We start from the raw sequence: 224,767 nt of genomic DNA, 5'->3' as shown, positions 1-224,767 counted from the left end.
GCTACTGTGTTGCCGCACACGTTCACGGGGACATTGACCGGGGCCTGAACGACGTTCCCCGAGGCCACGCCGGAAGACTGCCCGGCGGTCCCCTGGAGCCCCTGGTCGGCGGCGGCGATGCCCGCACCAGCGAGCACCAGACCACCGGTGGCGGCCGCGACAGCGGCGACCTTCTTGATCATGAATTCCTCCTCGTTGGCATGCAGTTCAAACCACGAACCGCATCACCTGTAACGAAGATGGAGGAATCCGGGTACGAGCCGATGCGGGCATTCACCCTTTCCGGGCGCCTGCGCACAGGAGCACGAATTTGGCGTCCGTACGATTCCCGCCACCGGTGGGCAGGAGTCAGCCAACTACCGGCAGAATCAGCACTGATCGAGGAAACGGTCGAGCACGCGTACGCCGAACTTCAGTCCGTCCACCGGGACTCGCTCGTCGACTCCGTGGAACATCCCAGCGAAGTCCAGCTCCGGCGGAAGCTTCAGCGGCGCGAACCCGAAGCAGCGGATGCCCAGATCGTCGAAGGACTTGGCGTCCGTGCCGCCGGAGAGCATGTACGGCACCGCGCGTGCGGCCGGGTCCTCGGCCTTCAGCGAAGCCTGCATCGCATCCACCAGCGCGCCGTCGAAGCTCGTCTCCAGCGCCTTGTCGGCGTGCACGTCCTCGCGCTGCACGCGCGGCCCGAGCACCCGGTCCAGGTCGGCGATGAACTCCTCCTCGTGGCCGGGCAGGAAGCGGCCGTCGACGTGCGCGGTGGCCTGGCCGGGGATGACGTTGACCTTGTACCCGGCGCCGAGCTGGGTCGGCGCCGCGGTGTTCTGGAGCGTCGCGCCGATGATCTTCGCGATGCCGCCGAGCTTGGCAAGAGTCTCCTCCATGTCCTCGGGGTCGAGCTCGGTGCCGAGGGCGTCGGAGAGCTCGTCGAGGAAGGAGCGGACGGTCTTGGTCACGCGCACCGGGAACTTGTGCCGCCCCAACCGCCCCACGGCTTCGCACAGTTCGGTGATGGCGTTGTCGGTGTTGGTCATCGACCCGTGCCCGGCGGTGCCGTCGACCGTGAGCCGCATCCAGTGCATGCCCTTCTGGGCCGTCTCCACCAGATACAGGCGCAGGTCGTCGTTGACCGTGAAGGAGAAGCCGCCGACCTCGCCGATGGCCTCCGTCACGCCGTCGAAGAGGTCGCGGTGGTTGTCGACCAGGTGCCGCGCCCCGTAGACGCCGCCCGCCTCCTCGTCGGCGAGGAAGGCCAGCACCACGTCCCGCGGGGGGCGGCGTCCGCTGCGCAGCCGCTCCCGTACGACGGCGAGGGTCATCGCGTCCATGTCCTTCATGTCGACGGCGCCGCGCCCCCAGACGCAGCCGTCCGCGACCTCGCCGGAGAAGGGGTCGTGCGTCCAGTCCGCGGCGTTGGCGGGCACGACGTCCGTGTGCCCGTGGATCAGCAGGGCGGGACGGGACGGGTCCTCCCCCGCGATGCGGGCGACGGTCGAGGCGCGGCCGGGCCGGGACTCGAAGATCTCCGGCTCCAGTCCCACCTCGGCGAGCTTCTCGGCCACGTACTCCGCGGCGGCCCGCTCCCCCGGGCCCTCGTTGCCGCCGTAGTTGCTCGTGTCGATGCGGATGAGGTCACGGCACAGCTCGACGACCTCACTCTCGGCGCTCGCTCCGCCACCGGTCGGTGCAGGGGTCGACTGGTTCACGCTGCCTCCTCGTATCGCCGCGGGGATCAGTCCCCCATACTCCCCCTTACGCGGCGCCCGCCCAAGGGCGGACGGGTCGGAGGCGGGTGATCTGGAGGCCCTCGGCCAGTGTTAAAGTTGGCTCTGCCGCACGCCGATGACGGGCGGTACACCTTGTCGGGGTGGCGGAATGGCAGACGCGCTAGCTTGAGGTGCTAGTGCCCTTTACAGGGCGTGGGGGTTCAAGTCCCCCTCCCGACACCAGAGCCCCTGGTGGACCAGGGGCTTCTATTCTTTCTCCCTGTCGCGTGACCAACCGCGTGACCAACAGGGATGATCTTGCTCAGGTCAGACCCGAGAGCCGCCCTCAGGCCGCAGCTCGAAGGACGCTCGACTCGGGACGGCAGACGACCACGAAGGCGAGCATTTGGCAGCGCGCTGAGCACAGCGTCGCGCGCAACGGGATGCCCAGGTGCGTCGCCGGCCCCCGCCTCTCGGGGATTTGGGCACTGCCGGGTGGCCCGATGAGAACCGCGAGCATGATCGTGAGGTTCGCGCCTGACAGGCTGTCAATTTGCCTAATGTGAACGGGCTGTTGACGTGCTCGGCCATGCATCGAAAGTTGGCGGCCTCCCACTCCTCGGACGAGACGATCGGCTGCAGCGTCATGGGCTTCCTCGTCACCCCACAGCGCGGCCGATGAGTTTGTGGCTCCTAGCCGGTCCAAGCTCGTGACACCCGAGGAAGGACACCGCCATGTCAGAGCTTCTCGTCGACTTCATCACCTCCCTCGACGGCAACGCATCGGGAGAGGGCTGGCCCGGGTTCTGGGGCCTCGAGGGCCCGGAGTACCTCGCATGGCTCGGCGAGCAGCCGGAGGTCACCTACCTCATGGGAGCGAACACCTACCGCCTTATGTCAGGCTTCGCCGCCGGCCAGGTCCCGGATGGCCAAGACGAGTTCAGGGCCGAGGAAGAGGCGTCCGTCGACGAGCTCACGCAAGCGTCCAAGGTGGTGTTCTCCTCCTCGCTCAAGGAGCCACTGACGTGGGCCAACTCCACGCTCGTCCGCGACGACGCTGTCGAGACGGTCCGCGCCATGAAGGAGAACGGCTCGGGGCTCCTCAGCACGATCGGCAGCCTCAGCCTGTGCCGGTCCCTGCTACGGGCCGGACTCGTCGACCGCTTCCGGGTCGGGATGTTCCCGGTGATCACCGGGGCCACGGGCGCAGAACGCATCTACGACGGCTACCCGGACGTCGCCCTCGAGATGATCGAGCACCGGACCTTCGACGGCCGCATCCAGCTCGTCGAGTACAAGCCACGCGTGCTCGAACACCCGCCGCTCGGCGCCCCAGAGTGACACCGCTGATCGCCACCTGGGTGGCCCGCAGGGCGGAGTACCGCGGAGGCCTCGGTGATCAGCCCGGCGCCGCCGGTCGCGCGGGTGGCCAGGTAAGCGAAGTGCCATCGGTCGGCACACCCGCGAGCTCTCCCTGAGGCCGGGCGCTGGCACGCATCATTGGCGCCGATGTCACCGTGACACCGTTCTGGCCCCGATGGACGGCCTCCGGGGGAGCAATCTGGCAGTCACCGTCTGGACCGTGAAGTTCGACGCAGGCCACCCGCCCTGCCTCCGAGCAGACCTGAGGATGGCCGGCAGGTCACCCGGAGCGGACGCACCGGCTCGAGAAATCCGGGTGACGCAGGAAGATACGTGCTACAGCTCCTCATGTTGCTCAAACCGGCCAATGTAGCTAGGTCCGGGCAAGCAACGCTTTTCAGCGGTACGGGACTCGGGAATCCGGGAGTCCGGATCGCCGCTGCGTCCTCGGGATCGGAGCGAGACGAGACGTGAGACGGCACGGCGTTGGGGAGTCGAGAGGGTCCACGGCCCGAAGCGGTACGTCCAGTCCGGCTTCGGTGGTCACTGGCAAACGTGCCCCGGGGTACGTCGGGACGCCGCCGCTTCCAGATCGCCCCCCGGTCAGCAAACCGGCCCCGGGTATGGGAACGCCGGCCCCCGCTCCCTGGCGGGGGCAGCCCGTGATCGGCCTGGCGGGGCTGGCCTTCCTCCTGCCATTGTTCTTCTTGCTGGCCTTCGGTGCCGGTGGACCGGTGACATCGCTCAAGGTATTGGCTCCGCTCACCACCTTCGCTCTCCCCGTCATCGCGACCATCGCGTTCTGGTGGGAGGACTGGCCCGGCAGCACACTGCGTGCGGGCTGGTCGGGGCTGACGGACACGCTGATCGCCATCCCCGCAGCGGTCGTACTCACTCTTCTCGGCCAGGCCGTCGTCGCCGGATCCGACGCACACGCATTGTTCGACCCGGACCCGGGCTCCGGGCACGTTGAGACCTTCCCCCACACCCTGCCCGTCGCTGCCGGAGTGTTCGCGGCCATCCTCCAAGTGACGCTGGTGTGCGAAGGCTGGCCCTTCCGCCGACTCGGGCGCCTCACCTCGGGTATCGCTGCGTTCGTGGTGGCCTGGGGCATCGGGGCAGGCACCTACCTGCTCGTGGTGCACCTCGACACGAAGGCGGAGGACGGCCTCCGTGATCCCGGGGGCCCCGTTTCGTCCGACGTCTACGGGTCATGGCTCACCGCGTTGGGCGCATGGCAGTTGGTGTTCTTCGTGGCGCTGCGCGGATGGCCTTTCACGGCCGTGGAGCGCAGGGCCGTCCGCCTTTCGGTGGCCAATGTGGCCGTGATCGCCTGTGCTTGGGCCTCCTACCTGCTGCTGCGTCATGCTCTGGACATGCCGGTGGGGCAGGTGACCGCGGCCTGCGGCTGCGGCGTCGCAGCCCTCTTGCTCGTGGCGATGCTTTTCGACCGCTGGCCGTGGACGCAGCTGAGCCCGCCAGCCGGCCGCACCGGCGTGGTGATCACCTCGATCGCCGTGGCGGGACTGTTGTACTGGGCCCTGTACTCCTATGCGGACACGGTCGAGTGGGGACGTGTGCGCCCTGATGGCTGGGTGTCCTACACCGCCCTCAACGCCATCGGCTTGGGGGTCATCTTGCACGTGGCCATCTGGAAGCGCTGGCCGGTGGTACTCCGGTCGAGTTCAGGACCGCACGAGGGCGATGGCCCTGGCTACCGCTCCGGACCGGACGCCCACGGCTGACTTCGGACGGCAGCGCTGGCCGACCGGTCGAGCACCCGCCCACACATCGCCGCGGAAGCCGCACTCCTGTCAGGACTACGGGCCGGTTACCAACCTGGATCCCCGAGCCAGGCCGGAAATCCGCGTCGTTGCCGCGCCTGGGCGCACTGCTCGTCTCACGACCCTACTCATCTTCATCGCGCTTGTCGGCAGTACTGGGTCCGGGCACGAGCGCATACGGGAGGGGCAGCCGTGTCCCGGCCGGCCTTGCGGGCAGAAAAGTTCAGCACCTTCTCGCCGTGCGCTTCGAAGAAGGTCTCAAGTACAGCCTCACCGACGGCCGGAGTGCCCGGGAGCTGCCCGCGGGGGACGGCACCCGACCGTGTGGGGTCCTGAAGTGTCACCAGCGCCGCCTCGCAGGGACCGTCCGTCCGTCGCTCCCGGACCTGCCCCCCCCCACGTCAGGGGGAGGACCGGCCACTCCCCGAGGAGTTCGACGACCGGCTGCCCACCTCCGAGTCCGGACTCTAGTGACCCATCTCCCGGGTTAGGTTCGCGCCGCTGACTGCCCGTCACTTCGTTGGATGCGCAGGGCTCTTAACGCGTTTGAGGGCGCCTGGCGTCGTGGTCGGGGAGGGGCCCGTAGTGCGGGGTGCGTTCCGGCGCGCCCTGCAGGTAGTTGAGGAGGTCGTCGACCCGGGGAGCGGGGCTGATCGACCACCATGGGCCTCGACGAAGCCACGGGGCGATCCGGGGTCACGGCGACTCAGCAGTGGACGAAGGCGGACTGGGCCCGGTCGTTCTCGGCCCAGGACAGGTTGGTCTGCGTCCACGCACCCACGTGTCCCACGGTGTCTCCCCAGGCGTCGTGAAGGGTGACGGCGTTTCCGTGCGTCTTGACCGAGGAGATCGTGTTCTCCCAGCCCGTGAGGTGCGTCCAGCCGCACTGTCCGAGCTGGAGCGGGTAGCCGTTGCCGTCGGAGTCCGGGTACAGGCACACCCGTCCGTAATCGCAGTTCTCGTAGGAGGCCGCCGCTGCTGGCGAGGCACCGGCGAGTGCGCCGGCGGCGGCCAGAGCCAGGGCGGCGAGTGCACTGGTCGCTGCTTTCCTGTTCCTGAGCACGTTCATGTGGATCGTTCCTCCCGTTGTCGCACAGGGTTGGCGGTTGGCAGGCCGCCGCCTGACCGGCGGCACTGGTGACGGGGAGCCTCGCGGTTCGCCGGATTCGGCCCCCCTGGAGTGAGTCGGGCGATGCCGGAGCCTCAGGGACAGTGGACGTACGCGGACCATGCCCGGTCGTTCTCGGCCCAGGACAGGTTGGTCTGCGTCCACGCACCCACGTGTCCCACGGTGTCTCCCCAGGCGTCGTGAAGGGTGACGGCGTTTCCGTGCGTCTTGACTGAGGAGATCGTGTTCTCCCAGCCCGTGAGGTGCGTCCAGCCGCACTGTCCGAGCTGGAGCGGGTAGCCGTTGCCGTCGGAGTCCGGGTACAGGCACACCCGTCCGTAGTCGCAGTTCTCGAAGGAGGCCGCCGCTGCTGGCGAGGCACCGGCGAGCGCGCCGGCGGCGGCCAGAGCCAGGGCGGCGAGTGCACTGGTCGCTGCTTTCCTGTTCCTGAGCACGTTCATGTGGATCGTTCCTCCCGTTGTTCGGTACCGACCGGCGCGGTCGGCGGCAGAGCCTGCTCTCGGCCCCGTACAAAAGCGTCTGCCACGAGCGTTGAGCCGAGGCTGTGGGAGTGTTGAATCGTCCCGCTAAGCTGCGGATGTGTGGATCCGCGCGGGGGAGCGAGGTTGGACGCGGTGAAAGAGGAGCCGTCGGCCTGCATGCGGTTCAAGCTGCTGGGTGACATCGGTCTGTCCATCGGCGGCCGGGAGGTGGACTTGGGCCACCTGCGCCGCAGGAGCGTGCTGGCAGGGTTGCTCATCGACGCCAACACCACAGTCTCCGTAGAGGTGTTGACGGAGCGCGTATGGGGCCGGCGAGCGCCTCGCAGCACGGGCACGACCCTTCGCAGCTACCTGTCCAGACTGCGAACCGCCCTCGCCCCCGCACCCCGCTGCGACATCGTGCGCCGCCCGGAGGGCTACCGCATCGAGGTCGACGAGACGGCGATCGATCTCCACCGCTTCCGGACCTTAGCGGCACAGGCGCGGACGGAGCGGGACGAACGGGCCGTGCAGTTGTTGCGGCAAGCCCTGGGGCTGTGGACGGGTGAGCCGTTCACGGGCATCGAGAACGATGTCGTCAACGGCATTCGCGCTCACCTTGAGGACGAACACCGCGCCGCGAGACTCGACTATCACGATGCCCTGCTGCGGACCGGGGCCCACAGCATGGCGCTGCCCTCCGTGCGCACCATGCTGGCCGACGACCCGTACAACGAACGTCTCGTGGGACAACTGATGCTTGCCCTGCACGGCACCAGCGGCCAGCGCGAGGCGTTGTTGCTCTACGACGGCTTCCGGCGCCGGCTCGCCGAGGACGTCGGAGCCGATCCCGGTCCCCCGCTGCGGGAGTTGCACAGCCAGATACTCCGCAACGCACCGGAGATCAGCGCCCCCGCGTCCACCGCCCTTGCACGCGCCTCGGCCTCGACATCCGCAGGGAAGGGACGTGAGACAGTCCAGGGCGGCGCGAACACACCTGCTGGCAGCGCGGGCGGGTATGTGCCGCGTCAACTCCCTGCTGTCCCATCGGGGTTCGTGGGCAGGCAGGCCGAACTGGCCGCGCTCGACGGGGAGTCCACCGGCAGGCGCAGGGACGGTGGAATCACGGTGATCACCGGTCCGGGAGGTGTCGGCAAGACCTGGACGGCTCTTCACTGGGCCCACCTGCGCCTCGACGACTTTCCCGACGGGCAGCTGTATGTGAATCTGCGCGGATTCGATCCGGCCGCCCCGCCGGCATCCCCCGCCGCGGTGCTGCCCTCGCTTCTCACCGCGTTGCAGGCCGGCCAGGCGGCTTCCCGCAGTGCGGACATCGACGCGCAGATCGCCCTGTTCCGCAGTGTCGTCGCCGACCGCCGAGTACTCATCGTCCTCGACAACGCACGTGACGCCGACCAGGTGCTGCCACTGCTGCCCGGCGGACGGCACTGCCGCGTGCTGATCACCAGCAGGAACCGGCTGACCGGAGTGACGTCGAGTCTGGGCGCCGAGCGTGTCGACCTCGACGTGTTCGACCGGAACACCGCACGCGAAACCATCGCCCGAAGCATCGGCCAGGAGAGCGTCAGCGAGCACCGGCCCGCAGTGGAACAGCTCATCGACTCCTCGGCCGGTCTGCCGCTCGCACTCGGCATCGCCTGCGCCCGCATCGGTGCCGGCAGTACGGTCACCGTTACCTCCCTGGTGCGTGAACTGCGCGAGGGATTCTCCGAGTTGGACATGTTCGAAGCCGATGGTGGCGATGACGCCTCGGCCAGTCTGCGCGCGGTCCTGTCCTCCTCGTACCAGGTACTGCGGGCAGCCGAAGCGCGGGTCTTCGAGCAGTTGGCCCTGCCCCACGGCGACGATTTGGCGCTGGACGCCGCCCGCAGCCTCACGGGGCTGCCGCCGCGCGAGCTGAGGCAAGTCCTTCGCGTATTGGAATCGTTGCACCTGATCCGGCAGCACGTTCCAGGGCGGTTCCGCATGCACGATCTGGTACGGCACTTCGCACGGGAGATGGCGCAAGCCAACCAGACCGCGCAGGAGCGCCGGGAAGCAGTGCTGCGGCTGGCCGATCACTATGCGCACACCGCCAGCAGCGCCGAGCGGCTGCTGCATCCCCACGGCGTGACACTGCCGCTGGGCACGCCCCCCGTGGGATGCGTCCCGCGGCCGCCGGCGGACGAGGCCGAGGCCCTGCGCTGGTTCCGTGCCGAGCACGAGAACCTGCTCGCCGCGCACGCGACGACCGCAGAGTACGGGCTCGGCGACCACGCCTGGCAGCTTGCCCTCTCGCTCGACACCTACCTGCTTCGCTGCGGGCTGCACACCCACCACGTCAAGGTGCTCCAGCAGGCCGTGGAAGAGATGACCACCCCGCAGCTCGCTCCGATTCGCCGCTACACCCGGGCCCGTCTCGGCGCGATAGCCAACTACGTGGACATCGAACTGGCAGAACGCGTTCTGGACACCACCCTCGAGGAAGCCGAGCGCGTGGGCGATCTCCACACCGCCGCCCGGGCACACCGGTACCGGGCCCAGATGCACGCACGGCGCGGCGAGACCCGTTCCGCATTGGCGGACGCCCAGCGAGCCCTGGAACTCTTCATCGCCGTGGACGACCCGGCCTGGGCTGGATACCAGCACAACTCCGTCGGCTGGTACCACGCCGAGAACGGCGACTACGAACTCGCCCGGCAGCACTGCCGTCTCGCGCTCGAACTCACCAAGCAGCACCGCTTCGACGACGGCGAGGCCGCCACACTGCACAGCCTGGCCGTGATCTCCGCCGGGACGGGCCGGTACGCCGAGGCACTGGACTATTACCAGCGTTCCCTTGATCTGTGCCGCCGCATCGGCCATGACGCCCGCGTCCCGTCGCTTCTGGACAGCATCGGAGACATACACGCCGAACTGGGCGCCGTCGACCGGGCAGAGGCGACGTGGCAGCGGGCCGTGGACCTGTATGCCTCACTGCACCTCACTGATGAGAGCGAAGCTGTGGTACGCAAACTGCGGGCGGCCCGAGCCGGGCCGCGGCGCCGTCCCGGCCGAATCTGAAGCAAGGTACCCGCCACCGACCCGTTGGAAGGCCTGGCACAAGCTCTGAGCTGTTGTTGGGTGATCAGGCTGCAGGGCTCGGCGGGGCTTTGTGCTTCCGAAGCGGGAGGGCTCGTGCGTCGCGGTATGTGTTTGACGCTGGGTCAGGCATGTAGCTGCGGGTGTGGGGCGATGGGTGTGTACACATCCTCGTGAAACCGGCCTCGTTGGCCGATCCCGGCTACGACCACGACATCCACGGCGGAGTGTCTCACGACGTTCATTGGTGACCCTCACCTCCCTGCTGCTGCACGGCCTGGCGGGACCCGCGTCGCCTACAGCTGACCAGTCCGGGAGACGCTGCGGGCGTGCCGCCGTCACGGCGAGCGTCTGTACATGGGGGGTGAGCTTCTCTCCCGTTCCAGCGGCCTGGCAGCCGCCGTATACTCCGCCGGGACGGGCACGGCCTGAACTGAGGTCACAGCGCCCGGCTTTGGCCAGTCGAAAGGGAATCCGCGACCCGGACCTGCGCGCCACTGGAGGTGGCCGTTGCGAGAGCTTCTCCCGCACCGCCGAAGAGGGTACGCGGCCCTCGCGCTCGGCCTCGCCGTCTCATACCTCCCGCTCGCCACCCTGACCGCGATGGTGCTCTACACCGTCGGCATACGTGAGGGATTCGAGAGCGCAGACTCCCTGTCCCTCTCCGAGATTCCGACGGTGATCGCATTCCTGGTGGTCGCCGCGCTGGTCGCCCGCGTACGCGCCTTCGTCAGCGCCGACGGTCCCGTGACCGGCGCCCGGACTCGTGCGCAGGCCGGCCTGATGGCGGCCGAATGCCTGGGCGTCGCACTCCTGGCCGCATTGACCGGAGACGGGCTCATCGACGCGTCACTCCTCGGAGCCGGCGCCTCCAGCCTGATCACCGCAGTACGGGTGACCGGCTGGGTCCGCACTCTGCCGCCGCCGCCCGCGCCCGACCCGTCCCAGTCGTCTGCCCCACCGCGGCGGGGGCGCCCGACGCGCAAGAGGCCGTCACCCACGTCGCCTCCGTCCACTCCCGGCCCGCCGCGGTCCACCACTTCGCCGCCGCGCAGGAGGACTGCGCCGGGCCTGGCACGTCCGCGGGGCAGGTTCACTCCTCCCCGCCCAGGCCGTACGGCCTCCCAGGCACCGCCCCGCCATCTGTTCGACGGCCGTACGCCGCCCGCACCCGGCGACATCTGGTTCGCGACGGTGCCATTCGATGACGACACGGGGGCGAAGGACCGCCCATGTCTCGTCGTGCGCACGCTCGACCGCCACGCCGAGGTACTGAAGATCACCAGCGTGGACAAGAGCGAACACCACAACTACGCCCGCATACCGACCGCATCGTGGGACGCCAAGGCGGAGCACGACAGTTGGCTCGAACGGTCTCCGCTGCGCCAGGTCTCTTACTGGGAGTTCCGGCGCTTCATCGCGAAGTGCGACGCCCGAGTCTGGCGAGAGGTGCAGGAGGACAACGGCGTGCCGTGAACTCCATCTATCCCGCCCCATGTTGAGCACGACGAAGGCTCACCACATAGGACACGATCCTAGTACGGGCATACAGGATCGGGCTCCTGGCCGCGCAGGTACGTGGCTTGCTCGGCCTTCGTGAGGCCGCAAACCAGACTCGGCCAGGCTGACCGCGGACATTCCGCCGATGAGTTTCCGGACGTTGTGCGGTCTGCCCGTCGACGAAAGGAGCTCTCCATGCGCGAGATCATCGTTTGCACGTTCCTGACGCTGGACGGCGTCATGCAGGCACCGGGCGGTCCGGACGAGGACGCTGAGAGCGGCTTCGAGCACGGCGGCTGGCAGAAACCCGTGGCCGACGACGAGGTCGGCACAGCCATTGCCGGTTGGTACGAGCACTCCGACGCGATGCTGCTCGGCCGCAAGACCTACGAGATCTTCGCGTCGTACTGGCCCACCGCCGATCCCGACAACCCGTTCACCGACCGGATGAACGGCATGCACAAGTACGTGGCCTCTCGAACCCTGACGTCCGTGGAGTGGCAGAACTCCACGCTGCTCGAGGGCGACATCGTCGATGCCGTACGCAAACTCAAGGCGTCCGACGGTGGCAACATCAACGTCGTCGGCAGCGGCGACCTCGCCCAAACCCTCATGCAGCACGGCCTCGTCGACGAGTACCGGCTGACCATCCATCCCGTGATCATCGGCACCGGCAAGCGGCTGTTCGCCGACGGAGCGATCCCCACAACGCTGGAGCCCGTCAGCGTCTCGACGACGAAGGGCGGCACCATCGTCGGCGTCTACCGGCCGAACGGTAAGCCCAGCTACGACAGCTACTAGTCATGAAACGGTCAGCTCCGGCGCGCTGCGATGACAGTGCAACGACTCTCTCGGGCTGATGTTCGCGCCTGACGGCGCTGTCAATTCACCCGATGCAGTTCTGGAAGCCCGCACCAACGTCCCGCTGCGGAGGTCTCTCGACGGTGTAGATGCTGGCGATGCGGTGTCAACACCTGGTGCGACGGCCTCGTCTTCCATGCCGCTACTCCCCCGATCTCAGAGCCGGACTCGTCCCGAAGGTCTCCGTGAGAGGAAGTAGGCATTCGACGTCACGTCGTAGGGCGCAGCGCCTACCGTGGCGGAACCGCACCGGGTGTCTCGGGCGCCGATCTGCTCCTCGGGTATTACGTCGCGGCGATCTGCTGCCGCAATCCGTCGATGTCGAATTGGCCGTGGTGTTCGGCGAGTAGCCCGTTGTCGAACCGGTCGATGTGCAGGGCACCGACCGACACCTTCTTGCCGGTTGGTGCGAACTCCTGGAAAGGGCCGGTGTGCGTACCGACGAAGCGGCACCGCGTAACGAATCGGTCCTTGTCGACCAGGGCATCCTCGATGACGTGGCGGCCGTCCGGGAATGCCCGGTAGAACGCCTCTTGGTTGCTGCGCCACCGGGTCAGACCCATCACTGGTTCGCTGCCGATCTGAACTACGACGTCCGGTGAGACGAGTTCGAGAATTCGTGCCCAGTCTTGGGTGTCGAGCGTGGCATAGAGGTGCCGCCCTGAAGCGGTGACGGCGTCCGCGGTCGCCTGGGTCAGCGCGGCGGCGAGGTCGTTGATCCTGCCGGACGCGCGGGCGAATCCCACGTGGTGGGCATAGTCACGGCTTTCGACGATCACGCCGTTGCGGACACGGACCACGAAGATGTTCGGCACCGCGAACGGTCGTCCCGCCCACTGCCCCCGGTAGGCGAATTCGAAGACCACCACCTCGGGATCGGCGGTTTCGTGCACCACCGCGTCTGCCGGCGCGAAGCTCTCCGCATCGATCCCGTCCGCTCCTGCGGCGAAGTGGTCCCGCAGCTGGTTCCGCGTACGCAAGGGCGTGTCACCCAGGGGTGCGAACGGATGCCGTACGTCGGTGTCCTCGGCGTAGTAGGCAGCGAGCGCATCCAATTGGGCGGCCCGCTGCTGTGCGTCGAGGCCGCCCGACACCAGGCGGCTCACCCCGGCAGCGACTGCCCGGACGACCTCGGCGGGGGTGGTCGGTTCGGACACGTGACGCTCCTTAAACGAAGTCACTACTCCGATTACGGTAGCAGAGTGGCGACTCCGGTTACGGTGGATGCCAGACACCACGACCGGAGTGGAGATCGAGTGCGAAACGATGCCCGGCGCAACCGCGAACGCATTCTCGCCGCGGCCGAGTCGGTCTTCGGCGAGCAGGGAGCCAGAGGGTCGACCGAAGACGTCGCGCAGCGCGCCGGCGTCGGTATCGCGACAGTCTTTCGCCACTTCCCCACCAAAGCGGCCCTGATCGAAGCCGCGTTGCTGGCCCACTTCGCGAGGCTCCGCCGCCGCGCAGACGAACTCGTCAGCGATCAGGACCCGGAACGGGCACTGCACGCGCTGATCCGAGAGATGATCCAGGCGGGCGCCACGAAACTCACGTTGGCATCACTGCTGCAAGCCGACAGTTCGGTTCCCGCACCGGTGGTTGCCGCCTCGGGGGAACTGCGCGCAACCGTCGAAGAGGTGCTCACCCACGCCCAACGCACAGGCGCGGTCAAGGCTGCCGTCACCGTCGACGAGATCTATCTGCTCGTACGATCCCTCGCCCAGGCCACCGCAACGGAGCCGACGAACCCCGCAACCCTGGACAGGGCGATCAACATCGTGCTCGCCGGCATCCAAACCAGCTGACGCATCCAGGCGGACTCATCCGGCTTCGCCTTCGGCCGCGTGCAGGGGCTCTTCTTTTGCCGTGCATGGTGCGGGCTTCCCGGTACGTCGCGCGGCGTGCTTTCCGGACCTCGTTGTCTCTACGCGCAGTTGGGCCGTAGAGACAACATCACCGCCCCGTGCCGCGAGCCCGTGCTCAGCCGGGGTCTCGCGTGGAATCGAGACGGCCGGTCCGCGCGATGCGTTCGAAGACGTATGCGCTGGGCTTGGGGACGCGGGCGAAGTCGTCGGTCCGGTCGACGGCGATGAGGCCGAACTTGGGGCCGTAGCCCGCGGACCACTCGAAGTTGTCGAACGCCGACCAGTGGAGATAGCCGCGGACGTCGACGCCCTCCGCCCTCGCCTGTGCGAGGGCGGCGAGGTGGGAGGTGAGGTAGCCGACGCGCTCCGCGTCGTCCTCGGTGGCCATGCCGTTCTCGGTGACGTACAGGGGCAGGCCGGTCTGTGCGGCGCGGTGGAGCATCTGCCGGAATCCGTCGGGGTGTACCGCCCAGCCCATCTGGCTCGTCGGTGTTCCCGCCGGAGGTGCGGCGAAGAGGGTCGGGCAGGCCGGATCGACCCACTGCTTTCGGTAGTACTGCACCCCGAGCCAGTCGCCCCGGTCGGATCCGGTGAGGCCGTCGAGGTACAGGTCGACGAGCTCTTCCCGCATGGCCCGGCAGAACGCCTGGCAGCTCTCGTCGTCCGGGCGGGCCGGTGCCAGCAGCGGCAGCTGCACGACGAGACCGGTGCTGGGCTCTCCCGCACCGTTCCGCATGGCCCGTACCGCGGCCATGTGCGCTGCAAGCAGCACACGCCCGGCGCGCTTCCAGAGCGCGGCGTTGGTGACGCCGGGCGGATACCGGCCTTCGAGATAGCCGTGCAGGGCGACCATCTGCGGCTCGTTCACGGTGCAGACGAACGGCATGAGATCGCCGAGCTCGGCGGCGACGCGGGCGCAGTACCGCTCGAAGACCTCGACCGCGTCGGGGGCGAGCCAGCCGCCCCGGCCGGCGAACCACCGTGGAAGCGTGAAGTGGTGCAGCGTGACGAACCCCGTCAGTCCGGTGTCCGCCAGTGCTGTGAGCACGCGCCGGTAGTGCGCCAAGACAGCGGCACTGAACTCTCCCGGTGCCGGTTCGATCCGCGACCACTCCAGCGACAGCCGGTGCGCGTTGTGGCCCAGGGATTTCAGCAGCGCGAAGTCGTCGGCGTAGCGGTGGTAGTGGTCGATGGCGTCGCCGGACGACTCGAGGGCTGCCGTCGAGGGGTCGTGTTCGAAGTCCCACCAGTCGTTGTTGACGTTGCCGCCCTCGACCTGGTGGGCGGCAGTGGCACTCCCCCACAGGAAGTCGGCGGGGAACTCGGCCCCCGTCTCCGGAGCACCGGCCTCAGGGGTCGTCACGCTCGTTCTCCTCCGCTCTCCGAACGTCACGGGACGGTTGAAACGTTATATCCGCCCGAGCCGGGCACCGGTCTCCTCAGCCCTTGATGGCGCCGGAGGTCATTCCGGCCACGATCTGCCGGTTGAAGAAGAGGAACATGATCAGCGGCGGGATCGTGATCAGCAGGATGTCCATGAACAGCAGGTTGTACTGGCTCTCGAACTGGCTCTGGAAGTTGAACAGGGTCTGCTGAACCGTGGCGTTCTCCTCCCCGGGCAGGAAGTAGAGCGGGTTGACGAAGTCGTTGAAGACGTTGACGGACTGGACGACGATCACGGTGACCGTGACCGGGCGCAGCAAAGGGAAGATGACGCGGAAGAAGAGGCGGATGGGTCCGGCCCCGTCGATCACGGCCGACTCGTCGAGGTCGCGCGGGACCGTGGCGATGAAGGCCCTGAACAGCAGGACGCAGAAGGGGAAGTGGAAGGCGACTTCGACGAGGATGAGGCCGAAGAGGGTCTTGAAGAGGCCGAGTCCTTGCAGGACCCAGATGGTGGGGACGACGGCCGGGGGGATGATGAGCCCGGACAGTACGAGGAAGCTGATCGGCCCGGTCGTCCGGCTGGTGCGGCGCTGGAGGACGAAAGCCACCATCGCGCCGAGGAAGACCATCAACGTGACGCTGGCGACGGTGAGGATCACGCTGTTGATGAACGCGATGATCAGGATGTAGTCGCCGGCCTTGAGGACGGCCTGGAAGTTCTCGACGATCTGCCAGTCGCCGGGCAGGGAGAACTCCAGCCGCGCCGCCTCCTGTTGGCCCTTGAACGCGGTCATGGCGATGAAGGCGAACGGGATGACGAAGACGACGACGAAGGCGAGAGTCGCCAGCGCGCTGAGTGTGTAGTTGGGGCGGTGGAGTCTTGTGCGCGGGCGGGCACTGGGGAGCACGGCCCGCACTGTCCTGGTGCTCTCGCTCACAGCTCCGCCTCCTTGCGGTTGAGGAACCAGAACAGCGGCACGACGATCGCGGAGACCAATACGAAGAGCACGACGTTGCCCGCGGTGGACAGGCCGTAGAACCCGGCCTGGTACTGCTTGTAGATGACCGAGGCGATGACGTCGGAGGTGAAGCCGGGGCCGCCGCCGGTCATCGTCCAGATCAGGTCGAAGGTGCGCAGGCCGCCGATGAGGGAGAGGATGATCACGGTGACCGTCGCGGGGCGCGCCAACGGCAGTGTGATGTGCCGGAATTGGGCCAGCGCCCCGGCCCCGTCCACCTCCGCCGCCTCGTAGTACTCGCGTGGGATGGAGACGACTCCGGCGATGTAGATGACCGTGGCCAGCCCCACTCCCTTCCAGACGTCGACGAAGGCGACCGACAGCAGCGCCCAGGTCGGGTCGGTCAGCCAGGCCGGGCCGTCCACGCCGAGCACGCTGAGGGAGTCGTTGATCAGGCCCTCGGACGGATGCATCAGCACCGTGAAGGTGATGCCGACGCCGATCGTGCTCACCAGCACCGGGAAGAAGACGAGCGAGCGCAAAAAGCCCCGGCCGATGATCTGGCTGGTGAGCAGCACCGCGAGCAGCAGTCCGAGGACGACCTTCAGCCCCGAGGTGACGACGGCGTAGATGAGGGTGTTGGTCAGGCCCTTCACCAGCGCCGGCTCGCGCACGAACTGCTCGAAGTTGTCCAGCCCGATGAACTCGTGGTCGAAGAGGGTCCAGCGGGTGAGGCTGAAGTAGAACGCGGCGAAGGTCGGCAGCAGGAACAGCGTCGCGTAGAGGACCCCTGCGGGCAGGTAGAACCCGAACGGGTAGGCGCTCTTGAGGGCCGCACTGCCCGCCCGGGTTCTCTCACGCGACGACTGGGCCGGCAGCTTCCTGGCCCGCCTGTCGTCAGGGGCCTTGAGCGTGGTGGTCATGGTGAGTGCCTGTCACCAGCCCTTGAGGCCGAGTTGCTTGGCCTGCTTCGCCACGTCCTTGTCGTAGAGCTGCGCGCCCTTTTTCGCGGGACGGATACCTGAGCCGACCTCGATGCAGATCTGCTCCAGTGCCGGGCCCTTGACCGGGGAGAGGAACTCCAGAGCGGGCGTCACGGCGTCGTCCTCGAAATAGCGCTGCGTGTCCTTGACCGCCTGCGGTGCGTCCGCGGGCAGTTCGCATCCCTTCACCGAGTAGGGGCCGGAGGGAGGCTGCGCCTTGTTGATGGACTTGCAGCCGGCGGGGCTCGCGAGGAAGGCGAGGAACTCCTTGGCCGCCTTGAGCTTCTCTCCCTTGGTCGACTTCGGGATGTACGTCGCGCTCGGGGCCCAGGCGGTCAGCCCGTTCTTCGCGGCGTCCTCGCCGGGCAGCGCGAAGAAGCCCATGTCGTCCTTGGCCGACGGAACGGCCTTGATCACGGGGGTGATCGCGTTGGTCAGCATCGGGTAGTGCGCTCCCTCACCCTTGCCGATCATGCGCAGGCCCTGCTCGTACGTGGCCGAGGCGAAGCCCTTGTTGAGGTAGCCGGCGTCATGGACCTCCTGGAGACGCTGAAAACCCTTGAGCGCGGCCGGGGAGGTGGCGTACTTGACGTCGTTGGCGGTGTACTTCTTCGCGAAGTCCGGCTCCTCGGCGGCCACGTTGTGGTAGTCGCCCAGGACGAACAGCTGCGAGGTCCAGGTCTCCTGGTAGGTCTGGATGACCGGGGCGATGCCGGCCTTCTTGATCTTGGCGTTGTTCGCCATGAACTGGTCCCAGGTCTTCGGCACCTTGAGGTCGAGGTCGGCATAGACCTTCCGGCTGTAGAGCACGCCGCCGCCCATGTTCGAGCCGAAGGGCGCTCCGTACACCTTGCCGCCGACGGAGGCGGTGGGGAGGAACAGGTCGTCGAGGTCCCGGACCCAGTCCTCGTCGCTCACCGGCACGAGGTTCTTCTTCGGATCGATCGCCCGGAAGAGAGACCCGGTGTTGTACATGAAGACGTCGGCCATCTCGCCGGTGGCCAGCCGCGTCTTGACCACGTTGTCGCCCTCGCCGCCGCCGGGCCGGGCCTCCACGTCCACCTTGATGTCCGGATGCGCACGGGAGAAGTCCTTGGCCAGTTGCTCTCCGACGGGGAGGCTGTCCGGGCCCGTCGGGACGAGGAAGTCGAGCGTCAGCTTGTCCTTGCCTCCGCTCGAACCGAGACTGCCCGAGCTGCATCCGGCCAGGCTGATCGAGAGCGCCACCAGCGTGGCCAGCGCCGGTGAACTGCGGGCCGTGATTCCGAACCTCATGTCGTCGACCTCCGTGGAGTGTGCACTTCGCTGACCGGTGCGGACGTGACGCTGCCCGGAGTTGTGAGGGAGAGATGGGCTGCGGATCGGGCCGCCGCTGATGAAACGATTCAATCTCTGGAAGTGGCTAAATGTTGACCCCGGGGCCGTCGCCCGTCAACCGGCGAGATTGTAACGAAAAGGTAAAACAGCGCCGTAAGTCAGGCGTCGCTGCCCAGCGGCGGCCAAGTCCCGGAGAGTCCCGGTACGTTCACGGCGCGGGCGCGCTGACCGCCCTCGACGACGTGCCGCGTCCGCTCAGGACATCCAGCCCTGCGCCAGGTCGACTCCCGTCCAGGCGAGTGCTGTCGCGCCGTCGGTCAGGGTCCGCGCGGCGGCTTCGCCGACGCAGTGATCGGCGAACTCCTTCTGGTGGTTGAGCACCGGAAAGCACCCGAGGCCGATATAGGGGTGAATGGCGGGGACGACCTGCGAGACGTTGCCCATGTCCGTCGACGCGCGGCACATCTGCGTCTCGGGGCCCTCGGTGACGAACTCGCGCCCCAGCTCGACCGCGTTCCGCTCGTACGACGCCAACGCCGCCTCATGGGTGCGGAAGTCGGAGTACGGCTGCGACTCCGGCTCGATCTCCACATCGCACCCGGTGGCCAGGGCCCCTGCCTCGAAGCAGCGGCGCACCTTCTCCTCGGTCTCGGCGAGTTCGGCCATGTCCTTGGCGCGCACGTACCAACGTCCCATCGTCGTCTGCGGGATGGCGTTCGGGGCCTCGCCGCCCGAGGTGACGATGCCGTGCACTCGGACGCTCGCCGGCAGCTGCTGGCGCAGCATTCCGATCGCGACCTGCGCGATCGTGAAGGCGTCCGCGGCGTTCCTTCCATGGGCCGGGTACGCCGCCGCGTGAGCCGCCTTGCCGGTGTAGCGGATCGCCGAGTGCGACACGGCGAAGGGGACGGCGCGGGCGACGTCGACCGGGGCGGGGTGGGCCATCATCGCGAAGTCGAGGCCCTCGAACGCGCCTCGGTCGAGCATCTCGATCTTGCCGCCGCCGCCCTCCTCGGCGGGGGTGCCGAACACCTCGACGGTGATGCCGAGTTCGCCGGCCCGCTGGGCCAGCGCGATGGCCGCGCCCACGGACATCGCCGAGATGAGGTTGTGGCCGCAGGCGTGCCCGATGCCCGGCAAGGCGTCGTACTCGGCCATGTAGCCGATCCGCCTCGTACCGGATCCGGACCGGGCGTGGAAGGCGGTGGGCAGGCCGGCGAAGTGCTCCGTGACCTCGAATCCGTTCCGGCGCAGGACCGCGGCCACCTTCCGGGCGGACTCGACCTCGTTCCACGCCGTCTCGGGGTTGCGGTACAAGTCCTCGGACAGCGCGATCAGTTCGTCGCGGACGCCGCCGACGGCGGCCTGGACGCGCTCCTTGGCCTCACTCATCGCCGGGGACGCCGTATGCCGGGGCCGTGCCGGGGTCGATGCCGCGCGTCACATAGTCCCCTCGCTGCGGGAGCCACATCTCGACCAGCGCCTCCAGATCGGAGATCGGTGCCTCGCTCCAGTCGACGCGCAGGTCGGTCTCGCGCCACCCGGCGTCCCGTACGACTGCGAGTCCCGCCGAGCGGAGGTCGCCGGCTTCGCCCCCGGCCGCCAGTCCGGCCTTCAGCGCTGCGAGCAGCCGCTGCTCGAACTCCCCGGTGGAGGACTCGAATTCCCTCAGAACGGCGTCGACGACACCCGTGTTGTCGAGCAGATTGCCAGCGGCCGCCGCGTGCTGCGACGTACGCGAGTGGTGGACGCCGAGGGTCCGCCGGCCGGAGTGGACGGCCGGGGCGTCCTGCGCCCCGATGACGGCCAGTTGACGGTAGTCCGTCGTGTCGTCGTGCTCGCGGAGCCCGGCCAGGGCCTCCTCGGCCGAGTCCCCCGCGGCGAGCCTGTCGAGGAGCCAGTCGCCGAACCGGGGGTCGGTGATGTTCTGGGAGGCCACGACTCCCACACCGCAGCGAAGGTGGAGGCAGCGCGCCGCCACACAGGGAGACGACGACGTGACCGCCATGCCGAAGGCGCCGGAGCCGTCCCTGGCCAGAATCGAGAAGGTCATGCGCGCTCCCCGAGAACGGCGGTGGCGTCGATCTCCACGAGCCACTCGGGGCGGGCGAGCGCGTGGACGACGATGCCGGTCGACACCGGGAAGACGCCCTTCAGCCGGCGGCCCATCACGCGGTAGACGGGCTCTCGGTAGCGGATGTCGGTGAGGTACACGACGACCTTGACGATGTCTTCCAGCTCGCCGCCGGCCTCTTCCAGCAGCATGGCGATGTTCGACATCGCCTTCTCCGCCTGGGCCTCGACGTCGCCGATGCCCACGCTCTCTCGGGTTTCGAGGTCCTGGCCGATCTGACCCCGCAGATAGACGACGTCTCCGGCGACGACGGCCTGGCACAGATCGTTGTCGAGGTTCTGCTCGGGATAGGTGTCCTTGGTGTTGAACGTACGGATCCTGGTGTGCTTCATGGGCGTTCCCCGATCTCCGAGCTCCCGGGCCGCTGTACGGGGCGCTGCCGGCGGCCGTACGGGACCTCGGAATTGACGTCGGCGGACAGGTGGGTTGCGGCGGGGGCGAGGGCCTTGCCGGAGGCCACGCGGGCGGCTCCGGTCATGAGACGGTCGCCGGCGCCTCCGCGGAGTCGTAGGCGCGGTAGGACCGGCGGATCATGATGTGGTCGGCGAGGAATCTGGCGTCGTGCCAGACACCCCAGATGAAGCTCGATCCGCGCCGTGACTGCCACGGCAGCCCGAGGAAGAAGACGCCGGGCTCGGACGAGATGCCGCGCCGGTGCCGCGGTCTCCCCTGCTCGTCGAACGCGTCGACCTTGAGCCAGCTGTAGTCCTGCGTGAAGCCCGTCGCCCACACGATCGAGCCGACGCCCCCTTCGGCGAGGTCGAGTTCGAGCAGGGGGTTCGTCACGGACTCCGGGTCGGGCCGCAGGTGGTGGGCCGCCGGCTCCTCGGGCAGGTCGAGGCCGTTGCGCTCGATGTAGGCGTCGGCCTCCCGGAGCAGCGACAGATAATTGGCGTCGCCCTGGGCGATGTTCTGCTTGAGGTCCGAGGCGAACCGGATCTTCCCGTCCTCGTACGACTCGGCCGTCCCGACCAGCGTGATGCCCTCCTCGGCGAGGTCGCGGAAGTCGACGGTGTGGCCGCCACGGGCGCCGCTGACCGCGATGGTGACGTGCTCGGCGCCCTGGGGCGGCGTCGCCGCCTCCCACTTGTTGAGGACACCGAGCCACCAGACGAAGTCACGGCCGCGGTAGCGTCGCGGCGGCCGGTCGTGCGGGCTGACGGCGAGGTAGACCTCGCGGCCGGACCGGCGGAGTTCGTCGGCGATCTGCACTCCGGAAGAGCCTGCCCCGATGACGAGGACGGCCCCGTCAGGCAGCTGCCGCGGGTTGAAGTACGTACTGGAGTGGATCTGGTGGATGCCGGCCGACTCGGGTATGACGGCCGGGATCACCGGCTTCTGGAACGGCCCGGTCGCGGCCACCACGTAGCGGGCGTCGATGGTGCCCTCCGACGTCGCCACGCGGAATCCGGGCTCGCCGAAGTTCTTGGTCACGGAGGTCACCTCGACCCCGGTGCGGATCGGGGCGCCGATCTTCTCCGCGTACTCCGCGAGATAGGCCGCCACTTCTTCCTTGGTGGGGAAGGCGTCGGGATCGCACGGGAATTCCAGGTTCGGGAAGCGATCGTGCCACGCCGGGCCGTTGGCCACGAGGGAATCCCAACGGGAGGTCCGCCACCGCTCGGCGACGCGGTCGCGCTCCAGGACGATGTGCGGGACGCCGTAATCGCCGAGGTGCTCGCTCATGGCGATCCCGGCCTGGCCTCCGCCCACGACGAGAACTTCCGTCGCTGTGCTCGACATCCCTGCGTACCTCCACTGGATTTCGTCTGGTTCACCACCGTACGGAGAAGGCGCCTCGCCATCCAGAATGGATTTCCGTAGGTCCCTTCGGTTATCTCAATACCTCGGGCCTGAGGAGATGCACGGCCATCTCGATGAAAGTCGCGACGCGCTTGCTGGGCATGCGGTCGCCCGGTGTGACGGCGACGACGTCCAATCCCTCGTGCCTGACGGTGAGTTCCTTGGCCACGTACGGCAGGCCCTCGTAACTGACCGTCGTCTTCGGCCGCTGGCTCAGCAGCGAATACCCCGCACCCCTGGCGACCAGGCAGCGCACGAGCTCGGAATTGGGCGTGCGGAAGCGGATGTCGGGGGTGACGCCCTCCGCGTCGAATACGGACAGGAAGTACTGCCCTCCGGGTTCGAGGTCGAAGAGGATATAGGGCTCGTCCGCCAGTTCGCGCAATGCGACGGTGTCCGCCTGGGCAAGGCTGTGCTCGGGATGCAGCAGTACGTAGGGCGGCACGGCCGTCAGCTTGGTGGCGGTGTGGCCGAGGTCCGTCAAATGGTTCCGGAATCGGTACGCGTACATGACGGCGACGTCGCTCTTGCCCTGTTCCATCTGTTCCAGGAGCGCGTGCTGAGAACCTTCCGAGAAGTTCACGTCCACGGCCGGGTAATGGAGCATGAACTCGGTCACGATGGCGGGAAGCAGAAGCGGCGCAATCGTCGAATAGCAGCCGATGTGGAGTTCCCCCGCCAACTCCCCGCTCAGGCCGGCCACACGGCGCTCCAGGCTCGAGACCTCCCGCAGCAGGCGCCGGGCCTCCGCGAGGACCATCTGACCGTCACGGGTGAGCGAGAGTCCGCGGGCGTGCCGCACGAAGAGGTTGATCTTGAGGACGCGTTCGAGGTCGGCGATCGCGGACGAGACCGTCGACTGCGAGAGGTGGAGTGCCTGCGCCGCGGCGGTGACCGTCCCGTGTTCGGCGACAGCGACCAGGTAGTCGAGCTGTCGCAGGGTCACGTTGATCACGAGCACTCCCGTCCGCCACGGTGCAACGACAGCGGGGGCGGCCAGCCGGCCGCCACCATCGCTGCTGCTCAGCGTACGGGTGCGGAAAGTGAGCCTTCCACGGAGACGTCGGACTCGTGGAGAAGGTCGGTGCCCTTGGTCTCCGGGATCGTCAGGACGGTCAGCAGGCCCACGACGCCGACGACGATGAGGGTGTAGGCCGGGACCATCGGGTCGTCCGTCGCCGAGATGAGCCAGGTGTTGATGTACGGCAGGGTGCCGGCGAAGAGCGCACCGGCGATCGCGTACGCCATGGACAGCCCGCTCTGCCGGGTTCGGGTGGGGAAGAGCTCGGCGACGGTCGCGGAGTGCGTGCCGAGGATGATCGCCAGGATGGCGGCGAGGCCCGCGGTCGCCATGAAGGCGGCGGACTGGGAGCCCTGGCGCATGAGGAGGAACAGCGGCACGGCACCCACGATGAGGATCCCGGCAGCACTCAGCAGGACCGGCTTGCGCCCGACCCGGTCGGACGCGATGCCCGAGAGGGGGATCAGCGCGATGGCGACGAGTGACGCGACGGTCGACAGCAGGGCGGCCTGGTCGGGGTGCAGCCCCACGATCTCCTCCTGGTACGTGAGGAGGTAGACGAGCACCACGTAGAACGTGCAGTTCATGAAGGTCTCGATGCCGATGGTCTGGAAGAACTGCTTGCGGTTGCTCCTGAAGACCTCGGGGACGGGTGACGCCGGGACGGTGTCGAGCTCCTCCAGCGCGCGGTACTCGGGGGTGTCCTCGACCTTGAGGCGTATGTACAGGCCGACGAGGGCCAGCGGAACCGTGACGAGGAAGGGGATACGCCAGCCGCCGGCGACGATGGCGTCCTCGCTCAGCGTCGTGTGGAGCGCCCACACGACGAAGGATGCGAGAAGGAAGCCGAGAACGGAGCCGACCTCGATGGAGGAGGTCCCCAGACCGCGGCGCTTCGCCGGGGAGAACTCCGCGAGGAAGGCCGCCGCGGAACCGAACTCACCGCCGGCGGCGATTCCCTGGATGATCCGCGCGACGACGAGGAGTATCGGCGCCACCAAACCGATGGTCTCGTAACTCGGTATCAGACCGAGCAGCAGAGTTCCGGCGGCCATGGAAATGATGACCATGGAGAGGGTCTTCTTGCGGCCGAAGCGATCACCGAGGTGACCGAAGATGACCGATCCGAGAGGCCGGACGAAGAAGGCGACGGCGAAAACGGCGAAAACGGAGAGGAGGCTGGCCGTACCGTCCTGGTTCGGGAAGAAGATGTCCGCCATCGTCGTGGCCATGTAGGCGTAGACCGCCCAGTCGAACCAGTGGACCAGGACGCCGATCGACCCAGCGATGACACTGCGTCGTAGACCTTTTTGCGTGGCACGGTCGTCCGCGAGCGTGGCTGCCATCGGTGCTCCTACGTCGGTTGGAATCCCGGTAGCCGGGAGTGCGCAGCAGCGTAGGTGGCCATCCCGGTCCCAACCAGAGGAAAAAATCGATGGTGCCCACGGTCTCGTCGATGCCTCTTGCGACAGAGACGCACGGCGTCCGGCGCTTCTGTACGGGAAGCCGAGAGCTTCCCTATCCGCTTCACCGACACCCCGGCGCGATTGCGCGGCATTTCCATAATGCCGGGGACCGCGTAACGGCAGTGAGCCTTTTCCGCCTCGGATGGTGAAGGCGGGCGTGGTGGCCGGCGGAAGTCCGTGGCCACCCGCACGACAACGGGATGACCGAACGGCTGCTGTACGTCCGCGCGGACAACGGGAGCCGCAGCCATGTTCTGCACGTGGTGACCCTGGAGAGCTGGCCCACCCGGAACCAGCGGATCTTCCGGGACCACCTGCGCGCCCATCCCGAGGACGCGCTCCGGTACGCGCAGCTCAAGCGGGCGATCGGCGCCGCCGGTACGGGACCGGGTGAGTACACGCGAGCCAAGACGGCGCTGGTGCAGGAACTCACCGACCGTGCGCGCGCACGGCTCGGGCTGCCGTCGGTGCCCGTATGGGAGAAGGGCTGACTCGCCGACGTTCGGGGTGCGTGCGGGCTGCGTGCGCATCACCCGCGCCCCTGCGACGGTACGGCTGCGCGGCTGCGCGGAAATCATGTCCCGCGACGGTTGACCCTGACGCAGGGGCAGCCTCGCAGCATGGCCGGCATGACTACGAGAGCCCCTGCGAACGAGCCCGCCTGCGGCGGCAGCGCCTCGCGGCGCTTCACCGTCCACCACGACGGCGTCACCATCCCCGTGTCCCCCTCCCGTGTCCTCACTCAGGCGTGCGGGTCGATCTCGGCTGTGGTCAGGTCTGCGAGTCGCTGTGCGGTGTCGAAGTGGGGGGTGAGCCGGGTCTTGGTCATGGCGAAGGAGGTGCCGGTGGCGGTGTCGGCGTAGACGTAGCTGCCGCCGCCACCGACCCAGCCGAACGTGGTGGGTGTCTCGTCCGGCCGCGTGCCGATGCGGCCGAGCGGATAGCCCAGGGCCAGCCGCGCATGGTTGCCGAAGACCTGGTCGGTGCCCTCGAACGCCACCGCCGTCAACTCCTCAAGCTGGCGTGCGTCGATGAGCCGGCCGTCGAGGAGCGCGGCATTCATGGCAGCGATTCCCCGCGCGGTGAAGGTGCCGACCGACGGAATGTCCGCTTGCAGGATCTCGTGGCTGTTGCCCATCGCCGCGGTCGGTTGCATTTCCCAGGGCGCGAGAACCGCGTCGCCGTCCGACGGGGCGACCGGGGGCGGTGCGGCGTCTTCGAGTCGCGCCAGCCGGGCCAGGTCGGTTCGGGGCACACCGAAGTACAGGTCGCCTTCGAGGCCCAGGGGTACGGTGATCCACTCGTGCAGGAGCTCCCGCATCGGTTTGCCCGTGGCCCGGCGTGCGACTTCGCCGACGAGGAAGCCGAAGGTGAACGAGTGGTACCCGGTCTCGGTTCCGGGCTGCCACCGCGGTTCGGCGCCGGCGATCGCGGCGCAGACCCGCGACCAGTCAGTCAGGTCGGCAGGGCCGATGTCACGGGGCATCGCCGGCACGCCGGCCGAGTGTGTCAGCACGTGCCGAAGCGTCGCGCCCGCCTTGCCGTGGGCACCGAACTCCGGCCACAAGTCGGCCAGTTGCGTGCCGTATCCGACAGCACCCGTCTTGACGAGCAGGTGGGCGATCAGCGACGTCATGACCTTGCCGGTGGAGAAGCTGAAGAACGGGGTCTCCCGGGTCGCCCTGCGCCCGGTCTGGCTGTCGGCGACACCGGCGACGGCGTCGGCTACAAGAGCACCGTGGTGGTACACGGCGGCCTGCAAGCCGGTTTCGGCTCCGGCATCGACGAGTTCGTCCAGGACGCTTTGGACCTTGTGCTGCAGTGAGGGCATCGTCGTCACCGGCTCGGCCACGTGTAGCGAGTCTGGCTGGACGTCGGCAGCTTGCCGAAGGCGAAGCCGACAGTCGGCGCGATTCGGTACAGCCTGGTGTCGCCGGCGACGACGGCCCTGCCCAGCCCGTACCAGGAACCCTCGGGACTGGTCAGATGCGCGCCGTACTTCCGCTCGAAGTCCGCGACAGCCTGTTCACGCTCGGAGCGCCCGTCCACCACGGATGCGGCCCCCTCGATGACGACGTCCACACCGGTCAAGGCATTCGTGCCTGTCGTCAGCACGCAGCGGGGATTGTGCTCGAGATTCCGCGCCTTGCGCTCCTGACCACCCGTGGTGAAGCACATGCCACCCAGACTCCAGGCCGCCAGCAACGGCGTCACGTGCGGTCGTCCATCGGGTCGCACCGTAGAAAGCCAGAACACCTCCGCCTCACCGAGGACCGCCAACGCCGACGCCCACGGCGTCGCTTGCGCGTCCGGAGACGAGAACGGCCCCAGCACAGCCTCCGGTTCAGCTGCCAACACGTCACATCCTTAGGTCAACGAGGCATACCCACCCGACCGGCACCGGTGAAGGAGCGCCGGCGAACCGACCCATCATGCTCCGGCAGGTGCTACGTGCCGTGCTGATGCTGACCTGGGCTCGCCGGGAAACTCATCGGTCCGCGCCCGCACCAGCAAGCCGTGACCCCGAACCAACCGCCCAGCGGTTACGAGTCAGCCCTTTCTCAGGCCGCGAATACCCGTGCCGGAGCGTCCCGTTCCCGCAATTCTTGACCTCAGGTACCGACTGCTGTTTTGATCGTTCGCATGACGGAGCAGAACGGACTCACGCGGCGGCGCCACGTCGATCTCGCGCGTGTCTTCAGCGCTTCCTGTCGCCGCTCCGTGTGACACGTACTGCGTGACGCGTACTCCGTTATGGCGCACACTGTTGACCTGCGACGAAGTCGACAGGCGGCTGTCCGGAACCCTTCCGGACGCGATGCCGCGTAAGCCCCGGCCCGCTCGCAGAACTCCCTCGCCGTGAGATCCCGGGGGACCTCTTCTCAAGGCCCGGGAAAAGGAGTTCTGTTCAATCCCGCTGAGGTTCTGTGAACGGCGTATTGCAGGTTTGCTGAATCTGCGGGGAATGCGATTCGCCGCGACTTCCACCGGGCAGCCCAGCGGGTCGTGAGCGCGCTTTTCTCCTTACGTGCCGCACCACGGTCGCCCGATCCGAAACCGCCGCCGGGGTGCGGGCCGCCGCGTCCACGACCGCAGGCATCCGAGGACCCCCTCCCCATTCCGCACCGCAACCCGAGGTGATCACCGCATGGCCACCGTCCTGTCCGTGTCAGGAAGTCCGTCCCCCACGTCCCGAACCGCCCGTCTCCTGCGCCATCTTGACGGTGCGCTCGCCGAACAGGGCCACACGGTGGTCCCGCTGGACGTGCGTACGCTGCCCGCCGGGCCGCTGCTGAACGCCGAGTTCGGGCACCCGGAGATCGTCGCCGCGATCGATCTCTTCCGGCAGGCAGACGGCGTGATCGTCGGCACTCCCGTCTACAAGGCCGCGTATTCGGGGCTGTTGAAGTCCCTGCTCGATCTGCTGCCGCAGTTCGCGCTGGAGGACAAGACGGTGCTGCCGCTCGCCACGGGCGGAACCACCGCGCACGTACTCGCGATCGACTACGCGCTGCGGCCCGTGCTCGCCTCCATGGGGGCGGGGCACATCGTGCAGGGCTGGTTCGTACTGGACAAGCACATCGCCGTACGCGAGGACGGGGCCGTCGCCCTCGACCCGGGCACGGCACAGGCGCTGGACCAGGTCCTCGCGCAGTTCTCGGCGGCGCTCGGGCGCAGCGGGCTGCGAGCGGCCGCGTGATCGCGGCGGCCCCGAGGGCTCACGGACCGGGAAACAGCGACGGGACCAGCACGCACACCGGAACCGGCGCGGCCACCGGCACCGGCACGATCGGCACCCTGAGGCCCCGCACTCCTCCCCCGGTCCTCTCGACCAGTGCCGGCGCGCTGTCGGCGGCCGCCCTTCCCGTGGTGCGTACGGACGTCTCCGATCCCCTGGTACGGCCGCTGCTGCGGGGGGGATGCCGCCAGCCGCCCGCGTCACAGATGTGGTGAGGCGGGCGGCGACGCCGGGACGCACGAGGGCGTCCAGTCGATGATGGCCACGGCGGCGCCCGCGGCCTCCCGGCCACGGCACCGGTGGTGGTGGCTGCGCTCGATGTCCTCGACGCACAGGTGCTCGTGGAAGGCGGGCTCGTCCCGCAGCCGCCGTGCGTACGACCACAGTCGGGTGCGGTCCGCGATGCGGTGCACGGCCGCCGCGTCCAGATGCCAGCGGTGCACGGTGTCGAGCTCCAGCAGCGCCACCCACAGATGTACGTCGGCCGCCGTCAACTCCTCGCCCATCAGGAACGGTTGGTCCGCCAGGATGTCCTCCACCCGGTGCAGCGCGGAGAAGAGGGTCCGCAGAGCTTCGACGCTCTCCCCGTCGTGCCGTCCTGCCCGCTGCGCGGCGGCCGTGAGGTCCTCGTCCAGGAACCGCGTCATGGCCCCGATCTCCGCGTCGGCGGCGGCCGGATACAGCTCAGGGCCGCTTCCGCGGAAGCGGACGGCGAGATCGCGCATGATGTCGGGCGCGTGGTTGCTGACGATCCGTCCGGTCCAGCCGTCGCTCAGCACGGGGGCGGCGGCCGGTCCGGCATGGCCGTGCCAGGTCGCCTCGTAGAGGGGAGCCAGAGCCGCGTATCCGCCGGCTGCGTCCGGCAAGGCGGGAAGCAGCGTGAGGGGGACGGTCTCGCCGAGCGACAGCAGGCTGTGCGTGACGGCGATGCGCAGACAGTGCGGACAGGAACGCGAGAGGTACAGCTGATAGCGCTGGGGAGCGGCGTAGAAGCCGCTGGCGGGGCCGGGGCCGATCCTTCCGCGGATCGCGTACGCGGTACTGGACGTCATCTCGCTCGGCATGACTCTCCCTCGGAGTGCGGCGACGGGCGCGCAGAAGCAGGCGGGAAGCAGACGGCGGAAAGCCGGACGGAACAGGCAGAGCAGGCGGTGCGGAACGGCGGCGCGCCTCGCGCGTCACATCAGCCGGGCATCGGCTGCACGGAGCGGGGGCGGCCCAACTGCCGTGTCACGCCAGGGGACTGCATGCGCTGCACACGCGCAGCAGATCGATGTGCCGCCGGGACGTCAGCGTCCGGATGCCGGTGGCGCGGGGGACGCCGCTCGTTCGGAAGGCGCCGGGGATGCGGGCGATACCGGGGGTCGTCTTGCGCCCCGAACCCGTCATGGCACACCACCCGTCATGTCTGGAGACCCGCGACCGGGATCCGCCCACGGGACCGGGCGGACCGTTCCCGGGATCTATGCCCCTGCCGGCCACGGTCCACGCACGGGCGAGGACTTCGCGGAGGAACACCGGGAGAACGCCCGACCCCCGTGCCGGTGCACGAGGGTCGGGACCGGGAGTTCGCCCAGCGGCCTCCGGCGGCTGCTCACCTCTGCGCCAGGGCGGCCCGCCGCAGCGTCGCGACGGCCCGGCCCGCGCGGTGTGCCCGGCAGAGCGCGAACAGCGCGGCGCCGCCCGCGAATACGGCGAGCACGGGTTCGAGCATCAGGAGTACGCCGCCGAGGACGACGCCCACGGCGCCGAGAACATGCCACTGCCGGGCCGAGGTTCGGTAGCCCTCCAGCGACCGCTCCACCTCCGAGCGGTCGATGTCGCGTACGGGCGCCGCCGCAGCGCCCGTCGCCGGGGCACCCGGGGACGGCGCGGCCGCGTCCCGCTCTCCCTCGTGCACGCCGAGCCAGAAGTTCACGGCCGCGGCCACCGCGAACACGGCGGCCCACAGGGGCACTTCCTGCCACGCCCGGACCCCCGCGAGTCCGAGGAACCCCGCGCCGATCGCCACGTAGCGCCACTTCAACGGCCGGTTCACGAGACGACTCCCACGAACGAGAGCATCGCGACGACGCCGCAGACCGTCAGGAACGCCGAACCGACGGCCACGAGCCAGCGCACCAGCGGGCTCATCCGGTACTCCGCCGGCATGTTGACCTTGTCGACGTAGAGGAGCCCCGCCCCGTAGATGCCGCACGCGAAGACTCCGCCCACGATGGACGCGGGCGTGATCAGGTCCACGAAGTCGGCGCCCGTGGCGATCATCAGCAGGGCGCCGATGCCGGTCCACACGTAGACGTACGGCCTCGTGCCGCGCTGCCCGCGCGCCCTGACCTTCTCGGAGACGGCCGAGAGGCTCTCGTACGTCGACCACGAGTACGCCTCCCACAGGGCGTAGACCGTGCCGAAGAGGACCATCACGATGGCGACGATGTAGAAGTACTCGAACATCTGGGCAACCGAGGCGAGGAACTGCGACTGGTACGTCAACACGTCGTTGCCCTCGGGGACTTGCTGCTTCTCCCCGAGTATCGCCGCGCCGTTGATCATGAACGCGGCCGCGATGACGACCAGCGCCAGGAACGCCGCCAGCATGTCGTAGAGCGGAGCGCGGCTCCACGCGCGGGCCTTCGCCACGTCCTCCGGAGCGGTCGAGAGCGGAATCCGCTCGCGCGCCTCCATCCTGGCGAGCCGCCGGCCGATCGCGTCGACCTCCTGATGCCCGAGCATTCCCCACTTCTTCTCGCGGAGCATGCCGGTGTAGCCGATGTAGTCGTACATGCCTCCGCCGAGGCCGCCCATGAACACCACGAGTTCGACCCAGACCGAGGTCTCCGTGACGTCGGGGTACTTCTCCGCGACGAACGGCGCGTACTCGAAGCTGCCGGGGAGGAGGCCCTTGAGCACGCCCAGCCAGTCGGGCTGCGCGACGAAGACGGCCACCAGGACGAGCACCACCATCAGCCCCGCGATGGCGACCTGCACGCGCTCCAGCATCGCGTATCCGCCGACCCACGACAGGACGGCCGCGAAGAGGAGGATTCCGACGGCGTAGGCGGTGGCGTTGCCCGCGCCCTGGGATTCGAGGAAGTCGCCGAGCGCGACGGAGACTCCGCTCGCCCAGCCGGGGAACGACGCCAGGCAGATCAGCGCGAGCAGCACCGGGAACCAGCCCCGCGGCCCGGGCATCACCTTGGCGAAGCGCGACATGGGGTGCTCGCCGGTGAGCGTGATGTGCCGGTTGGACGCGTAGACGAGGGCGCCCTTGGCGATCGTTCCCACGACCACCGCCCACAGGACGGTGTAGCCGAAGACGGCTCCCTCGCGTGAGGCGAGGATGGATTCGCCGGTCCCGATGGTGAGGGACGCGATGATCGCGCCGGGGCCGAAGAACTTGAGAACCGTGGCGATGCTGAAGCGTCCCCGGTGAAGCTCCGTCGGCGGCTCCGGGAGACGCAGAGCGGAGTCCGCGTTACGACCGATTTCCTCTGTGGCCATGGCAGTCCAGACGATCGTCTCGTATATCCTATAGGATACGTTCGGCGCTCGATTATTCGAGCGAGTCGGCTGCGCCGTCAAGGGAGTTGACCGCTCCGTTTCCGGCGCGCGAAGACCCGCTCTCAGGAGATTCAGGGGGAGCCACCATGGATGTGCCACCTGCCGGAACGGCACACGAGAGAGCGGCCACGCCGCTGCCCCGCCGTCAGATGCTCACGGACGACGTCCACGAGGCGATCAAGGCGCTGATCATGGACCACGCCATCGCACCGGGCGCACGGGTCTCGATCGACGGCCTCGCGCGCCAGCTCGGGGTCTCCCCCACTCCCGTACGCGAGGCGCTGGCCCGGCTGGAGACGGCGGAGCTCGTGGTCAAGGAGCCGCTGCGGGGATACCGGACGACGGCCCTGCTCGACCGTGAACAGCTCGCCGACCTGTACGGGTTCAGGCTTCTCATCGAGCCGTGGGCGGCGGCGCGCGCCGCCGAGAGAGCGGACGAGCAGGGCCGCGAGAGGCTCCGCGCGGAGATGGCGGCCTGCGACGCCCCCCGCGAGGCGACGTACGACGCCTACAAGGCGCTCGCGGCGCACGACACCCGATTCCACATCCTGGTCGCGGAGTTGGCGGGAAGCGCGCAGGTGCGGCTCGCCTTCGAGCGCACGCACTGCCATCTGCACATCTTCCGGCTCTACTACGACCGCGGCATCGGGCAGCGGACGCTGGAGGAGCACCGCGCGATCACCGGCGCGGTCCTGTCCGGGGACTCAGAGGCCGCGGAGGCGGCCATGCGGAAGCATCTCGAGACCGCGTACTACGAGCGGCTGCGGCCGGTCACGGAAGGCCCGGAGCCCGGCTCTTCCTGAGGGCTCCGCGAGAGCCGGTCATGCGTACCGGGGCGACTGCGCGGACGGCACCTCGTACGCGTCCTGCCGGTCCAGCCATCCCGTGGTGATGAGGTACTGCCCGAGGATGTAGCCGGCCATGATCAGCAGCTCCTGCGAGGGCACCTTGCGTCCGGCCGCCTGGAGCCCGATCAGCAGGTCCGAGCCGACGAACGCGGCGGCGCCCGCGCCCACTCGGCCGCCGACTCCGAGCGCCGCCGCGCCCATCAGCGTCAGCGCGAGGCTGTAGCCCGCGACGGGCAGCCGCAGCCGCTTCTCCAGCGTCGGGGCGAGTACGGCGTTCACGGCGGCCCAGCCCGCGAGGCAGCCGGCCGCGGTCCAGGGCTTGCGGCGCAGCGAGCGCAGTCCCCCGAGTCGTGTGTAGCCCGCGGTGTAGCTGACCTGTGTGCCGAGGAAGGCGGCCATGCCGAGGAGGAAGGCCGGTTCGTGCTCGTCGAAGAGGAGCGCGGTGTCCCCGGCGGTGGCGAAGCCGAGGCCGGCGACGAGCGGTGCGGGCGCGGGAGCCCGTTCGCCGGAGCGGCGCCGCAGTACGTACGAGGCGAGCGCGGGCATCAGCAGCGGCTTGGCCGCGCGGCGCAGCCCCCGCGTACGGTCGCTCGCGACGGCGGCCAGGTCCGTGGCGGCCAGGGCGCCGAAGGCGACGAGAGCGCCACGGCCGTTCCCGTCGGGCCGGACGGTGCGCGCGGCGGCCTCCGCCACCGCGCTGCGGACTCTGTGCCGGCCGTGGCGCCCTGTGATCTTCATGCGGGCAGTCTTGCCGGGGTCGCACAGCCGGTCAACAGGGCCGCCGCGGGGCCGGAAGGGACGCACATGCGGCGGCATTCGGTCGAAGTGGGCGAGTGGCGCGACCAGGCCGGGCGGGCGCGTTCCTACGGTTCGTCGTGAAGGGCCGGACCGGCCGTGCCCCGTCCATGGATCGGAGCCGCTGATGCCCCTTGCTCCCCCGCGTACGCCGACGCCCCGTCAGCTGCCGCCCGGACGCCGGGCGCCGAGCGGCCTGCGGTGTCCCGCGGACGGTCCGCTCCGCTCCCCCGCCGGCGCACGGTGCGGCCGCGGTCCGCGTCCCACGACGCCGGAGAGGACGGCGTGACCCCGCCGATCGTCGTGCATCCGCCCGCCACCGGGGGCGGGCGCCGCGTCACCGCGCACACGGAGCAACTCGGCGTCGCCTTCCGCCCGGAGGACGTCAGCGAGTTCCTCCGCCAGGCGGGACTGAGCGAGGACGAGATCCAGCTCGACGATCCCAACCTGATCGAGTGGCGCGGCGGCGGTCCCGACGTATGGGCCGGCTGAGCGCGGCCGCATCTCCGCCCGACGCTCCGTGAGGACTCAGCAACCCCGCCACCGTGACCGAAGAGGACGGAACATCCCATGCAGAAGATCACCACTTTCCTCTGGTTCGACGACCAGGCCGAAGAGGCCGTGCAGCACTACACGTCGATCTTCCCCGACTCGCGCATCGTCGACGTGCAGCGGTACGGAGAGGCCGGGCCCGGCGAGGCGGGCACCGTCATGACCATCGCCTTCGAGCTGGCGGGGCAGCGCTTCACCGCGCTCAACGGCGGCCCGGTGTTCACCTTCAACGAGGCGGTCTCGCTGTACGTGGACTGCGCCGACCAGGCGGAGGTGGACATGTACTGGCAGAAGCTGGGCGAGGGCGGCGAAGAGGGCGACTGCGGCTGGCTGAAGGACAAGTTCGGCCTGTCCTGGCAGATCGTCCCGAGGGTGCTGACGGACTTGCTGAGCGACCCGGACCCGGCGAAGACGGCCCGGGTGATGAAGGCCATGTTCGGCATGAAGAAGCTCGACGTGCAGGGCCTGGAGGCCGCGGGCCGGGGGTGAGCGCCTGCCTCGGTCACGCTGACCGACGCCGTACGGGTGCGGCACGAGGCCCTCGCCTCGTGCCGCACCCGTACGCTGCCGCGGGTGGGGCCGCGCGCGAAGGGAGCGACCGATGACGCCTGATCAGTGGGCGACGATCCGACGGCTTGTGGAGTGGCTGGACTCAGCCAACGGCGACGGCGAGCGGGAGACCGCGATGCGCCTGATGAAGCTCGCCGAGGAGTCCGGCGAGGTGATGCAGGCGTACATCGGCGCGACGGGCCAGAACCCGCGCAAGGGCCTCACGCACACACCGGCCGATGTGGCGGCGGAGTTGTGGGACGTCATCCTGACGGCCGCCGTCGCACTGCACCGCTTCACGGACGATCCGGCCGGGGCGCTGGAGTCGAAGATCCGGGAGGTGGCGCGGCGTTCGCTGCCACCGCAGCCCCCGCGGGCCCCGGAGCATCCGAACTCCCCGCGGCCGCCGCGTCCTCCGGGGCAGGCCCGGGTGTGACGGCCGCCGGGCTCACGTCGTCCGCCGCGGAGGCCAGGGCGCCTTCCGTGTCCGGAGAGAGCGACTTCTGGGCCCGTCCCATGGCGATCAGCACGACGACCATGACGGCGGGGCACAGCGCGAACGTGGTGAACGCACCGGACGTGCCGAGGCCCGCGTCGAGAAGGACACCGCCGAGCCAGGGCCCCACCATGGCACCGACCTTGGCGACCGACGACGCCCAGGCGGCGCCGTTGGCGCGTATCGCCGTGGGATAGAACGTGCCGGCGATGCTGGTGATGCCGCCGTGGCCGCCGTTGATGAACATCTTCGCGGAGATGACGACGATGATGTACAGCACCGGGCCCGGCGCCCCGAGTCCCAGCATCAGCATCGCGGCCGTCGCCGCCAGCGGCATCCACAGGATGCTGCCGACGCCTCGCCGGTCCACGAAGCGGCTGATCGCGAGCTGTGCGGCGGCTCCCGCGACGCTCGCGGCGGCGGCGATGAGGGCGGCGGCGCTCACGCTGAAGCCCATCCGCTCGTTGATCATCGGCGTCCAGAAGACCATGAAGTAGATCAGCGCGGACGAGCACACGTACACGATCCACAGCAGCGGGGTGATCCGGGCCAGCGAACCGCGGAAGAGCGTGATGGGGGTGAACTTCCGTCCTGGCGTGGGCGGCTGGGGATCGCCGGGCACGAAGTGCGCGCCGGGGGCGACGGGTTGGCCGGGCCAGAGCCGGGTGAGGATCGCCGCGATCCGCTGGTCGGCGTCCGGACGGCCGCGCTGTGCGAGGAACTTGACGGACTCGGGGAGGTAGATCGCCACCGGCACGAGAGCCAGCAGCGAGCAGACGCCGCCCGCGACGAAGACGGAGCTCCAGCCGTGGCCGGGCACCAGCAGGTTGGAGACGGGCCCGCCTGCGGCGCCGCCCAGCGTGTATCCGACCATGATCACTGAGATCGCGGTGACGCGGACCCTCTTCGGCGCGTACTCCGCAGCCAGCGCCCACGACAGCGGGAGCACTCCGCCGAGGAAGAAGCCCGAGACGAAGCGGAGCACGAAGAGATGTGCGTAGGTGTCCGCAAGGGCGAAGGCCATCATGAAGACGCCGAAGCCGGCGACGCACACCACGATCGAGGGCTTGCGGCCGAAGCGGTCGCCCAGGTAGCCCATGCACAGCCCGCCGACGAGCGTGCCGAAGAGACCGACTGTGCCGAGCGTGCCCAACTGCGTGTCGCTGAGCCCGAAGTCTCCCTTCAGATACGTGGCGGTGAAGGACAGGATCTGGAAGTCGAAGCCGTCGAGGAAGGTGATCAGACAGCAGACGGCGAAGACCCGGTACCAGGCCCTGCGGCCCTGTTGCTTCTCGACGAGCGGGGCGAGTTCCACCACGGGTGGCGCGGCGGGCCCGCCCGGGGAGGACGGTGCGGATGACATGGGATGCTCCTCGTCATTGAGGTTGCGCGGGGTTCGGGGGATTCGCGGAACTCGGGAGACCCGCGCGCCCCGCGGGGTTCGGGGAATTCAGGGATTCACGGGACGTGCGGGGACGCGGGATACACGGAGACCAGGCCGTGGCCCGCGTCGGCGGCGTCGACGCGGACGAAGTCGCCGGTGCGGATCGCGGTGAGCGGGTCCTGGTCCAGCCCGGTGACGGTGGGGACCCGGGTGACGACCGCACCGAGGGCGGCCTTCGTGGTGGTCGTGACGTAGACCATCGCGGCCGGCGCGGTGCCGAGCAGGCGCGTGGACTGGAAGAAGCCGGCCCACCCCGAGGAGCCCTTGGCCCCGGGGAAGACGAGCACCCTGCCGGCGAAGCACTGCCCGTACAGGGGGTGCCGGCGTTCGATGATCACGCCGCGGGCGGGGTCGATGCCGCCCCAGCCGGAGATCGTCGCCGTCGATACGAGCGCCTCTCCTTCCGCCGTGCCGGGGACGACCGTCCTGCCGCGCAACTCCAGTGCGGCGCGGTCGTGCCGGCCCGCGTCCCCGGGTGATGCCTGATACGCCTGAGTGGATCGCGGAGTCATCGCAGCTCTCCCTTCCAGCGGCCCGTGACGGCCGCCGATACGCAGTCCTCGTGTGTGCCGAACCACGCCTCGATGCCGAGGATCGCCGGCAGATAGTGGGCCTGCTTCGCGGAGTCGGTGGCGAAGACCCTGGTTCCGGGGGGTGCCGAGCGCGACATGGCGGGGCACGAGTCGGTGAGCACGCGCCCGCCGGCCCGTTCGATCGCGGCCGTCCACCCGTTGCGGTCGGCGGTGGCGCGCAGCGCTCTGGGCACCATCAGCCACAGCTGGGTCCCGGAGTGCAGCGTGCGGCCTTCCAGCAGCCTTGCGGTCTCGCGTACCTGGTCGAGGGAGGCGTGCGGGCAGCCGAGCAGCACGAAGTCGACTTCGGTGCGGTCGCCCTGGGAGTTGAGGTCCTCGTAGACGGCGCGGCGTTCGCGCGGCCCGTACGGTACGGCCTCGGGCACCGGGGCAGCCGTCCCGAACGCGGCCTGGGTGGTGGGGGCTTCGGGTGTGATGCCGGGCAGGTGGTAGATCTCCACGCCGCCGGACGAGGCCGCCGCGGCCCCGAAGTGCTTGAGGTCGAGCAGGTCCGGCTGCCCCAACTCGCCGGTGACGACGGGGCGTTCGTCCTCGACGAGGCCGCCCGCGAAGTAGCCGAGCATGCCCCAGTCCAGCGGCCCGTCCACCTTGGTGCGGGCCTCGATGAGGTGCGTGCCGCGTCGGTTGTCCGGGTGGTGGTTGCCCCAGCACGGGATGCGGCCGGTCAGCGACGCGGCACCGGTGGAGGCGGTGCCCTCGCAGTTCGTACGGGCGCCGAGCACGGAGTTGGCGTACACGACCGCGGAGGACTCCATCCACGCGAGGTGCTCTCCGCGCACGGGGATGTTGCCGACCTGGTAAGGCGTGCATGTCGCGAGGATGTTGACGCCCTTGCGGCCGTAGAAGGACTCGGCGTCGCTCTGGAGCTCGATCATCTCCTTCGGATACGGGGCGATGCCCTCGGAGTCCGGTCCGAAGGACTGCTGGAGCTGGCAGGTCGGAACCCGCATGGCGGGGATCTCCAGATCCTCGTCGGAGTCCAGGTTGATCACGGCGTACGCCTTGTCCCAGCCGCCCTCGCGCACGAGTTGCGCCTTGACCGGCGAGGGCTGGGTCATCGTGCCGGCGACGTTGCGCACGTCGCAGAGCCTCTCGGCGTCGAGCGCGCGGCCGTAGCGGACGAGGAGGTCCATGGCCGCGGCGGTGGCGGCGCCGTCGGCGCCGTCCAGCATGGCCTTGTCGGAGTCTGTGAGCAGCATCAGCGGCGTGCCTCCTGTGCGCGGGGCGAGAGCACCGCCCCCTCCTGGAGGGGACGTACCGTGCGCCGGTAGACCGAGAGCCAGCCGCGAGCGGCCGCTCCGGTCGCCTCCCCAGCAGGTTCCGGCTCCGGCCGGGCGGTCAACTCCTCTGCGCGCCGGGCGAGTTCGTCGTCCGGTACGACGAGGTCGGCGCGGCGCGAGGCGAGGTCGATCGTGATGGTGTCGCCGTCCCGCACGAGCGCCAGCGGCCCGCCGTCCGCGGCCTCGGGCGACACCTCGCCGACGACGACGCCCTTGTTGACGAGGCCGGAGAGCTGCCCGTCGGTGACCACGGCCACCTGCCCGGTCAGTCCGGCGCCGTCCAGGGCGAAGACGGGGCGCGAGGCCATGCCCATGCCGGGCGTGCCCCTGGGACCGAGCCCGCGCAGTACGAGCACGTCTCCCGCCCGTACGGCGCCCTCGCGCAGGCCGGCGAGGGCGGCGAGCGGGTCCTCGTAGACCTTGGCGGGACCGGTGAAGGAGGTCTCGCGCTGCTCGTCGACGGCGAGTTTGACGATGCCGGTGGCGGGGGCGAGGCTCCCGCGGACGAGGACGATCGTGGGACGGCGCCCGAACGGCCTGTCGGCGGGCCGGATCACGCGTCCGTCCGGGTCGGGCGCCGCGCCCAGGTTCTCGCCGAGGCTGCGGCCGGTCACCGTCTTCGCTCCGGTGTGCAGCAGATCTCCGAGGGCACGCATCACGGTGGCCGCTCCGCCCGCCGCCTCGAACTCCTCGATGGAGTCGGGGCCGTTGGGCCGCACGGCGGCCAGCAGCGGTACGGAGTCGGCGAGCCGCTCGTAGAGCCCGTACACGTCGACACCGGACTCCGCCTCCTCGGCGATGGCCTGGAGGTGCTTCACGGAGTTGACGGAGGCGCTGACCGAGAGCATCAGCGTCACGGCGTTCTCGAAGGCCTGCGGCGTGAGCAGGTCCCGGGGCCGCAGATCCTCGTGCACGAGCGCGACCGCTCGATGGGCGGCGGCCCGCACGTCGTCCAGCATCCGGGGGCTGCCGGCGAGGACGGGCGTCGATCCGGGCAGCGCCATGCCGAGCGCTTCACACGCCATGTGCATGGAGTTGGCCGTGCCCATGCCCGCGCAGACCCCGGGCCCGGCGACGGCTTTCTCGCTCATGGCGGTGAGCTCCTCCAGGGAGAGCCGCCCCTGCGCGTGGTGCCCGGCGCCGAGGAAGACGTCCTCGATGTCGCAGTGCCTGCCGCGGTGGGTGCCGCACGCCTGGTAGCCGCAACCGACCATCACCGTGGGCACGTTGATGCGGGCGGCGGCCATCAGCTGGCCGGGCGCGGTCTTGTCGCACGAGGCCAGGCAGACCATTCCGTCGAGCTGCGCGCCCTCGACGGCCGCCTCGATGTCGTGGCTGATCAGATCGCGGGCCGAGAGGATGTAGCCGCCGCGGCCCCCTGCGCTGTGGATGAAGTCGCTGGGCGCGACGGTACGGATCTCGAAGCCGAGGCCGCCCGCCTCGGCGACGGCCTCCTTGACCGCCTGTGCCACCCCGTCCAGATGGCTGTAGCAAATGGCCAGCGAGGACGAGGAGTTGACGATGGCGATCTTCGGCTTGGCCATGTCCTCGTCGGTCAGCCCAAGGGCGCGCCACTGTGCCCGGCGCACCGCCCAGGGTGAGGTGCCGGGTGGGTAGTTGCTCCGCAGTTCCGTCATCGCCTGCTCCTGCTGCTCGGTACTCGTCCGGACGTCGGCAGTCGGAATCCGGTGGTGGGTGGTCGGAGTTCGGTGGTGGGAGTTCGGAGGTGGGACTTCGGGGTGGACGGTGGGAGGCCGGTCCTCGGAGGACGGGGCCCGAAGGCGGTTTCCGGTGGCCGGACCGGTGGCCGGTGATCGGTGCTCGGTTCTCCGTCCCGGCTCTCCGTCCCCGCCGTGTCAGCCGACGAGGTTGTCGGTGAGCCGCCCTCGGAGTGCCTGCACATCGATGTCGTGCACGCTGCCGTCACCTCCCGCGAGGTCCAGTGCGTGCGCGGCTCCCGCACCCATCGCGGCGCACGGCCCCATGACGCGGACGCTGGAGAGCGCGGCGGCGTCGCCGTCCGCGCAGCGGCCCGCGGCGACGAGGTTGTCGGCGTCCGGGGAGAGCATCGAGCGCAGCGGCACGTAGTGCATGTGGTCGGCGTCGAACATCTCCCATACGTAGCCCTCGGCGCGGTCGTGCAGCTCGATCGGCCAGGCCGTGCGGGCCACGGCGTCGGGGAAGCGGGTGCCCGCGCGCACCTCGCCGAGGCTGAGGGAGTGGACCCCCTTGATCCAGCGCGTCTGGCGGCGCCCCGGCAGCCCGTACGAGCGCACGCGGGCCTGCCCGAAGGCCTTGGGGTACTCGGTGCGCAGGAACTCGACGACCAGGTCGGCCTGTTCGCGCCCTTCGAGCTGTGCCTGCGCGGCGCGTACGGGGTCCAGCGGCGCCTCGATGTGGGTCATGTTCATCACCGCCGTGTTGCGGCCGGGGAAGAAGAACGCGAGCCCGTCGTGGCGCAGCAGCCCGTACTCGGGGGCCTTGCGGGCGACGTGCTCGGCGAGTTCCTCCCGTCCCGGCTGGTGCCGCTCGTCCAGGTGCTCCAGCACGATCTGCTGCGAGCCGTAGATGGTGCGCTCCGGAACCCGGCACGGCAGTCCCGCCTCCCAGGCGAGCGCGGCGTCGCCGGTCGCGTCGACGAATCCCGGCGCGGCGACCCGTACGTCTCCGAAGCGGGTCGCGAAGGCGACCTCGCGGATGCGGCGGCCGTCGCGCTCGACGCCGGTGATCGAGGCGCCCAGGACGACGCGCACGCCCAGTTCGCGGATCCTCCGCTCGACCCACCGGCCGAGGGCGACCTCGTCATAACTGACGGTGATGGTGTGTCCGCGGTTGAAGTGCAGGTCGCCGGCCGGCCCGAGGCTGTCGAAGATCTCGTCGAACATCCCGTGGGTGAGCTGACGGTACGCGGGCGCGTTGCCGAAGACTCCGCAGAAGAGGCCGATGAGGGAGTTGACCATCTGCCCGCCGAGCACCGGCAGGCTGTCGACCAGGACGACGTCCCGTCCCAGCTGGGCCGATTCGATCGCGGCCGACAGCCCGGAGACGCCGGCCCCCACGACGCACACGTCCGCGCCCAGGGAGTGGACCGCCGGGCCCGGTTCCTTGGTGACGGTGTGCAGGGTGAGTTCGGTGAGCTCGTGGGGCATGCGGCCTCCAGTGGTGGGGTGCTGCGGCGCCGTGGTACGCGGGGGAAGGCGCCGCAGCACTGCCTCGCGGGGCAGGTTAGGAAGGCAACTTCCGGAAAGGGAACGTCCGGTTCAATAGCCTCTTCGGCTGGCTGTCATCAACGGCGTTTATGGCGGAGGCCTCCGCACCAGGTCAGGCGGGCAGCGGGCGGCCGGTCACGGGGCGGCCTCGGCCGCCGCCCGCGCCACCAGGTCGCGGAGCCACACGTTCGCCGGGTCCTTGTCGTAGACGGTGTCCCACCACAGCAGCTCGTCGATCTCGTCGACCGGTACGGGCCACGGCAGGGCCCGCACACCGCGCTCGGCCGGCAGCCGGGCCGCGAGCCGCGCCGGGTACAGCGCCACCCGCCCCGTACCGGCGATGAAGTCGGGCACGGCCCGGTAGCTCTCCACGCGTACGGCGATCCGCGGCCGGATGCCCAGGGCGGTGAGCTGCCGGGTCGCCGGCGACGCCGAGGGATAGCCGGCGTCGCGGTGGTACGGCACCACCCACGGCAGCGGCGTCAGGTCCTCCAGCCCGAAGGAGTCCGCCTCGCACAGCGGATGGTCGGCCGACAGCAGGCACATCCAGCGGTCGGTGAAGAGGTGCTGCGAGCTGACCGGCGTGCGGAAGTGGCCCAGGCGCGGGGAGACCATGCCGTCGACGAGCCTGATGGTCTCGACGATGTCGCCGCCGATCGTCTCCCGTACGAGCCGCATGTGCAGCGCGGCCCGCGGCGCCTCACGGGCCAGGAGCCGCGAGAGCCGGTCGCCGAGCACCGTCGCCGGGTAGTCGGACATCAGCAGCGTGAACTCGCGCCGGGAGTCGGCGGGTTCGAAGGCGCTGCCGGTGGCGAAGAGGCGCTCGGTGGCGGCGCACACCGTCTCCACCTGCTCGGTCAGCTGCGTGGCGAGCGGGGTGAGGACGTACACGCCGCCCGTGCGCACCAGCAGTTCGTCGCCGAAGTGCCGGCGCAGCCGGGAGAGCGCCGCGCTGACGGCGGGCTGGGAGACCCCGAGGCGCCGCGCCGCCCTGGTGACGTTGCGCTCCCGGAACAGCTCGCGCAGCGTGACCAGCAGGTTGAGGTCGAGATTGGCGAGGTGTGCGGGCGTACGCGCCGGAGGAGCGGCCATGCGTTGCAGCGTGGTCGGTGACTCTCCGGGCGGCAAGACTCCGGCGGCAGAACGAGGCTCCCGGCGGCACATGGGCCACGGGGCGGGGCGCCCGCAGGCGGGCCGCGCGGGCTCCGGCCGCCTGCCGCTCCTTTCGCAGCTCACGTTGACGGACGGCGCCCGCCTGTCTAGCTTTTCGCCGGGGCGGCCCGGTCCGATTCGTCCGAGGGAGATCCACATGCACCAGGAGAACCGGGCCGCGACGGGCACCGGCTCGGTCACGGGCAGAGCGCTCGGCGTGCTGGAGGCCTTCTCGCCGGCCGCCCCCGTTCTCACGCTCACGGAGATATCGCGGCGCACGGGGCTGCCGCTCACCACGGCGCACCGCCTCGTGAACGAACTGGCCGGCTGGGGCGCCCTGGAGCGCGGCCCCGAGGGCGGCTACCGCATAGGCCTGCGTCTGTGGGAGATCGCGGCGCTCGCGCCGCGGGGCCTCGGCCTGCGCGAGGTGGCCCTCCCCCACCTGTCGGACCTCGCGCGCGTCACCGGCGAGAACGTGCAGCTGGCGGTACGTGAGGAGCTGTGCGTGGTGTACGTGGAGCGGCTGGCGGGCTGCGCCTCGGTGCCCGTGCTCACGCGGGTCGGCGGCCGTTTCGCGCTCACGCCGACCAGCGTCGGCCGCGTACTGCTCGCGTACGCGTCCGCGGACGTCCAGGAGCGGGCGCTCGCCCAGCGACACGTGCGCTACACGGAGCGGACCGAGTGCGATCCCGCGCGGCTGCGGCAGGTACTGGCCGAGGTGCGGCAGACCGGCGTCGCCGTGTGCGAGCGGCAGGTGACGATGGACAGCGTGTCCGTGGCGGCCCCGGTGCACGGCCCCGGGCACGAGGTCGTCGCGGCCGTCTCGGTCGTCGCCCATGTGGAGACCGTCCCCGCGCACACGCTGGTGCCGCTGGTGCAGGTCGCCGCCGCGGGCATCTCGCGGGCGCTCGGGGCGGTGCCGCCTCCGCCCGGCGCGCGTGCGCGCAAGCGCCACCTGGGAGCGGGCGGATCCCGTATCCGTACGGACCGGAAGGTCACGCGGCCTTCCGGGGCCCCGGACTCGCCGATGTCCACCGGCACCGGTCCGTAGGGGAGACAGACGGTGGACCGGATTCCGCGAGCGCGCCCGCTCAGGGCGGTGTGATCGCGCCCAGCAGTGCGCGCGCACACAGGTCGCGCACGTCGTCGCGTGCCATGCGCGGCTCCTCGTCGAGCCACTCCAGGCACACCGTCACCATGAAGGAGAGCCAGCCGCGCACGGCGATGCGGAGCGTGGGCAAGTCACGGGCGACGCCCGCGACTTCGGGGTCGGCGGCGAGCGCATCGAGGATCTGCCGCTCCTGCGCCGCCAGGCCCTGCCGGTAGACCCTGCGCACCGCGGGGTCGCCCGCCGCCTCCGCCCGGTGGAAGGCGCGGAATCCCTGGGCGTGGTTCTCGACGTACTCGAGGAAGCGGTCCAGCCCGCTCGTCAGCTGCTCGCGTGCGGGCACCCCGGGGACGGCGGCGGTCAGCCGGAGCATCCGCCGGCTCTCCCGCTCGACGACGGCGGCGAAGAAGTCGTACTTGGTCGGGAAGTAGTGATAGAGCAGCCCCCGCGAGACGCCCGCGATCTCGGCGACCTGCTCGATCGAGACGTCCTCGTGCGGCCTGCTCGCGAACAGCCGCGCCCCTACGGCCAGAAGCTCCTCGCGACGCTCTTCGGTGCTGAGCCGGCGGCGCGTGCGCTCCCCCTGCTTCTCGCCCATGAGCGGCACTTTACTTGACGTCCGTACGGCGGCCCGCCCAGACTGGAAGCCTTATTGAACCGATGTACAACAAGCCATGCGGGCCTGCGGTACGGGGAGTTGAGGCGGATGGTTCAGGCACGGGAAGCGGCTGGCGGCGCCACGGGCAAGGGGTTCCGCAGCGCCCGGCTCGGCTGGCCCGAGCTGCACCGCATTCCGCATCCGCCGCGCCGGGTGCCCGTACTGGGCGACGTGCTCGGCGCGAGCGTGCGCTCGCCGGTGCAGGACTCGATGCGCATCGCCCGCGAACTGGGGCCGATCTTCCGGCGCAAGGCGTTCGACAGGGAGATCGTCTTCGTGTGGGGCGCGGACCTCGCGGCCGAACTCGCCGACGAGTCCCGCTTCGCCAAGCACGTCGGCCTCGGGGTCGCCAACCTCCGCCCGCTGGCGGGCGACGGTCTCTTCACCGCGTACAACCACGAGCCCAACTGGCAGCTGGCGCACGACATACTCGCGCCGGGCTTCAGCCGCGCGGCCATGGAGGGTTACCACCCGCTGATGCTGGACGTCGCACGGCAGCTCACCGGTCACTGGGACGAGCGGAGCCGCACCGGAGACGCCGTGGACGTGCCGGGCGACATGACCAAGCTGACGCTGGAGACCATCGCGCGCGCCGGCTTCGGTCACGACTTCGGCTCCTTCGAGCGCACGCGCCCGCACCCCTTCGTCACGGCGATGGTCGGAGCGCTCTCGTACGCGCAGCGCCGCAACGCCGCGCCGCCGCTGATCGGACCGCTGCTCCAGCGCGGCGCCGCGAAGCGCAACGCCGCGAACCGCGACTACCTCAACAGCACCGTCGACGAGGTGATCGAGGCGCGCAGGGGCGCCGACGCGACCGCCTCGCACGGCGATCTGCTGGACCGCATGCTGGAGACGGCCCATCCCGAGACGGGAGAGCGCCTCTCGCCGCAGAACATCCGCCGCCAGGTCGTGACCTTCCTCGTCGCCGGGCACGAGACGACGTCGGGGGCGCTCTCGTTCGCGCTCCACTACCTCTCCCGGAACCCGGACGTACTGGCGCGGGCACAGGCCGAGGTGGAGGAGGTCTGGGGCGACACGGAGGAGCCCGCGTACGAGCAGGTCGCGCGGCTGCGGTACGTGCGGCGGGTCCTCGACGAGTCGCTGCGGCTGTGGCCGACCGCGCCCGCCTTCTCGCGGGAGGCGCTGCACGACACGGAGCTGGGCGGAGTCCATCCGCTGCGCAAGGGCGCCTGGGCCCTCGTACTGATCATGATGCTGCACCGCGACCCGGCCGTATGGGGCGAGGACGCGGAGGAGTTCGACCCGGACCGCTTCGAGCCGAAGGCGGTGCGCGCCCGGCCGCCGCACGTCTTCAAGCCGTTCGGTACGGGTGCGCGGGCATGCATCGGGCGGCAGTTCGCCCTGCACGAGGCGACGCTGGTGCTGGGACTGCTGGTCCGCCGCTACGACTTCCGGTCGGACCCCGCCTACCGGCTGCGCGTGAGCGAGCGGCTCACCCTCATGCCGCGGGACCTCAGCCTGCATCTCACGCGGCGCACGCCGGTGCAGGCTCCGGCGGGGGCGCGCGGCTGACCGGGCTCGCCACCGGGGGCGGTGCGGAGCCGGAGCAGGGTGTCCGAGGCCCGCCGCCCCGGTCTCAACTGCCCTGTACGGCGGGCGAGTCGGCGGTCAGCGGCGTGTCCCAGTCCAGCTGCCGCGCCAGTTCGCTGTCCCCGTCGGCGGCGGGCCGCCCCGCGGCGGAGGCGGTGCGGCTCTTCCACTTCGCGCGGTAGTTGTTCAGCGTCCGCTGGAGGCGGCTCGGGGCCCGACTGGGCGTCAGCCGGGCGCTGTTGACGATGTTGCGCTCGACGCGGGGCCTGCGCAGCCGTTCGTATCTCTCCAGCGCCGAGCGCGTATCGTCCGCGTCCCGCAGGGACTTGGCCAGCACCACCGCGTCCTCCAGCGCCATCGACGCGCCCTGCCCGGTCGCCGGTGAGGCCGCGTGCGCGGCGTCGCCGACGAGCAGCATCCGCTCCGTGCGCCACCGCGTGACGGTCGACAGATCACGGGCGTTGGTCACCATCAGCCTGCCGTCCGTCGCCGCGACGATGTCGGCGGCGGGCGTCGCGTCGGGCCGCAGCAACGGCAGGAGGTGATCACGCCAGTGGGCGGGCGCGGTGTCCGCGATCTCGGCGTCGCTCAGCTCCTCCGCCGATACGCGGGCGAACCAGAAGGTCTCCCCGGCCGGGGAGACCGCGTACCCCATGGCGGCCGTGCTGCCCCGCAGCATCTCGATGCGCCCCGGCTCGTTGGGCGGCGCTGCGTCGGTGGTGTAGCCGTAGAAGACGCGCTGGCCCGCGTAGCGCGGGCGGGCGGCCTCCGGGTCGGTCAACGGCCTTACGACGGAGTGGATTCCGTCGGCGCCGAGAAGCAGATCGCCGCGCTCGGTGCTGCCGTCGGCGAACTCGGCGGTGACGCCTTTCTCGTCTTCGCTCGCCGTGACGAACCTCCGGCCGTGGTGGACGGCGATCCCGCGGCGTACGGCCTCCTCCCGCAGCACGGCGCCGAGTTCGGCCCGGCGCAGGCACCGGAACCGCCTGAGCGGGTCGCCGGTCTCCCCCAGCGGCACGGTGGAGACCACCGAGCCGGTGTCGCCCGTGAGGCGCATCGACGTCAGCTCGAACCCGATGCCGGCGACCGCCTCCGCGGCGCCGAACTGGGCCAGGGCGAGCATGCCGTTGCTCGCGAGGGTCAGAAACGCGCCGATGTCGGCACCGCTGTCCGGATGGGCCTCGTGGACGCTCACTTCGATGCCGGCCTTGTTCAGCGCGAGCGCCGCGGCGGTTCCGGCGATGCCGCCACCGATGATCAGGATCCGCATCTTCGAAGCCCTCATTCGCTGGTCGGTCGGTGCGCCGGCTGCCGCGGCCCGTCCACGAGCCGTCTCACGAGCGGGAACGTCGCGCACCGACGGCAGCCTGCCGGCCGTGCGCCCGTGCCCGCCGGGGTGAACGGTACCCGCTGCCCGGGTTCCGCATCCGGCCGCCCGCGGCGGTCGCTCACTCCGTCGCTCACTCCACGGCTGAGTGATCCGAGGCCGGTATACCAGGGCCTCACCGCGGACGGGCGGTCGTTCTGCCACGCGCACGAGACCGGTGCGACAGCCGGCCGCCCACTCGATCCGGACCCGGGATCCCGGTCGTCGACGGGGAGTTGACGGCCGTCGGGACGTCGTCGAGGCCGAGTCTCCCTGACCGCCGACGCGGGTCACGTCCTCGACGGTGGTCGAGCTGCCCGCACGGCGCGCGGGCCGCCCGCCCCGTTCGGCACCGTCCGTCCAGCGGTCGCGCCGTGCGGCCACGCGCCCGGCCGCCTCATGTGTCCCGGGAACGACGGGCGGCCGCTCCCGGCCTGGCTTCGCAGGCCGCGGCGAAGCAGGTCCGGGAGCGGCGCCCCTCGCTGGGCCGGATTGCGCTTGGACGGAACCACGCTCCCCCGCAGCACGATCCCGTACCCCCCAAGCCCGGCCCCGCCCCGGCAGGTTCGCGGGCCGAACTCCGGTCTGTAGAGCCGGTGTTCGGCATCACGTTGACACTATGTCCTTGTGAGCTTCAAGCCGCAAGCTTCGTTCTGATATTTTCAAAGCAAGTCGCAAGGAAAACGCTTGTGTTGACGCTCACGCAGCTGCCCCGTGCGGTCTGTCCGGATGGGTGACCCCCTGCGGCCCTTCGTCTGGAAGCGCTCACATGTGTCTCGTTGCCGGCCGCACCACCGCGTACGTGCTTCGACCGCGCACGTACCCGATCAACCTGCGTAAGGAGTTCGGAAGATGAACCCTGATGCTGTAACCGGCCGCGACACCGGCCGCCTCCGCAATGGGATGCCCGCACGTGAACTGGGCGCCGAAGGCTGGCACAAGCCCTGGAGCGGGCAGAACGGCGGTGCCTGCGTAGAGGCGAAGAAGCTGCCCGACGGACAGGTGGCGCTGCGCCAGTCCACCGATCCCGACGGGCCCGTCCTGCTCTACACCCCCGAGGAGATCACCGCGTTCATCGAAGGAGCCAAGGCAGGGGCGGCCGACTTCCTCACCGCCTGAGACAGTGAGCGCCGCCGGAGCCGTGCAGGGACGGAGTCCAGCCGGCGGCGCTCACACAAGGGCACCGGCCCTGCGCCGAGCCGCCACCGATGGCCGCACGACCAGCACGTCGGCTTGCCCTGGAGCGCACTCCAATTCGTAACGTTCGCTCCATGACCACCACCACACCCCAGCACAGCATCGGATCGGGCTTCGGGGCCCACACCACCGCGGCCGAAGTCCTGCGAGGAATCGACCTGTCCGGGAAGCTCGCCGTCGTCACCGGCGGCTACTCGGGCCTCGGCCTGGAGACGACGCGGGCCCTCGCCGCCGCCGGCGCCCATGTCGTGGTGCCCGCCCGGCGTCGCGAGGCGGCGCTGGAGGCCCTCCAGGGAGTCTCCGGCATCGAGGTCGACACGCTCGACCTCGGCGACCTCGAGAGCGTCCAGGCCTTCGCCGAGCGTTTCCTGGCGACGGACCGCGGCATCGACATCATGATCGACAGCGCCGCCATCATGGCCTGCCCCGAGACGCGTGTGGGACCGGGCTGGGAGGCCCAGTTCGCGACCAACCACCTCGGTCACTACGCACTCGTCAACCACCTCTGGCCGGCCCTCGTGCGGGACGGCGGCGCGCGCGTCGTCTCCGTCTCCTCCAGGGGGCACCACCGCTCCGCGATCCGCTGGGACGACGTCCAGTTCGAGCAGGGCTACGACAAGTGGGCGGCGTACGGGCAGGCCAAGACGGCGAACGCCCTCTTCGCCGTCGAACTCGACGCGCTGGGCCGCGACTCGGGCGTACGGGCCTTCTCGCTGCACCCCGGCGGCATCCTCACCCCGCTCCAACGCCACCTGCCCACCGAGGAGATGGTCGCCGCCGGGTGGATCGACGAGGACGGCAACCCGCTCCTGCCTTCCTTCAAGACGCCCGAGGAGGGCGCGGCGACGCAGGTGTGGGCGGCGACCTCCCCGCAGCTGGACGGCATGGGCGGCGTCTACTGCGAGGACTGCGACATCGCCCCGTACGCGTCCGAGGACGGGGCGCCGGGCGTGCCCGGCGCGGCCTCCGGCGTGCGGAAGTACGCGGCCGATCCGAAGGAGGCGGCACGGCTGTGGGCGCTCTCGGCCGAACTGACGGGCGTCGACGCGTTCGCGGGACGGGCGAAGAGCTGAGCGCCGGGCTCGCGGCTCCGCCGGATCGAGGCGCGGGGCCGCGAGCCGTGCGGAACACGTCCGCCCGCGGCGGACCCGGCACCGCGGGTCCCGCGCCCGCGCCCGAACGGCGCGTCCAGGACCGCCGGACGACCGGCCGGCCGCCGTGACGGGGCGGCGCACACCGCTCGCGACACGGAACCCGTATGGCGCAGGCGCCCCCGGTCCCCTTTCGGCTGACGTGCCGTCCGCTCGCGACCGCGCGGCGGCTGCGGCGACCGTCTTCCCTCCCTCGCAGCGGCCACAGCGGGCCACGGCCACCACACGGGAGGCACGCACCGGCCGTGCCCTCGCGGACATCTGCCTGACCGTCAGCTGACGGTGCACCAACCTGCGCTTTCAGTGGGCCGACCACAGGAGGCGGAGCCCGGTTCGCTCTGCTACAGGTGATTCGTGATCCGCGTTTCTTTCAGAACTCCGAGAAAGTGGCAACGCGTTGCCCCGATGGGGTTGTCGCGTTCATGGCGCCCTGCCTTTACTGGCGGAGCGCGGAATCCGATTTCAGCCCGTGCGGGGAGAGGGAGATCCGCCGTCTCCCCGCACGGGTCCCCCACGCATCGGTGACCGAACTCCGAGCGCGGGAGTCACCGTTCCTTCCCACTCCCGAAGGAGACCGAGATGGCTGCACAGCCAGGCTTCGACCGCCGCGCACTGCTGCGCGGAGGTGTGGCGGCCACGGCCGCCGGTGCGATCGGCCTCGGCACCGCCGGTACCGCTCACGCCGCCGTGACGGCCCGTCCGCAGCGCACGTCCCGCACCAGGGCCGCGGAGCCGCGCATCTACAGCACCGAGGAGTGGGGCGCACGGCCCGCTTCGGGTGAGATCGTCGTCGAGGACCACGTACCGACCTTCATCGTCGTCCACCACACGGCAGACCCGGGCAACAGCGAGGACTACTCGCTGGAGCACGCGAAGCAGATCTGCCGGGACATCCAGGACCACCACATGGACGGCAACGGCTGGTCGGACACCGGCCAGCAGTTCACCAACTCCCGCGGCGGATTCCGCCTGGAGGGCCGCCACAAGAGCCTGTCCGTCGTCCGCGGCGGAACGCAGCACGTCCAGGGCGCCAACGTCGGCGGCCACAACAGCGAGGTCATCGGGATCGAGAACGAGGGTCTCTATACGGACGTGGACGTCCCCGCCGCCCTGTGGGACTCCCTGGTCCAGCTCGTCGCGTGGATCGCCTCCCAGTACGGCACGGACCTCGCGAACATCAAGGGCCACCGGGACTTCAACTCCACCGAGTGCCCCGGCAACGTCCTCTACGGGCGCCTCCAGGAGCTGCGCGACGCGGTCGGCAACGTCCTCGGCGTCTCCTCCCCCGACGCGAGCGAGGTGCTGGCCTGGCCGCTGCTGAAGCCCGGAGCCGCCGGCGCGCAGGTGCGGGCCGCCCAGTATCTGCTGCGCGAGAAGGGCTTCGAGGTCCCCGTGGACGGCGTCTTCGGTACGTCGACGAAGCGCGCCGTCGCCGAACTGGCCGGCCGGAACGGCGTCGAGCGCCACACCTGCTCGGCGGAGCTGCACAGCAAGACCGACGAGACCGGCTACCTCGGTTCGGACATCTGGCCCCTGATCACGCCGTCCGCCCGTCCGGAGCGCGGCGACGACGTGGACGAGGCCGTCCGCGTCCTGATGCGCAAGAACCGCAGCCGCACGAGTCTGCGGTCCGACGGGAACCTCTCACAGGCCGACTGGAAACGGCTGCTGTCCTGACGCGGCAGCCATGACGCGAGGGATGCGGCCGGGTCGCGCTCCCCGGCCGCATCCCTCGCTCTTCTCTGCTCCGGTCCGGCCCCTCTGCCGCTCCCCCTCGGGGCTCCCGGACGGTGTGCCGGGGCGGCTCTGCGATGCTGATCCGGTGCCGCCTCCGCCCCGGGAACCGCAGCCCGTCACGCCCGACCCGCCCGGCTCCACGTCGATGCCGCTGCTCACGCAGTCCTGGCTCGACCTGGCCTTCGTGCACTGGGCGGCCGACCCGGCCGTCGTCGCTCCCCTTCTGCCGCCGGGCACGGCACCGGACGTGCTGCACGGCACCACGTACGTCGGCCTCGTCGCCTTCCGCATGCACCGCGTGGGGTGGTTCCGCCTGCCCGGCGTCCCGTATCTGGGGAGCTTCCCCGAGACGAACGTGCGCCTGTACTCCGTGGACGCGCACGGGCGGCGCGGCGTGGTCTTCCGCTCGCTCGACGCCTCCCGTCTGATTCCGGTGACGGTCGCGCTCTCCGTGTTCCGGATGCCCTACCGGTGGTCGCGCATGTCGGTGCGGCGGCACGGCACGAGCATCACGTACACCAGCAGGCGCCGTTGGCCGGGGCCCCGCGGCGCGCGCTGCCGGATGACCGTACGGATCGGTGAACCGGTCCGGGAGCCCACCGAGCTCGAACACTTTCTGACGGCCCGCTGGGGCATGCACAACACGTTCTTCAACCGCTCGGTGTATCTCCCCAACGTCCACCCGCGGTGGCCGCTGCACCGGGCCGAACTGACCGAGTGCGACGAGGACTTGGTGACGGCGGCGGGGCTGCCCGCTCCGGTGGGCGAGCCGCTGAGCGTGCTGTACTCGCCGGGAGTGCCCGTGCGGTTCTCGCGTCCCGCCCGCCCCGCGGGCGTGCCGACTCCCTGAGCCGCGCACATCAGAGCGGGCCGCGCCGCAGCCGCACCCTGTAGGAGTACTGCTCCGGCAGGAAGTGACTCACCGCCAGCTCGACCCGCTCCCCCGACGCCGTCGCGTACAGCCGGTCGATCCGCAGCACCGGATGGCGAGGCTCGCAGCGCAGCTCCGCCGCGACCCGCTCGGGGGCGGCGGCGACCGTGATGCTCTGCTCGGCGTCCGTGACGGGCGCGGGCAGCCGCTCGTCCAGCAGCCCGAGGACGGTGACGGTGCCGACAGCTCCCTCCTCCGCGAGCTCCGGCACGGACCGCAGCGCCTCGCCGACCCGGGGCGGCAGCCACACGGCCGTATGGCAGAACGGCACGTCGTCGTGGAACCGCAGAAAGGCCGCGGTGTGCACCACGTCGCTCTCCAGCCGGAGCCTGCCCGCGGCGTCCACGTCGACCTGACGGCGCAGCGGGGACGACAGCCGCATGGTCGTGTCGACGGACAGGCTCATCAGGTCGTCGACCGAGCCGAACTGGCGCACGTAGCGGCTCCCGCGCGGCGCGGCGAACGTCCCGCGCCCGGGCACCCGGTGGACCAGCCCCTCCGCCACGAGGTCCTGGAAGGCCCGCCGCACGGTCTGCCGGCTGACCCGGTACGTACGCACCAGCTCGGCCTCCGTGGGCAGGCGCGCCCCCTCGGGGTAGCGGTGTGAGAGGAGGGCCGCCCGCAGATCGTCGGCGAGACCGCGGTACGCGGTGCGGGCACGCCCGGGCGCACCGGCGCGGGCGATGGCGGTGCCGGTTGCGTTACCGGTCGCGGGTGCGGTTGCGGGTGCGGGTCTGGCCCCGGGACTCGTCACGCGAAGGTCACCTCCGCTGTGGCGTGCGCGTCCTCGCGGCAACCGGCCACCCGCAGCCGCACATCGGGGCCGCCGTCACGACTGCCGCGGCCGTGCGCCGCCGCGCCCTCGCCGCACGTCAGCAGCCGCTCCCCGCAGAAGACGGGCTTGCGCAGCCGGTACGAGAGCGAGCGCACCCTCCGCCCCGGAGCCTCGCGCCGTACGAGCTCCAGCATCGACAGCACCAGCAGCGGCCCGTGGACGACCAGTCCCGGGTATCCCTCGGTGCCGGTCGTGTAGGGAGCGTCGTAGTGGATGCGGTGGGCGTTGGCGGTCAGGGCGCTGAACCGGAAGAGCAGGACGGGGTCGGTGCGCCACGGCGACTGCCAGGGGGCGCCGGCGGCCTCCGGTGCCGTGACGGTGTCCGGGACGAGCCCTTCCGGTACGGGCGCTCTGCCGCCGCTGCGGTAGACCAGGTCGGTCTCCTCCGTCACGCACACCGCACCGTCCTGCCGGTATTCGCCGCGTACGGTCACGAACAGCAGCCCGCCGCTCCGGCCCTCCTTGACCTCGATTCCGCCGACGGAGCTGGTCAGTTCGGCGGGACGGCCCAGGGTCAGCGGTGCCGTCACCTCCACGCGGCCGCCCGCGAACATCCGCCGCCGCTCCGGCAGCGGCGGCAGGAAGTGCCCGTCCCGTGGATGCCCGTCGCTGCCGAGCTCGTGCCGCGGCGGCCAGCGCAGGAAGTGCAGCCAGTGCCACAGCGGAGGAAGCGCCTGCCCGGCGGACGCCACGGGACCCGGCAGGCCGAGCACGGCCGACAGCGCCGCCGTGGGCCCCGGATCGAGCGCGTCCGTGCCGTGTACGGGAGCGGGCCGCCACGTACGGGCGATGTCCCGGAGGCCTTCCATGCCCCGGGCGCCGCCCGAGCCGCCGGTGATGGGCTCGGACACGGACATCCCTCGCTCTCCGGCGGTCGCATGGGGGGCGAGCCTGGCGGCCCGGTACGTACAAAGCGGGAACATTCTGTGGACAGCGCCGCCGAACCGTCAACGCCGGCGGACGTATTGGCACGTCATGACGGTGTTGACACCGCTCGCGATTTGGCCGTACAAATCGTGGACCACGACCGGCAAGGGTGGGAAGAGGGCCAGGCCGGGGCAGCGCGAGGCGGGGCGCCGGGCGAACGGAGAGTGGGCACATGAGCGACGTCCGGCCACTGGACGGCATCACCGTCGTCAGTCTCGAACAGGCCGTGGCCGCGCCCTTCGCCACTCGCCAGCTCGCGGACCTCGGCGCCCGTGTCATCAAGATCGAGCGCCCGGGCGGCGGCGACTTCGCGCGCCGCTACGACACGGCGGTGCACGGCCACTCCAGCTATTTCGTCTGGCTCAACCGCTCCAAGGAGTCCGTCACGCTCGACGTCAAGGACGAGCGGGGGCGTGCCGTGCTGGAACAACTCCTCGCCCTGGCCGATGTGTTCGTGAGCAATCTGGCGCCCGGCGCCGCCGGCAGGCTCGGCCTCTCCCCCGCCTCGCTCACCGCCGCGCACCCCCGCCTGATCCCCTGCACCGTCTCCGGCTACGGCACGAGCGGCCCATGGGCGGACCGCAAGGCCTACGACCTGCTGGTGCAGTGCCAGACCGGCCTCGTCTCGCTCACCGGCACCGGCGCCGAAGCCGCTCGGGCCGGTGTGTCCGTCGCGGACATCGCGGCGGGTATGTACGCGTACAGCGGCGTGCTGACCGCCTTGTTCACGCGCGCGACCACGGGCGTCGCCCGCCCCGTCGAGGTCTCGCTCTTCGAGGCGCTCGCCGAGTGGATGGGCCAGCCCGCCTACTACACCGCGCATACGGGCACGCAGCCGCCGCGACTGGGCACGCAGCACCCCACCATCGCCCCGTACGGCGCCTACACCGCGGCCGACGGCAAGGACGTGCTCTTCTCGATCCAGAACGAGCGCGAATGGGCCGCTCTGTGCACGGAGTTCCTTGAAGACGCCGACCTGGCCTCGGATCCGCGCTTCGCCACCTCCTCCGCCCGCGTCGCGCACCGGGACGAGCTGAACGCCGTCGTCGCCGAGCGCTTCGCACGCTCCCCCTCCGGGGAGATCATGGACGTCCTCGACCGGATCGGCGTCGCGTGCGCCGGGGTCAACTCGGTCGCGGAGTTCCTCGACCACCCGGTGCTCGGCGGGCGCGACCGCTGGCGTGAAGTGGCCGTCCCCGGGGGCGAGTCGGTGCGGGCGCTGCTGCCGCCGGTCGATCTCGCCGGGACGAGCGCACGCATGGATCCGGTGCCCGCGCCGGGCGAGCACACGGCGGCCGTCCTCGGCGAACTCGGGTACTCCGCGGACGCCGTGGAGGAGCTGCGGGCCGCCGCCGTCGTCTGACGCGGGGCCGCGGCCTCCGGGCATACGCAGTCCCCGTGCCCGCTCGGCCCCCGGCCCCCGGCCCCCGGCCCCCGGCCCCATGGTGGACAGGCCCAGCTCCGCGACGCCCCGGCGAAGCGACCGGCCCCGCTCTCCCGGGAGGCGGGCCGTCACCTGCGGGTCTATCGTCACAGACATGGGCTCCGGCGAACCCCGCTACGACATCCTTCTGCAACCGCAGACGGCCGACCTCGAGGGTCACCCGGAGCACGGTCCGGTGCTCCGGGTGATCACCGTGCGGGCGACGGGCGCGCACGGCGGGACCGGATATCCGCGGTACGTGGGCGAAGGGGTGGAGGCGGACATCGATCCGCTGACCCGCACGGTCGAGGCGATCACCCTCGACGGCGAGGAACTCCCGTACGGATGGGTCGCGGAGGTGGCCGAGGAGGACGGGGCCGACGACGCCGCGGCCGGCTGACAGTAGGCCCAGCCCGGCCCGGCCCCGCGTTTTCCCCGGTCGGTCTCAGACGCCGCTGCCCGCGAAGACGCCGTCGGCGGCGAAGGCCCGCTTGGCGAAGCGTTCGCCGATGCGGCGGTGCGTGGCGGCGTCCGGATGGAGCTCGTCGGGCAGCGGCAGCTCGGCGGAGTCCGCCGCACCGTAGAGCTCGCGGCCGTCGAGGTAGTGCAGGTTCGGGTCCTCCTCCGCGCGCTGGGCGACGATCCGGGCCAGCTCGTCCCGTATGACGTTCAGGGTGAGCTTTCCGCTCGCTCGCTCGGCCGGGTCTCCTGTGGCCCGGAACCTCAGCTGCCCGGTGGCGGCGCCGGAGAAGTCCGGCGCGCTGGGCCCCGGGGTGTCCTCGTGGATGGGGCACAGGATGGGCGAGACGACCAGCAGCGGTGTGGTGGGGTGCCCTTCGCGGACGGTGTCCAGGAAGCCGTGAACGGCCGGGGCGAACGTCCGCAGCCGCATGACGTCGCCGTTGACCAGGTTGATCCCGACCTTGACGCTGATCCAGTCCGCCGGGGTCTCCCGGAGCGTCCGGGCGGTGAACGGGTCGAGCATCGCGCTGCCGCCCAGGCCCAGATTGATCAGCTCGACCCCGCCGAGGGAGGCGGCGAGCGCGGGCCAGGTCGTGGTGGGACCGGCCGCCTCGGAGCCCTGGCTGACCGAGCTGCCGTGGTGGAGCCACACCCCGCGGCCCCGGTCCGGGGCGGGTTCGACGGGTGCGTCGGTGCGCAGCGCGAGGAGCCGGGTGGTCTCGTTGTGCGGTAGCCAGATCTCGACGTCCTTGACGCCGCCGGGCAGCCCGGTGAAGCGCAAGGTGCCCGGTTGCCCGGGACTGCTCTCCGCGGTTCCGGCGGTCATGTCGATGGTCAAGGTGTCGCCGCCCGTGACGGAGGCCCGGCCGAACGGGCGGCCGTCGACGAGGAGTTCGTACACGCCGTCAGGGCGCGGGGGCGCTCCCACGTAGACCCTCTTGGTGGGCAGCGTGTCCATTTCCAGGGCGGTGGCCCTCGTACGGAAGACCAGCCGCACGCCGGAGGGCTGGGACTCGGCCATGGCCAGCTGTGCGTCGGAGTACTGGGCGCGGGCCCAGGCAGGCAGCCGGTGCGGCAGCACGCCCCGGTCCGTGTGCTCCAGATCGAGCGCGCCGCGCACGAGGTCCGCGGTGAAAGGTGTGGTGATCCAGTCGTCCTTGGTGTTCATGGCCTCAACTCGACGGTCGGCATGTGGGATTTTGGGTGAACTGCCCGGCGCCGGGGGCGTGTTCGCGGGTTCGGGCGCCTGCCGGGGCGGACGGGCAGGGAGGAGGTCAGGCGTCGGGCCAGTTCCGCAGCAGGGCGTCGAGGGCGTCCTGAATCCTCGACCACGTCTCCTGCGTGTCGGGCGCGCTGTGGTCGAATCCTCCGCCCAGCTCCAGGCTGACGTAGCCGTGGAAGACGCTGCCGAGCAGCCGCACGGCGTGCGTCTGGTCCGGCTCCCCCAGGTCGTAGCCGCGCAGGATCGCCCGCGTCATCTGTGCGTGCCTGCCGCCCGCGCTGGCCTTGGCCGTCGCCGGGTCGAGCCGCATCTGGGCCGCGGCGTAGCGGCCGGGGTGCTCCCGCGCGTAGTCGCGGTAGACGTCCGCCAAGGCGGTCAGGGCGTCCTTGCCTGCCCGCCCGGCGAGCGCCGCGGCGCCCCGGTCTGCCATCTCCTCCAGCGCGAGCAGGGCGATCTCGGTCTTGAGGTCCTGCGAGCTCTTCACGTGCGAGTACAGGCTCGCGACCTTGACGTCGAACCGCCTGGCCAGCGCCGAGACGGTGACCTGAGCGAAGCCGACCTCGTCGGCCAGCTCCGCACCCGCCTCGGCCAGGCGTTCCCTGGTCAGTCCTACGCGCGCCATCACACCTCTCCCGGTCAGCAGACTCGATTATGCAGCAGCCTAATACCTTTAGGCAAATCAGTATGAGCATTACCGAGCTGCCGACTGGGCGACGGATCCCGCTTCCCCCGACCGCCTCCCCCAACAGCGGCCGTACGACGACCAGTTCACGTCTCCGCACCACCGACCCGCCCCCTCCAGGAGCCGGTTCGGCTGTCGGAGACGGCCAGGGCCTGCCCGGCGGATCTTGTGACTGTCGTGGTATCGCGGATGTGCAGGCTGCGCGAGATTCCGAAGAACGAGACATGTGGTTCTGTGTCTCGGCCGCATCTTTGCCTCGTCAACGTGCGCGACGGTGTGCTCGCGCCTTCCTCAACCGGAGCGCCGCGATCATGGCAGGCAGAACCACCGCCGTGAGCGCGAGGAAGGTGTCGGAGTACGCCGGCGCTTCGTCGGTGTAGAGGGGATTGACCGCATCCTGCCCGCCTGCCTGCCGGGCCGAGAGCAGGGCTCCGAAGAGCGCCGGTCCCGCACCCGCACCAAGGAACTGGGCGCCTTGGAAGATACCCACGCCGACACCGACCCGCTCAGGCGGCAGGAGGTGACTCACCGCGCTGGTGACGAGAGTGACGAGCACACCGAAACCGGCGCCGAGTCCGAGGACTGCCAGCCCTGCCAGCACCGGGGACGCGCCCACCGCGAGCGTGGACAGGAACAACGTCGACAGACCGATTGCCGTGAGCCCGAGGAACGCCGCGGTGCCCTCGTTGGCTCCACGGGCGCCGATCCGTCCGGCTACTGGTGACACCACCGCAAGAGCAAGTCCTCCTGGAATCATGACCAGACTCCCCTGGCCGGGCGTGAGGCCATTGACGTCGATGACGAGGATCGACACCAAGACCAGCGTCGCCATGTTCACCAACATCGCGAAAAAGATCACCACGATCGCCATGACGTAGCCACGGTTGGCGAACAGCGACGGCGGCACGAACGGATGCGTAGCGGTACAGGTTCGCCAGGCGAACAGAGCTGCCAGCATCACGCCGGCCGACATGACGCCCCAGGAGGACGGCGAGCCGGCTCCCGCGCCCTCGGCCTGCGTGACACCGAACAGCAGCAGACCGGCGCCAAGCCCGAGCAGGGCGCCGCCGAGCAGGTCGAAGGGATGCCGATCATCAGGCGAGTCGTCAGTGACGACGCGCCGGACGGCGGGGATCAGGACCAGCGCGGCGATCGTCATGAGCCAGAACACCGCCGGCCATCCCAGCAGTTGCCCCAGTGTCCCACCTACCGCAGGTCCGCTCGCCGTACCGACGCCTGCGGCGGCACCGATGACCCCGACACCCACTGCCGTCTTCTCGCGGGGCAGCAGTCGCGTGGCGGCCACGATCGCGAGCACCGGTATCGCTGCTCCGCCGGCCCCCATGACGATCCTGCCGAGCACGAGAATCAACAGACCTGGCGCCAGGGCGCAGATCAGGCTGCCGACCCCGAAGGCTGCCAGCGCGGTCGTGAACAGCTGGCGCAAACTGAAGCGGTCCGCGACCCGGCCGTACACCGGGATACCGATGGAGCACACCAGCAGAAATCCGGTCACGACCCAGGCCACCTGAGCCGTTGACGCCGTGAACTGCTCGGCGATGACGGGAAGGACGAGCGAGACCATGTCAGCGGCGATGGGGATCAACATCATCGCGGGAGCGAGCACGAGTAGCAGCCGAGGCATCGGGACCGCGGTGCTCACGGACTCCGGAGCTGAAGTCACGGGAATCTCCGTTCTTACTGTAACCATGCTGGTGACAGTTGTGGGCAAAGATGCGGGCGGAGGGATTCCTCCGCCCGGCAGGTCTTGCTAGCGACTTCTGGACGTGGTGCGCTCGCGCTGATGCATGTGGCGAAGCATGTCGGCAATGCTCGTCCGGGCGAGGCGATCTTCCATCGCATCCTGAGCCGCCGCGAATTCGACCTCCAGCACCGACTGCATGTGCCGCCCGATCACACAGCTCTGGTTTGGCGGGTGAGCGTGTACAGGCAATACCGATGCGCCGTCCTCAGCGGCAGCGTAAACGTCGTAGAGGCTCACCTCCGCGGCTGGTTTCGCGAGCCGCCAGCCGCCGCCACTGCCTTCGACCGCCGCGACCAGACCGTTGTCCCGCAGCAGTCCGAGGATGCGACGCACCAGTGCCGGATTGCTGTCCAGGCTCTCCGCGATCTTCGCTGACGACTGGAGGCCGTCCTGCTCCCATCGAGCCAGAAACGTCAAGGCGTGAACCGCCACCGCGGTCCGACTGCTGACACCCATCTCTGTCCTTCGCTCGACAAATCTGTAACTATGCTAGTTACAGTTCGTCCGAGGGGTCAACCAGGGCCTGCCCGGCGGATCACGGGACGGAGCTAAGGCCTGTCCGGCGGATCATGTTCGGAGCCAGAGCCTCATCGCGGCGAACGTGATCGTGCCGTGGGAAGACGTAGGCGCGTTTGTCGTATCCCGTTGCGATGGCCCGGAAGTTCTTGAGGCGGTTGATCGTCCGCTCAACTTCGTTGCGGCGCCTGTAGATCGCCGTGTCGAATCCAGTGGGCCGACCGCCTTTGCTCCCGCGGTGTCGGCGGTGGGCTCGCTGAACGCTCGTGATCAATACACCTAGCGCCCCTGCCTGTCGGCCCGCAGCCGCACCTGCTCGGCCAGCCGGTCGAGGCTCTCGTCGAGCGCGACGGTCACCTCGTTGTCCGGGGGCGCGAGCCCCTCGTCGAAGAAGGAGAGATGCACGGTGACCGCGCTCGCGCCGTCGCTGATCCCCTCCACCTGGAGCCAGCCCTCGTAGCGCCCGTCGTCCCGCGTGCCCCACTCCAGGCGGAGCTCGTCCCGCCGGGCACGCAGCAGCGCGGGGGCGTCCCTGCCGGTGTCGTCGTCGTGCACGGTGACGGCGGGCGGCTCCTCGCGGCGCACGTGCAGCTCCCGTGGAAGCCACGTCTCGATCTGGTCGACGTCGCCGGCCTGCGCGAAGACGTCTTCCGGGGGCGCCGCGACCGTACGGGAACGCTCGTATTCGCTCATCGGCTCCAGGTTCCCGGCCGCCGACGGACAAAACGGACACGGGGTGAGCCGAGGTGCCGCGGTGCCCAAGGGGAACGTCTCCGGCCGCGCGATCGGCCAGGCGCGCGTGCCGTCACGCCGTGCGCACCCCCGCACGGGTCACGTCCGCGATCCGCTGCGCCGCGTCCGTACGGAACAGCGCGCGGCCACGCCCGACGCGTAGCTCGCGTACCGGCCCCGGGCTCACGACCTTCTCCAGGGCATTCGCCAACTCCCCCTCGTCCCCGGCGAGTTCGGTCACGCCCGCCGCGACCATCTCCCGTATGCCCTCCGCACCGTGACCGGGAAGCGGACGGTATCCGATCACGGGAAGCCCGGTCGCGAGCGCCTGCGCGGCGGTCTGGCCCGCCGCGTTGTCGACGAGCGCGTGCGCGGCCGCCATCAGCTCCGCCATGCTCTCGACCCAGCCCAGCGCGATCGCCCCGGGCACCGACGCGGCCCGGCGCCGCAGCCGCTCGTCCCGGCCGCACAGCAGTACGGGGCAGAATCCGTGCGCCACCAACTGCCGTGCCGTGCCCGGCAGTCCGGCCCCCACGCCCCACGCCCCGGCGGAGAGCAGCACCAACGGCCGCCCGGGAGCGAGCCGTTCGAACTCGCGGTGCCAGTGTCCGTACCGTCCCTCCCCCGTCCGTGCCGCGTACGACTCGGAGAACCGCTCCGGGACCACGGGCCCGGTCGCCTCCGCCGCCCTGCCCGTGACCGCCTCCGCGGTGCGTGCCGCGGATTCGGTGACGCACAGGTGCATGTCATTGCCCGGGTGGAGCCAGCCGCGGTGCACGGCGAAGTCGACGACCGTCACGACGCTCGGGACGTCCAGCACTCCGCGCGTCCGCAGCCTTCCCGTCACCTGGGCGGACAGATGGAACGTCGAGATCACGGCGTCGGGCTCCCAGCGGTCCACGACGTCCATCAGCGCACGCTCCGCGAGCGCCGCGAGAGGCGCGCTGCCCGGCCGCGCCACCGCACCCGCGCCGCCGTCCGGCCCGCTCCGTCCGCGCTGCCCGTCCGGTCCGGCCGCGAGGAACGCGGCGTAGATCCACGCGTAGAGCTGCGGGACGTGCCGGACCGCCCCCCGGTAACCCGCGCGGAGTGCCGGTCCGACCCCCGGGGGGAGCAGTGCCAGCACATCCTGGATCCGCGCCGAGTGGCCACGGGCCCGCAGCCGCTCGGCGAGTTCGCCGGCGACCGCGTCATGGCCCGCGCCCATGCTCGCGCTCAGCAGCAGAAACCGTTGCCGCACTGTTCTCCGCCCCTCCGTCGATCGGCACCGGGCTCACGGCACGGCGCCCGTACGGAGTGGCTGGGTGCCGCGTTACGGGTGCCGCGAACCGGGCCCGATCGAGTGATTCGGGCTGCTGTGCGAAGGAAGCCCCACAGGCGGCTGCGGCCGATAGCCAGCATTCTGGGAGTCCTGCTCCTGATCACCCGGAGGGTGTCATGTTCGAGGGTTCTGGGCGGCTTGTGGCGCACGGCACGCAGCGGCCGGTAGCGCTCATCACCGGCGCCTCGTCGGGCATCGGCACGGCCGTCGCCGAGCAGCTCGCGGCGGAGGGCAGCTGGCGCCTGCTGCTGAACGGACGTGACGAGGAGCGGCTCGGGGACGTCGCGGTACGCACCCGGGGCACAGCTCTGCCCGCGGACGTCACGGACCCGGAGGCCAGGGCCCGCCTCGCGCGCGAGGCGCTGGCGCACGGCGGACGCGTCGACGCCCTCGTCGCCGGGGCGGGCATCGGCTGGGCCGGGCCGTTCACGGCGCAGCCCGTCGAGTCCATCGACCGGCTGCTCGCGGTCAACCTCTCGGCCGTCGTGCACCTGGTGCGGCTGCTGCTGCCCGGCATGGTCGCCCGCCGCCGGGGCCGCATCGTGCTCATCGGCTCCATGGCGGGAAGCGTGGGCGTACGCGACGAGGCGGTCTACGCGGCGACGAAGGGCGGCCTGATCGCCTTCGCGAACAGCCTCCGATACGAGCTGTCCCCCACCGGTGTGCGGGTGTCGGTCGTGATGCCGGGCGCCGTGGACACCCCCTTCTTCGGGCGGCGCGGGTCGCCCTACCACCGTTCGAGGCCCCGGCCCGTGCCGCCCGCCCAGGTCGCGGAGGTCGTCCGCAGGGCCCTGGTCCGCGGACGGCCCGACTCGTACGTGCCCGGCTGGCTGGGCGTCCCCGCCCGGCTGCACGGCGCGGCTCCCGGTGTCTTCCGCTCCCTCGCCCAGCGCTTCGGCTAGGAGTCACTGCGACGTGTTGCTCCTCGCGGTAAGTGTCTTCCTCGCACTGCTGGCGGCCCTGGCCAACGCCGCCGCCTCCGTACTGCAACGCCGTGCGGCGGCTGCGGAACGGCTCGCGCCCAGCGGAAGGCGCCTCTCCTGGCTCACCCACCTCCTGCACCGGCCGGTGTGGATGTGGGGTTCGGCGATGCTCGTCTTCTCCGGGATCTTCCAGGCGGGGGCGCTGGCCACCGGGCCGCTCGCCGTCGTGCAGCCCGTGATGGCCACGGAGCTGCTGTTCACGCTCGTCGTGGGCAGCGTCTTCTTCCACCGCCGCCCCGACGCCCGTGCGTGGTCTGCGTTCATCGCGATGGTGCTGGGCCTCGCGGTCTTCCTGGTGCTGGTGCACCCCTCGGTGGGCACGACGCGGGTTCCCGTCGGACGGTGGCTGACGGTGGGCGCGGTCGTGCTGACCCTCGCTATCGGGCTGATCGTCCTCGCGACGCGGCTGCCGTCCTCGCCGCGCGCGACGGTGCTGGGGACGGCGACTGCGTTCGGGTTCTCCGGTACGGCGGCGCTGATGAAGGACGCGGTCGCCCGGCTCTCCGACGGACTGGTGGCGCTGCTGACGGCTTGGCAGACCTACGCCGTCGGCGTGGTCGGGCTGGCCAGCTTCCTGCTGCTTCAGATGACGCTGCGCGCGGGAACGCTGGTGGCCTCCCAGCCCGCCCTGACCCTGGGCGACTCGCTGATGAGTCTCGTACTGGGGGCGGTGCTCTTCGACGAGCATCTGCGGCTGGGCCTGCTCGTCCTACCGGAGTTGGGGGCGCTCGCCCTGGTCGGCGCGGGCAGCTTCCAGCTGGCGAGAACACCGGAGGTCTCGGGCGACCACAAGGGGGAAGTGTGGTAAACACCGCAGCGTCGAGCCGTACCGTCCGCGCCGCACGCGCCTCGCACCCCGCGCGGGAGGGCGCGCTGTGGGCCGGGATCGCCGCGCTCGCCGGTGCGGGCTGGCACCTGGGTCCGGCGGCGAGCTGGCTGCCCGGAGTACGAAGAGTGGTCAGCCCCGGTCTCGACGGCCGCGGGGACCCGGAACATGTGGCGCTCACCTTCGACGACGGGCCGGACCCGCTCAGCACGCCGTACTTCCTGGAGGAGCTGGAACGGCTCGAAGCGCGTGCCACCTTCTTCGTGCTCGGGAACCGCCTGGAGCGCTATGCCCAGTTGGGGAAGCGCATCGTGGCGGAAGGGCACGAACTGGCCGTGCACGGCTGGCGTCACGAGCGGTTCTGGCGTCCGCGGCCGCGCGGGGACGTACGCGACCTGGCGCGGGCGACGGACACCGTGCAGGGCGTCTCCGGCACGCGGCCCCTCTGGTACCGGCCGCCCTACGGCGTGCTGACCGCGACCCGGCTCGCGGCGGCGCGGCGGCTGGGTCTGCGCCCCGTGCTGTGGACGGCGTGGGGCCGGGACTGGACCGCGAAGGCCGACGTGGACAGCGTCCTCGCGGAACTGGCGAAGCGCATGAGCGGCGGCGCGACCGTACTGCTGCACGACTCCGACCACGCGTGCGCCCCGGGGGCGTGGCACTCGGCCCTGGACGCGCTGCCGCACCTGGTGATGCGGTGCCGGGCCGAGGGGCTGACGGTGGGGCCGCTGGCGGAACACGGCCTGCGCACCACGTGACGTCGTCCCCTCGGGACCCGGCGCCTCGAAGGTCGGAGCCGGGGGGCGCGGGCGCGGTGCACCGGCTCAGCAGATGCGGGGCAGCTGCTCCCCCAGCGGCAGGTCGACCACGCGTGTGCCGCCGAGTCCCGTACGGGCGACGACCATGCCGGGGTGCGCCTCGACGCACTCGCCGATCACGGCCGCCTCGGTGCCCAGGGGATGCTCACGCATGGCCGCGAGCACCGCGTCCGCGTGTTCGCGGGGGACGAAGGCGACGAGCTTGCCCTCGTTCGCGACGTACATCGGGTCGAGGCCCAGCACGGCGCATGCGTTGGCGACCGGCGGCGGCACCGGCACCGCCTTCTCCTCCAGCACCACGCCGACGGTCGCCGCCACCGCGATCTCGTTGAGCGCCGCCGCGAGCCCGCCCCGTGTCGGGTCGCGCAGCACGTGCAGATCCGGGGTGACGGCGAGCATCGCCTCGACGAGACCGCCCAGCGCGGCGCAGTCGCTCTCGACCTCCACCCCGAACTCCAGCCCCTCGCGCACGCTCATCACGGCGACGCCGTGCGCGCCGATCTCGCCGCTGACGATCACGACGTCACCGGGTACGGCGCGCTGCGGGCGGATGTCGACGCCCTCGGGGATGAGGCCGATGCCCGCGGTGTTGAGGTAGATGCCGTCGCCGTGGCCGGCCTCGACCACCTTGGTGTCTCCCGTGGCGACCTCGACGCCCGCGGTGCGCGCGGCAGCCCCGAGCGCTTCGGCGACCCGGGAGACCAGCGGCACCTCGACGCCCTCCTCCAGGATGAAGCCGCAGGAGAGATAGGCGGCCCGCGCGCCGCTCATGGCGAGGTCGTTGACGGTGCCGTTGACGGCGAGATCGCCGAGGCTGCCGCCGGGGAAGAACAGCGGCCGCACGACGAAGGAGTCGGTGGAGAAGGCCAGCCTCGCCCCGCCGAGCGTGAGGACGGCCGAGTCGGACAGCCCGGCCAGCAGGTCGCCGCCGAAGGCGGGCGCGAAGATGTGCTGGACGAGTTCGGAGGAGAGCGCTCCCCCGCCGCCGTGGCCCATCACGACGCGGGGCTGGCCGCGCAGCGGCGCCGGGCAGGTCCAGCCGGAGAAGTCCGGCGCGGCGGGATCGGCTGCGGGCTCGGCGAGGCCGGTCGTCTCAGACAACGGTGCTCCCCTCCAGGGACGCGGACGGGGACGCGGATGGGGACGCGGCCGCGGGTGCCGTGGCCGCCACGTCCGGTGTACGGGGCCCGCCGACCGCTGCGCCCGGCGCTGACGCTGCGTTCGCCGGCTCCTTCGTGCCCCTGCCCGCGCCCCCCAGCCGCCGGTAGAGGTAGTACGCGGCACACGCCCCCTCGCTGGAGACCATCGTCGCGCCGAGCGGTGTACGGGGAGTGCACGCGGTGCCGAAGGCCTCGCACTCGTGCGGCTTGAGGAGCCCTTGCAGCACCTCGCCGCTGCGGCACTCCGCGGGCTCGCGGGTGTCGATGCCCGACACGGAGAAGCGGTACTCGGCGTCGAACTCCCGGTAGCGCGGGGCGAGTCGCCAGCCGCTGTCCGGGATCACGCCGATGCCGCGCCAGGAGCGGTCGGCGACCTCGAAGATGTCGGCGAGCATCGCCCTCGCCGCCGGGTTGCCCTCCGGCGGCACCACACGCGCGTACGCGTTCTCGACGGTGTGCTCACCGCGCTCCAACTGCCGTACTGTGCGCCGGACTCCTTCCAGTACGTCGAGCGGCTCGAAGCCCGTCACGACGATCGGCACCCTGAACCGCTCGCCCAGGGCCGGGTATTCACCGGTGCCCATCACGCTGCACACGTGCCCCGCGGCGAGGAACCCCTGCACCCGGCACGACTCGGAGCGCATGATCGCCTCGATGGCCGGCGGGACGCGGACGTGCGAGACCAGCAGGCTGAAGTTCCGGATGCCCAGCTTGTGCGCCTGATGCACCGTCATCGCGTTGGGCGGCGCGGTCGTCTCGAACCCGATGCCGAAGAAGACGACTTCGCGCTCGGGGTTCTGCTGCGCGATGCGCAGCGCGTCCAGCGGCGAGTAGACCACCCGGACGTCGCCGCCCTCGCTGCGGACCTGGAAGAGGTCGCGGCCCGTGCCGGGCACGCGCAGCATGTCGCCGTAGCTACAGAAGATCACGTCGGGGCGTGAGGCGATCTCCAGGGCCTTGTCGATGACCTCCAGCGGAGTGACGCACACGGGGCACCCCGGTCCGTGGATCAACTCCACCTCGTCGGGCAGCAGTTGGTCGATGCCGTGCCGGATGATGGAGTGCGTCTGGCCGCCGCACACCTCCATCAGCGCCCAGGGTCTGGTGACGGTCGCGTGGATGTCCGCCAGGAGCCTGCGCGCGAGCTCGGGGTCCTGGAATTCGTCGATGTACTTCATTTCGCCGCCTCCTGTGCAGCAAGCTCCCAGGGGTCGCCGAACTCCTCCTCCAGCAACCCGAGTTCCTCGAACAGCGCGAGCGTCTGCCGCGCCGACTCCTCGTCCAGCCGCTGGAGCGCGAAGCCGACGTGGACGATGGCGTATTCGCCGGCCCGCAGATCCGGCAGATACTCGCAGCACACCTCCTTCGCCACGCCGCCGAAGTCGACCGTGGCCATTCGGGTGCCGTCCCGCTCGTTGATCTCCAGCACCTTGCCGGGTACCGCCAGGCACATGGTGTTTCTCCTCGCTCTTCGGGTCGGTCGGGAGGGGGTTGACGCCCCGGTGTCGTCTCAGCGGGCCGTCCGGGACCGGCTCTCGGCGCCGGGTGCGTCCGGTACGTCCGATGCGTCCGCGCGGGCCGCGATCATCAACTGGCCCAGGGCGAGGCCTCCGTCGTTCGGAGGCACGAGACGGTGCCGCAGCACCGTGAAGCCGTCCTCGCTCAGCAGTCGCGCACAGGCCCCGGACAGCAGCGAGTTGGCGAAGACGCCGCCGCTCAGCGCGACCGTCCCCAGCCGGTGCCGCTCGCGGGCGATGCGGCACACCCGCAGGACGAGCCCCGCGACGGAACGGTGGAACCGCGCCGCGGTCGCCCCGGCGGGCACACCGGCCCGTACGTCCGCGACGATGCCCGCGAGCACCGGTGCCGGGTCGCACGCGAGGGTCTCCGCCGCGGTCGTACGGAGCGTGAACGCCCAGTCGGGACGGTCCCGACGAACCGAACCGCCGCCCGGCTTCCCCGCGTTGCCGTCGTCTTCCTCGTTCCCCTCGTTCCCCTCGTTCTCTTCGTTCTCTTCGCGGTTCTCCTCGTAGTCCACGGCCGCCGCCTCCAGCTCCATGGCCGCCTGCGCCTCGTAGCCCGCGTCATGGCACACCCCCGCGAGCGATGCCGCTGCGTCGAAGAGCCGGCCCATGCTGGAGGTGGGCGTACAGCCCAGCTCGCGCTCCAACTGGACGGCGAGCGCCTTGCGTTCGTCCTCGGGGCAGGCGGCGGTGCACGGCAGGTCCGGGTCCCAGGGCAGGCCCGCCGCGTAGAGATGGGCGAGAGCCATGCGGTACGGGCGGCGTACCGCCGCGTCGCCGCCGGGCAGTAGCACCGGGCTCAGATGCGCCAGCCGCCGGTAGCCGTCGTAGTCGGCGAGGAGGAACTCGCCGCCCCACACGGTCGCGTCGTCCCCGTACCCGGTGCCGTCGAAGGCGACGCCGATGACGGGAGCGGTCCCGTCGAGCCCGTGCTCCGCCATGACGGAGGCGATGTGCGCGTGGTGGTGCTGTACGCGGTGCAGCGGCCGTCCGTTCGCGTTGCGCTCGGCCCAGCCCGAGGAGCGGTATCCCGGGTGTCTGTCGGCGGCGAGCAGCGCGGGCCGTACCCCGGTGATCTCCTCCAACTGCCGTTCCGCACGCGCGAATGCGGTGAGGGTCGCCAGATCGTCCATGTCGCCGATGTGCGCGGAGAGCCACGCGTGATGGCCCTCCCCCGCGCAGAAGGTGTTCTTCAGATCGCCGCCCACCGCGAGCGCGGCGGTCACCGGCCTCGGCAGATTGACGGGGAAGGGCGCGTAGCCGCGGGAGCGGCGCACGGGCACCTGCTCGCCGCCCGCGACTCTCACGACCGAGTCGTCGCAGGGCACATGGATCGGCCGGTCGTGCATCAGCCAGGCGTCGGCGAGCGGCGCGAGCCTCTCCAGCGCGTCCTCGTCGGAGGTGACGATCGGCTCGCCGCCGAGGTTGCCGCTCGTCATCACCAGCAGCCGCGGACCCGGCGGGTCGCCGGGAAGTCCGAGGAGCAGATGGTGCAGCGGCGTGTACGGCAGCATGATCCCCAAGTCGGCGCTGCGCGGCGCCACTTCGTCCGCGACGGCCACCGCCGGCTCCGTACCGTCCGGGCGGCCCGTACCGTCCGCCTGGTCCCTGCGGCGGCGCAGCAGCACGATGGGACGGCGCCCTCCGCTGAGGAGGCCGCGTGCGACGGCGTCCATGTGCACGAGCCGCCCGGCGTCGTCCAGATCGCGCACCATGAGTGCGAACGGCTTGTCTCCGCGGGCCTTTCGACGGCGCAGCAGACGCACGGCGCCGGAGTTCGAGGCGTCGCAGGCGAGGTGGTAACCGCCGAGGCCCTTGACCGCCACGATCGCGCCCTCGGCCAGCAACTCCCGTGCGGCGGCGACGGGTTCGCGGCCCTCCGTACGGCGGGCGGCCCCCGCGCCGTCGCCCGCACCCGGTACGTGCAGCCGCAGCCGTGGGCCGCAGTCGTGGCACGAGACGGGCTGCGCGTGGAAGCGGCGGTCCGCGGGGTCGGCGTACTCCTGCGCGCACCGCTCACACATGCGGAAGCGGTCCATGGTGGTGTGCGCGCGGTCGTACGGCAGCCCGGTGACGATCGTGAAGCGGGGGCCGCAGTGCGTACACGTGATGAAGGGGTGGCGGTGGCGCCGGTCGGCGGGGTCGCACATCTCCGCGAGGCAGTCGGCGCAGGTCGCGGTGTCGGGAGCGACGAGCGTACGGACGGTGCCGCCGCTGCCGCGCGACTCCGCGATGCTGAATCCGCGGCCGCCTGACGGGGTCATCGGCTCGTGCGTCACCGACTGGACCACGGCCAGCGGGGGCGCGTCGGAGGTGATGCGGCCGCAGAATGCCTCGACCGCCTCGGGCCCGCCCTCGACCTCGGCGACGACCCCGTCCCCGGTGTTGGCGACCTGTCCGGAGAGGCCGAGCTCGCAGGCGAGCGCGTACACGAAGGGCCGGAAGCCGACACCCTGCACGACGCCCCGAACGGTCACCTTGCGCCGCAGCGCCGCGCCGGCAGGTGCTGCGCCGGTGGGTTCGGTGCCTTCCGCGCCGGCGTTCTGCGTACCGGAGCGTGCCGCGGTCGCGGTGCCGCGCTGCGGGTTCACGAGTAGCTGCGGGCCGGGACACCCGCGGCCCGTGTCTGCGGGCGGGCGGTGTGCGCGTGGGTGCGCGAGTGCTGGTGCGCGTGCCCGTGCGCCGCCCCCTCCCCCTCACCGGAACTCTCCCCGGAACGCTCGCCGGTCCGGGTGCGTGCCATCACCGGCCGGTGCGCCTCGGCCCCTCCGGCGACGGCCAGCGCCCGCTCCAGCACCAGGCCGACGCCCCTCCCGCGGCGCGCGGAGGTGATCACCACCTCGACGCCCGGGTTGATCTGCCGCACGTTGGCGCGGAACGCGTCCTCGTCGAATCCGGCCGCCTCGGCGATGTCGTCCTTCGTGACGACCACGAGCTGCGCGAGCCCGAACGCCGTGGGGTACTTCAGCGGCTTGTCCTCTCCCTCCGTCACCGACGCGAGGACGACGCGCAGCGACTCCCCCAGGTCGTACGAGGCCGGGCAGACGAGGTTGCCGACGTTCTCCACGAACAGCAGCCGCGTGCCGCCGGGCAGCCAGCCCTCCAGCTGAGCGCCGAGCATCTCGGCCTCCAGATGGCACAGCCCGTCCGTGAGCACCTGCTTGACGGGGACGCCGGCGCGGGCGAGGCGCTCCGCGTCGTGCTCCGTTGCCAGGTCCGCCGTCAGCGCCGCCACGGGCACACCGCGCGAGGCGGCCAGAGCGAGCTCCGCTTCGAGCAGCGCTGTCTTGCCGCTGCCGGGGCTGGAGAGGAGGTTGACGACCGTGGTTCCGCGGGCGGACAGCTCCGTGCGCAGCGCGGCGGCGCGCTCGTCGTTCTTCACGAGCACCGCCTGTTGCAGATCGAGGACTCGGCACATGCGTCTCAGCTCTCCTTGGCCTGTACGGGGGCGGGGTGGGCGGCGCCGGCGTCACATGCGCCGCCGTGGCGGAGTCCGGTGATCCGCAGCTCACGTCCCGACAGCAGCTCGGTCTCGCCCCCTTCGCACAGCGGGCAGCACAGCTGCGGCGGCGTGCCGGTGGCCCACTCCGCTCCGCAGGGCGCGCAGCGGGCACGGCCCGGCACGTGGTCGATGAGGAGTTCGGCGCCGTCGAGCACGGTTCCGGCGCACGCGAGCGAGAAGCAGAAGTGCAGCGATTCGGCCACCACACCGGCCAGTTCGCCGAGCCGCAGCCGTACGGCGGTCACCGTCCCGTAGCCGTCCGCAGCGGGGGTCTCCGTCACCTGCTCCACCATCGCCACGGCGATGGACATCTCGTGCATCTCATCCCTCCGCTTCGCGGTTCATTACAGGCCCGGGCCCTCGGGGCGCTTCCCTGACACGCCGCCCCCCGGGGGGAAGGTGAGCCGTTCGGCTCAGGTGCCCCGGCGCGCTTACGTTGTGGCCTTTCTGCCTATATGTCAGATTTTTGAGCGGCATTGCTCAGAGTGCTGCACGGACGGGTCGGGCGACGGTGCGAAGGGATCGGTTCCCATGGGCGACGAGGCGACAGCGACGGCAACCCCCGCACCGGCTCCGGCGGAGGCGATCGACGAGATCCATGTCCTGTGGACCTCGGAGGGCATGAGCTGCGACGGCGACACGGTCTCGGTGACCGCGGCCTCGCTGCCCAGCCTTGAGGACGTGGTGCTGGGCGGAGTGCCCGGCCTTCCCAAGGTCCATCTGCACAACAAGGTGCTGGCGTACGAGACGGGCGAGGACTTCCTGACCGCCTTCCGCAAGGGAGCCCGCGGCGAACTGGGCCCGTTCATCCTCGTCGTCGAGGGCTCCATCCCGAACGAGAACATCAACGGCGACGGCTACTGGACGGCGATGGGCAACGACCCGGACACCGGCGAGCCCGTCACGCTCAACACATGGTTGGACCGGCTGGCTCCGCACGCCTGGGCCGTCGTCGCCGTCGGCACGTGCGCCACGTACGGAGGGATCCACGCGATGGCGGGCAACCCGACCGGCTGCATGGGCCTGGCCGACTATCTCGGCTGGGACTACCGCTCCACGGCGGGGCTGCCGATCGTCAACGTGCCGGGCTGCCCGGTGCAGCCGGACAACTTCATGGAGACCCTGCTGTGGGTCCTGCACCAGGCGGCGGGGCTGGCCCCGACCATCCCGCTCGATGAGAATCTCCGGCCCACCTGGCTGTTCGGCAAGACCGTCCACGAGGGCTGCGACCGTGCCGCGTACTACGAGCAGGGCGACTTCGCCAAGGACTACAACTCCCCCAAGTGCCAGGTGAAGATCGGCTGTTGGGGCCCCGTCGTGAACTGCAACGTCACCAAGCGCGGATGGATGGACGGCGTCGGCGGCTGCCCCAACGTCGGCGGCATCTGCATCGGCTGCACCATGCCGGGCTTCCCCGACAAGTTCATGCCGTTCATGGACGAGCCTCCCGGCGCCACGCTCTCCTCGTCGCTGATGAGCGTCTACGGGCCGTTCATCCGCAGCATGCGGTCGATCACCAACCGGTCGGCGAACCGGGAACCGAAGTGGCGGCACGACGAGCCCGCCCTCACCTCCGGCTACCAGCCCCGCTGGACCGGCCGCAAGTAATCAGCGAAGCGACCTGCGAGAGGAACGAGACGTGGCGACCGCCCAGCAGACCACCAGGCAGCCCGGCACCGGGGAGCGGGAACTGACCGAGGTGGCCTTCGATCCCATCACCCGGATCGTCGGCAACCTCGGCATCTACACGAAGATCAACTTCCCGGGCCGTGAAGTGGCGGAGTGCCGCAGCACCTCATCCATCTTCCGCGGCTACAGCGTCTTCATGAAGGGCAAGGACCCGCGGGACTCGCACTTCATCACCAGCCGCATCTGCGGCATCTGCGGGGACAACCACGCGACGTGCTCCGTCTACGCGCAGAACATGGCGTACGGGGTGAAGCCGCCGCCGCTCGCGGACTGGATCATCAACCTCGGCGAGGCCGCCGAGTTCATGTTCGACCACACGATCTTCCAGGACAACATGGTCTTCGTCGACTACTGCGAGCGCATGGTCCGGGAGACCAACCCCGGTGTTCTGGAGCGTGCCGAGCGCACGCCCGCACCGCGAGCCGAGGCGCACGGGCACCGCACGATCGCGGACATCATGCGCTCCTTCAACCCGTTCGAGGGCGAGACGTACAAGCAGGCACTCGTGATGAGCCGGCTGACCCGCGAGATGTGCTGCCTGATGGAGGGCCGCCACGTGCACCCCTCGACGCTCTACCCGGGCGGGGTCGGCACGGTCGCCACACCGCAGCTCTTCACCGACTACCTCGTGCGGCTGATGCGCTGCATGGACTTCGTCAAGCGCGCGGTCGCCATGAACGACGACGTCTTCGACTTCTTCTACGAGGCGCTGCCCGGCTACGAGGAGGTCGGCCGCCGGCGCACGCTGCTCGCCTGCTGGGGCTGCTTCCAGGACCCCGAGGTCGTCGACTACGACTACCGGACGATGAACACGTGGGGGAACTCGATGTTCGTCACCCCCGGCATCATCGTCGACAACGAGCTGGTCACCACCGACCTCGTCGACATCAACCTCGGCATGCGCATCCTGCTGGGCAGCAGCTACTACGAGGACTGGACGTCCGAGGAGACCTACGTCGAGCGGGACCCTCTGGGCAACCCCGTCGACCGGCGCCACCCCTGGAACCAGACGACGCTGCCGCAGCCCCAGAAGCGCGACCTCGACGGCGGCAAGTACAGCTGGGTCATGAGCCCCCGCTGGTACGACAAGAGAACGGGCGACCATCTGGCCCTCGACACCGGCGGCGGCCCCATCGCCCGGCTCTGGGCGACCGCGCTGGCGGGCAAGGTGAGCACTCCGTACGTACGGTCCACGGGGCGCAGCGTCCAGATCGACCTGCCGAAGACGCCGATGACGCCCGAGACGCGGCTGGAGTGGACGCCGCCGGCCTACCCCAACACCCTGGAGCGCAACCGGGCCCGGATGTACTTCGTCGCGTACGCCGCGGGCATGGCGCTGTACTTCGTCGACCGCGCGCTCGCCGAGGTGCGCGCCGGGCGCACCAAGGTCTTCGAGGACTTCAAGGTGCCCGAGGAGGCCATCGGCGTCGGCTTCCACGAGGCGGTCCGCGGCGTGCTCTCGCACCACCTCGTCATCCGCGACCACAAGATCGCCAACTACCACCCGTATCCGCCGACTCCGTGGAACGCGAGCCCGCGCGACCACTACGGCACCCCGGGGCCGTACGAGGACGCGGTGCAGGGCATGCCGGTCTTCGAGGAGAACACCCGCGAGAACTTCAAGGGCATCGACATCATGCGCACCGTGCGCAGCTTCGACCCGTGCCTGCCGTGCGGCGTGCACATGTACCTCGGCGGCGGGCGGACCGTCCGGGAGAACCACTCGCCGACCTTCGGCGCACTCGCGTAAGGCCGGCGGAAATGGCAGAGGACGAGCGCGAGGCGCGTGAACACGTCGCCCGCACCGAGGAGTTGCTCTCCGGACTGGACGGCATCGCCGACACCGCCGCGCGCGAGCAGGCGCTGGACGCCCTGCACGCGCTGGCCGCGATGTACGGCGAGTGCCTCTCCCGGGTGATGAGCAGCGTGGACGGCCCGGCGCGTGCCGCCATCGCTGCGGACGAACTGGTGGGCCATCTGCTGCTCGTGCACGAGCTGCACCCCGAGAGCGCGGAGCAGCGGGTGCGCCGCGCCCTGGAGGACGTACGGGGCGTGACGCTGCTGAGCGCCGGCGAGGCCGAGGTGCGCGTGCGGATCGCTCCGCAGGGCTGCGGCTCTCCGTCCGCGGAGCAGCTCGCGCGGACCGTGCGGGACACGGTCGCATGGGCGGCGCCCGAGGTGCGGCGGGTGGAGACCGAGGACGCGGCGCCCGGGCCCGCGCTGATCCCCGTCGACTCCCTCTTCCGTGACGCGGCTCCGCAGCCCGGTGCCCAGCCGGCCGGAAACCGGTGAGCGGCATGGCCGCCGCGAGTCCGATGCGCCCTGCCGGTCCCACGGATCCGGTGGCGCACGGGTCACCGGCCGTGCCGGGCGAGCGGCTCCGTGGACTGCTGCGCCGGGTGCGCCCCACGGAGTCCGCCGCATCCGCCGCGGAGCGCTGCGATCTGTGCGCCGAGCCGGTGCCCGAGGAGCACCGGCACATGCTGGACGTGCAGCAGAGCGCGGTGCTCTGCGCATGCGGGCCCTGCACCCTGCTGTTCGGGCAGAGCGCGGCGGGCGGCCGGCACTACCGGCTGCTGCCCGAGCGGAGGATCCGGCTTGAGGGGCTGCGGATGGACGAGGGGCTGTGGGCCCGGCTCGGGGTCCCCGTCGGCCTGGTCTTCTTCGTACGCGACGGCGCGACCGGCGAGGTCGGGGCCGCGTATCCCGGTCCGCTGGGCCTGGCCCGCTCTGCCGTCGGATCCGAGGTCTGGGAAGAGGTCGCACGGGGGTACCCGGAGGCGGCAGCGCTCGCGGACGACGTGGAGGCGCTGCTGGTACGGCGTCCCGACGGCCCGGACCGACGGGACGGTCCTGATCGGCTGGACGGCCAGGTCGGCCAGGACGAGAACTGGATCGTCCCGCTGGATGACTGCTACCGGCTCGCGGCTCTCGTCCGTACCCACTGGCGTGGGCTGTCCGGCGGGAGCGAGGTGCGCGAGCACATCGACGCGTTCTTCGCGGGGCTCGCGGGGCGGTCCGCGCGGTCCCGCACGAGTGGAGCTGCCGAGCCGACGGGCCCGGCAGGCGAACCGAGGAGTCAGCATGGCTGAGATCAAGACCGGCAAGCCGCACGTACGGCTCGACAAGGCGGCGCACGTCCCCGGCGTAGGACAGGGCAACCACGAGGGCGCCTACAAGCGGCAGCCCGGGCATCTGCCCGACGAGACCTCCACGGCCCGCAGGTCCACGGGGATCAGCCCGAAGGCGAAGAACCCGATCGTGCCCGGCATGCCGAACCTCTCCCCCGCGTGACGGCGCACACCGCACCGGGCGCTTCCGGCACCGGGCAGCGCACGGAGATCCCCGACGGCCGCCCCGACGCCATCCCCGACCTGGAATTCGCCGTGACCGGCGTGCGCGCGTTGCCGGACGCGGCCGTGCCCACGCTGGCCTTCCGGCTCGCGATCGGCCGCACCGGCGGCGGCCGGGTCCGCTCCGTCTCGCTCACGACGGACGTACGGATCGCGGTCGCCCACCGCCGGTACGAGCGGGCCGACCGCCTGGTCATGGCCAGGCTCTTCGGCCAGCCAGAACAGTGGGCGACCAGCATGCGGCCACTGACCTGGGCCCGGATCAGCACCGTGGTCCCGCCCTTCGACGTCCGTACGGAGACCGATCTGGCGGTGCCGTGCAGCCGGGACATGGAGCTCGCCGTCACGTCGTACTTCCACGGTGTGCGGGACGGCGAGATCCCGCTGGAGCTCCTCTTCAGCGGCACCGTCTTCCACGACGGCCCCGACGGACGGCTGCGCACCGCGCAGATCTCCTGGACCAAGGACGCCGCCTGCCGGCTGCCCGCCGGGCTCTGGCACGAGGCGACCGGCCGCTACGGCGGCGGCACGAGCTGGCTGCCGCTCTCCCCGGCCACGTACGGCGAACTCATCGCTCACCGGGACCGGCACGCACTGACCGGATGGGACGAGACGGTCGCCGACCTGCTCGCCCGCGCAGACACCACCGCAGGAGGTACGGCGTGGACGCCGTAGAGAAGATCGCCCGCGCCTGCCTGTACGAGGGATACCTGCTGTGGCCGTACCGCCGCGGCACGCTGAAGAACGCCCGGCGGTGGACCTTCGGCGGGATCTATCCGCAGCGCTGCGCCGGGGCGATCGGCGAGCCGTCGCGGATGCGCACGGAGGTCCTGCTGCGCGCGGGACCGGCGGCGAAGCTCACCGTGCATCTGCGGTTCCTCCAGGTCATCGACCGGCAGGTGTACCGGAACGGGCCGCGGGGACCGGTGCCGGTCGACGAGCTGCGCGTCGAGGGCCACAGCCATCTGACGTGGCAGGAGGCGATCGAGCGGCGCTGGGTGTGCCCTCCGTGGTCGCCCCGCCGCGGGCCGCGCACCAGCACCGTCGACATCGCGGCGGGCACGGACCGCGAGGCGCTGCGTGCCGAGTCCGGCAGCGTCGCCGGGACGCTGGTGCGGGGCTGGCAGCGGCTGACGGGGAAGGTGCGGCTCACGTCGGTGCCGGTCACGGACACCGTGCTGCGCGTGACCGTGGACATCGAGAACACCTCACCGAGCCCGCTGCCCGCGCCGGGCGCACGGGGGGCGCGGGACAAGATGGCGCCGTACGCCTTCGTCTCCACGCACACCGTGCTGCACAGCGACACCGGCGAGTTCGTGTCGCTGACCGATCCGCCGCCGGAACTGCGCGAGGCCGCCGCGGCGTGCGAGAACGTCGGCGTATGGCCCGTACTGGTCTCGGACGACCCGCAGGCGCCGCAGAACAGCCCGCACTACTCCGCGGAGGTGCTCTCCTCGCCCATCACGCTCTACGACTATCCGGGCGTCGCGCCGGAGAGCCCCGGCGACCTGTTCGACGGGGGCGAGATCGACCAGCTGCTGATCCTCAGCGTCCTCAGCCTCACGCCGTGGGAGCAGGAGGAGGCACGAGCCACGGACCCGCGGGCACGGGAGATCCTGGACCGCTGCGCGTCCCTCGACCCGGACGACCTGGCGGCCCTGCACGGCACGATCCGGGCGTTCCGGCCGGTACCGGAGGGGCGATGAGCACGGGCGAGACGTTGAGCAGGAGCGAGACGGCGAGCACGGACGAAGTGACGAGCACCGGCGGCGGGCGCACCGTCGACGTCGCCGGCGTGCGGCTGGGACGCGGGAGCCGGGTGCGGCTGCGGCCCGGGCAGTCGGCCGACGTGCTGGACCTGGCGCTGACGGGACGTACGGCGGAGGTCGACGCCGTCGAGGAGGACCTGGAGGGCCGCGTCCACGTCGTCGTCACGCTCGACGGCGACGACGGGCGGGACTTCCGCACCGGCCTGGGCCACCGCTTCTTCTTCACCCCGGAGGAGGTGGAGCCCGTCGAGGATGGTGCGGCGGGTCCCCGCATCCTCGTCGCGGGCGTCGGCAACATCTTCATGGGCGACGACGCGTTCGGGCCGGAGGTCGTGACGGCCATGCGGGAACGGAGCCTCCCGGAGGGCGTGCACGTCGCGGACTTCGGCATCCGCGGCATGGATCTCGCCTACCGGCTGCTGGACGGGTACGACGTCGCCGTCCTGGTCGACGCCGCGCCCCGCGGCAAGGCGCCGGGCACGCTCCACGTCATCGATCCCGGACCGCTCGCCGCCGCGCCGCAGCCCGCCGGGCGCGCCCTTCCCCAGCCGCACGGCATGGACCCGGTGCAGGTGCTCGCCCTGGCACGGCAGCTCAGCGACGGGATGCGTCCGCTGCCCCGCGTTCTCGTCCTCGGATGTGAACCGGCGGTGCGGATGCGCGGCGACGAGCACGACGTGGTGGTGGGGCTGAGCGGGCCGGTGCGGTACGCCGTTCCGGAGGCCGCGGACATGCTGGAGTCCCTCGTCGGCGAGCTGCTGTGCGATCCGCACCGCGATCTGAGCAGACCTGTCGTGGGGAGGTGATGAGAGATGAGGAGAGGGATCTTCGTTCCGGCGGTCGCCGTGCGCGTCGCCGTCGGCACCCTGGTGGTGGCGGTGGCCGCGATGGCGGCGGCCAGCGCACCGGACATGGTGCGCTACATGAAGATGAAGTCGATGTAGGGGCTGAAGTCGGTCCAGGCGCCGGTGACTTGGGGCCGGCGGCGGAGTGCGGTGGGCGGCGGCCTCATCTTTCCCGGGAGTGGACGGTGAACAGACCGCCCTCGGGATCGAACAGACCGGCCGACCTGCCCCAGGGGTTGTCGGCCGGACTCGTCGCGATGGCGCCGCCCGCCGCCACAGCGGTCTTCGAGGCGTCGTCGACGTCGTCCACGGCGAACGAGGCGTGCCAGCGGGGGCGGATGTGCGGATCGGGGGCGGACTCGATCGCGCCGCCGCGCAGGGTGGCCACGGTCCGCCCGTCGACCCGTACGACGACGGCCTCGTACTGGTAGTCCACCTCGCAGCGTCCCGTATCGGACGCCCAGTCGAAGACCTCGGCGTAGAAGATCGCCGCGGCGAAGGCGTCCCGGGTGCGCAGCTCCAGCCGCGCGGGCAGATCGCGGTGTCCGGCGTCCCAGCTGGAGAGCACCGCACCCTCCCAGAAGCCGAAGGTGGCTCCCGCGAGGTCGGCCGCCAGGGCCGTGCGCCCCTCCCCCATGCGGATCGGGCCGACCGCGACGGTGGCGCTCCGCTCACGGACACGGGCGGCGGCCGTGTCCGCGTCCGGTACGGCGAAGAACGGCGTCCACTGGACGGCCACGCCCATGGTGCGGGCGATGGCCCCGAGGCCGGCGACGGGGACGCCGTCGGAGAACGCGACGCTGAACTCCTCGCCGATGCTCCCGGGCCGGAAGGACCACCCCAGCACCTCGCCGTAGAAGCGCTGAGCGCCCTCCAGCCCGCCCGTCGCCAGACTCACCCAGCACGGGGCGCCGTAGACGGGTGACGCCTCGGAGGCCACGCCCGTTCTCCTCGCTGCTCCGGCGAACCCGATCAGCGGCCCAGTGCCCTCTGGAGCTGCCGCTTGTTCATCGAGGAGCGGCCCTCGATGCCGCGCTGCCGGGCCTCGTTGTAGAGCTGGTCGCGGGTGGGACCGCTCTTGGGGCCCATGGCCCTCCCGGAGCGGGTCCCGCCGCGTGCCGCGGCCGACTTGCCCCTCGTGGAGGTGCGGCTGGCACGGGCGGCCTCGCCGGTACGGGCACGCTCCTTGTTGACCGTGCGGGAGGCGATCTCCTTGGCGCGGCCGGTGGAGGCTCCGCGGCGCTTGGCGCCTTCCTTGATGTGCTCGTACTGCCGCTCGCGCTTGGCGTTCGATCCTGAGGGCATGGGCTCCTCCTGTCTCGCGTTCGGACCAGTGCCCCGATTACCCGTCCACCCCGATTGCTAACAAGCACCCGCGAAACGGATCGGATGCACAGGACACGGGGCAAGGCGCCGCACAAGTTGAATCCGCGACATCCTGATCCGGAGGGCGGACCGCGCCCCGGGGGCGATCAGGGCTTGCGCGCCACGGCCGCGTAGCAGCTCGCCTCCGCGTCGGTGACCTGGGAGAGGTCGTGCTCGGCGTCGGGACGCCAGCGGTGGGTGACGGTGACGCCCGGGTCGAGCAGTTCCCAGCCGTCGAAGAAGCGGGTGAACTCCTCGCGGGTGCGCGCCTGTACGGGCGTACCCGCCGCCGCGTACGCACCGATGGCGCGCGTCAGGGACTCGGGGTCGAAGTCCGGCGTGACGTGGCTGACCGTGAGGGTGCTGCCGGAGGGCAGGGCGTCCTTGAAGTACTCGACGACGTCGTGCGCCGTGCGCCCGCCGGGGATGCCGTGCTCATCGGTGACGAAGTGGAGCAGTGCGATCAGGCTCAGGGCGACCGGGCGGCCGAGGTCGAGGGTCTCGCACACCTCTGGCGACTTCAGCAGCGCCTCGGGGTTCTGCGCGTCGCCGTGCAAGTACGCCGTGCGGCCCTCGGGGGTGCTGCGCAACAGGGCCTGCGCGTGGGTGAGGACGATGGGGTCGTTGTCCGTGTAGACGACGCGGGCGCCGGGGTCGGTCTCCTGAGCGACCTCGTGCAGGTTGGGGGAGGTGGGGATGCCCGTGCCCACGTCCAGGAACTGGCGCATTCCCAGGCGCGCCAGATGACGCACGGAGCGGTGCATGAACTGGCGGTTGGCGCGGGCGGCGACGAGGACCGCCGGGAAGACGGCCATGGCCTTCCCGGCGCTCTCGCGGTCGGCGGGGAAGTTCGTGGTGCCGCCGAGGAAGTAGTCGTACATCCTGGCCGAGTGGGCCCGGTCCAGTTCCAGATCCACTGCGCCTTCGTCGACGGCCACTGGGTTCCGCCTTTCTCACGTTCCTCGTCACCGGCGGTTGCTGAGACGGCTATCGTGCGTCACTTCGGCGAACTTGCCCAGGGCACATGGGCGTTGGGGGCAGGACCCGGCCACAGGGTGGCGTGAAGCGTCCCTGGACAGGCACGGTAGCAAGGCTTTTACTCTGTGTAGTATTTTGGCCGGACTTCCACGGACACCGTCCGTTCAGGTCCTGTTCTCTCCTTTCTGACCACGTTCTCCCGTGAGAGGCCCTCCATGAGCGCTGAGAAGGCGCGCGAGGCACCTGAAGGAGAGGCGCGCCGACGGCTGTTGCTCTCCTTCGACGCGTTCGACGCCTCGCACCACCGGCTGTGGCTGCGTTACGCACACACCCAGACCGGCAGCCGCGAGGCGGCGGAGCGCATCGTCGAGGACGCCTGCCGCCATCTGCTGGAGCACTGGGAGCACGCGCTGCGCCGGGAGTCGCTCACGGAGTACACCTGGACCGTGCTCAAGGAGCACGTCGCGAACTGGCTCAGCGAGCGGGGGCTGCGTCCCCGGCTGGCCGAGACCGCGGCCTTCCACGCCGTCGAGCGCAGCGCGCTGCTGCACGAGCTCCGCGACGAATTCGCGGTGCTGGAGGGCGAGATCGGGCTGTACGCGGCGATCGGCCGTCTCCCCGAGCGGCAGTACGACGTGGTCGTGCTGCGGTATGTGCTCGGCTGCCCGGAGGAGGAGGTCGCCGGGTACCTCGGTTTTGATACGGCGGCGGTGCGCTCGCACATACGCTATGCGAAACGGAAGCTCGCCCGGGAGCTGCGCACGGCGCCGGGGCCCGAGTCGGGGGACGGCTGATGCATCGGAGGCGCGGACAGCCCGAACACCGCACCATCGACGCGCTGTTGAGCGATGCGGAGGTGCTCGCCGAGGACTACGACGAGCGCGATGTGGCGGCGGTGCGGGAGCGGGCGCTCGCGGGTCCGGCCCCTCGCGCGGCGTCTGCGACGGCCCGGGGCGGCGCGGCGCGGCGGGATGCCTCCGCGGGCCGCACGGCCAGCGCCGGGGATCCGGCGGCGCGCGCCCGTCACTATCCGACCGAGTGCGAACAGGCCGCGCACGACCTGGACTTGGCCGTGAGTCTCGTCGTCAACGCGCCCGAGGCGGCGGCCAGTCTGACGCGTCTGGTCGACGACCAGGAGTCCATCGCGCCGGAGGGGGCGCTGGTCTTCGGCGGTCTGCTGCATCTGGCGCGCTATCGCGAAGCGGCCCAGTTCTGGTGGCAGTTCGCGGCGGGCGGCGGTTCCCGGACCGCCGCCTTCTGCCTGTGTCTGCACCACCGTCGCCATGGCGAGTTCCGCGACGCCGAATACTGGCGTGCGCAGTCGGCGCGGCTGGCGCAGCGCGCCCGTACGCCGGGAGCCGCCGCCGTTTCCCGTCCGCGGCAGCGTCCGTGCACGCGGCCCCTGCTGCCGGAGGGGGTTCGGCACGGGCTGCTGAGCGAGTGCAAGGAAGGCGGCCATCCGCGTCTGCCGCATGCGCTGGAGGCCGTGATCCACCGCCTTCCCGTGCTGGAGGACGACGAGGACTTCGGTGAAATCCCCCAGCCCGCGCGGGACTTGGCGGGGCATCTGACGGCGCCGTGCGGCGGGGCGCCCGGCTTGCGGTGAACGGTTTGCGCTGCGCGGATCGCGCTGGACGATTCACGGTATGCGCGGCTCGACGGAGCGCGCGTCCCATGGCCGCCACGGTGCCTGCGGCGCCTGGGCCGGGCCGGTGCACCTGGCAGGCGCCCGCCTGCCCTGCCGGGCGCCTGCCGGGTGAGCTTGGGCGCGGCGTGTGGTGCCGTTTACAGCCGGCCGCCGGTGAGCCGGGTGAACGGCCCCGTCCTGCGCCGTACCGAGTAGCGGCCCGCCGCGAAGGACGCGGCGACGGCCGTGAGCGCGCCTGTGCCCACACCCGCGGCGACACCCTTGCGGTTCTTGACCACGGTCCACGTCGCGGACGCGGCGCTCGCGGCGCTGCTGGACGCGGAGTTGAGCTTCGCGCGCCCCGCCTCGGCTCCCCTGCCCGCGATGTGACCCGCGCGCCTCGTGGCGTCGCCGAAGATCCGGCCGCCGTTCTCGACGGCGTCGCCCACGGAGCGGGGCGCCGAACTCGTCTTCACGGCGGCCTCGGTGATGCCGCGGTCCGACTTCTGGCCCGCTGCCGCGGGCTTCTTGGTGCTGTTTGCGGCCTTTCCCGCGTTGCGGGAGGTCTTGCCGTTCTCAGTCATGGATGACGGGTTGCCGTGTGTGGGGGCTTGAAACATTCGGTGTCCGGGGTGTGCACACCCCGGACATCGGGTGGCATTCCGCGCCACATGTCAAGACGCCGCGGCGCAGGGTGAGTTGAGCTCGTCTATCCGTCCTGGCGCGGCAGCAGCGAACCGAGAGGGCCCAGATCGAGGTTGAGGTCCTCCATCGTCAGTCCGTAGCGCTCGCACAGCTCCGTCATGCGTTCGTGGAGGATCATCAGCGTGATGCCGATCCGCTCCTCCTGGTCCTCGCTCAGGTCGCCCTGGTCGACCCGGTTCAGGGCCGTGCGTTCCATGAGCTGACGCAGCAACTCCACGATGGTCAGGACGAGTTTCATCAGATCGCGCTCGACGGTGTCCGGATCGGTGCGCAGCCGCTGGGCAAGCCTGCCGTCGCCGCGCGGGCCGCGTGCGTCCGGACCCGCGGGCAGCAGGTCGAAGGCGCGGGCCGCGGAGCGTGCCACGTCGTCGAGGCTGACGCCGTCCGGCCGCGGTGGACGGCACGGGCGCTCCGGGCGCTCGGCCTTCTGCCCGTGTCCGGGGGCGAGTTCGGCCCGGGGCTCGCGCGGGTGCTCGTGCTCGCTGGTCATTCGTGGGCCTGTCCGTCTCCCGCGCCGCTCACCACGGCGCCGGGTCGTCGGGGGTCACGGAGTGGATGACGGCACGCAGGTTGATGCGTACGAGATCGACGTCCGCGATGGACAGCACGAGATCACCGGTCAGCACGGCGCCGCCGGTCAGCAGCCGGTCCAGCAGATCGATGAGGGCGACCTGGCGTCCGGCCGGCCCGCCGTCCAGCCCGTTCTCGTCCGCGATGCCGCCGGAGAAGCCGTCCGAAGCGGACCGGGTGCCCGCCTCGACGGCGTCGGCGAAGCCGCTGCCGGGCAGCTCAGGACGCATCGTCCGCGGCTCTCGTGGACCCCGGCCGGGGCGAGGACGGCGGCGTCGCGAACGAGTACGGCGCCCACGGCCCCGTCAGCTCGACGCGGACGCCCGGCACGTCCTCGGCGAGGCCGCCGATCGCCGCCCTGAAGTCCTCGCTGCACCCGGCGGGCACCAAGTACGCGTCGTTGGCGATGTTCTCGCCCGGTCCGGAGGCCAGTTCGCCCTGCTGCGGGCGGTGCGCGACCCTGTCCGTGGCGATGCCGTCCGCGAGGGCCGCGACGCGCTCGGCGACGGCGCCCGCGGCCCGGTAGGTGTCACGGTTGGCGCTGCGCTGCTGCCTTCGCTGCTGGAGGTACGCCCGCCCGGGGCTGCCGGACGCCGGCGCCGCCGCGCCTCCGGAGGGCCTGGTGCCGGCGCCGGCCAGCGCCTCGCTCAGGTCGGCGTAGACCTTCACGCCCCATTCGACGTGGCCTTCCAGGCGGGAGAGCAGAGCGGCGAACTCGCCGGCGCGCTCGGCCAGCATCTCAGCGACCCGCTCGTCGTCGAGGTAGACCGTCGCCAGCCGCATGGGCAGCACCGTGGCGTGCTCGCTGGCCGCGGCGACGACGGCGTGGTGGGTACGGGCGAGCGCCTCCAGCCGCTCCAGGTCCTCCAGTTGGGCCTTCAGCCCCGCCTCGTCGTACAGACCCGCCGGAACGTCCGAGACCAGCGCGCTCAGCCCGGCGCCGTCCACCGTGCGCACGGACGAACCGTCAGGGCCGGACAACCCGGCGGCCGCCGACCGGAGCGGTCCGCCCGCGCGGCCGACGGCGAAGACGTAACGGACCTGCCCGCTCTGCTGTCCCTGCCGCGGATGCTGCGAGTGCTGCGACTGCTGTGCCCGATCCTGCTGCGGCCGCGCCTGCTGCGGCGCTTCGGGCTCTCCCGCCGGAATCGGCATCGGACTCGTCACCTTCCGTGCTCGCGCGTGCCGTCGCCGCCGGTCTCCCGGGCGGCCTCCTCGCCGGTGGGGAGTCCGGCCGCGGAGCGCAGCCGCTCGATCTCCCGGCGCAACCGGTCGTTCTCCTCGGCCAGTTCGCCGCGCCCGTCGGCCCCGTTCAGAGTGCCGTCGGACTGCGGCGAGCGCGCGGCCCGCGAGGAGAGCGACGGATCGTTCTCCCACCAGTCGATCCCCATCTCCTTCGCCTTGTCGACGGAGACCACCAGCAGCCGCAGTTTGATCGTCAGCAGTTCGATGTCGAGCAGGTTGATCTGGATGTCGCCGGCGATGACGACGCCCTTGTCGAGCACCCTCTCCAGGATGTCCGCCAGGTTGGCGGAGGAGCCCTGCTGACCGTATGGGACCGCCCTGTTGGGGGACGGTCCCATACGGGCGGCCAGTGAATCGGACACGTGGAATCAGCCTCGTCTGCTCGGTCGTGGTCTCGTCTCGGCGCGGTCATGATCTCCCCTGGTGCTGGCGTTGCCAGGCCTGGCGCCACTCCAGCTCGTCCAGGAGGTCGTCCTCGATCCGGTCGAACTCCTCCTCCGAGATCCGGCCGCCGAGCAACTCCCGTTCCAGCTCCGCCAGTCGGAGGCGCACCGGCTCCGGGTCGTAGTACTGCTGCTCCGCCGTCAGCACGAGCTGGTCCATGACCCACACCGCACCGCGCACCGGCGCGAGCGGCAGTGTCAGCAGCTGAGTGATGAGGCCCATCCGACGGCCCTCCGTTCAGGGCGTCAGACGAAGCTGTACGGAGGCAGCGGGCCGTTCAGGTTGAGGGAGTACGCGTCACCGAGCCGCTCGGCCTCCTCGTGCACGGCCTGGGAGAAGGCGGCGGCGTCCTCCCGGCGCACCAGGAACGAGACGTTGAGGAAGTGCGACTGGGTGGGATCGGCGACCGCGTGGCGCCGGGCGGCGCCCGACAGCCGCGCCGCCAGCTCCCTGCCTTCGGCCTCGTGGCGGGCCTGTACCTCTGCCGAGACCAGCTCGCCGAGCCGCACCTTCTCCTCCTGTGCCTCCGGATGCCGCCTGGTCAACTCCCGCAGCCGCTGGACCTCTTCGGAACCGGCGATGATCTCGCGCAGGAGGTCGTCCTCCTCGCGGGCCGCCTTGAGGTTGTACTCCAGGCAGCCTTCGAGCTCCGAGAGCCGCTCCGCGTAGACGTCGCGGTTCTCCTCCAGCACCGATTCGACGGATCCGTCGTCCGGACCCACCAGTCCGAAGCGCATCGGCAGCGTCGCGCCGTCCGCCATCAGCTGTTCCAGTACGGCCTGGTGGGCCGCGAGATCGCGGCGCTTGGCACGCAGGTGCTCCGGCGCGTCGCTCACCACGGCGCTCAGCGTCTCGGCCCCGACGGTACGCAGCGTGCCCGCCGGGTCCCCGACGCCGCTCAGCCCCTGGAGGTTCTGCGGGTGGTCGGCTGCGGTGATCGCGTAGACGTAGGTCGACACGTATCAGTCCTCCTTGTGGCGGGAGTTGCGGCGGCCGCCGGAGTTCGCGGACGCCTTCCCCGGCTCCCGCTCACGCTCGTCGTCCTCGTCCTCGCGCCCCTTGCCGAAGGACTCGCTGAAGGCCTCGACCGCTCCGGTCAGCGCGCCCTTGGACTTGCCCTTCGCGCCGTTCTCCGTCACGTCGCCCACGATCTCGGTCAGCTGCGTGGGGGCCTTGCGGCCCGCTTCGAGGTCGAGCCGGTTGCAGGCCTCGGCGAAGCGGAGATACGTGTCGACGCTCGCGACGACCACGCGCACGTCGATCTTCAGTATCTCGATGCCGACGAGGGAGACCCGTACGAACGCGTCGATGACGAGACCGCGGTCCAGGATGAGTTCGAGGATGTCGTAGAGGTTTCCGCCGCCGGAACCGGTGGCCGGCTGGGCACCGCTCTGCGCAACTACCGTCACTTGCTTCGTCCTTCCGGAATGATGTCGTACGCGGGGGCCGTCATCGCGTGATCACTTTCGGATCACGCCGAGGCTCATCTCCGCTGATCGATCTGGCCGCGCGCGTAACGGCGGGTGCGCTCGTAGCCGAGCAGATTTCCCCGCCCGTCGAGCTGCACGCGGTAGGAACCCATGACGCTCGTGGTGTCGGGAACGCGCTCGACCTCGACCACCTCGACGTCCGCCGTCCAGCCTTCCTGCGCGGGCTTGATCGAGGACACCGACTCGGGTTCGCACCGCAGGAGTTCGGCCAGCTGTCCGGCCGCGAGGCGCATGGCTTCGGCGATCGGAACGCGTTCGCCCGCCTCCGCGCTGCCGCTCCGGTCCTGACTCCGGTCGCGATCCGGGCGTTGCGTTTCGTTCTGTTTGTCACCTGTTGTCGCCATGGTCTCACCCCTTTCCGTGCGGCCGGGTTGCAGGCCTGTGTTCCAGGTCTCACAGGTCTCTCACGTGTCTCACCGCATCCCCGTGTCGGGTGTGCTGGGTGCCCCCGGCGTGAAGACCTATGCGTAGAGGATTACGTGATGGCCCCTCAACCGGGTTGCACCACTTGGGAGATGGTGACTCAGCTCATACGCCGGCGCTCTCCCGGACGACGAGCCGGTGGGGCACGGTGACGCGGCGCGCGGGCAGATGGCCGAGACGGCCGTAGACGCGGTCCGCCAGGCACTGGAGGGCCCGCTCGGCGATCTGCTGCTTGTCCGGGGAGACGGTGGCCAGGGAGGGCACCGAGTAGCGGCCGTCCTCGATGTCGTCGAAGCCGACCACTGCCAGATCCTCCGGCACGCGCAGACCTGCCTCGCGGGCGGAACGGATGGCGCCGAGGGCGAGTTCGTCGCTGAAGCAGAAGACGGCGTCAGGTGCCTCCGCCTCGTCCAGCAGCCCGCGCATCGCGCGGTGGCCCTCCTCGCGGTGCAGCGTGGCGACGGAGCGTGTCAGCGGCTCCGCGACGTGCGGCCCGGCCGAGGCCAGCGCCTCCCGGTAGCCCTGCGCGCGCTGTTCGGCGGTGCCGTTGGACAGCTGCGGCTGAAGGCCGATGGCCGCGATCCGGCGGCGGCCGAGGGAGGCGAGGTGCGCCGTCGCCTCGCGTGCGGCCGTGACGTTGTCGATGGCGACGTGGTCCGCGGTGCCGCCCGTCTCCTGCTCACCGAGGACGACGAGGGGCAACGTGGCGCTGTGGCGCCCGAGTTCCTCCGGCGTCAGCGACCACGGGCTCATGATCATGCCGTCCACGGTGTGCCGCTCGGAGCCCTCCAGCAGGCGCCGCTCCCGCTCGGCGGTGCCGTCCGTACGGTCGACGAGCACCGTCCAGCCGCGGTCCTGCGCGGCGTCGATGAGGAGTTCGGCGATCTCACCGAAGTACGGGGAGCGGACCTCCGGGACGGCCAGCCCGATCAGGCCGGTGCGGCCCTGACGCAGATTGCGCGCCGCGAGATTGGGCCGGTACTGAAGCTCCTCGATGACCCGCAGGACGCGCTCCCTGGTCGCGGGAGCCACGGCCGCCGCGTTGTTCACGACGTTGGAGACGGTACGGACGGAGACGCCGGCCCTGGCCGCCACGTCCTTCAGTTTCGCCGCCACCGCTGCGCCCTTCCTGCCCGGCCCTGCCCGGGCTTGCTGCCCGGCCCTGCCGCTCGGGCTTGCTGCTCAGTCTTGCTGCTCGCTCCTGCCGCCCAACCGCGGGATTCCTGCGGCCCTTTCGGCCCGTGCCGCCCGCCTCTCACCCGTAACGGCGTTCTCGATCTTCCCACGCCGTCCTTGCGAGGGAGAGGATCGATCCTCCCCTCTTGCCACGCTGCATGCAACGTTGCAAGCTGGGCCCTTCACCGCCTGTCAGGGAGGAGTCCGCCTGTGACCACGACGAGCCCCCAGCCGGACAGCGAGACGCCGCCCGTCACCGTGGCGACCATCGGCGACGTGGTGCGCGACCTGTACACCGACGGCATCAGCGGGTGTCCCGGGGCCTTCCCGCCGGAGTGGGCCGACCGCATGCGCGAGGACATCGAGCACGCCTACGAGGAGGCGAGCCGGCGTCCCGGCGGCGCCGTGGGCCGCGGCCCGAACCGCTACTACGTCGAGATACACCCCGAGCAGCTGCGCGGATTCGCCGAACTCGCCGGCCACCCCTGGGTGCGGGCGGTCTGCGAGGCGGTGCTCGGGCCGGACTACTCGATCGTCGAGCTCGGGTTCGACATTCCGTTCGCGGGCGCGGTCAACCAGCCCTGGCACCGCGACTTCCCGATGCCCGAGCCCACCAGGACGCGGCGGCGGCTGAACTCGCTGGCCTTCAACCTCACCGGCGTCGACACCACCGAGGAGATGGGCCCCTTCGAGATCGCGCCCGGAACGCAGTGGGACGAGGACAGCCGCTTCGAACACGCCATGTTCCCGCCGCGCGAGGACTATCCGCGCTACGGGGCGCTCGGGGTGCTCAAGTTCCCGCAGCGCGGGGACATCTCCGTACGGTCGGCGCTGACGATCCACCGCGGCACAGCGAACCGCTCCGCGATCTCGCGCCCCGTTCTCGTGCTCGGAGTCGACGCACCGGGAGCGGGCAACGACGGCCACCACGACATGGCCGTCACCCGTGGCTACCGCGACGCACTGCCCGCGTGCGTGCGCGACCATCTGCACTGCCCCGTCGTGGACGAGCTCACGCCCATCGTGCAGAAGCACACGATCGAGGGCCTCGTCATGGGCGACACCGGGGACCCTCCCGCGCGCTCCGGCATGGCCGCCTCCGCGCCGGACGACTAGGAGCCCCCGGCGCGGAGTCGCCCGGCCCGGCTACTCCTTGACCGCGCCCGTCAGCATGCCCTCGATGAAGCGCCGCTGGAGCGCCACGTACACCACCACGACCGGCAGGGCGATCAGCACCGAAGCGGCGGCGAGCAGCGCCGTGTCGGAGCTGTGCTGCCCCTGGAAGAACGCCAGCCCGAGCGGGACCGTGCGGTGCGCCTCGTCGCTGACCATCACCAGGGCCATCAGGAACTCGTTCCACGTCCACATGAAGACGATGACGACCATCGTGGACAGCGCTGGACGCCCCATCGGGACGAGTACGCGCCACAGCGTCGTCCAGCTGGACGCGCCGTCGATACGAGCGGCCTCGATGACCGATCGGGAACTGCCGCGGAAGTACGTACGCATCCAGAAGACGCCGAAGGCGAGGGACTGCGCCGTCTGCGGGAGGATCAACGCCCAGTAGGTGTCGGTCAGTTGCCAGTACCGCAGATCGAAGTAGAGCGGCACGACGAGGGCTTCCTGCGGCAGCGTCAGGCCGAGGACGAAGAGGTAGAAGAGCAGGTTCGAGCCGGGGAAGCGCATCACGCCGAAGGCGTACGCGGCGAGCACGGCGAGCACGGCGGTGGCCGTGACGACCACGACGGCAACGAGCACCGAGTTCGACAGGTACGTGCCGAAGTGCCCGCGGGTCCAGGCGTCCGCGAAATTGGCCCAGTTGAGTCCGTCCGGCAGTGAGAAACCGGTGGCCGTCCCCGACCTGGGGCCGAACGCCGTGGAGAGGATGCCGACGACGGGCGTGAGGGCCACGACGGCGAAGAGGGCGAGGATGCCGTAGGTGGCACCGCGTTCGAGGCGGCCGGTCATCGGCTTCGTCCTTCTGTGAGCCGGGCGACGGAGACGGTCAGTACGAAGATGAGCACGGTCAGGCCGACGCCCATCGCCGCCGCCGATCCGACCTCGTTCGTCTCGAACGCCCGGTGGTAGACCTCGTACGCGGGTACGGAGGTGGCGTTCCCGGGGCCGCCGCTGGTGGTGATGTAGATCAGGTCGAAGTTGCGCAGCCCGGCGACGATCGTAAGGGTCAGCGCGACGGCGATCTCGGCCCGCAGCGCCGGAAGGGTTACGGCGAAGAACTCCCGCAGCGGGCCCGCCCCGTCCATGCGGGCCGCCTCGTACAGCTCGCGCGGGATCCGCTGGACGCCGGCCAGGAAGAGCACGACGCACAGGCCCGTCTCGACCCACGCGCCGACCGTGCCGACGGCGGGCAGCGCCCAGGTGTAGTCGCCGAGCCAGGAGCGGGCGAGGGAGCCGAGTCCGACGGCGCGCAGGGAGTCGTTGAGCAGCCCGTCCGGGCCGAGTATCGAGCGCCAGGCGACGCCGACGACGACCATCGCCAGCACCTGCGGCAGAAAGAACACCGTGCGGAAGAAGGTCATCCCCCGCACCCGGAAGCGCGAGAGCGCCGAGGCCAGCAGCAGCCCCAGGACGACGGGCAGCGCGGCGTAGAAGAGCAGCAGCACGAGCGCGTGCACGAAGGGGCCGCGCAGCGACGGATCGGTCAGCAGCGCCTGGTAGTTGTCCGCTCCGGCCCAGGTCGCGACGGTCAGGCCGTCCCAGTGCAGCAGCGAGAGCCATACCGTCTGCCCGAGGGGGAAGAGGAGGAAGACGGCGTAGAGCGCGAGCGCCGGCAGCACGTAGAGGTAGCCGACGGCACGGGGCTGACCGGGGGCGCGGCGGCGGTAGCGGCCGGCGGCGTGCCGCAGCAGGCGCCCGCGCGTGCCGGTCCCGGCCGCGGGAGCGCCGTCCGCGGGCGCGGTGGCCGGTGCGGTGGGTGCGGCGCTCACGGCTTCGGCTTCCCTTCTGCGCGCTTCTTCTCCTGGAAGTCCGTGTAGGAGCGCTGCATCTTCGAGGACAACTCCCCCGGGGAGACCGACCCGTTGATGACGCCCTGGAGGTCCGCGGAGAGCGAGTCGTAGAAGTCGGGCGTGGTGTAGTCGAGATACGGCACGAGACCGTCGGCCGCGTTGAGCTGTTCCCAGCCCTTCACCATCTGCGCGTCGACGCTGCCCTCGGGGATCTCGCGGGCGGCCTTGCCGGGCACGGCGGGCAGCACGCCCTCCTCGGTCATCACGTCGGCGGCGTGCCGGCTGGTGATGAAGTCGAGGTAGGCGGCGGCCACTTCGGGGTGCCGCGACTTGGACGTGATCGACCAGGCGAGGCCCTGTCCGCCGGTGGTGACGGGCTCGCCGCCCTTCTTCACGGGCGGCGGGGGCATGAAGCCGAGCTTGCCGCCCATGGTCTTCTTCAGATCAGGCAGCTGCCAGGTGCCGGTGACCAGGAACGCGCCGTCGCCGTCGGCGAACTTCTTGGCGGCGTCGTCGTATCCGGTGCCGTTGGCGCCCTTGGGGATGTAGCCGCGCTTCTTCCAGTCGGCGAGCGTGCGGGCGGCCTCCTTGGTCGGCTCGTTGTCGAAGCCGCCGCCGCGTCCGAAGACGCTCTCGCGGGTCTCCTCCGCGCCGCCGGCCTGGTTCTGGAGCACGCCGAAGGTGTGGATCGCCGGGTACTTGTCCAAGTTGCCGAACTGGACGGGAAGTTCGCCGTCGTCCTTGATCTCGGGCAGCGCGTCCGTCAGCTCCTCCCAGGTCTGCGGGGGCTCGACGCCGGCCTTCTTCAGTACGTCCTTGTTGTAGTAGACGCCGATGTACTCGCCCGTCTGCGAGATGCCGTAGAGCCGTCCCGTGCCGAAGTCGCGGCCGTCGGCGGAGACCCGGTTGAGGTTGAGCAGCGTGGACGGATAGCGGGTGTTCCAGGCGTAGAGGCCGGCGTAGTTGTCGAGCGGGGTGAGCAGGCCGGCCTGGACGAAGGCCACCATGTCGGGGTAGCCCTGGTTGGCCTGGATGACGTCCGGCGGCTTGTTGCCGGATATGGCCAGCTTCAGCGTCGTCTTGAGGTCGGAGAAGCTGCGGGCGACCCGCTTGATGCGGATGTGCGGGTACTTCTTCTCGAACTCGGCGTTGAGCCGCTCCAGTTCGTCGTTCTGCCCGCCGCGCACCTCCTGGTCCCACACGGTCAGCGTGGCCTTCCCCGCCTTGGACGGGTCGGGCTTGGAGGTGGCCGCGGCGCCGGGCACGCCCGCGCCCGCCGCGCCGGAGCCGTCGGTCCCGGGCACGCATGCCGCGGCGAGCAGCACGCCGCCGAGGGCCAGTACGAGCCCCGCGGCATGCCGCCTTGTCCTGGCGGTGCGCCGGGACGGGCGCCCCTGGCGCTGCCGGACGGGCGCCCGGCGCGGCCGGTGCGCTCGCCCCGTGCTCCTCACCCGCTCAGAGTGCATGGGAGTCTCCTCTCGGCGTCCCGCCTGGGTGCGGGCGCATCGTGCCCGTACCGGGGCGGCGTTCAGGGTGCGCGGAATCCGATGGTGGGTGTGGCGCGGCGCAGCGCCGAGCCCCGGTTGGCGCCGGGCAGCAGGTCGGACAGGAAGGCGTACCGGCGCATCACGTCCTCCGTCTGTCCTCCGCAGCGGGTGGCGTACTGCCACCAGGCGGCGACCTCGGTCCAGCCGGGAGCGGAGAGCGAGCCCCCGAAGTGCTGTACGGACAGGGCGGCGGTGAGGTTGGCGAAGGCGAGCCGGTCCGCGAGCGGCCAGCCGGCGAGCGTCCCGGTGATGAAGCCGGCGACGAAGACGTCCCCGGCGCCGGTCGGGTCGAGCGCCTCGACGGGCAGGGCGGGCAGGTCGGCGCTCTCTCCGCTCAGCGAGTCGACGGCCACCGCGCCGCCGGAGCCCTTGGTGACGACCGCGATGGGGACGAGTTCGGCCAGCGCGCGTACCGCTTCCTCGGGGCTGCCGGTGCGCGTGTAATGCTGCGCCTCGGCGGCGTTGGGCAGGAAGGCGTGGCAGTAGGAGAGGTCGGCGAGGGTGTCGGGGTCCCAGGCGCCGGTGTCGTCCCAGCCGACGTCGGCGAAGATCTTGCTGCCCTCGTCGTGGGCCTCGCGGACCCAGCCGTCGAGGCGGCCCGGGGCGAGGTCGGTGAAGCAGGCCCGGGAGCGGGGGCGCCCGCCCGTACGCACGCAGGGGGCCGGGGCCTCGTGCCCGTGGGAGACCATAGTCCGCTCGCCCTCGTAGGCCATGGAGACGGTGACGGGCGAGTGCCAGCCCTGGGCGCGGTGGGACGGTGCGAGATCGATGCCTTCGCTGTCGGCCAGGGACTCCCAGCAGTAGTCGCCGTAGACGTCGTCGCCGAACGCGGCGGCGAGGGACGTGCGCAGGCCGAGGCGGCGCAGCGCCGTCGCCATGTTGGCGACGCCGCCGGGCGACGAACCCATGCCGCGCGCCCACGACTCGGTGCCGCGCACGGGCGCGTGGTCGAGCCCGGTGAAGATGATGTCGAGGAAGACGGTGCCGGTCAGGAAGACGTCCTGTTCCGGGCCGCCGTCGCCGCGCAGGGCCGACAGCGGGTCCAATGCCGCCGATGTCGGCGCCGGCTGCGCGCTCCCGGTCGTGCTCACTGCTCTCCCGCCCCTTCTGCGGCCTCTCCGGCCCTCCCCCGCTCTGCTGCTCCACCGCTCTTCCGCTCTGCCGGGCGCGGCGGTGAAGACCAGGGGGTTCTCGCTTCTTTGAGCGACACCTTGCACGTAGAAGGCGATTTGTGCAAGACCCCGGTCACACTCGCGCAAAGACGCTCACTCGCGCTACATTGCCGAACATGTTGCGCGAGACCCGTCATGAGCAGTTGCTGAAGCTGCTCCGCGAGGAGGGCGTGCTGCCCGTCGGGCAGATCGCGGAGCGCCTCCGCGTCAGCGAGGCCACCGCACGCCGCGACCTCAACGATCTGGGCAACGCGGGCCGCCTGACGCGGGTTTACGGCGGGGCGGTGGCCCGCGGCCCGGTCGAGCGGCCCTTCGCGGAGGAAGAGGTCGACGACCGCGCGGACAAGGACGCGGTCGCCCGCAGCGCGGCCGCCACCGTCGCGGACGGCGAGGTCGTGCTGCTCGACATCGGCACCACCACCCTCCAGCTCGCGCGGCGGCTGCACGGCCGCAGCATCACGGTGGCGACGAGCAGCCTCGCCGTGTACGAGGAGCTGAAGGACGACGAGGACGTCGCGCTCGTGCTCCTCGGCGGCCAGGTCCGCCGCAACTACCGTTCCCTGGTGGGGCACTTGACGGAGTCGAGCCTGCGTCATCTCTACGCCGACCGGCTCTTCCTCGGCACCAGCGGCGTCCTGCCCGACGGCCGCGTGCTGGACACCACCGACGTCGAAGTGCCCGTCAAGCAGGCGATGCTGGCCTCCGCACGGCATGCGGTGCTGCTCGCCACCGCCCGGAAGTTCCCCGGCAAGGGCACGGCCCGTATCTGCGGGCCGCAGGACATTCACACGCTGATCACGAACGAGTCGTCCGACCCGGCGACGCTGGCCGTCTTCCGCGAGGCCGGCGCCGAGGTGGAGACAGCCGGGGAGCCGGGTGCGGAGCCGGGTACCGAGCCCCCGGCAGAGGCACAGACGCAGGCGCGGGCTCACAGGCCGGTGCCGGCGCAGACCGGCGGCGGCACGCACAGGGACGTGGACACGGACATGGAAACGCACACGGAGACGAGGGACATGGAGGCAGAGGTGGAGCGCCGATGAGGCTGACCGTGCTGGGCGGCGGCGGGTTCCGGGTGCCGCTGGTGCACCGTGCACTGCTGGAGGACGAGGGCGACGACGCGGGACGCATCACCGAACTCGTGCTCCACGACACCGACTCGGGCCGCCTGGACGCCGTCACGGCCGTCCTCTCCCACCAGGCGGCGCAGCACGAAGGGCGACGGGTGCCCGCCGTGCGGGCCACCACCGACCTCGACGAGGCCCTGCGCGGCGCGGACTTCGTCTTCTCCGCGATCCGCGTCGGCGGCCTGGAGGGACGTACGCGCGACGAGCGCGTCCCGCTCGCCGAGGGCGTGCTGGGGCAGGAGACGGTGGGCGCGGGCGGCGTCCTGTACGGGCTGCGGACCCTTCCCGTCGCGGTGCGCATCGCCGAACGCGTCGCCGAAGTCGCCCCGGACGCCTGGATCATCAACTTCACCAACCCGGCCGGCATGGTCACCGAGGCCATGAGCCGCGTCTTCCGCGAACGCGGCCTGGGCGAGCGGGTGATCGGCATCTGCGACTCCCCCGTCGGCCTGTGCCGCCGCGCCGCGCGCGCCCTGGGCGCCGACCCCGACCGCGCGGACTACGACTACGTGGGCCTCAACCACCTCGGCTGGCTGCGCGGCGTCGTGGTGGACGGGCGGGACAGACTTCCCGAACTGCTCGCGAACGGCGACCTGCTGGAGTCCTTCGAGGAGGGCAGGCTCTTCGGCGCGGACTGGCTGCGCGCGCTGGGCGCGCTGCCCAACGAGTATCTGCACTACTACTACTTCAACCGCGAGGCGGTCGCCGCCGTACGGGGATCGCGGGCCACCCGCGGGGAGTTCCTGCGCGAGCAGCAGTCCCGCTTCTACGAGGCGTCGCGGCCCGCCGATCCCGCGGGTTCGTACGACGCCTGGGACCGTACGCGCCGCGAACGCGAAGAGACCTACATGGCCGAGAGCCGCGAGGCCACCGGCGGCTGGAAGCGCGACAGTTGCGATCTGGACAGCGGCGGCTACGACCGCGTCGCGCTCGCCCTGATGCGCGCCGTCGCCCGCAACGAGCGCACCACGCTGATCCTCAACGTGCCCAACCGCACGGCCGTTCCGGGTCTGGACGCGGAAGCGGTGGTGGAGGTGCCCTGCCTGGTCGACGCGGGAGGTGCGCGTCCCCTGTCGGCCGGGGCCGTGTCCCCGGACCAGCTCGGCCTGATGCTCCAGGTCAAGGCGGTGGAACGAGCGACGATCGAGGCGGCGGCGGACGGCTCCCGCTCAGCGGCGCTGCGGGCGCTCGCGCTGCACCCATTGGTCGATTCGGTACGGGTGGCCGGGCGCATCCTGGACTCGGCGGGCGGCTTCTGAGCCCGTAGCAAGCGATCCGGAACGCGGCGGAAACAGTCCGGGGTTCAATTCCACTTGATGCCCCACGAGGCGTGGACCCGGCGGTGCGGCGGCCTTAGCTTTATTGCATCGACGCCGCCCCGCGGGTACGCCCGGCAGCGAAGAATCTCCGAATACTCCGGCCACCGGCGGTGATTCCGATGGTTCTGAAGGATCTCTGGCGCAGCTTCCGGGAGTTCAACGCGCGGCAAGTCGAGACCTGGGAGCGGATCCAGCTGCTCAACAGCCCGTGGGAGGAGGACTTCGTCCACTGGGCGCGGGGCGAGGACGGCTGGGAGCTCCACGGCCGTCTTCCGCCGCCCCGCGACCGGCACACACGGAGCGTGACCCGCTCGGGATGGTGCCCGGGGCTGAAGTGCCCCGAGGGCCCGGGCGGACGGCAGCCGCCCGTCCCGGACCGCTGAACGCCGCAGCCGGACAAGGGCGTTCACGGCCGGAGGCCCTCTCCGGACTCCCGGACAAGACCCCGCCCCGGCCTCGGCCCGGTCGTGCGCGTACGCGTCCGCCAGCTCCCGTCAGCTCGCGGGGAAGGCGTTGACGAGGGGTTCCCCCGCGGCGAAGCGGCGGACCTGCTCCACGACGAGCCGCTCGGCGCGCGGCCTGAACGTCGCGGAGCCGCCCGCCACATGCGGGGTGATGAGCACGCCGGGCTGCCGCCGCAGCGGATGGTCACCGGGCAGCGGCTCGGGGTCGGTCACGTCGAGCGCGGCGCGGAGCCGTCCGCCGCGTACCTCGTCCAGCAGGGCCCCGGTGTCGAGGGTGCGGCCCCGCCCCACGTTGACGACGAGCGCCCCGCCGGGCAGCGCCGCGAGCTCGTCCTTGCCCAACAGGCCCGCGGTCGCGGGGGTTTCGGGCAGGACGAGCACCGCGATGTCCACCTCCGGCAGCAACCGCGGCAGGGCGGTCACGGCGTGGACGTCCTGCTCGGGCCGGCCGCGACGGGCGACGCGCACGACCTCCGCCTCGCACGCGAGCAGCCGGTGCTCCAGGGCCCGTCCGATCGAGCCGTAGCCGATCACGGCGACGCGGGAGCCGGCGAGTGAGCGCGTGAAGTGCGGCTCCCAGCGGCCGGCTCGCTGATCGGCGACCCAGCGTGGAAGCTCCCGCTGCGCGGCGAGGATCAGCCCGAGGGCGTGTTCGGCGGTGCTGGCGTCGTGCAGACCGCGGCCGTTGTACAGGCGCACTCCGTCCGGCAGCAGCGGCAGCAGCTTCTCCACCCCGGCACTGAGGGACTGCACGGCGCGCAGCGCCGTGAGCCGCGGCAGCAGCCGCTCCACGCCCGGCACCGCGTACGGCATCACCCACAGGCCGGCCGACTCCAGGACGTGCGGGGGCAGTTCGCCGTCGGGTGTGCGCCCGTCCCATACGTGCACGCGGACGTTCGCCGGCCATGGCCCGTGCCGCTCGTCCAACTCCGGCCAGGGCAGCAGCACATGGACGGGGGACCCCGCCGGCTCCGGGGAACCGGCGGGCTCCTGGGCGTCGGCGGGCCCCGCGGAACCTTCGCCTCCGGGCTTCGTGGACATGCGTGGACCTCTCCTTCACCGCGTGCGGCGTACGACTGCGGGACGGGCCGCGCGGGAGCCGCCGGCCCGACGCGTCCCGGCCATTGACCCGGCCGGCACACGCTCGTAACGTCCTTCCCGCCCAGTGAAACACTTTCCATCCCACGGAAAAAGGAGGGTCCGGGAATGACAGGGGCTGCTTCCTCCCTCACCGGCAGCGGAGGCTTCTGGTCATCGACCCGCGCCCGGTATCTGATGCCGATCGCGTTCGTCACGTACTCGCTCGCCTACCTCGACAAGTCCAACTACGCGATCGCCTCCGCCGGCGGCATGGCCGAGGACCTGCATCTGTCCGCGGGGCTCGACTCCCTCATCGCCGCCTCCTTCTTCCTCGGCTACTTCTTCTTCCAGATCCCGGGGACGATCTACGCCGAGCAGCGCAGCGTGCGCCGCATGGTCGCCGGTTCGACGATCGCCTGGGGCCTGCTCGCCACGGCGCAGGGCCTCCTCAGCAGCCCCGGCCAGCTGATCGCGGTGCGCTTCGCGCTCGGCGTGGTCGAGGGGGCCGTGCTGCCGTCCCTCGTGCTGCTGCTCAGCCGCTGGTTCACCAAGGGCGAGCGGAGCCGCGCCAACACCCTGCTGATCCTGGGCAATCCGATCACCGTGATGTGGCTGTCCGTGCTGTCCGGGTGGCTCATCGAGGTCTCGGACTGGCGGACGATGTTCGTCGTCGAGGGCCTGCCGTCCGTCCTGTGGGGGCTGCTGTGCCTGAGGCTCATCAAGGACCGCCCGGACGAGGCACGTTGGATGAGCGCCGGGGACCGCGAGGAGCTGCGCTCGGCGCTCGCCGCCGAGCAGCGCGCCGCCGCCGAGTCGCCCGGCTCGGCCGTGACGGCGGACGAGGTGGGCGCGGGCTCTCCGGCCTCGCCCGGCGCCGGATCCGGCCCGGACGCGCATGCCACCAGCGCCGACGCGCCACGGGCGAGCGCGGCGGACTACCGGAAGGTGCTGCGCTCGCGGCCCGTGGTCGTGCTCGCCGCGCAGTACTTCTTCTGGTCGTTCGGCATGTACGGCTTCATCTTCTGGCTGCCGTCCATCGTGAAGAAGGCCTCGGGCGAGGGCATCGGCGCCACCGGCCTGATCTCGGCCGTCCCGTACGCGTTCGCCGTCGTGGCGATGCTGCTGAACTCCCGCGTCTCCGACCGCACCGGGCGCCGCCGCGCCGCCGTCTGGCCGTGGCTGGGCGCGGGGGCGGCGGCGCTGTTCGCGTCGTATCTCGCGGGCGCGAACTTCCCGCTCGCGCTGACGCTGCTGACCGTCGCGGGGCTGTGCATGTACGCGCCGTACGGCCCGTACTTCGCGTTCGTCTCCGAGCTGGCACCGGCCGGCGTGGCGGGCGCGGCCGTCGCCGCGGTCAACTCCTTCGGCGCGCTGGGCTCGTTCGCGGGCACGTACCTCGTGGGCTGGGTACGCGGCACGCCGCTCGGCGACGCCGGGGCCTTCGGCTTCATGGCGGTGTGCACATTGATCTCCGCGGCGCTGATGTTCGGCGTGCGGGAACCGAAGGTCCCGACGGGCGCTACCGGTACGGTGAGTGCGCACCCCCGCCAGGCCGCCCGCACGGCGGTGAGCGGCGGCGGACGCGACTGACCCTTCCCCGCACGATCTCCGAGGAGCACCGACGGTGACGGCACCCGCCGGCGACGACATGCTCAGCCGGGGCCTGCGGCTGCTGACCGTGCTGGCGGACAACCCTTCGGGGCTGGGCGTCAGCGCCGCCGCCCGCACCGCGGGGCTGCCCGTCAGCAGCGCGCACCGGCTGCTGGGCCGGCTGGCCGCCGAACGTTTCGTGGCCTACGACGAGGACACCCGCCGCTACGCCCTGGGCGTGCGCGTCCTGGAGTTCTCCCGGGGCTTCCAGCGCTCCCCCGCCGGCTACTCGGCGGCCGCGGCGCCCATGCGGCGCCTGGCCGCCCGTACGGGACTCCCCGCCATCGCCGGCATCCTCGACGGCAGGGAGGTGCTGCTGGTGCTCAGCGCGGAGGGCACGCAGCACCTCCAGCTGCGCAGCGCCGAGGGCACCCGCAACCACTGGCACGCCACCTCCCTGGGCAAGGCCCTCGCCTCCGCGCTGCCCGAGGACGAGCTGGGCGCGCTGCTCGCACCGCCCCTTCCGGCTCCCACGGCCCACACCGTCACCGATCCGGAGGTGCTGCGCCGGGACATCGAGCGCGTACGGGCGCGGGGGTGGGCCGAGGTGGACGAGGAGAACGAGGTCGGCGTCCGCTCCGTCGCGACCGTCGTCCCGGACCTGAACGGCGGCCTGCGCCCCCGGCTGGCGGTGTCCCTCGGCGCCACGGTCGTCCTGACGACGAGGGACGAACTCCACGGCCACGTACCGGCGTTGCGCGCGTGCGCGGAGGAGATCGCCTCCCTCATGGGGTGACGCCGCGGTGAGGCGCCGGCGCGGCGACAAGGTGCCGGCACGGGCCGCCCAGCACATCTCAGAACCGCCGAAGCTTCGCGCTTCGACCCCTTCGTGTGATCACCGGACATCGCCGGGTCGATGCGTGTGCACGGGGTAGGACTGGGGCTGATCAGACGCCGACCGGCCCGCCGGCAGACGGGCCCTGGGGGAGGAGTTCCACCGTGCGGACGGGCATCAAGACCCTGACCTTCGTCGTCGGCACCGGGCGCAGCGGCTCGACGGCGCTGTCCCAGGTGCTGCGGCTGCACCCCGACGTGCTGAGCCTCAACGAGCTGTACTCCTGCATCGACGGCCCGCCCGCGCTGTCCGGGCAGCCGCTCACGGGGCCGGAGTTCTGGCGATGTCTGCGCGAGCCGATGGAGGTCTTCGACGCCATGGTCCGCAGCGGCACCCCGCTGCCGGAGTTCATCTACAACCGCCACCCCGAGTGGCGCTACTCGGCGCAGACCACGGGCATCCCCGCGATCAGCATGATGGCGCTGCCCCATCTGACCGACGACCCCGACGCGCTCCTCGACGCCCTGGAGCCGGAGGTGCGCTCCTGGCCCGAGCGGCCCGCGCCGCAGCAGTGGCACGCCCTGTTCGGCGCGCTCGCCTGGCGCATCGGCGGGCGCGAGGCCGCCGTCGAGCGCTCCGGCTACTCGCTGCACCGCGTGGGCCTGCTGCGCGAACTCTTCCCCGAGGCCCGCTTCGTGCACCTCTACCGCGACGGGCCCGACTGCGCCCTGTCCATGAGCCGCCACAACGGCTACCGCATGATCGCGTTGCTCCGCGAGATCGTCCGCCGCTCCGGTGTGGAGTCCGCGTCCGAGCTGACGGACGACCACATCAAGCAACTCCCCGACGACCTCGCGCCGTTGCTGAGCCCGCAGTACGATCCGGCGCTCGTCCTCGACCGCGAGATGCCCGTGCCGGACTTCGGCACTCTCTGGTCGGACCTGATCTGCGAGGGCGTGGAGCAGCTCTCGGCGATCCCCGCGGAGCAGCGCACGACGCTCTCGTACGAACGGCTCCTGGACGCGCCGCGGCAGGAGCTGGCCCGCGTGGCCGACTTCATCGGCGTGCAGCCGATCGCGGAGTGGCTGAAGGAGGGGGACGAGCTTCTCGACGGCACGGGCCGCCGGAACTCGGCGCTGCGCCTGCCCGAGCGCGTGCTGACCGCGCTCCGCGCCAACTGCGAGCGCGGAGCCGCCGCGCTGGGCGTCGCCGGGGCCGACACGGCTTCCTCGCAGGGGAGTTGACCGGGCGGCCCGCATCCCCCCGTCGCACCGGCGGGCGGCCCGGTCACTCCGGGACGGCGCTCCACGAGCACGCAGCCGGTGCCGTACCGCCCCAGAGGGATCGACTGCCAACAGTTCTTCGCAAAGAACTCTTCGCAAAGAACTGTTGGCGTTCTAGAGTGCTCGGCATGACAGACGCCGACAGTGAAGTCCCCGCCAGGGACAGCGAGTTGGGCAGGGTTCCGGACGACCCGGACACCGCCGGGGCCGGAGAAGCCGCGAGGGACACCGTCGTCCTGGACGCCAAGGGGCTGCGTGCGCTGGCACATCCGGTGCGCGTGCAGCTCGTCGGGCTGCTGCGCAAGCACGGCCCGTCCACCGCCACGCGCCTCGCCGACCAGCTCGGCGTCAACTCCGGCACCGCCAGCTACCACTTGCGCCAGCTCGGCGACGCGGGCTTCGTCGAGGAGGACACCGAGCGCGGCAACGCCCGTGAGCGCTGGTGGCGTTCGCTGCACCACTCCACGCGCTTCGACGACGTGGAGCTCGCCGAGCAGGAGCCCGAAGCCACGCTGGCCTACCTGCACTCCGTGGTCGCCGCGTACACGCTGCGGGCTCAGCGGGCCGTGAGCGAGCTCCAGACTCTGCCTCCCGCATGGCGCGCGGCGACCGACTGGAGCGACTGGGCGTTGCGGCTCACTCCGGAGGAGACCAAGTCCCTGTACGAGGAGTTGGTGTCGGTCATCGGGCGCTACCGGCGGGACGCGCCCGGAGTCGCCGCTCCGCAAGGCGCGGAACGCGTCTCGCTCATCACGCAGCTCCTTCCCGAACTGGACGCTCCCGGGAGGCCGGAGTGAGCGGTCCGTCGCCCGGACCACGGACCCTGCGGCCGCTGGCGGGTGTGCTCGCGGCGACCGGTCTGTCGCTGACCGGCACCCGCATCTCGGTGGTCGCGCTCCCCTGGTTCGTCCTCGTCACCACGGGCAGCGCGACACAGACAGGCCTGGTGGCCTTCTGCGAAATGGCGCCGTACGTACTGGTCAAGGCGCTCATCGGGCCGCTGGTCGACCGCAGCGGCCCGCGGATCGTCTCCTGGTCCACCGACGCGCTCAGCGCCGCGGCGGCCCTGACCATCCCGGCACTCCATACGGCCGGCCGGCTCTCCTTCTGGCTGCTGCTGCTTCTCGTCGCGGTCATCGGCGCGGCACGCGCTCCCGGCGATCTGGCCAAGGAGGTCATGGTCCCGGAAGCGGCGGACCGCGGCATGGTGGCGCTGGAACGGGCCACGGGGCTCAGCGGCGTCATGGAGCGTCTCGCCTTCACGATCGGGCCGGCGGCCGGCGGTTCGCTCGTGGCACTGCTCGGCCCGATGACCGCACTCGTCGTCAACGCCCTGTGCTTCGGGACCGGTTCGGTCGTGATCGCGCTGGTGGTTCCCCGGAGCGTCGGCCGTACGGCGGAGGCGCCCGGGCGGGGCCCGGACGCACCCGGCTACTGGAGACGCCTCGGCGAGGGCGTGCTCTTCCTGCGCCGCGACCCGCTGCTGCTCACGGTGACCGCGATGATCGCGGTCACCAACCTGCTGGACGCCGCCTTCACTTCGGTGCTCGTACCGGTGTGGGCGAAGGAGTCCGGCAACGGCCCGGCCGCGATCGGACTCACCGGTACCGCCTCGGGCCTGGCGGCCGTGGCCGGCAGCCTTGTCGCGGCCGGCGTGGCGCACCGGCTGAAGCGCCGGGTCGTCTTCTTCGCCGGCTTCCTGCTGGCCGGTGCACCGCGCTTCCTGATCCTCGCCGCCGACGACGTGCCGTTGTGGGCCGTGGCGGCCGTCTTCGCCGTCGGCGGCTTCGGAGCCGGCTTCCTCAATCCCATCCTGGGTGCGGTCCTCTACGAGCGAATTCCGCGCCAACTCCTCGGCCGCGTAAAGGGTTTGGGCACGTCACTGGCGTGGGTGGGCATTCCCCTCGGCGGTCTGCTGGCGGGCGCGGCGGTGTCGTCCTTCGGCCTCGTCCCGTCGCTGCTGGCGGGCGGCGTCGCGTACTTCCTCACCACGAATCTCGCCGGACTCCGCCGCGAATGGCGCCAGATGGACCAGTCGCGAGGGAAGCGGGCAGCGAAGGAGGAGAAGAAAGAGGAGGAAAAGAAGGAAGAGGTTTCACGGCCGAGCGACCACGCTATGCCGTGATGTCGCCGAAGTCCGGCGCCTTCTTGACCAGTCCGCTCTTCTGGTGGAAGCGCCGGGCCGTCTCGTACGGCGTCCTCTGGACCGCCGGGGACCGCGGCATCTCCCTGCGCAGGATCGGCACCAGCGCGTCCAGCGCCTTCGGGTCGGTGTCCTTGAGGTACTTCTCCAGCAGTTCCCGCAGCTTGCCGGGGTCGCCCTGCACGTCCTGCTGGGCGCGCTTGATGGCCCTCTGGAAACCGTCGGCCTCCTCGGACTTCTTCTTCAGCAGCTTCTGCGTCGAGAAGACGACCCCGTGGAGGGCGCCCGTCATCTCCTTCACGTCGCCCCGCGCCGGGGATATGAGGATGCGGCCCGAGCCGTCGGCCTCCGCCTGCTGCCCGATCGGCTGGAAGAAGGAAAGCGCGTCCACGCGGCCCGACTTGAGCGCGCCGATGGCCGACGTGGCGGCGCTGCCCAGGTTGACGAGCGTCGCGTCCGTCTTCGCCTTCTTGCCGACGCCGTCGAAGAGAAAGGTGACCAGAGCCTCCGTGCCGCTGCCGGGGCCGGTGATGCCGATCTTCTTGCCCACCAGGGCCTTGGTGCGCTGTTCCAGGCTCGCGCTCTCGTCGGGCCCGTCGAAGGTCTTCCCCACGACGATGTCCACGTAGTACTCGGTGACGAGGCTGGAGAGGACGCGCGTGGCGCCGGGCTCAGAGGACTGCGCGAGGTTGAAGGCGTCCGTCAGCACCCCGGCCCCCAGATCGATGGAGCCGGACTTCAGTGCGGCGGCCACCTTCGCGCCGGTGCCGAGCCGCGGGCGGTCGCCGAGCTTGATGCCCTCGTCCTTGAAGTAGCCCTTCTCCTCGGCGATGAACAGCGGGAAGAAGGCTACGGAGTTGCTGATCTGGCCGATGTTGAGCGTGCCGGCCTTGGTGGTCGACCCGTGCTTGGCGCATCCGGCGGCCAGCGGTGAGAGGAGGACGGGTGCCGCTGCGAAGGACTTCAGCAGCGTCCGGCGCTCGATGTGCATGCCCATGGTTCAAGCTCCAGTCGCATGGGTTCCGGCTCCGCCCGGGCGGACGGAGGGAACGGGAGGTCGGGGATATTGGGGGTCGGGGACGGAGGACGGGGTGATACGGAGCGGAGAGACAGAGGACCGGGAACAGGGACAACTGCCAGGACAGGGACAGTGGCGGTGACCGGGGTGCGCGCACGCGGCTCGGAACAGGAGGGCTCAGCCCCGCGACTCGACCGGTTTCCACCGGTTGACGCGGCGCCCGATGAGGCCCACGAGCACGTTCAACAGCCCCGCGATGACGCTCAGTACGACCAGCGTCGCGAAGACCCCGGCGGTGTCGAACTGCGCCGCCGCGTCGTTGATCAGATAGCCGAGCCCCCGGTTGGAGGCCACCAGCTCGCCGATGACGGCGCCGATGAGCGCGTACGGGATGGCGACCTTGAGCCCCGTGAGCACGCCCGTCATCGACGCCGGCAGCACGACCTTCAGGGCGATGTCCCGGCGGCTGCCGCCCATCAGCCGCACCGCGTCGACGAGCCCGCGGTCCACTTCCCGTACGCCCGCCGCCGTGTTGAGGAAGACGAGGAAGAAGACTGTCGCGGCGGCCAGCAGCACCTTCATGTGCATCCCGATGCCGAACCAGACGATGAACAGCGGTGCCAGCGCGACCTTCGGGATCGAGTAGAGCGCCATCATGAACGGGTCGACCACGCGGTACGCCAGCCGCAGCGACGCCAGTACGAACCCGGCGAGCGCGCCCGCCGCGGCGCCCAGCAGGAAGCCGTAGACGATCTCCTGGATCGTCACCCAGCTGTGCGTCCAGAGGGTGCCGTCGCTCGACCATTCGCCGAGGCGCGCGGCGATCGCGCTCGGCTTGCTGGTGAAGGTGATGTCGAACAGGCTGCCCGCGGTGGCCTCCCATCCGGCGAGCAGTACGACGACGAGGAGCAGCCGCAGACCCCACACGGTCGTGGTGCTCCCGTGGCGCTGCCACCAGGTGCGCTCCACCGGAACCCGCACCGGCCCGGATCCGTCGCCGGACGGGCCGCGCTCCCCCGGCGCGGCGGCGCCCGCCGCCTTCGCCGCTCCCGGACCCGGATTCGGCGTCACGGTCCGCTCCGTCATGACGAGCCCTCCTTCAGCGCGGCGGCCATCGCCGTGTGCAGCCGGACGAACTCCGGGTCCACGCGCAGGGCGTCCACGGAGCGCGGCCGCGCCAGCGTGATCTTCTCGTCGGCGACGATGCGGCCCAGCCCGCCGAGGACGACGATCCGGTCGCCGAGCAGCAGCGCCTCCTCGATGTCGTGCGTCACGAACACCACGGTCTGGCCGCTGCCGTGCCACAGGCGCAGCAGCTCTTCCTGGAGCTCGGTGCGCAGCTGCGCGTCGAGCGCGCCGAACGGCTCGTCCATCAGAAGGGTGCGAGGAGTGCCGGCGAGCATGCGCGCCAGCGACGCCCGGCGCCGCATGCCGCCGGAGAGTTCGCGCGGGTAGTGGTTCTCGAAGCCGGCGAGGCCCACGCGCCGGATCAACTCGGCGGCCGTCTCCCGGCGTTCGGAGGCCCTGACGCCGCGGATCTCCAGCGGCATCTCGACGTTGCGCCGCACGTCGCGCCACGGCATCAGCGTGTCGGACTGGGTGAGGTAGCCGATGTCGACGTCCGGGCCGGTCAGCCTCTTCCCGCGGTACGAGACGACGCCCTCGGAGGGTTCGGTCAGCCCGGCGAGGAGGTTGAGCATCGTCGACTTGCCGCAGCCGCTGCGTCCGAGGACGGTCACGAAGCTGCCCTCGTCGACGGTGAGGGCGAAGTCCCGCAGGGCGACGATGGCGCTGTCGTCCTTGGTGAACTGCTTGGTCAGCTTCTCGGCGCTGAGGACGGCGGTCATGTCACGGCCTCCGACTCCGCCGGCCCCGACGGTGCCTTCGGCCCCGCAGGTTCGGCCTGTTCGCGTGCTCCGGCATGCTCGGCCGGTGCTGCCCGCGGGCTCTCGTCCGCCGCGCGCATCCCGTACGCGTCGTAGCTGAACTCGCCGGCGGCCCAACGCTCGCGCAGGCCCTCCTCCTTGGTGATGCGCTGCCGCACCGCCTCCACGGCCGCCTCAACGTCGGCGGCGGCGACGGCGGTTGCCCCGTCGTCGTCCAGGACGACCACGTCGCCCGGGGCGACCGTCGTGCCGCCGATCTCGACCGGGACGTTCACGCTGCCGCGTTCGTCCTTCGTGGCGCCTCGCGCGCGGCGCCAGCGGGTCCACACGCCGTACTCGAACCGTGCCAGGTCGGCGCTGTCGCGCACCGCCGCGTCGACGAGCACCCCCGCCGCACCGCGCGCCGCGGCCTGGGTGGCGAGCAGATCGCCGAAGAGCGCCACGGGCTCGGGCCGCGGCATCGTCAGCACCAGGACCTCGCCGGGCCGCAGATGCGGCATGACTTCGTGCACCGCACGGTTGTCGCCCTGCCCGCAGCGGGCGATGCGCGCGGGGCCCGCGATGCGCCGGCCCGGCTGCAAGGGGGTCCACTCAACGTCGAGGAGCCCGCGGCGGCCGTAGGCCTCGTACACCGTGGCCACTCCGGCGGCCGCGAGCTCCTGGACGGCGGCTGCCGTCACCGCCGCGCTCACAGCGCGCCCACCACGTGGGGCAGGAGCCTGTGGAACGCCTCCGCCTGCCGGATCTTCTCGTTCCCCGTGACCTTGCGGGCGTGGTTGCCGCGCTGGTCGGCGCGCTGCGCGTAGTACTCCTGGAGATACTGCTGGGCGGCCATGCAACTCATGGCGTCGACCTTGCGGTTGAACACGGGCGTTATGTCCACGTAGACGGTCGGGGTGAATCCGCACAACTCCGGCTGGTGCGGTTCGAAGGCCAGGAACTCCGACGGCGGTGCCGTACGGAAGCCGCTGGCGACTCCGGCGCCCGAGGTGAGCAGCCGGGCGCGGGCGACCGCCTCGTGCGCGACGGGGTGGTCCGGGTTGAACGGGTCCTTCTCGGGGTGCGTGAGCACCACGTGCGGGGCGAAGTCCCGCATCAGCTCGGCGAGTCGGCCGACCGACTCCGGTGAGACGTGCAGCGGGTAGTCGCCGAGGTCGAACGCCCGGAAGTCGGCGCCGACCGCGCCGGCGGCCTTCACCGCCTCCTCGTGGCGGATCCGCTTGACGTTCTCCTCGGTCTGGCCCTCCTGCTTCCACAGCACTCCGGACTCGCCGCGCTCGCCGTAAGACAGGGCCACGACCAGGGCCTCGCCTCCCGCGGCGGTGTGCGCGGCGACCGTACCGGCGGAGCGCCAGACGAAGTCGGCGCTGTGGGCGCCGACGACCAGCATCCGGCGGCCACTTGCGTCCTGGCCGCCCGTGCCTCGCCCGTCGTCCGTGCCCTGGCCGTCCGTGCCCGAGTCGCTCATACCAGGCTCTCCTTGCGGTGGTGGGCGGGCGCGTCGGCCAGCGGCTCGGCGCCCACGAGCCAGCGGCTGTTGTGGACGGTCATGACGCGTACGTCCTCCTCGCCGAAGCCCTCGCCGAGCAGGCGGTCGGCGCAGATCGCGAGGCCGTCCTCGACGGGCGGGTTGAAGGGCTGACCCAGGTCGCTGGAGATCACCGAGTGCCGCGGCCCGGCCTCGCGGATGGCCCGGAACCAGGTCTCCCAGGCGACCTTGCCGGTGTAAGGAGTGGTGAAGCAGCGCTCCAACAGGGCGCCGTGGGCGGCGAGTTCGCGCTGGCGGTCGACGGCGACGCGCTGCGAGGTGAACTCCGGGTGCGTGACGACCATCCGCTGCACGCCCTCCCGGGCGGCGGTCTCGACGACGACGGCGATCTCGTCGGCGTGCAGATGGCCGGTGGCGAGCACCATGTCGTGGCGGGCGATCAGGCGGAAGACCTGGCGTGCGGCGGGGACGACCTCGCCCTCGGGCGTCAGGACGTCGACGGGGTCGGCGGCCATGCCGTCGGCGCGCAGGTCGTCCTGGAGCCTGGCCCACATGGGAGGGGTGGCGCCCTCGGGTTCGCGTGCCTGGCACTGGCGCTGATTGGCGCTGTCGACGGTGGGCAGCCACACGAACTTCGCGCCGCCGCGGCCGGCGATCTCGACGGCGATGGGATTGAGCCCGCCGACGGAGGCGTTGAGGGTGATCGCGCCGAGGGCGGTCGCGCCCGGCTCGGCGCGGCGGACCACGGCGGCGCGCTCCGTGGTGGGCACGTAGTGGGACTTGAGAACGAAGCCGGCCATGCCGACGGAGGCGAAGCGCTCGGCGAGGGTCACGTCGTCGATGCGGCGGCGCATCACGTCCGGCGAGACGTGGATGTGCACGTCGTACGCGCCGCGCACCAGCTCTCTGGCCCGCTCGGACGGCTGGGGGTGCTGCTCCGTCATGTCTCTCCCTCGCGGTTCCGCGACTGCTTGTAGCCACAATCTCCGCTCAGATTGTCAACAATCTTGGCTACAGAGGTCAAGAGGCATGGAGACGAAAAGGCCCGGAGAGCAGAGGAGAGGAGCCGGGGCGGTGAGCGGAGGGGGCCGCCGCCGGTCGGGCGTGCATGCACGGCGGGCGCCGGGCCGATGCGCGCGGCGGCACCTCAGCGGGGCGGCGGCCCCGATCTGTCCGCCTCCTTGAGTGCCTCGATGACGCTGCGCAGATGGTTGTGCGCCGCCGCCTCCGCGGCCTCGGGATCGTGCGTGCAGATCCCGTCGATGATCGCCAGATGCTCCGGCAGCGACACCGCGGGCCGCCCCGGGTGCATCGCGAGGCGGAACTGGTGGCGCACGTTCTGGCCGCGCAGCCGCTCCAGCAGCCGGGACGCTGTCCGCTGGCCGCCGATCTCCCGTACGCGCCGGTGGAGTTCCTGGTTGAGCGACGAGTAGCCGAGCAGATCGCCCCCGGCGACGGCCTCGCGCATGGAGGCGCCGATCGCGCGCAGTTCGCGGATCTCCGCCCCGGTGACGGTCACGGCGGCCTTCGCCGCGCAGAGCCCTTCCAGCACCATGCGGACCTCGGAGATCTCGACCGCCTCGTCCAGGGAGACGGCGCGCACGCGGGCACCGCGGTTCTGAATGCGCTCGACGAGGCCCTCGTTGGCCAGCTCCAGCAGCGCGGCCCGCACGCTGGCCCGTCCGGCGTCGAACTGCGTGGACAGATCGGCCTCGACGAGCCGCTGGTTCGGCACGAAATCGCCGCGGATGATCGCCTCACGAATGGCTTCGACCAGGGGAACTCCCGCCCCGCTCCGCGCCACGCCCTCTGCCACGATCGCTACGGTTCCTCTCCGCTCCACAGATGCACACCGATATTGTCAACAATTTTGTACGAGCTTAGTGTAGCGGCATGGCCCCGAACCCGGTTCCCCTTACCGTCGTCGCCGTCCTCGGCCTGGGCGAGGCCGGCGGCGCGCTCGCCGGCGACCTGGTGCGCGCGGGTGCGACCGTGCGGGGCTACGACCCCGCTCCGGTGACCGCGCCGCACGGCGTCATCCGTACGGAGAGCGAGGCCGACGCGGCGGCGGGCGCGCGTCTCGTGCTCAGCGTCAACAGCGCCTCCGCCGCCCACGACGCGCTGCGCTCCGCGGTCCGCTCGGTCGCGGACGGAGCCGTCTGGGCCGACCTCAACACCGCCTCCCCCGGGGCGAAGAGGGCCCTCGCGGCCACGGCCGGCGAGCACGGGGTGCCGTTCGCGGACGTCGCCATCATGGCCCCCGTTCCCGGACGCGGCCTGCGGGTGCCGATGCTGGCCTGCGGACCGGGCGCGGCACGCGCCGCGCGGCTGCTCACCGGACTCGGCGCGTCCGTCGGCCTCGTCGAGGGCGCCGCGGGCACAGCCGCCGAACGGAAGCTGCTGCGCAGCGTGTTCTTCAAGGGGCTGGCGGCCGCCGTGGTCGAGGCGCTCGCGGCCGGACGCGCCGCGGGCTGCGAGGAGTGGCTGCGCGAGAACATCGCGGCCGAACTGGAACGCGCCGACGCCGCCACGCTCGACCGCCTCGTCAGCGGCACCCACCGGCACGCGGTGCGCCGTACGTCCGAGATGGCCGCGGCGGCGGAGATGCTCACCGAACTCGGCGTCGAGCCCGCGGTCTCCGCGGCCAGCCGCGACCTCCTCGCCCGGATCGCCGAGGACGGGTAACCCTCCCCCGGCCTCAACGGGCGCCCGCGGCACCGCTGTTGAGCTTGAGCCCCTACCCCACGGCCTTCGCCGCCGCCCTCCCCGCCGTACGTCCGGAGAAGAGGCAGCCGCCGAGGAACGTCCCCTCCAGCGAGCGGTATCCGTGCACGCCGCCGCCTCCGAAGCCCGCGGCCTCCCCCGCCGCGTACACCCCGGGCAGCGGCTCGCCGCCCTCGCTCAGCACCCGCGCGTCCAGGTCGGTCTCCAGACCGCCGAGCGTCTTGCGCGTGAGGATGTTGAGCCGCACGGCGATCAGCGGACCGGCCTTCGGGTCGAGGAGCCGGTGCGGCGAGGCGACGCGGATCAGCTTGTCCCCGAGGTACTTGCGCGCACCGTGGATCGCGGTCACCTGCGAGTCCTTGGTGTAGGGGTTGCGGATCTCCCGGTCGCGCGCCTCGATCTCGCGCCGCAGCGCGGTCTCGTCGATGAGCTTGTCGCCGGTGAGTTCGTTCATCCGCCGTACGAGAGGGCCGAGTTCATGCTCGATCACGAAGTCGACGCCGTGATCCATGAACGCCTGTACGGGGCCGGGCGCGCCCGAACCCACCCGCGCGAGCAGCTGCCGCACGTCCCGCCCGGTCAGGTCCGGATTCTGCTCGGAGCCGGAGAGCGTGAACTCCTTCTCGATGATCTTCTGGCTGAGCACGAACCAGGTGTGGTCGTGCCCCGTGTGCATGATGTGGTCGAGGGTGCCGAGGGTGTCGAAGCCCGGGTAGAGCGGAACCGGCAGCCGCTTGCCGGTGGCGTCCAGCCACAGCGAGGACGGGCCGGGCAGGATGCGGATGCCGTGCAGATTCCAGATCGGGTTCCAGTTCTCGATGCCCTCGGTGTAGTGCCACATCCGGTCGCGGTTGATGATGCGGCCGCCGGCCTCCTCGGTGATGCCGAGCATGAGCCCGTCGACGTGCGCGGGGACCCCGGAGAGCATCCTCTCGGGCGGAGTGCCCAGCCGCTCCGGCCAGTTGGCGCGTACGAGTTCGTGGTTCCCGCCGATGCCGCCCGAGGTGACGACGACGGCCTGGGCGCTCAGCTCGAAGGTGTCCGCCACGTCACGGCTGCTCGCGGTGCCGCGTTCGGCGTCGCTGGGCTCCAGCACCTCTCCGGTGACGGTGTCGACCGAGCCGGCGCTCCGCGCGAGCCCCGTGACGCGGTGCCGGAAGCGCAGCTCGACGTCGCCGCGCTCGACGCCCGCCCGCACGCGCCGCTCGAACGGCTCGACCACTCCCGGTCCCGTGCCCCAGGTGATGTGGAAGCGGGGCACCGAATTGCCGTGCCCCGTCGCGCCGTAGCCGCCGCGCTCGGCCCAGCCGACGACGGGGAAGATCTTCAGCCCCTGCTGCCGCAGCCAGGCCCGCTTCTCGCCCGCCGCGAAGTCGACGTACGCCTCCGCCCAGCGCCTCGGCCAGTGGTCCTCCTCGCGGTCGAATCCGGCGGTGCCGAGCCAGTCCTGCCAGGCCAGTTCGTGGCTGTCGCGGATGCGCATGCGGCGCTGCTCCGGCGAGTCGACGAAGAAGAGCCCGCCGAAGGACCAGTGGGCCTGCCCGCCGAGCGACTGCTCGGGCTCCTGGTCGAGAAGGATCACCTTGCGGCCCGCGTCGGCCAGTTCGGCCGTCGCCGCGAGCCCCGCGAGCCCCGCTCCGATCACGATGACATCGGCGTCGTACGCCATGCGTCCCACCTGTTCCGCGCCCGCTCGTCACGCTGAAGATCTGCTGGTGCCGGGAGAGTAGCCCCAGGTGGACGTGCGCGGCACCCCCGGGGCGGGTGGTGGAATGGGGCTCATGTGGGAGATCCGATGACCGAAGAGCCGCTCTCGGCGGACGAGTTGCTCGACATCGTCGACGAGGACGACCGCGTCGTGGGGCAGGCGCCGCGCGGCGAGGCGACGGCGCGCCGGCTGCGGCACCGGTGCGCCTCCGTGCAGGTCCGCGACCCGCTGGGCCGGATCTTCGTGCACCGCCGTACGCCGCAGAAGCTGGTCTTCCCGTCGATGTACGACGTGGTGGTGGGCGGCGTCGTCGGCACGGGCGAAAGCTACGACGCGTGCGCGCTGCGCGAGGCGGGTGAGGAACTCGGCGTGCGGGGGCTGCCCGCGCCCGAGCCGCGCTTCACGTTCCTCTACGAGTCGCCGCGGCACACCTGGTTCCTGCGCGTGTACGAGCTGGTGTGCGAGGTGCCCGTACGGCCGCAGCCCGAGGAGATCGACTGGTGGGACTTCCTGCCCGAGGACGAGGTGGAGCGGCGGCTCGCGCTCCCGGACTGGCAGGTCGTTCCGGACGGGCTGGAGTGCCACCGGCGGCTGCGCGCCTGGCGCGCGGGGCGGCCCGGCGGCGGGCGTCCCGGCGGCGGGCGGCGAGACGGCACCTGAGCCGCCGCCGCACAGAGGGGGCCGTAGGCTCGTCGGCATGATCGACCGGCTCATGGCGACGCTCCGGCTGTGGTTCGCACCGCAGCGCCTGCGGGCTGAGGGCACGACGCCCGACTACCGCTTCTCGCTCGCCAACGAGCGCACGTTCCTCGCCTGGATCCGCACCGCGCTCGCGCTGGTCGCGGGCGGCATCGCCGTCGACCAGTTCCTGACGGGCCTCAGCTGGGGCGTACGTACGACGATCTCGGTGGCCGTGCTGGCCTGCGCGGCGCTCTGCGCTTTCCGCGCGGTCAACCACTGGATGCGCTGCGAGCGCGCGATGCGCCGCGGTGAGGACCTTCCCGTCTCGCGCTTCCCGGTGCTGCTGGCCACGGCGACCGCGGCCGCCGCGCTCCTGGTGCTCGTCGCGGTGGTGCTGGGGGGCGGCAGATGAACGGGGCCGGAGGCGGCGCGGCGGACACGCGCACGGGCGACCCGGCCGCCCAGCCGGAACGTACGCGCTTCGCGTGGCGCCGCACCACGCTCACATTCGCCCTCGCCGTGGCGCTCGGCGTGCGGGAGGCGCTGTACGGGGGCGGCGGCGTCTCGGCGACGGAGGCCGCGGCCGCGGCCGTCGGGGTGCTGGCATGGCTGATGTTCCTGGTTCTGGCGCACCGCCGGATCACGGCCATGGAGGCGGCCCGCCCTCCGGAGATGAGCCGCGCGGCGGTGCGCACGGCGGTGCTGTGCACACTGGCCATGGCGACGGTTGGAGTGGTGCTGCTGTGGTGAGCGACGAGCAAGGGCGCAGTGAGGACGGCCGCGAGCAGGGGACGGCGAAGGCGGAGAACAGCACGGAGACGAGCGCGGCGGAGAGCACAGCGGGAGACGGGCGCGCGCCGCTCGTCGTCGTGATGGGGGTTTCCGGATCGGGGAAGTCGACCGTGGGCGAGGCGCTCGCCGAGCGGCTCGGGGTGCCGTACGCCGAGGCCGACTCCTTCCATCCGCCCGCGAACATACGGAAGATGTCCGCCGGCACGCCGCTGGACGACGAGGACCGGCGGCCCTGGCTCGACGCCATCGCCGTCTGGCTGTCGGAGCACGCGGAGCACGGCGGCGTCGTCAGCTGCTCGGCGCTGCGCCGCCGTTACCGCGACCGGCTGCGTGCGAGCGGCGCGCGGATGTTCTTTCTGCATCTGGACGGCTCCGAGGAGCTGATCGCGCGTCGGCTGGAGGGCCGCCACGGGCACTTCATGCCGCGTACGCTGCTGCGCTCGCAGTTCGCGACCCTGGAGCCGCTGGACCGGGACGAGCACGGCGCCGCGGTTGCCATCGGCGGCACCTCGCAGGAGGTCACGGAACGGGCACTGGCCGCCCTCGCGCCGTAGCCGCGGCGGTGGGCGCCCTGACAAGCTTTGGGGCGTCGCTGCGCCGGAGCCGGCGGGCGGAGAGAACGAGGGAGAGAACAGCGCATGACGTCTGCGTCAGGGGTGGAGGCAGGCGGGAGCGCACTGCCGTCCGAGCAGCCGTACACCGAGAAGGTCGCCGAGGGCGTGTACGCCTACGTCCAGCCGGACGGGGGCTGGTGCCTCAACAACGCGGGCTGGATCAGCGACGGCGGCGACACCCTGCTCGTGGACACCGCCGCCACCGCCCGCAGGGCCGCGGCCCTGCGCGAGGCTCTGCTGGCCTCCGGCGCGCCCGCGCCGTCCACGGTCGTCAACACCCACCACCACGGCGACCACACCTACGGCAACGCGCTCTTCGCGTCCGGCGCGCGCGTCGTCGGCCATGAGGCGTACCGCCGGGAGACGCTGGCCGCGGGACGCCAACTCCACGCGATCTGGCCCGACGTGGACTTCGGCGACATCGACGTCACCGCTCCGTCCCTCACCTTCCGGGACGAACTCACCCTGCACGTCGGGGAGATCGAGGTGCGCATGCTGCACCCGGGCGTCGCGCACACCACCGGCGACACCGTCGTCTGGCTGCCGGAGCACGGCGTGGTCTTCACCGGCGACATCGTCTTCCACCGCGGCACGCCCTTCATCTCGATGGGTTCGCTCAGCGGTTCGCTGCACGCGCTGGACAGGCTGCGGGAGTTGGGCGCGCGGACCGTGGTCCCCGGTCACGGGCCGCTGGCCGGGCCGGAGGTGTACGAGACGGTCGAGCGCTATCTGCGGTACGTCGACGGGCTGGCACGCTCGGCGCACGCGCGGGGCCTGACGCCGCTGGAGGCGGCGCGCGAGGCGGGACCCGGCGAGTTCGCCGAACTTGCCGAGAGCGAGCGGCTGGTGGCGAACCTCCACCGCGCCTGCGCGGAGCTGGACGGACGTCCTCCCGGCGATCCGCTCGACATCCTCGCGGTCTGGGGGGACATGGAGCGGATGAACGGCGGCAGGCCGGTCGCGTGTCACGCCTGACTGTCCGCCCCGGCGGGGCGCGCGTGGAGCGGGTCCGGTGCCGGTCTCCGCGTGCGTCTCGTCACATGCGGGGCGTTCGGGACGGTCTCAGACCGTTCCCCCCTAGACGCCATACCGACTAGTCGGCATGATCGGGGGTCGGCAGCCCGTCGCCCCCGTGCTCCGGCCTTCGCCCCTGTCCGCCGCCCTCGTCTCCGCCCCGTCTCGTCCGTGATCCGCCACCCCTCGCGGGCGGTCCGCCGACCCTCGTCCGTATCGTCCTCCCTCCCATCCACGCTAAGGAGCGCGCACGCATGAGCAAGGAGAATCCGCCCGGGCTCGATCCCGAGCGGCTCGCCGCATATCTGGACCGGGAACGCCCCGGCCTGGTGGCGGGGCCGCTGCGGGCCGAGGTGATCCAGGGCGGCCGGTCGAACCTGACCTACCGGGTCACCGACGGCGCCGGCCGCTGGGTCGTGCGGCGGCCGCCGCTCGGCCATGTGCTGGCCACGGCCCACGACATGGGCCGCGAGTACCGCGTGATCAGCGCCCTGCGCGGCACGGACGTACCAGTGCCCGGGACGGTGCTGCTGTGCGAGGACGAGGACGTGCTCGGGGCGCCCTTCTACGTCATGGAGCAGGTCGAGGGCACGCCGTACCGCACGGCGGACGAACTGGCCGCGATCGGCCCGGAGCGCACGCGCGCGCTGACCCTGGCGCTGCCCGACACGCTCGTGGCGCTGCACTCCGTCGACCCCGAGAGCGTGGGCCTGGGCGACTTCGGACGCCCGGAGGGCTTCCTGGAGCGGCAGTTGCGCCGCTGGGGCAAGCAACTCGACTCCTCCCGGAGCCGGGAGCTCGCGGGCATCGACGAACTCCACGCCTCGCTGGGGCAGCAGCTGCCCGCCTCCCCCGAACCCTCCGTCGTACACGGGGACTTCAGGCTCGACAACGTGCTGGCCGACGCGGACGACCGGATTGCGGCCGTACTCGACTGGGAGATGTCGACGCTCGGCGATCCGCTGACCGACCTGGGCCTGCTGGTGATGTACAGCGAGCCGCTGAACATCCCGGAGGCGCCGGTCAGTTCGACGGCGGAGGCCCCGGGGCATCCCTCACCCGAGGAGCTGATCGAACGCTACGCCGCCGCCTCCGGGCGGGACGTGTCCCGGATCAACTGGTACACGGCGTTCGCCTGGTTCAAGCTCGCGGTGATCCTGGAGGGCATCCACTACCGCTACACGCTCGGCCAGACCGTCGGGCCGGGCTTCGACCGGATAGGCGGCCTCGTCCCGGTCTTCATCGACAACGGACTCACCACGCTGCGGAAGGGATGAGGTCAGTGGACTTCGCATTCGACGCCCGTACGGAAGAGCTGCGCAAGAAGCTCCAGGCCTTCATGGACGAGCACGTCTATCCGGCGGAGGCGGTCGCCGACGAGCAGCGCGCCGAGCTGGAATCGCCCTGGCTCACGCCTCCGATCGTGGAGGAGCTGAAGAAGAAGGCACGCAAGCACGGGCTGTGGAACCTCTTCCTGCCCGACCGCACCTACGGCGCGGGCCTGACGAACCTCCAGTACGCGCCCCTCGCCGAAATCCTCGGACGCAGCCCGCGCTTGGCGCCGACCGTCGTCAACTGCGCCGCGCCGGACACCGGGAACATGGAGGTGCTCACGGAGTTCGGCAACGCCGAGCAGCGCAGGAAGTGGCTGGAGCCGCTGCTCAGCGGCGAGATCCGCTCGGGCTTCGCGATGACCGAGCCGGACGTCGCCTCGTCCGACGCCACGAACATCGAGACGCGCATCAGGCGGGACGGCGACGACTACGTCATCACAGGCCGCAAGTGGTACATCTCCGGCGCGATGCACCCCGACTGCAAGATCTTCATCGTCATGGGGAAGACCGACCCGGACGCCCCCGACAGCCGCCGTCAGCAGTCGATGGTCCTGGTCCCGCGGGAGACCCCGGGCCTCGAAGTGCGCCGCGCCATGCAGGTCTACGGCTACCAGGACCACTACCACGGCGGCCACGCCGAGATCGTCTTCGATGACGTACGGGTGCCCAGGAGCAACCTCATCGGCGAGGAGGGCGGCGGCTTCGCCATCGCGCAGGCCCGCCTCGGGCCGGGCCGCATCCACCACTGCATGCGTCTGATCGGCATGGCGGAGCGCGCCGTCGAGCTCATGTGCCGCCGGGCGCAGGCCCGTTCGGCCTTCGGCGGGCCACTGGCCGAGCAGGGACAGGTGGGCGAGTGGATCGCCGACGCGCGGGTGCAGATCGAGCAGCTGCGGCTGCTGGTGCTCAAGACGGCCTGGCTGATGGACACCGTCGGCAACAAGGGCGCGCACACGGAGATCCAGGCGATCAAGATCGCCACTCCGCGCGCGGTCGTCGGCATCCTCGACCGGGCGGTGCAGCTGCACGGGGCGGGCGGCGTCAGCCAGGACTTCCCGCTGGCGGAGCTGTGGGCGGGCGCCCGTACGCTCCAGCTGGCCGACGGCCCCGACGAGGTCCACCAACGCTCCCTGGCACGGCGCGAGTTGAAGCGGCACGCCTCCGGCGAGGGGTGACCTGCCGGGCGTCCGGCCCGGACCGCCCGCTCCCTGGTCGACGCCCCGCCCGGTCCCGTCCTGCCCTGCCCGGGGGACGGGACCGGGCGGGGCCCGCCGGGTCCCTTGAGCATCACCACGTACTCCGACTCGCAGCGCTGTCGGTGAGGTTGGAACGGCTCGCTGCCGAACTCATCGGGCATGCCTGGGAACCGAACGGATTCAGCGCCGTTCCCGACGCCGTAACCGGCACGGCGGTTCCCGGCAGGCGGCAAAAAAGCAGGAAAGGAATTCCCGCCGAAACGCCGCCCGGATCTCGCCTCCGTCACAGGCGCGATACATCACTCTCCGCGTCCCGGCTGTTTCATCACGTAATTCCGGCGGCGCTTCACCTGCTGTGAGTTCACCGGCGGCCGGTTTCTCCACGGCGTTCCGCCCCGGCGGCTTGACCCGCTCGTAATGAAAAGCGGAATGACCGTCCGACACTGTGCGTCACATCACGACGCCCGTCGACGGCGACGCGATCCGGACTCTGTTCGGCTGCTCGGCCCGGAGCGCCGACCGCACCCGGCTGCCGCCCGTGGAACGCCGCTCACCTCGGAGAACTTCCCCCGCCCTCCCGGGAGTCGACCCTGCCGAGCCGCTCGCCCACAAGGGCAGGAGACCGGCACGTTCAAGCCACATAGCTTACTTGGTCCGTACCTCTGTGCAAGTTCGAGCATTACAGCGCAAACCAACCTCCCGATTCGTCATCGAGGGCTACACGGGAGACCGGCCGAGGCGACTCTCTGTTATCGAAGGATGGTCACGGCGCCAATTCGGCCGATGCGACCTTGGGTTGCGTCGACCGACAGCCGACCCGAAAGGGGCCACCATGGCTTCGCCTACACGTGCCATCGCCCGTGCCGTATACGGAACGCGATACAACAGCGTCCCGTGGGGTCAACGCGTCTATGTAAGGCCCGGAGAGAGGGCGATCAGGGAGTTGCAGTGGCGGATGCTGCTGCGCACGTCCCCGGTGATATCCCTCGACCAATACCGCTCGCGGGTCAGGCTTGGCGCCATCGAGGAATTCATCACCTGTCACATGTGCGGCGAGTCGCGGCAGCAGCCGCTCTACGAGCCGACCAAGAGGAAGGCCAACGGCAAGGTCGCGTGGAGCTACCACGTGGTGCGCTGCCCGTCCTGCGGATTCCTCTACCGCAACCCCAACATCCTGCCCGAGCGGCTCGGCGATCTGTATTCCAAGAACTACAGCACCTTCCTGACCGGCAACTACGCGCAGAACAGGCAGCGGCGCTACCGGCAGGCCATGGACGCGTTCACGCCGGTCTTCGCCTCGGGCGACAACCGGCGGCTGCTCGACTTCGGCTGCGGAGCCGGCTACTTCCTGGAGCTCGCCGAGCAGCGCGGTTTCGACGCCTGCGGCGTGGACCTCTCACCGGACTCCGTGCAGGAGGCCAACGAGCGGCTGACCACCGCGACGGCTCACTTCGGCGCGCCCGAGGACCTGCCCGAGATCGCCGCGGGCGGGTTCGACGTGATCACGCTGTGGTCCGTTCTGGCCCATCTCCCGCGCCCGCTCGACGACTTCACCACCTTCCGCAGCCTCCTCGGGCCCGGCGGGGTGCTGATGATCCTCACCGTCAACGCGCAGTCGCTGCTGCTCAAGGCCTACCAGTCCGAGTGGAACGGGTTCACCCGCAACCATCTGATGTTCTACTCACGGGAGACGCTGCCCATGCTGCTGCGTCACACCGGGTTCGCGGGTGTCGCCTTCGAGCCGTTCTACGGCGACACGATCGAGGCCGGCACGACGAGGCTGAGCGACGCGCACAGCCGCCGGCTGCGACGCTCTGTCGACAGCAGCGACGGCGGCAACATGATGCGGGCGCTGGCCTTCGCCGACGAGGAAGCGATCCAGCGCTGGGGGGACGGCCGCCCCGTCCACCGGCTCACCTGAGACGGCGCGGCCGGCGGCCGGTCCCCGGCACACCGGTCATGCGCGCCGGTCCCGTCCCTGCCGAGGGGACGGGACCGGAGCGGACCGTGGGCTCCCCGCGGGCGCGGTCCTGTGTTCCCGTGCACGTCCCGACTCATCACTCAGGGCGCCGGAGTTGTTCCCTTCGAGCGCGCCCCGCAATTCATGGAGACGGACCGCCAGGTGGAGGCGCAGTGCGCAGTCCGGCGAGCGCCAGTCCTCGCCGAGCAGGGCCCCGATCCGGTCCAAGCGCTTCAGCAGGGTGTTCATGTGAACGTGCAGGAAGCGGGCGGTCCGGCTCAGGTTCCCCGAGTGGGCGAAGTAGGCGGCGGTCGTCGTGACGAGGTCGGTCGAGCGTCGCCGGTCGTACGCCAGAAGCGGGCCGAGGGCCTCGGTGAGGAACCGGTCGAGGTCATGGGCGCGTTCAGGGTCGAAGACGAGCGCGTACATCGCGTACTGCTGTGTGGTCGAGCCACGGTCGGTCTCGCCCAGAGAGCGCATCACGTCGAGGCAGCGCTGCGCCAGGGTGAACGAGCGTGACCGTTCCTGCCCCGTGACGCGATCGGCGACCACGAGCGCCGGCGCACCGAGCGTGCGGCGCAGCCGGTGGTGAAGGGCGCTTGCCGCCTCCTGCACATCGTCGGCGCGCAGCAGCATCGTTGCCCGGCCGAGATACTCGCCCGCCAGTCCCGACCACTCCGGCGAGACGGCGTTGAGCTGACGGACGACGTCGCTCGTGGACTTCCCGGGGCAGTCGGCCACGACGAGGACGTCGAGGTGGTCGACGTCGACCCCGCGCGCGAGTGCCCTGTCGCGCGGAGCAGGGTGGACGGATGGACGTGACAGCAGTTCCATGACCAGCTCGCCGCAGACCCGCTCCTCCGCCTCGACGCGGGCGTCACGCATGAGGATCAACAGGCCCATGATCTGGGCCGAACGCTCGAGCATGCGGATGTCCGGGGGCTCCGGCGCAGCACGGCGCGTCAGCGAGAGCGAACCGAGATGGCTGCCACCGGCCCGGATGACCGCCACGCTGTGGACAGCCCCGTCGTCACCCTCCGCGGTCGCGCAACGCCCGGTCCTTCGCGCGGCCTCGAGCAGTTCCGGAGCCGGTTCCCGGCCGGTGTCCGCGGTCTCTCCTCCGGAGGAGCGGCTTGCGACGACTCTGTCGTCCCGGTCCAGGACGGTCACCATGCCCTGGAGGTGCTCGACCAGAACCTGTGCGAGATCTCCGGGTCCGCCACCGGTCAGCACCACATGAGTGAGTGCCTCGTGAACAGCCGTGGCCCGCTCCATCGTGGTGACCTGGTCTTCGATCGTGCGATACGCCTCCTGAAGTCGCTGCACCGATACACGGCTCTCCTCGTAGAGCCGCGCGTTGTTGAGGGCGATCGCGGCGTGGTCGGCGAAGGCGCTGAAGAGGGCCACTTCATCATTCTCGAAGGGTCGTTCGGTGCGGTCAGCGGCGAAGAGGACTCCGACCGCCCGCTCGCCCACCAAGAGCGGAACGCCGAGCAGGGCCATGAGCCCCTCGCCGGCCACGAGCAGGTCGAAGGCGGGGTCGTGTCTGAGGGCGCGGGCCTCACCGTAGTTGCTGACCCAGAACGGGGCCTTGGACTCGATCACGCGCCCGCCCAGACCGGCCCCGCGAGGCATGCGTGCCGAGGAGAATTCGGGCGAGATGGTGCCTGCCGAGGCTCTGAGGGCGAGGTTCCCCTCCGCGTCCAGGAGTGACAGGTAGGCGAAGTCGCTGCCGATCAACTCGTGGGCGTGTCTGACGATCGATGGAAGGACCTCATCGACCTTGCCGAGCGCCGCCAGCGACCGAGCCGTCGCGTACAGGCTGCTGAGTTCGCGCTCGCGCCGCAGCCGGTAGGAGGCCAGTTCGTCGTTGTCGGTGGCGCCCTGCGTGCCGGATTCCATGCGTGCCATCGATACCCCCACGTCGGAGCATGGTGGAAGTTCCATACACCCTGAATTCGCCAGGAGTGTATTTCCTCTCCATCTCAAGGGGCACTTGCGCGGCCCTACTCTCACCCCACGCCTCACGGTCGTGATGCACGTCGCAGTCGCCTGGCGCGCTGCCCAGCCCGAGCCGGCAGTGGGCCGCCGAAACCCGGAGAGGCGGCCGGCCGACGTCCCCCTCCGCCACCTTCTCGCCAACCCCTAGGGATTCCGCATGACTTCATCCGCGCAGGCGCACGTCCGCGGCAGCGGCCCCGCTCCCTCCCCGGCACCCGGGCGCCGTACCTCCCGGAAGCTGCTCGCGGCCGGGCTGATCGGCAGCTCGATCGAGTGGTACGACTTCTTCCTGTACGGCATGGCTGCGGCGCTGGTCTTTCCGCACGTCTTCTTTCCCCACTCGTCCGCCCTCATGGGTACGTTGCTGTCCTTCAGCACGTTCTGGGCCGGTTTCGTGGCACGGCCTCTCGGCGGGCTTCTCGCGGGTCACTTCGGGGACAAGTACGGCCGCAAGCCCACGGTCGTGGTCTGCCTCGTCGGAATGACGGCCGCGACCTTCCTCATCGGCTGCCTGCCGGGCGCCGCGACCGCCGGCGTACTCGCTCCGACTCTGCTGGTGGTGCTGCGTTTCCTCCAGGGGATCGCGGCGGGAGGCCAGTGGGGCGGAATCGCGCTCCTCCTCACGGAGTCGGCCGCTCCGAAACGTCGCGGGTTCGCCGGCACCTTCGGCCAGACGAGCGTCCCGGTCGCGGTCATCATCGCCAACCTGATTCTCATCGCCGCCAGCACCCTCGTGCCGAGCGATGCTTTCCTGAGCTGGGGCTGGCGCGTCCCGTTCCTGCTCAGCGCGGTGATGTTCCCCGTGGTTCTGTACATACAGACGAAGGTCGAAGACACCCCGGATTTCCGGAAGTTGCAGGACGAGGCGGCGCGGACACGGAAGGCGACCGTGGTGCGGGCGCCCCTGAGCGAAGCCGTACGCCGGAACTGGCGCCGCATCCTCCTCGGCTGCGGCACCCTTTCCGCCACGAACAGCCTCTTCTACGTCAGCATCACCGGCCTGCTCAGCTACGGCACGACCACGCTCCACATGGAGCGGAACGCACTGCTGACGGTGACCCTGCTGAGCGCGGCGCTGATGACGGTGGTCCTTCCCATTGCGGGACACCTGTCGGACAAGTTCGGGCGGCGGGTCCTGATCCTCGTGGGCGGACTCGGGGTGGCGGCCTGGGCCTTCCCCTACTTCGCGCTGGTAGAGACGAGGGCGGCACCGCTGACTTTCATCGCGGTGGCCGTCGGTTTCCTCTTCCAGGGACTGACGTACGGCCCGGCGGCCGCCTTCCTCGGTGAGCTCTTTGCGCCGAACGTCCGATACTCCGGCGCCTCCCTCGCCTACCAGCTCTCGGCCATCGTCATCAGCGGCGGCACACCGATCCTCATGACCGCCGTGATCGCGAAGACGGGGACGACGACTCTGGTCGCGGCCTACATCGCCCTCATGGGCCTCGTCACCTTCGCCAGCGCCTGGTTCCTGCCCGAGACGAACCCGGCGGAGGTGCGCCGGGACCCCGACGCGCTCCCCGGAACGCACCTCTACCACTGACCAGTTGGCCCCCCATTCGATGAACGACGATGAGGAATCGCACATGTTCACTCCCGGAGTCGGGTTCCCGCTCGGTGACATCCCCGAGGCCCATGCGGCGGAGCGTCCGGACGCCGTCGCGGTGCGCGCGGACGACGAGGAGCTGACCTGGGGACAGCTGTGCCGGGCGAGCAATTCCGTCGCGCTCGGTCTGAAGCTGTCCGGTGTCGAACGGGGACGCATCGTCGCCCTGATGCTGCCGAACGGCCCGGACGTCGTGGTGGCGGCCTTCGCCTGTCTCAAGATCGGCGCCGTCCCGCAGCCGCTCTCGACCGGGCTCGCGCCCGCCGAGGAGCAGGCGATCCTGGAGCTGTCCGATCCTGCGGCCGTCGTCGGCCTCGAGGACGGAGTGGTCCTGGGCGACGGCCGGTTCCGGTCCACCACCGTCGCGAGCTTGCGCCGACTCGGCGGCGGGGACGGGAACTTCGCGACGGAGATCGGCCCGTCGTGGAAGGCGCCGACCTCGGGAGGATCCACCGGCAGGCCGAAGATCATCCTCTCCGGTTCGCCGGGAACGTTCAACGCCTTCGATACGGAGGCCTGGGGGCTGAGGAGCGGTGAGCAGGCACTCATCACGGCGCCGGTCCACCACAACGCGCCCTTCTCGACGGCCATGACGACCCTGTTCAACGGCGGCACCGTCACGCTCCTTGGCAGGTTCGACGCCGAGCGGGTGCTGGCCGAGGTGGATCGGCACGCGATCACCTGGGTGTACTTGGTGCCGACCATGATGCGACGCATCCTGGCGCTGCCCGAGCAGACCCGCGAACGCTACGACCTCTCCTCGCTGATCTCGGTGTGGCACTGCGCGGAACCGTGCCCGCCCGCGATCAAGCAGGCGTGGATCGACTGGCTGGGAGCGGAGAAGATCTGGGAGCTCTACGCCGGAACCGAGGCCCAGGCGGGGTGCACCGTCTCGGGCACGGAATGGCTCCGGCATCGCGGCTCGGTGGGCCGCGTGACCTGGGGTGAGATCAAGATCGTGGCACTCGACGGCACGCCGGTCACCGAGCCGGGGATCCCCGGTGAGGTCTTCATGCGGGTCGTTCCGGGCAACCCGCCGACCTTCCGCTACATCGGTGCCGAGAAGAAGGAGATCGACGGGTGGTCGACCCTCGGTGACATCGGTGAGTTCGACGCGGACGGTTATCTCTACCTTCGCGACCGCCGCTCGGACATGCTGCTGGTCGGCGGCGTCAACGTCTATCCCGCCGAGATCGAGGGCGCACTCGCCGAGCACCCTGACGTCCTGTCCAGCGCGGTCATCGGGCTGCCGGACGCCGACCGCGGGAACCGGATCCACGCCATCGTCCAGATCGAGCAGGGGCGCACGACCACGGCCGAGGAGATCGGCTCCTTCCTCGCCACCAGGCTTTCGCCCCACAAGCGGCCCAGGTCGATCGAGTTCGTCGACGCTCCGCTGCGCAGCGCGGCAGGCAAGCTGAGGCGTTCCGCACTGCGAGCCGAGCGCCTGGCCGACGTCGCGGCGGACCGCTGACCGGCCGGCGTCAGGTGCGGGCGTAACGTCCTGGGGTGACGCCCAGGAAACGTTTGAAGTGCCGGCTCAGATGCGACTGGTCGTAGAAGCCGACCGCGGGCGCCACTTCAGCGGGTGGCTGCCCGTCGAGAAGCAGCCGCCGCGCACGGTCCACCCGGCGAGCCATCAGGTACTGGTGCGGGGCGATGCCGAATGCCGCCCTGAACGCACGTACCAGATGGGCGGGGTGGGCGTGCACCAGCTTCGCGGCCTCCTCCAGAGCCATCCCCTGTAGCAGCCGTTCGTCGAGGAGTTCCCGCAGACTCCGTGCCACGTCGCGGTCCGGCTGCCGCGGGTGGAGGGCCTGCCGGGGTCGCAGGTGGCCGCGGAGCCGTTCACCGATCAGAGCGAGGCGGCTGTCCGCCTCCAGTTCGTCGCCCCGGTGCGCGAGGACTGTGTGCAGCTGTCCGACGCGTCGCCGCAGCACGGGATCGACAAGGTCCGGACGGTCCGCTGCCGGTCCGATGAAGCTCTCGTCCAGCTGGGTCGTGTCCAGGTAGAGCACCCGCTTACGGAAGCCCTGAGGCGTGGCGGGTGAGCCGTTGTGCGGTACCTGCGGCGGGAGAAGAGACACCGTGTCGTCCGGCGTGCCGTGCTCGTGGCGGTTCAACTCGTAGCGGACCGCGCCGTCGTCGACGATCAGGAGGGTCCATGCGTCGTGGACGTGCATGGGGTACGCGTGCTCGGTGAAGTGGGCATGGAAGACCTCCACCACGCCCGCCACCTGCGGACGCCATGCTGAGATCTCCTGCTTGCCCACCATGCAAAGAACGTACAAGACGGTGCGGTCGGGCGGTCTGCAGTCTCGGGGTATGACGAGTGAGAACACGCCCGTACGTTTCGACACCAAGATCGCCGTCCTGCTGCGCGAGGACCTCGAATCATGGCAGCGGCTGAACGTGACCGCGTTCCTGGTCAGTGGTCTCGGCTCGGAGGTCGCCGAGGTGATCGGCGAACCGTACGCCGACGCCGACGGCACCGGATACCTGCCGATGTTCCGCCAGCCTGTCCTTGTCTTCCAGGGCACGAAGGAGTCGCTGACCGCCGCGCACAGCCGTGCCCTGTCACGCTCGCTCCCGCGGGCGGTCTTCACGGCGGATCTCTTCACCACCGGCAACGACCAGGACAATCGTGCGGCCGTGCAGGCCGTGCCGAGGGATCAGCTGGATCTCGTGGGCCTCGCCGTCTACGGGCCACGCAACGCGGTGGACAAGGTGCTCAAGGGCACCCGCATGCATCCCTGAACATCGGCGGAAGCCAAGCATTCGATGCCGTCCCGGCCACGAGCATGCTCTCCCCCTACCCGCAATCACGTAACGGCTCGTAAGGTCGTTCACATGACTGCCGGGTCGGCCAGGGGCCGCACACAGAACGGACGCCCGGCCGGCGTTTGATCACCGCGCGGGCGCGAGGCCCGCCCCCGTTACGAGAAGCGCGCGCAGCGACATGTGCAGCCGACTCGTAGCGGAAGGAGGTGAATTCATGAGCTGGCAGGAATTCCTCGACCGTCACCGGAGCGGTGACGTCATCGAAGGCGTGGTCACCGGAGAAGTGCCGTTCGGTTCGTTCGTCGAATACGAAGGCGTCACCGGTCTCGCCTACCAGGAGTCCTGGCCCGTAGGCACCCGCGTCTCGGTCCGCATCCTCGAGATCGACCCCGAGAAGCAGCGGTTCAGCCTGGCCCCGGCCTCCGCATGATGCAAGCGCTGATCCGGGGGAAGAGGACTCCCCCGGATCAGCTCCTCGCATTGTCCCGTCCGCAGCAGCACCAACGGCCGTACGGCGTAAGGATGCCGCTCCCGCGGTGGGTGCCTTCCACCGGCGTCAGATCGCGGTCGCGGGCGGCGTGGCGCGAGGGCGAACTCGCGTGCGTACTCGACGCCGTCACCGATCTGACGGAACGGCTCACGCCCGCGTCACGGCTCGAAGTGCCCCGCGCCGCCCCTCGGTCGGGCGGCTGGAGGTCGCTGGCCGCACGCGTGGACGGGCCCCGCCCACGCGGACGTTGTGACGCTGCTGGGCGGCGCCGCGCTCAGCGGAATCGACCCGGAGCCCTACGCCGCACGCCCCCGCTGCTCGGCGGCGTGGAACCGGAAGCGGTCGACGTCCTCGTTTCCGCACAGGCGGGCTTCCTCCTGGCCTCGGCCTGCTCGGCGGACCCGGCGGCGGATCCACGGCTGGTCCGCATGATGACGGAACTCGGCGCGGCCTCCCTGCGCTGGCTCTCGGCCCGCCGGGGAAGCAACTAGCCGTGGCCGCGGCCCTCCCGTAACGGGGCCACCGGCAGGATCGCGGTCTACGTCTGGAGGCCGCGCCGGTACCAGGTGCCCGGCTTGCCGCCGAGATCGTCCGGGGCGGCCGGGCCGACCGGGACGAACCCGGCCTTGGTCAGCACCTTCTGGGACGCGACGTTCTCGTGGGAGGTGGCCGCCCGCAGCGTCCGCAGCCCGTGCCGGGCCGCCGCCACGCGGCACAGCTCGCGGACGTTCGCGGTCGCCACGCCACGGCCGGAGGCGTGCTGCGCCACGCGGTAGCCGAGTTCGGCAGCGCCGCCCTCGATGTCGTACAGGTTGAACCGGCCCAGAACCGAACCGTCCTCGGCGACGAGCACGTGGAAGGCGCAGACGCCGGCCTCCTGCTCGGCCAGCAAGGCCCGGTACCGGTCGGCGAACTGCTCGAAGAAGCCGTCGCCGCGGTCGGAGACCGAGGCAGCGAAGTAGGCGCGGTTCGCCAGCTCGAAGGCCAGGACCGCCGGGGCATGACCGGCATGCAGCCGCTTCAGCTCGGGCACCGCCCGACTCTACCCAGGCGGTACGTCGAGCCCACCTGTTTTTCGCCCGCGACGGACAGGCCCCGAGACCACAGCAGATGACGGGCTGCCGCTGCCTCGCGCAGGCAGCTTCCCGGCCCCCCTGGAGCTTCCGGTCAGGGCAGGACGGCCACCCGCCCCGTCGTCGTGCCGTCGAAGACGCGCTGGACCGCGTCCGCGCCGTCCTCCAGCGGAAGGCGTTCGCTGATGAGCGGCTTGACCGAGCCGTCCGCCGCGAGCGCCGTCAGCTCCGCGTGGCAGGCCTCCACGGCAGCCGGGTCCTTGGTGTTGTACAGGCCCCAATGGAGGCCGAGGATCGAGTAGTTCTTGATCAGCGCATGGTTGAGGCCGGGCGTCGGGACCGCGCCGCTCGCGAAGCCGACGACGACGATGCGCCCCTCGAACGCGATGCACTTGACGGACTTGGCGTAGGCGTCGCCGCCGACCGGGTCGTAGACGACGTCCGCGCCGCGGCCGCCGGTGGCCTCCTTCACGGCCGCCACGATGTCGTCCTCGCGGCGGTCCACGACCACGTCGCAGCCCAGCTCGCGTGCCGTCTCCGCCTTGGACTTGCCGCCCACGACGCCGATGACGCGCGCGCCCGCCGCCTTGCCCAGCTGGACGGCCGCGCTGCCGACTCCGCCGGCCGCCGCGTGGACGAGCAGCGTCTCGCCCGGCTGGAGCCGGGCCCGGCGGTGCAGTCCGAACCAGCCCGTCTGGTAGCCGATGTGGAGCGCGGCGGCCTCGGCGTCGTCCAGGGCCTCCGGCGCCTTGCGTGCCGTCGCGGCGCTGACGAGCGTACGTTCGGCGAAACCGCCCATGGGAAGGGCGGGTTGGGCGATGACGCGGGAGCCGGGCTCGGGTGCGGCGATCTCCGGGGTGCCCTCCCCCACGGCGAGGACCTCGCCGCACAGCTCCACGCCGGGCGTGAACGGGAACGGCGGCTTGATCTGGTATTCGCCCCGGCACAGCAGCGCGTCGGGGAAGTTGACGGCGGCGGCGCGTACCCGTACGAGCAGTTCGCCCTCGCCGGGTTCGGGGTCGGGGATGTCCTCCAGCCGCATCACGTCGTGCGGCTCGCCGTTCTTGTGGACGCGCCATGCCTTCACCGGTGCTACCTCCGGAACGTAGTTGCCTGCTCTTCGCTCGTCACTCGTCGCCTGTCGCCCGTCAGCCGCCGGTCACCACCGGGCGTTCCGATGCCGGGCCCCCGCCGCGCACGGCCCCGGGAGCACGCTCATACCCAACCGCGCAGGTGCGCAAGACAGTTGCCGCCCGCAGACCCGCACCGCTTCTCCGAGCCCGTGCCGTGCCCGTACCCGCCGCGTACACCGGTCAGGGCCGCAGCGCCCGCAGCAGCAGGTCCGCGAGGTGGTCGGCGACCTCCTGCGGCTTCAGCCGCCCGTCGGGCCGGTACCAGGTGCTCAGGTGGTGGACCGAACCGAAGTGGTAGTCCACGACCAGGTCCGGCGGCGTCGCCGGGTTGAAGACGCCGGTGCGCTGGCCCTCCGCGACGAGGTCGCGGAAGCGCTCGTGGTACAGGCGCCGCTCCGCGCGCACCTGCTTCTGCTTCTCGGGGCTGAGCTGGTGCATGGAGCGGAAGAAGATCCTCGCGTCGTCGAGGTTGTCGATGGTGGTGACGACGACGTCGGCGGCGGCGCGGCGCAGCCGCTCCTCGACGGGTTCGTGGGCGTCCGCGTAGCCGTCCAGCCGCTCCTGCTGGAGCCGCAGCAGACGACCGTAGATCTCGTGCAGCAGATCGTCCTTGGAGCCGAAGTAGTGGTACAGGGCGCCCTTGGTGACGCCCGCCGCCTCGACTATCTCCTGCACGGACGTACGGTCGTAGCCGTGCTCGGAGAACAGGCGCGTGGCGGCGGCCATCAGCCGCTGGGGCACGGGAGCCGGAGCGGTGCCCGGAGCCGTGTCCGGAGCCGAGCCGCCGGCACCGCTGTTCTCGCCGGCGCCGGTGCGGGCCGCCGTTCCAGATGTGGCCATACGCCCTCACCTGCCTCTCTTCGTGCGCCCGCTCACCGCGTACACCGCGCCGGCCGCCGCCGCTTCGTCATTTGCCGCTGTCACGGCGAGAACGCAGTTCCCGCCTCAGGATCTTCCCACTGCTCGTCTTGGGCAGGTCTGCCAGGATCTCGATCTCGCGCGGGTACTTGTACGCCGCCAGCCGGTCCTTGCAGTGGCCGATCAGCTCCTCCGGACCGGCCGAAGCGCCGGGCCGGAGGCTCACATACGCCTTGACCGACTCGCCTCGGTAGGCGTCGCCGACCCCGACGACCGCCGCCTCCCGTACGGCGGGATGACTGTAGAGGACGTCCTCCACCTCGCGCGGCCAGACCTTGAAGCCCGAGGCGTTGATCATGTCCTTCTTGCGGTCGACGACGTACAGCCAGCCGTCGCCGTCCATGAACCCGATGTCGCCGGTGCGCAGTTCGCCGTCGGGTATCGCCGCGGCCGACTCCTCGGGCCGGCGCCAGTAGCCGGGCACGACCTGGGGCCCGCGGACGGTGATCTCGCCCTGCTCGCCCAGCGGCACCGGCCTGCCCTCGTCGTCGACGATGCTCACCACGGTGTCGGGCCCCGGCACGCCCACCGCCAGCGTGCCCGAGGCCGGGTCGACGGGCGCCTCCCGCCCCGGCGGCACGGACGCGCACGGCGCGGTGCACTCGGTGAGCCCGTAGCCGTTGCGCAGATACGGCCCGAAGGCCGACCCCAGCCTCGCGACGAGCGCGGGCGGCAGCGGCGCCCCGCCCGAGGAGAGGACGTGGAAGGAGGAGAAGTGCTCGGGCGTGGCCTGCGGATGCGCCGCGAGCGCCATATAGGCGGTGGACGGGCCGACGGTGAACGCCGGGCGGTGCTCCAGGAACGCGTCCAGCACGACGCCCGCGTCGAAGCGGTAGGCGAGGGCGAGGGTGCCGCGCCCGGCGACGCAGGCGGACAGTTCACAGACCATGCCGGTGATGTGGAACAGCGGCGCGAGGACGAAGATGCAGGAGCCGTCGGGCAGTTGGAGGCCGGTGTGCTGACGCTCGGCGTTGTAGGCGATGTTGGCGTGGGTGTTCATGGCGCCCTTGGGGACGCCGCTGGTGCCCGAGGTGTAGCTGATGAGCGCGATGTCGCCGCCGGTCAACTCGCGTCCCTGCGGGGCCGTTCCGCCCGCACGCGCGACGGTGAGCAGGTCGTCGGCGTCCTCGGCCGGCGCGGCGCGCTCGAAGCCCAGCACCCGCTCGTCGTCGCGCGACTGGAGGTCGAGTTCGCAGGCGGTCAGTGAGATGCGTACGGGCGAATCGGCGGCCGTCGCCCGCAGATACGGCTCCCAGGCCCGCTCGTCGCACACCAGCGCCGTCACCTCTGCGTCGTGGAGTACGTGTGCGACCTCGCGGGCCTTGTACATGGGGTTGACGGGGACGACCACCGCTCCCGCCTTCCACGCGCCGAACAGCGCGAGCACGAAGTGCGGGCTGTTCTGGAGCATCAGCGCGAGCCGGTCGCCGCGTTCGAGGCCGCGCGCGGCGAGGTGCGCGGCTATGCCGTCGGAGAGGGTGTCGGCGTCGCGGTAGCTGATGCGGCCGTCGAAGTAGGCGAGGGCCGTGCGGTCGGGGACGGTGCGCACCGCCTCGCGGAAGGCGTGCAGGATCGTCTCGGGTGGCTGGACGGGGGCGCGCTGTGCTTCGCTGAGCTGCTTCAGCCAGGGCTTGTCCTCGTACGTCACCGTCAACGTGCCGCCTCCTTCGAGCCGTTGGCGGCCTGTGCCTCCTGCTCCAGAAGCGCTTCGAGCTTGCGCTGCATCTTGTTCATCCCGCCGAGCCAGTGGTCGGGGTCGCCCGCGCGGGCCGCGTAGAAGCCGGCGGTCTCCGGGTGCGGCAGTACGAGGAAGCGCCGCTCGGCCATGGCATCGAAGAGCGAGTCGGCGACGTCCTCCGGCTCGATGGCCGTCTCGGCGAGCACCAGGTCGCCGGCGACGCCGGTGCCGGCCAGCATGTCGGTGCGCACGCCCTGCGGACACACGGCGTGCACGTCGATTCCGCGGTGCTTGTACGTCACCGACAGCCACTCCGCGAAGGCCAGAGCGGCGTGCTTGGTCACGCTGTAGGGCGCCGAGCCGAGCATGGTGAGCAGCCCGGCGGCGGAGACGGTCGCGACGAACCGGCCGCTCCCCTGCTCCAGCCATCCGGGCACCAGCTCGCGCGCGGCCCGTACGTGCGCCATCACGTTCACGTCCCAGGCGGTCTCCCACGCCTCTTCGGCCGCTTCGGGGCCGCCGGCCGTGCCGACTCCGGCGTTGGCGCAGAAGGTGTCGATCCTGCCGCCGAGCGCCTCGCGGGCTACGGGCACGATGGACGACGCGTCGCCGGGCACCGCGATGGCGCCGATCTCCTCGGCGACGGACCGGGCCTTGGCGGCGTCGAGATCGTTGACGGCGACCCTGGCGCCCTCGGCGGCGAACCGGCGGGCCAGAGCCGCCCCGATACCCCCGCCTCCGCCGGTGACCACCACGGTGCTGTCGCGCAAGGACTCCATCGCCGCAACTCCCCTTCGCACTCTCGCTTCGGCTCTCCGCGGCGGCAGACTAACCAGTCGGTATGGGCGAGGGAAGAGGGGGTCCGGACGTGCGTACGGGAGAGAAGGGGACGCGGCGGAGCCGGCAGCGCCGGAAGCGGAACCACCGGCGAGGCCCTGACCAGGGACCTTCGCCGCTGGCTGCCGGCACCGGCGGTCACGTCTTGCGGCCGACGCCTCCATAGGTGGTGACGGGAGTCACCGGGAACGGCGTGTGGTCGGGCCGCCACTGCGTCACGGGCACCAGGCCCGGCTCCAGCAGTTCGAGTCCGTCGAAGAAGCGGCCCAACTGCTCGGGGCTGCGCAGGTGGTAGGGCACCGCGCCGCTGCTGTTGTACTCCTCGTGGGCCGCCTGGCGGGCCGCGCTGACGTCGGTGCCGTCGCTGAGCGTGAGGTGGCTGCCCGGAGGCAGGGCCTCCAGCAGCCGGCGTACGAGCGACCCGGCCAGCTCGCCGTCGGGGATGTGGCCCATGATCCCCAGCATCATCAGGCCGACGGGACGGCCGAAGTCCAGCGTCCTGGACGCGGCTTCGAGGATCGCGTCCGGCTCACGGACGTCGGCGTCGATGTAGTCGGTGGCGCCCTCGGGCGTGGAGGTCAGCAGCGCCTGGGCGTGCGCCAGCACGAGCGGATCGTTGTCCACGTACACGACGCGCGCGTCCGGGGCGACGGACTGGGCGATCTCGTGGGTGTTGTCGACGGTGGGCAGCCCGGTGCCCACGTCGAGAAACTGGCGGACGCCGACCTCACCCGCGAGGTGCCGCACGGCACGCGCCAGGAAGTAGCGGGATCCGCGGGCCGCGTCGACGATTCCGGGAAATGTCTTCGCGAACTCGTCGCCGGCTTCGACGTCGACCGGATAGTTGTCCTTGCCACCGAGCCAGTAGTTCCAGATCCGCGCCGAATGGGGCACCGTCGTGTCGATCTTCGGTGGGGCCCCGGGCTCGGACTTCTCATCGGCCATGGTGACGATCTCCCCGTCCGCACGGTGGTTTTCCCCCACCCTACGGCCGGCATTCGCGGGCACGCACGACCTCCCGTACGGGGGGCGCGTTCTCGCCCCTGCCGGCGTTCCCGCCGGTTCTCCCGTCTCCTGCCCGTCGGCCCCGGCCCGCCCGCCTGACCTGCCAACTGCGTGCGCTCCGGCCGCCGTTGACGTGTCCCGAGCGGATCATGCGTCCGTGCCGGCGGTCGCGCTCGGGACCGTACGACGCGAAGCGCACGTCACATCCGCACCGTCCGCCACGGACTCACAACACGGAACCCCTCGTTGCGAGGTCTTCACGACCGATGAGAGTTCTGTGAGAAGTCATGAGAGCCGCGTGAGAATTCCCTCCGCCAGAGAGTGCGTTCGCGCTGCGGGGGTAGTTCACGGGCCCGGGAAGGCCGGTGACGCGGAAGCCCCGGACAACCTGAAAGAAATGACTTCGCAACGGGGGGATCCGATTGCGCGGCAGTTACGTCATATCGCCGACGAGTCGGGTCCACTCCGTCGGAGGTGGGATGATTGGCCGGTTTCAGAGCCCTCGCAGAGCAGGTCCGCGACCCTGACAGGGCACCCTCCCAGCGCCGGCAGGCGCTGCGTAAATGCCTGGAGCGCTTCGCCCCGTACGGACACCGGGCGACCTGGCAGCACCTGTGTGCCCGCGCCGGTTTCCGGCCGGACGACCGCGAGCCCGACCCCGAACTGCTCGTCTCCGCACTGGAGGAGCTGGAGGAGGCGCGCTCGGTGTGGCTGGAGTACGAGTCGCAGGTCGCGATGCGGCGCAGAGCCGAGAAGCGCCACGGAATCAGACAGCCGGCGCCGCACGACGAATGGCACCGCCTGACGTGGGGCGGCAGGTCGCTGCTTCCCTGTGACCCGTCGACGCCGCCCACGCCGCGGCTTGCGGACGTGCTGCGCCGGATGATCACCGCCATGGACAAGGACGTCGGCAAGGACGTCATCCGCCTTGCCGGCCGGACCCGCGGAATGCGCCCCGGTCTGGGATCGATGGCCGCTTCGCAGGGCTGACAACAGCACAGGGAAGTCCGCCGCCGCGCACAGCCGCGGCTCCCCCGCGGATCGCCACGGCCTCCCGCCCCCTTGCGGGCGTTGACACGCGCGACAAGACCGCAGCATGCTGAGCGGGCGCTTAGCATCTGGCGGCGCGCGACACGTATGCGGGAGGTTGTACGGATGGCGGAGCCCCGGGTCTTCACCTCGACCGACGAACTGGTGGCCGCGGTCGGCCAGGAACTCGGCGCCAGCGACTGGCTGGAGATCGACCAGAAGCGGATCGACCTGTTCGCGGACGCGACGGGCGACCACCAGTGGATCCACGTCGACCCCGCCCGCGCGAAGGACGGCCCCTTCGGTACCACCATCGCGCACGGCTATCTGACCCTCTCCCTGCTGCCCGACCTCGTACCGCAGATCATGCGCGTCGAGGGGATCCGCATGGGCGTCAACTACGGCGTGAACAAGGTGCGTTTCCCCGCGCCGGTGCCGGTCGGCTCGCGCCTGCGCGCACGTGCGGAACTCGTCGACGTCAGCGAGGCGGGCGGCGGAGTGCAGGTCGCCGCGAAGGTGACCGTCGAGCGGGAGGGCGGCGACAAGCCGGTGTGCGTCGCGGAGACCCTCAGCCGCTACTTCTGGTAGACGCCCCCGCGTCCCGGCGCGGACCCCGAGGACCTCGGGGCGACCATGCGCAGGACGAGGTCGGCGTAGAGCGCGCCGATCTCGTCCGGTGTTCTCCGGCCCGAGGGGCTGTACCAGCGGGCCACGTCGATGCAGAGCGACATCACCGCGAGCGTCGTGCCGCGAGTGTCGGCGACCTCGAACTCGCCGGAGGCGTCCCCGCTCTCCAGCACGCCGCGCAGGATCTCCTCGCTGCGGCGCCGCAGCCCGACGATCTCCTCGTAGTGCTCGGCGCCGAGCGCCGCCAGTTCGTACTGCACGACGCGGGCGGTGGTGTGGTGTTCGGCGTGCCAGCGGACGAAGAACCGTACGGCGCGGGCCAGTCGCTCGGAGTCGCTGCCGCCGCCGTCGGCCGCCTCGGCGAGCACGCCGACGGAGCGCTCGTGGCCGACCCTGCTGATCTGGAAGAGGAGTTCTTCCTTCGTCTTGTAGTGGATGTAGAGCGCGGCCGGGCTCATGCCCGCGCGGCCGGCGATGTCGCGGGTGGTGGTGGCGTGGAATCCGCGCTCCGCGAACGCCTCCACGGCGCCCAGCAGCAGCCGCCGGGCGGCGTCCGGCGAGACCCCCTCGAAGGATCCGTCGGCAGTCGCGACCTGGGGTTCCGCCTCCGATGCCATTGCCTGTGCCCTTCCCGTCGACCGGTCGAACACCATACATCGGCGGCTGAGCAGCTGCTTAGGGTGTGCCCCGGCGGCGGTGAAGGCGATCCCGTCGCGGGAGACGATCGGCCCCTGTCCCCGGTGGCGGCCGCTCTACCATCTACCGCATGGCCAGACCGCCCAAGCCGCTGCTCAGCCGGGAGAGGATCGTCGCGTGCGCGCTGGCCCTCGTGGACGCGGAGGGGCTACAGGCGGTCTCCACACGGCGCTTGGCCGCCGAGCTCGGCGTGAGCGGGCCGTCCCTCTACAACCACTTCCGCAACAAGGACGAGATCCTCGACGCCGCCGCGGACACCGTCTGCGCACAGGTCGAGGTGTCGATGTTCACCGACGGCACCGACTGGCGGCAGGCGCTCGTGGAGTGGGCGCGCTCCTACCGTGCGGCGCTCAACGCACACCCGAACATCGTGCCGTTCCTCGCCCAGGGCCCCGGGCGGCGGCCCAGTCAACTGCGCATGGCGGACGCGGTGTTCGGCGCGATGACCGAGGCCGGCTGGCCCAAGCCGCAGGCGACCCACATCGGCGCTCTCATGCGCTACTTCGTGGCGGGCTCGGCGCTCGGGTCGTTCGCCCTCGGCTTCGTCGGCGACGCGTCGCTGTACGAGGGCGACTACCCGCACCTGGACCAGGCGCATCTGCTGCCAGGGCACCAACGGCGCGTCGACGACGGGGCGTTCGAGACGGGCCTGCACGCCATCGTCGACGGGCTCGCCGCCCGCTTCCCGGGCTGACGAGTCCGGCCGCCGAGTGCGCGCCCTCGCCCGGCCGCCGAGCGAGGAGAGCTGCCTACGAGCCGGGCGGGAAGTCCGCGCTCCGCGAGCGCGCCTCCTGCTCGCGGAGCGCGGCGAGCGTGCCCTCGTACTTCTCGACGGCCGTGTCATACGCGGCACTTCCCAGGACGAGCCGATGCGGGGGAGCGTCCTCGTCCATGGCGGAGACGACAGCTTGCACGCCGCGGCGCGGATCCCCCGGCTGCTTGCCGTCCTGGTCGACGAAGGCCGTGCGGACGGACTCCAGCATCGCCCGGTAGTCCTCGTCGGTCTCCAGTACGGGCTCATCGGCGAATCCCGCGTAGGCCCGGGTGCGGAAGGCTCCCGGCTCCACCGTCAGGACCGTGATGCCCAGCGGCTCCACCTCCCGGCGCAGGGCGTCCGAGACGGCCTCGATCGCCGCCTTCGAGGCGGAGTAGTAGCCGAAGCCGGCCGCACCCACGAGACCGGCCATCGAGGACATGTTGACGACCCAGCCGGAGCGGCGTGCCCGCATACCTGGCAGGACCGCGCGCAGCACGGCGAGGGCCCCGAAGAAGTTCAGCTCGAAGAGCTTCCGGACGGCCGACTCGTCCATTCCCTCCACGGAGCCGTACCAGCCGCGTCCCGCGTTGTTGACCAGGACGTCGATGCCGTCGAAGCGGCGCTCGGCCTCCGCCACGGACCGCTGGACCTGCGCGGTGTCCGTGACGTCCAGTGGCAGTGTCAGCGCGCGGTCGCCGTGCGGCCGTGCCCACTCGCGCAGCTCCTCCGGTCTGCGCGCGGTCAGCACGACGCGGTCGCCCCGCTCCAGGGCGGCGTCGGCGTAGGCCATACCGAAGCCACCCGGCGTGCCTCCCGTGATGAACCATGTCCTCATACGTGATCCCTTCGCCGTGAGGGAGGCCGCGAGCTCGTCTGGAGCGGCCCGTGACCCGGTGCGTACGCGTCCACGCGAGCGGCGCTCAAGGAGCGATCTCCAGGCTGGAGATCGCGCCGCCGGCGACGGTGAAGCGCCACGTGAGGCCGGCGATCCCGCCCGGGAAGTCGCCCTCGATGCGGCCGGTGACCAGGAAGGCGCCCTCGCCGACGGCCTCCGTGCCCAGCACCTCGGTCGTGTACCGGTACTGCGAGGCGGGGCCGCGCCGCCAAGCCCGGACCCCCTCGGCACCGCGCCAGGTCCGGTCCTCGTCGACGATCGTGGCGTCGTCGCTGAACAGCGCGACGACGGCGTCGACATCCCGCCGGGCGTCCGCCTCGAAGTAGCGCCGGATCACATCGGGAACAGCCGTATCCACGGGTTTCTCCTCAAGGGTCGGGACGGCCGCCTCAGGCGGCAAGTCGAGATGGCCACCGGCGGCGGTGAGAGCGGCGCCATGTTCGCTAGGCGCCATGCCCACCAGTCGCTATATTCGCTACAGTCCTTCATGTAGCGCTACATGGGTTACCGTAGCGGCATGACTGCCCGAGCGCAAAGCGGCAACGCCCGCGACCGGCTGCTGCTGGCCGCGGGCGAGCTGCTCAACAAGTCCGGCGACCGCAATGTCTCGACGCGGGCCGTGTGCGAGCTCGCGGGGGTGCGGGCGCCGACGCTGTACCACCACTTCGGCAGCAAGCAGGGCCTGATAGACGCGGTGATCAACCACGGCTTCACCCAGTACGTACGGCCGCAGCACGCTCCCGAAGACTCCGAGGACCCGGCGGAGGACCTCCGGCAGGGCTGGGACCGGCATGTGCGGTTCGGGCTGGAACACCCGGCGTTCTACGCGCTGTTGTACGGGCAGGTCGATCCCGGCAAGCCGTGCACGATCACGGCGCCCGCCCACGCGATGCTGCGGGACCTGCTCACGGTGGCCGCCCGGCAGGGACTGCTGAAGGTGCCCGCCGAGGACGCGGCAGAGCAGATCCTGGCCGCCAACATCGGCGTCACCCTCAGCCTCATCACCCAGCCCGAGGGCGAGCGCGACATGGGGCTCTCCGACCGCGTCCGCGAGGCGGCGCTGGCCGGCGTCCTCGAAGGCGGCACGGAACGGAGCGCACGGCAGGCGCCCGCCGCCGGAGGCACGCGAGCCGGTGCGGCGCTCACACTGCGCGCGCTGGTGGACGCGGACCCCCGGGGGCTCACCGGCGGCGAGCACGCACTGCTCAGGGAACTGCTGGACAGGCTGGCCGCGTCGGGCTGATCCGGCCGGTCCCGCTGATCCCGCAGTCCGGCCGGTCAGCGGGGTCTCTAGTCGCCGAAGACCACGAGCGCGCGGCCGCCACGCCCGGCGAGCATCGCGTCGAAGGCCGCGGGGATGCCCTCCAGGCCGATCCGCTCCGTCACCAACTGGCCCAGATCCAGGCGCCCCTCACGTACGTGCTCGGCGAGCACGGGCAGATCCCGTGCCGGGTCGCAGTTGCCGTAGACGCAGCCGGTGAGGGTGCGGGCGAAGTGGAAGATCTCCAACGCCGTGAACTGCACCTGCTCTTCCTTGCCGCCGACACCGACGACCGTCGTACGGCCGCCGCGCCGGGTGGAGTTCCACGCGGCGCGGATGGTCTCGCCCCGGCCGACGCACTCGATGGCCACGTCCGCGCCGAGGCCGCCGGTGAGCTTGCGTATCTCCTTCGCGGTGGTGTCCGAGGCGATCAGATACTCGTCGGCGCCCGCCGCCCGCGCCAACTCCTCCTTGTGCGGGGAGACATCGACCGCGATGACGGTCCCCGCCCCGGCCAGCCGCGCCGACTGGAGCACGGCCAGCCCGACGCCGCCCGCCCCGAAGACGACCACCGACTCGCCGCTGCGCACGCGCGCGCTGTGGTGCACGGCGCCGTAACCGGTCAGTGCGGCGCAGCCCAGCAGCGCCGCCTCCGTGAGCGGGACGCCCGCGGGCAGCGGCAGGACCGAGCGGGACGAGACGACGGTCTCCTCCGCGAAGACGGCGGTGGAGAGCCCGGGGTAGAGGTCGCCGCCCGCTTTCGTACGGGCGTAGGGCACGGTCGTGCCCGCGTTGGCGTTCACGCACAGCCAGGGTTCGGCGAGGGAGGCGCAGAAGTGGCACTCGCCGCACGAGGGCGCCCAGTTGAGGACGACCTGGTCGCCCGGCGCGGGTCCCTCGACGCCCTCGCCCACGGAGACGACCGTGCCCGCGCCCTCGTGGCCGAGCACCGCCGGTACGGGCTGGCGCAGCGTGCCGTTGGACAGCGACAGGTCCGAGTGGCAGACCCCCGCGGCGGCCAGCCGCACCCGCACCTGCCCGGGCCCCGGCTCGGGCAGGTCGATGTCGGTGACGTCGAGCGGCGTGCCGACGGCGGAGAGTACGGCGGCGCGGACCATGTCGGGCTCCTGGCGGACGAGTTCGGGCGGGAGGGAGGCGGCGGGGGTGAGCGGGAAGCGGCGGCTGACGCCGGACCGCGAACGGCGTCAGAACTGGAGGGACTTGGTGTGGAGGTACTCCCCCAGCCCGTGCACGCCCAGCTCCCTGCCGACGCCGGACTGCTTGTAACCCCCGAAGGGCGCAAGGGGATTGAAGCGCCCGCCGTTGATGTCGACCTGTCCGGTCTCCAGCCTGCGGGCGAAGGCGACGGCCTCGTCCTCGTCCTTCGCCCACACGGCGCCGGCGAGCCCGTAGACGCTGTCGTTGGCGATGCGCACGGCGTCGTCGACGTCCTCGTACTTCAGGATCGACAGCACCGGCCCGAAGATCTCCTCCTGGGCGATGGTCATGTCCGGGGTGACGTCGGAGAAGACCGTCGGCCGTACGTAGCAGCCCTCTTCGAAGCCGTCGGGTGCCTCCGGGCCGCCCGCGGTGAGGGTGGCGCCCTCCTCGACGCCCTTGGCGATGAAGCCCGTCACGCGCGCGTGCTGCTTGGCGTTGACGACGGGCCCGATGCGGGTCTTCTCGTCCGCCGGATCGCCCGGCAGATACTTCCCGACGGCCTCCGCGGCGATGCGCACCGCCTCGTCGTAGTGCTCGGCGTCGACGAGCATCCGCGTCCAGGCGCTGCACGTCTGGCCGGAGTTGGCCATGACGTTGGCGACGCCCTTCTTGACGGCCTGGGTCAGATCCGCGCCCGGCAGGATGACGTTGGCGGACTTGCCGCCCAGTTCGAGCGCGACGCGCTTGACCGAGCCGCCGGCCGCGGCGCCGATCTGCCGTCCCACGGCGGTGGAGCCGGTGAAAGAGACGAGGTCGACGTCCTCGTGCACCGCCAGCGCCTGTCCCGCGACGGGCCCGAGGCCCGTCACGAGGTTGAACACGCCCGCGGGGAAGCCCGCTTCGTCCACCGCCTCGGCGAACAGCTGGGCCACGAGCGGCGTGTCCTCGGCGGGCTTGAGCACCACGGTGCATCCCGCGGCGAAGGCGGGAGCGGCCTTGGCGACGATCTGGTGCAGCGGGTAGTTCCACGGCGTGATCGCGCCGACGACTCCCACCGGCTCGTGGAACACACGGGAGTTGCCGATCTCCTCCTCGAAGGGGTACTCGGCCGCGAGCTTCGCGTAGCTCCCGCTGACCGCGACCGGCACGGCCGCGTGCACCGCCTTGGAGAAGGCCAGCGGCGAGCCCAGCTCGGCGGTGACGGTCTCGGCGATCTCCTCGCCGCGGGTCTTGAGTACGTCGTGCAACGCGCCCAGCAGCGCGGCCCGTTCGGCGGGCGGCGTCGCCGCCCAGCCGGGCTGCGCCGCGCGGGCCGCCCGCACAGCGGCTGCCACGTCCTCCTCGCCGCCCGCGGGCACCGTGCCGATGACGGTGCCGTCGGCGGGGTTGACGACTTCGAGCTTGCCCGGGGCCGCCGCGGGGCGCCATGCGCCGTCGATGTACATACCGTCGTGTGGCTGCATGGACCCAAACTAGCGACGCTAGTTTGAGGTGTCAGTACGGCGTCGGGTGCCGTGGGTCACCCGCTGCCGCGGCGCTCTCCTCCGCAGTCTCCCCGGCCCCGCCTCGTACATGCCGTCGCGGGTGCGCGCGGCCGTGCCCGAGGCTCCGACCAGCAGCACCCCCAGCAGCACGAACGGCGCCGCCGCTCCGGCCGCGCCCGCGAGCAGCCCCGCCCCGGCGGGCGCGGCGACCTGGCCCAGCCGGTTCCCGGTGAGCCGGAGCGCCAGCGCCGTCGACCGCGCGCTGTCGGGCGCGGCCTGCACGACGGTGCTCATCGTCAGGGGCTGCCCGGCGCCGAGGCAGAAGCCCAGCAGCGCCAGCGCGAGGGCCAGCGTCCACACCGGGAGGGGCACGGCCAGCAGCGCGCACAGCACGCCCGCGGCGAGGCAGCTGAGGACGAGGAACATCTGCCTGCCCAGCCAGGCAGTCATCCGCGGCAGTGCCGCGCGCGACAGCACGGACGCGGCGGCGCGCAGGCTGAGCAGCAGGCCCACCACGCCCGGTGCGATGCCCCGTTCCTCGCCGACGACCGGAAGGTATGCGGTGAGCACGTCCGTCGTGGAGAGCACCGCGAGGGAGGCGAAGATGCCCGCGGGGACTCCCCGTGACCGCAGTATGCCGACGACCGGCACCGGCGCCGCCTCCTCGGCGGTCGCGGCCGAGGGAGCCGATGGGCCGGCCGCCTTCCCGGTGCCCGCCGTACGGCCCGCCCCCGGTGTCCGCCGGAGTGCCTGTCCCTCGATGCGCCACAGCGTCGCGTACGAGCAGAGCGTCAGCGCGCCCGCGGCGAACAGCGCGACGGAGCTGCTGTGTTCACCCGTCCCCTGGCCTCCGGCGGCCCCGCCCGCCGCACCGGCGCCGCCGACGAGCCAGCCCGCGAGCACCGGCCCGATGAGCTGGCCCATCGAGCCGCCGATGGTGAAGTGGCCGAAGTTGCGGTCGTATTGGTCGGGCTCGCTCTGCCGCGCCACCAGCGACTGCGCACCGATCATGAAGACCAGGTGCCCGAGGCCCAGCAGGGCGCTCCACGCGGCGAGAAGGACGAGGGAGGGCGCCGTACCGGCGAGCACGGAGCCGGCCAACAGCAGGGCGGCGCCGATGGGCAGCAGCGGTCCGCACGAGCGCCGGTCGGTGCGCCGCCCCAGCGGTACGGCGACGACCAGCGGCAGCAGCGCGAAGGCGGCGCTGATGACGCCGACGGCCCGCGCACCGGCGCCGAGTTCCAGCGCGTGGTAGGAGATCGCGGGCCTCGCCATGCTCACCGCGCCCTGCGTGAAGACGAACGAGGTGACGAGGCGCAGGAGCCAACGGCGCGGCGGCGCGGGCGAGTCGGGGAGCGGGCCCGCAGAAGTCACCCGGCACCCGGAAGCGTCACGGACTCGGCGGACGCGTCGGGACCGGCCCCGGGATCGGCCTCACCGGCACCGGCACGTACAGCAGCACCGGCGGCCGCCGCCTGGGCCGCCCCGGTCGCTTCCGCCTGCTCCGCGGGAGCCACCCGCACCGGGAACCCGTTCAGCACGGCCGTCCCGGAGAGGGTGTCCAGCAAGGTGCCGTCCAGGAGCTGGTTGACGTTGACTCCGGGATCGCCCGCTGCCACCCGCATGCGCGTACCGGGCCGGTCGTGGCCCCAGCCGTGCGGCAGGCTGACCACGCCCGTGCGCACCGCGTCGGTCACTTCGACCGGCGCGGTCACCTCTCCCCCGTCGCCCGTGACGCGGGCGTGCCCACCGTCGGCGAGGCCGAGGCGGGCCGCGTCGCCGGGGTGGACCTGGAGGGTGCAGCGGTTCGAACCGCCGCGCAGGGCGGGCACGTTGTGCATCCAGCTGTTGTTGGAGCGCAGATGGCGCCGCCCGACGAGCACGAGGCTCTCGCCCGAAGTCCTCCGCCGCAGCGCCGCCCGCAGCCGCGGCACGTCCTCGCGCACCGGCTCCGGGCAGAGTTCCACGGTGCCGGAGCGCGTGCGCAGCAGCTCCGGCAGCCGCGGGCGCAGCGGTCCCAGGTCGATGCCGTGCGGGTGGGCGAGGAGCCGTTCCAGGCTGAGCCCGCCGGGGTCGGCGCCGAAGCCCTCTCCGTACGGGCCGAGCCGCAGCATCATGTCCAGGCGCCGCTCGACTCCGTCCCGTCCGGTCAGCTGCCGCGCGAGTTGCTCCGGGTCCTTGCCGTGCACGGGTGAGTGCGGGTCGGCGACGGCCTTGCCGAGGGTGCGGGCGATGACGGCGTCGTCGACGGTGTGCGCGGGTGCGCCGGGCGTGCCCGCGAGGCAGAGCAGCAGGCGCGCCATGATCTCCGCCTCGCCCGGCTCGTTCGTCTCCGGTTCGACGACCTCGCGGGTGTAGCGGACCTGGTTGCGTACCGGCAGCGCGTTGAAGGCGAAGTCGAAGTGCGGTACGCGGCTGGGCCTGGCGGGCGGCAGCACGACGTCGGCGTGGCGCGTGGTCTCGTTCAGATACGGGTCGAGGCTGACCATGAAGTCCAGTGCGGCCAGGGCCTCTTCGAGGCCTTCGCCGTCGGGCGCGGAGAGCACCGGGTTGCCGGCGAGGGTGATCAGGGCCCGTACGCGGCCCTCGCCGGGTGTGGTGATCTCCTCGGCGAGGGCGACGACGGGAAGCTCCGACTTGGCCTCGGGATGCCCGCTGACCCTGCTGCGCCAGCGGCCCAGCGAGAAGCCCTTGCCGGGGGCCGCCGGGCGGGGCGGCCTGGCGGTGGCGGAGAGCGGGAACATGGCGCCGCCGGGCCGGTCGAGGTTGCCGGTCAGTGCGCTGAGGACGTCGACGAGCCAGTTGGTGAGGGTGCCGAACTCGACGGTGGAGGAGCCGACCCGGCCGTAGACGGCGGCACGCGGGGCTGCTGCCAGCTCGCGCGCGAGGGCGCGGATGTCGTCCGCGGGGACGTCGCAGGCGTCCTGGACGGCCTCCGGGGTGAACTCCCGTGCCAGCTCCCGTACTTCGTCCACACCGCTCAGGTGGGGGGCGAGCTCGCCGGTGTCCGTGAGGTCCTCCTCGAAGAGCACCTGCACCATCGCCATGAGCAGCAGCGCGTCGCTGCCGGGACGGATCGCCACATGCCGGTCCGCGAGCTTCGCCGTGCGCGTGCGGCGCGGATCGACGACGGTCACGCGGCCACCGCGGCGCCGCAACTGCTTGAGCCTGCCGGGGAAGTCCGGGACGGTGGCGAGCGACCCGTTGGACTCGACGGGGTTGGCGCCCAGGATCAGCAGGTGGTCGGTGCGGTCGATGTCGGGCACCGGGATGGCCTGCGGGTCGCCGTAGAGCAGACCGCACGAGACGTGCTTGGGCATCTGGTCGAGCGTGCTGGCCGTGTAGAAGTTGCGGGTGCGCAGGGCGCCGAGGAGCTGTGGCGGGTAGAGGGAGCCCGCCATGGTGTGCACGTTGGGGTTGCCGAGGTAGACGGCGACGGCGTCGGGAACGCCGTCCGCCAGTACGGGGCCGAGTCCGGCGGCGACCGCGGCGAACGCCTCGTCCCATCCGGTCTCCTTCAGCCGCCCGTCCGCGTCGCGCACCAGCGGGCGGGTCAACCGGTCGGGATCGCCGTCGAGTTCGCCGAAGGACGCGCCCTTCGGGCAGACGAATCCATGGCTGAAGACGTCGTCCCGGTCACCGCGTGCCTTGGTGATGCGCCCGTCCTCGACGGTGACGGCCAGGCCGCAGGTCGCCTCGCACAGCGGGCAGATGCGCAGCGCGGCGCCGGTGTCTGCGGGGATGTGGGCGGTGTTCGTTCCGGCGGACGTGCCGGGCGTACCGGTCGCGGTCATCGCGCTCCCTCGGACCGTGCTGTTGTCACTCCGTGCCACTTGAACTGTAGGCGCTGCGCGCGGGGTTTCGCCCGCGAGGCCGGTGAACGTGACAGGCGTTACGGACGCCCGCGAGCGGCCAGGACCTCGCGTGCCCCGCCCCATCCCGCCTCATTGACGGGGGCACGCCGCATTCCTATGGTCAAGTACAGGAATCCAGGGGGATACATGAGCGGCAGGAGCAACCGATGACCCTCGGCACAGGCGCCGGCAGCGACGGCGGCAGCGCGGCCCAGGACCAGGCACGCAAGACGGCGGAGGGACTCGGCTACCTCTCCGGCTTCGGCAACGAGCACAGCAGCGAGGCCGTCCCGGGCGCGCTGCCCGTGGGGCGCAACGCCCCGCAGCGCGCACCGCTGGGCCTGTACGCGGAGCAGCTGAGCGGCACGGCCTTCACCGAGCCCCGCGCGCGCAACCGCCGCTCGTGGCTCTACCGCATCCGCCCCTCGGCCGCGCACCCGCGCTTCCGGCGCATCGGCAACGGCGCCCTGCGCGGCGCTCCGTTCACCGAGGCCGTGCCCGATCCCAACCGGATGCGCTGGAACCCGCTGCCGGACCCGCCGCGGGGCACCGACTTCGTCGGCGGGCTGTGGACGCTCGGCGGCAACGGGGACGCCGCGCAGCGCACCGGCATGGCCGTCCACCTCTACGCGGCCGACACCTCCATGACGGACCGGGTCTTCTGCGACTCCGACGGAGAGCTGCTGATCGTGCCGGAGCGCGGCGGGCTGCTGCTGCACACCGAGTTCGGGCTGCTGCGGGCCGAGCCCGGGCACGTGGCGCTGATTCCGCGCGGGGTGCGCTTCCGCGTCGTACTGCTGGAGCGGCACGCGCGCGGTTACGTCTGCGAGAACTACGGACAGCCCTTCGAACTGCCCGAGTTGGGCCCGATCGGCGCCAACGGCCTCGCCAATCCACGGGACTTCATGGCACCCGTCGCCGCGTACGAGGAGAACGGCGCGGACGGCCCGGTGGAGGTCGTCAACAAGTTCTGCGGCAACCTCTGGGCGGCCCCCTACGACCACTCGCCGCTGGACGTCGTCGCCTGGCACGGCAACCACGTCCCGTACGTCTACGACCTGCGCCGCTTCAACGTGATGGGGACCATCAGCTACGACCACCCGGACCCGTCCATCTTCACCGTCCTCACCTCGCCGTCCGACACCCCCGGACTGGCGGGCGTGGACTTCGTCGTCTTCGCGCCGCGCTGGCTCGTGGGCGAGGACACCTTCCGCCCGCCCTACTTCCACCGGAACGTGATGAGCGAGTACATGGGCCTGATCGAGGGCGCCTACGACGCGAAGGCGGAGGGCTTCGTCCCGGGCGGCGGCTCGCTGCACAACATGATGTCCGCGCACGGACCGGACCGGGAGACCTTCGAGCGGGCGAGCTCGGCCGAGCTGAAGCCCCAAAAGGTCGACGACGGGCTGGCGTTCATGTTCGAGACGCGCTGGCCGGTGATCCCCACCGCGCAGGCCCTCGAGGCGGACCATCTCCAGACCGGCTACGACGAGGTGTGGCAGGGTCTCCAGCGCGAATTCCACCCGTAGGCGCGAATTCCACCCGAGGGGGTGCCCCGTGTCCGTCTTCGCTCCCGACTCGCTGGAGCTCAACCGGAAGCTGCCGCTGTGGTACCAGGTCTCGCAGTCGTTGCGGGCCTCGATACTCGGCCGCACGCCGCAGGCGCCGCTGCGGCTGCCGACGGAGGAACGCCTCGCCGGGCACTACGGCGTGAGCGTGCTGACCATGCGGCAGGCGCTCAAGGAGCTGGAGACGGAGGGGCTGATCTCCCGGCACCGGCGGCGCGGCACCTTCATCGAGCCCGACGCCTGCCGGACGAGGCCGGTGCGGCTGCTGGGTTCCGTCGACACCATCGTGGCCCAGCAGTCGGGCGACCGTACGACGCTGCTGGGCCACGGCCCGGCCCCCGTGCCGCCGGAGCTGGCGGAGCACTTCCCGGGCGTCACGGAGGTGACGGCGTACCGGCGGCTGCGCCGCGACCCCGACAGCGGCGAGGCCACCAACTGGGCGGAGAACTTCATCCATCCACGCGTGGCACCGCACATCGACCCGGCCGACCTGGAGCGCGGCTGGCCGATGACGAAGGTCCTGCGCGACGGCGTCGGCGTGCGGATCAGCCGGATCACCGACACCGTCGAGGCCCGGCTGGCCGACCCGGAGACCGCGAAGCTGCTGGACGTGCCGCTGCTCAGCCCGATCCTCCACTACACGGGCGTGACGTACGACGAGGACGGGCAGGTCGCGGACGTCGCCCTGATCCACTACCGGGGAGACCGGTTCTCCTTCTCCGTGACCGTGCAGGCGGACTGAGCGCGGCGGAGCGGCGGCGAGCAGGGCTCGCGGCCCAGGGAGGCGACGGCGCCACGCACCCCTGACGGCGGCGCGCACCCCCTCGTAGCATCGAGCGGTGAGCGACGACGGCCCCGGCACCCAGGACGCACCCTCGCCCGGCGCGCTCCTGCCCGATGCGCCCCTGCTCGACGAGGTGATGCCGTGGTCCGTCCCACCGCTGCGCCTGGGCCGCGGATGGGTGGCCGCGCCGGACGCCGCCTCGCTCCGCGCACGCTGGAACGCCCTCGTCCGCACCGAGGACGAGGCCGAGCGCGCCGCCCTGTTCGGGCCGAGCCGCTCCCGTACGCCGCGCAGCGCCGTCGCCCCCCTGCCCGGGATGCCGGCGCACCGCGGGCGGCTCGCGCAAGAACGCGGTGACTGCCCGGAGCCGGTGCGCATCCTGCACGGGCCGTACGACCAGCAGTGGCTGATCCCCGACCACCGGCTCATCGACGCCGCGCGGCCGCAGCTGTGGCGGGTGAGCGACGGGCTTCAGACGCATCTGGTGGAGACCGCACACGACCAGCGCCGCCCCGGCCCGCTCGTCGCCTTCACCGCGCTGCTGCCCGACGGGCAGTCGCCCGCGGGGCGGCCGGGGCGCGTCCGTCCGCTGTACAGGCGCCCCGGCGGCCGTGAACCCAACGTACTCCCGGGCCTGTTGGACCATCTCGCCGGACGGCTGGGTGTGCCCGTCACACCCGAGGACATGCTCGCCTGGACGGCGGCCGCCGTCCGGCCGGGGCCCGCCGGGCGTGCGGTGCCGCTGACGTACGACCCCGGTCTGTGGCGGCGCGGGGTGGCGCTGGGACGGCGGCTGGTCTGGCTGCACACGCGGGGTGCCCGGTGCGCCGGCGAGGGCGAGCACGGGCGCCGGCCGCGGCTGCCGGGCGGCCATCGCCCTTACGTACGGGCCCCGTTGCCCGCCTCGCTCGCGCACGGCGAAGAGGCCGGGGAACTCGTCCACGACGCGGAGGAGCACGTGCTGCACATCGGTGAGGGCCGGGTGGCTCCGGTGGCGCCGGAGGCCTGGGAGTTCGAGGCCGGCGGCGCGCGGGTGCTGGAGACGTGGTTCGCACAGCGGGCGGGCGCACCGGCCGCCGCGGCCGGCACGCTGAGCGCCGTACGGCCCCGGAACTGGCCGCAGGAGTGGACCTCGGAGCTGCTGGAACTGATCACCGTGCTCACGCTGCTGGCCGAACTGCGCCCGGAGCAGCGGGACTTGGCGCAAGCGCTGGAGGCCGCCGAGGGAGGCCACGGGCGGGCGGAGCTCGCCCGGGCGGGGCTGCTGCCGCCGCCTGCGGCGTGCCGCCGCCCGGCATCGGTCCTCGACGTGCCGGAGGAGGGCCCCGAGGGCCAACTGGCGCTGCTCTAGGGCGTGTTCGAGCGAGCTGTCAGAGCTCGGCGGGGCGGGCGTACGGGACTCCGGCGACGCCGAGCCGGGGGGCACGCGCGTGGCGCGCCGCGGCCGGACACGCGCGTGGGGCGGCGGCCGGTCACCGGCCACCGCCCCGAAGCGCAGGGAGGTCTGTTCGAGGAAGGAAGCTCAGCCGCGGCCGCCGAACAGCGTGCGGCGCAGTTTGCGCAGCGGCGCGAACAGCGAGACTCGCGAGCCCCGGACTCCCGTCCGGTTGCGCCCGGCGTCACGCTGGGTGATCTCACGCATCAGCGAAGTCGCTTCTTCCGTCTCACCCTGCGGCACGGCGGGGCCGGCGAGCACAGCCAGATGCCGGTCGAGACGCGAACTCGTCGCGCCCGTACCGCATTTGATCGCAGGCACTCGCGCCCTGCCGCTCACTGTTATCTGTTCCATGACACTCCCCACCCGTACGAGGGCACGAGGCCCGGGCACAGCAACCCTAACGCCCGACTGCTCCACCCGTGTATCCCGGTCACAGGATTCACCTGCCCCACAGGGGCGTTGACGAACATACGTGACTCCCTGTGGTACGCGCCTCCGTCCGGTCCGACGGGCGGAAACGTGCGTGCGCCGGGACCCGTGATGACGGATCATGTGACTCATGTCAGCCCAGTCCCGCCGCCCGTCCGCCACCGACAGGAGTGAGATTCCGACGTCTCCGACCCTGCCCGAGCACGCGATCACTCCCTATCTGACCATCGACGACACCGACTCGCCCTCGGACGTCATCGACGCCCTCTTCCTGGGCCGCTTCACCAAGGGAGAGCAGCCGTACTCGCGCAGCCACTCCGTCGACCGCGTCAAGAAGGGCCGCACGCTGCTGCCTTCGGACGCGAAGGTGCTGCGCGAGGCGCAGGCCGAGGGCCGCAGCACCGTACTCGCGGAGGGCGAGGGCTGGACTGCCCTGGTCTCGCGCTGGACGCACGGCGCGGACGTCACGGTGACGGCGGTCAGCGGCGAACTCGCCCAGAAGCGGCTGGACGAGGCGGTTCAGGGCGCGGAGGACGAGCCGGAGCCCCAGTCCGACAAGGTCTCCATGGGCTTCTGGTACCACTCGCCGATGCGCGGCCCGCGCCGCACGACGCGCTCCATCACGGCCGGCACCTGGCAGGAGGTCCGTCCCAACTACACGGCACGCGTGGCCGACGCCATGGACGGGCTGATGAAGGTCACGCCGGACGAGATCTCCGGGCGGCTGCTCCTGCTCCACGGCCCGCCGGGCACCGGCAAGACCTCCGCGCTGCGCACGCTGGCGCGTTCGTGGCGCGACTGGTGCCAGGTGGACTGCGTCCTCGACCCGGAGCACCTGTTCAACAACATCGGCTACCTGATGGACATCGCCATAGGTGCCGACGACAGCGACGCGGACGATCAGCGCTGGCGGCTCCTTCTCCTGGAGGACTGCGACGAGTTGATCCGCGGCGATGCCAAGCACGCCGCGGGCCAGGCGCTTTCACGTCTGCTCAATCTGACGGACGGTCTGCTCGGCCAGGGCCGCAACGTGCTGGTGGGCGTCACCACGAACGAGGATCTGGAGCGCCTGCATCCCGCGGTGGTGCGGCCCGGCCGCTGCCTGGCCCGTATCGAGGTCGGCGCGCTCACACGTACCGAGGCGGTCAACTGGCTCGGCACGCAGGAGGGCATCGGCCGTGAAGGGGCCACCCTGGCCGAGCTGTTCGCGCTCCGCAAGGGCTCCTCGCCCGCCTCGGTGCCCGCGCAGGACGCCCGCGAGGGCTCCGGGCTGTATCTGTAGGAGCGCGGGGCTGTGGGAGCAGGCGGCGCCACAAGTCCGCCTTTCCGTCAGCTGATAAACAGTCGAGGGGCACCGCTCTGCGCTGCCAGAATCACGCCATGGTCGATAACGTCGCTGAACTCGCCGAGCGGACCGCACGCGGGGAGCGCTTCAAGTACCTCTACTTCTGGGGCCATCGGCCGCGGCGGGACGGCGGCGTGGGCAAGGGCTGCCTGAGCCAGTGGTGGCACGCGCCGTTCGAGGTGGAGGGCGTCGAGTACGCCACCGCGGAGCACTGGATGATGGCCCGCAAGGCACGGCTGTTCGGTGACGCGGAGGCGGAGCAGCGCGCCGTCGCCGCGCAGCATCCCAGGCAGGCGAAGGCGGCGGGCCGCGCGGTGCGGGGCTTCGATCAGAGCGTGTGGGAGCAGGAGCGCTTCGGCATCGTGGTCGAGGGCAGCCTGCGCAAGTTCGGGCAGCACGGAGAGCTGCGCGAGTTCCTGCTCGGCACCAACAGCCGCGTGCTCGTGGAGGCCAGCCCGCTGGACCGGGTGTGGGGCGTCGGCCTCGCGGCGGACGACGAGCGGGTGCGCGACCCGTCCCAGTGGCGCGGGCAGAACCTGCTGGGGTTCGCGCTGATGGAGACCCGCACGAGGCTGCTCACACGGACGGGCACGCCGAAGTAGCGGTCGAGCGGGGTCACTCGTACACCGCGCGCAGCGCGTCCTCGACCGCGGCGAGCGCCGCGCCCCGGTCCAGGCCGAGCCTGCGGACGCGCTGCGCGTAGGACTGCGCCGCCTCGGACGCCGCCTTCTCCGCCGCGTCGCCCGCCGCCGCCACGAAGGTGCCGTGCCGCCCCCTGGTCTCGATGACCCCGTCCGACTCCAGCGCCCGGTAGGCCTTCGCGACGGTGTTCGCGGCGAGCCCCAGCTCCCCGGCCAGCCCGCGAACGGTCGGCAGCTTGTAACCGGTGGGCAGCGAGCCGCCGCGCGCCTGCTCGGCGATCTGCGCGCGGAGCTGCTCGTACGGGGCGTCCGGCGCGTCCGGGTCGACGGTGATCTGCAACGGCACGTGGTCTCCCGTGTGTTCGCGGTTGCGCCGGCGTGCGGGCCGCACGCCGATACGCGGATGGGGTGCCGATTCTCTCCTGGGCGGCGGAGGACCGGCGGCGGCGCGACCGGCCGCCGCGCGGCGTACCGCCGCGCTTCACAAGGCCGATCGGTTTCCGGTGTCGACAGGCTGAGTGGCCGCCGCGCCCTTGCGTGCGTGCTTCTGCACCTGCTCCGCGGTGAGCGCGTAGCCCGTGTCGGCGTCGCTCGTCGAGCGGGCGAAGATCACCCCGAGGACCTTGCCGTCCTTCGTCAGCAGCGGACCGCCGGAGTTGCCGGGCCGGACGGTGGAACGTATGGCGTAGATGTCCCGGGTGCTGAGGTCGTCGCCGTAGATGTCCTGGCCGCGCGCCTGCACCCGCTGGGCGACGGCCGCCGCGCGCAGATCGAGGCTGCCGTTCTCGGGGTATCCGGCGACGACGCTCGGCGCTCCGCGGGGGGCGTTGCCGGCGAAGTCCAGGGCGGGGGCCTCCAGTCCGGGCACCGCGAGGACGGCCACGTCGGCCTTCGGATCGAAGAGCACGACCCTCGCCTCGTACCGGGGGCCGACACCGCCGACGCGCACGGTCGGCTCGTCCACGCCCGCGACGACGTGCGCGTTGGTCATCACATGCTGGCGCGTGTAGACGAATCCGCTGCCTTCCTGGCCGCGCTCGCTCCCGTCCACGTCCGCCACTCCCTCGACCTTCACGGTGCTGCGCTTGGCCGCCTCGGTCGCGGCCGGGGTGACGGAGTCGCCGGAGGGCTTGGCGACGGACGTGCCGGGCTCGTGCTCGAAGGGGTTGAAGACCGGGGGGAATCCGGCCGTCGTGAGCGCTCCCGTTGCGTCGTTGAACCAGGTGGCCGCCTGGTCGGGCATGCGGTCCTGGACGGTGCCGAGCACCGCGGAGCTGCGGATCGTCTGGTTCAGCGCGGGCGACGGCGAGACGGACAGGGCACTCGCGGCGACCCAGCCGACGACGAGCACCGCCACCGCGTTGACGGCTACTCCCCCGACGCCGTCCGCCCAGCGCACCGGCGTCCAGCTCAGAGCGTCACGCAGCCGCCATCCCAGGGGCGCGGCCACGGCCTGTCCCAGCGCGGCCGGTACGAGCACGGTCAGCAGCGCCACGACGGTGGCCTCCGTGGTGCCGGGCGGCACCTTGTCCAGTACGTACGGCAGGGCCCACACGCCGACGACGGCACCGCCGACGAAGCCGGCGAGGGAGACGAATCCCGCGACGAGGCCGCGCTGATAGCCGGAAACGGAGAAGACCAGCACTGCGAGCAGCAACAGCACATCCAGCAGGTTCACCGCACACCCCTTCTCGCCCCACTCGGGATACTCATCGTGCTCACGTTGCGGCCCTGTCCTCCGATTGTGCCTCGACCGTCCCGGGCATCTGCCCTCGGTCGCAGAACACACGCGAATCGGAGCACGGTTGGTTCCGTAACACACACGAAACGCCGCCGACTTACCCGCCGTCTCCATATTCACGCGGCTCAGCGGCGAGGGACCGTCCGCCCGCCGCGGTCACTCCTCGTCCCGGTCCGGGCCTCTGTCCGACGGGCTCCGGTCCTCCGGGTCCAGGCGGTGTGCCACCCGTCCCAGCCCGTCCGCGAGAAGCTCCAGCTCGGCGGTGCCGAGAACGTCTATCAGCGCCTCGCGCACGGCGGCGACGTGGCCCGGCGCGGCCTCCCGCAGGACGCGCCCGCCTTCGGCCGTGAGCCTGGCCCAGACACCGCGCACGTCGCTCTCGCAGGAGCGGCGGCTGACGAGGCCGCGCTTCTCCAGCCGGCCGATCTGGTACGTCAGCCCGCTCTTGGAGGTGACCAGGCTCCTGGCCAGCTCCGTCATGCGGATCTCGCCGCCCGCCGCTTCGGAGAGGCGGACGAGGATCTCGTACTGCGGGTGGGACAGGCCGCTCTCCTCCCGCAGTTGCTGTTCGAGACGCCGGCCGACGAGGTTGCTCGCCCGCAGGAAGCCCTGCCAGGCCGCCATCTCGCGCTCGTCCAGCCACCGGGGGTCGGTCATGGCTCAATCCTACGCAGTTGTTCGAATTCGAATCATCGGGTAGCTTCGAGGGCAGTGCTTCGAATTTGAACAACGTCGGGAATACCGACAGCGCCACCGGCAGGCGTGCGGGGGCGCCGCTCGCGAGCGCGATCCCGGAGAGGCAGAAGCGATCATGACCAGCGGCACCACCACGGACACCGCCGGCACCACCGCGGACCCGGCGGCGGCATCGGCCCGCATGCCCGTGCTCTATCTCGGCCACGGCGCGCCGCCACTGGCCGACGACGAGCTGTGGACGTCCCAACTGGCGGGCTGGAGCGCCCGGTTGCCGCGGCCGAGGGCGATCCTGATGGTCTCGGCGCACTGGGAGTCGGCCCCGGTGACCCTCTCGGCGACGCGCACGGTGCCGCTGGTCTACGACTTCTGGGGCTTCCCCGAGCGCTACTACCAGGTGCGCTATCCGGCGCCGGGCGCACCCGAACTCGCCGAGCGCGTACGGAAACTGCTGTCGGGGCCCGGAGAGCAGGTGCACGACGCACCCGAGCGCGGCCTCGACCACGGGGCGTACGTGCCGCTCGTCGAGATGTATCCGGACGCCGGCGTCCCGGTGCTCCAGATGTCCATGCCCACCCTCGAACCGGAGGAGCTGCTGCGCCTCGGACGCAGGCTCGCCCCGCTGCGCGACGAGGGATACCTCATCATCGGCAGCGGCTTCTTCACGCACAACCTGAGCGGGCTGCGGTGGGGCGCCGGAGTGGACGAAGCCCCCGCCTGGTCACGGGAGTTCGACCACTGGGGCCGGGAGGCGCTGGAGAGCGGCGACGTCGACGCGCTGCTCGACTTCGCGCACAAGTCGCCTTCGGGACGCCTCGCCCACCCGCGCAGCGAGCACTTCGCCCCGCTGTTCGTGACACTCGGCGCGGGCGAGGCCGAACTGGCGCGACAGCGCACGGTCATCGACGGCTTCTGGGCCGGGCTGGCCAAGCGGTCGATCCAGATCGGCGGCGACGCCGAGGCCCCGGGGGCTGCGGCCGTACGGTGAACCTCCGGGCGCCGGGCGGCTGTCGACGCCCGGCACTCGGCCACCCGATCACCCACGACCCGCAGCGGAATCAGCGCGGCGCCGCCCAGCTGTGAGCGACGTCGACGACGAGGCGGTCGCCCAGTTCGACGACACGGAAGGGCAGGCGGGCTCTGACGCCGAGGCCCAGCTGCGTCGTCCCCTCGTAACTGGCGCCGAAGCGGGCGTCGCGGAAGGTCTTGTAGCCCGCGAGGTTCACGCCCGGCAACGGCTTCCCGCCCCGGCCCGGGTACGTGGCCTCGTAGGTCTCCGGGTCGTAGCTGGGCGCGGACGCGACGATCTCCAGGACGGCGCCGCCGCCGACCTCGATGTGTCTGCCCGAACCGTCCTGGTACAGCTTGTCGACGTAGCGGACCCGGTAGCCCGGGGAGCCCGCGGACGCACCGGGGCGGATGTCGAGGACCATGCGGTCGTAGCACTCGTGGCGGCCCGTACGTACGCCGGTGAGCGGGCGGTCGCCCGGGCCCTCCCCGGTCTTCGGCAGGCTCCCCCAGGTGAGGCCGCAGCTCGCGGCGGCAGCGGTGTGCGACGCGGCGGGCGCGGCCTCGGCCCCGGCGGCGGTGCCCGCCGACACGGTGGCAAGGAGCCCCGCGCTGGTGAGCAATGCGGTGACGAGCAGCCTGGTGTGTCTCATCGGAGGCTCCTTCGGGGTGCGTTCGCTCTGGCAAGAGGCTAGACGTACGAAACCAGGCCAGAGTTGTACGGGCAGGGGCGTAAGGGAATCGAATGTGTAAAGCGGATGCACGGCACACATCGATGCGCCCCGGACTCCGCGCCTGAGGCCCCGCTTACCCCCGCCTTAACGCCACCATAAGGATGGGCAGTTGGGCTCTTCGGGCATCGAACGGGCAGTTGAGCGGGGCTAGCGTGCTGCCTGCACACCGTCACGGCCCGGCACGCCCGGCACCACCGGGGCGCGCAGGGCACGAGGCGGCTCGTACGCCCCCCACCATCAGGAGCCCCAAGATGTCCGCTCGTCGCACGGTCGCACGCATAGCCGCTCTCGGAACCGTGCCGCTCGCACTGTCCATGGCAGTCGCGGCCCCCGCCGCAGCACACGGATCGATGACGGATCCGGTCAGCCGAGTCTCCGGCTGCTTCGCGGAGGGACCGGAGAACCCGCAGTCGGCCGCGTGCAAGGCGGCCGTGAAGGCAGGCGGCACCCAGGCGCTCTACGACTGGAACGAGGTCAACATCCCGGACGCCGCCGGCAAGCACAAGGAGATCATCCCGGACGGGAAGCTGTGCAGCGCGGGCCGCGCCAAGTACAAGGGCCTGGACCTGGCGCGCAAGGACTGGCCGGCCTCGAAGATGACGGCCGGGGAGCACGCCTTCTCCTACAAGACGACGGCCCCGCACAAGGGCAGCTTCGAGCTCTACATCACCAAGGCCGGCTACGACCCGTCCAAGCCGCTGAAGTGGTCGGATCTGGAGTCCAAGCCGTTCGCCAAGGTCAAGGACCCCGAACTGCGCGGCGGAGCCTACGAGTTCAAGGGCGACGTGCCCAAGCGGAGCGGCCGCCACCTGATCTACAGCATCTGGCAGCGCTCCGACAGCCCCGAGGCCTTCTACACCTGCTCCGACGTCACCTTCGGGGGCAAGAACGCCGCCGCCGGATCCGTGGAGACCAAGTCCGCCGCGGGCCCGCAGGCCCCGAGCGACTCGCAGATCTCCGCCGGAGCCCCCAAGTCGACGGTGGAGCACGGCGGTCGCGGCCACGCCTCGACCGGCGAACACGCCGCGCACGGCGAGCACAGCACCAAGGGCGGCCACTCGTCCCACAACACCCCGAGGACGGAGAGCGCCGCCGAGAAGGGCGGCCGCCTCGCCACGACCGGCGGCGACGACACGACGACGGACTTCGCCCTCGCCGGCGCAGGAGTCCTCGTCGTCGGAGCCGCGCTGGTGTGCCTCAGCGCACGCCGCCGTGACCTCGGCCGTCGCACCGGCGACTGACACATGCTCGTACGATGCCGTTACGAGCAGGACGAGGACGCAACCTGCGTGGCCTGTGAAGAGGGTGAGGCGGGGTGGCACATCCAGAGCCGCCGTCGGCGACGCGGGAAGTCACTTCGGAGGCCGAGCTGCGACAACTGCTGGGCGAGCCCGCGCCGTACGCCGCGCGGAAGGTCCGGAGCACGCTGCACGCGCTGGACCGGGAGTGGCTTGCACACTCGCCGCTGTGTCTGATCGCCACGTCGGGCCGTGACGGTTCATGCGACGTGTCGCCGAAAGGCGATCCGCCAGGCTTCGTCAAGGTGCTCGACGAGCGTACGGTCGCCATTCCCGACCGGCCGGGCAACAAGCGGGCGGACGGGTTCCGCAACATTCTCCAGAACCCGCACGTCGGCCTCATCCACCTGTTGCCCGGCCGTGGCGACACGCTGCGGATCAACGGCAGGGCGCGGATCGTGCGGGAGGCACCGTTCCTCGACGGGATGACGGTCAAGCGGAACCGGCCGGTGCTGGCGCTGGTGGTCCAGATCGAGGAGATCTTCTTCCACTGCTCGAAGGCGTTCCTGCGCTCCGCCGCCTGGAGCCCCGCCACATGGGAGCCGGAGGCGCTGCCGGGGCGCGCGAAGCTGTCCAAGGCGCTGGAGCGGCAGGAGGATCCGCTGGAGGTGCTCGAAGAGCACTACGGACCGGCGTACGCGGAGAAGCTCTACCAGTAGGACGGCACGCAAGCGGGGCCCGCTCGTCGAACGGGCCCCGCCTGCGTGTCCTGCTCTGCCGTTTTTCTCCTGCTCTTCTCCTGCTCTCCTGTTACGAAACGCAGGTCGTCGGTTCGGCGTTGGCGGGGTCGAGGGCGTTGGCGGTCTCGTGGAACGCCAGCTTGTCGAAGAGGCCGATGGCCAGGTGCTCGGAGATGTCGGCCGGGCACAGATCCTGGAGCACGACGTTCTTGACGTCCGGCCCCTCCAGGAACTGCGACTTGTAGGGCGTCACGACCTCGTCGTGCTTCGTCGCGATCACGGTGTACTTCACGCCGGGCAGGGTGTCGCCACCCTCGTTGAGGCGGTTGATGAAGTCCGAGCCCACCTTCTGCTGCAGCAGCGACGGCGCGAGCCCGTCGATGGCGTCCCCGAGTCCGGGGATCTCGTCGACGAGCTTGGTGAGCCCGTTCAGGTCGGTGCCGTGGTTGCTCGGTGCGATGCCGACGAGGGCGTTCACCTTGTCCGCTCCGCCGAGGAACTTCATGTAGTAGCGGGGCATCATGCCGCCCTGCGAGTGGCCGACGATGTCGACCTTGCCGCCGCCGGTCGCCTCGAGGACCTTGTTCACGAAGGCGTCGAGCTGCTCGGCGGAGTCCTCTATCGGGCCGAGGCCGTGGAGCAGCGGAATGCCGTTGTACTGGCCGTAGTCGAGGGAGAAGACGCAGTATCCGCGCTTCTTCAGGTAGGGCGCCAGGCCGAGCCAGTTGTCCACCGCGTTGCCGCCGGTGCCGTGCACGAGCACGACGGGGCGGGGGTGTTCGTCGGAGGGCTTGCAGTTGTAGTCGTTCCAGCCGCCCTCTGAGGAGGCGGCGGCTGAGGACTTGTCGGTCAGTTCGGCCTGCCCGGCCTGCTTGCTCTGCCCGGCCGCGTCGGCGTCCGGGGACGAGGCGGCCGGTTCCGAGGTGGCGGTCTCGGATGCGGAGGCGCCGGAGGCCGTGAGGGGGAGCGCCGTCATGACGATCGCGGCCGCGGCGGCGACCGCCGGGGTGCGGGGGTGCTTCCAGGACAGTTTCACTGCCGTCTCCTCGTGGGGGTGAGGGGGACGTTTGCCTGTGGCGCCTCTTCGGGGTGGTGCGTGGGGGTTGTACGGGGCCTGTGTGGGGGGTGGCTGTGGAGGGTCGTACGTGGGGGGTGATGGTGAGGCAGGCCACATTTGTCGAAGTCACGTCAATTAACGCAGCGGTAACTTGGGAGGGCCATAAGCGTGCCTGTGAAGATTCGGTGACCGTCCTGCCGCCGTGTAAGCTGCCGCGGCGGCACGACGTCATGAGCGGGAGGAAGTCCGGTGGTTCAGAAGATCACCACCCGCAACGCCCGCTTCCAGCAGTGGCAGTCGCTGCTGGCCAACCGCAACAAGCGGCAGCGCGCACGGGAGTTCCTCGTGCAGGGAGTCCGTCCCATCAGCGTCGCCGTCGAACGCGGCTGGCCCGTACGGGTGTTGATCCACTCCACGCGGCAGCCTCTCTCGCGCTGGGCGCAGGACCTGCTGCGCGACGTCCGCGCGGAACGGGTCGCGATGGCCCCCGAACTCCTCGCCGAACTGGGCGGGAAGGACGAGACCGCGCCCGAGGTCGTGGCCGTGCTCGAAATGCCCGAGGACGATCTGTCCCGCATCCGCGTCGGCGCGGACGGCGCCTTCCTCGGCGTGCTCTTCGACCGTCCGTCCGGCCCCGGGAACATCGGCACGGTCATCCGCTCCGCGGATGCCTTCGGTGCCGGCGGCCTGATCGTGACCGGGCACGCCGCCGACGTCTACGACCCCAAGTCGGTGCGGGCCAGCACCGGTTCGCTCTTCGCGCTGCCCGCGGTGCGCGTGCCCTCACACCGCGAGGTCGTCGCGTGGCTGGAGCACCACCGGGCGCTCGGGCAGCGGATCGCTCTCGTCGGTACGGACGAGGACGGCGAGGCGGACCTCTTCGACTCCGACCTGACCGGGCCCGTACTGCTGCTCGTCGGGAACGAGACCTCGGGGCTGAGCGCGGCCTGGCGCGAGCTGTGCGATCACACGGTGCGCATCCCGATGGCGGGGACGGCGAGTTCGCTCAACGCGGCCGGTGCCGCGACCGCCGTGCTGTACGAGGTCTCGCGGCAGCGCATCGCCGCCGCGCGCGCCACGTACTGACCCCGCGGCGGAGCTCCGGGCTTCACGCCGCGTGGAACAGCCCCGCCGGGTGTGCCGCGCCCGCACCGAACCGCAGCCGCGCACGGTCCGCCGCCGCCTCGGCACGCCTGGCCTTCTCCTCGCGTGGGTCCAAGGAGAGCTGCCGGGCGGCCAGTTCGGCCGGCATCAGCTCCTCCGCACGCAGCGCGACCGCCCGCACGCGGGCCCGCTGCAGCCCGAGCCCGTCGTGCAGGGCGTAGGCGGCTGCGGTCAACGCCGGTGTGTGCGCGGAGGGTCCCGCGAGCGTACGGGTGCGCGTGGTGACGGCACGGTCGGCGTAGCGGACGATGAGCGTCAGCGCGCGAGCCGCCTGCCCGCCGGTGCGCATGCGGAAGCCCAGCTCGTCGGCGAGGGTGAGCAGCGCGCGGCGGCGCTCGGCCGGGTCGATCTCGTCCCGGCCGAAACGGAATTCGGACTTCTCCGAACGGGCCGGTTCGCCGGGGACCACCGGCGTCGGGTCGATGCCGCGGGCCCGCTCGTGGAGGAGGCGCCCGGCCTTCGCACCGAGGATGCGCTGCAAGGTGGCGGGGGCGGTGCCGGCGACGCGGCCCACGGTGTCCAGGCCGTACGAGCACAAGGTGCGCGCGGTCGCCGGTCCGACGCCGTGCAGCGCCCCGACGGGCTTGCGGGCGAGGAACCCGGCGCTCTCCCCCGGCCGCACGACCCGGACCGACCCCGCGGGCCCGGAGTGCGCGGCCATCCGCGCGAGCAGCGGGTTGACGGCGACGCCGACGGTGCAGTCGGTGCCGTACCGGGCCAGCGCGCGGAGGCGGATGAGCCGGGCCAGCCCGGGTGCGTCGCTCTCGAAGTAGCGCAGCGCGCCCCGTACGTCGGCGAGCGCGGCGTCGGGCGGCAGCGCCTGCACGACGGGGGTGAAGTCCGCGAGGAGGCCGAGAAGCACGGAGAACTCCGGGCGGTCCTCCTCCTCGTCCCCGGCCGCCCCTCCGGCCACGCCGTCGCCGAAGTGGACGTACAGCACACTGAGCCGTCCGCTGCGCCCGGACTCCCCGGACTCCCCGAGCTGTCCGGCCAGTTCGGACTGTTCGCGTTGCTCACCCTGCCCGCCCTGCCCGCCCTGCTCCCCGCGGCCGCTCATCCCGCGCTCCCCGGACTGGAGTGCCAGAGCTTGCGCAGGGCCTTCGGCGACCCCGGGGAATCGCCGGGCGGACGCAGGTCGGCCCAGGGGTGCATCTCGTACCCCTTCGCCACCTCGACGGTGCGTCCCCCGCCGCCCGCGCCCTGCCCGGACCCGGACCCCGGCTCGCCCTCCCGCCCGGAGCCGTCCTCCTGCCCGTCCGCGGGTACGGGCTCCGCGAGCCTGGCCGCCACCGCGTCCAGGCCGCCGGTGCGGCGCAGTTCGGCCAGTTCGGCCAGGTCCCATGCGGCCGACCCCACCACGCTGAGGCTGCGCGGGCCGCGCCGCTGCACCACTCCCCGCACCAGCAGCAGCCAGGAGTGGAAGACGGCGTGCGCGCAGGCGGCGTGCGAGTCGTCGAAGAAGGCGAGGTCGACCAGCCCGGTCCCGTCGTCGAGGGTGCTGAAGATGACGCGCCGCCCGGAACGGATCGGCGGGGTCTGGGTCGCCGCCTTGGCCCCCGCGACCAGGACCGTCTCGCCGTGCCGGACGTCGCGCAGCGCGCGTGCGGAGGACACGCCCAACTCCCGCAGGAAGGCGGTGTGATCGTCCATGAGGTGCCGCGACGTGTCCATGCCGAGGATCCCGAGCTCCGCCCCCAGCCGCTCGGTGGCGTCGAGGTCGGGAAGCCCGGCCGGTTCGGGTGCGGCGGTGCCCTTCGCCAGATGGTCCAGCGCCAGCTGCCCCTCGCGCCCGCCGGAGTCGCCGCGCTGCCGGCGGTGGAGTTCGGCGATCTGCAACAGCAGGTCGCGGCGGTTGCCGCCGGGTGCGAAGGCGTCCAGCGCCCCTACTTGAGCGAGCCTTTCGGCGACGGGCCGCGGCGGCCGTGCCCGCCGCCACAGATCGGACAGCGAGTCGTAGGGCTGTCCGTCGGCGATGCGCTCCGCGTCCGCCTCGCTGATGCCCTGCACGTCGCAGAGCGCGAGACGCAGCCCCCACAGGTGCCGTTCGGCACCCTCGGCTCCCTCAGCGCCCTCAACTCCCCTTGAATCAGACACCAGTTCGATTCGATAGGCGACTGAGGACCGGTTCACGTCCAGCGGAAGCACCGGCACCCCGCGTCTGCGCGCGTCCGCCAGCAGCAGCCGCTTCGGGTACATCCCCGGATCGTGCTCCAGCACCCCCGCGTAGAAGGCCGCCGGATAGTGGGTCTTGAGCCACGCCGACTGGTACGTCGGTACGGCGAAGGCGACGGCGTGCGCCTTGCAGAAGCCGTACGAGCCGAACGCCTCCACGATCTGCCAGGTGCGTTCGACCGCCTCGGCCGCGTACCCGCGACGGGACGCCTCCTGCACGAACCATGCCCGCACCCTCCCCTGCCGCTCGTCGTCCGAGAGCGCGCGCCGCGCCTCGTCGGCCATGGCGCGGCCGCATCCCGTCATGACGGACAGGATCTCGATGATCTGCTCATGGAAGACCACGACGCCGAACGTCTCGCGCAGCGCCGGTTCCAGGTCCGGGTGCGGATACACGGCTGGCCGCCGCCCGTGCCGCGCCTCGATGAACGGCCGCACCATGTCGGCGACGACCGGCCCGGGCCGGAACAGCGAGATGTCGACGACGAGATGGTGGAAGCTCTCCGGCTGCAGCCGCCCCACCAGGTCGCGCTGGCCCGGAGATTCGATCTGGAAGCAGCCGAGCGTCTCGGCGGAGCGGATCAGCGCGTACGTCTGCGGATCGTCCTCGGGCACCTCGTCCAGCGCGAGGCGTCCGCCGCCCGTCCGCTCGATCTCGGCGACCGTGTGCGCCATCGCGGACTGCATCCGCACCCCCAGCACGTCCAGCTTCAGCAGCCCCATCTCCTCCACGTCGTCCTTGTCGAACTGCGACATCGCGATCGGGGCGCTCCCCGAGCCCGGCGGGCTGAGGGGGACCTCGCCGCTGGTGGGCACGACGGGCGTACGGGCGCGGAGCGAGGAGTCCGAGAGCAGCACCCCGCACGGGTGCATGGCGATGCCGCGGGGCAGCGCGTCCAGCGACTCGACCAGGTCCCAGAAGCGGGGCCCGTACCGCTCGGCGTCCACGCCGCGCAGCTCGGGGAGTTCTTCGAGGGCCGCACGCGCGTCACGCGCCCGTATGTGCGGGAACGACTTGGCGAGCTTGTCGGTCTCGGCGGGATCCATGCTCAGCGCCGCACCGACGTCGCGGATCGCGTGCCGCACCCGGTAGGTCTCCGGCATGGCGACGGCGGCGACGCGCTCCTCGCCGAAGCGGTCGAAGACGGCGCGGTAGACCTCCAGCCGCCGCGCCGACTCCACGTCGATGTCGATGTCCGGCAGGGCCGCCCGGCGCGGCGAGAGGAACCGCTCCATGAGCAGGCCGTGTTCGACGGGGTCCGCCTGTGCGATGCCCAGCAGGTGGTTGACCAGCGACCCGGCGCCCGAGCCGCGCGCCGCGACCCGTACACCCATCGCCCGCGCGTCCGCGACGACCTGCGCGACGGTGAGGAAGTACGAGGAGAAACCGAGCCCTTCGATGATCCGCAGCTCGTGTTCGAGTCTCTCCCAGCGCTCCCGCCGCCCCTCGTACCGCCGTGCGACCATCCCGGCCGCGCACCGCGAACGCAGCACGCGCTCGGCGCTCCTGCCGCTGCCCGCGCCGACCAGCCACGGCTCGGGGAAGTGCACACGCCCGATGCCGATGTCCTCCTCCGGGTCGACGCGGCAGTTCGCGGCGGTCTCCTCGGTAAGGGCCAGCAGCCGCCTCGCGGTGTCGCTCCGGTAGCCCGCGGCCTGAGCGATGCGCTCCGCCGCCGACGCCATGGCCTCCGGGCCCTTGAGCCACCGCTCGCCCGCGTCCAGCCCCTTGCGGGGGTCGACGGGGACCAGGCGGCGCGCCGCGTCCAGTACGTCCACGACCGGGCCCTGGCCCGGGTCGGCGTAGCGCACCCCGTTGGCCAGTACGGGCTTGATCCCCTGCTCCGCCGCGAGTCCCAGCATCCGCGCGGACTCCCGCAGCGGCACGTGCCCGGCGACCTCCAGGCGCAGCGCGTCCGTACCGAAGATCTCCCGCCAGCCGTCCAGTTGCCGTGCCGCGCGGTCGGGTCGCCCGGCGGCGAGCGACCGGCCGACGCCGGAGTCGGGGCCGAGCAGCACCGTCAGCGCGCCCTCGTGCGTACCCGCGGCTCCCGGGCCCGCGGCGCCCTGGCCCGCGCCTCCCACCGCAGCCAGGTCCTCCCACTCCAGCCGGGGACGCTCGCCGCCTCCGGCGTGCGCCGCGGTGACCAGCCGGCACAGCCGCTCCCAGCCCGCGGCTCCCCGCCCGGCGAGGAAGACGACGCGCTGCGCCGACTCGTCGATGAAGGCGCCGCCCTTGACGGGGGTACGGCGGCGGCGAACCGCGCTCTTCCTCTCCGGCCGCTCCGCCACGGCCAGATCCACCCCGTAGACCGGGCGTACGCCCGCACCCGCGCTCGCCCGGGCGAAGCGGACGGCTCCGGCGAGGGTGTCCCGGTCGGTGAGCGCGACCGCGTCCATGCCGCGGTCGGCGGCGCGCCCGGCGAGCGTCTCGGGGTGCGACGCCCCGTATCTCAGCGAGAATCCGGAGGCCACGTGCAGGTGCACGAATCCCGGCATCGCACGCACCTCCCGCCGCATCCGCACCTCTGCCTGTCCTTGGATACTGCCCCACCATAGACCAGTCTGTCGAACTTGTGTTCGACAGTACGTGTGGTGTCTCTCCGCAGCTCACCGGCGGTACACGGCTTGCGGGGGCGGGGCTGCGGACGCCCCAGGGGACGCCCGGAAGGACCCGCGGACAGGCCCGGTAAAGGCCCGGAATCACCGGCCTCCCGGCGGGTTCGCGGGCCACTCGTACGGCACGCGTACGGCACACGTACGGCACCCCCGAGCGGTCGGCCCAGGGGTGCCGTACGGACCGGTTCAGGCCGCTTCGGCGGACAGGTCCTCAGGCGCGCTGCGGAGCCTCGTCCTTGAGCATCGAGCGGACCTGCTCACGCAGCTCCGGACTGTCCGTATGCCCGTGCACGGACTCGGCGTGCTCGCTCGCGGCCCGTACCACTTCCTCCTCCTCGCCGGAGATGGTCAAGGTGCAGTTCATCTCGCTGGGGAAATCCCGGCAGTCGGCTACCTTGCGCATGGCGCACCTCCTCGTGCCCGGTGGACCCGGATTCTCGTGCCCAGTGTGAGCCCGGACGGGGATGTGCGCAGGACGGAGCCGACCCGCGCCGCCTGCCGTCGAACGGGCTGAGCCGGTCCGGGCGTTGCGGGCGCCCGTGTGACCGATGTCAAAGAAGTGGCCGATCGTAGCCGGAGCAGGGCAGGGTAGAAGAGCCTGCGCCCGCCGGCGGGCCGGGCTCGGGGTCTCCCGCCGCAGACGCGCGAAGCTCCCCGTACGCCCGCCGCGGCCGGGGCACGGCCCACGCACAGCACACGTACAGGACACGCACAGAAGGAGCCCCATGAGGATCGGGATCGTCGGAGCCACCGGCCAGGTCGGCGGCGTGATGCGGGAGATTCTGGCCGAGCGGGGACTCCCCGTGGAGCAGCTGCGTCTGTTCGCCTCCGCCCGTTCCGCCGGGCGCACCCTCCCCTGGCAGGGCGGCGAGGTCACCGTCGAGGACGCGGCGGGCGCCGACTATTCGGGGCTGGACATCGTGCTCTTCTCCGCCGGGGGTTCGACGTCGAAGGCCATCGCGGAGAAGGTCGCCGCGCAGGGTCCGGTCGTCGTCGACAACTCCTCGGCCTGGCGGCTCGACCCCGAAGTGCCGCTCGTCGTCTCCGAGGTGAACCCGGACGCGGCGAGGAACCGTCCGAAGGGCATCATCGCCAACCCGAACTGCACCACCATGGTCGCCATGCCCGTGCTGCGTCCGCTGCACGACGAGGCCGGGCTGAGCGGGCTGGTAGCCGTCACCTATCAGGCGGTCTCCGGAAGCGGCCTGGCCGGCGTCGCCGAGCTGAACGAGCAGGCGAGCAAGGCCGTCGAGAGCGACGCGAGCCGGCTGACCTTCGACGGCGGCGCGGTGGACTTCCCCGAGCCGGACAAGTACGCGCGTCCGATCGCCTTCAACGTGCTGCCGATGGCCGGATCGATCGTCGACGACGGCCTGGACGAGACGGACGAGGAGCAGAAGCTCCGCAACGAGAGCCGGAAGATCCTCGGCATCCCCGGCCTGAAGGTGTCGGGCACCTGCGTGCGTGTGCCGGTCTTCACCGGTCACTCGCTCCAGATCAACGCGCGCTTCGAGCGGCCGCTCACCCCGGAGCGCGCGCGTGAACTGCTGGCGTCCGCCCCGGGCGTCGAGCTCTCGGACATTCCCACGCCGCTCCAGGCCGCGGGCAAGGACGTGAGCTACGTCGGCCGCATCCGCACCGACGAGACCGCCGGGAACGGCCTCGCGCTCTTCCTCGCGGGCGACAACCTCCGCAAGGGCGCGGCGCTGAACGCGGTGCAGATCGCGGAGCTGGTCGCCGCGGAGTGACCTTCCCGGCACCTTGACGTACGACGGAACCCCCGGGCTGTGCCCGGGGGTTCCGCATGTGTGACAGTGCCCGCTTCCCGGGCCCGCCGGGCGCTCAGCGCGTGGCCGCGCCGAACGCCCGCACGGGGTCAGGGAAGCTGCGCGCCCAGGGCCTCGAGGGCCGCGGGAACCGGCTGGAAGAAGGTCTCGCCGCCGGCGGAGCAGTCGCCGCTGCCGCCCGAGGTGAGGCCGATGGCCTTGTCCTCGGCGAAGAGCGAGCCGCCGCTGTCGCCGGGCTCGGCGCAGACGTCGGTCTGGATCAGGCCGTCGACAGTGCCCTCAGGGTAGGTGACGGAGGCGTCCACGGCCTTGACCGTGCCGTCGTGAACCTGAGTCGTGCTGCCGCTGCGGGTGACCTTCTGGCCGACCTCGGCCTCGGCCGCGGCGGTGATCTTCTGGGTGCTGCCGTTGTACAGGTCCACCTCGCTCGGGTGGTCGACCTCGGCGGTGTACGAGGCGATGCCGAAGTCGTTGCCCGGGAACTTGCCGTCGCCGCTCTTGGCGATCTCCGGGCCGCCCTCTTCCTCGGACCAGCTGGCGATGGCGGTGGTGCAGTGCCCCGCCGTGAGGAAGGCCGGCTTGCCGTCGAGGGTGACGTTGAAGCCGAGCGAGCAGCGTCCGCCGTCGCCGTTGATGGCGTCGCCACCGGCGATCTTGGTGGTGAACTTGCCCGCGCTGCGCTTCAGTTCGACCTTGCTGCCCTGCGCCGCGGCCTGCTTCTTCAGCTTGGCGAGCTTGGCGCCCTTGACCGTCTTGTCGGCCGTGATGACGACCTTGTTGGACTTCACGTCCACGGCACGGGAGGTGCCGATGACGTCGTCCTTGGTGAGGCTGTCCTTGACCGACTCCAGCTGGGCCATCGTGTGCTGGACGACCTTCGCCTCGGCGCCGGCTGCCTCGACCTTCTCCTTGGCGGCCTGGTCCGTGACGTTGACGACGAGCTTCTTGGCCTTCGCGTCGTAGTACGAACCCGCGTCACCCTTGAGGTCCGACGTGAGCTTCGAGGCGAGCTTCGAAGCCGACGCGGTGGACAGGGTCTTCAGGGTCGGCGCGCTGTCTTCCGCGGCGTTGGCCGTCGACAGGGTCAACGACCCGGCTACGAGCGCTGCGACACCCGCACCCGCGATGACCATCTGGCGCTTCGATATCTTCTTCAACTCTGAACCTCCAGTGGGGGGTTGAGACCGCCCTTGGCGTTTTTGGAGGGGACGGTCCCGGAGGAAGTACGGACACGGGCTCCCTTGCCCGAAGGAAGTCGCGTCCATGCCAACTCGTACCAATGAGTATTACGAGAAGCGCTGTTATCGCACAAGGCCGAATCGGCTCCGTCCTGCGAAACAGCGGACCGTTGCAGGTCGACCGTACACAGCACAACTCGACTCGTCGATCCCCTGTTTGAACACCACGGCCGACAAGGGAAGAAGATGCCCTCAACTGGGACAACAAGCGTACTTGTCCCGTTCTGTCCATCGATTCCCGTTTGACGTACGGGATTTCACCCCGCATTTCCGGACGGTCCGCCGGAGCGCTCCGAAGAATTGCGCGTGCGCCATTGCCAGGGGCCGCGCGGAATTTCCGGCCGGGTTCTCTCCGGGCGCTCAGTCGCACGCGCGGGCGACGCCGGCAGGTCAGACCGTCTCCGCCCGCGCAGCGCCTGGGCGTTCGCGGCTTTGCACGCCAACAGGCCGCGGCCAGGGGGAACATGAGCGCGGCGCCCGGACGCGGTACCCGAACACCCCTCCTCCGCCCCTGTGTTGACCCCTCGCACAGTGTTTCGTGCGCGTCGCACAGCGGCATCACATTGGCGGCAGGTCACCATGGTGTGCGGGGCGATCCGCACGGTCTGCCTCCCCGCCCGCACCCCGGCGGGGTGCGCACAACTTGCACACCGTCACCACGCGTGCCCCACAAGTTCCTTGACCCGGCGCCATATGTTCTGCACCAGTACCGTCACGAAACCCGGACTGGGCAGGTATCCACTTGGCGCAACATCCGCATCATGGACGACGATAGATGCGGACTCCCGGGGGGAGCTCGATGCGACCGCGGACGGACCGCGCAGAGGAGAGGAGGCGTCCATGGGATCGGTGCGCAAGGCGAGTGCCTGGCTGGGCCTCGTCGACGACAGCGAAATGCGTTACTACGACGACGACTACGCCGAGGGGCCGGAGCCCGGCGACGCCGCCCGGGAGCCCTGGGTCACGGACCCGCGGATCCGGGTGACGGCGGAGGCCGCTCAGGATCAGGGCACCCGGATCGCGACGGTCACGCCCGACGGCTTCCGCGACGCCCGCGGCATCGGTGAGCTGTTCCGCGACGGCGTGCCCGTCATCATCAACCTCACCATGATGGAATCCGCGGACGCCAAGCGGGTCGTGGACTTCGCCGCCGGTCTCACCTTCGGCCTGCGCGGGTCCATCGAACGGGTAGCGACGCGGGTGTTCCTGCTGACACCCGACGACTACAAGATCGTCAGCAACGAGAACCGGCGCGCCTCGGAGGGCGGCTTCTTCAACCAGAGCTGATCCGGCCGCCAGAGCTGATCCGGGCCGGACGACGGTCGCCGCCCTCCCCCCGGAGTCCGGCGCCGGCCGGCATTACTGGCGCGCCGATCCGCCTTCTTGTGCGCGGTTCTTGTGCGGGCGGGCGCGCGCGGCGTCAGGGCCGGCTGATTCCGCTCGGCAGCAGATCGCTGCCGCCGCCGTGCCCCTTCTCGCGGCCTCCGTGGCCGTTTTCGCGGCCGCTACCGCTTCCGTTCGCGGTTCCGTTCGCGGTTCCGTTCGCGCTTCCCGCTCCGCTTCCGTTCGCGGTGCCCGCTCCGTGGCCGTTCCCGGATTCGCCGGAGGGGGCCGGGGCAGCCGCCGCGGGCCGCTCCTGGCTCCGGTCGGCCTGCCTCGGCAGCCGGTTGTGCGCGGGCACCTCGGTACGGGCCTCGCCGTGGCCGTCCTCGTGGACGCGCACCGGGGCTTCTTCCGGCCCTGCCGCCGCCTCCGGTACCGACGCCCCGGACGCCGCCGGCGCCGCGGGCTGCGCCTCCGCCTCGTCGGGCGCACCGCTCTCCATGGAGCGGGGCAGCCTGAACGCGGCCAGCGCCCCGAGCAGCAGCAGCCCGGCGCTGGCGATCAGAGTGACGTGCATGCCGTGGACGAAGGCCTCACGCGCCGCCGAACGCAGCGCGTCCCCGGCGGAGCCGCCGAGCCTCGCCGCGATCCCGTACGCCTCGCCGAGCGAGTGGCTCGCGTCGCCCTTCGCGACGTCGGACACCCCGGGCACATCGCGAACGCCGGGCGCGTACGCCGCGTTCATGACGCTGCCGAGCACGGCGATGCCCATTCCGGCGCCCAGTTGGTACGCCGTCTCGCCGATCGCCGCCGCACCGCCGGAGCGCGAGGGCGGCGCCTCGTTGAGCATGGACTCGTAACAGCCGAAGAGCGTGGTCTCCAGGCCGAAGCCCAGCAGCACGAACCCGCCGACGAGCAGTGCCGGCCGGTCGTCCTGGCCGAGGCCCGTAAGACAGAGCACGGCGGCGATGGTGAGCAGGAACCCGAGGCCGACCATGAGCCGCGGGCCCAGCATCCTCAGGAGCCGCGACCCCACGAGCCCCGCCGCGATGGCCGCGAGCGAGAGCGGCAGAAGCCGCAGACCGGTCTGGAGCGGCGAGAGGCCGAGCACGAGCTGGAGGTACTGCGCGGCGATCAGCGCGAGCCCCACGAGGGCGAGCACCGTGAGCACGATGCACCCCACGGCCGTACCGAAGGCCCGCCGCGCGACCGTACGCACGTCGATGAGCGGATAGGTGCGCCGCCGCTGCCTCCGTACGAACACCCCGAGCAGCACCAGGCCGGCCAGGAGCGGCACGGCCGTGCCGGGCGAGAAGGGATGGCCGCCGCCCGCGTGCTTCACGCCGAGGATGACGCCGAAGAGGCCGGCCGCCGCGACGACCGCGCCGAGGACGTCCCAGGGGCCCTCGCGGTCCCCGGTGGACTCGGGCAGCAGCCAGCGCCCGAAGAGCAGCCCGGCGGCCATCAGCGGAAGGTTCACGAGGAAGACGGAGCCCCACCAGAAGTGCTCCAGCAGCAGCCCGCCGACGAGCGGGCCGACCGCGGCGCCGACCGCGGCGACCGCGCTCCAGATCCCGATCGCGAGCGCCCGCTCGCGGCGGTCGGGAAAGACGTGGCGCAGGATCGACAGCGTCGCGGGCATGATCATCGCGCCGCCGACGCCCAGCAGGGCACGTGCCCCTATGAGCATCTCCGGTGTCTGCGAGTAGGCGGCGAGGGCCGAGGCCCCCGCGAAGAAGGCGTATCCGAAGAGCAGCACCCGGCGCCGCCCGACCCTGTCTCCGAGCGTGCCGAAGAGGATCAGCAACGACGCGCACACGAGCGGATAGGCGTCCACGATCCACAGAAGTTCGACGGAGCCGGGCCGCAGCTCCTCGGAGACGGCCGGCACCGCCACGTGCAGCACGGTGGCGTCGATGGCGACCAGCAGCAGACTGGCGCAGAGGACGACGAGGACGGTCCACCGGTTCGCGCTGGGCGCGGCACCGGAGACGGGGCGGGCAGCCCCGTGCGCGGGAACGTCCGCCGCCTCGCCGGCTCCGGCCGTGGTCGTCCCGGACATCTGCGCACCTCCTCTCGCGCTCGCTCCTTCAGTGGTGGGGGTCACTGGCCCCGCTGCGGTCGGTTGCCCCGTGAGCGGGGACGGAACACAGCACGGCCCGGACAGAAGAACGAGTGGCCGTCAGGGTACGCGAGTCTGCCAGGCGGCCGCGTGGCGCATCTCACCTACCGTCGCACCCGCCCCAGGGCCGCCCTCGCGCCCCGTACGCCCCGCTCCCGCCTCCCCCCTGCGTCAACTCATGGGCGCGGTACGGGAATCCGGTTGGAAACGAGGAGCCGAATTCTCCATCGACCGTTGGTTAACAGAAATTCCGGAGCGGGTTGGCCGTCAGCTTGCGCCAAGGCATCCGGAATGCGGGGTCTAAACCCCGGATAAGCTGCGGGAATTCACCCTCACAAAGGCCTCGGTGAGACGCACTCCACATCACATCGTCATCACGAACGAGCGTCGCGCGTACGGCCACCTCTCACACCCGTTGTAACGTCGACTGGGTGCGTACCGACCGACTACTCGCCCGGCTTGAACAAGAGCCCGAGCGACCGAGCAACCGCGATGTCCCGCGGATGAGCCGAACACGCAAGCTGTTGTTCGGTGCTACTTCGGTGCTCTATGCGGTGATTGTCATCGCCGTGCTGATCCGGGCAGATCTGGTACGGCTCGACTGGCAGGTCATGCTCTTCCGGCCATACAAGCAGTGGCCCCAAGTGCACGAGTTCCTCGACTACTTCGTCGTTCTGGGCCAGCGCGGTCCGACCGCCGTGCTCGTCGCGGCATGGCTGGGCTGGCGCTCCTGGCGGCAGCGGACACTGCGCCCGCTGCTCGCGCTCGGCTCGGCGCTGCTGGCGCTCAACGTGACTGTCGGCGCTGTGAAAATCGGCCTCGCCAGGCTCGGGCCGCACTACGCGACCACCGTCGGATCCACCGAACTCTTCGCCGGCGGCGACATATTTCCCTCGGGTCACACCGCCAACGCCGTTGTGACCTGGGGCATTCTGGCGTACCTCGCCACCACGCCGCGGGCCCGCAGGGTGCTGTCGGTGGTCGCCGCCTTCTTCGCCCTCGGCGTCGGCGCGACCACCGTCTACCTCGGTACGCACTGGGTGAGCGATGTGCTGCTCGGCTGGGCCGCGGGGCTGCTGATCCTGCTGGGTCTGCCGTGGGCCGAACCCGTCATCGCCTGGTCCGAGGACCGGATCCAGGCATGGAGGGACCGGGCGCGCAGCACGAGCCCCGGAGGCCGCCGCCTCATCCCCTCGCCGCTCTCCCCCGTCACCCGGCAATCGCTGGTGCCCTCGGGCAGGGGCCTGCCGGCCGAGGAGATGGCGGCACAGGACGAGGCACAGCACGGCGACGCCGCCGTCATCGGCGGCCGCGCCCCCGCCCCGTCCACCTCGGGGCCGGGCGTCGGGGCCGCACGCCTCTACCACCAGGGCGGACGTCAATACCCGCTGCGGGCGGAACGGGCACCGGTCAACCCGCAGCCTCCCGCCGGCCCCGTCGGGCCCCGCCGTCCCTACGCGGACCGCTCACAGCCGCGCACAGCCCATCTCGGGCCGCGCGGCAAGTAGCGCGTCTGCGCATGCGAGAGGCCCCGGTTCCCGCCTCGCGGGCGCCGGGGCCTCTCGCTGTGCGCGCGGATCGCGGTGCGCGCGAAGACTCGGGCAGAGCCGCGGGTCAGCCCTTCCAGCAGCGCACGACGTTCCCCGTGCTCTTCTCGACGGCGAAGTTCAGCCGCCCGCTCAGATACTCCATGGTGATGATCGCGTCCGGCGGCAGCGACCGCACGGTGGTCCAGCCCCGTGCGTACGCGCGCTCCTCGGCGGCCTCCGCGGAGAGCCCCACGTAGGTCTCGGGGTCGTCCTGCGGGTTGTCCTGGTCTGCGGATTCCGGTGCCATGCCGCCACCGTACCGCCGGAAGTCCGCGTCGCATCGTCAGCTCGTCACACTCTTGTCACAAGCGCCGCCGCACGCTCGACTGTTCACCGTGTCACTCGTACGGGGCTTCTCCTGCGGCCCTTTTTCACGCTTCACCACATGTGGAATCGGCCACCGGAATTCTGCCGTGGAGACTCCGTCAGAAATTGCCGAGTACCGGAGAAAATTCCGCCGGAAGACTGTGTTCCGGTAACGCCGCGGAGGCGCGCGCGACTTGTGCGTCGCAACCGCTTGCACAATTCCGGCGTAACGAGCCCTCCCGCACCGTCCTCATCCGGCTACTCTCCGCCGACTCTTGGTGAAGGAAGGAAGAGGAAGCGGGCGGGCGGGAAGGGGAAGCGGCGGGAAGAAGGGGAAGGAAGTCCTCAACTTCCGCCCAGGGCCCGGTCGAGCCTGTCCCGTACGGCCCTGACCTGTGTGAACAGCCCTTCCGGGGCGCGTACTTCGAAGTCGAATCCGAGCATCAGGATGTACGGAAGGATCACCTCGGCCGACGGCCCTCCGGTGCGCAGCAGGCAGCTGTGCTCGTCGACCGCCTCCAGCGTTCCCGTCGACAGCGTGACCACCTCGGCCGCCCGCTCGACCGGCACCCGCAGCAGCACCGTCACCTGCTCCGGGTAGGCCCTGACGGCGACGCCCTCGGAGACCCACGCCGCCAGGTCCTCGGCCGGACCGATGCGCGGCGCGAAGTGCGGGCCGTGCGGCGGTGTGAGCGTGATGCGGTCGACCCGGAAGGTGCGCCAGTCCTCGCGTTCCGTGTCCCAGCCGACGAGATACCAGCGCCTGTACGTGCTGACCAGCCGGTGCGGTTCGACGACGCGGCGGGCGGTCTCGCCGCCGTGTGTCTCGTACGAGAAGCGCAGCTGCTGGTGATCCCGGCAGGCGTGGGCGAGTTCCGTGATGAGCGAGGCCTCGACGGCGGGCCCGTGGTGTGCCCGCGTGATCGTGACGGTGTACGCGTTCAGCGCGTTCACGCGGCGGCGCAGCCGGTGCGGCAGCACCTGTTCGAGCTTGGCCAGCGCCCGTGCCGAGGACTCCTCGATGCCCTGCACACCGCCGCCCGCGGCGCCGCGCAGCCCGACGGCGACGGCCACCGCCTCCTCGTCGTCGAGCAGCAGCGGGGGCAGTTCGGCACCGGCGCCCAGCTGGTAGCCACCTGCCGTGCCCGTGCTCGAGTGCACGGGATAGCCGAGCCCGCGGAGCCGGTCGACGTCCCGGCGAACGGTGCGCGGGCTGACGCCGAGCCGCTCCGCGAGTTCGGCGCCCGACCACTCGCGCGGGGACTGGAGAAGCGAGAGCAGACGCAGGAGCCGTGCCGAAGTCTCGACCATGGCCATGAGTCTGTCACCTGTTGCGGACCCCTTCTGTCCGCAACAGGTGGCGGTTCAGGACCAGTTCCTCAGGTCGCACCGAGCAGTACGGGAACCATCGGGACCACACCTCCTGCCGCGACGGGTGCCCCTGTGAGTGCCTTTACACCGCATCGGCACAACTCACCCGCACCGAGAGGTCGTTGTCGAGTGTGTAGTACGGCCGGACGGAGCGCGCCGCACCGTCGGGGCCCGTCACGCGCTGCGGCGGATAGCTGAAGATCTGCTTCTTGTCCGGGACGTCGTCCAGTATCCGCGCGAGCCGGACCGGCTCCTCCCCCGCGCCCGGGCGCAGCCACAGGTCCCACGCCCGCGGCCCGGACGGCAGGGCGTCCAGGGGCAGTCGGGCCGTGAAGCCGGGTGCCGGTTCCGGGTCGCCGGTGCCTACGGTGGAGGTGAGGCTGCGGGACGGGCCGTCGTCGCTGCCGTACCTCGCCGTGACCCCACCGTCCGGGAGCACCGGCACCGTCACGGGCGCCTGCGCCATGTCGCGCGGATGCGCCTCCAGGCGTGCGGTGGCCGAGAGCCGCGCTCCGTAGAGCCTGCCGCTCAGCACGATGCCGCCGTCCGCGAAGCGCAGCGGCCCCGCCTCGGCGTGGGGCCAGCGCAGCCACGAACGGACCGTGAGATTGCCGTACTTGGTGGCGTACGGGATGCGCACCCCCAGCCATGTGCGCCCCGCTCGCGGCACGCGGTCGACGAGCGAGCGCAGATCGTGCACGCCGGGCAGCAGCCGCCGCGGCTCCTCGCCGTCAAGGGCGAGGTAGGCGTCCCAGCGTCCCTCGGGGAGGCTCATGATGCTGGGCAGCACGGCGCGCAGCATCACCTCGCCCTCCGCGGGCCCGAGCGGCAACCGCACGGTGTCCTCCGGCTCCTGGCCGCCCCGCAGACGCAGCAGCAGCGCCGGGTCGCACGGCCGCCCGGAGCCGACCACGACCTCGCTCGACCGCACGTCGAAGGTGAGCCCGCCGGCGCTGTCCGCGGTGCAGTCGGCACGCGGACGGGTCGCCGAGGGCGGGCCGGCATCCGGCGTTGCGGGACCGGGTGTCGAGGCGGTGGGCGCGGACGCCGCGGTGCGCACGGCCTCGCCCGCGCGGAGCCCGCTCTGGGCGGCCCGTGACTGCCGCGCCCGTCCTCCCTGCCGCGCGGACCGGTCTGCCCTGGCCGCCTTCTGCCCCTTCGGATTCCGCCGCGTTCCCGCCGTCCGCCGCGCGCGGCCTGCGCCCGGCGGGGCGGACGGTGCGGAATCCCCGGCCGGAGCCGCCGTCGCCGCGGGTACGGGTCCGGGTGCGGCCTCGTGTACGGCGGCGGGTACGGCCGCCGCTCCGCCCGTTCCCGGCGCACCGGTGACGTAGCCGGTCATGCCCGTCCTCCCTGCAATGCGAGTCTCGTGCCGACAAGGGCGTCCTTCGCCGCGTACGCGCCCGCGAGCAGCGATCCGCGCGTACGGTGCACGGCTGACCCGCGGCGGTTGACCAGAGCGGTCAGCAAGTCCTCGTAGCGCGCGCCCACTCGGGACGGGTCGAAACGCGCCGAGGAGGCCAGTGCGGCCCTTCCCATCCGCCGCCGCAGCGCGTCGTCGTTCATGAGCCGCAGCAGCGCACCGGAGACGGCCGGCACATCGCCCATGGGTGCCAGCAGCCCGTCGACGCCGTCGCGGATGATCTCGCCCGGCCCGTGCGGGCAGTCGGTGGCGACGACCGGGAGCCCGCAGCGCATCGCCTCGACGATGGTCATCCCGAACGACTCCAGGCTGGAGGTGACGGCACCGATGGCGCCCTTGGCCCACTCGGCCTCGATGGGATGGGCCGGGCCCATCAGGAACACGTGGTTGTACAGCCCGAGTTCGTCGATCAGGGAGCGCAGCCGCTCGCGTTCACGTCCGTTGCCGTAGATGCGCAGGCCCCAGTCGGGACGCTCGGCGACGGCCTCACCGAAGGCCCGTATCAGCACGTCGTAACGCTTCGCGGGGGCCAGCCGGCCCGCGGCGACGACCCACTTCCCGCTGCCGTCCGCGGCCCTGAGACCCGGCTCGGGCACGCTGTTGGGCAGCGCCTCGACGCGTACGCCGGGCAGGCGCAGAATCCTGCGGTAGTCGCGGGCGTCGGCCTCGGTGACGGTGGTGACCGCGTCGAGCCTCGGATAGGTGTCCCGGAGCATCAACTTGAGGCGAGCAGGGTGCGTGGCGAGCGTGAGGTGCTCCTGCCCGAGTCGTACGGGACCGCGCCGCGTCTGCCGGGCGATGTGCGCGTTGAGCCCGGGGCGCGTGCCGATGACGACGTCCGCCTCGGTGTTCCTCAGATACTCGCCGATGCGGCGGTCGGTCAGCGCGCTGTACTGCGGGTACCGCCCGTCGCCCATGGGGAACACCCGCGCCGGCAGGGCGTGTTCGGGATCGCCGCCCTCGTAGCCGGGGCTGTGCCGCCGCATGTCGACCAGCGACCGCAGCCGCACCCCGGTGCCGGGGTCGAAGAACGGCCTGTCCCGGTACCGGAAGACCGACACGACCTCCACGTCGTGCCGTTCGGCGAGCGTCCGCGCCAGATTGAACGTGGTGCGGATCGTTCCCCCCATGCCGTATGCGCTGTTGATCAGAAACGAGATGTGCATTCTGCCCCGACTCCCACGCATCCAGTGCGTTCGTTCCCCCAACTACCGGTCTGTCACTGGCTAGACGGGCTTGCGAAGGTGATGGTTGGGCACTATCGAGGTTTTGTTCCAGAAGAGTTCCGACATCGTGAAGAAGATCCTGGAACTTCACCGGGCACCCCACCGTTCGCGGCGCCCGCGACCTGCGGCGACTCGCGGCGATTCGGCTCCTGACGCGCCCGGTCGGACCGCCGCGGACCGGATCGGCTCGGGCGGTGCGATTCCGCATCCGCTCACGCGTGACCGGGACCACGGCTCCCCCGTTGTTCATACGGACAAGAACCGAACGCCCAGGGAGCCCCCGTGTCCCCCATGCTCGATGTCAGCGACGACGTACGCGCCGAGATCGGCGATGACGAAGCCAACCGGCTGCTCGCGGGCGACAACGCCCCGGGCAGCTACGACTGCACCTCGTGCCGCGCCCCGGGCGACACGGGCCAAGTCCCCACCAGCACAGTGCTGTTCGTGGGTGAGGAGACCGCGGTGCTGGCCTTCGCGCACGCCACGTGCATCCCGTCCCAGGTTGTCAGGGTCTCGGAGGAGGAGGTGCAGGGCGCGGTCCGTACGATCACCGCCGACGCCGCGCAGACCCCACCGCCGGCACCGGCTCCCGCCGTCCCCGCGCCCGCACCGGCGCCCGTGCCTCCGGCGGGCCAGGCCGTGGCACCCGCCGCCGTGCCGGACGCGACCGTCCCGCCCGCGGGAGGCGCTCCCGCTCCCGCTCCCGCCGGTCCCGGCGGTGCGATGGCCGGGGCCCCGGCTCAGGCCCCGGGGTACACGCCGTCATACGTCCATGAGCCCGCCCCGGCTCCCACCCGGGCCCCCGCCCCGCCGCCCGTTCACCCCGGCCCGGGGCCGCAGTCGGCACAACCGGCGCAGGAGCGCGCGGTTCTGGGCGTCACCTGCGGACAGGTCCTGATCAACGACACGGTGCACGCGGCCGTCGTCGTCGAACCGACCGCGCGCATCGCGCGCCCCGGCTCGGACGGCCAGGGCGACGACTTCCTGCCTCTCCTCATCGAGCAGGGCTTCAACCCCGTCACCGGGCTCACCCAGACTCCGGCACCCGTGCCGGGCTGGTCCGTGCTCGTGGCGATGGGGCAGCTGCACGCGATCCTCCAGCCGCCGACGGGCGGCAGCATCCAGCAGAACATCTGGTGGCAGGCGCACCAGGCGCTGCCGGTCACCGACGCCTGGCGCAACTCGGCGAACCAGAGCAACACGGTCCTCGTCTACGCCGCTCCCGTCGGCTCGATCGGTCAGCAGCCGCGCGAGGACCTGCTGCGCGAGGCCCTCGTTCAGGCCGCGGCGCAGGGTGTCCTGGTGGGGGCGGCGATGCCGCTCGCCGGTTCCTGACGTCGCGGCAGGGGCGGGCCGTCGGTCGGCCCCGAGGTCGGCACCGTGCCGTTTCGTACGTACGGTCCACGGCCCACCCCTGCGAACAGGTCATTCGTCGCGCCGCCCCGCATCCGCGGGGCGGCGCCGTCGTTGGCCCAGACGTGCAGCCTTACGAATCCTCCCGAGTCCCCCGTCCCTACCGCGACCAGGGCAGAGGTCCTGTCCTCGGCATCCCCGGCATGCGGCCCAGCCGCGACCTCGCCGTGAACAACGCCTCGTCCACGCCCATTTACGACGCGCTGTACGCGGAGTACAGCAGGCTCTTCCGTACGCTGCCGGGCGACCGCACCGGCGAGGAAGAGCTGCGCTTCGAGGGCTTCGGCACGGTGCACGGCACCGGTACCGGAAGCTGGGGCGACGACTGGCAGCGGGACGCGCTGCCGCGGCACACCGCGCACGTACCGGCGCTGCCGCCCGGCCCGCGCGACGGCCAGGCGTACTGACGACAGCCATACCGACCCCGGGGCGTACTCACTCCCCCGCGACGTGACGGACGTCCGTCGCCCGCCGACCGGCCGGGACCAGGCGAGGTCCCAGGCCGGTCCGGCCCCCGGGCCCCGCCCGGCTACTTCTTCTTGCCGCGCTTCTCCCGTACCCGCACGGACATGTGGATCGGCGTCCCCTCGAACCCGAACTCCTCGCGCAGGCGCCGCTCCACGAAGCGCCGGTAGCCGGCCTCCAGAAAGCCCGATGCGAAGAGCACGAAACGCGGCGGCCGCGTGCCCGCCTGCGTCCCGAAGAGGATGCGGGGCTGCTTGCCGCCGCGTACGGGGTGGGGATAAGAGGCGACGATCTCGCCGAGGAAGGAGTTCAGCTTCCCCGTCGGCACCCTCGTCTCCCAGCCTTCGAGGGCGGTCTCGATGGCGGGCACCAGCTTCTCCATGTGCCGTCCCGTGCGGGCGGAGATGTTCACGCGCGGCGCCCAGCGGACCTGGACCAGATCCCGCTCGATCTCCCGCTCCAGATAGAAGCGGCGCTCCTCGTCCAGGTTGTCCCACTTGTTGTACGCGATGACGAGGGCTCGTCCCGCCTCGACCGCCATGGTGATGATCCGCAGGTCCTGCACGCTGATCGGCTCGGTCACGTCGATCAGTACGACGGCGACCTCGGCCTTCTCCAGCGCGGCCGCGGTGCGCAGCGAGGCGTAGTAGTCGGCGCCCTCCTGGAGGTGCACACGGCGGCGGATGCCGGCCGTGTCGACGAACATCCAGTTCTTTCCGGCCAGTTCGATGAGTTCGTCCACCGGGTCGCGGGTGGTGCCGGCCGTCTCGTCGACGACGACGCGCTCCTGCTTGGCGACCTTGTTCAGCAGCGACGACTTGCCGACGTTCGGGCGGCCGATGAGCGCGACCCGCCGCGGGCCGCCCACTCCGGCCCCGCCGAAGGTCTGCGCGGGAGCCTCGGGCAGCGCCTCCAGCACGGCGTCGAGCAGGTCGCCGGTGCCGCGTCCGTGCAGCGCGGAGACGGGGTGCGGCTCGCCGAGTCCCAGGCCCCACAGATAGGCCGCGTCGGCCTCTCCGGTGGGGCCGTCGACCTTGTTGGCGCACAGCACCACGGGCTTCCTCGCCTTGCGCAGCATCCGTACGACGGCCTCGTCCGTGTCCGTCGGGCCGACCTGGGCGTCCACGACGAACACGACGGCGTCCGCGGCCTCGACGGCGAACTCCGCCTGGGCGGCGACGGTGGCCTCCATGCCGAGCACGTCCTGCTCCCAGCCGCCGGTGTCCACGGCCTTGAAGCGGCGCCCCGCCCACTCCGCCTCGTATGTCACGCGGTCGCGGGTCACGCCGGGACGGTCCTCGACGACGGCCTCCCGCCGGCCGAGGATCCGGTTCACCAGGGTCGACTTGCCGACGTTGGGACGGCCGACGACGGCGAGCACGGGCAGCGGGCCCTGCGCCGCCTCCTCGAGCGCGCCCTCGACCTCCTCGGCGTCGAATCCCTCTTCGGCGGCGAGCTCCATGAACCGGTCGAACTCGGCGTCGCCCAGCTCACCGTGGTCGTGCCCGGGCTCGTACACGCCGTGCTGTTCGTTCTCGTCCATGCGGTCTCGTCCTCGTCGTTCATGTTCAGGTGGTCAGCCGCGGAGCGGAGGGCTCCGCACCGCGGCTACTGCAAGTCTGCCGGGCGCCGGGCCGGGGCGGCCCGGGCGTTCAGTGCCCGCACGGGCGACTCCCGCCCGCCGGCGGTCAGCGCTCCGTGCGGCGCCGTGCGTCCGCCAGGTGGTCCGTGAGGCGGCTCTGGATGCGCAGGGTCGCCTCGTCCAGCGCGGCACGCGTACGCCGGCCGCTGCCGTCGCCCGCCTCGAACGGGTCGCCGAAGACGACGTCGATACGGCTGCCCAGCGCCGGAAGGGCCGTCACGAGCCGGCCCGGCCGGTCGTTGCTGCCGAGCACGGCGACCGGCACGACGGGCGCCCCCGAGCGTACGGCGAAGTAGGCCAGCCCCGAACGCAGCGAGGCGAAGTCGCCCTCGCCGCGCGTGCCTTCGGGGAAGATGCCCATCACGCCGCCGCGCTCCAGCACGCCCAGGGCGCCGAGTACGGCGGCCCGGTCGGTGCTTCCGCGGTCGACCGAGATCTGCCCGATCCCGCGGAGGAACGAGCCGAGCGGGCCCTTGAACATCTCCTGCTTGATGAGGAAGTGCACGGGACGCGGCGACGTCCCCATCAGCATCGGTCCGTCGATGAAGTGCGAATGGTTGACGGCGAGGATCGCGGGCCCGCTCGGCGGTACGCGCCAGGCGCCCAGCACGCGCGGACGCCACAGGCCGTACATCACGCCCAGTCCGATCCGGCGTCCGGCCGCTGCCCCTCGCGTACCGGGCGCGGAGCCGGTCGAGGTCACTTGGAGATCTGCCCCGCCTTCTCGTCGGCCGCCTCGGCGGCCTGCCCGGCGCGGCTGTCCGCGCCGTCGCCCTGAGTGCCGTTGCCCGGCGTGCCGTTGTCAGCCGTACCGTTCCCGCCGTTGCGGCCGTCCTTCGCGGCGGCGGCCTTCTCCACCAGCGTGACGACGCACTCGACGACCTGCTCCAGCGTGAGCTGGGTGGTGTCCACCTCGACCGCGTCGTCGGCCTTCTTCAGCGGGGAGGCCTTGCGCCCGCTGTCGGCCGCGTCCCGCTTGATCAGCGCCGCACGCGTGGCCGAGAGGTCCGTGGCGTCCTTGCCCGTCAGCTCTCCGCTGCGGCGGGACGCGCGGGCCTCGGGCGAGGCCGTGAGGAAGATCTTGACGTCGGCGTCGGGGAGGACCGTCGTGCCGATGTCCCGGCCCTCGACCACGATGCCGCTCGCCGCCTCGGCGGCGATGGAACGCTGCAACGCGGTGATGCGGGCCCGCACCTCGGGGACGGCGCTGACCGCGCTGACCGCCGAGGTGACCTCCTGGGTGCGGATGGGACCGGAAACGTCCGTCCCGTCGACGGCGATGGCCGGGTCGGCGGGGTCGGTGCCGGAGACGATGACGGGCGTGGCAGCGGACGCGGCCACCGCCTCGGCGTCGTCCACGGGAACGCCGTTGGTCAGCATCCACCAGGTGATCGCCCGGTACTGCGCGCCCGTGTCCAGGTAGCTGAGGCCGAGCGCCGCCGCGACCGCCTTGGACGTGCTGGACTTGCCCGTGCCGGAGGGGCCGTCGATGGCGACAATCACTGCTGACACGCTGTGGGGGACCTTTCTCGAACACGGGCATGCGGGCGGGGGCCGTGCCGTACCGGCCCGGGCACAAGGCTACCGGCTCGGCGGGGGCCTCATTCCCGCCGCCCTGGCACGGACTCCCGCGCTCTCCCGGCTTCCGCGCGGCCCCGTGGGGTGTCCGCGCGGGCCGTCACTGCTGCCGGAGGGACCAGCCCCGCTCGCGCAGCGCCGCTTCCAGCACCGACGCCGCGCCGGGCTCCACCATCAGCTGCACGTGACCGGCCTGCTGGCCCGTCGCGTGCTCGATGCGTACGTCCTCGATGTTGACGCCCGCGACCCCGGCGTCGGCGAAGATCCGCGCCAGCTCTCCCGGCCGGTCGCTGATGAGGACCGCCACCGTGCGGTAGGCGGCCGGTGCCTGACCGTGCTTGCCCGGGACCCGCGCGCGGCCCGAATTGCCGCGGCGCAGCACGTCCTCGATGCCCGCGACGCCGCCGCCGCGCTTCTCCTCGTCGGCCGAGCCGAGCGCGCGCAGCGCCCGTACGGCCTCGTCGAGGTCGCTCGCCACGTCGGCGAGGATGTCCGCGACGGGCCCGGGGTTGGCGGCGAGGATCTCCACCCACATCGCGGGGTCGGAGGCCGCGATGCGGGTGACGTCGCGGATGCCCTGGCCGCAGAGGCGTACGGCCGTCTCGTCGGCGGACTCCAGACGGGCGGCGATCATGCTGGAGAGCAGCTGCGGGGTGTGCGAGACGAGGGCGACGGCCCGGTCGTGGGCGTCCGCGTCCATCACGACCGGAACGGCGCCGCACAGCGCGATCAGTTCCAGCGCGAGGTTGAGGACCTCGGTGTCCGTGTCGGCGGTGGGCGTGAGCACCCAGGGGCGGCCCTCGAAGAGGTCGGCGGTGGCGGCGAGCGGCCCGTTCTGCTCGCGGCCCGACATGGGGTGGCTGCCCAGGTAGCTGACGAGGTCGCCGCCCAGCCCGAGCAGTTCGCGGCGGGGGCCGCCCTTGACGCTGGCCACGTCGATGCAGCCGCGGGCGAGGCCGCGGCTCTGCACGTCGGCGAGGACACGGGCGACGTGCGCCGGCGGTACGGCGACGATCGCGAGGTCGACGACCCCTTCCGGCTCGCCGTCCGTGCCCGCGCCGAGCGCCGCCGCCGTGCGCACGCGCTCGTGGTCGACGTCGCTCAGGTGCACCTGCACGCCGCGCCCTGTGAGGGCGAGCGCCGCGGAGGTGCCGATGAGACCCGTGCCGACGACGAGAGCTGTACGCATTACCGGGCGATGTCCTTCTGCGGGGTTGCTTGGCTTACGAGGCGATTGGCCGGACGGCCTACTGGGCGATGTCCTTGCGGAGTCCGGCCGCGGCCCCGAGATAGACGTGGTTGATCTGCGACTTGGGCACATCCGCCTCGACGTGCGCCAGCACCCGCACCACCCGTGGCATGGCGCCCGCCACGTCGAGTTCCTGAGCGCAGATCAGCGGAACGTCCACGATGCCGAGCTTACGTGCGCCCGCCGCCGGAAAGTCGCTGTGCAGGTCGGGGGTGGCCGTGAACCAGACGCTTATGAGGTCGTCCGCGGTGAGGCCGTTGCGCTCCAGCACGCTCGTCATCAGGGCCGAGACCTGCTCGTGCATGTGGTCCCGCTCGTCCCGCTCCAGCTGGACGGCTCCCCGTACCGCTCGTACCGCCACGCCTGCCCCGCTCCCTGCCGCTGCTGTGCGCCGTCTTCCGTCTTGCCTGATGCCTGGGTTGCGCGCCTGACGCCCGCCCTCCCCCGCCGGCGGCCGACAGCCTAGATCGCCGCGGGAGACGGCATACGGACGGACCGCACACTGAGACGCCCGCGCCCGGGACGTCGGGGGGACGGGGTGCTTCAGAGACCGACCTCGTTCATCAGCATGCCGACCTCGGTGTTCGTCATGCGGCGCAGCCAGCCCGACTTCTGGTCGCCGAGCGCGATGGGGCCGAAGCGCGTACGGACGAGCCGGTCGACGGGGAACCCCGCCTCGGCGAGCATGCGGCGCACGATGTGCTTGCGGCCCTCGTGGAGCGAGACCTCGACGAGGTAGTTCTTGCCGGTGTTCTCGACGACCCGGAAGTGGTCGGCGCGGGCGTAGCCGTCCTCCAGCGGGACGCCGTCCCTCAGGCGCTTGCCCAGGTCGCGCGGGAGGGGGCCCTGGATCGCGGCGAGATAGGTCTTCTTCACGCCGTAGCGGGGGTGGGTGAGGCGGTGGGCCAGCTCGCCGTGGTTGGTGAGGAGTATGAGGCCCTCGGTCTCGGTGTCGAGGCGGCCGACGTGGAAGAGGCGGGTCTCCCGGTTCTGGACGTAGTCGCCCAGGCACTGGCGGCCGTCCGGGTCCTCCATCGACGCGACCACGCCCGCGGGCTTGTTGAGAGCGAAGAAGACGTGCGACTGCGTGGCGATGGTCAGCCCGTCGACCTTGATCTCGTCCTTGTCCGGGTCCACGCGCAGGCCCTGCTCGACGACGATGCTGCCGTTGACCTCGACCCTCGCCTGCTCGATCAGCTCCTCGCACGCGCGGCGCGAGCCCATGCCGGCGCGGGCCAGCACCTTCTGGAGCCGCTCGCCCTCCTGCTCACCGAAGGTCTTCGGCAGCTTCCGGGCGGGCTTGCCGTGCCGGGCCCGGTTGCGCTCCTCGATCTGCGCCTCGTACTCGCGGGGGCGCGAGGGCGCGGAGGCGTTACGGGCGCGGGCCTTGGGTGCGCCGCTGCCGGTGACCTTGCGGGGCCCGCTCTTGGCGGCGGTCCTCGCCGCGACGCTCCTCGCGGCGGCGCCGCGCGCCGTCGCGCTCTTGCCGCCGCTCTTGGGGCCCTTGGCGCCGCTCTTCGGGGCCTGAGCGCTGTTCTTCGGGCCGCTCCTCGATCCGGCCGCGGTGGACTTCTTCGCCGACGGCCTCGGTGCGTTCCCCGAGCCGCTCTGTGAGGAGTTCGCGCCGCGTCCGCCGCCGCGCTGCGCCCCCGGCTTGCCGGAGCCGCCCGTGGAGCGCTCCTCGCCCTTGCCGTAGCGGCGCTCCTCCGGGCGCGGACGGTCCGTCCGCTTCTGCCTGCCTCCGCCCCCTCGGGCCGCGCGGGGAGACTGCCTGCCCCCCGCGCTGCTGCTCCTACGGTTGCCGCCGGTGTTGCCGCTGCTTCGCATCAGTGTTCCGTCTGCGTTCTGTCGTGGACTGCGTCGCCGCTGTCGTCTACATCTACGTCGAACGACGGCACGCCCTCCTGCGAATCCCCCTCGACGGCGTCCGCCTCGGGCAGGAAGGGCGCCAGCTCCGGGAGCTCGTCCAGGCCGCGCAGGCCCAGCCGCTCCAGGAAGTAATGCGTCGTCGTATACAGGATCGCACCTGTCTCGGGTTCCGCGCCCGCCTCCTGTACCAGCCCCCGCTGCAGCAGCGTACGCATCACGCCGTCGCAGTTGACCCCGCGTACGGCGGAGACCCGGGAGCGGCTCACGGGCTGGCGGTAGGCGACGACCGCGAGCGTCTCCAGCGCCGCCTGCGTCAGCCGGGCCTGCTGCCCGTCCAGTACGAAGCTCTCGACGGCCTCGGAGTACTCGGCGCGCGTGTAGAAGCGCCAGCCCTCGGCGACCAGCCGCAGCTCGAATCCCCGGCGCTCCCGGTCGTATTCGTCGGCCAGCTCGCGCAGCGCGTCCGAGATCTCACGGCGCCGCCGGTGCAGCACCTTCGCCAGGTGTTCCTCGGTCGCCGGCTCGTCGACGACCATGAGCACGGCTTCCAGGGCGGGCTTCAACTCCAGTACGGCGACGCCGTCCAGGACCTCGTCGTCGGCCTCGAGGTCCGCGTCCGGGTCGGAGTCGTCAGCGGAGCCGGGGTCAGCGGCGGCGTCCGTGTCCGGGGTCTCCCCGTCCGGAGTCTCCGGTCCCTGGGCGTGCTCGTGCGGAGCGCCCTCGTCCGGGGCGTCCGTCCCGGTGGCCGCCTCCGGTCCGTGCACCGGCTCCTCGGCCTCGGACTCCCCCGCCTCCCGGATCTCGTACGTCTCCTCGCTCATGGCTGCATCTCCTCCTCGGGCGCGGACTCCCGCCGGGCCTGCGGCTCCTGGTCCTCGTCCGTGCCGTCCTGCCGTCCGGGCTCCTGGTCGAACTCGTCCGTCACCAAGGGTTCGTGGCCCTCCTCGCCGCTCCAGCGCACCATGAGCGACCCCAGCGCCTCCTCCTGTTCGAGGGTGACGGCCCGCTCCCGGTACAGCTCCAGGAGGGCCAGGAAGCGCGCCACGACGGTGAGGGTGTCCGGGGCGTCCCGCGTCAGCTCCAGGAAGCTGACCTCGCCCAGCTCCCGCAGCCGCGCCACCACCACCTCCGCCTGTTCCCGCACGCTCACCAGCGGTGCGTGGATGTGCTCGACGTACACCTGCGGCTTGGGCTTGGGCTGCATCGCCTTGACCGCGAGCCGTGCGAAGCCCTCCGGGCCGATGCTGATGGCCACTTCGGGCAGCAGCTCGGCGTGGTGGGGTTCAAGCCCGACGGTACGGGGGTGGCGGTGCGCCTCCTGGGCCATCCGTCCCGCGAAGATCGCGGCGATCTCCTTGTACGCGCGGTACTGGAGCAGCCGCGCGAAGAGCAGGTCGCGGGCCTCAAGCAGCGCGAGGTCGGCTTCGTCCTCGACCTCGGCGGCGGGCAGCAGCCGCGCGGCCTTCAGATCGAGCAACGTCGAGGCGACGACGAGGAATTCGGTGGTCTGGTCGAGGTCCCAGTCCGGGCCCATCGCGTGGATGTACGCCATGAACTCGTCGGTGACCTTGGAGAGCGCGACCTCCGTCACGTCCAGCTTGTGCTTGGAGATCAGCTGGAGGAGGAGGTCGAAGGGCCCCTCGAAGTTGTCCAGGACGACCTTGAACCGCCCGTCGTCGGGCTGCTCTTCCTGCTCTTGCTGCTCTTCGCCTCCGCCGTCGCTTCCACCCTCGCCCTCGCCTCCGTCCCGGCCGGGTCGGTCCGGCCCGGACTCGGGCCCGTCCGGCACCGGTTCGGAGCCGGAGGCGGTCTCCGGCCCGTCCGGCACCGGTTCGGGAGCGGGCCCGGGCTCGTCCGCCGCCTGTTCAGGCTCGGGTGCGAGTTCTTCCTCGGGCCCGGGAATCGGCGGGAGTTCGGGATCGAGTTCGGCCGCGGGCTCCTCCGCGGGCGCGGGCTCCGGCTCTGGTTCGGGCGCACCCTCCCGCTCCGGCTCCCGTTCCGCGGCAGGCTCCTCCACGCCCCCTGGCGCGGGCACCGGAGGCTCACCGGGGTGCGCCGCGCCCGAAGCCGACGACGCGCCCGGCCCCCGCCCGAGGGTGCGGCGGGCGGCGCGGGGCGTCGGTTCGGCGTGGTCGTCAGGACTGGGCATCGCGGGGCAGCGTACTGGGGAGGAGCCGGTCAGGGCGTTCCGGCTCACTCATGTGCCCGCGCTTTCGGAAGTGGTGGCGCACAGGTCGCTTCAGCGCCCCCGCAGCCGCCGTACGAGGATGCTCGCGTCCCCGCGGGATTCCAGGTCCGCCAGGACGACGGCGACGGCCTCGCGCACGATGCGGCCGCGGTCCACCGCGAGGCCGTGTTCACCGCGCAGGACGAGCCGTGCGTGCTCCAGGTCCATCAGCTCTTCCGCGGAGACGTACACCGTGATCTTCTCGTCGTGGCGCTCGCGCCCGCTCGGGCGGCGGTTGGCGCCGCGACCCCCGCGGCGTGCCGAACCGCCCGCCTGCTGGCGGCCCCTGGCCCCGTCCGGACGCGGACTCTTCGGCTGCTGCGGCGACTTGGCCGCCGAGCCGCCTGCCGGACCCACGGCGCCCGAAGGCCCCGCAGGTCCCGACGGACCGGTCTGCCGGGACGTGATCTCCCCGCCTCCGGAGCGCCCCGCCGTGCCGCGCGGCGCGCCCTGGCCGGGCACCGTGCGACGGGGCGCGGACTGTTCGTCCTGCTGGTCGCCGCCCTCGCGGCCCGTGTGCTCGCCCGCCTCCGCTGCGGGGGCGCCGCCGGACGCCGCGGCGCTCTCCGCGGCGGGATCGTCGCCCTCGTCCGCGGCGCTGTGTTCGCTCCGTTCGCCGTCCTCGGCGGGGTCGTCCTCGGCGGAGGCGCCGTCCGCGGAGGCGTTCTCCGCGGCACCGGCGGCGTCCTGATCGCCGGCGGGTGCCGGGACCCGGGTCGTGGACGGTGTGCTCTTGCCGGACAGCTCCTCGCCGTTGGCATGGTTCTGGTTCGCGGGGGACGACGGCTGGACCGCTGAGCCCCCGGTCGTACGGAAGAGTTCGTCAGCTGCCGGAAGACTCACTCGGCGTGGCACCGGGCGAGCACCTCCCTGGCAAGCTGGCGATAGGCGGCGGCACCGACGGAGTTGGAGGCGTACGTCGTGATCGGCTCACCCGCGACGGTCGTCTCCGGGAAGCGGACGGTCCGCCCAATGACCGTGTGGTAGACGTTGTCGTCGAACGCCTCGACCACGCGCGCGAGGACCTCGCGGCTGTGCACCGTGCGCGAGTCGTACATCGTCGCGAGGATGCCGTCGAGCTCCAACTCCGGGTTGAGCCGCTCCTGCACCTTCTCGATCGTCTCGGTCAGCAGGGCGACGCCGCGCAGCGCGAAGAACTCGCACTCCAGCGGCACGATCACCTTGTGCGCGGCGGTGAGCGCGTTCACGGTCAGCAGACCGAGCGAGGGCTGGCAGTCGATGACGATGAAGTCGTAGTCGTTCAGCAGCGGTTGGAGAGCCCGTTGCAGCGTCGACTCGCGGGCTACCTCGCTCACCAGCTGCACTTCGGCGGCGGACAGGTCGATGTTGCTCGGCAGCAGGTCCATCCCGGCGACGGCCGTCTTCAACAGCACCTCGTCGGGCGCCAGGCCGCGCTCCATCAGAAGGTTGTAGACCGTGAGTTCGAGCTCCATCGGATTCACGCCGAGCCCGACCGACAGGGCGCCCTGCGGGTCGAAGTCGACGAGCAGCACGCGCCGTCCGTACTCCGCGAGCGCCGCGCCCAGGTTGATGGCGGAGGTCGTCTTGCCGACGCCGCCCTTCTGGTTGCACATCGCGATGATCTTCGCGGGACCGGGTTCGCTCACCGGCCCGGGGATCGGGAAGTACGGAAGCGGACGCCCGGTCGGGCCGATCCGCTCGCGGCGCTGCCGTGCGGCGTCGGGCGCGAGGGTGGCCGCGTACTCGGGGTCGGGTTCGTATTCCGCGTCCGGGTCGTAGAAGTGCCCTTCGGGCAGCTCGCCGTAGGCGACGCGGTGCGGGTCACTGTAGTCGGCGAGCTCGGCGGACTCGTCGCCCGCGGAGTTGCCGGCCATGGCGTTCACTTGGCGGCCGTCCATGCTCTGTTGGGCTGTCGTGGTCGGTGATGCGTTCTGGTGGGCGGAGAAGGTGCGGACAGCGACGGAGCCGACATCCTCGGACCCCGAGGACCCCTGGCCCCGCGCAGGTGCTCCTGGTTGACCACCCCCGGGAGAAAATGTCGACTCATTCACAAGTCGTCCTACCTCCTTGGTGACCAGGAAACTTCTAGACAGGTCAGCGTGACACCATGCCGACGATTGGCGACTCTATGGCGTGTCGGGCGTCCGCAGCAACACAATCCACCGGAGACGGCACGATGTGTCGAGGTGCGAACACTCCGCTGTCAAGAGGCAATGTGGGTCGCGGAGCCTCTCCAGGTGGGGCGGCGGGAGCGCCCCGGAGGCGCGAACGCGCCTCGCGTGCCCCGTGGTTGAGCGGCTGTCGCCGCCCCGGAAAGGCGTCACCCGCCCGTGCGCCGCCTGGGCGTTCGCAGGCCGGTGACGTCGGCCGACGCGCTCGGTGACGCGTCCTCATCGGCGGTTCAGCCGCATTGACTTGTCCGGTTGACGTGCCCAATCAGCCCAGCAGCGTGGCGAGTTCGCGGCTGTCGAGTCCGTGCGCCTCGGCGACCGGCCCGTAGAAGACCTCTCCGTCGTGGACGTTGAGTCCCTTGGCCAGCGTCTCGTCCCGCCGAAGGGCCTCCCGCCAGCCGCAGTTGGCCAGCTCGACGATGTAGGGAAGGGTCGCGTTGGTCAGGGCGTACGTCGACGTGCTGGGCACCGCCCCGGGCATGTTCGCGACGCAGTAGAAGACCGACTCGTGCACCTGGAAGGTCGGTTCGGCGTGGGTCGTCGGGCGCGCGTCCTCGAAGCAGCCGCCCTGGTCGATGGCGATGTCGACAAGAACACTTCCCGGCTTCATGCGCGAGACCAGCTCGTTGCTCACGAGCTTCGGCGCCTTCGCGCCCGGGATCAGCACGGCGCCCACGACCAGGTCCGCCTCCAGGACCGCGCGCTCCAACTCGTAGGCGTTGGAGGTGACGGTGCGCACCTTGGTGCCGAAGATCCGGTCGGCCTCGCGGAGTTTGTTGACGTCCTTGTCGAGAAGCGTGACGTGGAATCCCAGCCCGGTGGCGATCTGTGTCGCGTTCCAGCCGGAGACGCCGCCGCCGATGACGACCGCGCGGCCCGCCGGGACTCCCGGGACGCCGCCCGGCAGCACGCCGCGCCCGCCGGCCGACCGCATCAGGTGATAGGCGCCGACCTGGGGCGCGATGCGCCCCGCGACCTCGGACATCGGGGCGAGCAGCGGCAGGGCGCGGCTGCCCGTCTCGACGGTCTCGTACGCGATGGCCGTCGTGCCCGACTCCAGCAGCGCGTCGGTGCACTCCTTGGACGCCGCGAGATGGAGATAGGTGAAGAGCGTCTGGTCCTTGCGCAGCCGCCCGTACTCCTCGGCGACCGGCTCCTTGACCTTCAGCAGCATGTCGGCGGTGGCCCAGACCTCGTCGGCGGAGCCAAGGATGGCGGCTCCGGCTGCGACGTACTCCTCGTCCGGGATGGAGGAGCCGATTCCGGCTCCGCTCTCCACCGTGACCTGGTGTCCGTTGCGTACGAGTTCGTGCGCCCCGGCCGGGGTGATGGCCACGCGGAACTCGTTGTTCTTGACCTCGCGGGGGATACCGACCTTCACGTCGATCACGGTCCTTGACTTCGGGTTGTTTCGGAAGCGCCCGCACCTGTGGGCGTGGGGGGCATCCGTGGCGCACATCCCGATACGGCAGCACATGAAGCACATGCGAGATATATGCCGGTTGTCGCCTGGACGGCCACGGCTTCGCCAGTCTAATGAAGGATGCCGTGCTGTCCAGCCTTACAAACCAACAATTTTCCTCTACTGACTATTAGTTTCTTAGGTCTACTCTCCGTGGACCGTCAGGTTGTGCGCCTTCAGGAGCTCGTCGGCGGCCCTGCGGTGCCTGCTGCCTGCCCGTACGTCGCCGGTGCGGTCGCACGCGTCGGCCAGCCTGAGCAGCAGCGCCGCCCGCAGCCGCTCGTCCTCCGCCTCCTGCGCGGCCCGCAGGGCCTCACGGCACACACGGACCGTCTCCTGAGGACGGCCCGCCCGCTCGTGCACTCTCGCGATCTCGGCCAGGGCACGGGCGTGCGCCCCCGGGTCGCCCAGCCTCCGGAAGTTCGCCGCCGCCGCGCGCCACTCGCGCAGCGCCTCGGCGAAGCGTCCCGCGGCGGTGTGCACCGCGCCCAGCCGTCCGTGCAGCCGGGCCGCCGCCGCGCGGGCGTCCCGCGTCTGGTGGTGGGCGAGGGCGCGGCCGTACCAGTCGGCGGCGCGCTCCAGATCGCCCATGTCCTCGTACGTGGAGCCGATGGACTCCAGGGCGCGGGCCGCGGCGGCCTGATCCTGCCCGGGAGACGCCGCACGGCCCGCGTCGCCCGCCTCGCGGCCCGTGCGCTCGCGGCCGCCCCCCTCGCCATCCCGGGCGGCGTCCAGCGCTGCGCGGTAGCGGGTGAGAGCGCGCGCGTGCCGGCCCGTACGGGCGTCCAGGTCACCGAGGTTGAGCAGCGCGGCGGCCCGTTCCCGTTGCAGCGCGGCGCGTTCGGCGACGTCGAGTACGAGTTCGTGGAGCCGGTAGAGCTCGGGCGCGGCCTCCTCGGGCGAGCGGTGCGCGTCGAAGGCGCGTGCCAGCGCGGAGATGAGCCGCCGCGCGAGACCGTCGAGCCGTCCGCCGCCCTCGGCGACGGCCAGCCTTGCGGCGGCGAGTATCGCCGGGCGCCGGGCCTCCAGCCACTCGCGGGCCTCGGCGCGCGTGCCGAACCGGACCGAACGCGGAAGGAACGCAAGGCGCTTGCGGGCCTCGGAGCCCTCCGGCTCGGTGATCGCATGGCACGCGCGCAGCCGCCGTACCGTCCGCTCCAGCATCCGCGCACGGGCGAACACCGTCTCCTCCGGGCCCTCGTGCTCGGCGAGTTCGGCGCGCAGCAGCGGGTCGAGGCAGCGCGGCACGGCGTAACAGCCGGGCGAGAGCGTGCTGGTGCGCAGCAGCCCGAGCCGCAGGAACTCCTCCAGGATCTGCCGGGCGGCGGCAGCCGAGCAGCCCGCGAGGGCCGAGGCGGTGTGCGCGTCGACGAGGCCGTCCGGGGCGAGGGCGAGCATGCGCAGCACCCGGGCGGGCGACTTGGCCAGCGACCCGGCGACGAGGCGGAACGCGCGCTCCAGCGGGTCGCTCTCCGGGAGCGCCCCGAGCTGCTTCGCCGCCTCGGCGACGGAGAGCTTCGGCCGTGCGGCGAGCCATCCGCCCGCCAGCACCAGCGCGGCGGGCAGACAGCCGCAGGCGTCGGCGACGAGTTCGGCGCTGCGCGGGTCGACGGTCGTACGGTGCGGGGCCCCGGCGCGCGCGGCGAGGAGCGACACGGCGGCCTCGCGGCCGAGCCCGCCGACGGTGCAGGGCCGTACGTCGGGCACTCCGGTCAGCGGACCCGCTGAGACGGCGACGACGAGGCAGTTCCGGGTGTCGGGCAGCAGATCGAGCACCTGCTCGGGCAGGGTCACGTCGTCCAGGAGCAGCAGCACGCGGCGCCGGGCCAGTTCGGCGCGGAGCGTCTCGGTGAGTTCGTCCTCGTCGGCACCCGCGGGCACCGGGTCCGGGCCGAGGGCGGCGAGCAGGTCGCGCGCGGTGCGTTCGGTGGGCACGGGGGTGCCGCCGGGCTCGGTGAGCCGTGCCCGCAGGACGCCGTCGCCGTACCGGTCGGCGGCCTGCCGGGCGAAGGCCTCCGCGAGCGCCGTACGTCCGGAGCCGGGTCTTCCGGCGACGAGCAGCACGCGGCTGTGCGGCGAGGGGCGCCCGGAGAGGGTGTGCAGACCGGCCCGCTCCATGTCGGCCCGCATCTCGGCGAGTTCGTTCTCGCGGCCGGTGAACCAGAGGGAGTCGCCGCCGGGCTCGGGGAGCCGACTGCCGCGCGTGGCCGCTGTGTTCGCGCCGCTTGCCGTGTCCGCCGTGTCCGCCGTGTCCGCCGCACCCGCTGTGCCTGCCCTGCCTGCCGCGTCCGCCGAGCCCTCAGCGCTTCCGGTGCCGCCGGTCCCTGCCGTGCTTCCCGGACTGTCCGTCCGTCCCGTTCTTTCCGGACTCCCGGCGGGCTGCCGCGTTTGATCCGTCACGGCCACGCTCCGTCCACCTGCGTCTGCGCGTACGAGCCCAGCCGCGAGCGCGACCGGGAACGCACAGAGCGTAGTTCACCGCGAGCGGCCGTACGCGGCGCGCACGCCGCACGCGCCGGGACGGGAAGGCGGCATCCGTCCGGCGCCTTTGCGGAGCCCGACGCGCCCTCGCCGCGGGCTACTTCTCGAACGGACGGGCCGGCCACGGCGCGCCGGCCGGGCGGAGCGCATCGAGACCGGGGCCGGAGCGGGCGGCGGTGAGGGCCAGAACGCCCACCACGAGGCAGTTGTTGTGCAGTTCGCCCGCCAGCACGCCCCGTACGAGATCGGGCACCGGCACGCGCGCGAGCTCCATGTCGGCCTCCTCCTCCGAGACTTCGAAGCGGGCACCGTCGGCCGCGCTGATCTCGCGCGCGAGGAAGATGCGTACGGCCTCGTCGGAGCCGCCGGGTGTCGTGTAGACGTCGGCGAGCACCCGCCAGTCCTCCGCCTTGACGTGCGCCTCCTCGTACAGCTCGCGCTGCGCCGCGTGCAGAGGGTTCTCACCCGGGACGTCGAGGAGACCGGCGGGGATCTCCCACAGCTTCTCCCGCACCGGGTGCCGGTACTGGCTCAGCACCAGCACCCTGTCCTCGTCGTCGAGGGCGAGGACGGCGACGGAGCCGGGGTGCACCTGGTAGTCGCGGCGGACCACCGAACCGTCCGGCATCACGACGTCGTCGGTGCGCACACCGGTCTTCTTGCCCTCGAAGGGCAGCGCGGTGGCGGTGACCTCCCATGCCTCGGGTGCGTCCGCGATGTGCGTCGCGTGCTGCTCCGGCAGCCTGTTCTCCGCCATGCCTCAGCCCTCGCCCCGCTGCCGTGCCACCGCCGCCGCGATCAGACCGGCGAAGAGCGGATGCGGTCGCGTCGGCCGCGAGCGGAGCTCGGGATGCGCCTGGGTGGCGACCAGGTACGGGTGCACCTCGCGCGGATACTCCAGGTACTCCACCAGCTTGTTGTCCGGGGAGGTGCCGGAGAAGACCAGGCCGGCCTTCTTCTCCAGCTCGCCCCGGTATGCGTTGTTGACCTCGTACCGGTGGCGGTGGCGCTCCTCGACGTACGGCTCGCCGCCGTACACCTCGCGCACGATGGAGCCCTCGGCGAGCTTGGCGGGATACAGGCCGAGCCGCATGGTGCCGCCCATGTCCCCGTCGCCCGCGACGATGTCGAGCTGCTCGGCCATGGTGGAGACGACGGGATGGGCCGTCCCCTGCTCGAACTCCGTGGAGTCGGCGTCCTCGATGCCGGCCAGGTTCCGCGCCGCCTCGACGACGATGCACTGGAGGCCCAGACAGAGCCCGAGGAGGGGGATCCGGTTCTCGCGCGCGTACGTGATGGAGGAGAGCTTGCCCTCGACGCCGCGCTCGCCGAAGCCGCCGGGGATGCAGATCGCGTCGCAGTCTCCGAGCTGCCTGCGGGCGCCCTCGGGCGTGCGGCAGTCGTCCGAGGTGACCCACTTCACCTTCACGCGGGCGTTGTTGGCGAAGCCGCCCGCCCGCAGCGCCTCCGTCACGGACAGATAGGCGTCGGGCAGGTCGATGTACTTGCCCACCAGCGCAACCGTCACCTCGTGGTCGGGGTCGTGCACGCGGCGCAGCAGGTCGTCCCACTGCGTCCAGTCCACGTCGCGGAAGGGCAGGTCCAGCTTGCGTACGACGTAGGCGTCGAGGCCCTCGGCGTGCACGACCTTCGGGATGTCGTAGATCGACGGGGCGTCCTTGCACGCGATGACGGCGGAGTCGTCCACATCGCACATCAGCGAGATCTTGCGCTTGATGGAACGGGGCACGTCGCGGTCGGCGCGCAGCACGATGCCGTCCGGCTGGATGCCGATGCTGCGCAGCGCGGCCACCGAGTGCTGGGTCGGCTTGGTCTTGAGCTCCCCGGACGGGCCGATGTAGGGCAGCAGCGAGATGTGCACCACGAAGACGTTGTCCCGGCCGACCTCGTGCCGGACCTGGCGGACGGCCTCCAGGAAGGGAAGCGACTCGATGTCGCCGACGGTGCCGCCGACTTCGGTGATGACGACGTCCACGTCGTCGGTGGCCATCCGCCTGATCCGGTTCTTGATCTCGTTGGTGATGTGCGGGATGACCTGCACGGTGTCGCCCAGGTAGTCGCCGCGCCGCTCCTTGGCGATGACGGACGAGTAGATCTGCCCGGTGGTGACGTTCGCCGAGCCGTCGAGGTCGACGTCGAGGAAGCGCTCGTAGTGCCCGATGTCCAGGTCGGTCTCGGCGCCGTCGTTGGTGACGAACACCTCTCCGTGCTGGAAGGGGTTCATGGTGCCCGGATCGACGTTCAGATACGGGTCCAGCTTCTGCATCGTGACGCGCAGACCCCTCGCCTTGAGCAGCGCGCCCAGACTCGAGGCGGTGAGCCCCTTGCCGAGTGAGGAGGCCACACCCCCCGTGACGAAGAGATGCTTGGTCGTCATGGACGTGGGCGGCAATGCCAAGAGGTGCTCCCGTGGTCGCGAGGTGGGGTGCGCACCGGCGCCCTGACCCGCCTCGCCACGCAGCGGTGCGCAGCGGATGTCAGGGGAGCCGTCGCTGCGGCTCGGGGGGCTTCCGTGCCGGGGATTCGAGGACGAATCCGGGAACTCTCGCCCACCGGTCCACGGGCCACCAGGGTATCAGCGACCCCGCGGGCAGGAGCCCCGGCGTGTGCGCGACTGCGTCCGGCATCACAGCTCAGCGGCTTCGGGTGCGGCCCGGCGGTCCCCTACGGTGAGGGCATGGTCGCACCTGGTGAGCGGCTTCGGGGCCGGCTCACCGCATAGGCTCATCCGTACTGGGGAGAGCGCGGGGCGGAGGCCTCCGCTCCGTCGTATCCTGCTCGGACGCTCGATCGGACACACGGTTGGGCTTGACGGAAATCCGCAGGTCATCGCACGTCCCAAGGGGCGAGCCACAGTTCGACTGGAGATATACGTGGCTGGGCGCATCGAAGATTACGCACTCATCGGGGACATGCAGACCGCAGCCCTGATCGGCAGGGACGGCTCGGCGGACTGGCTGTGCCTGCCGCGCTTCGATTCCCATGCTGTCTTCGCAAGCCTTCTGGGTACGGGGGAGCACGGGTGCTGGCAGGTCGGACCGGCCACCGCCGAGGGCGCGGAGCCGCCGAAGGCGGACCGCAGGCGCTACCGAGGCGACTCGCTCGTCCTGGAATCCGAGTGGGACACCCCGCGCGGCACCGTCCGCGTCATCGACTTCATGCCGCCCCGCGAGCAGCACGCCCCGCAGCTGGTGCGGATCGTGGAAGGGGTCAGCGGCCGGGTGCCGATGCGCTCGGCGCTGCGCATGCGCTTCTCCTACGGCTGGGTCGTGCCGTGGGTGCAGCAGATCGACGGCCGTACGGTCGCGGTCGCAGGGCCCGACTCGGTCTGGCTCGACACCGACGCCGAGACCTACGGCAAGGACCTGACCACGTACGCCGACTTCACCATCGCTCCCGGCGAGCGGGTCGCCTTCACCATCAGCTGGCAGGCCTCGCACAAGAGCCCGCCCGCGGAGCCGGACCCGGAGGCGGCGCTGGAGGCGACGCAGGAGTTCTGGCGCGAGTGGGTCGACCACTGCACGTACCACGGTCCCTACCGCGAGGCGGTCGTACGGTCGCTGATCACGCTCAAGGCGCTGACGTACGGGCCGACGGGCGGCGTCGTGGCCGCCCCGACCACCTCGCTGCCGGAGTGCATCGGGGGCATGCGCAACTGGGACTACCGCTTCACGTGGCTGCGCGACGCGGCGATCACGCTCTCGTCGCTGCTGCGCACCGGCTACCACCAGGAGGCGCTGGCCTGGCGCGAGTGGCTGCTGCGCGCGGTCGCCGGCGACCCGGAGAACCTCCAGATCATGTACGGCATCGCCGGGGAACGGGAGTTGGGCGAGGCCGAGCTGAACTGGCTGCCCGGCTACGAGGGTTCGGTCCCGGTGCGGATCGGCAACGGCGCCGCGGGCCAGCTCCAGCTCGACGTCTACGGCGAGGTCACCGAGGCGCTGCACCTCGCGCACATGACGGGCCTCTCGCGCAACGACTACGCCTCCCTGCTCCAGCTCAAGCTCATCGGCTACCTGGAGGACCACTGGGACGAGCCGGACGAGGGCATCTGGGAAGTGCGCGGCCCGCGGCGGCACTTCGTGCACTCGAAGGTCATGGCGTGGGTCGCGGTCGACCGCACGGTCAAGCTGATCGAGTCCGGGGACGTCGACGGTCCGCTGGGCCGGTGGCGCGATCTGCGCGACGAGATCCACCGCGACGTGTGCGAGAAGGGGTACGACAAGGAGCGCAACACCTTCACGCAGTCCTACGGTTCGCGTGAGCTGGACGCCTCGCTGCTGCTCATCCCGCAGATGGGCTTCCTGCCGCCGGACGACAAGCGCGTCATCGGGACGATCGAGGCCGTCCAGCGGGAGCTGTCGACCGAGGACGGCTTCGTGATGCGCTACCCCACCTCGCAGCTGGAGGGCGAGAACGTCGACGGACTCCACGGCGAGGAGGGCGCCTTCCTGGCGTGTTCCTTCTGGCTCGCGGACGACCTGGCGATGATCGGCAGGGTGGAGGAGGCGCGGAAGCTCTTCGAGCGGCTGCTCGCTCTCCGCAACGACCTGGGGCTCCTCGCCGAGGAGTGGGACTCGCGGCTCCAGCGCCAAGTGGGCAACTTCCCGCAGGCGTTCAGCCATGTGCCGCTCATCGACACGGCGCTGCGGCTGACGGCGTCCGGCGCGTACGGCGGCTGACGCCGGGTTCCGGCCGCGCGAAGGCGCGGGTACGTACGCGGTATGACGCAACCACGCCCGCTGCCCGGCGACAACCGGCAGCGGGCGTGGAGGTGAGGGACGGGAACTCCCCTGGGTCAGGAAGTCCCGGGGGACCCCAGGCGGGGTGGGGGGTGGTGCTCCCGTTGGCAGATTTCCCTCAGAACGGGGTCAGCGTGAGCGTCATTTCGCTGGCCCCGCCGTCCTCGATGTAGGAGGCGAAACTCGCGACGTCGTCGAATGCGAAGCCGTAAGCCTTGCCGTCCTCGGTGGCCTCGTGCATGGCCTTGACGTACTCGTGTACGACGTCTCCCTTGTAGAACTCCTTGGGGTCGGTGGTCGGCTGCTCGGCGATGGAGGCGAGCGTGGAGCGGTTGAACGCGGCGCCCACGATCGCGGCCACCGGGCCGGTGGTGCCGTCGTTGGGCGCGGCGAGCTCGCCGTCGCAGAAGAGGATGTCCTTCGTGCTGGGCTTGTTGAAGGAGACCTCGCCGGGACCGGTGAAGGACAGCTTGTCGCCGCTGACCTTGCCGGTGAACTTGCCCGCGTTGGTGGTGACGACCAGCTCCTTGGAGGAGTAGGTCTCCCACACCTTGTCGGTGTACGCGTCGAAGAACTTGTCCGAGAACTTGCCCTCGCCCAGGCCGTGTCCGGGCGCGATGACGCGCTTGTCGTCGATCACCAGGTCCCCGAAGCCCTTGGCCTCCTTGACGGCCTTGAAGATCTGGTCGCGGCCGCCCTCCTTCAGGAAGCCGGTCTTCTGGTCCTTGTCGCCCTTGAGCTGGATGCCCAGCGGCACGCTGAACATGTCGACCATGGTGGTGTTGCAGAACATGGAGCCGTTCTTGTACGTGAACTCGGCGCAGTCGTGCAGCACATCGAAGTTGGGGTCGCCCGACACCCAGCCGGCCGGGTAGGCCAGTGCGGCCTTGCCGTCGCCGCCCTCGACCGCCTTGATCTTCAGCTTGTCGCCGCAGGCGACGTAGATGCGGCCGGACATCTCGGGGAGCTTGAGCGTCGTCTCCTCGCCCGAGAGCGGGATGGCGTAGTCCGTGAAGCCGTCGCCGCCGTTGTCGCCCGCGGAGACCTGCTTCAGCTCGCCCTCCGGGGTCACGTGCACCTGGTTCGTGCCGTCGTTGCCGACGATGTACACGTAGATCGACTTGCTGTCGAACTCGCCGCTCTTGTTGACGATCTTCAACGAGAGGGGTCCTGCGGCCTTGCCTGCCTTCTTGCGTGTCGCGCCGCCGGCCTGTGTCACCAGGAGACCGGCCGCCGGAGCGGCGATGGCGGTCGCGGCGGCACCGCGGATGAGAGACCTGCGGCTGATCACTTGGAGGCACCTCCGGTGCTTTCGACGGACACGTAGTCCACGGTCAGGGAGCCGCCGGACTTGGTGGCGGCGGTGGGGGTCTTCGAGCCGGCGACACCGTCGGGGAAGGCTCCGCCCATGGCCAGGTTCAGCAGCAGGAAGTGGCCGTGGTCCGTTGCGTCGGACCAGGTCTTCGCGTCCACGTCCGACTGCTTGACGGAGTGGAACTGCTCGCCGTCGACATACCAGCGCAGCTCTTCGGTTCCGCCGCTGCGGTCGAATTCGAGCGCGAACTTGTGGAAGTCGGACTTGCAGGAGCCGGAGCACTCGTGCGACTTGCCCAGGCCGGTCGTCTCGTTGCACGGCCCGCCCGGGTTGGTGCCGCAGTGCAGCGTCCCGTGCGTGGTGTTCTGGCCGTTGACGTTCTCCATGACGTCGAACTCGCCGATGCTGGGCCAGTTCTGGTAGTTGCCACGGAAGGCCTCGCCGAGGGTCCAGAACGCCGGCCAGTAGCCGAGCGCCTCGTCCCCGGAGACGTCGGGAAGCTTGAGGGAGGCCTCGATGCGCATCTTGCCGCCCTTGGGCGCGGCGAAGTCGGTGCGCTTGGTCTCGATGCGCGCGGACGTCCAGTTCTCACCGTTCTTCAGCGCGGTGATCTTCAGATGCCCGTCGCCGTCGAGCTGGATGTTCTCTTTGCTGTCGGTGTACTCCTGGATCTCGCCCGTTCCCCAGTTGTCCGCCCCGCCGGGGTAACCGTGGCCCTTGTCGATGATCCAGTCGTCGCCGGGGCCGGATCCGGCGTCGCCGTTGAAGTCGGCGCGGAAGACCTCTTCCATGGCCGCCTTCTTCTGGGCCTGTGCTGACTTGCCGCCGCCCTCTTCGGCTTGCGCGTACGGCGCCACGCACGTGCCGATGACGGCCGCCGCCGCTATGCCGGCGAGTGCCCAGCGCCGTCTGTCGCTCTTCAAGAGCATGACTTACGCTCCTCGTTGGTGGGGGGTGAGAGCGCTCTCACGTCATGGGCAGCACCCTGCCTATAGAACCGCCATTGGTCAAGACCTAGGCAAAGAAAGAGGAGTTGTCTGTGCACACTTTCCATGGATCCCGCCCCACCCTGGAGGCTGTGGCGTCCCATGCCGGGGTGTCACGGGCGACGGTGTCGCGGGTGGTCAACGGGGGTGCGGGCGTTCGCGCGGAGGTGCGCGAGAAGGTGCGGCACTCCGTCGAGGAACTGGGCTACGTGCCCAACAACGCGGCCCGCACCCTCGTCACCCGGCGCACCGGCGCCGTCGCCGTCGTCATCGCGGAGCCCGAGAGCCGCGTCTTCGCCGACCCGTTCTTCGCGCAGCAGTTGCGCGGTATCAGCCGTGAACTCGCCGAGCACGACACGCAGTTGCTGCTGATGATGCTGGAGCGGCAGAGGGACTACGCGCGCATCGGACGGTATCTGTCGGCCGGGCACGTCGACGGCGCCCTGATGTTCTCGCTGCACGGCGACGACCCCCTTCCGGGCATGGCGCGCCGTACGGGGCTGCCGGCCGTCTTCGGCGGCAGACCCGGCTGGCCGGGAGCGGAGGACGACCCGGGTCTGCTGTACGTCGACACCGACAACCGGAACGGCGCGCGGCAGGCCGTTGCCCATTTGCAGGAGCGAGGACGGCGCACGATAGCCGTGATCAACGGACCCCTCGACCAGACCTCCGCGCTCGACCGTCTCCACGGCTACTGCGACGCTCTGGGCATCGGCGTGCACGACGCCGACCCGTCGCTCGTCGCACAGGGCGACTTCACCGCCGAGGGCGGCGAGCAGGCCATGGGCAGGCTGCTCGACGCCTCCCCCGGCCTGGACGCCGTCTTCGCGGGCAACGACCTGATGGCCTCGGGTGCGCTGCGTACGCTGCGGGCCCGCGGACGCAGGGTGCCCGAGGACGTGGCCGTGGTCGGCTACGACGATCTGGAACCGGCGGCCTGGGCCGAGCCGCCCCTGACGACGGTGCGCCAGGACGTCGAGGGCATGGGCGGGATGATGGCGAAGCTGCTGCTGCGCCGCATCGGGCTGGCGGACGAGACGGCGGAAGCGGCACCTCCCGCTCCCGTGATCACACCGGCCACGCTGGTGGTGCGCGACTCCAGTTGAGAGGGCGGGCCTGGTCCCGGCACCGCGGACCGGCCCCGGCACGGCCCGCTCAGCAGCGGCCCGCGGAGGTCAACTCGTCGTAGACGCTGAGGACATGGGCGACCGTGCCCTCCTCCGTCGGCCACTCCGCCGCGCGGGCCCAGCCCTGCGCGACGAGGCGCTCGCGCCGCGCCGGGTCGGCCAGCAGGGCGCCGACGGCGGCGGCCAGCGCGTCCGCGTCGCCGTACGGGATCAACTCGGCCGCTCCGCCGACCAGTTCGGGCACCCCGCCGACCGACGTGGCGACCAGCGGCACCCCCTCGTGCAGCGCCTCCTGCGCGAGAAGCGGGCGGCCCTCCCAGCGCGAGCTGAGCAGCGCCACATCCGCGCCGGCCAGCAGCTCGAACGCGTCCTCGCGCCGCCCCAGCAGCCGTACGGGCAACTCCTCGTGGTCGATGCGCTGTTGCAGCCCGGCCCGCTGGGGTCCCTCGCCTGCGATGGCCAGCAGCGGCTGCGGGTCGAGACGGCGCCAGGCACGGGCCGCGCTCAGCGCGGTGCCGTAACCGTGCCGGTCGTCGAGGCGGCCGACGGAGAAGACCAACGGACGCCCCACCGCGCCCACTTCGGCACGCGACTTGTGGTGGCCGCGGCTCTCGACGGCGGCCCGCGGCTCCAGCGGGGCCGCGTCCCGTCCCGGGCCGGGAAGGACGACCGGAGCGAGCCGCGCGTCGCGGGCGCCCCGGCTCCGCGCCCGGTCCACGAGGTCGGTGGTGACGGCGAGCACGACCGACGCGCTGCGCGCGAGGCGGCGCTCCATCAGCCACCGCAGCTGCGCCCGCGCGCCCGACGCGTGCCCGCGGTGGTGCCAGGTCACCACGAGCGGTACGCGGCGGAGGCGCCCCGACAGCGCGAGCGTGGTCAGCGCGAGCAGCCCGGCGCGCACCCCGTGCGCGTGCACGAGGTCGGCGTCCGCGCAGAGGCGGCGGAGCACCGCCGCGGCCTCCGGTTCGCTGCGCGCGGGAAGCGGCGCGAAGCGGGCCCCGGCGTCCGTGAATCCGTACACCGTCTCCGAGCCGGGCGGCGCGCAGACCGTGACCCGCAGTCCGCGTGCGACGAGCCCCTCGGTGAGCGAGCGCACATGTGCGCCGGTGCCGGCGCTCGCACCGTCCACGACCTGGACGGCGTGCTGCGGCGACCGGCCGGCGGACGACGGAGGCGACGTGGGGGGAAGGCTCACAGCAGGTCGAGCTCCAACGGGGTCTCGTACGGGGAGGAAGGACGTCGGGGTGCGGGACGGGCCCAGCATGCCAGCCGAGGCCGGCGCCCGGCACCGCACCCGGGTCGCCGGGTGCGGCACATCGGGGTCCGTACCGTACAGCTATCACTCACTCAGGTGATGGCGCAGGTACGGGCCGGTCGTCTCTCCCCTGCTCCGGCCTGCTTGCCGCAGGGGGCAGCCGGGTCCGCCAACGCCGCCACGAAGTCGTGGATCCCGTGGACGAACGCGTGGTCGAGGCCGAGGCCGTGGCCGGGCGGCCACCAGGCGCCCAGCTAGTGGGTGGCCGGGCTCGGTGACGAGGATGCGCCGGAAGCCGACTTCGGTGTCGGGGGCGGCGGTCTCGTGGAAGAGCAGCTCGTTCATCGACTCGAAGTCGAAGGCGAGTGCCGGAAGGGGAGTTGCTCGCGGAGCCGGGCGCGCGGGCCGACGTCCCGGAGGCGCCTGGGGCCAGTGGGTACGGCCGCAGCCGCTGCACACGACCCGTGCGGCGGGCTGTTACATCCGAGCCCCGGGGGCGTGAGTTGAGGGCGCCGGCCTCTTCAGGAGCCCGTGCGTGCCGCCTCCAGCAGCTCCTCGGCGTGTGCGCGCGCCAGTTCGGAGTCCTCCTGCCCCGCGAGCATCCGGGACAGCTCGCGCACCCTCGCCTCGCCCTCCATCGCGAGCACGCCGCTGCGCGTGACGGAACCGTCGTCGGTCTTCTCCACGACCAGATGCCGGTCGGCGAACGCCGCGACCTGCGGAAGGTGCGTGACGACGACCACCTGCGCCGAGCGGGCCAGCCGCGCCAGCCGCCGCCCCACCTCGACGGCGGCCTTGCCGCCGACTCCCGCGTCGACCTCGTCGAAGAGGTACGTCGGCACCGGATCGGCGCCCGCGAAGACGACCTCGACGGCGAGCATCACGCGCGAGAGCTCACCTCCGGAGGCGCCCTTGGCCACGGGCCGCGGCTGCGCCCCGGGGTGCGGGGCGAGCAGCAGCTCGACCTCGTCGGTGCCGTGCGGCCCGAACGCGACGCTGCGGCCGTCCAGTTCGAGCCCGGCGGCGCCGGAGGCGGCGTCGCTGCGCCGCAGCGAGAAGGAGACCCTGGCGTGCGGCATGGCCAGTTCGGAGAGCTCCTCGGTGACGGCGTCCGCGAAGCGCTTCGCGGCGTCCGTACGGGCGTCCGTCAACTGCTGTGCCAGGCCGGTGAGTTGCGTCATGAGCGCGTCGCGCTCGGCGGTGAGCTCGCCGATGCGCTCGTCGTCGCCCTCGAGTTCGGTGAGGCGGGCGGCGCTCTCCTCGGACCAGCCGAGGACCGCGGCGATGTCCTCGCCGTACTTGCGGGTGAGCTGCGCGAGGGCCGCGCGGCGCTCCTCGACGGCGGCCAGACGGAGCGGATCGGCGTCCAGATTGTCGGCGTATCCGGCGAGTTCGCCCGCCACGTCGCCCATCAGGATGGAGACCTCGCCGAGCCGGTCGGCGAGCGAGGCGAGCGCCGGGTCGTGGGCGCGCTGCGCCTCCAGCGCGCGGTGCGCGGCCGAGACGAGCGCCGCCGCGTCCACGCTCTCGGGGTCCGCGGGGTCGCCCGCGAGGGCGCCGTGCGCCGTGGTGGCGGCGGAGGCGAGCGCTTCGGCGTGGCCCAGGCGTTCGGCCTCGGCGGCGAGTTCGGTGTCCTCGCCCGCGCGCGGTTCGACCGCGGCGATCTCCTCCAGGCCGAAGCGGAGCATGTCGGCCTCCTGCGCGCGTTCGCGCGCGAGGGTGGTGATCTCGTCGAGCTCGCCGCTCACGGTGCGCAGCCGCTGGTACGCGGCGGTCCACTCGGCGAGCGGCACGGAGACCGCCTCGCCGGCGAACCGGTCCAGGGCCTGCCGCTGGCGCGCGGGGCGCAACAGGCCCTGCTGGTCGGTCTGTCCGTGCACGGCCACGAGGTCGTCGCTCAGCTCGCCGAGCAGCCCGACCGGCACGGACCTGCCGCCGACGTGCGCGCGTGAGCGGCCCTCGGCGGAGAGCGTGCGGCTGACGAGCAGCGCCCCGTCGTCGAGTTCGGCGCCGGCCTCCCGCGCGCGGAGCGCCGCGGACGAGTCCGGCGGCACGACTATCCGCCCCTCGACCACCGCGGCCGCCTCCCCCGCCCGTACGAGGGCGGCGTCGGCACGGCCCCCGAGCAGCAGCCCGAGGCTGGTGACGACCATGGTCTTGCCCGCTCCGGTCTCACCGGTCACCGCGGTGAAGCCTGGGGAGAGTTCGACGACAGCGTCGTCGATGACACCCAGGGACCTGATCCGCATCTCCTCCAACACGGATACGACCATACGCAGTCCGCGGAGGTACCCCCACCCTCCCCCAGAGACTTCAACCTGGGTGAGGTCCCCCTGGGGGCACCGCCCGGCGAAGCCAGGGGGGACCGAGGGGAGCTCCCAGGCCCGTCCGGCGGCGGTCGCCCGTCCGCGGGAAGCGGCGCGCGTCAGTGCGGCGCGCCCCGCCAACCCGCCACCGGCAGCGCGAACTTGGCCACGAGTCGATCCGTGAACGACGCGTGGTGGAGTCGCGCGAGCCGCACCGGCATCGAGCCTCGGCGCACCTCGACGCGCGCGCCCGCGGGGAGTTCGACGCTGCGCCGCCCGTCGCACCACATCACCCCGTGCGGCGTCTGCGGCTGCACCTCCACCGCGAGCACCGACTCCGGGGCCGTCACCAGGGGCTTGGCGAAGAGCGCGTGCGCGCTGATCGGCACCATCAGCAGCGCCTCCACCTCGGGCCAGACGACGGGACCGCCGGCGGAGAACGCGTACGCCGTCGAGCCCGTCGGCGTCGCGCACACGACGCCGTCCCCGCCGAAGCGGGAGACGGGCCGGTTGTCGACCTCGGTGACGACCTCCAGCATCCGCTCGCGGGACGCCTTCTCCACGGACGCCTCGTTGATGGCCCAGTCACGGTGCACGATCCGCCCGTCCGTGCGGACGAGGACGTCGAGCGTCATCCGCTCCTCGACCTCGTAGCCCCGGCCGACGACGCGGTGCACGACCTCCTCCAGGTCGTCGCGCTCGGCCTCCGCGAGGAACCCGACACGTCCGAGGTTGACGCCGAGCATCGGCACACCCGAGGCGCGCGCGAACTCGGCGCCGCGCAGCAGGGTTCCGTCGCCGCCGAGGACGACGATCAGCTCGCAGCCCTCGACCGCGTCCTCCGTCGCGGGCACGCGGCGCACCGCCTCGGGCAGCGGCAGGTCCGTGGCCTCCTCCTCCAGCACCCGCACCCCGATGTCCTTGCGCAGCAGTCCCTGGACGACCAGTTCGGCGCTGCGTACGGCGGCGGGGCGGCCGGTGTGGGCGAGCAGGAAGACCGTACGGGCGTGATCGGCTGTCGTCATTTCGGGCCCTCCGCCACAGCTCGCTCGACATCGGCCGCGTCGATCCCGGGTGCACCGGCGCGCAGCCACAGAAAGTACTCGACATTCCCGGACGGTCCGGGCAGCGGACTCGCGGTCACCCCGCACGCGCCGAGCCCGAGCGAGGCGGCGCGGCAGGCGACGCCGAGCACCGCCTCCGCGCGCAGGGCCGCGCTGCGCACCACGCCTCCGCTGCCGAGCCGCTCCCTGCCGACCTCGAACTGCGGCTTGACCATGAGCACCAGGTCGGCGTCCGGTGCGGAGCACCGTACGAGGGCCGGGAGCACCAGCCCCAGCGGGATGAAGGACAGGTCGCCCACGACGAGATCCACGGGGCGTCCGTCCACGTCGTCCAGGGTCAACTCCCGTACGTTCGTACGGTCCTTGACGGTGACGCGCTCGTCGCTGCGCAGGGACCAGGCGAGTTGACCGTAGCCCACGTCCACGGCGACGACCTCCGCCGTTCCGGCGCGCAGCAGCACATCGGTGAAGCCGCCCGTCGAGGCGCCCGCGTCCAGGGCGCGGCGGCCCTCGGTGCGCAGGCCGAGCGGGCCGAACACGGCGAGCGCGCCCGCGAGTTTGTGACCGCCGCGCGAGACGTACCCGGGGTCGGCGTCATCGGGCTTCACGACGACCGCTGCGCTGGTCTCCACCTGTGTGGCGGGCTTCGCGGCGACGTTCCCGCCGACCGTGACCCGTCCCTCGGCGATGAGTCGGCCGGCGTGCTCCCGCGAGCGTGCCAGCTTGCGGCGCACCAGCTCCGCGTCGAGTCGGCGTCGCGGCAACTGTCAGCTCCGGGGGTGCTGAGGCCCGGGCATGGGGTGGCCGGGGCGTGGGGCGGAGGCTCGGTACGGGGCGGGAGCGGGCGCCGGTGGGTGTGCGGGGGTGTGCCGGTCGAGGCCTGCGAGCGTCTCGCGCAGCCCGCGGTGGACGTCCTCGTACACCTCCAGATGGCCCGAGACCGCGAGATGGTCCGCGTCTTCAAGGCGCCTCAACTGGGCGTCCACGGGGGCGTGTCCCGTCGGCTCGACGTGCAGGCCCAGGGGGCGCGGCCCGTCGTCTTCCTCCTCCTGCTCCTCGGCCTCGGGGGGCTCCCCGGACCCGGCGGACTCCTCGGGCCGCTCCGGCTCCACGGGCCCGGCAGGCTCTGTGACTCCCGGTCCCTCCACGGGCTCCGCTGCCGCGAAGAGCCCGGAGGGCTGGGGAAGCTGGGCAGGGCCGGAGGGCTGGGAGGGCTGGGAGGGCTCGGAGTGTTCGGGGGGTTCGGAGGGTTCGGCATGCTCCGGCGGCCCGGAGGACTCCCGGGGTTCCGCCGCAAAGGGCTCCGGTTCCGGGGAACCCGCTGCCTCCGGGGAACCCGCGGACTCCGTGGGGCCTGCGGACGCCGCTGCCTCCGCCGGCTCTCCGTCCTGCTGCGCCGGCACTGCGCCCGGCATACGCTCGCTCATGCCCCTGACGCTACCGCTTCCGGCCTGCCGCCCGGCCCCCGACCGTACGCGGGGCTCAATCCCGGCGTACGGCGCGCGTGCGCTCCCTCGCGGCGGGTACGACCAGCGGCGTTCCCGACTCGGGGTCCTCGATGACACGGCACGGCATCCCGAAGACCTCCTCCACGAGCTTCGCGGTCACGACGTCGCCCGGCGCGCCCTCCGCGACGACCTCGCCGTCGCACATCGCGATCAGATGAGTCGCGTAGCGGGCGGCGTGGTTGAGGTCGTGGAGCACCGCGACGAGCGTGCGGCCCTCCTCCTCGTGCAGCCGGGCGCACAGGTCCAGCACCTCGATCTGGTGGGCGATGTCGAGATACGTGGTCGGCTCGTCCAGCAGCAGCAGCGGCGTCTGCTGCGCGAGCGCCATCGCGATCCACACGCGCTGCCGCTGGCCACCGGAGAGTTCGTCGACGAGGCGGCCCTCCAGGTCCGCGACGCCGGTGGCCTCCATCGACTCCCGTACCACGCGCTCGTCCTCACGCGACCACTGCCGCAGCAGGCTCTGGTGCGGATAGCGGCCACGGGCCACCAGGTCGCCGACGGTGATGCCGTCGGGGGCGACGGACGTCTGCGGCAGCAGCCCGAGCGTGCGCGCCAGCTTCTTGGCGGGCATGGCGCCGATGTCGGCGCCGTCCAGCAGTACGGAGCCCGCGGCCGGCCGGAGCATGCGTGAGAGGGCGCGCAGCAGCGTGGACTTGCCGCACGCGTTGGGGCCGACGACCACCGTGAAGGAGTGGTCCGGCACGGCGACGCTGAGCCGTTCCGAGACGGTGCGCCGGTCGTAGGCGAGGGTGAGCCGGTCGCCGGTGAGCCGGGGTGCGCCCGCCGGGGGGCTCTCGGGCGCACCCTTCAGCGTGTCCTCCGGCGGTGCCGGTTCCTGCCCGGCCTCCGGCGCGGGGGCCTGCTGCGCGTCCCGGGTCTGCTGACTCGTCATGGCCGCCGCCCTCGCACTCGCCTCGGCGTTCGCACTCGCACCGTCCTCCAACTCCCGTCCCTCATATGCGTCCCGCCCTGCGTTCCGTCGCCAGCAGCCACACGAGATAGCCGCCTCCCAGCACACCCGTGACCACCCCGACAGGCAACTCGTGTGCGCCGAAGGCCCGTTGGGCGGCGAAGTCGGCGGAGACCAGCAGTGCGGCTCCCATGCACATCGACGGCAGCAGGTTCGGCCCCGGCGCCTTCGTCAGACGCCTCGCCAGCTGCGGAGCCGTCAGCGCCACGAAGGCCACCGGCCCCGACGCCGCCGCCGCGAGAGCCACCAGCAGCACGGCCGAGCCGAGCAGCACCAGCCGCACCCGCTCGACCCGTACGCCCAGGGAACCGGCCGCGTCGTCGCCCATCTCCATCATGCGCAGGCCGCGTTCGCACCCGAGCAGTACGACGGGGACCAGCACGGCCATGGCGACGAGCAGCGGCGCCGCGTCCCCCCAGCCGCGTCCGTCCAGGCTGCCGGTCATCCACAGCACCGCCCGGCCCGCCTCGGTGATCTGGGCCTTGGTGAGGAGATATCCGTTGATCCCCGTGAGCATGGCGGCGACGCCGACGCCGACGAGCACCAGCCGGAAGCCGTGCATCCCCTGGCGCCAGGCCAGCCCGTACACCACGATCCCCGTCGCGACACCGCCGAGCAGCGCACCGCCCGCGAGCGCCGCGCTGCCCCCGCCGGCCACCACGATCGCGATCAGCGCCCCCGTGGCCGCGCCGTGCGTGAAGCCGAGCACGTCCGGACTTCCGAGCGGGTTGCGCACCACCGCCTGGAAGACCGCACCGGCCAGCGCGAGGGCCGCGCCCACCGCGAGCGCGGTCACGGTCCGCGGAAGCCGCAGTTCGCCGACGATGAAGGCGTCGGCGGGCGCGCCCTGCCCCGCGAGCGTACGGAGCACGTCCGCGGGCGCCATCGGGTACTCGCCGCTGCCGATCGCGAACACGCCGACGACGAGCGCCAGTACGGCGCACGCCGCTCCCGCGAGGAGCGCGCGCGGCCGGAAGGTGACGGAGAGTCCGGCGGCGGTACGTATCACGCTCATGCCTGCGCCACCTTCCGGCGCCGCACGAAGTAGAGGAAGAACGGCCCGCCCAGCACGACGGTCACGATGCCCGCCTGCAACTCCCCCGGCCGCCCGAGCACGCGCCCCAGCACGTCGGCGCCGAGCATCAGCACCGGCGCCAGCAGCGCGCAGTACGGCAGCATCCAGCGCAGGTCGGGCCCCGTCACCGAGCGCACCATGTGCGGCACCATCAGGCCGACGAAGACGATGGGCCCGCATGCGGCGGTCGCCGCTCCGCACAGCAGCGTCACGGCCACGATGCAGGCGCCGCGGGTGAGTTCGGGACGCGAGCCGAGGGCGCGCGCCGAATCGTCGCCCAGCGCGAGCGCGTTGAGCGGACGGGCGAGGGCCAGCGCCAGCACGACCCCGGCGAGCACGAACGGCAGCGCCTTGAGGTTGGTGTCGTCCTGCGCCCGCGCCAGCGAGCCGACCGTCCAGAAGCGCATGCGGTCCAGCGAGGCCGTGTCGAGCAACTGCACCGCGTTGACGTACGAGATGAGCGCCGCGTTGAGCGCCGTGCCGGCGAGCGCGAGCCGCGCGGGAGTCGCCCCGCGGCCGCCCCCCACCGCGTACACGGCCACCGAGACGGCCGCGGCGCCCGCGAAGGCGAAGGCGACGTAGCCCGTGTAGCCGGAGACGCCGAAGAAGGAGATCGCGGTGACGACGGCCGCCGCGGCGCCGCCGTTGATGCCCAACAGGCCCGGATCCGCGAGGGGGTTGCGGGTCAGCGCCTGCATCACTCCGCCCGCGAGGCCCAGCGCGGCTCCGGCGAGCAGCCCGAGGACGGTGCGCGGCAGGCGCATCTCGTGGACCACCGAGTACGACGGCGAGGCAGGGTCCGTCAGGCCGCTCAGCACCTCGGCGGGCGAGAGCTGCTTCGCGCCGACGGCGATGCTCAGGACGGCCACGAGGCCCAACAGGCCCACGGCGCCCAGCAGTCCGGCGGCGCGGAGCAGGACGCCGGTACGGCCGCCCTGCGCCGCCGCGCCCGAGGGCTGCCCCTGCGCGTTCGTCCGCTCGGCCTCGCCGGGGATGCCCGTCCGGCCCGCCTGCGCGGGGCGTTCGGCCGGTTCGGCGTCTGGGGCCGCCGAACTCCCGGGTGTCTGGCGGGACTTGATGAGAGTCACGTACCGGCTCCGGTCGGGGACGGGGGCGTGGGGCACCCGGCTACTGGACAACTACGACTTTGGTTAGGTTAACCTAACTTGCATCCCGGCCCACAGCCGACCGTACGACTCTGAGAAGAGAAGGCTCTGTCATGCCCCATGCGTCCTCGTCCTTCGACCTCTCCCGCCGTGGCCTGCTGGCCGCGGGCGGCGCCGCCGGTCTCGGTGCTCTGCTCGCCGCGTGCGGCGGTGAAGGCGGATCGAAATCCGGCTCCGGCAAGGGCGGCGGCGCCTGGTCCTTCACCGACGACCGCAAGAAGAAGATCAGCCTCGACGCCCCTCCGAAGCGCATCGTCGCCTACGTCGGCACGGCCGCGGCGCTGCACGACTTCGGCGCCGGCGACGCCGTCGTCGGCGTGTTCGGACCGACCAAGAAGAAGAACGGCGAGCCGGACGTCCTGGCCGGGGACCTCGACGTGAAGAAGCTGGAGATCATCGGCAACGCCTTCGGCGAGTTCGACATCGAGAAGTACGCGAAGGTCCGCCCCGACCTGCTCGTGACGAACATGTACGTCAAGGACGCGCTCTGGTACGTGCCGGAGGAGAGCAAGGCGAAGATCCTCAAGCTCGCCCCGGCCCTCGCGCTCAAGACCGCTGAAACGTCCATGCTGAACGCCGTCGAGCGCTTCGCCGAACTCGCCCGCTCCCTCGGCGCCGATCTGAAGTCCGAGCGCGTCACGTCCGCGAAGGCCCGCTTCCAGCAGGCCGCGGAGAAGGTGCGCAAGGCGGCGAAGGCGAGCGGCGGTCTGAAGGTGATCGCCGCCTCGGGAGCCCCGGACCTGATGTACGTCTCCGACCCGTCCGCCAACGCCGACCTGCGGTACTTCAAGGAGCTCGGCGTCGAGCTCGTCGTCCCGAAGAAGATCAGCAAGCAGGGCTTCTTCGAGGAGCTGAGCTGGGAGAACGCCGACAAGTACAAGGCCGACCTGATCATGCTCGACAACCGTACGCAGGCGCTCCAGCCGCCCGCCCTGAAGTCCAAGCCGACCTGGTCGGACCTGCCCGCGGTCAAGGCGGGCCAGGTCACGACGTGGAACGCCGAGCCCCGTTTCTCCTACGCGGGGGCCGCTCCCCTGCTGGAGGAGCTCGCCAAGGCGATCGAGGACGCGAAGAAGGTCAGCTGAGCCGCGGCGGTGGCCGGGGCGGAGGCTCGCGACGCGCCCCCGCCACCGCGGCCGCCCGGCCGCCCGGCCGCGGCACAGCCGAGCACCTGCACACGCACAGGCCCCGCACCCGCACCCGCACAGTCACCGGCAGCAAGTACACCCACGGCACGGCCAAGCCCGGGAGGAGAGCCCGCAGCATGAGCACCGCAGCCCCCGAAGCCCCAGCCCGCACCGTCCCGTTCGAGTTCTTCGACACCCACGTCGTACGGAGCCGCAGGCTGGGCCCGACGATGCTGCGCATCACCTTCGGCGGCGACTCGCTGCGGCACTTCGCCTCGGGCGGCCGCGACCAGCGCTTCAAGCTCTTCCTGCCGCATCCCGGCCAGGACGCGCCCGTCGTGCCGACGGAGGCGGGCGACGCGTGGTTCACCGCATGGCGGTCCATGGACCCGTCCGTGCGGGGCATCATGCGCTCGTACACCGTGCGCGAGCAACGCCGGTTCCCGCAGGACGAGTTGGACATCGACTTCGCGCTGCACGGCGTCGGCGACCCGGCGGAGGCGGCCACCGCGGGCTTCGTCGCGGCCGGGCCGGCCTCGCGGTGGGCGGCCACCGCCCGCCCGGGCGACCGCGTCACCATCCTGGGCCCCACCGTCGACGACAACGGCGGCGTCGACTTCCGTCCCGGGCCCGGCACCGACTGGGTGCTGATCAGCGGCGACGAGACAGCGCTCCCCGCCATCGCGGGAATCCTCGAGTGGCTGCCCCAGGGCACTCCGGCCAAGGTGTGGATCGAGGTGCCGCACGCCGAGGACATCCAGGAGCTGCCGACGGCCGCCGACGCCGACATCACGTGGCTCGTGAGGGACAACACCGCCGAGCACCGAACCGACTTCCACGTCGCCTCACTCGCCTCCGCCCACTTCCCCGAGGGCACGCCGTACGCGTGGATCGCGGGCGAGGCCGGAACCGTCAAGGCGCTGCGGCGCCATCTGGTCCGCGAGCGCGGACTCGACCGCAAGCGGGTCAAGTTCACCGGCTACTGGCGACTGGACGCGACGGAGGAGCAGCTCGTAGAGGAGGCGGTGTCGGGCGCCGCGGCGGCGGCTGATGACGCATGACGCGAGGAGGGGCGGCCGCAGCCGGATGACGACGACGCAGGACGCGACGAGAAGCGCCACGGCGGATGACGAGGACGCAGACGCGAGTACGGCGGCGAGCGGCGGGACAGTAAGCGGCCCCACCGCGGACACTTGACGACCGACGGCGAACGGCGAACGGCGAACGGCGAACGGCACGACGGTACGCGGCCCGACGGCGGACACCTGACGTCGGCCGGTCCGGTCAGCCGGGGCCGACGTCGGACAACGGACTACCGGGCCACGGACTACCGGCCACCGGCCTACCGGCTACGGACCACGGACGACCTGACGCCGAACCGGCCCGGTCCCGCCACGTCCGGTGCGGGTCACCGACGCGGCACCGGCCCACCAGCCCCCGCCTGCCTCATCGAAGGCGTCCGCGCCTTCAAAGTCCCAGCCGCGCAAGGGCCTTGTCCGCCTCCAGCCCGCAACTCCCGTCCCCCGCCGCCGTCCACGCTGCTCCGCACAACGCCCGCAGCCCGTCCAGCACTTCGCCCTCGCCGTCCAGTACGAGCGCGTCCGTGCCCGCCCGCGCTCTCCAGCCCCCGCATGCGAACCCGGCCTCCGCGTCACCGCTCGGCCCCGGGTGCGGCTGCCCCAGTCCGCGCAGATCCCCCGCCACATACACCGGGCGGTGCTCGGGCCGGGCCGCGAGGAGCTGAGCCGCGTCCGTCACCCCGGTGAGTACGAGCAGCGAGTCGACGCCTCCCGCATGCGCACCCTCGATGTCGGTGTCGAGGCGGTCCCCGACGACGAGAGGCCGGCGCGCGCCCGTGCGCAGAATCGACTCCCGGTGCATCGGAGGCCGCGGCTTGCCTGCGATCTGCGGTTCCGGTGCGTCGCGCATCCACCTCGTGGCGATCCGTACGACCTCGACGGCGGCTCCGTTGCCCGGCAGGATGCCCCGCTCGCCGGGGATCGTCACGTCCCCGTTGGAGGCGAACCACGCCGCGCCCCGACCGACGGCGATGGCGGCCTCGGCGAGCTGTCCCCATTCCAGGTGCGGGCCGCCGTATCCCTGTGCCACGGCGGCCGGTTCGTCCTCCGCCGAGTCGACGACGCTCATCCCCTGCTCGCGCAGCGCCTCGCGGAGCCCGTCGCCGCCGACGGCCAGTACGCGGGCTCCCGCGGGATGCTGCTCGGCGATGAGCCGCGCGACGGCCTGCGCCGAGGTGATCACGTCGCTCGTCTCCGCGGGGACGCCCAGCTCGTCGAGGTGCGCGGCGACGGCGGCGGGCGTGCGCGACGCGTTGTTCGTCACGAACGCGGGCCGCATCCCGGCCTCCCGCGCCTCCTCCAGCGACCGCACCGCATGCGGAACGGCGGCGCCCGCGACGTACACCACGCCGTCCAGGTCCAGCAGCGCGGTGTCGTAGACCTCACGCAGCGGCCGTTCACAGCCGGAAGTGCTCGTACGCGCAGTGGCCGCCATCGTCTCTCGCTCTCCTCGCAACGGACTCGCCTCGCAGCGGGCCTCGCCGCTCCTCTTCCTACGTCTTCTTCGTACTCGGTCTTCGTACTCGGTCTTCGTACTCGGTCTCCGTACTCGTTCTTCGTACGGGGTTCCTCTTCCGGGGTTCCTCTTCGCAACCGCCCCCGATCATCCCCTGCCGCACCCGGCAGCCCCGGCCCGCCCCGGGGCGGACTCCGGCATAGCATGCGGTAATGACCCATGACGGCCTCCGGCTCGCGCCCTTCCGCGGACTGCGTTACGCGCCCGGGAAGGTCGGCTCCCTCGCCGCCGTGACCTCGCCGCCGTACGACGTCGTGGTCCGCCCGGACGAGCTGAAGCACCTGGAGACGGCGGACCCGTACAACATCGTGCGGCTCATCCTTCCGCAGGCCGCCGACGCCGCCGGCAGGCAGGCCAAGGCCGCCGCGACGCTGCGCAGCTGGCGCGCCGAGGGAGTGCTGACACCGGATCCGCGGCCCGCGCTGTACGTCTACGAGCAGCGCCGCGGCGATCTGTTGCAGCGCGGGCTCATCGGTGCGCTGCGGCTCTCGCCGCCCGAGGACGGCGTCGTGCTTCCGCACGAGGGCGTGATAGCCGAGATCGTGGAGGACCGCGCGGCGCTGATGCGTTCCACGGGCGCCAATCCCGAGCCGCTGCTGCTCTCCTACCGCGGCGACGGCACCGTGACGGGGGCCGCCGCCGTGATCGAACGGACCGTCCTGCGTACGCCGTTGCTCTCCACCAGGACCGAGGACGGCTTCTCGCACCGCCTGTGGTCGCTCACCGACCCCGCCGAACTCGCCGAGGTCGACGCCGACTTGGCCCGTCACCGCGCTCTGATCGCGGACGGGCACCACCGCTGGGCCACGTATCTGCGGCTCCAGCGCGAACGGGACGGCGCCCGGGGATCCGGTGCTCCCGTCACCGGTTCCGGCGGCTCGTCCCCCTGGGACTACGGGCTCGTCCTGCTCGTCGACACCGTCCGGCATCCGCTGCGGGTGCAGGCCATCCACCGGGTGCTGACCGGCCTCCCCCTGGAACAGGCCCTGCACGCCGTGGAGTCCGGCGAAGCGTTCCGCGTACAGGCCCTGGGCGCCCGGGAGTTGCCGCAGGCGCTGGAGGCCCTGGACGAGACCCCGGGCAACGCCTTCCTCCTCACCGACGGCGGCGGCACCTTCCATCTGCTCCGGGACCCTTCTCCCCGGCTCCTGGAACAGAGCCTCGACCCCCGCCGCCCCGAGGCCTGGCGCCGGCTGGACGCCACCGTGCTGCACTCGGTGCTGCTCGACGAGGTCTGGCGCGTGCCCGACCGCCCGGACGAGATCGGCTACATCCACGACGCCGCCGCCGCGGCGGGCAAGGCGGCCCAAGTGGGCGGCACCGCCGTGCTGATGAGGCCGGTGCGGGAGGACGTCGTACGGGAACTCGCCGAGCAGGGCGTGATGATGCCGCGCAAGTCCACGTCCTTCGGCCCGAAGCCGGCGACCGGCCTGGTGCTGCGCGTCCTGGACGACGAGGGCGGCCACGGTCCTGCCGACCGCGGCTGAGACGCGGCCGGCGGCGCCACCGAACAGGACGGCCGCTGAGAACCGCCCCCGGACCCAGACCTGAAGTCCCCCTCAACGACGGCTCCACATCCGATCACGCCCTCCTGGGACGGCTGCCCACCACCCCGCGCTCCTTTCAGCTCAACAAAGTTAGGGTAGCCTTACCTCACCGCACCCTCCGTGCGGTGAGCTTACGACCCCCTTGTCAGGGAGGACAGTTCATGAGCAGCAGGTCGCACCTGCTCAACGACAGGACGGCGGAGCACTACCGGCGCTCCCTCACGGAAGGCGTCGACCGCGTCGCGGAGAAGATCGCCCGCGCCGACCGCCCGTTCACCGGAGTCACCCCGTCCCAACTCGCCCCCACCGTCTCGGGAATCGACCTGGAAGACCCGCTGGGCGACCCGGCCGCCGCGCTCGACGAGCTGGAGAACGTCTACCTCCGCGACGCCGTCTACTTCCACCACCCGCGGTACCTCGCCCACCTCAACTGCCCGGTGGTCATCCCGGCCGTCCTCGGCGAAGCCGTGATCTCGGCCGTCAACTCCTCGCTGGACACCTGGGATCAGAGCGCCGGCGGCACTCTCATCGAGCGCCACCTCATCAAGTGGACGGCGGAGCGCATCGGCCTCGGCACCGCGGCGGACGGCATCTTCACCAGCGGCGGCACTCAGTCCAACCTCCAGGCCCTGCTGCTCGCCCGCGACGAGGCGTGCCGCCTCGCCGAGAAGAACTCCCCCACGCCGCTGCGCAAGCCCGAGATCCTCCCGCGGCTGCGCATCCTCACCTCCGAGTGCAGCCACTTCAGCATCGAGAAGGCCGCGACGCTGCTCGGCCTGGGTCCCGAGGCCGTCGTCTCCGTGGCCTGCGACGAGGACCGCAGGATGCGCGCCTCCGCGCTCGAGGCCGAACTCGACCGCTGCGAGCGCGAAGACCTCGTCGTGATGGCCGTCGTCGCCACCGCGGGCACCACGGACTTCGGCAGCATCGACCCGCTGCCCGCCGTCGCGGACCTGTGCGAGCGCGCCGGTACGTGGATGCACGTCGACGCGGCGTACGGCTGCGGGCTGCTGGTCTCCCGGCGCCGCCATCTGCTGGACGGCATCGAGCGCGCCGACTCGGTGACCGTGGACTACCACAAGTCCTTCTTCCAGCCGGTCAGTTCGAGCGCCGTGCTCGTACGCGACCAGGCCACGCTCGGCCATGTCACGTACCACGCGGACTATCTCAACCCGGCGCGGATGGCCGAGAACGACATCCCCAACCAGGTCGACAAGTCCATCCAGACCACGCGCCGCTTCGACGCTCTCAAGCTGTGGCTGACGCTGCGCATCATGGGCGCAGCGGGCGTCGGCGAGCTCTTCGACGAGGTCGTGGACCGGGCGGCCGACGCCTGGCGGATGCTCCGCGACGACCCTCGCTTCGAGGTCGTCACCCGGCCCCAGCTGAGCACCCTCGTCTTCCGCTATCTGCCGCCCCGCCCGGCGGGCCGTGCCCTGACGGACGAGGTCAACCTGCATGCGCGGCAGGCCCTGTTCGCCTCCGGCGAGGCCGTCATCGCGTCGACGGTCGTCGACGGCCGGCACTATCTGAAGTTCACCCTGCTCAACCCGGAGACCTCGCTGGACGACATCGCCGCCGTCCTCGACCTCGTCGCCGAGCACGCGGGCCGCTGCCTCACGGAGTGCCGAAGCACCCGCCACACCGGACGAACGGACCCGGAACCCGTCCGACCCCGCGCCAGCTGACCGCCCGCCCCCGGAGCCCCGGAGATTCTCGTGTCCACCGATCAACAGACCGCCCACGTCCACGACTTCACAGCCATCGGGCTGGGCCCGTTCAACCTCGGGCTCGCCTGCCTGACCGAACCCATCGGCGAACTCGACGGCCTGTTCCTGGACGACAAGCCGGACTTCGACTGGCACTCGGGCATGCTGCTCGAAGACAGCACCCTCCAGACGCCGTTCATGTCGGACCTGGTCACCCTCGCGGACCCGACCTCCGCCTTCTCCTTCCTCAACTACCTCAAGGAGACGGGACGCCTCTACGCGTTCTACATCCGCGAGAGCTTCTATCCGCTGCGCGCCGAGTACAACGACTACTGCCGGTGGGCCGCCGGAAAGCTCGCCTCGGTGCGCTTCAACAACCGTGTCACCAGCGTCGAATACGACGAGAGCGAAGAGCTGTACCTCGTACGCGCCGACGATCTCGCCACGGGCGAGCGGCACACGTACCGCAGCAGGAAGCTCGTGCTCGGCACCGGGACGCCGCCCTACATCCCCGACTCCTGCCGCGGCCTCGGCGGCGACGTCATCCACAACTCCCGTTATCTGGAGCACAAATCGGAGTTGCAGGAGAAGAAGTCCGTCACCGTCGTCGGCAGCGGCCAGAGCGCCGCCGAGATCTACTACGACCTGCTCCAGGACATCGGCGGCCATGACTACCAGCTGAACTGGATCACACGCTCCCCGCGCTTCTTCCCGCTCGAATACACCAAGCTGACGCTGGAGATGACCTCGCCGGAGTACGTGGACTACTTCCACAGCCTGCCGCCCGCCACCCGCGACGGACTCGTCGCCTCGCAGAAGAACCTCTACAAGGGCATCAACACCGAGCTGATCGACGCCATCTTCGATCTGCTCTACCAGAAGAGCCTCCACCGCCCGTGCCCCACGCGGCTGATGACCAACACCGCGCTCACGGACGCCTCTTACGACAAGGCCTCGGGCTCGTACACCCTCGGTCTGCGCCAGGAGGAGCAGAAGCAGGACTTCACGCTCGAGACCGAGGGCCTCGTCCTCGCCACCGGATACCGCTACCGCACGCCGGAGTTCCTCTCCCCCATCGCGGACCGCATCGAGTGGGACGAGCAGGGCCGCTTCGCCGTCCGGCGCGACTACCGCATCGACAGCGGGTCCACCGCCGGCCGCGAGATCTACGTACAGAACGCCGAACTGCACACCCACGGCTTCGTCGCACCCGACCTGGGCATGGCCGCCTACCGCAACTCGTCCATCATCCGCGACCTGCTCGGCCGGGAGGTCTACCCGATCGAACGGTCCATCGCCTTCCAGGACTTCGCAGCACCGGCACCCGCCCCGACGACCAGGACGGAGGCTCCGCACTCATGAGCAGCGCCCGTACGGACGACGTCCCCGCACCCGCCCCCGGCATCGTGCACACCCGCACCGACGCGCATCTGGGCCGCTTCTCGCTGCGCCCCGTCGACCCGGTGCGCGACGCCGAGATGCTGCACGGCTGGCTCACCCACCCCAAGTCGGCGTTCTGGCTGATGCAGGAGGCCACCCTGACGGACGTGGAGCGGGAGTTCATGGGCATCGCCGCCTCCGAGCACCAGGACTCCTTCGTCGGCCTCCACGAGGGCGAACCGCGCTTCCTCATGGAGCGCTACGACCCCGCGCACGTCGAGCTGCGCGGCCTGTACGAGGCACAACCCGGCGACGTCGGCATGCACTTCCTGTGCGCACCGACTGCGACCCCCCTGCACGGCTTCACGCTCGCCGTGATCACCACGGTGATGGACATGCTCTTCGCCGACCCGCACACCCGCCGGGTCGTCGTCGAGCCGGACGTACGCAACACGGCCGTGCACGCGCTCAACGAAGCGGTCGGCTTCCGCATCGAGCGCACCCTCGCCAAACCCGAGAAGGACGCGTACCTGAGCATGTGCACCCGGCAGCAGTTCGAAGCGGCCCGGGAAGCCGGTGCCCGGCGCGAGACCGGCCAGACCCCAGGAGGGACGAAGAGCCGATGACCAGCCCCGCCCCCCTCTCCCCCCGCGAGGCCGTCGCCCATCTCACGCCCGAACGCTGGGACTTGGCGAACCGGCTGCTGATACGCAAGGCGCTCGCCGAGTTCACCCACGAACGGCTTCTCGCGCCCTCGCCACTGCCCGCGCACGACGACCCGCGCGAGGATCCGCACGACGGCCCGGCCGCCGCACACCCCGCGCGCCCAGGCCGCTACCGCGTCCGCAGCGACGACGGCGGCACCGAATACCGCTTCACCGCACGGCGGTTCGCGCTCGACCACTGGCAGATCGACTCCGGCAGCATCACCCGCCACCGGCACCGCGACGGCGCCCGGCTGCCGCTCGACGCCCTCGCGTTCGTCACCGAGCTGCGCAACTCCCTTGGCCTGACCGAGGAGATCCTCCCCGTCTATCTGGAGGAGATCAGCTCCACCCTGGCGAGCACCGCGTTCAAGCTCGCCCGTACGCCCGTGAGCGCCGGCCGGCTCGCCCGCTCCGCCTTCCAGGAGATCGAGGCGGGCATGACCGAGGGCCACCCGTGCTTCGTCGCGAACAACGGCCGGCTCGGCTTCGACGTCGCCGAGTACCGCGCGTACGCCCCCGAAGCCGGCGTCCCGGTACGGCTGTTGTGGGTCGCCGCCCACCGCGACCACGCCACGTTCACCGCGGCGGCCGACCTCAGCTACGACAAGCTGCTGCTCTCCGAGCTGTCCGCGACGACGCTGCGCCGCTTCTCCGCCGCCATGAAGGAGGACGGCCTCGACCTGGACGACTACTTCCTCATCCCCGTCCACCCGTGGCAGTGGTGGAACAAGCTCTCCGTCACCTTCGCCGCCGAGGTCGCGCACCGCAATCTCGTCTGCCTCGGGCACGGCGACGACGAACACCTCGCGCAGCAGTCCATACGCACTTTCTTCAACGCCACCAACCCCGGCAAGCACTACGTGAAGACCGCACTCTCCGTGCTCAACATGGGCTTCCTGCGCGGACTTTCGGCCGAGTACATGAAGGCCACACCGGCGATCAACGACTGGCTGGCGGGCCTCGTCGCCGAGGACGAGGTGCTGCGCGAATCAGGGCTCGCGATCCTCCGCGAGTGCGCGGCGGTCGGTTACCACGCGGCCCCGTACGAGGCCGCCGCCCCGAAGGGCTCCCCGTATCTGAAGATGCTCGCGGCCCTGTGGCGCGAGAGCCCCGTCCCGCTTCTCGCACCCGGCGAGCGCCTCGCGACGATGGCGTCCCTGCTCCACACCGACGCTGACGGAGCCTCCCTGGCCACCTCGCTCATCGAACGCTCCGGCCTGGACGCGCGGGCGTGGCTGCGCCGGTACCTCGACACGTATCTCACGCCGCTGCTGCACTGCTTCTACGAGTACGACCTCGTCTTCATGCCGCACGGCGAGAACGTCATCCTCGTACTCGACGAGGACGGCGTCCCCAAGCGGGCCGTCTTCAAGGACATCGCCGAGGAGATCGCGGTGATGAGCCCGGACGCCCAACTCCCCCCGGAGGTCGAGCGCATCCGCGCCGACGTCCCCGAGGAGATGAAGATCCTCTCCCTCTTCACGGACGTCTTCGACTGCTTCCTGCGGTTCCTCAACGCGATCCTCGCCAGCGACGGCACCCTCGACGAGGACTCCTTCTGGTCAGCGGTCGCCGACTGCGTCCGCGACTACCAGAAGTCCGCACCGCACCTCGCCGAACGCTTCGCCCGCTACGACCTCTTCGCGGACACGTTCGCGCTCTCCTGCCTCAACCGGCTGCAACTGCGCAACAACCAGCAGATGGTCGACCTGCAAGACCCCGCGGGCGCGCTCCAGCTCGTCGGCGAACTCGAGAACCCCCTGGCACGCTTCGCGCCCTAGCGCTACGGGGAGGTGGCCCCTTCGCCCGGGCCACCTCCCCGTACTCACAGACTCATCAGCCCTGTCTTTCGCCCTCCCCGGACCCTTCGCTCTCACTCGGCTCGTCGTCGGCCTCCGGGTCGAGGGCGTCGATGAACTCCACCCCGTCCAGCTCGGCCAGCCTGTCCGACGCGTCGGTCGCGCCGCTCTGATCGGCCTCCAGCGCCTTGGCGAACCACTCCCGCGCCTCGTCCCTGCGCCCGACCTCGAGCAGTGCGTCGGCGTACGCATAGCGCAACCGTGCCGTCCACGGCTGCTGCGACGTCGACGCCAGCTCCGGGCTCTGCAACGTCACCACGGCAGCCTCGGCCTGGCCCATGTCGCGCCGGGCCCCCGCCGCGACGAGCCGCATCTCCACCTGCCCTGCCTTGTCCAGCTTCTGCACCTCGGCCTCGCCGGCCATCGCCAGAGCCTTCTCCGGCCTGCCCATGCCCCGTTCGCAGTCCGCCATCACGGGCCACAGGTGCTGCAAACCCGCCATGCGCCGCGCTGCCCGGAACTCCGCCAGCGCCTCCGTGTACTTCTCCACCGCGTACGCCGCGAAGCCCGCCGCCTCGCGCACCGACGGCACACGGGACGCGAGCCGCAACGCGACCCTGGAGTAGCCGTACGCGGCTTGCGGATCCTCATCCAGCAGCCTGGCGACCATGACGAGGTTCTTCGCGACGTCCTCGGCGAGCGTCTTCGGCAGGCTCATCAGCTCCTGCCGGACCTCCTTGTCGACCTCGGCGCCCGTCACGTCCTCGTCGATGGGCAGTCGCCTCGGTGCCGGGTGATCCGTCCGCCGGTCGTCCCGGCGTCCCTCACGACGCCCCTCACGGCGATCCTCGCGGCGATCCTCGCGCCCAGGACCACGGGAGGGCCGCCCGCGGTCGTCGTCCCGACGCCCTCGAAAGCCACTCCCGCCGCGCCGCTCACGGTCGTCCTTCCCGTACGGCCGCCGGCCCCCGGCACTGCCCCTGTCGTCGTCCCGCCGGGGCCCACGCGGACGGTCATTCCCACCGCCCCGTCGCGGCCCATCGCTGCGGCCCCTGTCCGACCGCTCACCGCTGTCGCCGCGCCTGGCGTCCCCGCCACGCGGCTTGTCCCGGCCCTTCCGCTCATCACGCGGGTCACCGCGGCGCGCATCGTCGCGCCGGTATCCACTCCGTCCACGGCTCTCGCCGCTTCCTCCGCGACCATCCCGCTTTCCACCACGGGGCCGGTCAGCCCCTCCCCGCGGACCGGACTGACGAGGCCGGCGCTCGGGCCGCTCGTCGGGCGAATCGGTGGACATCGACATGACTCCTGTCTGCGACGCGGCCCAATTCCATTAAAGGGTCCGCGCTAATGCACTCTTGAATACAGAAAAGGGCCCGTGGCCTACAGCGCAAGCACGCTGTGAACCACGGGCCCTTCAAAAGGAGTTCGGCGGTGTCCTACTCTCCCACACGCTCCCGCATGCAGTACCATCGGCGCAGTAAGGCTTAGCTTCCGGGTTCGGAAAGTAACCGGGCGTTTCCCTCACGCTATGACCACCGAAACACACCCCCTCACCGGGGGGAAACTTGTGTGTGCTGTTGTGTCAGCGCTCTATCCACTTATCAGCCGGCCAGCCGGCCGGGCGGCTGGTTGTGGCCGGGGTTGTTGTTTCAGATACCGGACAGTGGACGCGAAACAAATACGTGTGTGGTCAAGCCCTCGGCTTATTAGTACCAGTCAACTCCAACCCTCACGGGT

General features: G+C 71.5%; 208 protein-coding genes, 1 tRNA gene, 1 rRNA gene and 4 pseudogenes (1 of these 214 cut by a window edge). 85 read left to right on the top strand and 129 right to left on the bottom strand.

Going from position 1 to position 224,767, the window contains the following annotated elements:
• A protein-coding gene (locus QQM67_RS09505) for a chaplin (RefSeq protein WP_314173238.1) crosses the window boundary here: on the bottom strand, positions 1-182 show its 5' portion. The gene continues 43 nt to the left of window position 1, outside the view; 182 of the gene's 225 nt are visible here — the first part of the coding sequence; its start codon is at positions 180-182; its stop codon lies beyond the left edge, outside the window.
• Positions 183-368: 186 nt separating this feature from the next.
• The gene (locus QQM67_RS09500) at positions 369-1,703 is read right to left on the bottom strand and encodes a M20/M25/M40 family metallo-hydrolase (protein WP_314173237.1); all 1,335 of its coding nucleotides are present in this window, start codon (positions 1,701-1,703) and stop codon (positions 369-371) included.
• Positions 1,704-1,858: 155 nt separating this feature from the next.
• Between QQM67_RS09500 and QQM67_RS09495 the strand changes: the two genes are divergently transcribed.
• The 3 genes from QQM67_RS09495 (at position 1,859) to QQM67_RS09480 (ending at position 4,810) form a co-directional block, all read left to right on the top strand.
• Positions 1,859-1,946 (top strand) — tRNA-Leu (locus tag QQM67_RS09495).
• Between the two features lie 492 nt (positions 1,947-2,438).
• The gene (locus QQM67_RS09490) at positions 2,439-3,044 is read left to right on the top strand and encodes a dihydrofolate reductase family protein (RefSeq protein WP_314173236.1); all 606 of its coding nucleotides are present in this window, start codon (positions 2,439-2,441) and stop codon (positions 3,042-3,044) included.
• 683 nt (positions 3,045-3,727) lie between these two features.
• Positions 3,728-4,810 carry a hypothetical protein gene (locus tag QQM67_RS09480; protein WP_314173235.1) on the top strand — a complete coding sequence of 361 codons (1,083 nt, stop codon included), beginning with the start codon at positions 3,728-3,730 and terminating at the stop codon, positions 4,808-4,810.
• Between the two features lie 745 nt (positions 4,811-5,555).
• Here the strand turns inward: QQM67_RS09480 and QQM67_RS09475 are convergent.
• Together QQM67_RS09475 and QQM67_RS09470 are read right to left on the bottom strand one after the other, a co-directional pair.
• On the bottom strand, positions 5,556-5,918 hold the full coding sequence (locus tag QQM67_RS09475) for a peptidase inhibitor family I36 protein (protein WP_314173234.1): 363 nt from the start codon (positions 5,916-5,918) through the stop codon (positions 5,556-5,558).
• A 134-nt stretch (positions 5,919-6,052) separates the two neighbouring features.
• Entirely contained in the window at positions 6,053-6,418 is a 366-nt protein-coding gene (locus tag QQM67_RS09470; RefSeq protein WP_314173233.1) for a peptidase inhibitor family I36 protein, read from the bottom strand.
• 198 nt (positions 6,419-6,616) lie between these two features.
• On the opposite strand from QQM67_RS09470, the gene QQM67_RS09465 reads away from it, so the two are divergent.
• The 3 genes from QQM67_RS09465 to QQM67_RS09455 all read left to right on the top strand — a co-directional run bounded on the left by QQM67_RS09465 (position 6,617) and on the right by QQM67_RS09455 (position 11,821).
• On the top strand, positions 6,617-9,502 hold the full coding sequence (locus tag QQM67_RS09465) for an AfsR/SARP family transcriptional regulator (RefSeq protein ID WP_314173232.1): 2,886 nt from the start codon (positions 6,617-6,619) through the stop codon (positions 9,500-9,502).
• 528 nt (positions 9,503-10,030) lie between these two features.
• On the top strand, positions 10,031-10,996 hold the full coding sequence (locus QQM67_RS09460; protein WP_314173231.1) for a hypothetical protein: 966 nt from the start codon (positions 10,031-10,033) through the stop codon (positions 10,994-10,996).
• Between the two features lie 219 nt (positions 10,997-11,215).
• The gene (locus tag QQM67_RS09455; protein WP_314173229.1) at positions 11,216-11,821 is read left to right on the top strand and encodes a dihydrofolate reductase family protein; all 606 of its coding nucleotides are present in this window, start codon (positions 11,216-11,218) and stop codon (positions 11,819-11,821) included.
• A 344-nt stretch (positions 11,822-12,165) separates the two neighbouring features.
• Here the strand turns inward: QQM67_RS09455 and QQM67_RS09450 are convergent, their stop codons facing one another.
• Positions 12,166-13,038 carry an ester cyclase gene (locus QQM67_RS09450; protein WP_314173228.1) on the bottom strand — a complete coding sequence of 291 codons (873 nt, stop codon included), beginning with the start codon at positions 13,036-13,038 and terminating at the stop codon, positions 12,166-12,168.
• A gap of 99 nt (positions 13,039-13,137) precedes the next feature.
• Between QQM67_RS09450 and QQM67_RS09445 the strand changes: the two genes are divergently transcribed.
• Complete coding sequence (locus QQM67_RS09445; protein WP_314173227.1) at positions 13,138-13,683, top strand: TetR/AcrR family transcriptional regulator; 546 nt, start codon at positions 13,138-13,140, stop codon at positions 13,681-13,683.
• A 175-nt stretch (positions 13,684-13,858) separates the two neighbouring features.
• Here the strand turns inward: QQM67_RS09445 and QQM67_RS09440 are convergent, their stop codons facing one another.
• The 10 genes from QQM67_RS09440 to QQM67_RS09395 all read right to left on the bottom strand — a co-directional run bounded on the left by QQM67_RS09440 (position 13,859) and on the right by QQM67_RS09395 (position 24,692).
• Complete coding sequence (locus QQM67_RS09440; RefSeq protein WP_314173226.1) at positions 13,859-15,106, bottom strand: glycoside hydrolase family 1 protein; 1,248 nt, start codon at positions 15,104-15,106, stop codon at positions 13,859-13,861.
• 76 nt (positions 15,107-15,182) lie between these two features.
• The gene (locus tag QQM67_RS09435) at positions 15,183-16,067 is read right to left on the bottom strand and encodes a carbohydrate ABC transporter permease (protein ID WP_314173225.1); all 885 of its coding nucleotides are present in this window, start codon (positions 16,065-16,067) and stop codon (positions 15,183-15,185) included.
• Entirely contained in the window at positions 16,064-17,011 is a 948-nt protein-coding gene (locus QQM67_RS09430) for a carbohydrate ABC transporter permease (protein WP_314173224.1), read from the bottom strand. The genes QQM67_RS09435 and QQM67_RS09430 overlap by 4 nt, the downstream gene beginning before the upstream one ends.
• A gap of 12 nt (positions 17,012-17,023) precedes the next feature.
• Complete coding sequence (locus QQM67_RS09425; RefSeq protein ID WP_314173223.1) at positions 17,024-18,346, bottom strand: ABC transporter substrate-binding protein; 1,323 nt, start codon at positions 18,344-18,346, stop codon at positions 17,024-17,026.
• Between the two features lie 297 nt (positions 18,347-18,643).
• Entirely contained in the window at positions 18,644-19,780 is a 1,137-nt protein-coding gene (locus QQM67_RS09420; RefSeq protein WP_314173222.1) for a M20 family metallopeptidase, read from the bottom strand.
• Positions 19,773-20,441, bottom strand: coding sequence for a DUF1028 domain-containing protein (locus tag QQM67_RS09415; RefSeq protein ID WP_314173221.1), 669 nt, complete (start codon positions 20,439-20,441; stop codon positions 19,773-19,775). Before QQM67_RS09415 ends, QQM67_RS09420 begins: the two co-directional genes overlap by 8 nt.
• The gene (locus QQM67_RS09410; protein ID WP_314173220.1) at positions 20,438-20,854 is read right to left on the bottom strand and encodes a RidA family protein; all 417 of its coding nucleotides are present in this window, start codon (positions 20,852-20,854) and stop codon (positions 20,438-20,440) included. The genes QQM67_RS09415 and QQM67_RS09410 overlap by 4 nt, the downstream gene beginning before the upstream one ends.
• A 142-nt stretch (positions 20,855-20,996) precedes the next feature.
• Positions 20,997-22,265, bottom strand: coding sequence for a flavin-containing monooxygenase (locus QQM67_RS09405; protein WP_314173219.1), 1,269 nt, complete (start codon positions 22,263-22,265; stop codon positions 20,997-20,999).
• Between the two features lie 91 nt (positions 22,266-22,356).
• Positions 22,357-23,280 (bottom strand): LysR family transcriptional regulator, encoded by a 924-nt coding sequence (locus QQM67_RS09400; protein WP_314173218.1) that lies wholly within the window; start codon positions 23,278-23,280, stop codon positions 22,357-22,359.
• A 68-nt stretch (positions 23,281-23,348) separates the two neighbouring features.
• Complete coding sequence (locus tag QQM67_RS09395; RefSeq protein ID WP_314173217.1) at positions 23,349-24,692, bottom strand: MFS transporter; 1,344 nt, start codon at positions 24,690-24,692, stop codon at positions 23,349-23,351.
• Between the two features lie 320 nt (positions 24,693-25,012).
• Between QQM67_RS09395 and QQM67_RS09390 the strand changes: the two genes are divergently transcribed.
• Positions 25,013-25,303, top strand: a complete 291-nt coding sequence (locus QQM67_RS09390; RefSeq protein WP_314173216.1) for a GrpB family protein — start codon at positions 25,013-25,015, stop codon at positions 25,301-25,303.
• A gap of 251 nt (positions 25,304-25,554) precedes the next feature.
• Here QQM67_RS09390 and QQM67_RS09385 read toward each other — a convergent pair whose 3' ends face one another.
• The gene (locus tag QQM67_RS09385; RefSeq protein WP_314173215.1) at positions 25,555-26,664 is read right to left on the bottom strand and encodes a serine hydrolase domain-containing protein; all 1,110 of its coding nucleotides are present in this window, start codon (positions 26,662-26,664) and stop codon (positions 25,555-25,557) included.
• On the bottom strand, positions 26,649-27,170 hold the full coding sequence (locus tag QQM67_RS09380; RefSeq protein ID WP_314173214.1) for a pyridoxamine 5'-phosphate oxidase family protein: 522 nt from the start codon (positions 27,168-27,170) through the stop codon (positions 26,649-26,651). The genes QQM67_RS09385 and QQM67_RS09380 overlap by 16 nt, the downstream gene beginning before the upstream one ends.
• Before the next feature lie 790 nt (positions 27,171-27,960).
• Between QQM67_RS09380 and ssuE the strand changes: the two genes are divergently transcribed.
• The gene (gene ssuE, locus QQM67_RS09375) at positions 27,961-28,512 is read left to right on the top strand and encodes an NADPH-dependent FMN reductase (protein ID WP_314173213.1); all 552 of its coding nucleotides are present in this window, start codon (positions 27,961-27,963) and stop codon (positions 28,510-28,512) included.
• A 239-nt stretch (positions 28,513-28,751) separates the two neighbouring features.
• Here the strand turns inward: ssuE and QQM67_RS09370 are convergent, their stop codons facing one another.
• The 4 genes from QQM67_RS09370 to QQM67_RS09355 form a co-directional block, all read right to left on the bottom strand.
• Positions 28,752-29,615, bottom strand: a complete 864-nt coding sequence (locus tag QQM67_RS09370) for a glutathione S-transferase C-terminal domain-containing protein (RefSeq protein WP_314173212.1) — start codon at positions 29,613-29,615, stop codon at positions 28,752-28,754.
• A gap of 166 nt (positions 29,616-29,781) precedes the next feature.
• Positions 29,782-29,940 (bottom strand): hypothetical protein, encoded by a 159-nt coding sequence (locus QQM67_RS09365; RefSeq protein WP_314173211.1) that lies wholly within the window; start codon positions 29,938-29,940, stop codon positions 29,782-29,784.
• Between the two features lie 205 nt (positions 29,941-30,145).
• Positions 30,146-30,589 (bottom strand): hypothetical protein, encoded by a 444-nt coding sequence (locus tag QQM67_RS09360; protein ID WP_314173210.1) that lies wholly within the window; start codon positions 30,587-30,589, stop codon positions 30,146-30,148.
• Positions 30,586-32,049 (bottom strand): Nramp family divalent metal transporter, encoded by a 1,464-nt coding sequence (locus QQM67_RS09355; RefSeq protein ID WP_314173209.1) that lies wholly within the window; start codon positions 32,047-32,049, stop codon positions 30,586-30,588. The genes QQM67_RS09360 and QQM67_RS09355 overlap by 4 nt, the downstream gene beginning before the upstream one ends.
• 146 nt (positions 32,050-32,195) lie before the next feature.
• On the opposite strand from QQM67_RS09355, the gene QQM67_RS09350 reads away from it, so the two are divergent.
• A complete protein-coding gene (locus tag QQM67_RS09350) occupies positions 32,196-32,912 on the top strand; it encodes a GntR family transcriptional regulator (protein WP_314173208.1) in 717 nt (238 codons plus the stop codon).
• Between the two features lie 18 nt (positions 32,913-32,930).
• Here QQM67_RS09350 and QQM67_RS09345 read toward each other — a convergent pair whose 3' ends face one another.
• Positions 32,931-33,695, bottom strand: coding sequence for a lysoplasmalogenase (locus tag QQM67_RS09345; RefSeq protein ID WP_314173207.1), 765 nt, complete (start codon positions 33,693-33,695; stop codon positions 32,931-32,933).
• A 342-nt stretch (positions 33,696-34,037) separates the two neighbouring features.
• Between QQM67_RS09345 and QQM67_RS09340 the strand changes: the two genes are divergently transcribed.
• The 3 genes from QQM67_RS09340 to QQM67_RS09330 all read left to right on the top strand — a co-directional run bounded on the left by QQM67_RS09340 (position 34,038) and on the right by QQM67_RS09330 (position 35,289).
• Positions 34,038-34,244 (top strand): hypothetical protein, encoded by a 207-nt coding sequence (locus tag QQM67_RS09340; RefSeq protein WP_314173206.1) that lies wholly within the window; start codon positions 34,038-34,040, stop codon positions 34,242-34,244.
• Between the two features lie 78 nt (positions 34,245-34,322).
• A complete protein-coding gene (locus QQM67_RS09335) occupies positions 34,323-34,793 on the top strand; it encodes a VOC family protein (protein ID WP_314173204.1) in 471 nt (156 codons plus the stop codon).
• 112 nt (positions 34,794-34,905) lie between these two features.
• On the top strand, positions 34,906-35,289 hold the full coding sequence (locus QQM67_RS09330; RefSeq protein ID WP_314173203.1) for a MazG-like family protein: 384 nt from the start codon (positions 34,906-34,908) through the stop codon (positions 35,287-35,289).
• A 103-nt stretch (positions 35,290-35,392) separates the two neighbouring features.
• Here QQM67_RS09330 and QQM67_RS09325 read toward each other — a convergent pair.
• From QQM67_RS09325 to QQM67_RS09300, 6 genes and pseudogenes are all read right to left on the bottom strand, one after another.
• A pseudogene (locus QQM67_RS09325) lies at positions 35,393-36,712 on the bottom strand (MFS transporter); the annotation flags it as partial.
• Between the two features lie 95 nt (positions 36,713-36,807).
• The gene (locus tag QQM67_RS09320; RefSeq protein ID WP_314173202.1) at positions 36,808-37,305 is read right to left on the bottom strand and encodes an aconitase X swivel domain-containing protein; all 498 of its coding nucleotides are present in this window, start codon (positions 37,303-37,305) and stop codon (positions 36,808-36,810) included.
• Positions 37,302-38,585: an aconitase X catalytic domain-containing protein gene (locus QQM67_RS09315; RefSeq protein WP_314173201.1), complete on the bottom strand. Its 1,284-nt coding sequence runs from the start codon at positions 38,583-38,585 to the stop codon at positions 37,302-37,304. Before QQM67_RS09315 ends, QQM67_RS09320 begins: the two co-directional genes overlap by 4 nt.
• Positions 38,585-40,303 (bottom strand): dihydroxy-acid dehydratase, encoded by a 1,719-nt coding sequence (gene ilvD / locus QQM67_RS09310; protein ID WP_314173200.1) that lies wholly within the window; start codon positions 40,301-40,303, stop codon positions 38,585-38,587. The genes QQM67_RS09315 and ilvD overlap by 1 nt, the downstream gene beginning before the upstream one ends.
• A gap of 219 nt (positions 40,304-40,522) precedes the next feature.
• A complete protein-coding gene (locus QQM67_RS09305) occupies positions 40,523-41,815 on the bottom strand; it encodes an FAD-dependent oxidoreductase (RefSeq protein WP_314173199.1) in 1,293 nt (430 codons plus the stop codon).
• 195 nt (positions 41,816-42,010) lie between these two features.
• Positions 42,011-42,967 carry a LysR family transcriptional regulator gene (locus QQM67_RS09300; protein ID WP_314173198.1) on the bottom strand — a complete coding sequence of 319 codons (957 nt, stop codon included), beginning with the start codon at positions 42,965-42,967 and terminating at the stop codon, positions 42,011-42,013.
• 217 nt (positions 42,968-43,184) lie between these two features.
• Here QQM67_RS09300 and QQM67_RS09295 point away from each other — a divergent pair, with 217 nt between their 5' ends.
• Positions 43,185-44,078, top strand: coding sequence for an IclR family transcriptional regulator (locus tag QQM67_RS09295; protein ID WP_314173197.1), 894 nt, complete (start codon positions 43,185-43,187; stop codon positions 44,076-44,078).
• A gap of 40 nt (positions 44,079-44,118) precedes the next feature.
• Here the strand turns inward: QQM67_RS09295 and QQM67_RS09290 are convergent, their stop codons facing one another.
• Positions 44,119-44,733: a TetR/AcrR family transcriptional regulator gene (locus QQM67_RS09290; RefSeq protein WP_314173196.1), complete on the bottom strand. Its 615-nt coding sequence runs from the start codon at positions 44,731-44,733 to the stop codon at positions 44,119-44,121.
• A gap of 108 nt (positions 44,734-44,841) precedes the next feature.
• Between QQM67_RS09290 and QQM67_RS09285 the strand changes: the two genes are divergently transcribed.
• The gene (locus QQM67_RS09285) at positions 44,842-46,326 is read left to right on the top strand and encodes a cytochrome P450 (RefSeq protein WP_314173195.1); all 1,485 of its coding nucleotides are present in this window, start codon (positions 44,842-44,844) and stop codon (positions 46,324-46,326) included.
• Positions 46,327-46,390: 64 nt separating this feature from the next.
• Here the strand turns inward: QQM67_RS09285 and QQM67_RS09280 are convergent, their stop codons facing one another.
• On the bottom strand, positions 46,391-47,614 hold the full coding sequence (locus QQM67_RS09280; RefSeq protein WP_314173194.1) for an FAD-dependent monooxygenase: 1,224 nt from the start codon (positions 47,612-47,614) through the stop codon (positions 46,391-46,393).
• Positions 47,615-48,562: 948 nt separating this feature from the next.
• Between QQM67_RS09280 and QQM67_RS09275 the strand changes: the two genes are divergently transcribed.
• The 4 genes from QQM67_RS09275 (at position 48,563) to QQM67_RS09260 (ending at position 52,645) form a co-directional block, all read left to right on the top strand.
• Complete coding sequence (locus QQM67_RS09275; protein WP_314173193.1) at positions 48,563-48,829, top strand: DUF397 domain-containing protein; 267 nt, start codon at positions 48,563-48,565, stop codon at positions 48,827-48,829.
• A 152-nt stretch (positions 48,830-48,981) separates the two neighbouring features.
• Positions 48,982-49,980: an SDR family NAD(P)-dependent oxidoreductase gene (locus QQM67_RS09270; RefSeq protein ID WP_314173192.1), complete on the top strand. Its 999-nt coding sequence runs from the start codon at positions 48,982-48,984 to the stop codon at positions 49,978-49,980.
• Between the two features lie 657 nt (positions 49,981-50,637).
• A complete protein-coding gene (locus QQM67_RS09265; protein ID WP_314173190.1) occupies positions 50,638-51,735 on the top strand; it encodes a peptidoglycan recognition protein family protein in 1,098 nt (365 codons plus the stop codon).
• A gap of 145 nt (positions 51,736-51,880) precedes the next feature.
• Positions 51,881-52,645 carry a YqjF family protein gene (locus QQM67_RS09260; RefSeq protein ID WP_314173189.1) on the top strand — a complete coding sequence of 255 codons (765 nt, stop codon included), beginning with the start codon at positions 51,881-51,883 and terminating at the stop codon, positions 52,643-52,645.
• Positions 52,646-52,655: 10 nt separating this feature from the next.
• On the opposite strand, the gene QQM67_RS09255 is transcribed toward QQM67_RS09260, so the two are convergent.
• Both QQM67_RS09255 and QQM67_RS09250 read right to left on the bottom strand, forming a co-directional pair.
• Positions 52,656-53,480, bottom strand: a complete 825-nt coding sequence (locus tag QQM67_RS09255) for a GntR family transcriptional regulator (protein ID WP_314173188.1) — start codon at positions 53,478-53,480, stop codon at positions 52,656-52,658.
• Positions 53,477-54,412: a hypothetical protein gene (locus QQM67_RS09250; protein ID WP_314173187.1), complete on the bottom strand. Its 936-nt coding sequence runs from the start codon at positions 54,410-54,412 to the stop codon at positions 53,477-53,479. The genes QQM67_RS09255 and QQM67_RS09250 overlap by 4 nt, the downstream gene beginning before the upstream one ends.
• Positions 54,413-54,660: 248 nt before the next feature.
• Here QQM67_RS09250 and QQM67_RS09245 point away from each other — a divergent pair, with 248 nt between their 5' ends.
• Together QQM67_RS09245 and QQM67_RS09240 are read left to right on the top strand one after the other, a co-directional pair.
• Positions 54,661-55,851: a CaiB/BaiF CoA transferase family protein gene (locus QQM67_RS09245; RefSeq protein WP_314173186.1), complete on the top strand. Its 1,191-nt coding sequence runs from the start codon at positions 54,661-54,663 to the stop codon at positions 55,849-55,851.
• Between the two features lie 175 nt (positions 55,852-56,026).
• On the top strand, positions 56,027-56,311 hold the full coding sequence (locus QQM67_RS09240) for a hypothetical protein (protein WP_314173185.1): 285 nt from the start codon (positions 56,027-56,029) through the stop codon (positions 56,309-56,311).
• 45 nt (positions 56,312-56,356) lie between these two features.
• Here the strand turns inward: QQM67_RS09240 and QQM67_RS09235 are convergent, their stop codons facing one another.
• From QQM67_RS09235 to QQM67_RS09205, 7 genes and pseudogenes are all read right to left on the bottom strand, one after another.
• Positions 56,357-57,541 carry a GDSL-type esterase/lipase family protein gene (locus tag QQM67_RS09235; RefSeq protein ID WP_314173184.1) on the bottom strand — a complete coding sequence of 395 codons (1,185 nt, stop codon included), beginning with the start codon at positions 57,539-57,541 and terminating at the stop codon, positions 56,357-56,359.
• 106 nt (positions 57,542-57,647) lie between these two features.
• Positions 57,648-58,217 (bottom strand): TetR/AcrR family transcriptional regulator, encoded by a 570-nt coding sequence (locus QQM67_RS09230; RefSeq protein WP_314173183.1) that lies wholly within the window; start codon positions 58,215-58,217, stop codon positions 57,648-57,650.
• Between the two features lie 319 nt (positions 58,218-58,536).
• Positions 58,537-59,940, bottom strand: coding sequence for an MFS transporter (locus tag QQM67_RS09225; protein ID WP_314173182.1), 1,404 nt, complete (start codon positions 59,938-59,940; stop codon positions 58,537-58,539).
• Positions 59,941-60,048: 108 nt separating this feature from the next.
• Complete coding sequence (locus tag QQM67_RS09220) at positions 60,049-60,498, bottom strand: Rrf2 family transcriptional regulator (RefSeq protein ID WP_314173181.1); 450 nt, start codon at positions 60,496-60,498, stop codon at positions 60,049-60,051.
• Positions 60,499-60,609: 111 nt separating this feature from the next.
• Positions 60,610-60,817: pseudogene (locus QQM67_RS09215) on the bottom strand (IS5/IS1182 family transposase); the annotation flags it as partial.
• A 20-nt stretch (positions 60,818-60,837) separates the two neighbouring features.
• Positions 60,838-61,251, bottom strand: a complete 414-nt coding sequence (locus tag QQM67_RS09210) for an SRPBCC family protein (protein ID WP_314173180.1) — start codon at positions 61,249-61,251, stop codon at positions 60,838-60,840.
• Positions 61,252-61,363: 112 nt separating this feature from the next.
• Positions 61,364-62,497: an MGDG synthase family glycosyltransferase gene (locus tag QQM67_RS09205; protein WP_399066351.1), complete on the bottom strand. Its 1,134-nt coding sequence runs from the start codon at positions 62,495-62,497 to the stop codon at positions 61,364-61,366.
• Positions 62,498-62,727: 230 nt separating this feature from the next.
• Between QQM67_RS09205 and QQM67_RS09200 the strand changes: the two genes are divergently transcribed.
• From QQM67_RS09200 to QQM67_RS09190, 3 genes are read left to right on the top strand one after another with little or no spacing between them, the layout of a single operon-like run.
• Positions 62,728-63,513 carry an SDR family NAD(P)-dependent oxidoreductase gene (locus tag QQM67_RS09200; RefSeq protein ID WP_314173178.1) on the top strand — a complete coding sequence of 262 codons (786 nt, stop codon included), beginning with the start codon at positions 62,728-62,730 and terminating at the stop codon, positions 63,511-63,513.
• Between the two features lie 13 nt (positions 63,514-63,526).
• Positions 63,527-64,402, top strand: coding sequence for a DMT family transporter (locus tag QQM67_RS09195; protein WP_314173177.1), 876 nt, complete (start codon positions 63,527-63,529; stop codon positions 64,400-64,402).
• Complete coding sequence (locus tag QQM67_RS09190) at positions 64,396-65,178, top strand: polysaccharide deacetylase family protein (protein ID WP_399065944.1); 783 nt, start codon at positions 64,396-64,398, stop codon at positions 65,176-65,178. Before QQM67_RS09195 ends, QQM67_RS09190 begins: the two co-directional genes overlap by 7 nt.
• 66 nt (positions 65,179-65,244) lie before the next feature.
• Here the strand turns inward: QQM67_RS09190 and hypE are convergent, their stop codons facing one another.
• The 6 genes from hypE to QQM67_RS09160 form a co-directional block, all read right to left on the bottom strand.
• A complete protein-coding gene (gene hypE, locus QQM67_RS09185; protein WP_314173176.1) occupies positions 65,245-66,339 on the bottom strand; it encodes a hydrogenase expression/formation protein HypE in 1,095 nt (364 codons plus the stop codon).
• Positions 66,332-67,576, bottom strand: a complete 1,245-nt coding sequence (gene hypD / locus QQM67_RS09180) for a hydrogenase formation protein HypD (RefSeq protein WP_314173175.1) — start codon at positions 67,574-67,576, stop codon at positions 66,332-66,334. Before hypD ends, hypE begins: the two co-directional genes overlap by 8 nt.
• Positions 67,573-67,851 carry a HypC/HybG/HupF family hydrogenase formation chaperone gene (locus QQM67_RS09175; protein WP_314173174.1) on the bottom strand — a complete coding sequence of 93 codons (279 nt, stop codon included), beginning with the start codon at positions 67,849-67,851 and terminating at the stop codon, positions 67,573-67,575. Before QQM67_RS09175 ends, hypD begins: the two co-directional genes overlap by 4 nt.
• Before the next feature lie 57 nt (positions 67,852-67,908).
• Positions 67,909-70,410: a carbamoyltransferase HypF gene (gene hypF / locus QQM67_RS09170; RefSeq protein ID WP_314173747.1), complete on the bottom strand. Its 2,502-nt coding sequence runs from the start codon at positions 70,408-70,410 to the stop codon at positions 67,909-67,911.
• Positions 70,411-70,508: 98 nt separating this feature from the next.
• Complete coding sequence (gene hypB, locus QQM67_RS09165; RefSeq protein WP_314173173.1) at positions 70,509-71,339, bottom strand: hydrogenase nickel incorporation protein HypB; 831 nt, start codon at positions 71,337-71,339, stop codon at positions 70,509-70,511.
• A gap of 5 nt (positions 71,340-71,344) precedes the next feature.
• A complete protein-coding gene (locus QQM67_RS09160) occupies positions 71,345-71,743 on the bottom strand; it encodes a hydrogenase maturation nickel metallochaperone HypA/HybF (RefSeq protein ID WP_314173172.1) in 399 nt (132 codons plus the stop codon).
• Positions 71,744-71,954: 211 nt separating this feature from the next.
• Between QQM67_RS09160 and QQM67_RS09155 the strand changes: the two genes are divergently transcribed.
• From QQM67_RS09155 to QQM67_RS09115, 9 genes are all read left to right on the top strand, one after another.
• Entirely contained in the window at positions 71,955-73,031 is a 1,077-nt protein-coding gene (locus QQM67_RS09155; RefSeq protein WP_314173171.1) for an NADH-quinone oxidoreductase subunit B family protein, read from the top strand.
• A gap of 91 nt (positions 73,032-73,122) precedes the next feature.
• The gene (locus QQM67_RS09150; protein WP_399066348.1) at positions 73,123-74,862 is read left to right on the top strand and encodes a nickel-dependent hydrogenase large subunit; all 1,740 of its coding nucleotides are present in this window, start codon (positions 73,123-73,125) and stop codon (positions 74,860-74,862) included.
• An 11-nt stretch (positions 74,863-74,873) separates the two neighbouring features.
• Positions 74,874-75,404, top strand: a complete 531-nt coding sequence (locus QQM67_RS09145) for a hypothetical protein (protein ID WP_314173169.1) — start codon at positions 74,874-74,876, stop codon at positions 75,402-75,404.
• A 5-nt stretch (positions 75,405-75,409) separates the two neighbouring features.
• Positions 75,410-76,204 carry a DUF5947 family protein gene (locus QQM67_RS09140; RefSeq protein ID WP_314173168.1) on the top strand — a complete coding sequence of 265 codons (795 nt, stop codon included), beginning with the start codon at positions 75,410-75,412 and terminating at the stop codon, positions 76,202-76,204.
• On the top strand, positions 76,197-76,406 hold the full coding sequence (locus QQM67_RS09135; RefSeq protein WP_314173167.1) for a hypothetical protein: 210 nt from the start codon (positions 76,197-76,199) through the stop codon (positions 76,404-76,406). Before QQM67_RS09140 ends, QQM67_RS09135 begins: the two co-directional genes overlap by 8 nt.
• The gene (locus tag QQM67_RS09130) at positions 76,403-77,140 is read left to right on the top strand and encodes a DUF6084 family protein (protein ID WP_314173166.1); all 738 of its coding nucleotides are present in this window, start codon (positions 76,403-76,405) and stop codon (positions 77,138-77,140) included. The genes QQM67_RS09135 and QQM67_RS09130 overlap by 4 nt, the downstream gene beginning before the upstream one ends.
• The gene (locus tag QQM67_RS09125) at positions 77,128-78,171 is read left to right on the top strand and encodes a hypothetical protein (protein WP_314173165.1); all 1,044 of its coding nucleotides are present in this window, start codon (positions 77,128-77,130) and stop codon (positions 78,169-78,171) included. The genes QQM67_RS09130 and QQM67_RS09125 overlap by 13 nt, the downstream gene beginning before the upstream one ends.
• The gene (locus QQM67_RS09120) at positions 78,168-79,040 is read left to right on the top strand and encodes a hydrogenase maturation protease (RefSeq protein WP_314173164.1); all 873 of its coding nucleotides are present in this window, start codon (positions 78,168-78,170) and stop codon (positions 79,038-79,040) included. Before QQM67_RS09125 ends, QQM67_RS09120 begins: the two co-directional genes overlap by 4 nt.
• 6 nt (positions 79,041-79,046) lie before the next feature.
• Complete coding sequence (locus tag QQM67_RS09115) at positions 79,047-79,178, top strand: DUF6893 family small protein (protein WP_314173163.1); 132 nt, start codon at positions 79,047-79,049, stop codon at positions 79,176-79,178.
• 64 nt (positions 79,179-79,242) lie between these two features.
• On the opposite strand, the gene QQM67_RS09110 is transcribed toward QQM67_RS09115, so the two are convergent.
• The 3 genes from QQM67_RS09110 to QQM67_RS09100 form a co-directional block, all read right to left on the bottom strand.
• Positions 79,243-80,019, bottom strand: coding sequence for a VOC family protein (locus tag QQM67_RS09110; RefSeq protein ID WP_314173162.1), 777 nt, complete (start codon positions 80,017-80,019; stop codon positions 79,243-79,245).
• A 32-nt stretch (positions 80,020-80,051) separates the two neighbouring features.
• On the bottom strand, positions 80,052-80,384 hold the full coding sequence (locus QQM67_RS09105; protein ID WP_314173161.1) for a plasmid stabilization protein: 333 nt from the start codon (positions 80,382-80,384) through the stop codon (positions 80,052-80,054).
• A 167-nt stretch (positions 80,385-80,551) separates the two neighbouring features.
• Positions 80,552-81,382, bottom strand: a complete 831-nt coding sequence (locus tag QQM67_RS09100; RefSeq protein WP_314173160.1) for an SAM-dependent methyltransferase — start codon at positions 81,380-81,382, stop codon at positions 80,552-80,554.
• A gap of 255 nt (positions 81,383-81,637) precedes the next feature.
• Here QQM67_RS09100 and QQM67_RS09095 point away from each other — a divergent pair, with 255 nt between their 5' ends.
• Positions 81,638-82,216 carry a sigma-70 family RNA polymerase sigma factor gene (locus QQM67_RS09095; RefSeq protein WP_314173159.1) on the top strand — a complete coding sequence of 193 codons (579 nt, stop codon included), beginning with the start codon at positions 81,638-81,640 and terminating at the stop codon, positions 82,214-82,216.
• On the top strand, positions 82,216-83,028 hold the full coding sequence (locus QQM67_RS09090) for a hypothetical protein (protein WP_314173158.1): 813 nt from the start codon (positions 82,216-82,218) through the stop codon (positions 83,026-83,028). The genes QQM67_RS09095 and QQM67_RS09090 overlap by 1 nt, the downstream gene beginning before the upstream one ends.
• Positions 83,029-83,207: 179 nt before the next feature.
• Here the strand turns inward: QQM67_RS09090 and QQM67_RS09085 are convergent, their stop codons facing one another.
• The 10 genes from QQM67_RS09085 to QQM67_RS09040 all read right to left on the bottom strand — a co-directional run bounded on the left by QQM67_RS09085 (position 83,208) and on the right by QQM67_RS09040 (position 89,042).
• Positions 83,208-83,633 carry a hypothetical protein gene (locus QQM67_RS09085; protein ID WP_314173157.1) on the bottom strand — a complete coding sequence of 142 codons (426 nt, stop codon included), beginning with the start codon at positions 83,631-83,633 and terminating at the stop codon, positions 83,208-83,210.
• A gap of 125 nt (positions 83,634-83,758) precedes the next feature.
• A complete protein-coding gene (locus tag QQM67_RS09080) occupies positions 83,759-84,244 on the bottom strand; it encodes a gas vesicle protein K (RefSeq protein ID WP_314173156.1) in 486 nt (161 codons plus the stop codon).
• A 28-nt stretch (positions 84,245-84,272) separates the two neighbouring features.
• Positions 84,273-84,554, bottom strand: coding sequence for a gas vesicle protein GvpJ (locus QQM67_RS09075; protein WP_399065931.1), 282 nt, complete (start codon positions 84,552-84,554; stop codon positions 84,273-84,275).
• A complete protein-coding gene (locus tag QQM67_RS09070) occupies positions 84,544-85,479 on the bottom strand; it encodes a GvpL/GvpF family gas vesicle protein (protein ID WP_314173155.1) in 936 nt (311 codons plus the stop codon). Before QQM67_RS09070 ends, QQM67_RS09075 begins: the two co-directional genes overlap by 11 nt.
• Before the next feature lie 8 nt (positions 85,480-85,487).
• Positions 85,488-85,931 (bottom strand): gas vesicle protein GvpJ, encoded by a 444-nt coding sequence (locus QQM67_RS09065; protein ID WP_399065927.1) that lies wholly within the window; start codon positions 85,929-85,931, stop codon positions 85,488-85,490.
• Between the two features lie 46 nt (positions 85,932-85,977).
• Entirely contained in the window at positions 85,978-86,235 is a 258-nt protein-coding gene (locus QQM67_RS09060; protein ID WP_314173154.1) for a gas vesicle protein GvpG, read from the bottom strand.
• Positions 86,236-86,258: 23 nt separating this feature from the next.
• Entirely contained in the window at positions 86,259-86,972 is a 714-nt protein-coding gene (locus QQM67_RS09055; RefSeq protein WP_314173153.1) for a GvpL/GvpF family gas vesicle protein, read from the bottom strand.
• Between the two features lie 3 nt (positions 86,973-86,975).
• Positions 86,976-87,422, bottom strand: a complete 447-nt coding sequence (locus tag QQM67_RS09050) for a gas vesicle structural protein GvpA (protein ID WP_314173152.1) — start codon at positions 87,420-87,422, stop codon at positions 86,976-86,978.
• A gap of 74 nt (positions 87,423-87,496) precedes the next feature.
• Positions 87,497-87,736, bottom strand: coding sequence for a gas vesicle protein GvpO (locus tag QQM67_RS09045; protein ID WP_399066345.1), 240 nt, complete (start codon positions 87,734-87,736; stop codon positions 87,497-87,499).
• A 295-nt stretch (positions 87,737-88,031) separates the two neighbouring features.
• Positions 88,032-89,042 (bottom strand): LacI family DNA-binding transcriptional regulator, encoded by a 1,011-nt coding sequence (locus QQM67_RS09040; RefSeq protein ID WP_314173150.1) that lies wholly within the window; start codon positions 89,040-89,042, stop codon positions 88,032-88,034.
• Between the two features lie 318 nt (positions 89,043-89,360).
• On the opposite strand from QQM67_RS09040, the gene QQM67_RS09035 reads away from it, so the two are divergent.
• On the top strand, positions 89,361-90,218 hold the full coding sequence (locus QQM67_RS09035) for a phytanoyl-CoA dioxygenase family protein (protein ID WP_314173744.1): 858 nt from the start codon (positions 89,361-89,363) through the stop codon (positions 90,216-90,218).
• A gap of 30 nt (positions 90,219-90,248) precedes the next feature.
• Here the strand turns inward: QQM67_RS09035 and QQM67_RS09030 are convergent, their stop codons facing one another.
• The 4 genes from QQM67_RS09030 to QQM67_RS09015 all read right to left on the bottom strand — a co-directional run bounded on the left by QQM67_RS09030 (position 90,249) and on the right by QQM67_RS09015 (position 94,709).
• Positions 90,249-91,070: a carbohydrate ABC transporter permease gene (locus QQM67_RS09030; RefSeq protein WP_314173149.1), complete on the bottom strand. Its 822-nt coding sequence runs from the start codon at positions 91,068-91,070 to the stop codon at positions 90,249-90,251.
• The gene (locus tag QQM67_RS09025; RefSeq protein ID WP_314173743.1) at positions 91,067-91,969 is read right to left on the bottom strand and encodes a carbohydrate ABC transporter permease; all 903 of its coding nucleotides are present in this window, start codon (positions 91,967-91,969) and stop codon (positions 91,067-91,069) included. Before QQM67_RS09025 ends, QQM67_RS09030 begins: the two co-directional genes overlap by 4 nt.
• A 77-nt stretch (positions 91,970-92,046) precedes the next feature.
• Positions 92,047-93,537: an ABC transporter substrate-binding protein gene (locus tag QQM67_RS09020; protein ID WP_314173147.1), complete on the bottom strand. Its 1,491-nt coding sequence runs from the start codon at positions 93,535-93,537 to the stop codon at positions 92,047-92,049.
• Between the two features lie 62 nt (positions 93,538-93,599).
• Complete coding sequence (locus QQM67_RS09015; RefSeq protein WP_314173146.1) at positions 93,600-94,709, bottom strand: carbohydrate kinase family protein; 1,110 nt, start codon at positions 94,707-94,709, stop codon at positions 93,600-93,602.
• Positions 94,710-94,906: 197 nt separating this feature from the next.
• On the opposite strand from QQM67_RS09015, the pseudogene QQM67_RS09010 reads away from it, so the two are divergent.
• The 3 genes and pseudogenes from QQM67_RS09010 to QQM67_RS09000 form a co-directional block, all read left to right on the top strand.
• Positions 94,907-95,653: pseudogene (locus QQM67_RS09010) on the top strand (DeoR/GlpR family DNA-binding transcription regulator); the annotation flags it as partial.
• 173 nt (positions 95,654-95,826) lie between these two features.
• Positions 95,827-97,173: a 6-phospho-beta-glucosidase gene (locus QQM67_RS09005; RefSeq protein ID WP_314173145.1), complete on the top strand. Its 1,347-nt coding sequence runs from the start codon at positions 95,827-95,829 to the stop codon at positions 97,171-97,173.
• A gap of 179 nt (positions 97,174-97,352) precedes the next feature.
• The gene (locus tag QQM67_RS09000; RefSeq protein ID WP_314173144.1) at positions 97,353-97,616 is read left to right on the top strand and encodes a hypothetical protein; all 264 of its coding nucleotides are present in this window, start codon (positions 97,353-97,355) and stop codon (positions 97,614-97,616) included.
• A 111-nt stretch (positions 97,617-97,727) separates the two neighbouring features.
• Here QQM67_RS09000 and QQM67_RS08995 read toward each other — a convergent pair whose 3' ends face one another.
• The gene (locus QQM67_RS08995) at positions 97,728-98,738 is read right to left on the bottom strand and encodes a 2-hydroxyacid dehydrogenase (protein ID WP_314173142.1); all 1,011 of its coding nucleotides are present in this window, start codon (positions 98,736-98,738) and stop codon (positions 97,728-97,730) included.
• Positions 98,739-98,903: 165 nt separating this feature from the next.
• Between QQM67_RS08995 and QQM67_RS08990 the strand changes: the two genes are divergently transcribed.
• The 5 genes from QQM67_RS08990 to QQM67_RS08970 all read left to right on the top strand — a co-directional run bounded on the left by QQM67_RS08990 (position 98,904) and on the right by QQM67_RS08970 (position 104,610).
• Positions 98,904-100,367 (top strand): MFS transporter, encoded by a 1,464-nt coding sequence (locus QQM67_RS08990; protein ID WP_314173141.1) that lies wholly within the window; start codon positions 98,904-98,906, stop codon positions 100,365-100,367.
• A gap of 34 nt (positions 100,368-100,401) precedes the next feature.
• Positions 100,402-101,163 carry an IclR family transcriptional regulator gene (locus QQM67_RS08985; protein ID WP_314173140.1) on the top strand — a complete coding sequence of 254 codons (762 nt, stop codon included), beginning with the start codon at positions 100,402-100,404 and terminating at the stop codon, positions 101,161-101,163.
• 203 nt (positions 101,164-101,366) lie between these two features.
• Positions 101,367-102,446: a sulfotransferase family protein gene (locus QQM67_RS08980; protein ID WP_314173139.1), complete on the top strand. Its 1,080-nt coding sequence runs from the start codon at positions 101,367-101,369 to the stop codon at positions 102,444-102,446.
• Positions 102,447-102,613: 167 nt separating this feature from the next.
• Entirely contained in the window at positions 102,614-103,282 is a 669-nt protein-coding gene (locus QQM67_RS08975) for an ArsR/SmtB family transcription factor (protein ID WP_314173138.1), read from the top strand.
• Positions 103,279-104,610 carry an MFS transporter gene (locus QQM67_RS08970; RefSeq protein ID WP_314173137.1) on the top strand — a complete coding sequence of 444 codons (1,332 nt, stop codon included), beginning with the start codon at positions 103,279-103,281 and terminating at the stop codon, positions 104,608-104,610. The genes QQM67_RS08975 and QQM67_RS08970 overlap by 4 nt, the downstream gene beginning before the upstream one ends.
• Here the strand turns inward: QQM67_RS08970 and QQM67_RS08965 are convergent.
• The 7 genes from QQM67_RS08965 to QQM67_RS08935 form a co-directional block, all read right to left on the bottom strand.
• Positions 104,600-105,625: an ABC transporter substrate-binding protein gene (locus QQM67_RS08965; protein ID WP_314173136.1), complete on the bottom strand. Its 1,026-nt coding sequence runs from the start codon at positions 105,623-105,625 to the stop codon at positions 104,600-104,602. The genes QQM67_RS08970 and QQM67_RS08965 overlap by 11 nt on opposite strands.
• Positions 105,626-105,823: 198 nt before the next feature.
• Complete coding sequence (locus QQM67_RS08960; RefSeq protein WP_314173135.1) at positions 105,824-106,732, bottom strand: ABC transporter permease; 909 nt, start codon at positions 106,730-106,732, stop codon at positions 105,824-105,826.
• The gene (locus tag QQM67_RS08955) at positions 106,729-107,493 is read right to left on the bottom strand and encodes an ABC transporter ATP-binding protein (protein ID WP_314173134.1); all 765 of its coding nucleotides are present in this window, start codon (positions 107,491-107,493) and stop codon (positions 106,729-106,731) included. Before QQM67_RS08955 ends, QQM67_RS08960 begins: the two co-directional genes overlap by 4 nt.
• A complete protein-coding gene (locus QQM67_RS08950) occupies positions 107,490-108,224 on the bottom strand; it encodes a 4-carboxy-4-hydroxy-2-oxoadipate aldolase/oxaloacetate decarboxylase (RefSeq protein ID WP_314173133.1) in 735 nt (244 codons plus the stop codon). The genes QQM67_RS08955 and QQM67_RS08950 overlap by 4 nt, the downstream gene beginning before the upstream one ends.
• Positions 108,221-109,000, bottom strand: coding sequence for a PIG-L deacetylase family protein (locus QQM67_RS08945; RefSeq protein ID WP_314173132.1), 780 nt, complete (start codon positions 108,998-109,000; stop codon positions 108,221-108,223). The genes QQM67_RS08950 and QQM67_RS08945 overlap by 4 nt, the downstream gene beginning before the upstream one ends.
• A complete protein-coding gene (locus tag QQM67_RS08940) occupies positions 108,997-109,965 on the bottom strand; it encodes a DUF6282 family protein (RefSeq protein WP_314173131.1) in 969 nt (322 codons plus the stop codon). The genes QQM67_RS08945 and QQM67_RS08940 overlap by 4 nt, the downstream gene beginning before the upstream one ends.
• A gap of 203 nt (positions 109,966-110,168) precedes the next feature.
• Complete coding sequence (locus tag QQM67_RS08935) at positions 110,169-110,837, bottom strand: GntR family transcriptional regulator (protein ID WP_314173130.1); 669 nt, start codon at positions 110,835-110,837, stop codon at positions 110,169-110,171.
• A 77-nt stretch (positions 110,838-110,914) separates the two neighbouring features.
• On the opposite strand from QQM67_RS08935, the gene QQM67_RS08930 reads away from it, so the two are divergent.
• The gene (locus tag QQM67_RS08930; protein WP_314173129.1) at positions 110,915-111,706 is read left to right on the top strand and encodes an NAD(P)-dependent oxidoreductase; all 792 of its coding nucleotides are present in this window, start codon (positions 110,915-110,917) and stop codon (positions 111,704-111,706) included.
• 52 nt (positions 111,707-111,758) lie between these two features.
• On the opposite strand, the gene QQM67_RS08925 is transcribed toward QQM67_RS08930, so the two are convergent.
• Positions 111,759-113,414 carry an FAD-binding dehydrogenase gene (locus QQM67_RS08925; RefSeq protein ID WP_314173128.1) on the bottom strand — a complete coding sequence of 552 codons (1,656 nt, stop codon included), beginning with the start codon at positions 113,412-113,414 and terminating at the stop codon, positions 111,759-111,761.
• A gap of 126 nt (positions 113,415-113,540) precedes the next feature.
• Here QQM67_RS08925 and QQM67_RS08920 point away from each other — a divergent pair, with 126 nt between their 5' ends.
• The 8 genes from QQM67_RS08920 to QQM67_RS08885 all read left to right on the top strand — a co-directional run bounded on the left by QQM67_RS08920 (position 113,541) and on the right by QQM67_RS08885 (position 121,005).
• Entirely contained in the window at positions 113,541-114,113 is a 573-nt protein-coding gene (locus tag QQM67_RS08920; protein ID WP_314173127.1) for an NUDIX domain-containing protein, read from the top strand.
• A 37-nt stretch (positions 114,114-114,150) separates the two neighbouring features.
• A complete protein-coding gene (locus tag QQM67_RS08915; RefSeq protein ID WP_314173126.1) occupies positions 114,151-114,546 on the top strand; it encodes a YidH family protein in 396 nt (131 codons plus the stop codon).
• Entirely contained in the window at positions 114,543-114,884 is a 342-nt protein-coding gene (locus QQM67_RS08910) for a DUF202 domain-containing protein (RefSeq protein ID WP_314173125.1), read from the top strand. Before QQM67_RS08915 ends, QQM67_RS08910 begins: the two co-directional genes overlap by 4 nt.
• Before the next feature lie 122 nt (positions 114,885-115,006).
• The gene (locus QQM67_RS08905) at positions 115,007-115,480 is read left to right on the top strand and encodes a gluconokinase (RefSeq protein WP_314173742.1); all 474 of its coding nucleotides are present in this window, start codon (positions 115,007-115,009) and stop codon (positions 115,478-115,480) included.
• Positions 115,481-115,564: 84 nt separating this feature from the next.
• Positions 115,565-116,515, top strand: coding sequence for an MBL fold metallo-hydrolase (locus QQM67_RS08900; protein ID WP_314173123.1), 951 nt, complete (start codon positions 115,565-115,567; stop codon positions 116,513-116,515).
• 293 nt (positions 116,516-116,808) lie between these two features.
• Complete coding sequence (locus QQM67_RS08895; protein WP_314173122.1) at positions 116,809-117,831, top strand: phosphotransferase family protein; 1,023 nt, start codon at positions 116,809-116,811, stop codon at positions 117,829-117,831.
• A 5-nt stretch (positions 117,832-117,836) separates the two neighbouring features.
• On the top strand, positions 117,837-119,063 hold the full coding sequence (locus QQM67_RS08890) for an acyl-CoA dehydrogenase family protein (protein WP_314173121.1): 1,227 nt from the start codon (positions 117,837-117,839) through the stop codon (positions 119,061-119,063).
• Between the two features lie 853 nt (positions 119,064-119,916).
• On the top strand, positions 119,917-121,005 hold the full coding sequence (locus QQM67_RS08885; RefSeq protein WP_314173120.1) for a class I SAM-dependent methyltransferase: 1,089 nt from the start codon (positions 119,917-119,919) through the stop codon (positions 121,003-121,005).
• A 36-nt stretch (positions 121,006-121,041) separates the two neighbouring features.
• Here the strand turns inward: QQM67_RS08885 and QQM67_RS08880 are convergent, their stop codons facing one another.
• Positions 121,042-122,955: a helix-turn-helix domain-containing protein gene (locus QQM67_RS08880; RefSeq protein WP_314173119.1), complete on the bottom strand. Its 1,914-nt coding sequence runs from the start codon at positions 122,953-122,955 to the stop codon at positions 121,042-121,044.
• Positions 122,956-123,202: 247 nt separating this feature from the next.
• On the opposite strand from QQM67_RS08880, the gene QQM67_RS08875 reads away from it, so the two are divergent.
• Positions 123,203-124,588 (top strand): MFS transporter, encoded by a 1,386-nt coding sequence (locus tag QQM67_RS08875; RefSeq protein WP_314173118.1) that lies wholly within the window; start codon positions 123,203-123,205, stop codon positions 124,586-124,588.
• 43 nt (positions 124,589-124,631) lie between these two features.
• Positions 124,632-126,125 (top strand): AMP-binding protein, encoded by a 1,494-nt coding sequence (locus tag QQM67_RS08870; RefSeq protein ID WP_314173117.1) that lies wholly within the window; start codon positions 124,632-124,634, stop codon positions 126,123-126,125.
• Positions 126,126-126,135: 10 nt separating this feature from the next.
• On the opposite strand, the gene QQM67_RS08865 is transcribed toward QQM67_RS08870, so the two are convergent.
• Positions 126,136-126,927 (bottom strand): helix-turn-helix transcriptional regulator, encoded by a 792-nt coding sequence (locus QQM67_RS08865; protein WP_314173116.1) that lies wholly within the window; start codon positions 126,925-126,927, stop codon positions 126,136-126,138.
• Between the two features lie 49 nt (positions 126,928-126,976).
• On the opposite strand from QQM67_RS08865, the gene QQM67_RS08860 reads away from it, so the two are divergent.
• From QQM67_RS08860 to QQM67_RS08850, 3 genes are all read left to right on the top strand, one after another.
• Positions 126,977-127,408: a DUF2000 domain-containing protein gene (locus tag QQM67_RS08860; RefSeq protein ID WP_314173115.1), complete on the top strand. Its 432-nt coding sequence runs from the start codon at positions 126,977-126,979 to the stop codon at positions 127,406-127,408.
• Between the two features lie 238 nt (positions 127,409-127,646).
• Positions 127,647-127,862 carry a hypothetical protein gene (locus QQM67_RS08855; RefSeq protein WP_314173114.1) on the top strand — a complete coding sequence of 72 codons (216 nt, stop codon included), beginning with the start codon at positions 127,647-127,649 and terminating at the stop codon, positions 127,860-127,862.
• Positions 127,863-128,248: 386 nt separating this feature from the next.
• On the top strand, positions 128,249-128,413 hold the full coding sequence (locus QQM67_RS08850) for a hypothetical protein (protein WP_314173113.1): 165 nt from the start codon (positions 128,249-128,251) through the stop codon (positions 128,411-128,413).
• 47 nt (positions 128,414-128,460) lie between these two features.
• On the opposite strand, the gene QQM67_RS08845 is transcribed toward QQM67_RS08850, so the two are convergent.
• The 6 genes from QQM67_RS08845 to QQM67_RS08820 all read right to left on the bottom strand — a co-directional run bounded on the left by QQM67_RS08845 (position 128,461) and on the right by QQM67_RS08820 (position 134,506).
• Positions 128,461-128,955: a GNAT family N-acetyltransferase gene (locus QQM67_RS08845; protein WP_314173112.1), complete on the bottom strand. Its 495-nt coding sequence runs from the start codon at positions 128,953-128,955 to the stop codon at positions 128,461-128,463.
• 134 nt (positions 128,956-129,089) lie between these two features.
• The gene (locus tag QQM67_RS08840) at positions 129,090-130,082 is read right to left on the bottom strand and encodes an NADPH:quinone oxidoreductase family protein (RefSeq protein WP_314173111.1); all 993 of its coding nucleotides are present in this window, start codon (positions 130,080-130,082) and stop codon (positions 129,090-129,092) included.
• A gap of 226 nt (positions 130,083-130,308) precedes the next feature.
• Positions 130,309-130,854 (bottom strand): TetR/AcrR family transcriptional regulator, encoded by a 546-nt coding sequence (locus tag QQM67_RS08835; RefSeq protein ID WP_314173741.1) that lies wholly within the window; start codon positions 130,852-130,854, stop codon positions 130,309-130,311.
• Positions 130,855-131,035: 181 nt separating this feature from the next.
• Positions 131,036-132,700, bottom strand: a complete 1,665-nt coding sequence (locus QQM67_RS08830) for an AMP-binding protein (protein WP_314173110.1) — start codon at positions 132,698-132,700, stop codon at positions 131,036-131,038.
• Complete coding sequence (locus QQM67_RS08825; protein WP_314173109.1) at positions 132,697-133,503, bottom strand: SDR family NAD(P)-dependent oxidoreductase; 807 nt, start codon at positions 133,501-133,503, stop codon at positions 132,697-132,699. The genes QQM67_RS08830 and QQM67_RS08825 overlap by 4 nt, the downstream gene beginning before the upstream one ends.
• A gap of 196 nt (positions 133,504-133,699) precedes the next feature.
• Positions 133,700-134,506 carry an SAM-dependent methyltransferase gene (locus tag QQM67_RS08820; protein WP_314173108.1) on the bottom strand — a complete coding sequence of 269 codons (807 nt, stop codon included), beginning with the start codon at positions 134,504-134,506 and terminating at the stop codon, positions 133,700-133,702.
• A gap of 543 nt (positions 134,507-135,049) precedes the next feature.
• Here QQM67_RS08820 and QQM67_RS08815 point away from each other — a divergent pair.
• The gene (locus QQM67_RS08815; protein WP_314173107.1) at positions 135,050-135,556 is read left to right on the top strand and encodes a hypothetical protein; all 507 of its coding nucleotides are present in this window, start codon (positions 135,050-135,052) and stop codon (positions 135,554-135,556) included.
• A 165-nt stretch (positions 135,557-135,721) separates the two neighbouring features.
• Positions 135,722-136,183, top strand: a complete 462-nt coding sequence (locus QQM67_RS08810) for a MaoC family dehydratase (RefSeq protein ID WP_314173106.1) — start codon at positions 135,722-135,724, stop codon at positions 136,181-136,183.
• On the opposite strand, the gene QQM67_RS08805 is transcribed toward QQM67_RS08810, so the two are convergent.
• Positions 136,171-136,839 carry a TetR/AcrR family transcriptional regulator gene (locus tag QQM67_RS08805; RefSeq protein ID WP_314173105.1) on the bottom strand — a complete coding sequence of 223 codons (669 nt, stop codon included), beginning with the start codon at positions 136,837-136,839 and terminating at the stop codon, positions 136,171-136,173. The genes QQM67_RS08810 and QQM67_RS08805 overlap by 13 nt on opposite strands.
• A gap of 149 nt (positions 136,840-136,988) precedes the next feature.
• Here QQM67_RS08805 and QQM67_RS08800 point away from each other — a divergent pair, with 149 nt between their 5' ends.
• Positions 136,989-137,612, top strand: coding sequence for a TetR/AcrR family transcriptional regulator (locus tag QQM67_RS08800; RefSeq protein WP_314173104.1), 624 nt, complete (start codon positions 136,989-136,991; stop codon positions 137,610-137,612).
• Between the two features lie 55 nt (positions 137,613-137,667).
• On the opposite strand, the gene QQM67_RS08795 is transcribed toward QQM67_RS08800, so the two are convergent.
• Together QQM67_RS08795 and QQM67_RS08790 are read right to left on the bottom strand one after the other, a co-directional pair.
• Complete coding sequence (locus QQM67_RS08795) at positions 137,668-138,510, bottom strand: SDR family NAD(P)-dependent oxidoreductase (protein ID WP_314173103.1); 843 nt, start codon at positions 138,508-138,510, stop codon at positions 137,668-137,670.
• Positions 138,511-138,595: 85 nt separating this feature from the next.
• On the bottom strand, positions 138,596-138,928 hold the full coding sequence (locus QQM67_RS08790) for a nuclear transport factor 2 family protein (protein WP_314173102.1): 333 nt from the start codon (positions 138,926-138,928) through the stop codon (positions 138,596-138,598).
• Positions 138,929-139,087: 159 nt separating this feature from the next.
• Here QQM67_RS08790 and QQM67_RS08785 point away from each other — a divergent pair, with 159 nt between their 5' ends.
• Positions 139,088-139,813 (top strand): TetR/AcrR family transcriptional regulator, encoded by a 726-nt coding sequence (locus tag QQM67_RS08785; protein WP_314173101.1) that lies wholly within the window; start codon positions 139,088-139,090, stop codon positions 139,811-139,813.
• A 47-nt stretch (positions 139,814-139,860) separates the two neighbouring features.
• Here QQM67_RS08785 and QQM67_RS08780 read toward each other — a convergent pair whose 3' ends face one another.
• The 4 genes from QQM67_RS08780 to QQM67_RS08765 all read right to left on the bottom strand — a co-directional run bounded on the left by QQM67_RS08780 (position 139,861) and on the right by QQM67_RS08765 (position 146,270).
• On the bottom strand, positions 139,861-140,949 hold the full coding sequence (locus QQM67_RS08780) for a zinc-binding dehydrogenase (RefSeq protein WP_314173100.1): 1,089 nt from the start codon (positions 140,947-140,949) through the stop codon (positions 139,861-139,863).
• Between the two features lie 87 nt (positions 140,950-141,036).
• Entirely contained in the window at positions 141,037-142,455 is a 1,419-nt protein-coding gene (locus QQM67_RS08775) for an aldehyde dehydrogenase family protein (protein WP_314173099.1), read from the bottom strand.
• A gap of 18 nt (positions 142,456-142,473) precedes the next feature.
• The gene (locus tag QQM67_RS08770) at positions 142,474-143,850 is read right to left on the bottom strand and encodes an MFS transporter (protein WP_314173098.1); all 1,377 of its coding nucleotides are present in this window, start codon (positions 143,848-143,850) and stop codon (positions 142,474-142,476) included.
• A complete protein-coding gene (locus QQM67_RS08765) occupies positions 143,847-146,270 on the bottom strand; it encodes a molybdopterin-dependent oxidoreductase (protein ID WP_314173097.1) in 2,424 nt (807 codons plus the stop codon). Before QQM67_RS08765 ends, QQM67_RS08770 begins: the two co-directional genes overlap by 4 nt.
• Positions 146,271-146,497: 227 nt before the next feature.
• Here QQM67_RS08765 and hmgA point away from each other — a divergent pair, with 227 nt between their 5' ends.
• The 3 genes from hmgA (at position 146,498) to QQM67_RS08750 (ending at position 150,033) form a co-directional block, all read left to right on the top strand.
• Entirely contained in the window at positions 146,498-147,859 is a 1,362-nt protein-coding gene (hmgA, locus tag QQM67_RS08760) for a homogentisate 1,2-dioxygenase (RefSeq protein ID WP_314173096.1), read from the top strand.
• Between the two features lie 28 nt (positions 147,860-147,887).
• Complete coding sequence (locus QQM67_RS08755) at positions 147,888-148,640, top strand: GntR family transcriptional regulator (protein WP_314173095.1); 753 nt, start codon at positions 147,888-147,890, stop codon at positions 148,638-148,640.
• Between the two features lie 178 nt (positions 148,641-148,818).
• Positions 148,819-150,033: a type ISP restriction/modification enzyme gene (locus tag QQM67_RS08750; protein WP_314173740.1), complete on the top strand. Its 1,215-nt coding sequence runs from the start codon at positions 148,819-148,821 to the stop codon at positions 150,031-150,033.
• Between the two features lie 171 nt (positions 150,034-150,204).
• Here QQM67_RS08750 and QQM67_RS08745 read toward each other — a convergent pair whose 3' ends face one another.
• On the bottom strand, positions 150,205-150,471 hold the full coding sequence (locus tag QQM67_RS08745; RefSeq protein WP_314173094.1) for a hypothetical protein: 267 nt from the start codon (positions 150,469-150,471) through the stop codon (positions 150,205-150,207).
• A 208-nt stretch (positions 150,472-150,679) separates the two neighbouring features.
• On the opposite strand from QQM67_RS08745, the gene QQM67_RS08740 reads away from it, so the two are divergent.
• Entirely contained in the window at positions 150,680-151,831 is a 1,152-nt protein-coding gene (locus QQM67_RS08740; protein ID WP_314173093.1) for a DUF5925 domain-containing protein, read from the top strand.
• Between the two features lie 98 nt (positions 151,832-151,929).
• Positions 151,930-152,496: an NADAR family protein gene (locus QQM67_RS08735; RefSeq protein ID WP_314173092.1), complete on the top strand. Its 567-nt coding sequence runs from the start codon at positions 151,930-151,932 to the stop codon at positions 152,494-152,496.
• A 13-nt stretch (positions 152,497-152,509) separates the two neighbouring features.
• On the opposite strand, the gene QQM67_RS08730 is transcribed toward QQM67_RS08735, so the two are convergent.
• The 3 genes from QQM67_RS08730 to QQM67_RS08720 all read right to left on the bottom strand — a co-directional run bounded on the left by QQM67_RS08730 (position 152,510) and on the right by QQM67_RS08720 (position 154,933).
• Positions 152,510-152,881, bottom strand: coding sequence for a GntR family transcriptional regulator (locus QQM67_RS08730; RefSeq protein WP_314173091.1), 372 nt, complete (start codon positions 152,879-152,881; stop codon positions 152,510-152,512).
• Positions 152,882-153,016: 135 nt separating this feature from the next.
• Entirely contained in the window at positions 153,017-154,213 is a 1,197-nt protein-coding gene (locus QQM67_RS08725; RefSeq protein WP_314173090.1) for a MarP family serine protease, read from the bottom strand.
• A 219-nt stretch (positions 154,214-154,432) separates the two neighbouring features.
• Positions 154,433-154,933 carry a MarR family winged helix-turn-helix transcriptional regulator gene (locus QQM67_RS08720; RefSeq protein WP_314173089.1) on the bottom strand — a complete coding sequence of 167 codons (501 nt, stop codon included), beginning with the start codon at positions 154,931-154,933 and terminating at the stop codon, positions 154,433-154,435.
• A 220-nt stretch (positions 154,934-155,153) separates the two neighbouring features.
• On the opposite strand from QQM67_RS08720, the gene QQM67_RS08715 reads away from it, so the two are divergent.
• Positions 155,154-155,957, top strand: coding sequence for a dioxygenase family protein (locus QQM67_RS08715; RefSeq protein WP_314173739.1), 804 nt, complete (start codon positions 155,154-155,156; stop codon positions 155,955-155,957).
• Positions 155,958-156,027: 70 nt separating this feature from the next.
• On the opposite strand, the gene QQM67_RS08710 is transcribed toward QQM67_RS08715, so the two are convergent.
• Positions 156,028-156,630 carry an AMIN-like domain-containing (lipo)protein gene (locus QQM67_RS08710; protein WP_314173088.1) on the bottom strand — a complete coding sequence of 201 codons (603 nt, stop codon included), beginning with the start codon at positions 156,628-156,630 and terminating at the stop codon, positions 156,028-156,030.
• 332 nt (positions 156,631-156,962) lie between these two features.
• On the opposite strand from QQM67_RS08710, the gene QQM67_RS08705 reads away from it, so the two are divergent.
• Positions 156,963-157,952, top strand: a complete 990-nt coding sequence (locus tag QQM67_RS08705; RefSeq protein WP_314173087.1) for a lytic polysaccharide monooxygenase auxiliary activity family 9 protein — start codon at positions 156,963-156,965, stop codon at positions 157,950-157,952.
• Positions 157,953-158,026: 74 nt separating this feature from the next.
• Positions 158,027-158,668 carry a pyridoxamine 5'-phosphate oxidase family protein gene (locus QQM67_RS08700; protein ID WP_314173086.1) on the top strand — a complete coding sequence of 214 codons (642 nt, stop codon included), beginning with the start codon at positions 158,027-158,029 and terminating at the stop codon, positions 158,666-158,668.
• 91 nt (positions 158,669-158,759) lie between these two features.
• On the opposite strand, the gene QQM67_RS08695 is transcribed toward QQM67_RS08700, so the two are convergent.
• Positions 158,760-159,665, bottom strand: a complete 906-nt coding sequence (locus QQM67_RS08695) for an alpha/beta fold hydrolase (protein ID WP_399066338.1) — start codon at positions 159,663-159,665, stop codon at positions 158,760-158,762.
• Positions 159,666-159,995: 330 nt separating this feature from the next.
• Between QQM67_RS08695 and QQM67_RS08690 the strand changes: the two genes are divergently transcribed.
• Positions 159,996-160,832, top strand: coding sequence for an RNA methyltransferase (locus tag QQM67_RS08690; RefSeq protein ID WP_314173084.1), 837 nt, complete (start codon positions 159,996-159,998; stop codon positions 160,830-160,832).
• A gap of 22 nt (positions 160,833-160,854) precedes the next feature.
• Here QQM67_RS08690 and QQM67_RS08685 read toward each other — a convergent pair whose 3' ends face one another.
• The 3 genes from QQM67_RS08685 to QQM67_RS08675 all read right to left on the bottom strand — a co-directional run bounded on the left by QQM67_RS08685 (position 160,855) and on the right by QQM67_RS08675 (position 166,104).
• The gene (locus QQM67_RS08685; protein WP_314173083.1) at positions 160,855-161,967 is read right to left on the bottom strand and encodes a DNA polymerase Y family protein; all 1,113 of its coding nucleotides are present in this window, start codon (positions 161,965-161,967) and stop codon (positions 160,855-160,857) included.
• A complete protein-coding gene (locus QQM67_RS08680) occupies positions 161,964-165,581 on the bottom strand; it encodes a DNA polymerase III subunit alpha (RefSeq protein WP_314173082.1) in 3,618 nt (1,205 codons plus the stop codon). Before QQM67_RS08680 ends, QQM67_RS08685 begins: the two co-directional genes overlap by 4 nt.
• Positions 165,582-165,912: 331 nt before the next feature.
• Positions 165,913-166,104: a DUF1059 domain-containing protein gene (locus QQM67_RS08675; protein WP_314173081.1), complete on the bottom strand. Its 192-nt coding sequence runs from the start codon at positions 166,102-166,104 to the stop codon at positions 165,913-165,915.
• 322 nt (positions 166,105-166,426) lie between these two features.
• On the opposite strand from QQM67_RS08675, the gene QQM67_RS08670 reads away from it, so the two are divergent.
• The gene (locus QQM67_RS08670; protein WP_314173080.1) at positions 166,427-167,449 is read left to right on the top strand and encodes an aspartate-semialdehyde dehydrogenase; all 1,023 of its coding nucleotides are present in this window, start codon (positions 166,427-166,429) and stop codon (positions 167,447-167,449) included.
• 128 nt (positions 167,450-167,577) lie between these two features.
• On the opposite strand, the gene QQM67_RS08665 is transcribed toward QQM67_RS08670, so the two are convergent.
• A complete protein-coding gene (locus QQM67_RS08665) occupies positions 167,578-168,621 on the bottom strand; it encodes a S1 family peptidase (protein WP_314173738.1) in 1,044 nt (347 codons plus the stop codon).
• Positions 168,622-169,566: 945 nt separating this feature from the next.
• Here QQM67_RS08665 and QQM67_RS08660 point away from each other — a divergent pair.
• A complete protein-coding gene (locus QQM67_RS08660; RefSeq protein ID WP_314173079.1) occupies positions 169,567-170,013 on the top strand; it encodes a cell division protein SepF in 447 nt (148 codons plus the stop codon).
• A gap of 133 nt (positions 170,014-170,146) precedes the next feature.
• Here QQM67_RS08660 and QQM67_RS08655 read toward each other — a convergent pair whose 3' ends face one another.
• Positions 170,147-172,111, bottom strand: a complete 1,965-nt coding sequence (locus tag QQM67_RS08655) for an MFS transporter (protein ID WP_314173078.1) — start codon at positions 172,109-172,111, stop codon at positions 170,147-170,149.
• 563 nt (positions 172,112-172,674) lie between these two features.
• Between QQM67_RS08655 and QQM67_RS08650 the strand changes: the two genes are divergently transcribed.
• Positions 172,675-173,679: a phosphatase PAP2 family protein gene (locus tag QQM67_RS08650; protein ID WP_399065878.1), complete on the top strand. Its 1,005-nt coding sequence runs from the start codon at positions 172,675-172,677 to the stop codon at positions 173,677-173,679.
• Between the two features lie 106 nt (positions 173,680-173,785).
• On the opposite strand, the gene QQM67_RS08645 is transcribed toward QQM67_RS08650, so the two are convergent.
• From QQM67_RS08645 to QQM67_RS08630, 4 genes are all read right to left on the bottom strand, one after another.
• A complete protein-coding gene (locus tag QQM67_RS08645; RefSeq protein ID WP_314173076.1) occupies positions 173,786-174,007 on the bottom strand; it encodes a hypothetical protein in 222 nt (73 codons plus the stop codon).
• Positions 174,008-174,411: 404 nt separating this feature from the next.
• Entirely contained in the window at positions 174,412-175,377 is a 966-nt protein-coding gene (locus QQM67_RS08640; RefSeq protein WP_314173075.1) for a helix-turn-helix transcriptional regulator, read from the bottom strand.
• 142 nt (positions 175,378-175,519) lie between these two features.
• Positions 175,520-176,779: a hypothetical protein gene (locus tag QQM67_RS08635; protein WP_314173074.1), complete on the bottom strand. Its 1,260-nt coding sequence runs from the start codon at positions 176,777-176,779 to the stop codon at positions 175,520-175,522.
• Positions 176,776-178,026: a glycosyltransferase family 4 protein gene (locus QQM67_RS08630; protein ID WP_314173073.1), complete on the bottom strand. Its 1,251-nt coding sequence runs from the start codon at positions 178,024-178,026 to the stop codon at positions 176,776-176,778. The genes QQM67_RS08635 and QQM67_RS08630 overlap by 4 nt, the downstream gene beginning before the upstream one ends.
• Positions 178,027-178,377: 351 nt before the next feature.
• On the opposite strand from QQM67_RS08630, the gene QQM67_RS08625 reads away from it, so the two are divergent.
• Both QQM67_RS08625 and QQM67_RS08620 read left to right on the top strand, forming a co-directional pair.
• Positions 178,378-179,421, top strand: a complete 1,044-nt coding sequence (locus QQM67_RS08625; protein WP_314173737.1) for a hypothetical protein — start codon at positions 178,378-178,380, stop codon at positions 179,419-179,421.
• A 221-nt stretch (positions 179,422-179,642) separates the two neighbouring features.
• Complete coding sequence (locus tag QQM67_RS08620) at positions 179,643-179,906, top strand: hypothetical protein (RefSeq protein WP_314173072.1); 264 nt, start codon at positions 179,643-179,645, stop codon at positions 179,904-179,906.
• Between the two features lie 122 nt (positions 179,907-180,028).
• Here the strand turns inward: QQM67_RS08620 and der are convergent, their stop codons facing one another.
• The 14 genes from der to QQM67_RS08550 form a co-directional block, all read right to left on the bottom strand.
• Positions 180,029-181,507 carry a ribosome biogenesis GTPase Der gene (gene der / locus QQM67_RS08615; protein ID WP_314173071.1) on the bottom strand — a complete coding sequence of 493 codons (1,479 nt, stop codon included), beginning with the start codon at positions 181,505-181,507 and terminating at the stop codon, positions 180,029-180,031.
• A gap of 145 nt (positions 181,508-181,652) precedes the next feature.
• Entirely contained in the window at positions 181,653-182,240 is a 588-nt protein-coding gene (locus QQM67_RS08610) for a 1-acyl-sn-glycerol-3-phosphate acyltransferase (RefSeq protein WP_399066335.1), read from the bottom strand.
• Between the two features lie 65 nt (positions 182,241-182,305).
• Positions 182,306-183,118, bottom strand: coding sequence for a (d)CMP kinase (cmk, locus tag QQM67_RS08605; protein ID WP_399065871.1), 813 nt, complete (start codon positions 183,116-183,118; stop codon positions 182,306-182,308).
• Between the two features lie 166 nt (positions 183,119-183,284).
• A complete protein-coding gene (locus tag QQM67_RS08600) occupies positions 183,285-184,373 on the bottom strand; it encodes a prephenate dehydrogenase (RefSeq protein WP_314173069.1) in 1,089 nt (362 codons plus the stop codon).
• A 58-nt stretch (positions 184,374-184,431) separates the two neighbouring features.
• Entirely contained in the window at positions 184,432-184,794 is a 363-nt protein-coding gene (aroH, locus tag QQM67_RS08595; protein ID WP_314173068.1) for a chorismate mutase, read from the bottom strand.
• Between the two features lie 182 nt (positions 184,795-184,976).
• Positions 184,977-186,260: a pseudouridine synthase gene (locus QQM67_RS08590; protein ID WP_314173067.1), complete on the bottom strand. Its 1,284-nt coding sequence runs from the start codon at positions 186,258-186,260 to the stop codon at positions 184,977-184,979.
• Positions 186,260-187,123, bottom strand: coding sequence for an SMC-Scp complex subunit ScpB (scpB, locus tag QQM67_RS08585; RefSeq protein WP_399065866.1), 864 nt, complete (start codon positions 187,121-187,123; stop codon positions 186,260-186,262). The genes QQM67_RS08590 and scpB overlap by 1 nt, the downstream gene beginning before the upstream one ends.
• Positions 187,120-188,451: a segregation and condensation protein A gene (locus QQM67_RS08580; RefSeq protein WP_314173066.1), complete on the bottom strand. Its 1,332-nt coding sequence runs from the start codon at positions 188,449-188,451 to the stop codon at positions 187,120-187,122. Before QQM67_RS08580 ends, scpB begins: the two co-directional genes overlap by 4 nt.
• 90 nt (positions 188,452-188,541) lie before the next feature.
• Positions 188,542-189,372 (bottom strand): hypothetical protein, encoded by an 831-nt coding sequence (locus tag QQM67_RS08575; RefSeq protein ID WP_314173065.1) that lies wholly within the window; start codon positions 189,370-189,372, stop codon positions 188,542-188,544.
• On the bottom strand, positions 189,369-190,409 hold the full coding sequence (locus tag QQM67_RS08570) for an AAA family ATPase (protein ID WP_399065862.1): 1,041 nt from the start codon (positions 190,407-190,409) through the stop codon (positions 189,369-189,371). Before QQM67_RS08570 ends, QQM67_RS08575 begins: the two co-directional genes overlap by 4 nt.
• A 538-nt stretch (positions 190,410-190,947) precedes the next feature.
• Positions 190,948-192,063: an alanine dehydrogenase gene (ald, locus tag QQM67_RS08565; protein ID WP_314173063.1), complete on the bottom strand. Its 1,116-nt coding sequence runs from the start codon at positions 192,061-192,063 to the stop codon at positions 190,948-190,950.
• A gap of 225 nt (positions 192,064-192,288) precedes the next feature.
• The gene (locus QQM67_RS08560) at positions 192,289-194,274 is read right to left on the bottom strand and encodes an AAA family ATPase (protein WP_314173735.1); all 1,986 of its coding nucleotides are present in this window, start codon (positions 194,272-194,274) and stop codon (positions 192,289-192,291) included.
• 448 nt (positions 194,275-194,722) lie between these two features.
• Positions 194,723-195,382 carry an NUDIX hydrolase gene (locus tag QQM67_RS08555; RefSeq protein ID WP_314173062.1) on the bottom strand — a complete coding sequence of 220 codons (660 nt, stop codon included), beginning with the start codon at positions 195,380-195,382 and terminating at the stop codon, positions 194,723-194,725.
• Positions 195,383-195,385: 3 nt separating this feature from the next.
• Positions 195,386-197,023, bottom strand: coding sequence for a CTP synthase (locus tag QQM67_RS08550; protein WP_314173061.1), 1,638 nt, complete (start codon positions 197,021-197,023; stop codon positions 195,386-195,388).
• Positions 197,024-197,513: 490 nt separating this feature from the next.
• Here QQM67_RS08550 and QQM67_RS08545 point away from each other — a divergent pair, with 490 nt between their 5' ends.
• Entirely contained in the window at positions 197,514-199,328 is a 1,815-nt protein-coding gene (locus tag QQM67_RS08545; RefSeq protein ID WP_314173734.1) for a glycoside hydrolase family 15 protein, read from the top strand.
• 178 nt (positions 199,329-199,506) lie between these two features.
• On the opposite strand, the gene QQM67_RS08540 is transcribed toward QQM67_RS08545, so the two are convergent.
• Together QQM67_RS08540 and QQM67_RS08535 are read right to left on the bottom strand one after the other, a co-directional pair.
• Positions 199,507-200,679, bottom strand: a complete 1,173-nt coding sequence (locus QQM67_RS08540; protein WP_314173060.1) for a beta-1,3-glucanase family protein — start codon at positions 200,677-200,679, stop codon at positions 199,507-199,509.
• Positions 200,676-201,632, bottom strand: a complete 957-nt coding sequence (locus QQM67_RS08535; RefSeq protein WP_314173059.1) for a glycoside hydrolase family 16 protein — start codon at positions 201,630-201,632, stop codon at positions 200,676-200,678. The genes QQM67_RS08540 and QQM67_RS08535 overlap by 4 nt, the downstream gene beginning before the upstream one ends.
• Before the next feature lie 149 nt (positions 201,633-201,781).
• On the opposite strand from QQM67_RS08535, the gene QQM67_RS08530 reads away from it, so the two are divergent.
• Positions 201,782-202,795 (top strand): LacI family DNA-binding transcriptional regulator, encoded by a 1,014-nt coding sequence (locus QQM67_RS08530; RefSeq protein ID WP_314173058.1) that lies wholly within the window; start codon positions 201,782-201,784, stop codon positions 202,793-202,795.
• 49 nt (positions 202,796-202,844) lie between these two features.
• On the opposite strand, the gene QQM67_RS08525 is transcribed toward QQM67_RS08530, so the two are convergent.
• From QQM67_RS08525 to QQM67_RS08485, 9 genes and pseudogenes are all read right to left on the bottom strand, one after another.
• A complete protein-coding gene (locus tag QQM67_RS08525) occupies positions 202,845-204,011 on the bottom strand; it encodes a glycosyltransferase family 4 protein (RefSeq protein WP_314173057.1) in 1,167 nt (388 codons plus the stop codon).
• Between the two features lie 212 nt (positions 204,012-204,223).
• Positions 204,224-204,440: pseudogene (locus tag QQM67_RS08520) on the bottom strand (gfo/Idh/MocA family oxidoreductase); the annotation flags it as partial.
• 152 nt (positions 204,441-204,592) lie between these two features.
• Positions 204,593-206,344, bottom strand: coding sequence for a DNA repair protein RecN (gene recN, locus QQM67_RS08515; protein WP_314173056.1), 1,752 nt, complete (start codon positions 206,342-206,344; stop codon positions 204,593-204,595).
• Positions 206,345-206,496: 152 nt separating this feature from the next.
• Complete coding sequence (locus QQM67_RS08510) at positions 206,497-207,402, bottom strand: NAD kinase (protein ID WP_314173055.1); 906 nt, start codon at positions 207,400-207,402, stop codon at positions 206,497-206,499.
• Positions 207,399-208,205 (bottom strand): TlyA family RNA methyltransferase, encoded by an 807-nt coding sequence (locus tag QQM67_RS08505; RefSeq protein ID WP_314173054.1) that lies wholly within the window; start codon positions 208,203-208,205, stop codon positions 207,399-207,401. The genes QQM67_RS08510 and QQM67_RS08505 overlap by 4 nt, the downstream gene beginning before the upstream one ends.
• Positions 208,206-208,208: 3 nt before the next feature.
• Positions 208,209-208,868 (bottom strand): hypothetical protein, encoded by a 660-nt coding sequence (locus QQM67_RS30620; RefSeq protein ID WP_399065853.1) that lies wholly within the window; start codon positions 208,866-208,868, stop codon positions 208,209-208,211.
• A 55-nt stretch (positions 208,869-208,923) separates the two neighbouring features.
• A complete protein-coding gene (locus tag QQM67_RS08495) occupies positions 208,924-209,844 on the bottom strand; it encodes an ABC transporter ATP-binding protein (protein ID WP_314173053.1) in 921 nt (306 codons plus the stop codon).
• Between the two features lie 61 nt (positions 209,845-209,905).
• Positions 209,906-210,937 carry a FecCD family ABC transporter permease gene (locus tag QQM67_RS08490; RefSeq protein WP_314173052.1) on the bottom strand — a complete coding sequence of 344 codons (1,032 nt, stop codon included), beginning with the start codon at positions 210,935-210,937 and terminating at the stop codon, positions 209,906-209,908.
• Positions 210,934-211,992, bottom strand: a complete 1,059-nt coding sequence (locus QQM67_RS08485; protein WP_399066331.1) for an iron chelate uptake ABC transporter family permease subunit — start codon at positions 211,990-211,992, stop codon at positions 210,934-210,936. Before QQM67_RS08485 ends, QQM67_RS08490 begins: the two co-directional genes overlap by 4 nt.
• Positions 211,993-212,216: 224 nt before the next feature.
• Between QQM67_RS08485 and QQM67_RS08480 the strand changes: the two genes are divergently transcribed.
• Both QQM67_RS08480 and QQM67_RS08475 read left to right on the top strand, forming a co-directional pair.
• Positions 212,217-213,248, top strand: a complete 1,032-nt coding sequence (locus tag QQM67_RS08480) for an ABC transporter substrate-binding protein (protein WP_314173051.1) — start codon at positions 212,217-212,219, stop codon at positions 213,246-213,248.
• Between the two features lie 179 nt (positions 213,249-213,427).
• Entirely contained in the window at positions 213,428-214,351 is a 924-nt protein-coding gene (locus QQM67_RS08475; protein WP_314173050.1) for a siderophore-interacting protein, read from the top strand.
• Between the two features lie 406 nt (positions 214,352-214,757).
• Here QQM67_RS08475 and QQM67_RS08470 read toward each other — a convergent pair whose 3' ends face one another.
• Positions 214,758-215,804 carry an HAD hydrolase-like protein gene (locus tag QQM67_RS08470; protein ID WP_314173049.1) on the bottom strand — a complete coding sequence of 349 codons (1,047 nt, stop codon included), beginning with the start codon at positions 215,802-215,804 and terminating at the stop codon, positions 214,758-214,760.
• 233 nt (positions 215,805-216,037) lie between these two features.
• Here QQM67_RS08470 and QQM67_RS08465 point away from each other — a divergent pair, with 233 nt between their 5' ends.
• From QQM67_RS08465 to QQM67_RS08445, 5 genes are all read left to right on the top strand, one after another.
• On the top strand, positions 216,038-217,372 hold the full coding sequence (locus QQM67_RS08465; RefSeq protein WP_314173048.1) for a DUF1015 domain-containing protein: 1,335 nt from the start codon (positions 216,038-216,040) through the stop codon (positions 217,370-217,372).
• 221 nt (positions 217,373-217,593) lie between these two features.
• Entirely contained in the window at positions 217,594-219,120 is a 1,527-nt protein-coding gene (locus QQM67_RS08460) for a pyridoxal phosphate-dependent decarboxylase family protein (protein WP_314173047.1), read from the top strand.
• A 30-nt stretch (positions 219,121-219,150) separates the two neighbouring features.
• Positions 219,151-220,503, top strand: a complete 1,353-nt coding sequence (locus QQM67_RS08455) for a lysine N(6)-hydroxylase/L-ornithine N(5)-oxygenase family protein (protein WP_314173046.1) — start codon at positions 219,151-219,153, stop codon at positions 220,501-220,503.
• Entirely contained in the window at positions 220,500-221,147 is a 648-nt protein-coding gene (locus QQM67_RS08450; RefSeq protein ID WP_314173045.1) for a GNAT family N-acetyltransferase, read from the top strand. Before QQM67_RS08455 ends, QQM67_RS08450 begins: the two co-directional genes overlap by 4 nt.
• Entirely contained in the window at positions 221,144-223,009 is a 1,866-nt protein-coding gene (locus QQM67_RS08445; protein ID WP_314173044.1) for an IucA/IucC family protein, read from the top strand. The genes QQM67_RS08450 and QQM67_RS08445 overlap by 4 nt, the downstream gene beginning before the upstream one ends.
• 55 nt (positions 223,010-223,064) lie before the next feature.
• Here QQM67_RS08445 and QQM67_RS08440 read toward each other — a convergent pair whose 3' ends face one another.
• Both QQM67_RS08440 and rrf read right to left on the bottom strand, forming a co-directional pair.
• On the bottom strand, positions 223,065-223,787 hold the full coding sequence (locus tag QQM67_RS08440) for a hypothetical protein (protein ID WP_399065844.1): 723 nt from the start codon (positions 223,785-223,787) through the stop codon (positions 223,065-223,067).
• A 666-nt stretch (positions 223,788-224,453) separates the two neighbouring features.
• Positions 224,454-224,570, bottom strand: a 5S ribosomal RNA gene (gene rrf / locus QQM67_RS08435).
• Positions 224,571-224,767: the final 197 nt, after the last annotated feature.

Origin of the sequence: Streptomyces winkii (genome assembly GCF_032248595.1) — a bacterium.
In the GTDB taxonomy this organism is placed as follows: domain Bacteria; phylum Actinomycetota; class Actinomycetes; order Streptomycetales; family Streptomycetaceae; genus Streptomyces; species Streptomyces winkii.
This window is presented reverse-complemented; position numbering and strand designations above follow the sequence as displayed.

What these genes read in the sequence shown, in the direction of transcription:
- QQM67_RS09490 (WP_314173236.1), top strand. Translation starts at nt 2,439, where the DNA reads ATGTCAGAGCTTCTCGTCGACTTCATCACCTCCCTCGACGGCAACGCA.
- QQM67_RS09475 (WP_314173234.1), bottom strand. Translation starts at nt 5,918, where the DNA reads ATGAACGTGCTCAGGAACAGGAAAGCAGCGACCAGTGCACTCGCCGCC.
- QQM67_RS09470 (WP_314173233.1), bottom strand. Translation starts at nt 6,418, where the DNA reads ATGAACGTGCTCAGGAACAGGAAAGCAGCGACCAGTGCACTCGCCGCC.
- QQM67_RS09465 (WP_314173232.1), top strand. Translation starts at nt 6,617, where the DNA reads ATGCGGTTCAAGCTGCTGGGTGACATCGGTCTGTCCATCGGCGGCCGG.
- QQM67_RS09455 (WP_314173229.1), top strand. Translation starts at nt 11,216, where the DNA reads ATGCGCGAGATCATCGTTTGCACGTTCCTGACGCTGGACGGCGTCATG.
- QQM67_RS09430 (WP_314173224.1), bottom strand. Translation starts at nt 17,011, where the DNA reads ATGACCACCACGCTCAAGGCCCCTGACGACAGGCGGGCCAGGAAGCTG.
- QQM67_RS09425 (WP_314173223.1), bottom strand. Translation starts at nt 18,346, where the DNA reads ATGAGGTTCGGAATCACGGCCCGCAGTTCACCGGCGCTGGCCACGCTG.
- QQM67_RS09420 (WP_314173222.1), bottom strand. Translation starts at nt 19,780, where the DNA reads ATGAGTGAGGCCAAGGAGCGCGTCCAGGCCGCCGTCGGCGGCGTCCGC.
- QQM67_RS09415 (WP_314173221.1), bottom strand. Translation starts at nt 20,441, where the DNA reads ATGACCTTCTCGATTCTGGCCAGGGACGGCTCCGGCGCCTTCGGCATG.
- QQM67_RS09410 (WP_314173220.1), bottom strand. Translation starts at nt 20,854, where the DNA reads ATGAAGCACACCAGGATCCGTACGTTCAACACCAAGGACACCTATCCC.
- QQM67_RS09405 (WP_314173219.1), bottom strand. Translation starts at nt 22,265, where the DNA reads ATGTCGAGCACAGCGACGGAAGTTCTCGTCGTGGGCGGAGGCCAGGCC.
- QQM67_RS09395 (WP_314173217.1), bottom strand. Translation starts at nt 24,692, where the DNA reads ATGGCAGCCACGCTCGCGGACGACCGTGCCACGCAAAAAGGTCTACGA.
- QQM67_RS09390 (WP_314173216.1), top strand. Translation starts at nt 25,013, where the DNA reads ATGACCGAACGGCTGCTGTACGTCCGCGCGGACAACGGGAGCCGCAGC.
- ssuE (WP_314173213.1), top strand. Translation starts at nt 27,961, where the DNA reads ATGGCCACCGTCCTGTCCGTGTCAGGAAGTCCGTCCCCCACGTCCCGA.
- QQM67_RS09370 (WP_314173212.1), bottom strand. Translation starts at nt 29,615, where the DNA reads ATGCCGAGCGAGATGACGTCCAGTACCGCGTACGCGATCCGCGGAAGG.
- QQM67_RS09365 (WP_314173211.1), bottom strand. Translation starts at nt 29,940, where the DNA reads ATGACGGGTTCGGGGCGCAAGACGACCCCCGGTATCGCCCGCATCCCC.
- QQM67_RS09355 (WP_314173209.1), bottom strand. Translation starts at nt 32,049, where the DNA reads ATGGCCACAGAGGAAATCGGTCGTAACGCGGACTCCGCTCTGCGTCTC.
- QQM67_RS09350 (WP_314173208.1), top strand. Translation starts at nt 32,196, where the DNA reads ATGGATGTGCCACCTGCCGGAACGGCACACGAGAGAGCGGCCACGCCG.
- QQM67_RS09345 (WP_314173207.1), bottom strand. Translation starts at nt 33,695, where the DNA reads ATGAAGATCACAGGGCGCCACGGCCGGCACAGAGTCCGCAGCGCGGTG.
- QQM67_RS09335 (WP_314173204.1), top strand. Translation starts at nt 34,323, where the DNA reads ATGCAGAAGATCACCACTTTCCTCTGGTTCGACGACCAGGCCGAAGAG.
- QQM67_RS09330 (WP_314173203.1), top strand. Translation starts at nt 34,906, where the DNA reads ATGACGCCTGATCAGTGGGCGACGATCCGACGGCTTGTGGAGTGGCTG.
- QQM67_RS09320 (WP_314173202.1), bottom strand. Translation starts at nt 37,305, where the DNA reads ATGACTCCGCGATCCACTCAGGCGTATCAGGCATCACCCGGGGACGCG.
- QQM67_RS09315 (WP_314173201.1), bottom strand. Translation starts at nt 38,585, where the DNA reads ATGCTGCTCACAGACTCCGACAAGGCCATGCTGGACGGCGCCGACGGC.
- ilvD (WP_314173200.1), bottom strand. Translation starts at nt 40,303, where the DNA reads ATGACGGAACTGCGGAGCAACTACCCACCCGGCACCTCACCCTGGGCG.
- QQM67_RS09305 (WP_314173199.1), bottom strand. Translation starts at nt 41,815, where the DNA reads ATGCCCCACGAGCTCACCGAACTCACCCTGCACACCGTCACCAAGGAA.
- QQM67_RS09300 (WP_314173198.1), bottom strand. Translation starts at nt 42,967, where the DNA reads ATGGCCGCTCCTCCGGCGCGTACGCCCGCACACCTCGCCAATCTCGAC.
- QQM67_RS09295 (WP_314173197.1), top strand. Translation starts at nt 43,185, where the DNA reads ATGCACCAGGAGAACCGGGCCGCGACGGGCACCGGCTCGGTCACGGGC.
- QQM67_RS09290 (WP_314173196.1), bottom strand. Translation starts at nt 44,733, where the DNA reads ATGGGCGAGAAGCAGGGGGAGCGCACGCGCCGCCGGCTCAGCACCGAA.
- QQM67_RS09285 (WP_314173195.1), top strand. Translation starts at nt 44,842, where the DNA reads ATGGTTCAGGCACGGGAAGCGGCTGGCGGCGCCACGGGCAAGGGGTTC.
- QQM67_RS09280 (WP_314173194.1), bottom strand. Translation starts at nt 47,614, where the DNA reads ATGCGGATCCTGATCATCGGTGGCGGCATCGCCGGAACCGCCGCGGCG.
- QQM67_RS09275 (WP_314173193.1), top strand. Translation starts at nt 48,563, where the DNA reads ATGAACCCTGATGCTGTAACCGGCCGCGACACCGGCCGCCTCCGCAAT.
- QQM67_RS09270 (WP_314173192.1), top strand. Translation starts at nt 48,982, where the DNA reads ATGACCACCACCACACCCCAGCACAGCATCGGATCGGGCTTCGGGGCC.
- QQM67_RS09265 (WP_314173190.1), top strand. Translation starts at nt 50,638, where the DNA reads ATGGCTGCACAGCCAGGCTTCGACCGCCGCGCACTGCTGCGCGGAGGT.
- QQM67_RS09245 (WP_314173186.1), top strand. Translation starts at nt 54,661, where the DNA reads ATGAGCGACGTCCGGCCACTGGACGGCATCACCGTCGTCAGTCTCGAA.
- QQM67_RS09240 (WP_314173185.1), top strand. Translation starts at nt 56,027, where the DNA reads ATGGGCTCCGGCGAACCCCGCTACGACATCCTTCTGCAACCGCAGACG.
- QQM67_RS09235 (WP_314173184.1), bottom strand. Translation starts at nt 57,541, where the DNA reads ATGAACACCAAGGACGACTGGATCACCACACCTTTCACCGCGGACCTC.
- QQM67_RS09230 (WP_314173183.1), bottom strand. Translation starts at nt 58,217, where the DNA reads ATGGCGCGCGTAGGACTGACCAGGGAACGCCTGGCCGAGGCGGGTGCG.
- QQM67_RS09220 (WP_314173181.1), bottom strand. Translation starts at nt 60,498, where the DNA reads ATGGGTGTCAGCAGTCGGACCGCGGTGGCGGTTCACGCCTTGACGTTT.
- QQM67_RS09210 (WP_314173180.1), bottom strand. Translation starts at nt 61,251, where the DNA reads ATGAGCGAATACGAGCGTTCCCGTACGGTCGCGGCGCCCCCGGAAGAC.
- QQM67_RS09205 (WP_399066351.1), bottom strand. Translation starts at nt 62,497, where the DNA reads ATGGGCGCGGGCCATGACGCGGTCGCCGGCGAACTCGCCGAGCGGCTG.
- QQM67_RS09200 (WP_314173178.1), top strand. Translation starts at nt 62,728, where the DNA reads ATGTTCGAGGGTTCTGGGCGGCTTGTGGCGCACGGCACGCAGCGGCCG.
- hypD (WP_314173175.1), bottom strand. Translation starts at nt 67,576, where the DNA reads ATGAAGTACATCGACGAATTCCAGGACCCCGAGCTCGCGCGCAGGCTC.
- QQM67_RS09175 (WP_314173174.1), bottom strand. Translation starts at nt 67,851, where the DNA reads ATGTGCCTGGCGGTACCCGGCAAGGTGCTGGAGATCAACGAGCGGGAC.
- hypB (WP_314173173.1), bottom strand. Translation starts at nt 71,339, where the DNA reads ATGTGCCGAGTCCTCGATCTGCAACAGGCGGTGCTCGTGAAGAACGAC.
- QQM67_RS09160 (WP_314173172.1), bottom strand. Translation starts at nt 71,743, where the DNA reads ATGCACGAGATGTCCATCGCCGTGGCGATGGTGGAGCAGGTGACGGAG.
- QQM67_RS09155 (WP_314173171.1), top strand. Translation starts at nt 71,955, where the DNA reads ATGGGCGACGAGGCGACAGCGACGGCAACCCCCGCACCGGCTCCGGCG.
- QQM67_RS09145 (WP_314173169.1), top strand. Translation starts at nt 74,874, where the DNA reads ATGGCAGAGGACGAGCGCGAGGCGCGTGAACACGTCGCCCGCACCGAG.
- QQM67_RS09140 (WP_314173168.1), top strand. Translation starts at nt 75,410, where the DNA reads ATGGCCGCCGCGAGTCCGATGCGCCCTGCCGGTCCCACGGATCCGGTG.
- QQM67_RS09135 (WP_314173167.1), top strand. Translation starts at nt 76,197, where the DNA reads ATGGCTGAGATCAAGACCGGCAAGCCGCACGTACGGCTCGACAAGGCG.
- QQM67_RS09120 (WP_314173164.1), top strand. Translation starts at nt 78,168, where the DNA reads ATGAGCACGGGCGAGACGTTGAGCAGGAGCGAGACGGCGAGCACGGAC.
- QQM67_RS09115 (WP_314173163.1), top strand. Translation starts at nt 79,047, where the DNA reads ATGAGGAGAGGGATCTTCGTTCCGGCGGTCGCCGTGCGCGTCGCCGTC.
- QQM67_RS09105 (WP_314173161.1), bottom strand. Translation starts at nt 80,384, where the DNA reads ATGCCCTCAGGATCGAACGCCAAGCGCGAGCGGCAGTACGAGCACATC.
- QQM67_RS09095 (WP_314173159.1), top strand. Translation starts at nt 81,638, where the DNA reads ATGAGCGCTGAGAAGGCGCGCGAGGCACCTGAAGGAGAGGCGCGCCGA.
- QQM67_RS09090 (WP_314173158.1), top strand. Translation starts at nt 82,216, where the DNA reads ATGCATCGGAGGCGCGGACAGCCCGAACACCGCACCATCGACGCGCTG.
- QQM67_RS09085 (WP_314173157.1), bottom strand. Translation starts at nt 83,633, where the DNA reads ATGACTGAGAACGGCAAGACCTCCCGCAACGCGGGAAAGGCCGCAAAC.
- QQM67_RS09080 (WP_314173156.1), bottom strand. Translation starts at nt 84,244, where the DNA reads ATGACCAGCGAGCACGAGCACCCGCGCGAGCCCCGGGCCGAACTCGCC.
- QQM67_RS09075 (WP_399065931.1), bottom strand. Translation starts at nt 84,554, where the DNA reads ATGCGTCCTGAGCTGCCCGGCAGCGGCTTCGCCGACGCCGTCGAGGCG.
- QQM67_RS09070 (WP_314173155.1), bottom strand. Translation starts at nt 85,479, where the DNA reads ATGCCGATTCCGGCGGGAGAGCCCGAAGCGCCGCAGCAGGCGCGGCCG.
- QQM67_RS09060 (WP_314173154.1), bottom strand. Translation starts at nt 86,235, where the DNA reads ATGGGCCTCATCACTCAGCTGCTGACACTGCCGCTCGCGCCGGTGCGC.
- QQM67_RS09045 (WP_399066345.1), bottom strand. Translation starts at nt 87,736, where the DNA reads ATGCGCCTCGCGGCCGGACAGCTGGCCGAACTCCTGCGGTGCGAACCC.
- QQM67_RS09030 (WP_314173149.1), bottom strand. Translation starts at nt 91,070, where the DNA reads ATGACCGGCCGCCTCGAACGCGGTGCCACCTACGGCATCCTCGCCCTC.
- QQM67_RS09020 (WP_314173147.1), bottom strand. Translation starts at nt 93,537, where the DNA reads ATGCACTCTGAGCGGGTGAGGAGCACGGGGCGAGCGCACCGGCCGCGC.
- QQM67_RS09005 (WP_314173145.1), top strand. Translation starts at nt 95,827, where the DNA reads ATGAGGCTGACCGTGCTGGGCGGCGGCGGGTTCCGGGTGCCGCTGGTG.
- QQM67_RS09000 (WP_314173144.1), top strand. Translation starts at nt 97,353, where the DNA reads ATGGTTCTGAAGGATCTCTGGCGCAGCTTCCGGGAGTTCAACGCGCGG.
- QQM67_RS08995 (WP_314173142.1), bottom strand. Translation starts at nt 98,738, where the DNA reads ATGTCCACGAAGCCCGGAGGCGAAGGTTCCGCGGGGCCCGCCGACGCC.
- QQM67_RS08990 (WP_314173141.1), top strand. Translation starts at nt 98,904, where the DNA reads ATGACAGGGGCTGCTTCCTCCCTCACCGGCAGCGGAGGCTTCTGGTCA.
- QQM67_RS08975 (WP_314173138.1), top strand. Translation starts at nt 102,614, where the DNA reads ATGACAGACGCCGACAGTGAAGTCCCCGCCAGGGACAGCGAGTTGGGC.
- QQM67_RS08965 (WP_314173136.1), bottom strand. Translation starts at nt 105,625, where the DNA reads ATGGGCATGCACATCGAGCGCCGGACGCTGCTGAAGTCCTTCGCAGCG.
- QQM67_RS08960 (WP_314173135.1), bottom strand. Translation starts at nt 106,732, where the DNA reads ATGACGGAGCGGACCGTGACGCCGAATCCGGGTCCGGGAGCGGCGAAG.
- QQM67_RS08955 (WP_314173134.1), bottom strand. Translation starts at nt 107,493, where the DNA reads ATGACCGCCGTCCTCAGCGCCGAGAAGCTGACCAAGCAGTTCACCAAG.
- QQM67_RS08945 (WP_314173132.1), bottom strand. Translation starts at nt 109,000, where the DNA reads ATGAGCGACTCGGGCACGGACGGCCAGGGCACGGACGACGGGCGAGGC.
- QQM67_RS08940 (WP_314173131.1), bottom strand. Translation starts at nt 109,965, where the DNA reads ATGACGGAGCAGCACCCCCAGCCGTCCGAGCGGGCCAGAGAGCTGGTG.
- QQM67_RS08930 (WP_314173129.1), top strand. Translation starts at nt 110,915, where the DNA reads ATGGCCCCGAACCCGGTTCCCCTTACCGTCGTCGCCGTCCTCGGCCTG.
- QQM67_RS08925 (WP_314173128.1), bottom strand. Translation starts at nt 113,414, where the DNA reads ATGGCGTACGACGCCGATGTCATCGTGATCGGAGCGGGGCTCGCGGGG.
- QQM67_RS08920 (WP_314173127.1), top strand. Translation starts at nt 113,541, where the DNA reads ATGACCGAAGAGCCGCTCTCGGCGGACGAGTTGCTCGACATCGTCGAC.
- QQM67_RS08915 (WP_314173126.1), top strand. Translation starts at nt 114,151, where the DNA reads ATGATCGACCGGCTCATGGCGACGCTCCGGCTGTGGTTCGCACCGCAG.
- QQM67_RS08910 (WP_314173125.1), top strand. Translation starts at nt 114,543, where the DNA reads ATGAACGGGGCCGGAGGCGGCGCGGCGGACACGCGCACGGGCGACCCG.
- QQM67_RS08905 (WP_314173742.1), top strand. Translation starts at nt 115,007, where the DNA reads ATGGGGGTTTCCGGATCGGGGAAGTCGACCGTGGGCGAGGCGCTCGCC.
- QQM67_RS08900 (WP_314173123.1), top strand. Translation starts at nt 115,565, where the DNA reads ATGACGTCTGCGTCAGGGGTGGAGGCAGGCGGGAGCGCACTGCCGTCC.
- QQM67_RS08895 (WP_314173122.1), top strand. Translation starts at nt 116,809, where the DNA reads ATGAGCAAGGAGAATCCGCCCGGGCTCGATCCCGAGCGGCTCGCCGCA.
- QQM67_RS08885 (WP_314173120.1), top strand. Translation starts at nt 119,917, where the DNA reads ATGGCTTCGCCTACACGTGCCATCGCCCGTGCCGTATACGGAACGCGA.
- QQM67_RS08880 (WP_314173119.1), bottom strand. Translation starts at nt 122,955, where the DNA reads ATGGCACGCATGGAATCCGGCACGCAGGGCGCCACCGACAACGACGAA.
- QQM67_RS08875 (WP_314173118.1), top strand. Translation starts at nt 123,203, where the DNA reads ATGACTTCATCCGCGCAGGCGCACGTCCGCGGCAGCGGCCCCGCTCCC.
- QQM67_RS08870 (WP_314173117.1), top strand. Translation starts at nt 124,632, where the DNA reads ATGTTCACTCCCGGAGTCGGGTTCCCGCTCGGTGACATCCCCGAGGCC.
- QQM67_RS08865 (WP_314173116.1), bottom strand. Translation starts at nt 126,927, where the DNA reads ATGGTGGGCAAGCAGGAGATCTCAGCATGGCGTCCGCAGGTGGCGGGC.
- QQM67_RS08860 (WP_314173115.1), top strand. Translation starts at nt 126,977, where the DNA reads ATGACGAGTGAGAACACGCCCGTACGTTTCGACACCAAGATCGCCGTC.
- QQM67_RS08855 (WP_314173114.1), top strand. Translation starts at nt 127,647, where the DNA reads ATGAGCTGGCAGGAATTCCTCGACCGTCACCGGAGCGGTGACGTCATC.
- QQM67_RS08835 (WP_314173741.1), bottom strand. Translation starts at nt 130,854, where the DNA reads ATGGCCGCCGCCACGCGCCTGTTCTCCGAGCACGGCTACGACCGTACG.
- QQM67_RS08825 (WP_314173109.1), bottom strand. Translation starts at nt 133,503, where the DNA reads ATGGAGTCCTTGCGCGACAGCACCGTGGTGGTCACCGGCGGAGGCGGG.
- QQM67_RS08820 (WP_314173108.1), bottom strand. Translation starts at nt 134,506, where the DNA reads ATGGCCGATGAGAAGTCCGAGCCCGGGGCCCCACCGAAGATCGACACG.
- QQM67_RS08810 (WP_314173106.1), top strand. Translation starts at nt 135,722, where the DNA reads ATGGCGGAGCCCCGGGTCTTCACCTCGACCGACGAACTGGTGGCCGCG.
- QQM67_RS08805 (WP_314173105.1), bottom strand. Translation starts at nt 136,839, where the DNA reads ATGGCATCGGAGGCGGAACCCCAGGTCGCGACTGCCGACGGATCCTTC.
- QQM67_RS08800 (WP_314173104.1), top strand. Translation starts at nt 136,989, where the DNA reads ATGGCCAGACCGCCCAAGCCGCTGCTCAGCCGGGAGAGGATCGTCGCG.
- QQM67_RS08795 (WP_314173103.1), bottom strand. Translation starts at nt 138,510, where the DNA reads ATGAGGACATGGTTCATCACGGGAGGCACGCCGGGTGGCTTCGGTATG.
- QQM67_RS08785 (WP_314173101.1), top strand. Translation starts at nt 139,088, where the DNA reads ATGACTGCCCGAGCGCAAAGCGGCAACGCCCGCGACCGGCTGCTGCTG.
- QQM67_RS08780 (WP_314173100.1), bottom strand. Translation starts at nt 140,949, where the DNA reads ATGGTCCGCGCCGCCGTACTCTCCGCCGTCGGCACGCCGCTCGACGTC.
- QQM67_RS08775 (WP_314173099.1), bottom strand. Translation starts at nt 142,455, where the DNA reads ATGCAGCCACACGACGGTATGTACATCGACGGCGCATGGCGCCCCGCG.
- QQM67_RS08765 (WP_314173097.1), bottom strand. Translation starts at nt 146,270, where the DNA reads ATGACCGCGACCGGTACGCCCGGCACGTCCGCCGGAACGAACACCGCC.
- hmgA (WP_314173096.1), top strand. Translation starts at nt 146,498, where the DNA reads ATGACCCTCGGCACAGGCGCCGGCAGCGACGGCGGCAGCGCGGCCCAG.
- QQM67_RS08750 (WP_314173740.1), top strand. Translation starts at nt 148,819, where the DNA reads ATGCCGTGGTCCGTCCCACCGCTGCGCCTGGGCCGCGGATGGGTGGCC.
- QQM67_RS08745 (WP_314173094.1), bottom strand. Translation starts at nt 150,471, where the DNA reads ATGGAACAGATAACAGTGAGCGGCAGGGCGCGAGTGCCTGCGATCAAA.
- QQM67_RS08740 (WP_314173093.1), top strand. Translation starts at nt 150,680, where the DNA reads ATGTCAGCCCAGTCCCGCCGCCCGTCCGCCACCGACAGGAGTGAGATT.
- QQM67_RS08735 (WP_314173092.1), top strand. Translation starts at nt 151,930, where the DNA reads ATGGTCGATAACGTCGCTGAACTCGCCGAGCGGACCGCACGCGGGGAG.
- QQM67_RS08720 (WP_314173089.1), bottom strand. Translation starts at nt 154,933, where the DNA reads ATGACCGACCCCCGGTGGCTGGACGAGCGCGAGATGGCGGCCTGGCAG.
- QQM67_RS08715 (WP_314173739.1), top strand. Translation starts at nt 155,154, where the DNA reads ATGCCCGTGCTCTATCTCGGCCACGGCGCGCCGCCACTGGCCGACGAC.
- QQM67_RS08710 (WP_314173088.1), bottom strand. Translation starts at nt 156,630, where the DNA reads ATGAGACACACCAGGCTGCTCGTCACCGCATTGCTCACCAGCGCGGGG.
- QQM67_RS08705 (WP_314173087.1), top strand. Translation starts at nt 156,963, where the DNA reads ATGTCCGCTCGTCGCACGGTCGCACGCATAGCCGCTCTCGGAACCGTG.
- QQM67_RS08695 (WP_399066338.1), bottom strand. Translation starts at nt 159,665, where the DNA reads ATGACGGCGCTCCCCCTCACGGCCTCCGGCGCCTCCGCATCCGAGACC.
- QQM67_RS08685 (WP_314173083.1), bottom strand. Translation starts at nt 161,967, where the DNA reads ATGAGCGGCCGCGGGGAGCAGGGCGGGCAGGGCGGGCAGGGTGAGCAA.
- QQM67_RS08680 (WP_314173082.1), bottom strand. Translation starts at nt 165,581, where the DNA reads ATGCCGGGATTCGTGCACCTGCACGTGGCCTCCGGATTCTCGCTGAGA.
- QQM67_RS08675 (WP_314173081.1), bottom strand. Translation starts at nt 166,104, where the DNA reads ATGCGCAAGGTAGCCGACTGCCGGGATTTCCCCAGCGAGATGAACTGC.
- QQM67_RS08670 (WP_314173080.1), top strand. Translation starts at nt 166,427, where the DNA reads ATGAGGATCGGGATCGTCGGAGCCACCGGCCAGGTCGGCGGCGTGATG.
- QQM67_RS08665 (WP_314173738.1), bottom strand. Translation starts at nt 168,621, where the DNA reads ATGGTCATCGCGGGTGCGGGTGTCGCAGCGCTCGTAGCCGGGTCGTTG.
- QQM67_RS08660 (WP_314173079.1), top strand. Translation starts at nt 169,567, where the DNA reads ATGGGATCGGTGCGCAAGGCGAGTGCCTGGCTGGGCCTCGTCGACGAC.
- QQM67_RS08655 (WP_314173078.1), bottom strand. Translation starts at nt 172,111, where the DNA reads ATGTCCGGGACGACCACGGCCGGAGCCGGCGAGGCGGCGGACGTTCCC.
- QQM67_RS08650 (WP_399065878.1), top strand. Translation starts at nt 172,675, where the DNA reads ATGAGCCGAACACGCAAGCTGTTGTTCGGTGCTACTTCGGTGCTCTAT.
- QQM67_RS08645 (WP_314173076.1), bottom strand. Translation starts at nt 174,007, where the DNA reads ATGGCACCGGAATCCGCAGACCAGGACAACCCGCAGGACGACCCCGAG.
- QQM67_RS08640 (WP_314173075.1), bottom strand. Translation starts at nt 175,377, where the DNA reads ATGGTCGAGACTTCGGCACGGCTCCTGCGTCTGCTCTCGCTTCTCCAG.
- QQM67_RS08635 (WP_314173074.1), bottom strand. Translation starts at nt 176,779, where the DNA reads ATGACCGGCTACGTCACCGGTGCGCCGGGAACGGGCGGAGCGGCGGCC.
- QQM67_RS08630 (WP_314173073.1), bottom strand. Translation starts at nt 178,026, where the DNA reads ATGCACATCTCGTTTCTGATCAACAGCGCATACGGCATGGGGGGAACG.
- QQM67_RS08625 (WP_314173737.1), top strand. Translation starts at nt 178,378, where the DNA reads ATGCTCGATGTCAGCGACGACGTACGCGCCGAGATCGGCGATGACGAA.
- QQM67_RS08620 (WP_314173072.1), top strand. Translation starts at nt 179,643, where the DNA reads ATGCGGCCCAGCCGCGACCTCGCCGTGAACAACGCCTCGTCCACGCCC.
- der (WP_314173071.1), bottom strand. Translation starts at nt 181,507, where the DNA reads ATGGACGAGAACGAACAGCACGGCGTGTACGAGCCCGGGCACGACCAC.
- QQM67_RS08610 (WP_399066335.1), bottom strand. Translation starts at nt 182,240, where the DNA reads ATGTACGGCCTGTGGCGTCCGCGCGTGCTGGGCGCCTGGCGCGTACCG.
- QQM67_RS08600 (WP_314173069.1), bottom strand. Translation starts at nt 184,373, where the DNA reads ATGCGTACAGCTCTCGTCGTCGGCACGGGTCTCATCGGCACCTCCGCG.
- QQM67_RS08590 (WP_314173067.1), bottom strand. Translation starts at nt 186,260, where the DNA reads ATGCGAAGCAGCGGCAACACCGGCGGCAACCGTAGGAGCAGCAGCGCG.
- scpB (WP_399065866.1), bottom strand. Translation starts at nt 187,123, where the DNA reads ATGAGCGAGGAGACGTACGAGATCCGGGAGGCGGGGGAGTCCGAGGCC.
- QQM67_RS08580 (WP_314173066.1), bottom strand. Translation starts at nt 188,451, where the DNA reads ATGCCCAGTCCTGACGACCACGCCGAACCGACGCCCCGCGCCGCCCGC.
- QQM67_RS08570 (WP_399065862.1), bottom strand. Translation starts at nt 190,409, where the DNA reads ATGGACGGCCGCCAAGTGAACGCCATGGCCGGCAACTCCGCGGGCGAC.
- QQM67_RS08560 (WP_314173735.1), bottom strand. Translation starts at nt 194,274, where the DNA reads ATGCGGGCCGACATGGAGCGGGCCGGTCTGCACACCCTCTCCGGGCGC.
- QQM67_RS08555 (WP_314173062.1), bottom strand. Translation starts at nt 195,382, where the DNA reads ATGGCGGAGAACAGGCTGCCGGAGCAGCACGCGACGCACATCGCGGAC.
- QQM67_RS08550 (WP_314173061.1), bottom strand. Translation starts at nt 197,023, where the DNA reads ATGACGACCAAGCATCTCTTCGTCACGGGGGGTGTGGCCTCCTCACTC.
- QQM67_RS08535 (WP_314173059.1), bottom strand. Translation starts at nt 201,632, where the DNA reads ATGCTCTTGAAGAGCGACAGACGGCGCTGGGCACTCGCCGGCATAGCG.
- recN (WP_314173056.1), bottom strand. Translation starts at nt 206,344, where the DNA reads ATGGTCGTATCCGTGTTGGAGGAGATGCGGATCAGGTCCCTGGGTGTC.
- QQM67_RS08510 (WP_314173055.1), bottom strand. Translation starts at nt 207,402, where the DNA reads ATGACGACAGCCGATCACGCCCGTACGGTCTTCCTGCTCGCCCACACC.
- QQM67_RS30620 (WP_399065853.1), bottom strand. Translation starts at nt 208,868, where the DNA reads ATGAGCGAGCGTATGCCGGGCGCAGTGCCGGCGCAGCAGGACGGAGAG.
- QQM67_RS08495 (WP_314173053.1), bottom strand. Translation starts at nt 209,844, where the DNA reads ATGACGAGTCAGCAGACCCGGGACGCGCAGCAGGCCCCCGCGCCGGAG.
- QQM67_RS08490 (WP_314173052.1), bottom strand. Translation starts at nt 210,937, where the DNA reads ATGAGCGTGATACGTACCGCCGCCGGACTCTCCGTCACCTTCCGGCCG.
- QQM67_RS08480 (WP_314173051.1), top strand. Translation starts at nt 212,217, where the DNA reads ATGCCCCATGCGTCCTCGTCCTTCGACCTCTCCCGCCGTGGCCTGCTG.
- QQM67_RS08475 (WP_314173050.1), top strand. Translation starts at nt 213,428, where the DNA reads ATGAGCACCGCAGCCCCCGAAGCCCCAGCCCGCACCGTCCCGTTCGAG.
- QQM67_RS08470 (WP_314173049.1), bottom strand. Translation starts at nt 215,804, where the DNA reads ATGGCGGCCACTGCGCGTACGAGCACTTCCGGCTGTGAACGGCCGCTG.
- QQM67_RS08465 (WP_314173048.1), top strand. Translation starts at nt 216,038, where the DNA reads ATGACCCATGACGGCCTCCGGCTCGCGCCCTTCCGCGGACTGCGTTAC.
- QQM67_RS08460 (WP_314173047.1), top strand. Translation starts at nt 217,594, where the DNA reads ATGAGCAGCAGGTCGCACCTGCTCAACGACAGGACGGCGGAGCACTAC.
- QQM67_RS08450 (WP_314173045.1), top strand. Translation starts at nt 220,500, where the DNA reads ATGAGCAGCGCCCGTACGGACGACGTCCCCGCACCCGCCCCCGGCATC.
- QQM67_RS08445 (WP_314173044.1), top strand. Translation starts at nt 221,144, where the DNA reads ATGACCAGCCCCGCCCCCCTCTCCCCCCGCGAGGCCGTCGCCCATCTC.